Below are 230686 nucleotides of genomic sequence, written 5' to 3' on the forward strand. Positions count from 1 at the left end.
CTTCGTTGGCGCTGGCGATGGAGGTTTCGAAGAACGTTTTCCATTCCGCGTCGGTGAATTGGATACTGTTGAGCGCTTCGAGTTGTGTGCGCAGGTTCGCCACGAGGGCGTCTTCGTCGCGAATATCGGCGTATTCGTAGGCTTGCGCCTGGAGCTGCGTGATGAGGGCCTCTTCGAGCTGCGCTTCTGACTGGTAGGCGGCCGAAGCAGCAGTGTCCGCCTCGTAGGCGGCGACGACGGTTGCTTCATCACTCAGCGCGATGGGCGCGATCTTGCCCCGACTCAGTTCCTCAACTGTGGACCGTTCCATCCCCACCATTCCTCTACCCTGCCGTGAGCGCGAACCGAAAAGGACGCGCTTTATGCCGCTTCAGGTTGCAGTTCTTTGAATGTCAAGAGTTTGTCTCGATAGTACTCGTACTGTTTCCGCCGAGCCTCGATCTCCGCCGGCAAACCCGACGACAAGTCGTTTACGAGCGCATCAAATCTGTCTAGCTGGGACGCAATCCTTTTCTGCTCCGGTTCACTAGGTACCGGAATCTTGAAACGAGCAAAACGCTTCCATTCGATTGAATTGACTGAACCTCCATGCTTTGTGACTTTCAAAAGGATTTGGCGACCGTAAGCGTTCAAAGCATGAAAGACATACCGAGCGTCAACATCCTTTTGGACAACAAGCGCTTTGAGGTCCTGATTGATGGTCACTTCGTTTCCTGCCGTAGCAACGGGAAACCGTTTCGCCAAGATACTAGAACGTGTGACGACTAGGATGGCTCCTGCAGGAATAAGGCGCGCACGTGCCGAGTTCACAGCATCCATAGTTACGAAATCAATGGTTCTGCCGATATGCGAAACACTCATGTCCTTGGGAGAAACCCATGGAATTGTTCCTTGGTTCCAGTATTTTGTCTCACTCTTGCTAGGTGTACTTCCACCATGCCATTCCCCAAGGGCGCCAAGCTCAACCCACGTCGCCCCCCCGTCTTCAGGGAAGGTGAGAAGCTGGTCGCGGTAGTGCTCGTACTGTTTCCGGCGAGCCTCGAGCTCAGCCTCGAGCTCAGCCTCGAGCTCAGTAAACAGATCAAGAATCTTCACGATCTCCCGCTGCACCTCAATCGGCGGAACCGGGACTAGATACTCAAGGATCTTTGCCTTGTCACCGCGCGGCATTTTCCCGCCACGAGCAAAGCGATTGTTGTAGGTAAAGAATGACTCTGTCGTAAGGAACCAATACAGAAATCCCGGTTCCAACCGCTCTACTACTTCTTCGTTCAACGTCAGGACTAGAACGTCCCCACTTGCACCACCGGAACGGTCAGACAGCCAGATCTTCCTCAAATACGGGCGAATATTACCTAGAAGTATGTCGCCATTTTTAAACGCCGTGGAGGTCTTTGTGTTGGGTCCATATTTCGAGTCTTCACGCCCACCAAGGTTTGGCAGTAAGTTGTCGACGCCGACAAAGTTCGATTCGTCGAGCGCAGCCGAGGCAACCTTCTTTTTGGAATATGAGACTAGTTCGCCCAACCGACGAAACGGAACCCCATTGGGGCAGAGTTCTTGAATCAATTTCTCGACGCGGCTCATTTCGTTACTCCGCTTCAAGCTCGGCAACGATTGCATCGATGCTAGTACGCAACGCAGCCTGCCGCTCGACGATTTCAGCGATCTCAGCGTTCAGCTGAACGATGTCGATTTGTTCACGCGTATCTTCCAGTTCCACGTACGAGCTCACGGAGAGGTTGTAGTCGTTCGCCGCGACTTCCTCAGCGCTCGCCCGCTTGGAAACGTACTGTTCCTCACGACGTTCCGCGACCATCTCCACGATCTTGTCGCGATGCGACGGCGTCATCACATTGTATTTACCCTGCCTGACGAAGTACTTTGACGCGTCGATAAACAACACATCGTTATCCTTTTTGGACTTCTTCAACACGAGCACGCACACAGCAATCGTGGTGCCAAAGAACATCTCCGCTGGCAACTGAATCACCGCATCGACATAGTTGTTGTCCACCAAGTATTTACGGATCTTCTGCTCCGTGCCCCCGCGATACAACACCCCGGGGAACTGCACCAACGCGGCCGTGCCATCGACCGCGAGCCACGAGAGCACATGCATCGTAAAGGCGAGATCCGCTTTCGTGACCGGCGCTAGCACCCCAGCCGGGGCGAAGCGAACGTCGTTAATCAGCAACGGGTTATTCTTGCCCTCCCACCGCGTGGAATACGGCGGGTTCGAAACAATCGCGTCGAACGGCTGATCATCCCAATGCTGCGGATCAATCAGCGTATCCCCGTGCGCGATGTTGAACTTGTCGTAGTTCACGTCATGCAAAAACATGTTGATACGCGCCAGGTTATAGGTAGTCAGGTTGATCTCCTGACCGTAATATCCCTGCCGCACGCCATTTGGGCCAAGGACCTTCGCGAACTTCAGAAGCAGCGACCCCGAGCCGACAGCCGGGTCATACACGCGCTGCACCTGCGTTTTACCGATCACCGTCAGACGCGTGAGCAGTTCGCTGACTTCCTGCGGGGTGTAATATTCGCCGCCCGACTTACCGGCCTGCGAGGCATACATCTGCATGAGGAACTCGTACGCGTCACCGAACATGTCGATGCCCTCATCGTGCCGCTCACCCACATCCAGGTCACCGATCGCGTTGAGGAGCTTCCTTAGCTTCTCATTGCGGCGCTCCACTGTATTGCCCAGGCGAGGCGAGTTCACATCAAGCTCATTGAAGAGCCCCTTGAGGTCATCCTCACTCGCATGCCCCACCGAGGAGCCCTCGATGCTCTGGAAAACCCTCTCCAGAGTTTCGTTGAGGTTCTCATCCTGCGTTGCCCGCGCCCTCACGTTCACGAAAAGCTGCGAGGGGAGGATGAAGAATCCCTTCTCATCCACCATCATGTCTCGGATCGGTTCAGCCTGCTCATCCGTAAGACTCGCGTAGCTGAACCCTTCGCCCTCGTTCTTTTCAATAAAGCTTGCGAGGTTCTCCGAAATGAAGCGATAGAACAGCATGCCGAGCACATAGCTCTTGAAATCCCAGCCGTCCACCGCGCCGCGAAGCTCGTTCGCAACCTCCCAAATGGTCCGATGCAAACGATCCCGCTGAACCTCACGCGGCAAAGAACTCACAACAACCCCTCAAAAACAGGCAGGCGGAAACAGCCAGAAAAACACTTCGTCCAGGATACGTCAGTGCCCGTCGACTGAAGTGCTGGCGCGGGCGGCAGCGCGGGGCGCTGGCCTACGCGGAGAGCTCATACGTGTATCAAATCGTGTGCTGGCCCATTTTCGCTGGGTTGAGTTGAGAAGGTCGAACAGATCGCTGCACACAAATCCGCGCGTACCTTTTCCGATGCTCCGCTCGTCAAGCACTCCCGCGGCCTCAAGATATTCCAATGCCTTGTGCGCTGAAGTGCGACTGCTCCCCGTTAAATGTGCAGCAGCGTTGATCGATAGCGCCGGAAGTTTCGGCAAGACCTCCACAACCTTCCACACGGTGGAATCGCTTCGAGGAGGAGCAGCGCCAACGCTCTTCGCGTACTCAACGACTAGCTGACGGCTGTGAACGTCAAAACGATCGAGTTCATGCTTCAGGTCGAGAGCGAGGTCCACGGCAGAATCGGCCGCACCAATGAAGTGGCTGAGCCAAGCGTTGATCCCTTCGTCGAGGCTCAATGATCGTTGTGGTTCAACCTCGCTCGTCAATGATGCCCCCTCTGGGATGCCGCGATACGCCATGAGGCCGGCGACATACTCGTCAGACCGCGTCAGCAGCACCTGGCTCACGGGCAAAACAGCTCCCAGCGCCAAACCCGTTCGGGCAAACACCGTGTGGATCAGCGCACGGCCAATTCTTCCGTTGCCATCAGCAAAGGGGTGCAGTGTTTCAAACTGTGCGTGGGCAATCCCCGCCTGGATAAGCGGACCGTTGGCGGCACCGTTGAGGAACGACATGAGGTCTTCGAGTGCCGGTTTGAGATCATCGGGGCTCGGAGGGATGAACTCCGCCTCCCCCGGGTGGAAGCTGTTTCCACCCACCCAGTTTTGCCGATTTCGCGTACCGAGATTGCTTCGGCCTGGCAGGAGCTCACGTTGGAGCTTTTCGATATCTTGCCATTCGATGCGCTCGGCGCTGCTGAGTTCTCCAACGGCACGCGTCAGGGCATCGATGTTCCCCACGATTTCAGCTTCAGCTGTGGTGTTTGCACTACGGGCCCCGGTTTCGGAGCCGCGTTCTTCGCGCCTGAGTTCCTCTAGGGCGATCTTCCTCGCATTGGACTGCACCCCCTCGATGAAGGAGCTCGACACCGCCTCGCTACGGAGCAGATAGGGCGCAAGCGTCTCCATCTTTCCGCCTGATTCCTGGAGGTTAAGACTTCGGATGCGTCGCTCCACCCGACCGGCCTCCTGCGAGACACGCGGATCGATCCGCCATTCGGGTTGGGCAAGGGAAGCGGGAATATATGACCAATAGGTACCGGCCCACCGGTCCCGAGGCCTGCGACCGTGTTCCGAGGGAAACCAGGTTTGAGCCTTCCACGACATCGCCGCTAACCTTTCATTCGAAGCCCTTCCGTGACACTTTAGATCCTAAAGTGTCACCGATTGAGGGTTTATGAAAGCTTAGGGGCGAAAATTTTGCACCTGAGGGCCTTGCGCGACCAAGGGGTCCGGGGATCACAGCTCAGATCTCGATCTCCCGCCCGAGCACCCAATCGGGAATCATCACCTCGCGGGCGTAGTAATCGAAGATGGGGGCGGCTTCTGCTGCGGTCCAGACGTCTTCGGGATAAACCTGGATGCTCGGGTAGCGGGGGTGGATCGCCGAAGTTTCATCGCCCTCCGGCTCTTCGCGACAGAGAACAAAGTGCACGTAGGTGCCGTCGGATCTGGTGTAACGAAACTCGATGGTGAGGCGATCGGCAGTGCCCGCGCACTGAAGGTACTGGTCAAGATAGTCGGGGCTGGCAAACTCCTCGTCTGCCGGGTAGTGCCATAGCACGAGCGAATGGAGACTCTCGCCGTCCATGCGCTCGAGGGTGCGCTCGAAGCCGATTTTGCACTCATGCTTCGCCTCGTACGAGGTTTCACCGTTGATTGTGAGGGCCGGCGCCCACTCGGTATCCGTCATAGGAAAAACCTAGCACGACGAAACAAGGGGGGATGGCGCCCGCGACAGTGTCCGAGGTCATGACATATTTGACGGGGTGTGCCTGGGGAAGGCGTTGTGATCCTTGACAGGTCAGTCGCGTCACTGTTGACACTTAGGGTTACCTCACTCGTGTCGGTGACGCTTGACTGGTGAGTCGGGACATGGTTGACACCATGAACAGTCCCAACCGCAACCTCGCCATCGTCAGAGCCGTTCAAGACCAAGGCGGCACACCCACCAACGTCGCCAAACGCTTTGGCATCTCACGCCAACGCGTCCACCAGATACTCAACGCCTACGACGCAGGCGGCGCCGAGGCAATCGCACCGAAATCACGTGCCCCTCACACCCACCCACACGCGGTACCGGACGCGTTGCGCAACGAAATCATCGATATCCGCAAACAGCTCACCCGGCACGGACTTGACGCAGGACCCGAAACCATCGCCTACCACCTCGAACAGGCCGGCAAACGTGCCCCGTCAACTTCGACGATCCGTCGCATCCTCACCAACGAAGGCCTGATCACCCCGCAGCCGCAAAAGAAGCCAAGAAGCTCCTACATCCGCTTCGAGGCCGCAATGCCCAACGAATGCTGGCAAGCCGACATCACCCACCTCTTCCTTGCCGACAACACACGCATTGAAGTCCTCGACTTCCTCGATGACCACTCGCGATACCTGTTGTCAATCACCGCGGCCGCCGCATTCACAGGCCCCGCCGTCGCCGCCGAACTCACACGCTTAATCCACACATACGACCCGCCAGCATCCACGCTTACGGACAACGCACTGGTGTTCACCGCACGCCTAGCCGGGCGCAAAGGTGGGAGAAACGCTTTCGAAAAAGTGCTCGTCGCACACAAAATCCAACAGAAAAACGGCCGGCCAGGCCACCCTCAAACCCAAGGAAAAATTGAGCGGTTCCACCAAACCCTCAAAAAATGGATTAAAGCCCGACCCCCAGCACAAAACATTGATGAGCTGCAACAACTCCTCAATGAGTTTCGCCAATACTACAACTGCACCCGGCCCCACCGCGCCCTGGGCAGACGCACCCCACAGCAGGCATACACCACCGGAGTCAAAGCCACACCCAACAACAACCCCAAAGAAGAATGGCGAACCCGAAACGACACAATCGACAAAAACGGCAAAGTCAGCGTGCGCTACGCCGGCAAACTTTTCCACCTCGGCATCGGACGCGCCTACAAACACAAGAAAATTCTCATGGTCATCACCGACAACCACATCATCACATCACTGGTTGAAACCGGAGAAGTACTCACCGAGCACTACATCGACACCGCCCGCGACTACCAAAAGGCCTACTGGAAACACGGCGACCCACCGCTCTACCCCAAATGAACAAAACCGGCACCCCAGAACAAAAACAACTGGGATGCCGGCCCGTCCAGCATGTCGCGACTCATGCGTCAAGCATGACGCGACTCATGACAATGGCGCCCGCGACAGGATTCGAACCTACGACCTTCTGCTCCGGAGGCAGACGCTCTATCCACTGAGCTACGCGGGCAACCGTGCCAGTTTAGCAAGATCAGGCACGGGGCGCGCCTTGGGGGCGCGAAACGTGATGCGCTAGGCGGGAACGGGCAACTGGGCGCCGTGAAGGACCGCCGACGGATCCGCCGCGATACCGAGGCCACTCGGCTCGGCGCCGCTACGCACGAGGAGGTCGCCGACTGCGGCGATCATCGCGCCGTTGTCGGTGCACAGGCTCGGCGGGGGCACGCGCAGCTCGATGCCGAGCTTGTCGCACTGCTCCTGGGCCTTCGCCCTCAGGTGACGGTTTGCCGCAACGCCACCCACGATGACGAGGGTGCTCAGCTTCTTCTCCTGGCACGCCTTCACGGCCTTGGTCACGAGCACGTCTACAACTGCTTCCTCGAACGAGGCTGCAATATCCGCAACGGGAACGGCAGCGCCCGTGCGCTCGATCTGTTCAACGGTGCGGGCCACGGCCGTTTTTACGCCAGAGAACGAGAATGTGTACGGATGATCGCCCGCACGAAGCATCGCGCGCGGGAAACGGAAAGCTTCGCGGTCCCCCTCGAGTGCGGCCTTCGAAATTGCGGGGCCGCCGGGGTACCCGAGGCCAAGCAAGCGGGAAACCTTATCGAAAGCCTCACCGGCGGCGTCGTCCAGCGTGTCACCGAGGTGCACGATCGGGTCACGAACGAGGTCGCGAACTTCGAGGATCGAGGTGTGCCCGCCCGAGACGATCAGGATGATGCTGTGCTCGGGAAGTGGGCCATGCTCGAGCGTGTCCGCGGCAGCGTGCCCTGCGAGGTGGTGCACGCCGTACAGAGGCTTATCGAGGGCCCACGCAATCGACTTCGCCGCCGCAAGCCCCACGTGTACAGCGGTGGCGAGGCCGGGGCCGGACGTTGCGGCCACGTGTGTGATGTCTTTCGGCTCAACGCCGGCGTCCTTGAGCGCGATCTGGAGGGTGGGAACAACCGCATCGAGGTGGGCACGCGCGGCGATTTCGGGAACCACTCCCCCGAATTCCGCGTGTTTCGACGCGGACGACGCAAGCCCCTGACCTAGAAGTTTTCCTTCACTGACAATTCCGAAGCCGGTCTCATCGCACGAGGACTCGACTCCGAGAACGACCGGGCTCAACGCCACAGCGACATCGGATCGACGTGCCCTTCGCCCTTCTTGAGGCCGAAGTGAAGGTGGCAGCCGGTCGAGCGGCCGGTCGAGCCGACGTTGCCGACCTGCTGACCCTTGGTCACGGTATCGCCTACGTTCACGGATTCGGCCGAGAGGTGGAAGTATTCGGTCTCCACACCGTTGCCGTGGTCAAGTACAACGGCGTTGCCGCTCGCGGAGCTCTTGTAGCCCGAAATCTTGACGGTTCCGGACTCGGCGGCGTACACGGGGGTGCCGCAGTTCGCGCCGAAGTCAACGCCGTCGTGCATCTTGCGGTACCCGAGGGTGGGGTGAACGCGGTAACCGAACGGGGAGGTGATGGGGGCACCGGGTGTGGGCTTTTGCCACTCGCCATCGCCGGCGACCTCACCGAGGCCAGCGGCTTCGACTTCGGTCTGCTCGACTTCGGCCTCGAGGTTCCCCTCAATCGCGGTATCCGCGTAGCTGATCTGGTCACTCTGCACGGCCGCGGGAAGCGCGGCGCTCTGCACAGCCGTCGCTTTCTCAGCAACTTCCTGTTGCTGCGGGGCGATGGCTTCCGACGTGGCCTCGACGCTCGACGGGAGAGCCGTGCCCTGATCGGCAGCGGCAGCAGCAAGCGGAACGGCGATTGTCGCCGTGGCGAGGGCGCCTACGACACCAACCTTGACGGCCGAGCTCGCGGCCTCCGAGTTGCGCCTGGTCCCCTGTGCTGGCTGGAGGGGCCTCATCTGAGCCCTTCCGGCTGCGCGATGCTTCGCCACGGTGTTCGTCCTTTTACCACGTTGATGATCAGTGCTCGCGCGGGGCTGCCGCGCAGGCCCTCACGGATGGGGAAGCTCCGCTTTTAGGACCACTACTAACGTAGGCCCACGAACAGCCCCAATCGGCCCACCTGAACGAGTGATTGCCGAATTTTTACTGTCGGCGTCTCGAGCGTCACTTCCCAGGCGCGCGTTCGACCCACACAGCAACGCGCCACACACATTGCTGTGTGTGGCGCGTCACGTCTCTTTACCAAGGGGCCTACGCTCGAGCGCCCGCGGGGCGAGCGCCGGCAAGGCGCTGGCGCTGCATAACGTCGTTGACCTCGCCCACGAGCTCCTCGAGAACGTCTTCGAGGAACACCGCACCCACGCTCCTGTGGTTCGCGGAATCAACGCGGGCCATGTGCGCACCGTTGTACTGCATGGCGCGCAGCACTTCCTCTACGTCATCATCGTCGGCCACCGAGACGACCGCGCGAACCTTACCCGGGCTCACCGGGGTCGTGTACACCGAGGGATCTTCGCCATCAAGCACGATCATGTCCTTGAGGTGCAGGTAGCCCACGAGGTCTCCCGCGTCATTCTTTACGCCGAGACGGCTGAATCCGGTACGCGCCACGATCTCCTCGAACTTCTGCGGAGTGATGCCGTAGCCGACCGTCACCACATCCTCCATGGGCACCATGACGTCGCCCGCGACATGGTCGGAGAACTGGATCGCCCCCTTGAGCAGCCCCTGTTCGTCGTCAAGAAGCCCTTCGCGTTCGGATTCGTCCACGATTGCGGCGATATCTTCTGCCGTGAACTGCGCCGACACCTCGTCCTGCGGTTCTACCCCGAGGAGGCGCAGCGCCGAATTTGCGGTGGCGTTAAGGAGCCAAATCACGGGACGCAAAATCTTTGTGAGCCACACGAGGGGTGGCGCGAGAATACGAGCTGACCCCACCGGAAGCGCAATCGAAAGGTTCTTCGGCACCATCTCGCCAAGGACCACGTGCAAGTAGCTCGCAATGAGAAGCGCGATCGTAAACGAGATCGGGTGCACGAGCGCCTCGGGAACACCGAAGCTTTCGAAGATCGGCTCAATGAGATGGGCAATCGCGGGCTCGGCTACCGCACCGAGCGTCACCGAGCACACGGTCACCCCGAATTGTGCGGTGGCGAGCATGAGCGACACGTGCTGAATCGCCCACAGCGCGGTTTTCGCACCGGGCTTGCCTTCGGCCGCGAGCGGCTCAAGCTGGCTGCGGCGCACGCTCATCACGGCAAACTCAGCACCCACGAAGTACGCGTTGCCCGCGAGCATCGCGAGACCAATCAGAAGTGCGGCAAGGTCACTCATTGCTGCCCTCCTCCTCGTCTTCCGTGCGCGCACGCGCCTCGTCGGAAAGTAGTTTCATGTCTACGGTGTCCACGCGGCGGCCATCGAGGTCCACGACCTCGAAGCGCACGCCCGGCACCTCCACCACGTCACCGACCTCCGGGAGCCGCTCGAGGCGGTCCATGATGAGGCCGCCGAGGGTTTCATAGTCGGGAGATTCGGGGATGATGACCCCCATGTCACGGCGAATCTCATCGGGGCGCATGAGGCCCGAAACCGTCCACTCGTCCACCCCGCCCTGGGCAAAGCGCTCGGGTTCATCGGTGTCGTGTTCATCGGAAACCTCGCCCACGATCTCTTCGATCACGTCTTCGAGCGTGACGATTCCGGCCGTGCCGCCGTACTCGTCGATCACCACGGCGAGCTGTGCGCCTTGGGCACGCAGATCCTCGAGAAGTGAGTCGAGGCCCACGGTTTCAGGCACGCGCACAACTTCGCTCATGATCTCCTTCACACGCGTGCGCGAACGCTCGGCGGGCGGGAGCTTGATCGCCTGGCGGGCCTGCACGATCCCCACAACGTCGTCTTCACTCTCGTCAGTCACGGGAAAACGCGATTTGCCAGAATCGGCGGTGAGGGCGAGCACTTCCGACGCCGGCTCGCTCATATCGATGCTGATCATCGCTCCGCGATGCGTCATGACGTCGGCAGCCGTGCGGTCCGCAAGTTGAAGCGTGCGGGAAAGTAGCACCGCGGTGCCCTCATCAAGGGTGCCTGCCTGAGCCGAGTGGCGCACGAGCGAATCGAGCTCGGCGGGTGAGCGCGCCGCCGAGAGCTCTTCTTGCGGCTCAACTCCGAGGAGGCGCAAGAAGAAGTTCGCGGTCGCGTTAAACATGATGATGAGCGGCTTGAGCGCGATCGTGAAGCCGTGCTGCATCGGTGCCACAATCTTGGCCGTCTCAAATGGCGCCGCGATTGCAAGGTTCTTCGGGATGAGTTCACCGAACACGACCGAAAAGCCGTAGGAAAGCACCATCGCCAGCGCAAGCGCGGTCGTGGACACAATCGAGGCCTCGAGCCCCGTGAACGACAGCAGGCTCGAGAGCACGTTGGTCAGCGGATCTTTGACCGCAAAACCAAAAATGAGCGTGGTGATGGTGATGCCTACCTGCGCACCCGACAGGTTCGTCGAGAGGTGGGTGAGGGCATTCATCACGCCCTTCGCCCCCTTATCGCCACGCGCCACGGCCTTTTCCACCGTGTGTTTATCGAGCGCCACGAGGGAGAATTCTGAGGCCACGAAGATGGCCGTTCCGGCGGTCAGGAGAAGGCCCACGCCGAGGAGGATCCAGGTCATCATGCCCGCTCACCACCCGCGAGCGTCAAAGCCGAGGTACCGCTCGAGCGGCGAAGGTGAGGGGGCATGGAACTTCGAGGTGGTGAATCGTTTTCGTTCATCGTACGCGCCACTATAGTGCACGTTTCCTTCACAGCCGCACGAGATTTTGCGCAATAGGGTTGAGATCATGATGAGCACTTCACCCACACCCGCGAACGCCGCGGAATCGCACGCCAGAATCGTCGTTGTGGAAGATGAGCGCACGATCGCGCGCACGATCAGCGACCGCTTGAGCGCCGAAGGCTGGACCGTCGCGATCGCCCACGATGGCCCTTCGGGGGTCGCGACAATCGAGAACTTTAAACCCGATGCGGTCGTTCTCGATGTCATGCTTCCCGGTTTCGATGGACTCGAGGTGTGCCGCCGCGTGAGGGGCCTCGGCGAGTTCGGGGTACTCATGCTCACTGCTCGCGACGAGGAATCCGACATGCTTGTCGGCCTCGGTGTGGGCGCAGATGACTACATGACCAAGCCCTTCTCAATGCGCGAACTCGTGGCACGCCTCAAGGCCCTCGTGCGGCGCGTGCGCCGAAACGCCGCCACACCGGAGGCGGACGCACCCTCGAAAATTGAGCTCGGTGACCTCGTGATCGACCGCGACTCGAGACGCGTCACACGCGGCGGAAACGAAGCACACCTCACGCCCACCGAATACGACCTTCTCGTATGTCTCGCGCTCGCGCCCGGAACGGTGCTCACGCGCGAACAACTCCTCGAAGACGTGTGGGATTGGGTGGATGCGACCGGCACCCGCACGGTGGATTCCCACGTCAAGGCGCTTCGCCGGAAGCTCGGGAGCGACCTCGTGAGAACCGTCCACGGGGTGGGGTACGCCCTTGAGGTTCCGGAAGGTGAGCTCGCGTGAGGGTTCCGACGCAGGCCCTCGACTTATCGCCCCTTCAGCGCTTTGGCTCGTTCAAGATCAAACTGGGCGTCATCGTTGCCGTATCCGTGCTCGTCGCCGCACTCCTTGGTTGGGCCGGTTCAGCTGCGGGGCTCAATCCCCTGCTCTTCATCCCGCTCACGGTGCTCGCCGCTCTCGTCGTGACACAGATCCTCGCGCGGGGCATGACGCGCCCCCTGAGAGAAATGACCGTCGCCGCGAAGGCCATGGCGCTCGGAGATTACGGCAGGCGCGTCACCACAAAATCTCGCGACGAGGTGGGGCAGCTCGCGTCGGCCTTTAATACGATGTCCGCTGAGCTTGCCCGCACGGATGAGCTCCGCCGCGACCTCGTGGCAAACGTCTCCCACGAGCTGCGTACCCCCGTCGCGGCTCTGCGCGGCCAGCTGGAAAACATGGTTGACGGCGTGACGGCCGCGACGACCGAGAGTCTCGAGATTGCGCTCGGCGAGACTGAACGCCTCACGCGGCTCGTCACCCATCTCCTCGACCTCTCACGGCTTGAGGCCGGAGTCATGGATATTGAGCGCGAGCGCATTGCCCTCACGCCGTTTCTTCACGAAGCCGTGGACAGCGCCCAACTTGCCGCACGTGTGCAAGAGCGTGACGTGCGCTTCGTGATCGACGTTAAGCCGCAAGAGTTAAGCGTGACTGCCGATCCCGCGCGCATTCACCAAGTCATCGCGAACCTGCTCGACAACGCCTCGCGCCATTCGCCGAGCGGCGGCACAATCTATGTGCGCGCGTGGGAGTTCAAGAGCACAGGTTCGATCGCCATCGAGGTGCGTGACCAGGGCCCCGGCATCGCCGAGGCGGATCGCGAAGCCGTTTTCGAACGTTTCGAACGCGGCGGAACTCCCGATCAAAGCGGCGGCACAGGCCTGGGCCTCGCGATCGCGCGCTGGGCCGTGGAGTTACATGGCGGAACGATCGAGGTGATCGACCATCCGGGGCGCGATTCTGCGGACCCGAGCTCGACGATCCGCGTTCTGCTCCCGAACACCCCCCTACGTGACGAGCGCGCGCTCGGTTAGTCTTGGGCGTAAACGTTCTCCCACAGTGAAAGAGGCGATGGTCCGTGCACGAGGCCCACGAACAAGCATCGGGCGATTCCTTCGGGCCGAATCAGTGGCTCGTGGACGAGCTACGCGCGCAGTTCGAGAAGGACCCCGGTAGCGTCGATCCATCGTGGGCCGCCTACTTCTCTTCGCACCCGCGAACGGCGAACGCACCGAGGCGCGAAGATGCGCACGATGCCGAGCACACTGAAGCTCAGGCAGAGCCCGAGCCTCCCGCCCCTGTCGCCGAACCTGCCGAGCGGTGCTCGCGCGAGAAAGATTCGATGGTCACCCATAGCCACAGCGGAATCTCGTCAGCGTCGGACCGCCCCCGCACCCCGACCACCGAACTCCCCGCCCTTGCCCCATTCGAACCCACCGAACCCGAGCCGAGCCGCATGCGCGGCCCCGCCGCCGCGATCGTCAAAAACATGGACGAATCGCTCACAATCCCTACCGCGACAAGCGTGCGCGATATCCCCGTCAAACTCATGTTCGACAATCGCGAGGTCATCAACGGGCACCTCCGCCGCATGCGTGACGGCAAGGTGAGCTTCACCCACCTCATTGGCTACGCCATGGTCGAGGCCATCAGCGAAGTCACCGATATGAACAACGGCTTCGAAACGCGAGAGGGCAAGCCCACACTGCTCACGCGCGAGGACATCAACTTCGGCCTCGCGATCGATATTCGCAGGGCCGACGGTCGCCGAGGTCTCGTCGTTCCCAATATCAAAGGCGCGCAGCGCCTCACCTTCCGGCAGTTCCGCCGCGAATACGACAAGATCGTCAAACGTGCGAGGAGCGGGAAACTGACGATCGCCGACTTCGAGGACACGACGGTGTCGCTCACGAACCCCGGGGGGATCGGCACCGTGCACTCGGTTCCGCGCCTCATGAAGGGCCAGGGAGTGATCGTGGGCGTGGGCGCAATGAACTACCCGGCCGCGTTCCAGGGGGCGAGCCCCGAGACTCTCGCCCAACTCGCCGTTTCGAAGGTCATGACGCTCACCTCGACGTACGACCACCGCGTGATCCAAGGGGCAACCTCGGGCGAATTCCTGCGCGTCATGGCCAACAAACTCATGGGGCTCGACGGCTTCTACGAGCGGATCTTCACGTCGATGCGCGTCCCCTACGAGCCGATCCAGTGGGTTCCCGACAACCCGCTCAAGGATTCCGATCAGGAAAAGTTCGCGCACGTCATGGACCTCATCCACGCGTATCGCACGCGCGGGCACCTCGTCGCGGACATCGACCCCCTCCAATACCGCCAGCGCAAGCACCCGGATCTCGACGTTTCCACCTATGGGCTTACCCTGTGGGACCTCGATCGCACATTCCCCACGCGCGGCTTCGGCGGAGCCGAACGCGCGACCTTGCGCGAGATCATCGAGAAACTTCGCGATGCGTATTCACGCACGACGGGCGTTGAGTACATGCATCTCACCGACCCCGAAGAGCGCCTCTGGTTCCAGGCGCAAATCGAGCGCCCGCGCGATCCATTCACCAAGCAAGAGCTCACCCACATCATGGATCGTTTGAATGCCGCCGAAGCGTTCGAGCAGTTCCTCCAAACGAAATACGTGGGCCAGCGACGCTTCTCGCTCGAGGGCGGCGAGGCCATGATTCCGCTTCTCGACACGGTCATGTCGGGCGCCGCGCGCGCCGGAATGGACGAAGTGTGCATCGGCATGTCCCACCGCGGGCGCCTCAACGTGCTCGCAAACCTCGCGGGCAAAAGCCACGCCCAAATCTTCCAGGAGTTTGAAGGTACCGAGGACGTCGACGAGCTCGGTTCGGGCGACGTGAAGTACCACCTCGGCACCGAAGGTTCGTTCACGTCGTGGGATGGCCACAGCACAAAGGTGTACCTCGCGGCGAACCCGAGCCACCTCGAAGCCGTCAACCCCGTTCTCGAAGGGATCGTGCGCGCGAAGCAAGACCGCTCCACGAACCGCACGCTCGACTTCCCCATCCTTCCGATCCTCGTGCACGGCGATGCGGCGTTTGCCGGCCAGGGTGTCGTGACCGAAACTCTCAACCTTTCCGAGCTTCGCGGGTACCGCACGGGCGGCACGATTCACGTGGTGGTCAACAATCAAATCGGATTCACCACCTCGCCGGATTCCTCACGCAGCTCGTTCTATTCAACTGATATCGCGAAGGGCACGCAGCTGCCGATCTTCCACGTGAACGGCGATGATCCCGAGGCCGTCGTGCGCGCCGCCGAAATCGCCTTTGCGTATCGCCAGCGATTCCACCGCGACATCGTGATCGACATGGTGTGCTACCGCCGCCGCGGGCACAACGAGGGCGATGACCCCTCGATGACGCAGCCGCTCATGTACAAGCTCATCGAGAACAAACCGAGCGTGCGCAATCTGTTCACGCAGACTCTCCTCGAGCGCGGCGACCTCTCCGACGACGAACTCCAAGGGGTCGTCGAAAACTTCCACTCCCACCTCGAGAATGCGTTTGCCGGCTCGCGCGCGGGCGCCGACGTGCACGGGGCGAGCGTGCGTGGCCTCGAGCTTCCCGACTCGCAGCAAGCGACCGAGCCGCCCCACGAAGCAGCCGCGTTCGACACGGGCGTAGAGCGCGAAATCCTGGAAAAGATCGCCGATGCGCACGCCGCCTACCCGGATGACTTCACGCCGCACCCCAAGATCGCGCAGCTCGCCACGCGACGCATCGCGATGAGCCGCACGGGCGGCATCGACTGGGGTTTCGGTGAAATCCTCGCGTTTGGCTCGCTCCTCGTTGAGGGCCGCCCCGTGCGCCTCGCCGGTCAAGACTCCCGGCGCGGAACCTTCACGCAACGCCACGCCGTGTTCATCGACGGCAAAACTCAGGACACGTGGACCCCTCTCCAACATCTCGACCGCCACCAGGCAACCTTCAGCGTGTTCGATTCGTCGCTCAGCGAGTTCGCGGCCCTAGGCTTCGAATACGGCTACTCGGTGGAAGCGCTCGACTCCCTCGTCTTGTGGGAAGCGCAGTTTGGCGATTTCGCGAACGGCGCGCAAACGATCATCGATGAGTTCATCGCCAGCAGCGAACAAAAGTGGGGCCAGCGTTCAGGCGTGACCCTACTCCTCCCCCACGGCTTCGAAGGCCAGGGCCCGGACCACAGCTCCGCACGCCCCGAGCGTCTCCTCCAACTGTGCGCCGAAAGAAATATGCGGATCGCCGCGCCCTCGACGCCAGCGAACTACTTCCACTTGCTACGCCGTCAAGCGAAGCGCCCCCGCAAGCGCCCCCTCATCGTGCTCACGCCCAAATCGATGCTGCGCAATAAAGCCGCCGCGAGCAGCGTAGAGGAGTTCCTCTCCGGCACATTCATGCCGGTCATTCCCGATCAGCACCGCACTCCCGAGCGTGTCACTCGCGTGCTCTTATGCTCCGGGAAGATCTACTGGGAGCTCGAAAAGGAGCGACACAGTCGCGGCGATGAAGAAACGGCGATCGTTCGCCTCGAGCAGCTCGCTCCCCTTCCCAGCGACGCCCTGCGCGACGCGCTTGCACCGTTCGGCGACGCACCGCTCACGTGGGTGCAGGAAGAACCCCTCAACCAGGGCGCGTGGGGCCATCTCGCGATGAACCTCCCGCGTGATCTCTCCTCCCGCCTCCACGTCCTCGCGCGCCCTGCCTCCGCGAGCCCCGCAGCGGGTACCATGAAAAGGCACATCGCAGAGCAACGCGAACTTCTCGAGCGCGCCTTCTCCAAGGACACACTCGAGAGGTAGCGGGAAAACCGCGCGAGCCAAGCGCCGCACACAAGGCGTAGGCAAGCGTCGGAACCCCGCCCTTGAACCGCCACAACCGCCATCGACGCCAACCGAAGGAAACGCACGTGACTTCTTCCCCCGCCCCCACCAAGCCGCGCGTTCGCGTGATTGCCCTCGGCGACGAAATGCTTGCCGGCGCCGGCGACCAGCGCGCGATGGGATGGTTTACTCGCGCCCTCGCGCAACACAATGGCTCGGGTGACCTCGTGGACTCCTACACCGTTGCGATCCCGGGTGAGACCACCGCGGCGCTCGCACGGCGCTGGGAAAATGACGTCACGCGCCTGCTTGACACGCACAACACGGGCGACATTGACGACACGCAGCACCGCGTGGTGCTCGCCCTAGGCCGCGCCGATCTCGATGCCGGGATCAGCATTGCGCGCTCGCGCCTCAACCTCGCGACCGTGCTCGACGGCCTCGGGCACCTCAGGATTCCCGCGTTCGTCGTGGGGCCCGCCCCTTCGAGGGATCGCGCCCGCACCGACGCGATCATCGAACTCTCGCATGCCTTCCACGACGTGTGTGCACGACGCCGCATCCCTTACGTCGACCCGGCGGCGGCGCTCGCCCACCACGATCAGTACCTCGCTGACGTCGCGCGTTCGGAGCGTGACCTGCCCTCGCAGACGGGCTATGGGCTTATCACGTGGCTCGTGCTGCACGGCGAATTCTCGGAGTTCCTCGCCGTCCAGTAGCGGCACCACGCGCGTGATGTTGATCCCCTCACCACAGGGGCCCCGCAACCGCACACGCAAAGTATGAGAGAATGCCGAGGTTGCCTTTGCACCTCGGTGCGGGCATTGACACGCGAACCGAACGAAAAGGAGAGTGCCATGAGCAAGCGCGGACGCAAGCGCAAGTCGCGTAGGAAGAACAGCGCGAACCACGGTAAGCGCCCCAGCGCCTGAGCAACGCGCTCGGCACGCGAATTCCGTAAAAACGCCCGGCTGAATGATTCAGCCGGGCATTTCGCTGTCCATCACGAGCCCTTCTCGTAGGCTCCGGACCGCCTGCGTACTTAGCTGCGCTTAGGGTCTTCGCTCGTGCGGGTGACGGCGATCGATTCACTTCGCACGCTCCCATCGGCGCCGTAGCTCACGCGGACCTCGCGATACGTGAGGGTCCGTGCCGATCCACGAACACGCTCGCGCAACTCTTCGGAAGCCCGCCCCGAGCATGAGGAGCGCAGAAGCTGACGCACGAGGCGCGCCTGCTCGATCTCTCGCGCGCACGCCGCGCATTCACCAAGGTGGCTTTCAAGTTCGACCGCTTCGGCGTCACTCAGCCGCCCCGTGAGGGCGCGATCAACCCGAGCCATGAGTCGCTCAAGCGCTGGATCACACACGAGTGGCACCTTCCTGTGGTCGCGGATCGGTCGGCGCGACGCCGAACTTCACGGCGCCCACCACGAGGTTGAACGCCCTCAAGGAGCGCTTTATTCCCCTCATGCTTTCTGATCCCCGCCATCGGCCTCGCTCGCATCGCGCAAGTAGCCGCGCTCGCGCGCATACTGCTCGAGCGAGGCCCGCAAGAGCCCCCGCCCGCGGTGGATGCGCGACATCACGGTGCCAATCGGCGTGCCCATAATCTCGGCGATTTCCTTGTAGGAAAACCCCTCAACGTCGGCGAGATAAACCGCCTCGCGGTAGTCCTCGCGAAGGTCGTTGAGGGCGTCTTGGATATCGCCCTCGGGAAGGAGAGCGAGAGCTTCCGTTTCGGCGCTTCGAAGCCCCGTGCTGTCGTGAGAGGCTGCGCGAGCCAGTTGCCAATCCTCAACCTGCTCCCCGCCGGATTCCTTGGGCCGGCGCTGCGCCTTGCGGTACGACGAGATGAAGGCGTTGTGCATGATGCGGAAAAGCCAAGCACGCATATTCGTGCCCGCTTTGAAGCTCGTGGAGGCGCGAAAGGCCCTCACGTACGTGTCCTGCACGAGATCCTCGGCATCGTGCTGATGGCGCGTAAGGCGCAGCGCGCCTGAATAAAGCGCATCGATGTGGCTCAGCGCCTCACGTTCAAACTCTTCAGGGCTGAGCGCCGTATCCGGCGTGCTCTCCACATTCGCTGCGGCGCCTTGCTCGGCTCTCTCCACCGCATCCTCCACGTGGTTCCCCCGAGCGGGGAACGCTTCTTTTTCGCTCATTACTTTCGACTCTACGCTGTTCAGGTGGGAGTTTCATGCGGTGCGATAGTCTTTGCGTGTTCCGATTCGCATGGCCTCAAAAAGGAAGCTGAGGAAAGCATGTCCCTCGTTCGCCGCATCGCACGCCCCCTTCTCGCCGCACCGTTCATTTTCGAGGGTGTGCAAACCGCTATCCGCCCGGATCGCGTTCTCGATGCCCTTCCCGTCACGATCGCTGACATCGACGAGCAGGTCTCGAAGAGCCCGCTCCCAACGGATGCCGAAACGATCCTTCGCGCCGCCGGTGGTCTCGCTGCCGTTGCTGGCGCCGCCTTCGCGCTCAACAAGAAACCGCGCCTCGCCTCGGCGACCCTCCTACTCTCGACCACCGTTGGTCTCGCGGGCCGCAAGCGGGTGTGGGAGCTCAAGGGTACCGAGCGCACCGAAGAACTGCGTGCCATTGCCGGTGACCTGGGCCTCCTCGGCGGCGTTCTCCTCGCCGTCGTGGACACCGATGGTAAGCCCTCGCTCGCCTACCGCGTTGATAAAGCCATTGAGCGCGCGCAGAAGTCGGCCGCTGAAAAGCAGCGCGAACTCGAAAAGGCCGCGAAGAAGAACAAGAAGAAGTCCTCGAAGAGCCTTGACGAGCTCGACCGCTCGCTCGCGAAGAAGATCAAGAAGGCTGCCTGAGTTCGAGGTTTTCTGTGTCTGACGTTCAGTGGACGGCGCCCGTTGCCTACGGGCCCATTGATGCCCACGTCAGCGTCCCCGGCTCGAAGTCCCTCACGAACCGGTGGCTCGTGCTCGCTTCTCTCGCGAGCACGTCCACCGCACTCGTGGGGGCTCTTTCTTCGCGGGATTCCCACCTCATGATCGAGGCGCTCGGCGCCCTTGGCGGAAGCGTGAGCACGACGAACGAGGCTCTCACCGTCACGCCGCTTGCATTCCCGCACACTCGGGGCGAGGGCCACGATGCCTTGGAGCCGATCGAGGTGCACTGCGGCCTCGCCGGAACCGTGATGCGCTTCGTTCCGCCGCTCGCTGCCCTCACTGGGCGCCCCGTGACGTTCACGGGCGATAAGGGCGCTCTCGTGCGGCCCATGGCCGCGCTCATCGACGCTCTTCGGCAGCAGGGTGTCGAAGTGACGTGCCACGGCGAAGAAGGTTTCCTGCCCTTTACCGTGCGCGGCGCGTGCCTGCCAGGCGGAACAGTGTCGATCGACGCAAGCGGCTCGAGCCAGTTCGTCTCGGCGCTACTCCTCGCAGCTGTCCGCGCGGATTCTCCCCTCACCATTCGCCACGTCGGTGAACGCCTCCCCTCGCTCCCCCACATCGAGATGTCCCTCGCGCTCCTTCGCGAATGCGGCATCGAGGCGAAGCACAAAATTGAGAGCGGCCACCACGAGTGGACCGTCATGCCGGGCGAGCTTCGGCTCCCCGCTCCGGTCACGGTGGAGCCCGACCTCTCGAACGCCGGCCCCTTCATTGCCGCGGCCCTCGTGGCGGGCGGCACGATCTCGATCGAGAATTGGCCCGAACACACCACACAACCAGGCGATGAATTCCGCCGTATCCTCCCCCTCATGGGCGCGCACGTCGAGCGCGTCGGTTCCGACCTCGAGTTTTCGGGTACCGGGCCCCTTCGTGGGATCGATGTGGATCTGGCAGCCGTCGGAGAACTCACCCCCACGATCGCGGCCCTCGCCGCCCTCGCCGATTCACCTAGCCGACTCAAGGGTATCGGGCACCTACGCGGGCACGAAACCGATCGCGTTCACGCGCTCGCCGTGGAGCTCACGAAGCTCGGCGCAAGCGTGCACGAGGGCGAAGATTTCCTCGAGATCACTCCCGGCCCCCTCACCGGAACGGTATTCGAGACCTACGACGACCACCGTATGGCGACCTCCGGTGCCATCATTGGGCTGCGGGTCCCGGGAGTGCGCGTCGTTAACGTCCAGACGACGAACAAAACCTTGCCCGATTTCGTTGGAATGTGGACCTCGATGCTGCATACGGGACGCCCCGCGGGGAACACATGGTGAGGCGCGCGGGAAATCTCTCCAACTTCGAGGATTTTGACGAATCCTCGGTGCGCACGCGCCCCAACCGTCGCGGCTCACGGCCACGCACGAAAGAGCGCCCGAGCTACACGAACGCGGTCACAGCGCGAGTCGTGGGAGTCGATCGTGGGCGTTGGCGCACGATCGCCGACGAGGGCGCCGAGAACGAGCGCCCCGTGACCGCGATGCGTGCGCGTGCCCTCGCTCGCACACCGATCGTGCCTGGCGACCTTGTGCGCCTCACGGGCGATACTTCGGGGCGCACCGACACGATTGCCCGCATCGTCGAGGTCGAGGATCGCACGAGCTTCCTTCGCCGAAGTGCCGATGACGACGACGCTTCCGAGCGTCCCCTCGTCGCCAACGCCGACACCCTCGTGATGGTCACGGCCCTCGCTCACCCCGAACCGCGCGGCGGCATGATCGACCGCTGCCTCGTGGCCGCATACGTCGCGGGGATCACTCCCCTGCTGTGCCTCACAAAAGCCGATCTCGCCGATCCCCACGGATTCCTCAAGAAGTACGCTCCGCTCGGCGTTGAGCACGTCACCACGCACATGAATTCCGACGGCACCATCGCCGGCATCGAGGCGCTTCGCGAGCGTCTTTCCGGGCACTTGAGCGTGCTCGTGGGCCACTCAGGCGTGGGAAAATCGACGCTCATCAACGCTCTCGTTCCGGGAACCGAACGGGCAACCGGTCACGTCAACGCGGTGACGGGCCGAGGGCGGCACACGTCGAGTTCAGCCCTCGCTCTGCGCCTGCCCGAAGGCAACGGCTGGGTGATCGACACACCCGGCGTGCGCTCCTTTGGCCTTGGGCATGTAAGCCCCGAGGAACTCGAATCGGCATTTGAGGATCTCGCACCGCTCATGGAGGAGTGCCCGCGCGGCTGCACGCACGCTTCGGCTGACGAGGGCTGCGCGCTTGACGCACTCGTTGCCGACGGCCACGCCGGAAGCGCCGGGCCCGCAAGGCTCGCGAGCTTCAGGCGTCTCAACGACACACTTCGCACCAACGACCCGTGGGCCCTCTAACAGCCCACCCCAGCTAAGGAGAATCCCTCATGGCCGCGGCACACCAGGACGACATTCGGCTCGCCCACGTTCTCGCTGACTCCGTCGATCAACTCACGATGTCGCGTTTCAAAGCTGAGGACCTCACACGCGAGCGCAAAGACGACCACACGATCGTGACCGATGCTGACCGTGCCGCCGAAGAGCTCGTGCGCGCGCAGCTCGCGCGCGCCCGCAGCCGCGATCAGGTCATCGGCGAAGAGTTCGGCTCGCACGGCGAAAGCCACCGCAAATGGATCATCGACCCGATCGACGGCACTGCAAACTTTGCGCGTGGCCTTCCGGTCTGGGCCACGCTCATCGCCCTGGAGGAGGATGGCGAGGTTGTCGCGGGCGTCGTCTCCGCACCCGCGTTGAATCGACGGTGGTGGGCCACCGTCGGAACCGGAGCCTTCACGGGCCCGCGCCTCTCCTCCGCCCAGCGCATCCACGTGTCCTCCACCTCGCGACTCGAGCAGGCCATACTCTCCTACGGAAGTCTCGAGGGTTGGGCGCGCGTGGGGCGACTGCGCGAATTTGTGAACCTCCTCCAGCGAGTCGAGCGCACGCGAGGCTTCGGCGACTTTTGGAGCTACATGCTCCTCGCCGAAGGCGGGATCGACGTCGCACTCGAGCCCTCGCTCACACTTCATGACATGGCGGCACTCGTTCCCATCGTGCACGAAGCCGGCGGGCGCTTCACCGATCTCGAGGGTGTCGATGGCCCCTACGGAACGAGCGCTATCGCGAGCAACGGGCCGCTTCACAGCGCCATCCTCGAGGCTTTGCACCCCTCTCACTAGGGGCGCCTTCACGGGTGTCGCAAGGGAGAAACGATAGGATGGGGGGCGCAAACGCGCGGCATTTTCGCTGCGCATCACACGACCTGGGAAGGACCCTCATGAGCGTCAAGCGCGTTGCTCTCCTGACTGCGGGCGGTTACGCCCCGTGCCTCTCGTCGGCTGTTGGCGGCCTGATCGAGCGCTACAACGAGCTGAACCCTGAGATCGAGATCATCGCCTACAAGCACGGCTACTGGGGCCTGCTCTCCGGCGAAAAAATCGTGATCGACGATGAGGCCCGCAAGAACGCGCATCTCCTGCACAACTACGGCGGCTCGCCGATTGGCAACTCGCGCGTCAAGCTCACGAACACGAAGAATCTCGTGGAGCGCGGCCTCATCAAGGAAGGCGAAAATGCCCTCGAGGTTGCCGCAAACAAGCTCAAGGCCGATGGCGTGGATGTTCTCCACACGATCGGTGGCGACGACACGAACACGACCGCCGCTGACCTTGCGAAGTACCTCGCCGATCACAACTACCCGCTCCAGGTCGTGGGCCTCCCGAAGACGATCGACAACGACATCGTTCCGATCCGCCAGTCGCTTGGCGCTCGCACCGCCGCCGAACAGACCTCCCTCTTCGCGCAGAATGTCATTGCGGAAAACGGCTCGAACCCGCGCATGCTCATCATCCACGAAATCATGGGCCGCGCATGCGGTTACCTGACCGCCGAGGCCGCGCGCTACTACCAGGACTGGCACTCGAAGCAGCAGTGGCTTCCGTCGATCGGCCACGACGAGCGCCGTTGGGACGTCCACGCCGTGTTCCTTCCGGAGCTTGCTCTCGACATCGAAGGTGAAGCGGAACGCCTCAAGAAAGTCATGGACGAGGTTGGCTGCGTCAACATCTTCCTCTCCGAAGGCGCCGGCATCCCCGAGATTATCGCCGAGCTCGAAGCGAAGGGCGAAGAGGTCGAGCGCGACCCGTTCGGCCACGTCAAGCTCGACAAGATCAACCCCGGTCAGTGGTTTGCGAAGCAGTTCGCGGAGCGCCTCGGTGCCGAGAAGGTCATGGTGCAAAAGTCCGGTTACTTCGCTCGTTCGGCCAAGGCCAACGCCGACGATCTGCGCCTCATCAAGTCGATGACCGACCTCGCCGTGCAGGTCGCCCTCGAGGGCGGCACCGGCGTGATCGGCCACGACGAGGAGAAGGGCAACCAGCTTCGCGCGATCGAGTTCGAGCGCATCGCGGGCCACAAGGCCTTCGACGTGGACCAGGAATGGTTCGCGGGCGTGCTTGAGCGCACGGGTCAGAAGCTCGAGAAGGCCGAGAAGCACTGATGCACTAGCCGGGTGGCACGAGTCGCCCGAATGGCCCGGGCATGCGCGCTTTGCGTTCCTGCCCGGGCTTTTCTTTTCCGTGAAAGGGGTCCGACGTTTGATTCGCCGCACGCTGAGTACACTTTTTCCGCCGCATGTTCGCGAGAGCGGAGAGCCGCCACTCGGGCCGCGGGCCGACCGCTATGAAGCGTGGAGCGGTGTTCTGAATTTCTCGCGCCGCCCGCGCCAGGGCGCCCTGGGCGATTGCTGGCTCATGGCGCCGATGCTCGCGATCCACTCGGTCGATCCCCAGTTTTTCGCGAATGCCATCAAGGTCCAGCCCGGGTCGCCCAAAGCGCTCGCGCGTGTGTTCGTGGAAGGAGCCCCGGCGTGGAGGAGCGTGAATATGCGCTTTCCGGTCAACGAACGCGGACGCTTCGCCTACGCGACTGAGGAAGGAGGCGGCCCAGGCTGGCCGGGCATCCTCGAGAAAGCATGCGCCGCGGAATTCTCCGGTTCGTATGCATGGATCGCGCGGGGCTTTGCGAAATGGGGATTTCCCGCGCTGACCGGCGTGAGCGCCTCGACCCGCCTCACACTGCCCTCCCCCGGCGAGGTCGAGGATCTTCTCGCGCAGAAGCGGCCCGTCGTCGCCTCCACGCATATGCTTTCGCCCGCGCTCTCGCGCGGGGGACAGTCGGGGGCTATCCCGCCGATGCATGTCATGGCGGTTGCGGGGGCGAAGCCCGATACCGGTGAGATCGTGCTGCGGAACCCGTGGCGCCCGGGTGCCTGGGTCACACTTAACAGACGAGAGTTCCGCCGCGCGTTCCTCTCCGTCGACGTGCTTGACCAGCCACTCGGGCGCTCACGCGAAGGCTCGTAGGGGTTAGCCCTTACAGTTGAAGCCGTTCTGCTTCTTGCCGGTGCCGGAACAGTAGGCGTGTCCGGCCTCGAGGCCACCCGTGTTCAGAGTCAGCTCGCTCACCGTCACGGGAATGTAGCCGGCGTCATTGAGCTGGCTGAGGATCTGCTCAGCCGCATCCACGGTCGAATCGTGAATATCGTGCATCAGGGCAATCGGCTCGGTGTAGGCGTTTGCACCCTCGACGGCTGCCTCGATCGTTTTGGCCGTGTCCCTCGTTTTCCAGTCGAGAGTGTCGACGTCCCACTGCACGATCGCCATGCCGCGAGAGGCAACAATCTCATCCACGGTTTCGTTGTGGCTGCCATATGGCGGGCGGAATAGAAGCGGCTCGAAGCCCGTGACCTCCGCGAGAAGATCAGAGTTCTCGTTGACCTCCTTCTCCACGCGCTCGCGCGACTTGCGCTTGAGATCGGGGTGAGTGACCGAGTGGTTGCCCAGCTCGAAGCCCGCTGCCGCGACCATGAGAGTCGTCTTACGGTGTTCTTTGATGCTGTTGCCCATCTCGAAGAACGTCGTTGCCGCTTTCGCCTTCTTGTAGACGTCAAGGAGCTCGGGAGTGCGGGCGCCGGGGCCGTCATCGTACGTCAGAGCAACGCAGTGCTCGAGGAACACGTCGTAGCCAATCGCCGTGCTCGGGCGCACCGCCCCACCGGGAGTGGGCGTCGGTACCTCAGTCGAGGCGCCTTCGCCCTCGGCGCCGTCGGACTGCCCACCATCCGATGCCGCGGGGCTCGCCGCTTCGGAACCGTCCGACGGTCGATTCGGCGAATCGATCGGCTTTGCCACATGGCGCTTAGGCGTGAAGTGTTCGAGCTCTTCGCTCGGCTCACCCGTGAATTTCGCGGGCTTTGCGCTCGCGTCCTTCGCGAGCTTTCCGAGATCAGAAAGGAACGGTTCCGTGTCGACGACGAGCCGTGCCGGGGCCTCACCGGCCGCTCCCGTACGGAACGCGAGCACGAGTTTGCCCTCGGGATTGAATGCCATCGCCGGGCCATTGCCGTACGGGGCACTCTTGTCAATGAGAGCTTTATCGACGGCCGAGGCATCAACCTTGGCCTTGCCTGCGGCATCGTGGACGGCTTTCGCAAACTCGCCCCACTTCGCAGCCTCGATAAGCGCGGCTGGGGCAAACGACTGCTTCTTTCGTGCGTCGTACCAGATCGAGCAGGGCACATCCGCCTCGTCGCCGAGGCTCCCCACAACCGCGACGCCCACGACGTCCTGAGCGGCGGCGAGAATCGTAGCCTTGATCTCGACCTTCTCGATATCTCCCCAGTGCGCCTCGCGCAGCAGACGGTTTCGCACGACCTCGGTCGCCTGGGTCAGATTGCGTGCCTTCGGAAATCGCGGGGTCGTGACGGTCTTGCCTTCGGCTTCGGGGTTGAGCGTGACGTCAACCGATTCGAGGAGCGAGGCATCTGCGCTCGTCCACTCGGTCGACGGTTCGGGACTCGTGCTCGGTGACTGCGCACCACCCTTACCGGAGGCCTTACCGCCGTTCTTTCCATCCCCTGCATTCGAGCAGGCAGCGAGACCGGCGACGGCACCAGCTGAAAGTCCGGCGAGAGCGGTGCGGCGGCGAATAGGACGGGTTTCAAGAAGCGGCGACACGATTCTTCCTTCGTCGAAAGTATTGGAAAGCGAGCACTCGCACGAACCTGCACAGCTAAAAAACATTGTCCGCACGCGCCTCGCCGCCCACGAGTGTACTCCCCTGCATTTCACGAACCTTCACGCCCACGCGCATCGCGAGCCCGGATAGTTCCCGGAGTCCGCCAGCCCCTCTCAAACGCAAGAGACCTCGAGGTCGAGCCGCCGCTCGGCGCGCGGTGGCGCCGTACCAATCTCCGGGAAGAGATCGGCATAAAAAGAAGCCCTCGCCAGTCAATGCTGGCGAGGGCTTCTACTGGTAGCGGGGGCAGGATTTGAACCTACGACCTCCGGGTTATGAGCCCGGCGAGCTACCGAACTGCTCCACCCCGCGTCGGTGATCTCTAACTTAGTAGGCCTCCCCCGCGGAGTCTAGTTTTCAGCGCCGAAACGTTTCGTAGTTCACGTTCACGCCCCGTTCACACTCCCGTTCCTTCGCTAATTGCTACCTCCGGCAAGCTGCGAATTAGCGGCATCTGCACGCTCGATGGCGTCCTTCAGGCGCTCTTGCGCCTCGCCATACTTCGCCCAGTCACCCTCGGCGCGTGCCTTCTCGGCATCGTTCCACGCCGCATCAAGATCCTTGAGCGCAGCATCGAGATCGGCTCTGGGATCGCCCGAGCCGCCTTCGGGCGCCGGCGGCGCTGGAGATTCACTAGGCTTCTCGCTCGGCTGAGGTTGGGAATCACCAGCGGCGTCGCCACCGGCATGAGGATCCGAGACCGCATCCTCAACGGCTTTGGCTTCACCGGTCGTGGGCACCTCGGCGTCGCCCGCACTCGCACCCGAGTCGCCACCGAAAACAGCGTCGAGAGCCTCATCGAGCGTGTCGGCATACCCCACCTTGTCGCCAAAGCTCACGAGCACCTTGCGCAGGAGTGGATAGGACGTGCCGCCGCCCGAGCTCGAGCTCATCACATAGACAGGCTGCACGTACAGCAAACCGCCGCCAACCGGGAGCGTGAGAAGGTTGCCGTTGATGACCTTCGAATTGCCCTGGCGTAGCAGGTTGAGTTCGTTGGAGACCTGCGGGTTCGAGTTAAAGGTGTTTTGCACCTGCCTAGGCGCGCTCACGGGATTCGAACTCGGGAGCACAAGGAGCGTGAGTTTGCCGTAGTCCTTCGCGGGGTTGCCCTCTTTCGCTCCTGTTTCAGAGTTCACGGCAAGCAGACCTGTGAGAACGTCCTGACCGGATTCCGGGATGTAGCTCGAGGAAAGCGTGAACTGCGGTTCGCTTTCGTCGGGCATCTGCATCGTGAGGTAGTGCGGAGCCTGAAGCGGCGCGGAGCCGCTCTCATCGTCACGCGCCTGAGTGGGGTCCGGAGTGGTTTGCCAGAAGTCCTGGCCCACGTAAAAGTCCTCAGCCTTATCGATGTGGTACTTGCCAAGAATCGACCGCTGCACCTTGAAGTAATCCGCCGGGTAGCGCAGATGGCTCATGAGGTCGCCCGAGATTTCGCTCGAGGGCTTCACGGAATTCGGGAAGGCGCTCTCCCACGCTTGGAGAATCGGGTCCTCCGTGTCCCACGCATACAGCGTCACGCTGCCATCAAAGGCATCGACGGTGGCTTTCACGGAATTGCGCACATAGTTCACGCGGCGCTCGCGCAGACCCGCGGTGTCCGCACCATTGACCTTCGAATCGGTGACGACTTGGTCGAAGTTCGTCGCTTGCGCGTACGGGTAGCGGTCGCTCGTGGTGTAGGCATCGATGACCCACTTCAACTTGCCATCCACGACTGCCGGATACATCTCGGTGTCGAGGGAGAGGAACGGCGCGACGGTTTTCACTCGCTGCTGCGGATCGCGATCGTAAAGAATCTGCGACTCCTCGTTCACGTAGCTCGAGATCAGAATGTTGAACTCGCGGAATTTAATCGCGAACAGCATGCGATTGAAGAAGTTGCCAACGCTCGGGCCACCGTTGCCCGTGTAGGTGTTGGACACCTGGCGGCCCTGATCGTCGCCGTCCGTTCCGGACTGGTAGTCGAACTCTTGCGGGTCGGCACCCTCTGGGGCACCCACGATCGAGTAGCTCGGCGAGTGGCGCCCGAAGTACACGCGCTCCTGGAACTCACCGAGCTTGCCCGAGCCCGGCACGCCGGACTGGAAGAAGGCTGGCTCACCATCAGGACGCCGCTGGTTGCCGTAGGCAGCAGCTACGCCGAAGCCGTGTGTGTACACAACGTGCTGGTTGACCCACGACTGCGAGGAGAGTTCGAGCTTATCGGGCCGAAGCTCGCGCACGCCGATCACGGTGTCTTGCTTTTGCCCATCGATGTCGTAACGGTCCACGCTCAAGGTGTTTTCAAAACCCCAGTAGCGGCGGTTCGCTTCGCGCTGACCGAAGGTCGGCGAGACCACCGCGGGATCGAGTAGGCGGATTTGCGCCGTAGTTGCGGCGTCCTCACGCAACTGCCCCGAGGTTGCTGCGGACTTCGCACGGTACGAGATTTCATTGACTTCTTCGAGGCCGTATGCGGCGCGGGTGGCCGCCATGTTCTCTTCAATGAATGGCTTTTCGAGGTTACGTTCGTTGGGCTCCACCTGGAAGGTCTGAATGAGGTAGGGGTACACCATTCCAACGGCGACCGTGGAGAGCACAATAAGTCCCGCTGCGGCGGCCGGCAGCTTCCAATTACCCTTGAGGATCCACGCAAGCAACACCAGCGCAACGATGATCGCGGAGATCGCGAGGATGGTCTTACCGGGGATGAGCGCGTGCACGTCGGTGTAGGCCGCGCCATCGAATTTTTCGTGCGAGGCGGTGAGGGTCGCGTAGCGTTCAAACCAGTGTTGCGCCGCGAGCACGAGCATGTAGGCCATCGCGATGACACCCACGTGAGTGCGCGCCGCACGAGTGAGGTTGAGCCCTTTCCTCTGATCCCACTCAATACCGCCATAAATGAAGTGGCCGAGTACTGCCGCGAACGCGCTCGCAAGGATCACGAAATTCACGAGCCCGAGCGCCGTTTCAATAACCGGAAGCGTGAACACGTAGAACGCGATGTCGTTGTGGAACACCGGATCGGTTTTGCCGAACGGCTCCTGGTTGAGCATGAGGAGGATCTCTTGCCACTGACGCGAAAGTGTGAGGCCTCCAAAAATGCCAAGAACGACGGGCGCGGCGATCGTGATCACTTTTCGCAACGGTTCAACAGCATCGCGAAAACCCGCGATCGCAATGTCTTCGCGCGTGAGGGGCACGACCTGCGGTCGATATTTGTGACTCGCCCACAGGCATACGAAAATCGGCACGGCTACAGCCACGAGCCCTGCAAGGAACAGGAGCCCCTGCGTGACCCATTTCTTTACGAGAAAGTCATTAAAGCCCAGCTGATCGAACCACATATAGCTCGTTGCCACCTCGGCAAACCACGCAAACACCACGATGAGCGCCACGATCACGACGATCGTGATCGTGAGAGGCGAAACCTTCTTCGCGCCCTTCTCATTCGTGGGCCCCGCGGGCTTGGGACTCGGCTGGGCAGCACCGGGGAAAGGATTCGTGAAACTCAACGGCGACCTCGACTCACATCGTGGGGAACTATCGTGGGATGAGTACTCACCCCATCTTGAGGCAAGTGTCACTATTGTCCCAGTAAGGAGCCAGCGCCGTGCATTCAGAAACGCGAGACCTCAACCTCAGCGAAACCGAAGGGGCGCTCGCCGCCGCGGTCCTCGAACTCGTGCGTCACACGCGTGAGAACGACTCCCCTGCCCCCGAGCACATTGCGCGCTTCGCCCTGTTCACGACCGAGGCCCTTCTCGACGAGCGCCCCGAGCTCTCGAGTCTCCTCCCCAAGGAAACGCTCGACCGCGCGAGCGGCGACCCGCATCATCTCACGAGCATCGAGACCGGCACCCAGCACGCCGACGTCGCCGATGAGCTCCGCAATGCCCTGTGGCCCGAAGGCTGCGCAGGCGGCTACATCCAGGCCCGCATCCGCGGCGCGATCGATGGCTCACCCGGCACGGCACCCGCACCCGTTTTCGTTGCTGCCGGCGCCCTCACCACGGGCGAAACCTTCAGCGCCGTTGCCCGAGAAGGCGAAGAACTTCGCGTAGGTCGCGACCTCATCCCCGAGCTCGTCGCTACCCTCTGTGCAAGTCTCGGCATCGACTCACCTGGTGCGAGCGCCGATACGCAAACCGAGTAAACGTGTGAAGCAGGCAAGCGTCGGACCCCGCACGCCCGCATGGCGCACGTGCGGAAACCGACGCCCCCACCGCGTTCAGGCGTAGCTGGGTTCTGCCACCTCGGTGAGCTCCTCGAGATCGCTCTCGCCCAACTCTCCCTTGACGCCTGCGTGGCTCTCGAGCTGAGCGTGCGCAGCTTCATTCGACCCACTCTCAGCAGCCTCACCCTCGACATCGGGAGACGTGGTGCGCACCTCACCGGTGTTTTCATCCACCCACGATGGCGCACTCTTGGCGTACTGGGCGGTTCCGTAGGTGAGGTCGATGGCGACGTGATCGGCATGCAAAAGCAGCTCCGTGCGAGTGTTGCCGTCGCGGTCCTCCCACGTCTGCGTCACGAGGCGGCCGGTGCACAGGAGTGGCTGGCCGCGCTTCACGGACAGCACAACGTTGTTCGCAAGCGATTCACGGCGCACCTGCACACGCACGTACTCGGGCTTGCGTTCTTTCCATTCCTTCGCCTGCACGTCGTAGTACCGATCATTCACGGCAACGGTCACCGACGTGCGGCAGCCGCCACCATCAAACTTGAAGATCGTGGCATCCGCGGTCGCGTTGCCTTGGATCGTTGTCATGATTGCGTTCATTGAAGTTCCCCCCTTGGGATCGTTCGCCGCCCGCTGCGGCGCTCATCCACGAGCATGCCCTTCGCTCACGCCCTCGAAAAGAGCCCCATCGATCCGTGTGGAGAGGGCGGCACTGTGGAGGGAGAGTCACCGCGCATTCGGCCCCACTGCCCACTCCCGGTACACTGGATCCGCCCACGTGGCATGCCTCCATAGCTCAATGGATAGAGCAACGGCCTTCTAATCCGTAGGTTGCAGGTTCGAGTCCTGCTGGGGGCGCTGACCAGACATGATGCCGGGAATGCTCTGCGACGACGTCGAAACGGCAGGTTTACTCCGCTTGCGTGTGTGCGTTCCCCTCGACTCCATCAAGCGCTCCAGCTGGGTCGAGGCCTCGATACCAGTACGCCTTGTGCGCGATGACGCTCGTGTGCACCATCACACATTCAATCAGGCGAGGATCTGTCCCAGCGCTGATCAGAAGGTTTTCTACGGTTCGCCGGAGTGTACGAACCGTCCCAGCGCGGTCAAGCGATCTTCGTACTGCAGACGCCATGTTGTCCGGATCGGGCAGCATCCCGCGGGGCGAAGTGACGACCAGCCACGATCCCACAGCCTCAGGGTCCTCCGGCCGCTGAGCCTGACGCTGGCCGAGGATCGTTCTGGCGCTCGTCGGTCGCAAGAAACTGTCGCAGAGCGACTTCCTGCTCCGCCGTGAACGCGTTGTCGACATGGTGAGGTACCCCGTTCCCGTAAACCTTCGTTCCACGCGGCGGCGTACGCGGCAGGATGAGCCCGGAGGCCGGATCGACGGAGATCAGGCGTAGCGGGTCCGCCGAGCACCGCGGGGCCGTCGGCGTGGATCAGCCGCCGCCGTCACCCAGACTTGCCCGCCGGTGCAGTCTCAGCTCTGACGCAGGTCCGGGTGCTCCGGCGAGGGTGCTGCCGAGGCTCTTCGTGACGGCGAGCATGAGGCGGGCGCAGATCACGTCGAGGTCGAAGGAGATCGTCGCGAGCTTCGGTTGTGCGAGTCGCCCGGCGGGGATGTCGTCGACGCCGATAACCGCGAGCCGTGCGGGCACCTCGATGCCGGCGGCCCGGGCAGCAGTGAGCACGGCCAGAGCGACGTCGTCGTTGTGGGCGCACACCCCGGTGACACCAGCCTCGACGCACGAGCGGAGCTCCGCCGTCGATACCGCGCCACTCGGGGACCCCAGGATCAGGGGGTCGGGCAGCGCCAGCTCGCGGCAGACGGCCGTCACCCCGGAGAGGCGCCCCTCGGCCAGGCCGGTGAGGCGAGGGTCCGCCGGGAGCGCGTACGCGAGCCGCTGACGTCCGGCGGCCACCATCGCCTCGGCCTGGGCGCGTCCGACCGCCGCAGTCGGAACGGGCACATCGTGGACTCCGTCGGCGTCCCCTGCCGATGAGTGCGAGACCGTCCACCGCGCCACGGGGATCCGTAGCTCACGGATCGGGTCGATGCGCTCGGGGTCGAGGTCGACGAGGACGATGACGGCTGCCGGCAGCAGCTCCCGGCAGAGAGCACCGAGGTCGTCACCTGCGAACGAGAGCTTGGCGAGCAGGTGCAGGCCGGCGCGTGAACAGGCCGTGGTCAGTCGCTCGAGCAGTCCGACGAGGACGGGGCCCACCGGGACGTCGGGGACGACGAGCAGCACGAAGTCGCTGCGTCCCCGGGCGAGCGCGCGGGCGGCACCCGATCGGACGTAGCCGAGCTCGGCGGCGGCGGCACGCACGCGTTCGCGCGTGTGTTCCGGGATGCTCTGACCGGGCTTGTCGTTAAGGACGTAGCTCACGGTTGCCGTGGACACGCCGGTTGCGGAGGCGATGTCCGCCAACGTCGGGCGTCGCACCACTGCCTCACCTCCGTGACGAGGATCACGAACCGGATAAACTGCCGACCCTTGTCGGGTGCGCGACTCCACCCTATATTAGTTAAGCGCTTAAGTTCCAATGGAGGAGATTGACATGCCCACGAACAGCCGTGCCTGGTGGCACGAGGCGGTTGTCTACCAGATCTACGTGCGTTCCTTCGCCGACGCCGACGGCGACGGTCTCGGGGACCTCGCGGGTATCCGCTCGCGCCTCGACCATCTCGAGAGCCTCGGGGTCGACGTCATCTGGCTCACGCCCTTCTACCCCTCGCCTATGGCGGACAACGGGTACGACGTCAGTGACTACGAGGCGGTGGACCCGCGCTTCGGTTCCGAGGAGGACCTCGACGATCTCATCGCCGACATCCACCGCCGTGGTATGAGGGTGATCATCGATGTGGTCCTCAACCACACGTCGATCGACCATCCATGGTTCGTGGAGTCGCGCAGCACGCGCTCGTCGTCTCGACGCGACTGGTACATCTGGCGGCCCCCGAGGGACGGGGTGGAACCGGGCACGCCCGGCGCGGAGCCGACGAACTGGCTCGGCTTCTTCGCCCAGCCGACGTGGACGTACGACGAGGAGAGCGGTGAGTACTACCTTCACCTCTTCACCCCGGAGCAGCCCGACCTCAACTGGGAGAACGAAGAGGTTCGCCAAGCGCTCTACGCGATGCTGCGCCGCTGGCTCGCCCGCGGCGTCGACGGGTTCCGCCTCGATGTTATCAACCTCATCTCCAAGAGGTATCCGCTGCAGGACGTGCCGACGCCGCACTCGAGCCACTACGGTGATGCCTCCTCGCAGTACACCTGCGGGCCACGGATGCTCGAGTTCCTCGACGAGCTGCGGGACCAGGTGTTCGACACCGCCGAGAAGCCCCTGCTCACGGTGGGCGAGATGCCGGGGGCGACCGTCGAGGACGGGCTCGCCGTCACCGGCGGTGAGCGCCCCCGCCTCAGCATGATCTTCACGTTCGAGCACATGGACGTCGATCACGCGCCCGGCTGGGGCGGACGGTACGAGCCGAGGCCCTTCGACCTGCTCGCGCTGAAATCGACCATGGCACGCTGGCAGGAAGGACTGGGCCGTTCCGGGTGGAACAGTCTCTACTTCGGCAACCACGACCAGGCCCGCGTCGCCTCCCGCTTCGGTTCCCGGTCGCCGGCGCACGCGGTCGCCTCGGCGAAGATGCTCGCCACGGTTCTCCACATGCACCGTGGGACGCCATACGTCTACCAGGGCGACGAGATCGGCATGCGCAACTACCCGTTCGCGAGCATCGAGCAGTTCGCCGACATCGATGCGCACAACTCGTGGGCGTACGGCCGGGCACTGGGTGTCCCGCCGGAACGGCTCCTTGCGGGCCTGCGCCAGAACGGCCGCGACAACGCTCGCACGCCCATGCAGTGGGACGCGTCGGAGCACGGGGGATTCACCACCGGTACTCCGTGGCTGCCGCTCAACCCGAACACCTCCGAGGTCAACGTCGAGGCTCAGATCGACGACGCGGACTCGGTCCTCGCCCACTACCGACGCCTCATCGAGCTGCGTCACAGCAGTGACATCGTGGTCTTCGGTGACTACCGCCTCCTCGCCCGCGACCACGAGTACCTGTACGCCTTCGAGCGGACGCTCGGCGACGAGCGATGGATCGTGGTCGCGAACTTCTCCGACGAGGAGCTCGATGTCGCTGCGGCTCTCGGCGGCGCCGTCGGTGCTGCCGAGCTGATACTCGGGACTCACCACGAGCCGCCCGAGGGTGCGGTCCTGCAGCGGCTGCGCCCCTGGGAGGCCCAGATCTGCCGTGTACTCAAGGGGAGTGAGCAGTGATGGCATCGACCCCCTCGGCATCGGCGAGCAAGAGGCTCGTCCTGGTCGCGGTGACCGCAGCGCTGGGCTTCTTCCTCTTCGGCTACGACACGGCCGTCATCAACGGGGCTATCGACGCGCTCGCCGACCACTACGGCCTCGGCAGTGGCCTCAAGGGCTTCGCGGTCTCCTCTGCCCTGCTCGGTTGCGTCATCGGCGCGTGGTTCGCCGGCCCGCTGTCGAACCGCGTCGGCCGGGTGCCAGTCATGCTCACCTCGTCCGTCCTCTTCCTCGTGTCGGCGATAGGTACTGGCCTCGCCTTCGGCGTCACCGATCTCATCGTGTGGCGGGTCGTCGGCGGTCTCGGAGTCGGCGCCGCCTCCGTCATCGCCCCCACCTACATCGCCGAGATCTCTCCAGCACACATGCGCGGGCGCCTCGTCTCGGTGCAGGGCCTCGCGGGTGTCACCGGCATCGCGGTCTCGCTCTTCGTCGATGCCGGCCTGGCGTGGCAGGCCGGCGGTGCCGCGAACCCCCTCTTCTTCGACCTGCCCGCGTGGCGGTGGATGTTCATCGCCGAGGCGGTTCCGGCCATCGCCTACGGCGTCGCCGCACTGTGGGTGCCGGAGTCACCGCGATATCTCGTCGGCCTCGGGCGCGACGCGGACGCCGAGCACGTGCTGAGGACCTGCACGGGCCTGGCCGACCCACGCGCGAAGATCGAGGAGATCCGTGGCTCGTTGCAGACGGACCGCCGCGCATCGCTACGCGATCTCGCGGGTCGAGCGTTCGGGCTCAAGCCGATCGTGTGGGTAGGCATCCTCGTCGCGGCCGCCCAGCAGTTCGTCGGTATCAACGTCATCTTCTACTACTCGACCGCCCTCTGGCGCTCGGTCGGATTCGGTGAGTCGAACGCACTGCTCATCACCGCGATCACCTCCCTCATCAACATTGGCGCGACGGTGCTCTCGCTCCTGCTCATCGACAAGGTTGGCAGGCGCCTGCTCATGCTCTCCGGGTCACTCGGCATGGCGGTGACCCTCGGGGTCATGGCACTCGCGTTCTCGCAGGCGACCACCACCGTCGCTGGTGAGGTCCTGCTACCGGGCGTCTGGGGTGTGGTCGCCCTCGTCAGCGCCAACCTGTTCGTCGCCTTCTTCGGCGTGACCTGGGGCTCGGTCATGTGGGTGCTGCTCGGCGAGATGTTCCCCAACCGAATCCGTGCCGGGGCGATGGCCGTCTCGACCGCCGTGAACTGGCTGTCGAACTTCGCCATCTCGACCACCTTCCCCGTGATGGCGGCGATCTCGTTGACCGGCTCGTACAGTTTCTACGCACTCAGCGCCCTCGCGTCGTTCTTCCTCGTGAAGCACTTCGTCAAGGAGACCGCAGGCATCGAGCTCGAAGACATGGACCGTCAGCTCCGACACACGCCCGCCCCGGATCACGGCAATCGGTAGCCGGGCGAACCCCACCGCACCGATCGGTGTGCTCTGTCGGTCCACGACCGACGGAGCACACCTGTGGCCGTTCGGGTGAGGGCATGCCGTGAGCGAAATCGGTTCGAGGGCGCGGCGGGGCTGATCTAGGCTGTCCGGGCGCCCGACTCTGTCGGGCCATTGCCCCCGACCAGGAAGGACTGGCATACCTCTCGCCGGGTCGTGGGGCGCGTGGCTTCGAGCGCCTCCCGCACCCATGGTGCAGAGCTGCCTGTGGAGGCAGGATTCTGGGTCTGCGGCGCCGCCGGGGGTGGGCTGGCGGTGGGCGGTCGCTGGGTCGTCCACGGGCGTGGCCTGCCGGCGCCTGGAGCGGCGCTGGGGGTCGCGGAGGCACCGGCGGGTGGCTGAGAGGCAGAACTTGGCAGGGCCGGCGGCGCCGTCTGCGCGGAGTCACTGCTTGAAGTGGTGGTGTCGGTGGGACCACAGCCCACCAGGAGCGCGGCAGCCATCACAGCTGTCGCGGCGATGCGTCGTTGCGTGACTGAGCCTCCCGTCGTAACTGACTTCTATGTTTCCTCGGACTGCTTGACGTTGGCCCCTGCGCGCAGCGTTTCCTTGAGTTCCTCGCGCAGGATGAGCCACGTGGACCCGATCTTGTAGGCGGGGATGACGGCCTTCCTTCAGCCACTTGTAGACCCCGGGCTTGGTCATCCCGAGGATGTCGGCCACGTCCTGCACACTGAGCTTCTCCGGGCGGCCTTCGAACAGCGCGTCGAGGTACTTCTTGAGGACTCGTGATCCGTGCGGATCAGTGGGCTCCCGGCTTGCGGGACACCAGGGAGTTCGCCGCCTGGGCCGACGGCTCCCTCACCTGAAGTTGCCTCATATGCTCCGGCGCGGGGTAGTTTTGCCCGAACGGGAAACGGCCAAACTGCTCCTCACCGATCACATACCCCTCGGCACGGGCACGATCAAGGAGGGCGAGTGCTTCTTCGGGGGTCGGGTACTTGCCGCTGAAGGTGGAGCCCGCGGGGAGGTACGAGTCGAAGATACGGTTCTTCGGGCGCAGCCACATTCGCCCGGGCTTAGAGCGGTCCCGCAGGGCGTGGGCGCGCCACGTGATGACCGGGTGAGTCACCGAGAGGTTGACGAGGTGGATCCACAGGCCCTTTTCGGTTGCGGCGCGATCGGCGAGCTCATGCACGTTGACGTGCGCGTTCAGGTACTTGCCGCCCGAGAGAAGGGCCATCGTTCCGGGAGCCCCCGCGGGCACGTGGGCGTAGCCGTAGTTGTCGGCCGTGTACTCCTGGGCACGAGAGAGGGCGTTACCAAGGATCGGCATGCGCATCATGAAATTCGAAAACAGCAGGCGGAAATACGAGGTGTGGCCGGCGGCGTGGTGGCCCACTTCGTGGGCGATGACGAAGCGCAACGCCTCGGGGTCGCGGACTTTGCCACCCACTTCGAAGAGGTCGGAATAGACACACACGAAACGCCTATAACCGTGGCCGGCGGCAAAGGCGTTGATCATGCCGTTGCCGGAGAGGACGTAGGCGTCGGGTACGCGACGCATTCCGAACTGTTCGGCGGCTTCCGCCACCATGCGGTAGCCCTCGGGGAACTGGGTGGGGCTCATGCGCACGCCGGAGGCTCGAAGCTGCGCATACATAAGCGCGCGGGCGATCCATAGCACCCACGGGATCAACATGAAGGCAACGAACAGCTGGATCCCGATGGAGATGGGGCTGTAGGGGTTCGAGAGCCCACCGTCTTCTCCCTCAAGGGCAGGTTGGATGCTCGACCACTTGCCAGTCGCCACCATGTAAATGATGAACACGACGGCACCGACCCACGCGACGAGGAGAAGGCACGTGATGAGAACTCCCACGGCAAAGAGCGGGATGTCCCACGGATGACGAAGGGAAAGGTCACCCAGGAGCCCGTGACGGGTCGAGCCGTTAAAGAGGCCAGGCTTTCCCGCAGGTTTCTTGTGCTCGCTTTTGAGCGTGGGCGGGTCTTGAGGTTCGATTTCGGTCATAAATCCACCGTAACAACAGCGACCTACCATTCTTTAGAGAACTTCAGGCCGCGCGAGATCCTTACGAAAGCACGAGGGTGGGACGCCGCCTTCGCGACGCCCCACCCTTCAGAATTTTGGCGCTCAGGCCACGGGGGTGATGAGGCCCTTCGTCTGAGAAGTCGCGCGCGAGAAGCGCTCGGCGACATCCGCCCAATCAACGATGTTCCAGAAAGCCTTCACGTAGTCGGCCTTGACGTTCTGGTAGTCGAGGTAGAAGGCGTGCTCCCACATGTCGAGCAGGAGCAGCGGCACGGTTGCCGCGGCGAGGTTGCCCTGGTGGTCGTAGAGCTGTTCGATGATGAGCTTCTGGCCAAGCGAATCCCACGCGAGGATCGCCCAGCCGGAGCCCTGGATGCCGAGGGCCGCGGCGGTGAACTGCGCGCGAAGGCCATCGAACGAGCCGAAGAATTCCTCAACGGCCTGGGCGAGCTCACCCTCGGGCTTGTCGCCGCCCTCGGGCGAGAGGTTCTCCCAGAAGATCGTGTGGTTCACGTGACCAGCAAGGTTGAACGCGAGGTTCTTCTGAAGCTGGTTGATCGTGCCGAAATCATCCTTGTCTCGCGCCTCGGCGAGCTTCTCGAGCGCCTGGTTGGCGCCGTTGACGTAGGTCTGATGGTGCTTGTCGTGGTGCAGCTCCATGATGCGGCCCGAGATCGAGGGCTCGAGAGCGGCGTAGTCGTATCCGAGATCGGGAAGAGTGTATTCAGCCATGGTGGCCACCTTTCTTCGACGCTGACGTGCGGGGCATGCGCAAAGCACATACGCACAGGTGAAACCCTATCGAGTCCCATTGGGTGTTCAGTGTGAACTCGGGTTTACGATAGAGGGCGTGAGTTCTACAACGACGAAGCCAGCAAGCGACCGCATCATCTGGGTGGATTGCGAGATGACAGGCCTCGATAAGGCAAACGATGCTCTTATCGAAGTCGCCGTTCTCGTGACCAACGGGGATCTCGAAATCCTCGGCGAAGGGGTGGATGTCGTCATCAAACCCCCGGCAGGCGCGCTCGAGTCCATGGACGATTTCGTGCGAAACATGCACACGGCTTCGGGTCTCCTCGAGGAGCTCGACGGCGGTATCACACTCGCCGAGGCTGAAAAGGCATGCCTCGCTTACGTCAAAGAGCACTGCCCCGAGCCGGGCAAGGCACCGCTTGCGGGCAACTCGGTGGGCACGGACCGCGCCTTCATCGACCGCGACCTCCCGGAGTTCGCCCAGTTCATGAGCTACCGCACGATCGACGTCTCGAGCCTCAAGGAGCTTGCGAAGCGCTGGTTCCCGCGCGTCTTCTTCAACACTCCAGAAAAGCACGGCGGCCACCGCGCGCTCGCCGATATCCGCGAGTCGATCCAGGAGCTCAAGTACTACCGCGAAGTTTTGTTCGTCAAGGAGCCCGGCCCCACGAGTGACGAGGCCAAAGCAGCCTCAAAAAAGTTCGAGATCGCGCCCGAGTAACAGCGCTCAGCGCACCCACCACTAACACAGGAGTTTTGACAATGACGACACCCCTCCTCCTCCTCGATTCGACGCACACGAATCCCGAGCACGACGCGTGGCTTGAGGAGGTGGGTTGCGCGCTCCTCGAGTGGGGCGCGGCCTCGCGCACCGAGCACGGTTTCGGCTGGCTCGATTCGAACGGCGAGCTCGATCCCACTCACGATCTCGAGTTGTGGATCAATTGCCGCATGACGCACTGCTTTGCTCTCGCGAGCATCCGCGGCACCGAGGCGTCGCGCGACGACTATGCGGCGCTCGCCGCGCATGGCTTGAAGGCGCTTATGGGCGCCTTCCGCGATGAAGAGCACGGTGGTTTCTTCTCGATCATCTCGCGCGAGAGCGGCAAGCCTGTCGATGATTCCAAGCAGGCCTACGCCCATGCCTTCGTTGTGCTTGCAGCTTCGAGTCTCGTCGAGGCACAAATCCCCGGCGCCGACGAACTCCTCGAGACCGCGCTCGAGGCGCATGCGCGATTCTTCGAACCCGAGCACGGAATGTTTGCCGACACCTACTCGCGCGATTTCTCGAACTGCGAGGACTACCGCGGGATCAACGCGAATATGCACAGTGTCGAGGGGCTTCTCGCAGCCTCGGCAGCGACCGGCCGCCTCGAGCTTTTCGAACGCGCCGCGGTCATCGTCGAGCGGGCCCTCGCCTTTGCCAAGGGCAACGCCTGGTTCCTACCCGAGCACTTCACGACCGCGTGGGAGCCCCGCCCCGACTACAACCGGGATGAGCCCGCCCACCCGTTCCGCCCCTATGGTGCGACGATCGGCCATTCGTTTGAATGGGCGCGCCTCGCCCTGCACACCGCGGCCGGTTTCGAGGATCAGTTTTCCGACGCCACCCGGGCTCAGGAACGCGCCTCAGCTTTGCGCGATGGCGCGCTCGCCCTCGCCGAGAAGGCGTGTGAGACGTGGGGAATCGATGGTGACGGCGGCTTCCCGTACACGGTGGACTGGGATGGCTCGCCCGTCGTGCACGAGCGCATGCACTGGGTCGTCGCTGAGGCCATCGGCGCGGCCGCTGTGCTGTTCCGCACGAGCGGCGATGCCGTCTGGGAAGAGCGCTATGAGTCCTGGTGGGAGTGGGCGAAGAACACCACGATCGTTCTCGGCAAGCTCGGCAGCTGGATCCACGAACTTTCCGCCACTGGAGAGCTCAGCGAGACGACCTGGAAGGGGCAACCGGACATCTACCACGCCTATCAGGTGACGCTCATTCCGCGCCTCCCCGCGTGGCCGCCCCTCGCACACGCCGTCGCTACGGAAGCTCGCTCTCGATAAACCGCGCGTTCGACCCCGCGAGCCTTCGCTGCATCACGTCGAAGGCTTGCGGGTTCGAGTCGATCGCAAGGAACCGTCGGCCCAGTTTGTGCGCGACCGAAGCGGTCGTACCCGAGCCGGCGAAGAAATCGAGCACCCAGTCACCCTCGCGACTGCTCGCTTGCACGATTCGTCTGAGGATTCCCTCCGGCTTTTGGGTCGCATAGCCCGTTTTCTCGCGACCCGTGGGCGAGACGATCGTGTGCCACCACACGTCGGTAGGAAGCTTTCCCCGTTCAGCTTTCTCCTTCGTGACCAGGCCGGGCGCCATATACGGTTCCCGATCAACGCCCTCGGAGTCGAAGTAGTACTTCTTCGGATCCTTGACATACACGAGGATCGTGTCGTGCTTTGATGGCCAGCGCTTTTTCGTTCGCGCCCCGTAGTCGTAGCTCCAGATGATCTCGTTGAGGAAACTTTCGCGGCCAAAGAGCGCATCGAGCAAGACCTTTGCGTAATGTGCCTCGCGGTAGTCGAGGTGGAGGTACAGCGTTCCCGACTGGGCGAGCACGCGATGTGCCTCGATGAGCCTTGGCTCGAGGAACTCCCAATAGTTCTCAAAAGCGTCATCGTAGCCGTAAAGAGCTCCTTTGATGCTCGTGTAGCTGCGCCCTTTGAAGCCCACGCGTGCACCTTCGGTGCCCTCCTGAGCGCGCACGGTCTGGAGGGACTGACGCTGTTGGCGCCTTCCCGTGTTGAACGGTGGATCGATGTATATGAGCTGGATCGATTCATCGGGGAGTGTACGCAGCACCTCGAGGTTGTCAGCGCAGACAATGCTTGAGGGCACGCCTTCTCCCACCAAGAGCCTCTTGTCGCTCATATGTCCTCATTTCGCGAGTGCCGGGTGTGCGCACGTAAAGAAAAGAGCCCCTCGCTCGAGGGGCTCTTTAGCGGGGTGATCGACGGGATTTGAACCCGCGACCGCCTGGACCACAACCAGGAGCTCTACCTACTGAGCTACGACCACCATTGTGCGGGGTCTCCCGCAACGAATGACTACTCTACCGGGCCGCCACTACTCGGCGCGAATCAAAGAGCCATGAAAGGGATGTGAGTCTCACCGCATGCGAGAAAGTGGGGCGAGGGCGCGGAACATGCGGATCGCCGCCTCGGCCGCGGCATAGCCAGCGTCCTCGCTCGCGCCTTCCACTCCCGACCGAGCGACGGCTTGCTCGCGGGTATTGACCGTGAGCACCCCGTTCCCCACCGGAGTCGACTCGTCGAGCGCCACGCGCGAAAGGCCCTCCGTCGCGGCAGCGGAAATGTACTCAAAGTGCGGGGTCTCGCCGCGAATGACAACGCCGAGGGCCACCACGACGTCGCACGTGCGAGCGAGAGCCTGTGCCGCGACGGGGAGTTCAAACGATCCGGGCACACGCACCTCGGTCACGGCAGCCCCGGCATCGGCAGCCGCGCGGCGCGCACCGTCAAGCAGTGCATCCATGATTTCCGTGTGCCAACTCGCCGCGGCAATACCGATCGTCGCGGGGCCCACATCACTCGTGCCAAGCGCTGCCGAGGGGGTTCCGTATCCAGCCATGCTTACTCCTTGAGTGTCGTGATCGAAGATTCGAGATTGAGGCGGTGCGCCATTTTCTCGCGTTTGGTTTCAAGGTAGCGCCTGTTCGCTTCGCGCGGGGCGATCTCGCTCGGCACGATCTCGGCAACCTCGATGCCGAGGCTCGCAAGCGCGCCGTCCTTCTCGGGGTTATTCGTCATGAGCCGCACGCGCTCGAATCCAAGCGCGCGCAGAATGTCTGCCGCATCGTCGTAGCGGCGCGCATCAACGGGCAAGCCTAGGTGGACATTGGCCTCGACCGTGTCGTCTCCAAGATCCTGCAGGTGGTAGGCGCGAATCTTCTCGAATAGGCCGATGCCTCGCCCTTCGTGACCACGCATGTAGATCACGGCCCCGCCCTCGCGCTGGATCGCTTCGAGCGCTCCTTCCAGTTGCTCACCGCAATCGCACCGGTACGAGCCGAAAATGTCGCCCGTCGCGCACTCGGAGTGCACGCGCACGAGAGGAGGCTGGGAAGCGTCGGACCCCTCCCCCGGCCATGCGGAGCCGCGTGCGAGCAGGCTCATGTGCTCACCATCGTGGCCTCGCCACGCGCGTGCCTCGAACGTGCCGTGGGGTGTAGGCAGGTCGATCGGTGCGGTGCCGGTCACCCCGCCTTCGGGCGTGCGCATTTCGCTCACCGGGCCGCCTCTCGCGCGTCGAGCTCCTCGAGATATGCCGTGAGCTGCTCGATCGTGATAATCCCGAGTCCATGCTCACGCGCGAAATCCGCGAGAGCCTCCGCGTGCATCATCGAGCCGTCGTCATACACAACTTCGCCGATGAGCCCCACGGGAGTGAGGCCCGCAAGGCGCGCGAGTTCAACAGCGGCCTCGGTGTGTCCGGGGCGCTCGCGCACACCGCCGTCTCTCGCGATAAGAGGAAGGACGTGACCTGGGCGAATGAGTTCCGCCGCCCCGCCGGTCGCGAGCGTGCGCGCAGTGATCGCCCGATCCACCGCGGAAATCCCCGTCGCTTCAACCGCGCGTGCATCGCAGCTAATCGTGTAGGCGGTGCGCAGCGGATCCTCGCTGTTCGGAACCATGAGCGGAAGTTCAAGGGCAGCGGCACGCTCGGCAGTCATGGGCGCACACAGGTACCCGGAGCTGTGCCGCACAAAGAAACCGACCTTCTCGGGGCTCGCGAGCTCGGCGGCCATGATGAGGTCACCTTCGTTTTCGCGGTTCTCGTCATCGAGCACCACGAGGATCTCGCCGCGCGCGAGCAGCTCAAGCGCCTCCTCCATCGGGGTCAGGTCAATCGCAAAGCTCATTTCGTGTGCTCCTCTCGTGCGGCGCGCACGGCCACGAGCCGCGCCGTGTATTTGGCGATCACGTCGGTCTCGACGTTCACTCGGGTTCCGACGGTTGCCTCGCCGAGCGTCGTCGCCTCGAGCGTCTCGGGGATGAGGGCCACCTCGACGAACGCGGGGCTCTCCCCCGGCGTATTCACGGCCGTGACGGTGAGCGAAACGCCATCGAGGGTGATCGAGCCCTTTTCGGCGACCTGTTCTTCAAGGGTGTCGGGGATCTCGATGCGCATGCGCCACCACGTTCCCTCATCGTCGATGCGGGCAACAGCTCCCACTCCGTCGACGTGCCCCTGCACGATGTGGCCGTCGAGGCGAGCGCCGACCTCGGTGCAGCGCTCGAGATTCACGTGACTGCCGATTTCGAGGTCGCCGAGGCTCGTGCGCGCGAGGGTCTCCCCCATGGCGATCGCGGTGAAGCGAGCCGTCTCGCCCTGGATTTCGGGCGCCTCGATCGCCGTCAGGCACACCCCGTTCACGGCGAGGGATCCGCCCAGCTCGAGGCCGTCGAGCAGAGGCGCCGGCGCCTCGAGCGTGAGGCGTGCCGTGTCGTCCGCACCTTTCTCGAGCCCCGTGACGGTGCCTTTCGCGCTAATAATTCCGGTAAACATTGGTCACTCGCCTTTCGTGGGAGTTTGCTGCCGCGCACGCGGGATCGCGTGGAAGAGAAGATCTGAACCGCTCACATGGAGTGTTTCGGGAACGATGTCGAAGTCAAGCCGGTTCTCGAGGGTTCCGATGCCGAGCCCCGTGACCGCAGATGTGCCCGCACCGAGCAAAGTCGGAGCCTCGTGGATCCAGAGATCGTCGACGAGATCGAGCGTGAGCGCCGCGGAGATTAAACGCGGGCCACCCTCGAGAAGCAGGTGCTCAACCCCGTGTTCGGCGCGCAGGTTTTCGAACACGGCGCGGAGATCTCGCGTGCGATAAAGAAGGGGGCGTGCGTGTTCAGGGCCGTGTGTGGCTTTCGCGAGCCGCGAGTGTGGCTCGAGCGGGCGCTCGCCAATCACGACTCGCCGCGGTTGGCGTTGAGCGAGCGTGCCGTGCGCATCCCGCGCGGTAAGTGCGGGGTCATCGGCGAGAGCCGTGCCCGTACCCACCGCGATCGCGTCCACGGTGCTGCGGAGCGCGTGCCCCTCTGCACGGGCGCACTCTCCAGTAATCCAGGCGTTCGTGCCATCGGCTGCGGCCACGTAGCCATCGAGGGTGCGGGCGATCTTTGCTGTCACGAACGGACGCGACTCGCACGTGGCTTGGAACCAGCGGCGGTTCAGTTCCGTTGCGCGGGCAGTGAGGTCTGTTCCGACGCCGCCCGGCAACGCGTCGCTCCACATGCGGGCGTCGATGCCGGCATCGCGAAGAAGAGCGCCCCCGTTCGCGGCGATATCGTGCGGGTCCTGAACGGCGTAGAGCACACACGCAACGCCCGCGTCGATCAGAGTGCGCGCGCACGAGGGGGTGCGGCCAGCGTGGGCGCACGGTTCAAGAGTCACGATGCAGGTCGCACCGTGCACGTCGAGGCCATTTTCCCGGGCGATGGCGAGGGCATCTGCTTCGGCATGCGGGGTTCGGGCGCCTCGGTGGAAACCTGTAGCAAGGAGCTCCCCAGAGGGGCTTAGAATCGCTGCGCCAACGCGCGGATTGGCGCCGAGGGGTCCGCGCCGCGCCTGTTCGAGCGCGCGCTCACACGCCTCACGCAGGACGCTTTCACGCGCGGCATCGTGAGGGGGCTGATTCATGCCCATGGTCCTCGCCTCCCGCATCACTCATCTCAATCGATGATCCGGGAGAAGGGAAAACTGCGAGAGCACGGCGCGTAAAAGCGGCATGCTTCGCCCGCATGAACCTCCCATCCAGACTGTACTGTCGGCACCGGAATTCCACCGGTCAGGCCCAAGGCTCGCCCCACGGAGTGAAACGCGCCCGGGTTAGCGGGCTTTCACCGCCAGTTCGGAATTGCACCGAGTTCCCGGAACATGCGCCACCAGTTTAGCGCGCATGCGGGAGGAAACGACAAAACCCCCGCTCTTTCGAGCGAGGGTTTCCGTGTCGTGCGCCATCAGGGATTCGAACCCCGGACCCACTGATTAAGAGTCCCAAACCAGGCGACCTTATCGAGGTTGATTTCACCGGCGGCAGCGGATGACCGCCTGAGTGACGCTACACCTTTGACGATATATATCTTGGGCAATATGGTGATGGCACGACGTGGACACTGCACTGCAGCATGGAAGTGTCCGAGTGGTACGCAAAACTCAGTCCCACAGACAAAGGGAACTTCTGCACGATTAGGTGACAATGGTGGTGTCAGGCTGCGAGGCTCACGGCCTGGTTCATGATGGTCTCGTATTCGATGGGGGCAGTCGGCCCAGTCGCGTTTGTCGGCGGCGCGGGTGGTACGTTCTCTCGATCCAGGTGCCGATTGCGATGCGGAGTTCTTCGCGGGTCCGCCACCGCTTGCGGTCCGGAACGTTTTTCTGCAGGAGTGCGAAGAAGGAGTCCATCGCTGCGTTGTCGCCGGCCGCACCAACTTTGCCCATCCACCCGATGAGGTGGTGGCGGTTCAGGGCGTGCACGAAGCTTCGCGCTCGGAACTGGAATCCTCGGTCCGCGTGCACGATGCACCCAGCAGCATCGGAACGGCGCGATACCGCGTTGTTCAGGGCGTTCACCGCGAGACGGGCCTTCATCCGGCCGCTGATCGAGTAGCCCACGATCCTCCCGAAGAACTCGTCTTTGATCGCGCACAGGTAGAGCTTGCCCTCGTCGGTCCAGTGCTCGGTGATGTCGGTCAGCCAGAGCTCGTTGACGTCACCTGCGGTGAAGTCCCGCTGGACGAGATCGTCGTGCACGCTCGGGCCTGGGCGTTTCCTGTTCTTACCGCGCTTCTTCCCGAACACGGGCCACCACTGGTTATCTCGGCAGATCCGCCACGCGGTTTTCTCGCACATCACTTCGCCCGCGGCGCGGGCCTCCCCTCCCCTACTAGGAATCTGGATCCGAACTCGGGATCGTCCCGGTGGGCGTCGAACAGAGCGTTTGCCCGGTAGGCCTCGGTCAGCTCGGAGGCGGTGACCTGCCGGTTTCGCCAGCGATAGTAGGGCTGGCGGGAGAGGTTCAGGACCCGCAAGGACACCGCGACGGGGATCCCGTCAGCGGCGAGCTCGCTCACGAGCGGTTAGAACCATTTCCCGGCAAATTCGTCTGGGACAGGTAGGCGGCCGCTCGACGGAGGACCTCGTTCTCCTGCTCCAGCACCCGGTTGCGGCGACGGAGATCGCGCAGTTCCGTCGAGTCCTCACGGGTCCTCCCGGGGCGGTTGCCGTCATCGATATCGGCCTGGCGGATCCATTTATGGAGCGCCATCTCGTGGATTCCGAAGTCCTTCGCGATCTGCGCGAGCGTGACGCCGTCCTCACGGGACCGGGCCACCCGTACGACGTCATCGCGGAACTCTCGAGGGTAGGGAGCGGGCATAGGGCACATCGTTCCAGGCCGCCCTGCGGGCAAGCCAGATCAGATGTCACCTTTCCGCGCAGCAGTCCCTCCTGATTGCTTTTCAAATCGCGCTTAAACTCCTGCGCCGAGGAAGAGCCTGGTGCATACGTTGTTGGGAGGTGCTCGTGCGTCGGCTACATCTGCCTGTTGATGGGTGCGCTGCCGAATGTGATCGCATCGGCAGCGCACCCGCCGCGGGGGCGTTTTCAGCCGCCCGAGGCCCTAGGAGTCGACCCGGTTGGGCTCTGCCGCAGTGCGCGTGCTGCGGTTCGGTCCGCGTTCTGCCTCTCGTGGCGGCGACGGCTGTGAGTGTGCACTGCGTGCCTTGAACACGAAGCCCCCGGTCGCGACAAGGACTGCGAGTGCCCCAATGCTGGACCAAATAGCATGCGTCTGTTGAGTGAAGGCATCACTTACTGCGATGGAACTCGATACGCCTAAGCATATGCCGAATAGCGCACCGATTAACCGGTCTTTCATCATGGCGGTTCCTATCTCTCGGGCCGTCGTGTTAGGGAAGGCGCATGCACGGAACGCAGACATTGGGGGCGCCAAACTTTGAACAGCATGCTCGCAACGCGGGACCGCATGAAGCGAAGGCGCACGCTAGGCAGAGGGCGATACCGGCGCCGGTGGGAGATGAGGCGCATGGTGCCGCGCATGTAGCGCATCCTGCTGCTCGCTCCAGACACTGCATGACGTTCTTTGACTGGCAGGATCCACTCACCTGATAGTTCGTCTTCGCGCAACCGCCACAAGGATCTTTCTTTGATGCTCTCGCTGTGTGAGCATCGTACGTGGCAGCTAATTGGGCAGCTGGGATTGGCTTTTCCGCGCGACCATTGACACTTGCGGCTGAAAGGGAGAGAGCGTCGTTTTCCTGGTCATACCTATATATTTCGACGCCGACTCCGGTGGAGCCGTCTTCGGCGGTCTCTTTTGTATAAACGAGGAACCGAGAGTCGGGAAGCTGGAGGGCTGCGACGGACCGGTGGGAGCCGTCGCTGAAGCTTGTCCGGGCGAACTCCGATTGCATTGCTTCGGGCGCATCGGGACGCTGCCCGGCCTCGGTGGCCTCCTTACCACGTAATCCCTTCTGAGCGATGGCTGTGCTCCGCGGGAGACTCGTTGCCAGGTCGAGGTCAAGTGCGGCGAGGGCAGCTCTTGTGTTGCTATCTTCCGAAAGCTCTTGCATCAGCTCGTCGATGCTGGGCTGGTCGAGACCACTAGTCTTGGACTTTAGCGGCTTCGGCTCGAGGGCATGCGCCACCCCTGAGCCAACCCGTGTATGGATGGTTGCAATGGTAGCGACGGCCGCGAGCCCGGCTACGCTTTGAAGCGCGGCGCGCCTACTGAAGAACCGTCGCTCCGCATGAGGAGTAGTAAATGCTAGATGTTCATTATTGCGGTGAACTCCGATAATTCGGGCCAACAGAAGGGACGTAGTCGGGCCAAAGCGGCGGGCCATGAGAGCAACAAGCCGCGGGCCTGAGTATACCTTTGGGGTAGTACGATTGAACGTGATCGCCACGGGGATGTGTGGCGGGTTTGGGCCGAAGTGGTTGATGCGGATCTGTTCGACCTCTGGGTCGGAAAGAGGTCGTGCGAGGAGTTTGCCGTTGGTTTCCTGCTCCAGTGAGTGAGAGATGGCGCTACATTCCCCGCACCCTGAATCAAAGGCGATGTAGGTTTTCGAATAGTCCAGGGAGTCCTGCGTCATTACTGTACTCCTGTGGCTTTTCGGAAGGCACCGGTTGGTCACCCCTGAGTCAAACTAGCAGCCGACTCTAGTGTGGTCAAGATCTCAAGTGAGCTTCCTCTGAACTCCGGGCCAGTTCTAAGGACCAAGCATGGGGAGTTGGTCAAACGTGTTGCTCTCGGAGATCGGTTTGGATTTCGTGAACAAACGAGGTGTGTAGTCGGGCGGCGATAGCCCTTTGTGGAGGCGCATACCGCCGAGGCTATTTCCCGACTAACCTGGCCGCGATGACGTCGTCCGTGTCGCCCTGAACCGTGAGCACGGCACCCACCTGAAGGACATCGCCGAGGACTTCGGCACCAGCTTCTCCTGCCTGACGAACTGGGTCCGCCAGGCCGAGGCCGAGGCCGGCAACAAGTCCGGCACCACGAAAGCCGAAGCCGAAGAACTCCGCGCCGCATCCCCACGCCCCCAGATGCCCATGAGCACCACTGAAACGTGGCAACCGAGCCACCCGCGACACCACGAGCCCACGCATCCTGCATCAGCACATGGTCAAAACCGTCGCCGTCATCAGCACGCGACAGCTCCGAAAACCGTGTCACCGCCTCAACTCCAGGCCCCACCTGACGAGACCCAACCCCCATCACGTCCTCAACCGCAGCCCGATCAAGATTCGTCGCGACACTCGTAATCACGTAACCGAGAGGGTTATCCATCGCCAGCAACCGCGCCGCGAAAACCCCTAAATCACCGCCACCGCAGCCAGCCACAACCAAGACCGCTTCGCTCACGCAGTCCCCACTGCATTCGAGCGTCGAAGACTTAGCTGAAAGCACTTCACCGATGAGCTCCACGAACTCAGGACCTGCTTCGCCGTGCCAGCCGTCTTCGGCTAGCCCGCCCAAGATTCCCCGAAACCTCGCTTGGTCAGTCATCGCGCTACCGCCTACTGCGCCGAGCCCTCGTCGGACTCACGCGCTTGCTCGGCAGCTTCACCCCATCGGCGAAGCATTTGGCCGCGAACGTTAATTTTTTCGTCAGTCGCGGCTCGTAAGGACAATGCGACTTCGTCCCAGGTCGCAGGCCGAACGGAACGCCTTTGGTCCATTGCCCAGTCATAAAGTCCGGGGTAGCCCTTTTGTGTGAGCAGGATGTCTGCAATTCGAGCACTAGTAGTCATAAGGACAGCGGACTACTATTTTTAGTAATCTCGCACCATCTTAAATACAAATTGGTAACGATGCAGTTAGCGCCCACCCTGAGGGTATGTTGACACTGAATCAGGTAGGAATCATAAAGCAAACGGTAGACGAACGAATTTCTGCGGCCACTCGCGCACTGGTAGCACTCCACGGCATGAGGAACGCCGACCTAGCAGATGTGCTTGGCATCGGGCAGAACTCTGTGTTTATGAAGTTGCGCGGCGACTCACCTTGGAAGGCGGCTGAGGTGGCACTGGTGGCGGAATACTTCGGTGTGCCGATCTCTATCATTTTCGATGGGATGGCTGCCGTTAACAATGAAGAAGCCCCCGCTCTTCCGAGCGGGGGCTTCCGTGTCGTGCGCCATCAGGGACTCGAACCCCGGACCCACTGATTAAGGTGTTCTCCCACCCGAGTAGTTTTCCTCCGTGTAATTGGCCGTGTGCATATCCTTCGCGAGCGGGATCGACGCGCACTGGCGGAGCCGAAGCCCCTTCGATGGCGTCAACAAAGCGGTCGCGGGCGGGATGAGTCGAGGAGCCGCTCTCTCCCCTACATCGAGGGGAACCCCCATGTTTTCCGCTCCTTCATCATCACGGATTATGACGAGGTCGAAGGTGACCGAATTGCCGAGCTACAAAGACTCCCTGAGCCCTCCTCCATCGCGCAGAACCCGTACACCACAGCCGGACACGGCGTTGTGGGTGAGCTCTTCAGCCGCGGCCGTAGCTGCGCAGCCGCAATAATCGCGGAGGAGTCTGTTGCGACCTCTCAAGACACCAAGAAAATCATCACTTCCATTCCGCCTGCCCGCAGCGCCTGCTAAATTGCACCAATATGGAACGCATCAGCTTTGGTTGGGACTACACGGATTGGCCGATATTTAGCAGCAAAACCGGCAGCGATCCGTATCCAGACATCCGCTCCCAAATATCTCCCGATCTCGCCAATGCTCTCGCGCAGTGGGCTGAAGAGATGTGCGAAGCGTACGCGGATGAGACTGGTCTCGTCCGACCAACGCCGTCAACTGCCGCCAAACTCGATAGCAAATTCGATGAGCTGACTTCACGACTTCTCGCTGAAGGAATCGACGTTGAGCAAGACGCTCGTTGGTGGCATTCGTAACCACTGAGTGGATGTCAATGCAGCCGGCCTACGATCGACGTGAGCTCTATACAGGTCGCACGTTTACGCACCTTTGCGAGGGCAAGCGCTGCGGGTAGGGGTATGTGCGCCGCGTTCCCAAGGGGCAGTTTTGGCATGTGCGCGGAAATAAACGCGCAGGGAAACAATCATGCTCAAACGCAAGTGCTCACAGCGGCATAGGCGACTGGAGACAAGAACCGGTCGTTTCACAAAGCGTCTGGGACACTTTAAATCCGGTGGCACCAAAACCACACGGCATTACAGCAAAGCTCGAGTCAATCCATAAACGGGAAGGTCGTAAGAACTGCGTAGAGACAGTTCAATTCGTTGGCGGATCTGGGTCAAAGCGCAAGATGTCTCCTGGTTCGCACTCGAGCGCCTGACACAGAGCCGCCAACGTGGAGAACCTAATGGCCCGAGCATGACCATTTTTTAGGACACTTAGATTTGTCGGAGAAATATCTACACGCTCCGACAATTGCTTAACCGTCATTTTCCTCTGGACTAGCAAAATGTCTAAATCGACTCTGATGGCCATCAGACTAAACCTTGCATGTCAGATTGCATAACAAGATAGGACCGTGCAGAGGACCTCAGGGCGAGAGTAAAGCAGACCGACGCTACACCAACAATGACATTCGCTGCCAGAAGTAGAACAATCCCTGGCCCGCCCACCTGCACGACCGCAAGAAGATGAAGCAGCACTAAAGCTGGAATTCCGAATACTCCACAGAAAAGGACACCTATACCCAGCAGAAAATCTGGAGTTGGCAGTGGCAGTAGCTGCTTTGCACGCAGTTCCCGCACGAGGAAAAAAGTAATGACAAGCACGCACTCGAGGCAGAAGAGAGCCGCTATTCCCGCAAGCGCGTAGGGAAGAGTGAGGGACTCGGTCTCCGCGTACGCCCCTCCGAAGGCTTCGGCCAGCTCGGGAAGAAGGATCTGGAGCAGGAGGCAGCCTAGGAGCAGTGCTATGAGTGCGCCTTCACTGGCGCGGCCAACCAATCGTGACATGTAACGATTATCGGTAATGACGTAACGATAGTCAATATGTATCCGAGAGCGAACAGCCTCAAGACTTGAATGAACTGGTCACCGTGGGCGGCGTTGTCGGGTGTGGTCACGGGTGGCCAGGAAGGAACACTCGGCCACCCGCACTCACGGTTTTCGTGTGGTCGAGGTCGGCGGTTGTACGGGCATAGGGGGGCCCTTCGGTGTCCCCATCGCCTCTTCTGCGACGGCCTTGCTTCGCTATATAGCAGTGAAGCCCCCGCTCGAAGAGCGGGGGCTTCTGTTGTGCGCCATCAGGGACTCGAACCCCGGACCCACTGATTAAGAGTCAGTTGCTCTAACCAACTGAGCTAATGGCGCCTAACGAAGAAATACTTTACGCCGCACCTTGCCGCTTGCGCCAATCGAGCCCGGATTTTTATGCCGAAGCACACATTCAGTGCCGCCACTTAGACTGTGGCAGTGAGTCGTAGCCGAACCATAAGGAGCTGAGCGGTGAGGATCGCAGTCACGGGTGCCACGGGAGTCCTTGGGCAGCAGGCTGTCGAGGCCCTCGTTGCGGCCGGGCACGAAGTCACGGGTGTCACGCGTCGCGAGCGCGGCCTTCCCATTGTCGAGGGGCGCGGCGCCCACGGAGTCATCGCCGATGTCTTCTCCGCAAGCGACCTCGAGCGCACCTTTCGCGGCCACGACGTCGTGATCAACACCCTCGCGAAGATCCCCACGGGAATGGGCGCACTTCGCCCCTTCGCCTGGCGCGAGGACGACCGTCTCCACCTCGAGGCTTCCGCAGCAATCGCGAAAGCAGCCGCACGCGCGGGCGTTCGCAAACTCATCCAAGAATCCTCGATGTTCATGTACCCCGATAACGGGAGCAAATGGATCAGCGAGGATCACCCTCTCGCCGTGAAAAACCAGGCCTTCCAACCCCGCGTGCGCGAAATGCGCGCGGCGGTCGACTTCGCGGAAAGCGGACGCAGCGCCGTCATCCTCCGCCTCGGGCAGCTGTACGGCCGCGACCCGGGCACAACCTACGCCCTTCGTAAGACTCGCGAGGGCGAGGCGGTTTTGCTCGGCAAGCCGAGTGACTACATCACTCTCGTGCACCACATCGATGCCGGCCGCGCGTTTCTCGCGGCCCTCGATGCCCGCTCGGGCTTCTACAACGTGGGAGGCGAGCCCATCACACGCGCGAGGTGGGCAAAAGACCTGGGACGTGAGGCGCGCGCGCAGGGCGACGCAAAGTTCTTCCCGGCCGCAACCCAGGCCGTTCTTCCCGCGAAGATGGACGTCCAACGCCGTTCGCTGCGCGTTTCCTCGATTCGATTCATGCGCGAAACAGGCTGGCGCCCCACGATCGGACCGTCGAGCCTCGGCTGGTCGCGCATGTAAAACGTCGCCCGCACGCGACACATGACACCTGTCACCTTCTTCTCGTGACAGCCCCCGATAGCGGGATTTTCGTGCCTGAAAAAGACTTGAGGCATGAACAACATCGCAGTGGAGCTCACAAATCTCCGTAAAGAATTTCCCTCGGTGCTCGCCGTCAACGACATCGACCTCACGGTCGAGCGCGGCGAGATCCTTGCATTTCTCGGGCCGAACGGCGCGGGAAAAACCACGACGCTCGACATGGTGCTCGGCCTCTCGCACCCCACGTCGGGGAGCATCCGGGTGTGCGGCACCACGCCGCGCGAGGCGATCAAGGCCGGCAAAGTCTCTGCACTTTTACAAACGGGCGGTCTCCTCAGCGACATCACGGTGGGAGAAACCGTCGATTACATCGCCTCGACCTTTCCGAAGCCCACGATGGGCCGACGCGCCCTCGAGCTTGCGGGAATTTCCGCGCTCGCCAATCGCAAAGTCAAAGCGTGCTCGGGCGGCGAGCAGCAGCGTCTCAAGTTCGCGCTCGCCCTCCTTCCGGATCCGGAGATTCTCATTCTCGATGAACCCACGGCCGGCATGGACGTGACGGCGCGCCGCGCATTTTGGGAACAGATGAAAGCTGAGGCAACCGTCGGGCGCACGGTCATTTTCGCCACCCACTACCTCGAAGAAGCTGAACAATTCGCCAAGCGAGTGGTGTTCATTTCCGAAGGTGAGATCGTCGCCGACGGCCCCACCGAGAAAGTCCGCGACTTCACGGGCGCGCGCGAAGTGCGTGTGCGCGCGAACGATCCCGAAGCTGTCATGGCCGCCCTTCGCGAACGCTTCCCGCACCTGAGCGTCGAGGTCACGGGGGCACACTTGACAACCGTCGCGAGTGAAAGCGACGACGTGGCCCGTTTCCTCCTCTCGCTCGCGGGCGTGAGCAATCTCGAAATTTCACACCCGTCGCTTGAGGACTCGTTTGTTCGCCTCACGAAAGATCGGAAGGATGCCTAATGTTTGCGATCGAACTCAAACGCCTATTCAGGGATCTCGTCACCCTTTTCTTCATCGTTGTCTTACCGGTCATCATCTACATTGCCCTCGGCGAGACAAGCAGCTTTGCCGAGGCGAGGATCGGCGATGGTAACGTTGCGATGTCGATCATGGTGGCTATGGCAGCCTACGGTGCCGCGAGTGCAACGACGGGCATCGCGTCACAAGCCGGCGTCGAAAAGATCCGAGGCTGGGGCCGCCAACTCGGCCTTACACCGCTCAGCGACATGCGCTACATCGCAGTGAAGTCGGCGGTGGGCTCCATCATCGCTGCCCTTCCCATCATCATCATGTTCATCATCGGCGCCTTCACGACAGCCGACGCACCACTCGAAGATTGGATCGTGTCGTTCCTCATCCTGTTCGCGGGATCACTGATGTTCGGCTTTTACGGGCTGATCTTTGCCTTCGCCATGCGTAGTGAAGGCGCAGCGAGCGCTTCGACCGGGTTGATCGTGCTCTTTGGTTTCCTGGGGAATCTCTTCATTCCGCTTAGCGGAACTCTCCTTGAGATCGGGCGCTTCACACCCCTTTATGGCTACGCCATGCTCGCCAAGTATCCCTTCATGCATGGGAAGATGTACTCCATGAATGGAGGTTTCTACACCGATCCTCTGTGGTACGGGCTCGTCAATATGGCTGTGTGGTGCGTGATCTTCACTGCGGCCGCAGTCTTGCTCGCCCGTAAAACTCGCGAAAGGCAGTAATGCTCGAGAATTCTGGAAAGGGAGTCACCGAGAATCGAAGGCGCACGCTTGCCTATGCGATGTCGCTCGTGTGGCTTCTTTTCCTTTCATTTCCACTGCTCACCGCGGTCTACGATGATATTCCGACGGCTTCTCGGATCCTGTCGATCCTCGTGACGGTCGCCTTTGCTGGCCTCTATGCAGGATCGATGATCCGGCATTTTCGTGACCCCGATCGAATTACCGATTCGGTCACGTGGAAGACTGTCGCGTTCATCGCGCTCCTCGTGGCGATGTGCGTCACACAGCTGCTCCTTATTGGCGTCGATGCACTTTCACTCGTCGTGTTCCTCGTCCCCACGACAGTCTTCCTCTTGACGCCACGCACCGGCTATATCGCCGGAGCGTGCGTCGTGGTCGCGATTCTCGCGGCAAGCCTCCTCACCCGAAACCTCGCAATCCTCTCCTTCGGGATCATCTCTATCGGCGTCTTTTTCGGCTGTGCTGGTTCGGTCTTCCTCACGAAATCAGCAATCGATGATTCCCGCGTCGCGACTCAAGAGGCCGTTCTTGACGAGCGCGAAAGGGTTGCGCGCGACATTCACGACGTTCTCGGGCACACGCTCACGGCGATCGTGCTCAAGTCGGAGCTCGCCGAGCGCCTCGTTGAGAAAGATCCGATCGCTGCTAAGCACGAGATAGCCCTCATCACCCAACTCTCACGCGAGGGCATTGCCGATGTGCGCTCCACGGTGCTCGGCCTTCGCGTGCGTCAGCTTGGAGTCGAGCTCGAGCAAGCCCGCTCCGTCGTGCGCGAAGCTGGGATCGATTTGACGGTCATTGGCGAGGCAGACGACGTTGACCCCCGTTACCGGATCCTTTTCGCGTGGGCGCTGCGCGAAGCCATGACGAATATCGTGCGCCACGCGCACGCCACCCACGCGAGCATCACCCTGCACAATCACCGCATCGAAGTTAGCGACGACGGCGTAGGGTTCTCGGGCACGAGCGGGAACGGTCTGCGCGGCCTTCGCGAACGCGTCGAAGATGCAGGCGGATCACTCATCCTCACCGGCGGCAATGACGGAACGAAGGTGCAGGTATCAATGTGATTCGAGTGCTCATTGCCGACGATCAAGCCATGGTGCGCGGTGCCCTTGCTGCTCTCCTTAATCTCGAGGACGATATTGACGTCGTTGCTGAAGCGGCCAACGGTGAGGAGGCCCTCACCGCGGCGGCCTCCACGGCGATCGACGTTGCACTTCTCGACATCGAGATGCCAAAACTCGATGGCATTGGGACGACCGCGGCTCTTCGCACCCGCCACCCCGACATTCGTTGCCTGATCGTCACCACCTTCGGCCGCCCCGGCTACCTCCGTCGAGCACTCGAGGCGGGGGCGAGTGGTTTCGTTGTCAAAGAAACCCCCGCCGAGCAGCTCGCCGAAGCCGTGCGGAAAATCCACGCGGGCCAGCGCGTCGTCGATCCGGCTCTCGCAACCGAATCCCTGTTCGAAGGAGCCAATCCCCTCACCGAGCGCGAACAGGAGATCCTGCGCATCGCGCGCGATGGCGAAAAAATCACGAGCATCGCGAGAAAAGTGCACCTGAGCGAAGGGACCGTGCGCAACTACCTTTCCTCGGCGATCCACAAAACCGGCGCCGCGACCAGGGCCGCTGCCGCGAAGCGCGCCGAAGAACGCGGCTGGCTCTAGGGACCTGCAGCCGTCGGACTCCCCCAGCCCACGCTCACCCGCGCGAGCGGGCGTTGACCTCGAGACGATCGAGCATGTCCTCCGCCGAGCGCAACGCATGGTGAGAATACGCGCCCACCGAACGCTCCTCCTCGAGCGCAAGCCGGAGCGCATCGAGGTACCGCGTGAAGAGAGCCCAGTAAATATCGCGCGTATCGCGCTCGAGGCGCAGCGCCTCCGTATTCGTGCGATTGTTCAGCACCGCCATGCGGCGCTCGAGCTTCGTGATGACATGAGGGGGAACGGGCTCGCCGTCGATCGTTTGCTCGGCAAGGGGCCCGAGTTCTCGGTTCACGGTCTCGAGCATGCTCCGCACGAGCATCTTCTCCTCGTTCCTGCGCTCATCAACGCCGGGGGCCGCGAGGCCAGTGGAACGGATCACGAACGGGAGCGTGCCGCCGAAAAGCAAAAGTGACGCCACCGCAACGAGGAAGGCCACGAGGATCACGGTTTCGCGATGCTCAACAAGCTGGCCTCCGGCGACATACGGGAGGGTCTGGATCGCGGCGAGAGTCACCACTCCCCTCATACCGGCCCACGCGAGCACGACCCCGCCCTTCGGGGAGATCTGTTCAGTGAGCGCGTAGTCAATATCGGCGCGCGTGCGGTTGAGCCAACGAGAACTCTCCAACTCCCAGTTCTCTCCGAAGCGTGCACGAGCACGCTCCTCGCCCTTTTCAGGGAGCCCATCCTTGAGGTAACGGCCGAGGGTTCGCGCGCGTGCCTCACGATGGTTCGACATCCACACCACGACCGCCACGCCAATGGCACGCAGAACAATAAGCACAACGAGGACCACGAGGGCCATGAGCCACACGCGCCCCATGCCGCCACTCGAGCGAGAATCGCTCACGAGCAGCGTGATTTGCATGCCCATGAGGAGGAACACCGCGTGCTCGAGCACGTAGCTCACGGTCGCCCACGTCGACCTCACCATGGTCCGTTCCTCGGCATTAAGCGAACGCGGCGCAAGGTGCGTCATGACAACCGAACTGACGACGACCGCAATCACGCCCGAGGCATGCACTTGCTCCGCGGGGATGTACGACGCCCACGGGCTTGCGATCGTCGCGACCGTCACGAGGATGGGATCGTCAAGGCGGCCACGCGCCCAGTTGATGATCCTGCCAACCACGTACCCGATCGCGAGACCACCGACAACGGCCCACAGGAAGCCGAGACTCGCCTCGACGAACGAGAAGCCGGCGGCGAGCGCCGCGACGGCCATGCGCATCGTCACGAGTGCGGCGGCGTCGTTAAAGAGACTCTCGCCTTCGAGCAGGGTCATGATGCGATCGGGCAAGCCGAGCCTTCGGCCGATGCTCGTCGCGGCGACTGCATCGATCGGGGAAACCGCGGCGCCGAGCGCGATCGCGAGCGGAAGCGAGATCTCGCTGAAGAGCGCGTTCACGAGGAGGCCCACAACGACCGCGGGCACAATCACCATGACGATGCTGAGCCACGCGATCGGCTTGAGATTCCTCCGAAGCTCGATCACGGGAACATTGCGCCCCGAGGCGAAGAGGATCGGCGGAAGTATGCCGAGAAGAACGACCTCGTTGGAAAGCTCGACATCCGGAACCCACGGGATGAAGCTCGCGGCGATACCGAGCACGAGCAAAAGCAGCGGTGCCGCGATCCCCGTTCGACGAGAAAAAAGCGCCGAAGCGACGAGGACGGTGAGACCTACCAGGGCCAGAACGATGAGTTCCATAACTTCCTTTTAGTCCCGGGCCCCGCCCCCTCACATCCTCAGTTCGACTGCACCTGCGCGAGGAAGTCCTTCGCGCCTCCCACGAGCTCGACGTGCCCCGTGGGAAGATCCGCAATGGCGAGTTTCGCGATTTCCTCGGCGAACTCGCGAACAGAGTAGAGCTTGCCGGCGGCCTCGCGGCGCGCCTCGAGTGCGCCAGGCTCCACGCGGTTGAGGAGGGTCGCCGTCACGGTGCCCTCAATCATGTCGCCGGAGACGACAACGAAGCTCACACCCTTTTCGCTCATCTCGGGGATGCGCGAAGTGAGCTCGTCTTCACCCGCGCGCTTCGACTTTGCGACGGCATCATACGCGTCCATGGTCTCAACGTCATTGATGAAGTGCGCCTGGTGGCTCGTCACGAAGATGACGCGCCCTCCCGGGGTCATGCGCTTGAGAGCGGCGGTGAGGGCGTTCGTCTGTGCATCGCGGTTGAGGCGAAGCGCGTAGTTCTCGCCGAGGTCCTTCTCCATGCCACCCGAGGCGTTAAGCACGAGCAGATCGAGCGAGCCGAACTCGTCGATCGCCGTCTGCATGAGGCGCTCGAGATCCTCCTCGTTCGTGAGGTCGGCACCCACGGCGACGGCGCGGCCGCCGGCCTCCTCGATTTCCTTCACGACCTTGTTCGCTCGCGGCGCCTTCTGTCGGTAATTCACCACGACGTTGTAGCCGCCCGCGGCGAGAATCTTCGCAGTGTCGGCGCCCACGCCTCGCGACGAGCCCGTGATGACGGCGGTCTTGGTGGTGGTCATGAATGAATCCTTCCGTGAGGAGGCGAGATGGTGTCAGAGATAAAGGCCGGCGACGTCGCCTTCGTGCGCGTCTTCGTACACGGCGTGCACGTCGCGTTCGCGAAGAAGCACGTATACCTTCGCATCGAGTTCAACCTCGGCGCGGTCGGCGGGATCGAAAAGCACGCGATCACCCACGCGCACCTGGCGCACGTTACTTCCGGCGGCCACGACGTTCGCCCACGAGAGGCGGGTCGAGACGTTCACGGTCGCCGGAATGAGAATGCCGGACTTGCTGCGGCGCTCCCCTTCGGGGTCTGGCTCCACGAGCAGACGGTCGTGGAGCATCCGCAAGGGAAGCGCGGGAGTGGCGCTCACTTCTGGCGGTAGTCGCGGTCGAAGTAGTCGCCGTCCTTCGGCGTGCGGGTCACAAGCACGATGGCTCCGGCCGTGAGCGCGAGAAGGCCGAGAGCGCCACCGACGAGGCCCGCAACCGGAGCGGGCTTCACGGCGCCGCTATCGGCGACGAAAAAAGACTTCGCGGTATCCGTTGCTTCGTTCTTCCAGCGCTGGATGGCGTTGACGGGGTTGACGCGGTCGAGTAGTTCGTCGATGTCAGCGGCGAGGTTGTCCTGGCGGCGCAGGGCCTCCCCCTTCATGTCCTCGAGGCTTTCCTTCTTCTTTCCCACGAGTTCCTCCCGGGATGTGTCGTCGCATGGTCGTACCGCTTGAGTCTACCGGGCGCCGGCTGGACTTTCACCGCGACGTTTCGAGCAGGTAGGCTTAAGAAGTATGCGCACGTGGCGGAATTGGTAGACGCGCTGGATTTAGGTTCCAGTGCCTTCGGGCGTGGGGGTTCAAGTCCCCCCGTGCGTACTCGCTCTTATCTCGACAGCGCGCTGAGCGTTGAGGAGGAATCGATGACCCTGATCGGCCTCGTGCGGCACGGCCAAACCGACTGGAACCTCCACAACATCTTCCAGGGGGCGAGCGATGTGCCCCTCAACGCGACCGGCATTGAGCAGGCCCACCACGCCCTCGATTCCACGCCAGCGTTTCCGTGGGATTTTGTGATGAGCTCCCCGCTCATCCGCGCGCGCCAGACCGCCGAGATCATCGCCGTCGATCACGGCCTTCGATTCACAGGCGTTCACGAAGGCTTCCGCGAGGTGGATTTCGGCTGGGCCGAGGGCCAACCGACCGCCGATGCCTACGCGGCGTACCCGAAGCGTGACTTCCCGGACCGCGAAAGCATCGACGCGGTTCTCGAGCGCGCATGCGGCGCACTTCGCGATCTTTCGGATCAGCACCCCGATGGGCGCATCCTCGTCGTCGCCCACGGCACGCTCATCCGGTACCTCGTGAGCGCCGTCGCGCAGCGTGACTTCACCTCGCTCCCGAACACCTCGCTTACGCTGCTCGAGGTTTCCCCAACCCTGTGGCGCGTGCCCATGATCGCCGGGTCCTCACTCCGCGAGCCCTTCGAATGGCGCCACAGCGAGGAAGCAATCCCCACGATCGACCCAGCGTGGGACGCGCCTTTTGGCATCAACCCGTCCGCCCTTCCGCTCGCGGAACACTCCGCGCTCGAGGCCTACCGACCCGCCACCGACACCGCATCGGCGAACGATCCCGAGGAGTCACAATGACGCGCACCGCAGTGGGAACCGAATCCAATTGGTTTGACGACGATGAGATTCGCGATCTCCGCCGCAAACTTCCGATCCTGTACATCGATGTCGTTCCCGTACGGCTCGACTCCTACGGGGCCATCAAAGAGATCGGCTTGCTCCTGAGGGCCGACGGTTCCGGGCGCATTATCCGCTCCCTCGTTTCGGGCCGGGTTCTCGTGCACGAGAGCTTGCGCGAGGCGATTATTCGCCACGTGGAAAAGGATCTCGGCACGGTGGCACTCCCGAAAGTTCCCACCTCGATGGTGCCGTTTACCGTTGCGGAATACTTCCCCACACTGGGCCAATCACCGTTCGTGGATCCGCGCCAGCATGCCGTCTCGCTCGCGTACATCGTTCCGGTGGAGGGCGATTGTGCACCCCAGGAGGACGCGCTCGATCTCGGATGGTTCGAGGCTGCCACAATCCTCGATTCGGCTGTCATGGACGAACTCGAGGAATCGCACGCGATCCTCGTGCGTCGCGCCCTCGCCGCGGGCGGCGTCAGCTAGCCGCACACAGCTCGCGCGACTAGATCAAGCTCGAAAGGTGCGCAGCGAGGGCGCGAAACGCCTTGCCGCGGTGGCTAATCGCGTTCTTTTCCTCGGGCGTGAGTTCCGCCGATGTCTGCATAAAGCCCTCGGGCACAAACAGCGGGTCGTAGCCGAAACCACCCTCGCCCCGTGGCTCCGTGAGGAGCGCTCCGCGCATGCCGCCAAGTTCAACAACTTCGTGGGCTGCACAACCGTCGGCCGCCGGCACGACCGCCGCGGCCGCGCACACGAACCGGGCGCCGCGGTTGGCGGGCGCGATATCGGCAAGCTGGGCGAGAAGGAGCGCGTTATTCGCCGCGTCGTCGCCGTGGCGGCCCGACCAGCGCGCGCTAAAAATGCCGGGGCTTCCGCCGAGAATATCAACGGCAAGACCGGAGTCATCGGCGATCGCGATAAGGCCGCTCTCTCGCGCCGCCGAACGTGCCTTGATCAGAGCGTTCTCCTCGAAGCTCACACCATCCTCAACCGGGTCGGTGAGCCCCAATTCGGCACTGGAGACGACAAGAGCCGGGTCGAAGCCGTCGATCGCCCCCGCGAGTACCTCGCACAGTTCTTTGAGCTTCTTGGCGTTGTGGCTCGCGAGAACGATCTTCGCGTCGGTACTCACTGGCGTTCCTCAAAGGCCGCGAGCTGCATCTGGATCAACTGTTCACAGCCCTGGGAGGCCAGGCCAAGGAGTTGGTTCAGCTCGTCGTAGCTAAAGGGCGCTCCCTCGGCTGTTCCCTGTACCTCAACGAACTCGCCCGAACCGGTCATGACGACGTTCATGTCGGTTTCGGCCTTGACATCCTCGCGGTACTCGAGGTCAAGCATCGGGGTGCCGTCGATGATGCCGACGCTCACCGCCGACACGGAGTCGCGCAAGACGTCGGCGAGCACCGGGATCGAGGCATGGCGTTTGCCCCACGTGATCGCGTCGACGAGGGCGACATACGCGCCCGTGATTGCTGCGGTCCGCGTTCCACCGTCAGCTTGCAGAACGTCACAATCGAGCTGAATCGTGTTCTCGCCAAGCACCTTCATATCGACGACGCTTCGAAGCGAGCGACCGATCAGTCGCGAGATTTCGTGGGTGCGCCCACCGATCTTGCCCTTGACGCTCTCGCGATCCGAGCGGCTCCCGGTCGCGCGCGGAAGCATGGCGTATTCCGCCGTAACCCAGCCCGTGCCGCTGCCCTTCTTCCAGCGCGGCACACCCTCCGTGAAGCTCGCCGCGCACAGCACGCGCGTGCGCCCAAATTCGATCAGGCAGCTGCCTTCGGCGTGGTCAAGCCAACCGCGCGTGATCCTCACGTCGCGGAGCTGATCGACGGTGCGCCCGTCGACTCGGGTGATCTGCTCAGTCATGGCTTTCTCCTCGTTGGTTGCGAGCTGGGCATTAAAGCGTGTAGGTGCGAAGTGACTCGGCGAGTTCGAGAGGACCGTCGAACTCGGCCCTCGCCTCCTCGAGCGGGACTTTGCGATCGGTCCACGGCGGGATGTGGGTCAACACAAGCTTCTTCACCCCGGCTTCGCGCGCCAGAATTCCCGCACGCTTGCCCGTCAAGTGGATGCCCTGGAAGTGGTCGTCGCGCCCCTCAACGTACCCGGCCTCGCACAAGAGAAGGTCAACGCCACTTGCGAGAGCAGAGGCGCCCTCGCACACGTCGGTATCTCCCGTGTAGGCGAGTACGGTGTCGCCCACGGCGATACGGAAGCCGAATGCGGGAACTGGGTGCTCCACGGGAACCGCCGTGATGACCGCGCGCCCCGCTTCGATGCTGTCCCCCTCCGATAGCGCAATGAACTCGTAGGGGGCGCGGCTTGCGCCAGGCGGGATGGGGTCGGGATTGCCGGTCGCGGCGCTCAAACGTTCATCGATGCCTTCGGGCGCGAAAACGCGGACCGTCGGGCAGTTGACGAGCGGGTGGTAGGCGAGGTACACCTCGAGTCCCGCGAGGTCGAGGAAGTGATCCGCATGCAGGTGCGAGATGAGAATGATGTCGATGTGAGACGGGTCGATGACCTTGTGAAGGTTAGAGAGGGCACCATTGCCGCAATCGATGAGGATGCGAAACGGCTTACCGCGTTTACCGGGCACGGTCACGAGGTAGCACGAGGCCGGCTCGCCCGGACCCTCATAGCTGCCGGAGCAGCCCACCACTGTCAATTCGATGCTCATGCATTCTCCTCACGGGCGGGGATGGAGGTCGTGTGGGTCATCGCGGGGCCGAGGAAGCGCTGCGAGAGGCGCGCGAAGTTGCTCGTGCGGCCCACGCGCGGCGCCGTCTCAGCGAAGATGTGGCTCGGCGCGGTGGCCGCCGTGCGCATGAGGTTTTCACCCTGAAGTGTGCGGTACACGTCGATTGCGGTTTCTTCCGAGGATGACACGAGCGTGACGTCCGGCCCCATCACGTAGCTGATAACGCCGGCGAGCAGCGGATAGTGCGTGCAGCCAAGCACGAGCGTGTCCACGCCCGCTGCTTTGAGGGGCGCGAGGTACTCCTCCGCGGCAGCGAGGACCTCCTCGCCCGAATCGGTCCCGCTCTCAAGGAACTCGACGAAGCGGGGGCAGGCTGCGGCCTCCACATGGACGTCAAGCGCCGCTGAAAAGGCATCCTGGTAGGCCCCCGACTTCACGGTCGCGCGCGTACCGATCACGCCGATCCGCTTGTTATGGGTTACGGACACGGCGCGGCGCACGGCAGGCTTAATGACTTCGAGCACGGGAACGCTATAGCGCTCGCGTGCGTCAGCGAGAACCGCCGCGGTTGCCGTGTTGCACGCAATCACGAGCATCTTGACGTCGTGCTCGACGAGTTCGTCCATGACCCCGAGAGCGTATTCCCGCACCTTCGCGAGCGGTTTGTCGCCGTAGGGCGTGTGGGCCGTGTCGCCGATGTAGAAAAGCTCTTCGTTCGGCAACTGATCGATGATCGCGCGTGCGACAGTGAGCCCGCCGATCCCGCTATCAAAAATCCCGATGGGTGAATCGTTCACGCTTTCAATCTATCCATCTGCGCGCTGACCGAGAGTGCTTCGGCCCACCCGTGCAAGGGATCTCACAGGCATCTAGGAGCGAGCGTTCAGAGCCCCAATCAACGTCGCCTGAAGCCACGAGGCGAACTCATACAGTGTCGCGAGGAACTCCAAACCGGCAACTCCCGGCTCGGCCTCAACCTGTTCGAGGTCGTTCGAACACAAAAGCTGGAGCGCTTCGAAGTCACCGTCGTTCTCGATCCCCATGCGGTCCGCGAGAACGAGGCGAATAATGTTGAGCGCCTTGAGCCATGAGAGCGCATCGGAGCGCTCGATCACGATCTCATCGTGCGGCCCCTCTCCCCCGATGTCGCCGGCAACTTCCAGGCTCGCGCGAAGCACACTCAAGTTCGCGATATGGGCATCGGCGAGGTTGCCCTGCGTGAGCCGCCGATACTCGCCCGCCTCGTCATCGTTCTCGCTCGCGGGCGGGAAAAGCCGCTGGGTTGCGCTGTCGCGCGGGGCCTCCGTCCGCGCGCGCGAGGTTTCAGCCTCGAGCCTCGAGAGTGGATCCTCTGACATCACCTCGCTCGGGCGTTGACCGGTCTCATCACTCTCGCCGATTTCAAGATCGGCGCGGATGAGGTCGGTAATTTCGCCCGCTACTTGCGCGAGAACGGCGCGCTCTTCCGCCTCGAGCCTGCACATCAGTCGACCGTCGGCCCGCGCGATGAACGAATGCGCCACTACGCCTCCTCGAGGATCGCGAGGAGGCCGAATTCGTGCATCGCACCCACGTGAGATTCAGCGGTCTCTCGCCCGTCGCACGACACGATCGCACGCCCCTGCGTATGGACCTGCATCATGAGCGCGTGGGCCTTGGAGCGGGCGTACCCGAAGTGAGTGCGAAACACGTAGGTCACGTACGTTTGCTCATTCACCGAGTCGTTAAGCACGACGGTGTTCCACTTTCGGTCGGTTTCGGTTCCGACGCTTGCCAGGGACTCGCTCTGGCGGTCTTCGCGCACGGCGTTTCCTCCCTCGCCTCTCAACTTCGGGCTCCACTACGGGTATGAACACTAAGACTACCCGGCTTCCTCATTTAGGCTTGCTCTGTGCCAACGACCTCACTAAAGACCGATTTGTACGAACTCACCATGATCCAGGCCGCGCGTGATGCCGGTGTCGCGGATCGCCAATGCGTGTTCGAGGTGTTCACCCGCTCGCTTCCCGAGGGGCGACGCTACGGAGTGTTCGCAGGAATTGGCCGCATTCTCGATGCGCTCGAATCGTTTCGCTTCGAGGCTGAGGATCTCGATTTTCTGCGGTCGACGGGGCAGTTCACCGAAGACGTGCTCGCCTATCTCGCGGACTACCGGTTCGAGGGCAACATCGATGCGTATGCGGAAGGCGAGCTCTTTTTCCCGGGCTCCCCCGTCGTGCGCGTCGAAGGCACCTTCGAGCAGTGCGTGCTTCTCGAAACACTCGTGCTCTCCATCCTCAATCACGACTCGGCGATTGCGTCCGTGGGCTCGCGCATGATCCAGGCTGCGGCGGGGCGTCCGTGCATCGAGATGGGTTCGCGGCGCGTGCATGAGGATGCCGCCGTTGCCGCCTCGCGTGCCGCGGCCATCGTGGGATTTTCGTCAACCTCGAACCTCGAGGCCGGCCGAACCTACGGGATTCCCGTCGTTGGCACCTCCGCCCATGCCTTCACTCTCGTGTTCGACACCGAAGCGGAAGCCTTCCAGGCTCAAGTGAACTCGCTGGGCGCACACACGAGCCTGCTCGTGGACACGTTCGATATCTCCGCGGCCGTCGAATCCGCGGTAGCCATCGCGGGCCCCGACCTCGGCGCGGTGCGTATCGACTCCGGCGCCCTCGGCGAAACGGCCCGCGAGGTGCGTGCCCAGCTCGATGCGCTCGGCGCGACGCGCACCTCGATCACCGCGACAAGCGACCTCGACGAGTACCGCGTGTTTGCACTTCGCGACAGCCCCGTCGATAGCTATGGGATCGGCACTCGCCTCGTGACCGGCGGCGATCACCCCGCACAGGGCTTCGTGTTCAAGCTCGTCGAACGCGAAAACTCTTCCGGCACGATGGAAGCCGTCGCGAAGAAATCCGCGCAAAAAGCCACGATCGCGGGGAGCAAGCGTGCCTATCGCGTGTGCGATGCGAACGGTGCGGCCCGCGCCGAGCTCGTTCTCGCCGACGATTCGGGCGAACAGCCGTCGGCCTCCCTCAACGCGCGCCCGCTCCTCACACGCCTCGTGGAAAACGGTGAGGTTCTCGACTCCCGCAGCCAGTGGGAGCGTATCGAGAAAGCGCGCCGCGTACACGAACGCGCGCTCGAGGAACTCTCGCTCGCCGATTCGCACATTCGCACGGGCCAGGACGGCGCGGTACTGCTCCCCGTTGTGCATTCTCTTCAGGAACTTCAGGAGCTTTCGCACTGACACTTCGGGCTCACCCACCGCGAGCCACGCGGCGCAAAGTGTGGAAGATTCGCCTGGCCAGGCAAGCGTCGGATTATTTCTTCCCCACGAACCAGCCGCGGAGGATGTCGATCCTTTTTTGAATCTGCTCGGCGCTCGCCTGCGGAACGGCCGGGCCACCCGAGCGGCGACGCAGCTCGTTATGCACCTGGCCGTGCGGGGTTCCCGTGCGTCTCGCCCAGCCCGACACGAGCGAGCTAAGCTCCTTGCGAAGCGCCGTCACGTCACGGTGCGTGGGCCCCGCGGGGGCACTCGAGTGACGCGCACTTCGCTGCTGCTGATTCCTCTGACGCTCACGCAAAAGCGAGGTCACTTGTTCCGGCTCGAGAAGGCCGGGAATCCCCAGAAACTCTTGCTCCTCTTCGCTACCCGCCATCGCAAGCGTGCCGTATTCACCGCCGTCGAAAAGCACGCGGTCGAAGTGGGCATCGGACTCGAGAGCCTCGTAGCTTCCCTCGAGCTCACCGCTCGCCTTTTCCTCGCGATTTGCTTCACGCAGAGCATCCTCGTCAAGGCCCGTTTCGGGATCGAGCTGTTCTTTCTCGCGCATGTCGAGAACGTGATCGCGTTCAGCTTCCATTTCATTCGCGAGGCCGAGGAGAACGGGGACCGAGGGCAGGAACACGCTCGCCGTTTCACCGCGCGTGCGTGATCGCACGAAACGCCCCACCGCCTGGGCAAAGAACATCGGGGTCGAGGTCGAGGTCGCGTACACGCCTACGGAAAGGCGCGGAACGTCAACGCCTTCGGAGACCATGCGCACCGCCACCATCCAGCGATCAGTCGAGTCATTGAACGCCTCGATTTTGCGACCAGCGCTCGAGTCATCAGAAAGCACGAGAGTGGGCTTCTCGCCCGTGATGCGCTCGAGAATCTTCGCGTAGGCGCGCGCGGTTGATTGGTCCGTTGCAATCACGAGGCCGCCCGCGTCCTTCACACCGCGCCGCACTTCCGTGAGGCGCTGGTCGGCGGCCTGGACAACCGTGGGGATCCACTCGCCCTTCGGGTCGAGCGCCGTACGCCACGCCTGCTGCATGATGTCTTTCGTTTCGAGGCCGCCGAGCTGCGCTGAGACCTCATCCCCGCTCTTCGTGCGCCAGTGCATGCGACCCGAATACGTCATGAAGAGCACCGGGCGCACGACGTGGTCCTGGAGCGCCTCGCGGTAACCGTAGGTGTAATCGGCCTTGGAGCGGAGGAAGCCCTCGCCATCAGCTTCGTAGCGCACGAAGGGAATGTGGGCATCATCCGAACGGAAGGGCGTGCCCGTAAGCGCGAGGCGCCGTTTCGCCGGGTCGAAGGCCTCGCGCACACCGTCACCCCACGTGAGTGCATCACCCGCGTGATGAATCTCGTCGAGGATCACGAGGGTCGGCGCAGCCTCCGTTCGCGCCCGATGCAGCCGAGGGTTCGCGCCCACCTGGGCGTATGTCAGTGCCACACCCTGGTAGTGATCGCCGTGGCGCCCCTGGGCGTTGGAAAAGTTCGGATCAATCTGGATTCCCACGCGCAACGCGGAATCCGCCCACTGAGTTTTAAGGTGCTCCGTGGGAGCAACGACCGTCACGCGGCGCACGATCCCCTCGCGAAGAAGGCCCGCAGCAACCTGGAGCGCAAAGGTCGTTTTACCGGCACCGGGCGTCGCGACCGTCATGAAGTCGCGCGGTTGCGAATCCTGGTAGAGCCTCAGCGCCTCAGCCTGCCACGCACGAAGCTTCGGAGCCGTGCCCCACGCCGCCCGCTCGGGAAATGCCGGCGGCATTTGCTGCGCCGCAAACGAGGACGGCTTGCGCGGCGTTGCCTGGGTATGCACGGCCGGCGCCTGCTGCTCGTTCGTGCGAGTGAACTCCAGGTAGTTCGAGAACAGGTCGGGCGAAGCGGAAGAATCGTGGGCATTCATAGGCGCCCTCCACGATAAACCCGTGAGCGCTTAGAGAGCCTTAGCGACCCGAGCCGAAAAGCCCACGGAAGCCGCCAAACCCGCCTTTACCTCGTCCTTTATCGTCGCCTTCGCCCGAGTTGCCTCCGTCACCTATGCCTTCGTAGATCTCCTTGCACTGCGGGCACACGGGGTATTTCTTCGGGTCTCGGCCCGGAACCCACACCTTGCCGCACAGGGCGATCACCGGTGAATTATTGAGTGCGGCCTTCGCGATCTTTTCTTTCTGCACATAGTGGGCGAAGCGGTCGTGATCACCGGGGTCGGCGTCCTCGGTTTGCTCCTCGCGCTCGAGCACCGCGGTCGAGCTCGGGGCGGCGCCAGGGGCCGCGGGGGCCTGAGGCGCGCCGTGGTCCGGAGAGTTCGGATCCGAAATCGAGGCCGTGAAACGAATGCGTGAAATGCTCATGGATCGATCCTAACCGCGCTCGCCCGAGCCTTCGACAGCGTGCGCTACGGCCGGGGTCACGCGCTCGTCAAACACGCTCGGCACAATGCGGCGGGCTGAAAGCTCATCGTCGCTCACCACGGCGGCGATCGCGTGGGCTGCCGCGAGGAGCGCCTCGTCGGTCACCTCGCGTGCGTGAGCATCAATGAGACCACGGAACACGCCTGGGAAGGCAAGCACGTTATTAATCTGGTTCGCGAAATCGCTACGACCGGTGGCCACAACGGCAGCGTGCTGCCACGCGATATCCGGGTCGACCTCGGGAACGGGGTTCGAAAGTGCGAACACAATTGCGCGCGCGTTCATGCTCCTCAGCATTTCCTCATCGAGGATGTTCGGCACGCTCACGCCAATGAAAACGTCGGCACCGTTCACGGCCTCGCGCAGCCCGCCCTCGACTCCGCGAGGGTTCGTGTGATCCGCGATCCACTCGAGACGGTCGCCCTTCTCGCGGCCCGCCTTCACGATGCCCTTCGAATTGGTCACGATCACGTCGCGCGCACCGGCCGCGAGAAGAAGCCGCAGGATCGCCGTGCCGGCCGCGCCCGCACCCGACATCGCGATGCGGACTTCATCGATGCTCTTTCCCACCACTTTGAGCGCGTTGGTGAGGGCCGCGAGCACGCACACGGCCGTGCCGTGCTGATCGTCGTGAAACACGGGAATGTCCAGCTCGGCACGCAAACGGTCCTCGATCTCGAAGCAGCGCGGCGCGGAAATATCCTCAAGATTGATGCCGGCGAAAGCGGGGGCGATAGCTTTCACGTGGGCGACGATCTCGTCTACGTCGTGTGCGTCGAGGCAGATCGGAAAGGCGTCCACACCCGCGAAACGCGAGAACAGCGCTGCCTTTCCCTCCATGACGGGAAGCGCGGCAAGCGGGCCACGGTCGCCGAGGCCAAGGATTGCGGAGCCGTCGGTCACGACCGCGACCGTGTTCTTCTTGATCGTGAATTCGCGTGCCTTCTCGGGGTGCTCAGCGATCTCCTCCACAACGCGGGCAACGCCCGGGGTATACACAATCGCGAGGTCGTCGGCATTGTCGATCGGGGCGGTGGGCTCGACCGTGAGCTTCCCGCCCTCGTGGGCCTCGAAAATGCGGCGTTCGACGGCCGCGGTGCCGGTCGCGAGGCGTGTAGGTTCGGTGTTGTCGGGTGTGTGCGTAGCCATGCCCCTCATCTTTGCACGCGCGAGGCCCTCCTACCGGGACTTAACCGAGATCCGCGATCGCGCGGCGCACTCTCTTATCCGAAACCGTGTACCTGGTTCCGAGCTGTTGGGCAAAGAAAGATACGCGCAGCTCCTCGAGCATCCACGGGATCTCGCGCGCCTCCTCACTCTCGAGCACTTCGGCCGAGAGCTTGTGTTTCGCCTTGTCGAACATGCCCTTGAGGTCCTCGAGCTGCCACGCGAGTTGCGCATCGCGCGCGGGGTTGTCCTGCATTTTCTCGACTCTGTGGAGGTCAGCTTTGAGGTACCGGGGAATCTCGGTGACGATGTGCGCGGGCGTACGCGAGATAAAGCGCCCGGAGGTGAGCGAGTCGGCATGTTCACGGATCTGCGTGAGCTGCTGAAGCACGGCGAGACTCGAGACCTTCGAGACGGCACGCTGGAGTTTCGCGTGCACCGCGAGGGCATCGATCGCGGCGAGCACGAGCGTGCGCGAAAGCTCCGCATGCGCGGAGCTCGTGGCCTCCACGAGACCATCAAACTCCGCCTTCGTGAAAACGAGGCCCTTGCTTTCGGTGTGTGAAATGAGCTCCGCGGTTGCCGCAAGCGAGGCGTCCGCAAGAAGCGCCTTCGCGCTCCCGTAGCTCGATTGCGAGATCGCAAGCTTCGTGGGGTTCGGGAGCGAGGAAAGCACCTGCGCCGAATCGGAGCCGAGCGCCTCCGTCACGAGGTGCGTCACGGCACGCACGTGCTCCCGTCGCTGATCAAGTGCGGTGGGCATCGCCGTGAGATCAACGCTCACCTTGCCGCCCTCCTCGCGCAGCTTGAGCGCGGGATACACGACGACGTTGAGGCCGCCCTGCCGATTGCGCTTCGTGGGCGGAATCTCGAAGTCGGGAAAGCCCTCGAGATCGCGGTCGCCGAAGGACTCCGCCTGGCGCGCTGCGCTCGATTCAACGCGCGCGCGGTGCTTTTTCTTGAGCGCGTCAAGATCGTCACCCGAGCCGATCTCTCGACCCCGGTCATCGCGTACAGAAAAATGCATGCGCAAGTGCGCGGGAAGCTTCGTCACCTCGAATTCGTCGCCATAGAGCGGGAGATCATCTGGCACTCCGGGGAGCGCTACGAGCTCGTCAGCAACGGCTTCGACGAACCTTTCGCCGGTGTTCGGGTCGTCCTCGCGAAGAACCTGGGCGACAGCGCGCGCTTTATCGGGGGCGGGGATGAGGTGGCGTCGGATAGGCTTCGGAAGTGTGCGAATGAGCTCCGCGATCTTTTCCTCGCGCATGCCTGGCACGAGCCAGTCGAAACCTTTTGCCTCAAGCCTGCCGAGCACGGCGAGGGGAACGAGCGCCGTCACGCCATCCTTCACAGTTCCCTTCGTGGACGGCCGGGAAGCGTCGGAACTCTCTCGAGCCGAAGGCTCGAACGCGTACCGAAGCGCGAGCGTAATATCCCCCTGCACCCACGTGTCCGGGAACCCCGCGGCGTGCTCCTCCGCATCGTCTTCGAGCAGAATGTCGCGCGTGAGATGCAAGAGTTCGGGGGTCTCGTGGCGCTGCTTTTTCCACCACGCATCGAAGTGCCGCCCACTCGTCACCTTCGCAGGGATGCGCGCGTCATAAAACTCGAACAGTGCGGCGTCGCCCGCGATGAGGTCTCTGCGCCTCGCCTTGTTCTCGAGTTCCTCGAGCTCCTCGATGAGTCGCACGTTGTCCCTAAAGAAGTGGTGGCGCGTGCTCCACTGCCCCTCGATCAGGGCATGCTGAATGAAAATCTCGCGCGAAAGCTCAGGATCGATGCGACCATAGGCCACGGCGCGGCGTGCGATGATCGGCACGCCGTACAGGGTCGCTTTCTCATATGCCATCGCACTTGCCTTCTTCGAACTCCAGTGCGGCTCGGAGTAGGAGCGTTTCAGCACGTGGGCGCCTACGTCCTCGATCCACGAGGGATCGATCTTCGCGGCGGTGCGCGCGAACAGGCGTGAAGTCTCCACGAGCTCGGCAGCCATGACGTAGTCGTGACGTTTCTTGGCGATCGCGCTCCCGGGCCACACAACGAAGCGGGAGTTGCGCGCACCCTGATAGTCACGCGTGCGCTCATCGTAGAGCCCCACGTGACTGAGGAGCCCCGCCAGCAAACTCTGGTGGATGCTCGCCTCGCTCGCCGGGTTGTCCGACGGCCGCAGCCCCACATCGCGGCACATGTCTTTGAGCTGCGCGTGCAGATCCCACCATTCGCGAATGCGCACGTAGTGCAGGTATTCACTCTTGACTTCGCGCTTGAACGCCGAGTTGGAGAGCGCCTTGCGGCGCTCGCGCAAGTGGCGCCACAGTTGGAGATAGGTGAGGAAGTCGCTCGTTTCATGGGTGAAGCGCGCATGGAGCTGATCCGCGTGCGCTTTCTTTTCGAGGGGGCGCTCGCGCGGATCCTGAATCGAGAGGGCAGCAACAATGACGAGAACCTCGCGGAGTGCACCGCGCTTATCGGCTTCGAGGAGCATGCGCGCCATGCGCGGGTCGAGCGGGAAACGCGAAATTTGCTCACCAATGTGGGTGAGCGTGCGGCCTCCGGGCGCGTTTTTCTCGGGTCGAATCGCACCGAGTTCTTCGAGAAGGCGCACGCCATCACGCACCGCGCGTTTATCGGGGGCTTCGACGAACTCGAAGCTCTCGATGTCGCCGAGCCCGAGAGCGGTCATTTGGAGGACGACGCTCGCGAGGGCCGTACGGAGAATCTCGGGTTCGGTGAACTCGGGCCGCGTGTCGAAATCCTGCTCGGAGTAGAGGCGAATCGCTATGCCCGGGCTCGTGCGGCCCGAGCGGCCGGAGCGCTGCTTGGCGCTCGCCTGGCTGATCGGCTCGATCGGAAGGCGCTGGACCTTCGTGCGCTGCGAGTAGCGGGAGATGCGCGCGAGTCCCGAATCGACGACGAATTTAATGCCCGGAACGGTAAGAGAGGTTTCCGCGACGTTTGTCGCGAGAACAATCCGACGGCGACCGTTTTTCGGCGGGCTGAAAATCTTCTGCTGATCCTGCTCGGAGAGGCGGCCGAATAGGGGAAGAACGTCGATGCGGCTCGCGGCCCCTCCGCGTTTTCTGAGGTGTGCCTCGAGTTCCTCCCCGACCTCGCGAATTTCGCGCTCACCGGGGAGGAACACGAGGATGTCGCCCGGCCCCTCAGCGATGAGTTCGTCGCATGCGTCGGTGATGGCCTCGGTGAGGTCGCGCTCCTCGCTGCGAATATCGGCGAGGTCGTCCGCTTCTTCAACCTCGGGCTCGAGCACGAGCGGTCGATAGCGGATCTCAACCGGATAGGTGCGGCCCGACACCTCGATAATGGGGGCGGGGTGCAGGTCACCCGCGCGATCCTTCTTCCCGAAGAACTCGGCGAAACGTTCGGGGTCGATTGTCGCCGAGGTGATGATGATTTTGAGGTCCGGGCGGCGGCGAGCGATGCGTTTGAGGTAGCCGAGGAGCATATCGATCGTGAGGCTGCGTTCGTGGGCCTCGTCGATGATGATCGCGTCGTACTTCTTCAGCTGCCGGTCGCCGTGAATCTCTGAGAGCAGGATGCCGTCGGTCATGACCTTGAGGCGCGTGGATTCGGCGGTGTTTTTCGTGAACCGCACCTGGTATCCGACGGCTCCCTCGCCGAGTTTTTCGCCGAGTTCGTGCGCGATGCGGCTTGCGACACTTCGGGCGGCGATTCTTCGGGGTTGGGTGTGCCCGATCATGCGGCCACGGGCGCCGTAACCGAGCTCGAGCAGCATTTTCGGCAGCTGTGTTGTTTTGCCCGAGCCCGTCTCCCCCGCGACAATCACGATTTGGTTGTCGCGGATCGCACGCTGGATCTCCTCGCGCTGCTGCGAGACGGGAAGGTCAGCGGGATAAGTGATCGCGAGGCGCGGCTCTCCTTCGCGCGGGAGGGCGCCAGAGTTCTCGTTCCTGGGGCTCATATCCCCTCTATCGTAGTCACCCCGCGCCCGCTGCCGTCCGTGCGAGTGGACACAAGCGTTCCATAGGCAACATTCGAGACCGCGCATCCGAGTCTCGTTCAGCAGCACGCCCCTACGATTGAGTCGCATCCTTACCGAACAGAGAGGTTCTTATGAAAGCCCTTCGCAAGGCTGCCCCCAAAAAGGGGCTCGAAATCGTTGACATCCCGGAGCCACAGGTCGGCCCCAACGATGTCAAGGTGCGTGTCATGCGCGCCGGTATCTGCGGCACCGACCTCCATATCCTCGAGTGGGACGCTTCGGCACAGGACATGTGCGATTCCGTTCCGTTTACGCCCGGCCACGAGTTCTACGGCGAAGTCACCGAGATTGGCGAGGACGTCGTGGACGTGCGTGTGGGCGATCGCATTTCTGGCGAGGGCCACGTGGTATGCGGTATTTGCCGTAACTGTCGCGCGGGTCGCCGCCACATGTGCATTCGCACGCGCTCGATTGGTGTTCAGCGTGACGGTGCCTTCGCCGAATACGTCGTGATCCCTCAGCAGAACGTGTGGGTGCACCACAACGATGGGGGCGAAGAGATCATCACTCCTGAGCTAGGAGCGATCTTTGATCCGCTCGGCAATGCCGTTCACACAACCCTCAAGTTCCCGCTTGTGGGCGAAGATGTTCTCATCACGGGTGCTGGCCCCATCGGTCTCATGTGTGCCGCAGTGGCCCGCCACGCCGGTGCACGCTACATCGCGATCACTGACGTCAAGGATCATCGCCTTGCGATGGCGAAGGAGATGGGCACCGACGCCCAGATCGACGTCTCGACAACGAGCGTCCGCGATATTCAGGCCTCCCTCGGCATGCGCGAGGGTTTCGACGTGGGCCTCGAGATTTCGGGCCAGGCAAGCGCACTTCAGGACATGATCGACAACATGAATCACGGCGGAAAGATCTCCATGCTGGGTTTGCCGTCGAAGCAGTTTGAGATCAACTGGACAACCGTTGTCACGCGAATGCTGACCCTCCAGGGCATCTACGGACGCGAGATGTTCGAAACGTGGAACGCCATGAACGCCATGGTGCGCACATCGAAAGTTCTTCGCGAGCGCGTGCTGTCGACCGTGACCGACGTGCTGCCCGCGGAGAAATGGGCGGATGCGTACGCGCTCGCGCGCTCAGGCGAAGCTGGCAAGATCGTTCTCGACTGGGAAAACATTTAAGGAGTATCGATGTACACGAGCATGAAAGACGAGCTGACCGCGGAACTCAACGCCATCCGTGAGGCCGGAACCTTCAAGAACGAGCGCCCGATTCTCACCCCACAGTCGAACGAGGTACAGGCCGCCTCGACGCGTGGCGAAGAGGGCCGCGAGGTTCTGAACTTCTGCGCGAACAACTACCTCGGCCTCGCCGATCACCCCGAGCTTATTGCCGCCGCGAAGCGCGCGCTTGACGAGCGCGGCTTTGGCATGGCGAGCGTGCGCTTTATTTGCGGCACGCAGGATCGCCACCTCGTGCTCGAGGAGAAGCTCAGCGAGTTCCTCGGAACCGACGACACGATCCTGTTCTCGTCTTGCTTCGATGCGAACGGGGGCGTTTTCGAGTCGCTTTTCACGAAGGACGACGCCATCATTTCCGATGAGCTCAACCACGCGAGCCTCATCGATGGCATCCGCCTGTCGAAGGCCGCCAGGTACCGCTACAAGAACGCTGACATGGACGATCTTCGCGCCCAGCTCGGGGCCGCGAAGGGCGCGCGCCGCACCGTCATCGTGACCGACGGCGTGTTCTCCATGGACGGCTACCTCGCTCCGCTCGATAAGATCTGCGATCTCGCCGATGAGTTCGGCGCACTCGTGCTCGTGGACGATTCGCACGCCGTGGGCTTCATGGGCGAGACGGGTGCGGGCACGCCCGAGCACTTCGGCGTCTCCGATCGCGTGGATATTTACACGGGCACGTTCGGCAAGGCCCTTGGCGGCGCGAGCGGCGGCTATGTGTCGGCGCATCAGGAGATCATTGATGTTCTGCGCCAACGCGCGAGGCCGTACCTCTTCTCGAACTCGCTCGCCCCCGCGATCGTCGAGGCGACGATTACCGCGCTCGACCTCGTGAAGAACTCGGGTGGGCTTCGCGCGAAGCTGTTCGAGAATGCGGAACATTTCCGCAGCGCAATGGGCGAGGCTGGCTTTGAGCTTCTCGACGGCGAGCACGCGATTGTTCCCGTGATGTTCGGTGACGCCGCCCTCGCGGGCCGTATCGCGGACCGCATGCTCGAGCACGGCGTGTATGTCACGGCGTTCAGCTACCCGGTTGTGCCGAAGGAGAAGGCGCGCATCCGCGTGCAGCTCTCGGCCGCGCACACAAGCGAGGACATCGACCGTGCTGTCGCGGCGTTCGTCGCGGCCCGCGACGCCGAAAACTGAGCATCTCCCTCCCCTCCCCTGGATTGCATAGGGGTTGTGGGGGTTTGACCTCTGGCCACTCCCCAATAGCGAAAGGCCCGGCATCAATGCCGGGCCTTTCTCATGTCAGTGGCAGCGATTCAGGCAGTGTCCTTCCTCCGCTGCATGAACGTCATATCAGTGCTCGTCGTAGTGACCGTCGTGCTCCGCGTGGCGGTGACCGTCGTGGACGTAGTCCACATGGTCCTCGTGCTGCACGGCTTCGTGGCCGCAATCTTCGCCGTGCTGGTGATCCGCAACGGTGTGCTCAGCCTGCGGCTGGTGCTCATCGTAGTGGTCGCCGTGCTCGGCGTGCAGGTGGCCATCGTGCTTGTAGTCCACGTGGTCGCCGTGCTGGACAGCCTCGTGGCCGCAGCCCGCGCCGTGGGTGTGTTCGGTAGGGGTGTGTTCAGCTTTGTGGTCAGTCATGGCGTTCTCCTTCTTGTGTGTGCGCCAGGGTGTCGTGGATGACGTGAGCGACGTGGGCGTCGACGATGGAGTATCGCGTCGCTTTGCCTTCACGCTCCCCCTTCACCACGTGCACCTCGCGAAGTTTCGCGAGGTGCTGGGACACGAGCGGTTGCGAAAAACCCGTGCACTCCACGAGCTCCGTTACCGTGCACGCATGATCGGAAAGGTGCAGCACAATTTCGAGGCGCGCCGGGTTGCCGAGCGCCTTGAAAACTCGTGCTGCGTGGTCGATCTGCGAGCTGTCTCCCATGGCACAAGTCAACCACAATCATTCAGGTATTGCAATACCTTTATTTTTGGGAACTATTCCCACCCTCACTCGCACACTCACGCTGCAATGAGCGCACACACGCCGACGGCAATTCCCGCCCACGCCGCGGCCCAGAGCACCGAGGCAAAGGTGCCAATAATGAAAAGCTCCCCCACGCGGGCCGCCTCGCGCCCCTCTTTTTCGGCGCGAAGCTCCGGGTAGCGCCCGAGCCCCTTGACCGCGAGGACGACGGCAATACCGGCAGGGAACCCCGCGACGATCGAGACATACACGGCAAGCCTCTCGAGAATCCCGATCCAACGCCCACCAGGCAGTTCCTTTTGCGCACTCATAAGAGAACCCTGCACAGCAGCCCCACGCACCCCGCCACGATCAATACGGCGCAAGAGCGCGCGAATGGCTCGATTTCCAGCCACGGCACCACAGCCACATATTGCCAGCACGACCGCACACCAGAGAAGGTTCACTACGCCCACAGCACCCCCATTTAGCTTTTCGCTAAATTCTTCGCTAATTAAGCTATAATCTACACATGGCAGTTCTGAAGTCCCGCGCTTACGCCGTCGCGGTCATCGGCGACATCGTCAACTCTCGCGAGTACGACCGCACCGCACTCCACCGCACCCTCAAAGCTGCCCTCGCCACGCTCACCGAGCACGGAATCGAACCCCTCCACCCTACCGTTGGCGACGAAATCCAAGGCATCTTCGCCACGCACGGCGAGGCACTTCGCGCCACCCATCTTCTTCGCCTCTACCTTCGCGAAAGCGGCTACGACATACGCTTCGGCATCGGCGCAGGCGAGATCCGCATCGTCGATCGCGACAGCGACATCCAAGATGGCCCCGCCTGGTGGTCGGCACGAGAGGCCCTCAACCACACCGAACAGCTCGCCACCACCCCCGGATGGGCTGGCATTCGCACAGGGCTTGGCCCGGGCTCCCCCAACACAAAAGAGTCCGACGGCAGCCAAGTATCCGTCGGAACCGCACCTTCACAGAAGGACGACACGCCCCCGGCACCGGCACTCTGCCACCTCATCGACGCCCACATCAGCACCCTGAACCCCAGCACGTGCGGAACCCTCCGAAGCCTCCTCGAAGGCGAACCCAACACCGAGACCGCCGCACGCCTCGGCATCTCCCCAAGCGCCAACACTCAACGCATCACCCGCCACAACCTCCGCCCCCTCAAAGAAGCGATCCGCGCGACGTGGACATAGGCCCGCCGACCCCTGCTACACCACCCGGACCATGATGAGGCACGGCGTATCGGCGCCCCAAAGCTCGGTTTCCTCGAGCGGAATAAAGTCGAGCGCTTCGTAAAACTTTCGTGTCGCCGCATAGCCCTCATCCGGGTGAGACGCACCGAGAGTTTTGACCTGAAGGAGCCTCACCGAGCGTTCACGGCAATGCTCCACGATCGATTCCACAAGTGCAGTCCCGACCCCGGTTCCCCTGAACTCACGTTCTACGGCGATGAAGAAGAGATCGGCGGCGCGGTCGAAGTGGTAATCCACGAGGGCGGCGCCTCGCACACATCCGGCTTCGTCGCGAACCGTCCATGTTTCCTTCTCCCGCGCAGCATCGATGTACTCGGCGTTTGCTTCAGGGATCCCAAACCACTCCGGCAGGCTGGCAAGGATGCGCTCAACGTCATTCGGCACCGGCACATCGCGCCCGGCCTCCCACCTATCGGCATGAGCGAGATCCACGGAATTGCTCATTCACACACCTTTTCACCCGAGAGAAAAGCACAAGGTCCTTTGGTCATACACACCGCTACTGCAATCGTATCGACGCAGGTCGAGCGCGGCCCGCTGAAGCCGCAAAAGGCAACGAAAAAAGGCGCCCACTATGCATATAGTGGGCGCCCTAGTCGTGGAGCCGGCGGGAATCGAACCCGCGTCCGATAGTGCGAAGCCAGGGCTTCTCCGGGCGCAGTCCGCGAAATCGTTTTCTCAGCCCCAGCGCTCACACGGACACGTCGCTGACAGGCTCAGTCACTCTAAGGTGTTCACCCAACCCCGGTGACCAGGGTTGGTAGCAGTGGCCCTCTAGATGATGGACAGGTCAGGTCGAAGGCAATCCCTGACGGTCCAGACTGCTATCGCTGATCAGGCAGCGAGAGCGAAGTCAGTGCGCTTAGGTTCGGCACTTATTGTTTTCCAGGGAGCGTTAGCGAGATAACCCTGGATCCTCGGCCCGCTTCCCCTCGCTGGACAACTACCGTCGAAACCGATCGACCCCGTATCGGGTGGCAACGCCCCAAAGGCGGGACGTGCCAGATAATCTGCACCCGCTTTTGCGGGTGGGATGCGTGCCTGATTCGCACACCCTATTCGATTATCAAAAACCTCGTGCACCATTTAGTGCAGTAGTTCAGTATACAGCCCTCAACGCTCAACACCAAGGCCTTATTCCCGGCGAGCAACCGTCGGACCCGTTTTCCTGCCGCCCGTGCGGGACGGGCGGGAATTTCCGACGCTAGCTGAGCATCTCCCGCCGCCTCATCGCGCGTTGAGCCTCGCGAGCATCCTGCTTCTCGCGCAAGGTCTGGCGCTTATCCCATTCCTTCTTACCGCGTGCGAGGGCGATCTCCACCTTGGCATGCGAGCCGAGGAAGTAGATCGAGAGCGGAATGATCGTGTAGCCCTTTTCGCGAGTTTTATTCATGAGTTTCAGGATCTCGCGCTTATGCAGCAAAAGCTTGCGCTTGCGTCGCGCAGCGTGGTTTGTCCACGTTCCCCGCACGTACGGGGCGATGTGCACGGCGTCCATCCACACTTCGCCGTTGTCGATGTAGCAGTAGCCATCGACGAGCGAAGCACCGCGCTCGCGCAAAGATTTCACTTCGGTTCCCTGGAGAACAACGCCGGCTTCCCACGTCGCATCGATGTGGTAATCATGGCGCGCCTTCTTATTTGAAGCAATGAGCTGCTTCGTGCGCTCAGGAGCCGCCGGCGCTTTCTTCTTTTCGGCCTTCTTGGCCACGTCAATCCCTCCGAACGTCTCGATACAGCAACCGTCTAGTATCCCACAAACTTACGGGGATCGAGAGCGGTTCCATCGAGATGCGTTTCGAAGTGCAAGTGGCAGCCGGTCGAGGCGCCGGTCGAGCCCACGTATCCCACGGTCTGACCAGCGTCGATGCGCTGACCAACGGAGACCGCGAAACCTTGCAAGTGGTGGTACGAGGTCGTGAGAAGCTGACCATTATGCAGACCGTGGCTCACGATCACCTTATTGCCTGCCGCACGATTGTGGGTCGTGGCAAGCACCTTGCCGGAGGTCATCGCTCCCACGGGCGTGCCGCACGCCGCCGCATAATCCATACCCTTGTGGAGTTTGCGCGTGTGGTACACGGGGTGGAACCTATAGCCAAACATCGAGCTGCGACGTGCCGAAACCGGATTACGGAATTTTCCTGAAGACGCCCCGCCGGAAGAAGAGCCCGAAGACTTCGGCGGTGAAACCTTGCGCGGTTTTCGACGCTCGCGCCTCGCTCGGCGTTCCTCCGCTTCACGCGCCTCACGGGCCTTCCGCTCCGCTTCACGCTGGCGAGCGAGCTCTTCCTGACGCTCCTTTTCGATAAGACGCTGGATGTCCGCCTCAAGCGCGCTTGATTGCGATTCGAGCTCCGACTCGCTCACACGGTACTTCTCTTTAAGCGTTTCGAGAGTGGCCGCCTGCGTTTTCTGCGACGCATAGAGATCGTCAAGACTCTTCTTCGCTTGCGTCGCCTCACTTTCGGCCTCGCGACGTTCCGCAACCGCTGCCGCCGACTTCTTTTTGAGATCCTCGATCTCGGCCCGGATGGCTTCGAGACGGTCCGCCGAGTTCACGTTCATCGCCTGCTGGCCACGCAAATCCGTGAGCTTCGCCCCCTGTGCCTGAAGCGTGAGGCGATAGTTCATTGTGCGGTCAACGGCATCCTGCGGGTTTTCCGCATTCAAGAAGATCGACGCGGGGTTCGGGGCCCCCGTGCCCTTATAGGCCTCGATCGAGGCACGCGAGACATCCTCGTTCGATTGCGAGATCTTCTGCTCGCCACTTTCGACCGCTTGGCGGATCTCGCGTTCTTCCGACTCGGCGTCCTTGAGGCGCGCCGCCTGGCGTGCGTCCTCGGCTTTTGCAGCCTCGAGAGCTGAACGTGCCGAGTCGAGGCGCGCTTGCGCATCGGGAATTCGTGCCTCGGTTTCTGCGAGTGAAAGGTAGGCGTCAGCGAGCTCCGTATCGACTTCGTTGAGATCTTCGCGAAGTGACGCAAGCTTTTCGTCGACGCTCTTCTTTTCTTTCTTTTTATCGTCGATACCATCGGCGAGAACGCTCTCCCCCGAGAGTGCACCCGATGTGGTGAGGCCCAGGACAGCCGCGAACGACGCGCCTTTCACGAGTGTGCGCCGAGAAAGAAACGGCTTCTTTCTCTCATCATGTGGCATATCGAGAACCTGCCTAAACCTTCAAATAACGATTGAGCGAAACGACGGACGAGCCTACGGCGAGAATAGCACCGAGAGCGAGGAGAATCGGCCCCACCCATAGAAGATCTGCCATCGACATCCGAATAAGATCAGAGCCAAGAGCCGGCTCGAGCCACCCCTCGACAAGGTATTTGATCGCGAAAGAAAGCACGCCGGTGGCGAGGGCGCCACCGATCAGCGCGGCAACCGCCCCCTCGAGAAGGAAAGGCAAACGAATGAAAATGTTGCTTGCGCCAACAAGACGCATGATCGCGATCTCTCGCCTCCGGTTCGCGACCGACATGCGGATCGTTGTGGCAACAAGCAACACGGCGGCGACGAGCATGACGGCTGCAAGGGAAATCGCAAAGACGGTGGATTGATTGAGAATCTTGATGAAGGGCGCGTACACCGCGAGCAGATCCGAGACATCGTCGACGCCGTCGCGCCCTCGGAAAAAGTCGACGACCGCACTTGAGCGCTTTGCATCGGCGAGCGTGATGTGGAAACTCACCGGCATGTCCTCGGCCGTGAAATCCTGAGCGAAACTCTCCCCACCGAACTGGGAGCGATATACCTCGAGAGCTTCCTCTTGCGAGCGCTCATCCACGGTCGCAATGTACGGCCCCAAAATATCGCCTTCGAGGGCCTCGCGGACCTCAGCGATCTGGGCGTCCGTCGCCGCTCCCCCGGCACACGACGTCGCGGTGGAATGCGGAGAACACATATAGACGCTAATTTGCGAGTTCTTCACGAGGATGTCTTGAAGCGCGACAATCTGCTTCTGCATGAGAAGCCCCGCGCCCACGAACGTGAGCGAAACCGCGGTCACAATCACGACGGAAATCACCATCGCAATGTTGCGACGAAGCCCTCCGAAGCTTTCTTTAAGGATGTAGCGAAGCCTCATGCGAGTTCATCCTCCTCGCCCGTATCCGAATCCTCGAAGGCGCGATCAAGGTCTCCCATGCGCTCGCTTTCGCTCGCGCTTTCATCAAAACGCTCATACGCCACGTCAGAAGCGCGTGCACTTCCTCCGGGGAAGGGGGCCGACGCTTGCCGCTCCCCCGCCGCGTCGCCATCGGGTACCGCTCCCGAGATCACACTTTCATCTGCGGCCCCGCGATAGTGGCCGCGCATTTCATCGCGAACAACATGGCCATCCACAAGTTCGACAACGCGCTTACTCAAGCGATTCACCGCTTTTTCATCATGGGTGGCCATGAGCACGGTCGTGCCACGCTCATTGATATCGGCGAGAATATCCATGATGCCCTTTGCCGTCTCCGGGTCAAGGTTGCCCGTGGGCTCATCGGCAAGAAGTATCGTGGGCCGATTCACGTAGGCGCGCGCGATCGCGACGCGCTGCTGCTCACCACCGGAAAGCTCGTGGGGCAGGCGTTGCCCCTTGCCTTCAAGGCCGACCATGTCGAGAACCTCAGGCACGAGCTTCTTCACCGCACTGCGCGGGGTGCCGATGACTTGCAGCGCGAACTCCACGTTCTCGAAAGCAGTTTTTGTGGGCAGCAAACGAAAATCCTGGAACACCATACCGATCTCGCGGCGAAGGCGCGGAACCTTCCAGCTCGATAGCCGCGAAAGGTCCTTGCCCGCCACAAAGATCGAGCCCGACGTAGGGTTCGTTTCCTTAAGGATGAGGCGCAGCATTGTGGACTTCCCTGAGCCCGACGCCCCCACGAGAAACGCGAACTCGCCACGCTCAAATTCGAGTGACAGATCAGCAAGCGCGGGAACGCTCTTACGCTGATACGTCTTCGTCACGTGCTCGAAACGAATCACAAGTTCATCCCATCTGGGCGGGTCGACAGCACCCCTCGAAACGTCCGCGGGCGTGGCGAGGGCCAGTACGCGACTACACTAACGAGACCGCGCCTCAAATCGGCGGATTCACCCCGGTCACTCGGGTCACGTTTTGCTCAAGAATTCGTCAAGGACGTGAGAGGCGGCGTGCGAATGCGTGAAGCAGTGTGAGCTCGGCAAGCGTCGGACCCCGGCGTTACGGCGATGCGCCCACCCCGCGGGGCGGATTAATCCTCCAGGCGGGACTGCTCCACGCGCCAGCGGATGCCCGCCTCGATAAACCCATCAATGTTGCCGTCGAATACCGAACTCGGGTTGCCTTCGGAGTAATCGGTTCGCAGATCCTTGACCATTTGGTATGGATTCAGCACGTACGAGCGCATTTGGTCGCCCCAGCTCGCCTTGATATCTCCCGCAAGCTCCTTGCGCTTGGCGTCTTCTTCTTGCTTCTTGAGGAGCAAAAGGCGCGACTGGAGAACACGCAACGCGGCAGCACGGTTTTGAATCTGGGACTTCTCGTCCTGCATCGACACCACAATGCCAGTGGGAATGTGAGTCATACGCACGGCCGAGTCCGTCGTGTTCACGCTCTGGCCGCCGGGACCAGAGGAACGGAAGACGTCGATCTTGAGTTCGTTCTCGGGGATCTCAATGCTGTCGGTCGTCTCGATCAACGGGATCACCTCGACCGCCGCGAATGAGGTTTGGCGGCGCCCCTGATTATCGAACGGGGAAATGCGCACGAGGCGGTGCGTACCGCCCTCGACGCTGAGCGTTCCATAGGCGTAGGGCGCACTCACCTCGAACGTGACGGACTTAAGGCCAGCTTCTTCCGCATAGGAAGTATCCATCACCTTCGTGGGATAACCCTTGTGTTCGGCCCACCGCAGATACATGCGCAAAAGCATTTCGGCAAAGTCGGCGGCATCCACGCCGCCGGCACCCGCGCGGATCGTCACGACGGCGTTTCGTTGGTCGTATTCACCGCTCAGCATCGTGCGAACCTCGAGTTCGTCGAGGGCCTTACGGATCGAGGCGAGCTCAGTTTCGGCATCCTCGGCCAGCTGCGCATCGCCTTCCTCTTCGCCAAGCTCGACCATGACCTCGAGATCATCAATACGGCTCGAAAGCTCGCTCACGCGGCGCTTTTCTGCCTGCGCGTGCGAGAGATCGGACGTCACCTTTTGCGCTGCCTCCGGGTCATCCCACAGATCGGGGGCGGCAGCTTGCTCCTCAAGATCGGCGATCCTGGCCGTGAGGGCCTCAAGATCGGTCACCTTCTCGATCGATTCGAGGGTCGAGCGAAGGTGGGGAATTTCAGCAGAAAAATCAGAACTCACAAAAATCCACTCTACGCTACGAGGGCCACGCGGGGCAGGGACGCGGTGGCGAAGGCATGCGCCAATGCGGCATGCTCCACAACCTCGCCGCCCCTCCAGTCAGTGTGCGTGGGCCGACGATTGCACGCGCACGACAAGCGGAGAATCAAGTGCTCGAGAGATCCAGCCCACGAGGGGTGGATGAAGACGCGCTTCGAGTGTAATCGTGACCTCACCACTCGGCGCGAGGGAGAGCGAGGCGATATGCATATCGCTCACACGCTCGAACTGATGAGGATACGACGCAAGGAAAGCCTGAGCGCGTTCGCGCGCCTCCTCCTCGGTGGGCGTGCGCGGATCACCCGATGCGTCATAGAGCGTGTTTTCGCTCGTAGCTCCCGCAGCATGGAGCGCCGCACCATCGGCCACGAACTGGGCACGATTACGGTCAATCTCCACTCCGGTCACCGCAATACCAAAGGCGATCACCATGAGCACCACAACACTCACGCCGATCGTCAGGACGCTAGCGTTCCCGCGTTCTGCGCCGAGGAGCGCTGCACCATGTTTGCATCTCACCGAGCATTCCCTTCCGAGATCAGCGCGTGACGCCCCGTCACGCCGACGATCGATGAGTCGATCCCGACCACGCCGAGACCCGGAATCGGCACTGCGAGACTTACCTCAACCGACACGGCTTCTCCCGCTACCGGGCATGTGGCTGCGGGGCATGCCACGGATATGTCTGCCGGATCGACGTCCACCCCGTAATCGCGCTCAACCTCAGCAATGATGTGCCCAATCCGTTCCTCGCGGCCTTCCGCAAGTTCCTGCACCGAATACACGCGCGCGATCTGGCGCGCGAGGGTATCGGCCGCAAAAGTCGCCGACTGCATCGAGGCGCACGTGAGCAAGAGGTACACGAGCGGGATGAGGAGGACCACCGACAGGCCAGTGAACTCCACGATCGAGTTTCCGGAGGCGTCCTTGAGGCGGCACGCGACTTTCCTCGCTACCGCCTTCACCCTAGAGCGCATCTTCATTAACTGCGTGTCCCACAACGCGTAGTGCGTTGCTCGGCCCGAAGAAACCGATGAGCGGCAAGTCCGCATGGATCTCCACTTCGATGACCCCAACTCCTTCACGGGCTTCGACGTAGACGTCCCCCAGTTGAGGGAAGCGGGCCGAGGCCAACTCTGCGGCTCGAGCGCTGCCATCATTCGCATCGTTCCCCAGCAGCGCGCCGTGGTACGCCGACTGCACAGCGATATCCGTGAGCCCATTGCGTACGTGAAGGAACAGCGCAAGCTGGAGAAGGCTCAAACCAAGCACCACGATGAGCGCCGAGATGAGAGGAAACTCCACGACAGCATTGCCGCGCTCCTCGCGCACGCGCGCCCAAAGGCGCCGTACACGTCTCTTCACGCTACTCGGTGAACTGGCTCATGGCCTGGTTGAACAGGCCTACGAGAGCGTCGGACGCCACGGCCCACAGCGCCACGACAATTCCCGCGGTCATGAGGGTAATGAGGACCCACCCGGGAACATCGCCGCGCTCTGAGGCAAAGCGCTCACGCGCTGCGACGAGTGCGCGAACCCCCGCACGAACTACGCGTTCGCGCAGCCCCGAGTGAGTGGTCGCGTTGTCAACGAGGGTCGAACGGTTGATGGACATGAAGTTCTCCTTAGGTGAAGAGAGGGTGGGTGAGCAATATCGGGTCATGGAGGTCAAAGCCCCACTTGTAGTGCGGTGATTCCGGGGAACACCGCAAACACGATGACAAGCGGCATGAGGAGAAAGACGACGGGCATCAGCATGTACACCTCCCGCCGCCCGGCACTTTCCATGAGGGTCCGCTTCGAAAGCTCGCGAGCATCCTGCGCCTGTGCGCGCATGACGTCCGCGAGCGGGGTGCCTCTTTCGAGGGCGACGGCGATGGTCTCCGCAAAACGTGAGACGGAATCTAGTGGCGAGCGGGTGCCGAGGTTCATGAGGGCGTCCTCAAGCGTGGAACCTGCGCGAATTTCAAAGACGGCGATAGCGAGTTCACGCGAGAGTTCCCCGCGAGAGGTGCGCGCGACTCGCTCCATTGCGGCGATGGGCCCCTCCCCCGCGGAGATAGCGAGCGCGAGAAGATCAGCGACGGTGGGGAACTCGCGGGCCATCGCTTGCTTGCGCGACGTAATCGCGCTCGTGAGGAGGTAATCACGCATGAGGGGCGCGGTGACGGTCGCGATCACGACAAGTGCGAGAAGGGCGATAAGCGGTGCCCGGCCGAGGGCGAAGAGTCCCATGCCGAGCGCAGCGCTCGCGACGAACGCGATAATCGCCCACGTCAGTTGCTGCACGCGAAAATCGCGATAGTTGAGTCGCCCGCCCGCGAGCGCAAGCCGCTTCTCGATTTCTCTCTGGCTTCCAAAGGTGCGTGCTGCGAAGGCACGCGCCTTCACGAGAAACGGGCCGAGGTTTGTGTCGATCACGGGATGCACACGCCTCCCATGATCGAGGAAACCGAGCGCTCCGCGAGCCTTCCCTTGCTTCACGTACGGGGCGATGCGCGCCTCGACCGAACGGGGCCTTCTCCACGGGTTTTCAAGGATCACAAGGGCGATCCCGAGCCCAAATAGTGCTCCGAGCGCACATCCGAGCAGGATGATCGTGAAAGTGTTGTCGCGGATGCTCATTCGCGTAGCACCCTCTCGTCTTGGGGCAAACGCGCAAACGCGAGCATGAGCCGATAGGCAAAGAAGGACACGGCCGCACCGACAATAATAAGCATTCCGCCTGCGGCCGTGTCGTAGGCCTCGGCTGCTTCGGGCCGGAGGATCATGAGACCGAGAACGACCCATGGCGCGATGAGCGCAAGCTTTGCTCCGTTGACCGTCCAACTTTGACGTGCTTCAAGTTCGGAGCGCACGCGCGCATCCTCACGAAGGAACGAGGAAAGTGTACGAAGCAGCGTGCCAAGATCGGTGCCGCCAACGTCGCGCGTGATGCGAAGCGCTTCGATAATGCGGTCGGCAACGGGGTCACTCAAGCGCTCCTTGAGCCGGTCGAGGCTATAGGAAAAATCTCCAGTCGCGTGGTATTCACGGGCGAACTCGCCAAAGGGCGAGCGCAGCTGCTCGGGCCCGCGCTCGGCAAGTTGAGCAAGCGATTCCGGTAGCGAGAGACCAGCTCGGACGGCCGATCCCACGAGGTCAATCACTTCCGGCCATACCTCACGGAGGTTTTCTTGCCGGCGCCGTGCGAGTGTGCGAAGCGCCCATGCCGGCAGAAAAAATGCGCCCGCGCCCGCCGCAGCGCTTGGAATCATGGCTGTGCTGATACCGAGCGTCAGGATGAAAACTAGGCCCGCGAGCACTACGGAAGCGAGAAGGAGGTGAAGCGGGCGCGCGCTCGCAAGCCCGATTCTCGCGAAATCATCGCGAACCCTCTGTTCGAAACGGGTTCGTGAACCGCTCCGCCCGGCCCTTCGTGCCTCGCGCGGCCAATAGGCCGACCAGATCGTCACGACGCCAAGACCGAAAAGGGCCCCGGTGGCGAACCCCGGAATCATCGCTCGCCCCCGAGGAGTGTGGAGAGCGAAAAGCCGGCGCGTTCAAATCGCTCGGGGTGGGGCGGGTACGCCTCTCCCCGGCATAAACGCCCGCGCCGCCACTCAAATACGTGCCCGAGTTCCACCACAGAATCTTCAACGCGACCCGGGACAGCGACGATCTCACGCACGCGACGCGTGCCGTCATGAAGGTGATCGAGGTGGACGACGAGGTCGATCGCATTGGCAACCGTGGGAGTGACGAACGAGCTGCTAACGTTCTCCCCCGCGAGCAACGGAAGCGTGCACAGCTTCGCAATTGTGTCGCGCGCAGAGTTCGAGTGGATCGTGGCCATGCCCGGTAAGCCACTGTTGAGGGCAATGAGCATATCGAGAGACTCGGCTTCACGAACCTCGCCCACGATGATGCGGCTAGGCCTCATGCGCAGCGCTTCCTTCACGAGCCGCCGCATGCTGATCTCGCCGACGCCCTCAAGATTTGGTTGCCGGCACTGCATTCCCACGACATCCCGAGCCCGGATATCGAGTTCGAAAACCTCTTCAATCGTCACGACCCGCTCGCGCGGGTAAACGGCCGAGCCTAAGCAGTTCACCATCGTGGTTTTTCCTGAGCCTACGCTCCCGGACACGATGATATTGAGGCCCGCTTTCACACTCGCATCGAGCACATCGGCGGCCTGCTGGGTCAGGGACCCGAGTGCAACGAGATCCGAGAGAGAGTGTGCCTTCGAGATGAACTTTCGAATGTTGACCGACCAGTGCGTGCGCGTGACATTGGGAATCACGGCGTGCAGGCGGGCCCCGCTCGGTAAAAGCGCGTCAACGAAAGGAGTGCTGAGGTCGAGGCGCCTACCTGTTTGAGCGAGCATTCGCTCGACGAGTCCGCGAACTTCAGCAGCCGAGAGCACGAGAGGCGTGAGCTCGCTGACCCCGTTCCGGTGAACGAAAATTTCGCTCGGCGAGTTGATCCAGATTTCTTCGATTTCCGGATCGTCGAGGAAGGCTTGGAGAGCGCCGAAGCCGCCGATGCGCGTGGCTACCTCGCCGACTGCGGCGTCGCGGTCACGCAAGGGTGGAACTTCGCCTCGCGTAGCTTTTGCATCGTACTGCGCAACCACGTGTGCGATGAGGTCATCGAGAGATGACGAGGATGCATCGAGCCCTTGCGCACGGATCGCTTGCCGGGCCTCAGCCTCGATGATCCCGAGTGCGTCCCGCATAGGCGCTTCCCCCTTAGTGATCGTGGCGCCCGCCTTGGCCGCCACCTCGACTCCCATCCCCCAGGGAGCGTTCTGTCATCTTTCTACCAGAGTATGAAAGTGGGCGAAACGCTGTTCCCGAATTGTGGATAACTAGCCTTTCGTTTTCCAGAATGCTGGGTCTTCTCGTGGTGTGGCATCCGTGCAGATCAGCCGTATAGACTCACGTCGTCCCGTTCCCCTGCCCAAGAGGATGACCGCATGGCAACGCGCCTTAATGACCGCGACACCGTGACCGAAGCAAAGATGTCGAAGACCGAGTGGGTCTACGCCGCAAAACGCACTCTCACCGAGTTCACACGCGCGGGGGGAACGGATCTCGCCGCCCAGCTCACCTACTTCATCGTGCTCGCCGTCGCCCCCACCTTCCTTGCGCTCTTTTCTCTCGCGGCGCTCATCCTGAGCGGTTTCCAGGACGAAATCGTGAAGGTCATTACCGATGCGGTCAAGAACTCGAACATCGCGAATGGCTCAACGGATCTCACCGGCGCTATCGAATCAACGCTTAAGTCGCTCCTCGGCTCGACCTCTTCGGGGACGATCGCCCTCATCATCGGTATTTTGACGGCGCTGTGGTCCGCCTCGGCGTTTGTGAAGGCCTTCTCTCGCGCCTCGAACAAGATTTATCGTGTGGAAGAAACCCGAGGTCCGGTCAAGCTTAATCTTTCGATGCTCGCCGTCACCGCTGCTCTCATCGTGGGAATCCTTCTCCTTTTCGTGTCCATGATGCTGAGCCAGAGCATGATGGATTCGATCCTCGGCCCGATTTTCTCAGCTATCAACATGTCGGGCCTCCTCGACTTCCTCACGAACACGTTCATCCCGATCTGGGCGTGGGTGAAGTGGCCGTTCATGCTCGCGCTCCTGTTCGCCGTCGTGTCCCTCCTGTACTGGGCAACACCGAACCTCAAGCACAAGTACCGCTTCATCTCGCCTGGTGGCGTTTTCGCCATCATCGGCATCGCCCTCGCACTCCTCGCCCTGAGCGTCTACATGTCGACGTTGGCGAGCTACTCGAGCTACGGCGCCATCGGTGGTGTAATGGCAGTTCTGTTCGTTCTGTGGGTCGTGAGCATCGTGCTGATTCTCGGTGCGGCCTTTGACGCGGAGGTTCTGCGCGGCCGCCAGCTCGCTGCGGGCATGCCCGCCGAGGATGGTTTCGAGCTGCCGAGCCGCGGTGCCGAGCCGCCTACGAAAGCCGACCTGAAGTACGCAAAGATTGTGGACGAGGGCCGCGAGATCCGCGTCGGCAATCTCTACAAGAACCAGGACAATTACACGGCGACGTTCGCGGGCGCGGATGCGCTACGCAAAGGCGACGAGGAGGTCTTCGCCGTCCGCGAGGAGGACCTCAACTCGAGCACTCCCTCCACGGTGAGCACCGAGAAAAGCGCTGAGGACGCACGAGACTAGGAGCAATCTGAGCCGTGTGTGGGCGCTTTGCGTTTTTCCAAGAGATCGAGCCTGTGCTCAACGATGTCGGCGCGCTTGATCTCGCGGATCCGCACCTTCACGCGCGCTACAACATTCCTCCCACGGCACCGATTTACGTCGTTACCGAAGGGCTCGAACGCGCCACGGGCGAACTTAGGCGAGGCGTGCGCACCGCGCGCTGGGGCCTTCTTCCACGGTTCGCGAAAGACCTCTCGTTTTCCGCGAAGACCTTCAATGCCCGCCGCGAGTCTCTCGTGGAGAAGCCGAGTTTCCGCGGTTCGCTCGAGCGTTACCGCGCGCTCGTCCCCATGAACGGCTATTTCGAGTGGCAAGCAGGTGCACACGGCAAAGTCCCTCATTTCATTCACGGCCGCGATACGCCGCTTCTTTACGCGGCCGGTCTTGTGTCGTGGTGGAAGAATCCCGCAGATCCCGAGGCCACATGGCTTTTGAGCGCCACCATCATCACGAAAGCCGCCGAAGGGCACCTCAAGCACATCCATTCCCGCATGCCCGTTTTCCTCGACCCGGGTGGCCGTGAAACGTGGCTCAGCCTCGACTCGTTCTCTTCGGGCGCCGAAGCCCACGCGTGGGTGGGCGGCACGGAGGGCCAGCTTGCGTCGGCGGCGCTCGAGGCCTACCCGGTGGGACGCGAGGTGGGAAGCGTCGCAAACGAGGGGCCACACCTTCTCGAGCGACAGAGTCCTACGCCAACCTAACCCCTCGCGCGCCTCACGTATCGTCGTCGACGAAGAGCTCGCGGTTAGGTCGATTCTCCGGCCGCAAGAGAAGAACAAAAAGTGCCGCTGCGAGTGCCAGTGCACCGAAGCCCGCCCAGAGAAGCCCTCCGCGGATGAGGCTGCCTCCCACAAGAGCCTGGAACAGCTGCCACGTCACACCGAAGCTCACCCCGTAGCGGCCTCGTTTCATAAGCGAGCGCGCGGCGAAACCCACCATGAGGGCGAAAATCCCAAGGAAAACCGCGAGTCCCACCGCAACCGTTTTCAGGTCGGCAGCCTGCGCCGGGAGCGTCACGAGCGCGTAGAGCGCGGCACCGCTAAGAAGGAGCGCTTCGAGAACGAGGAGAAGGGCACTCACGCGGCGCAGCGGGTGTGTGACGCGCTTGAACGTCGCCTCGGCTTCAGAGGCGCCATGGTGGGAGGTCATGCCCCCACCCTAGTGCCCGGTACGCTGCGGGGCGGCCGGTGGCAAGATGCAAACGGTGTGGAAAAGATTACGAGGGATCTTTCTTCTAGATCCTTGTCCGTTAGCGCCGTTGCCAGGAACAATGGAGTACTACATCGCTACAACACAAAGGTGTCTGTGGCGATCCGCATTGATGTCGAGGCCCTGTGGGCCGCACGCCATCGTGGCCCCACTACGGTCACGATGCACTGGAAAGAGAGAGTGACCCGATGGATTGGCGCCACCGCGCTGCATGTCTCACCGAAGATCCCGAGCTTTTCTTCCCCATCGGGAACACGGGACCGGCGATCACCCAGATCCAGGAAGCCAAGGCAGTGTGCCAGCGCTGCGAGGTCATGAACATCTGTTTGAAGTTTGCGCTTGAATCCGGTCAGGATTCGGGCGTGTGGGGCGGCCTTTCCGAAGATGAGCGCCGCTCGCTTAAGCGCCGCACCGCGCGTGCGCGCCGCGTCGCCTGACGCCGCCTCAGAGCCCGCCTTTCGGCGCGGCCACGTCAGCTCCCATATGCAACTGGGTCGCTCTGGGCGAGCCCCATTGAGCGCGCAAAGTATGGCCCCGCACGCCCTTCGGACTCAGGCCAACGGCCACCCCTCTATTAGCGTGAGAGCGGGTCGAGATACACGTCAATCATGGCGCGCGTGCCACCGTCGGGCCTGTTCTCCCACGTGAGCACCCCACCGAGTTCCCCCTGCACGAGAGTTTGCGCAATGTTCGTGCCGAGCCCTTCGGGCTTGCGGGGCATGCCGCTGCCGTCATCATCGACGTAAATCACGAGGTGCGTTCCACTGCGCTCACTTGTGACCGTGAGATTTCCCCCCGTTTCCGAGAGCCCGTGCTCGACCGCATTCGTCGCGAGCTCGGTGAGCACGAGTGCAAGCGGCGTGGCTTCCTCGGCTCGAACCAGCCCAGCCTTACCAACCTTGTGCGTCGCAACCGTGACTTGCCCAAAGCCGCTCGCGTGGTCGGCAGAACGTACCGTTGCCGCAGCCGCATCAACCGCGAGACGGAGGCAACGATCGATCACATCGTCGAGCAAAACGGTCTCCTCGCTCCCCTGCAAAAGGGATTCGTGCACAAGCGCGATCGTCGAAACGCGACGCATAGCTTCAAGTAGGGCTTCCTTAGCTTCGTCGCTTTTCATACGTCGCGATTGAAGGCGCAAAAGCGCCGCGACCGTTTGAAGATTGTTCTTGACACGGTGATGGACCTCGCGGATCGTCGCGTCTTTGGTCATGAGTTCTTTCTCGCGGCGCCGCACTTCGGTGACATCACGTACGAGGATGATCGCCTCCGTGCGTTTGCCCTTGCGCGTAATCGGAATCGCGCGTAGCGAGAGAATCCCACCTCGCGCCTGCATGTCCACGCGCCACGCGGCGCGCCCCGTCAGCACGAGCGGGAGCGACTCGTCAACAGGGATGCGCGACTGAAGATCGGCCGTTGCGAGCTCCGCGAGAAGACATCCGACCATGTCTCCCTGCATTCCGCAGCGGTGGAAGGCCGAAAGTGCGTTGGGCGAGGCCGCCTTCACGACGCCCTCGCTGTCGACAGACACCCAACCATCACCCACACGCGGCGCCCCGCGGCGAGGCGGAACCGGCGCCCCCTTGATGGGGAACGCCCCCTCCCCCATCATGAGGAGAAGCTCTCGGCCGAGACGGTACTGCTCCACTTCCGAAGCCGTGAGCCGCGCATCAGCCGGTGAAGTAAATGACTCGATCGAAAGAACCGCGAGCACCGCCCCCTTACGGCGCACGGGCGCGAAACGCACGAACGCCGGGCGTGACTCGCGCTCGACCGTCACGAAAGTGTCAATGTCGTCATTGCCCGCCTCGGCATTGTCGAATGCATCGAGCAGTTCAGGCCAGTCCTCACGCGTGTACACGCTCGAGATTGGGTCCTCAAAATACACGGTATTGCCGTTGGCCGGGCGCGAATGCGCGGTCGCACACATGCCCTCTTCGCGAGGCACCCACAGCACGAGATCCGAACCGAGCAGATCTGAAATGACCTGCCAATCCCCAAGCAAAAGCTGAAGCCATTCGACTTCGGGCTTCGGCGTTTCATCGTCGTAGGTGAGAACGTTGTTCACAGTGGGAGCCATGCCTCAAGCCTACTGCCTCGCGGTACTCCACCCCCTCTCGGGCGCAGGCTCGCGTCACTAAGGCTCGATAGGCTTGAGCCCACACGAGAGTTGAGGAGACCGCAGTGAAAACACTCCACGAAACCATCGAGTACAACGCGAGCACCGAGGAGGTCGCACATTTTTACGCGAGCCGTGAGAGTGCGCTAGAGCGTGCCTCGAGACTCGGTGTGCGAAACACGCGTGTGGAGGTTCAGGGGGATTCCGACGGCGCCTTCACTACCACGATCCTGGCGAATGTGCCTCGTGAGCAGGTGAATCACGAGAAGTTCCGCCGTTTTCTCCCGGAGCACCTCGAGGCCACCATCGTGCACGAATGGGATGCGCCTTCGGGCGGTGCGCGTACGGGTCGGCTCCGCGCGAGCGTCGCCTCGCTACCGGTCAACCTCTCTGCGGATTTCACGCTTGAGGGCAACGGCGAACATTCGCGCATGAAAATTGAGGCGCAGCTCAGCGTAAAGATCCCCCTCGTGGGAGGGGCGGTGGAGAAGGCGGGAGCCGAAGCCGCTGGGGAGATCTTCCGCACCGAGGAGTCGTTCGCGAACGAGGTCCTTCGGCGGGAGCGCTAGCCTTCGAGAAATTCTCTCACGGAGTTCGCCTCACTCGGGTCGAACCACAGTGCATCGGGCGCGTAGGGGTCATCAGCGACCTCTGAAGCCGAGTTTTGGGTGATGAGGTAGGCCTTGAGCGGAATCGTGTAAGCCTCGCTGCGAAGCACGTGCGACCATTCCCCGGTTTCGGGCGAGGAGTCGCGTTCGAGTGCGCGGTCGGGGAGGTCGAACGCCGCAATGGCGATACGAGAAGCGCCCCTGTTCGCATGGGCAAATGACAAAATGCATTCGCACAGTGCTTCGAACTCTCGCTCTTCCACCTCGTCGCCGCTGAGAGCGGTCGTCGATGCGGTGGGCACTCCCCACACGCGGGCCTTTGCAGGCAGATCGAACGTGGGGTTCGACATGTCGGTGACGCTCGTGTCTCCCGCGAGCGCATTCACGGGGCAGTACACGCGCATGTGCACCCTCCTTGGCCTCGTAGCTGCTAGAACCTCAAGATTAGCGAAAAAGGTTGTGGTGGAGGTGAGCGGCCAGTCGCGTGAGGGACTGGCGAAGCTTCGATTTTGGCGCGGATTCGGCGAGAAGCACGCCGTCCCACCTTGCTCGAGAGACCGTTGCCGCATCGAGCGGCAGTGCAAGACACGCATCAAAGTCGAGGCGTGAGCGGAGAGTTCTTTCGATGCTTGCGAGTGTCACGCTCGAGTCAAGTTTGTTCACCACGACAGTGATGGGGCTCTGCGTGAGCTCCGCGACCTGAGGTGCCTCGCGCACGAACCGAGTCACGCTGATGGGGTCTGCCGCCACCACGGCAAGAACGTGCGAAGCGGCCGCAAGTGCGGTTCGCGTTGCGCCGTTGCGTTCCTGAGTTCCGTAGTCGCTGCTCCCACTATCGCTCTCGAGGGGTCCCGCAACATCGGCGACGACGACGTTCGACGCCTCCCGGGCCTTCGCGAAAACCCCTTCGAGGGCGTTGTCGTACACCTCGATGTACCGAGAAGGAACGCCAATACCGCTCAGGAGGTGGAGGTCATCGCTGACAAGCGGAGAATGGTGAAGCAAAACCTCTAGCGTGAGTGCGCCCTTATCGCTCGCGCGGCATGCGGCAACGAGGCCCGGAACTTCATCGAGTACGCCAAAGAGCTGTGTGAGGCACGGGCCGTAGGTATCGGCGTCGATGAGGATGCTTTCTCCCCTGAGAAGCGACAGTTCGTGCGCAAGGTGCGCGGCGACGAACGAGCGGCCTGGAGCACCTCCGGGCCCCCACACCGTCATCATCGGCGCTGACGGTGCCTCTCCATCGGGATCTTGCGTCCACGTCGCCTGATCCGGATCCTCAGCCTCGAGCCCGGCTTGCATGAGGAGTTCGTAGAGCGCTTCCGGTTCGATCCCACCGTGTGCTTCGAGGGTGATTCCCAGGGTCGCGGGATCGGTGCGGCTCGCGGGAGACGTGATGGCGATAACTCCCGTTCCGCCGCGCCTGATCTCGTGGACGACTTCGCGTGAAAGCCCTTCCACATCGACATCTAGGAGGAGCACATCGCCGAGTTCGGTTCGCGTGAGCGCAAGAAGTTCCGTGAGGTCAACGCAACGACGAAGTACTCGCGCGTGTGAAGCAAGCCGCTGTGCGATCGTCGAAACGAGCTGAACCTCATCGGCACCTGATGCGCATACGAGAACGTCGATCATTCGGCATCCTCGAACAAACCCGGTGCTTCAACGACGTAAAGATTCCTCTTCGCTCCCAGGGCATCGAGGACACTTGCGACACTAGAAGCGGGGACCAGCACCTCAACGCGGGCGCCACGGCCGCTGAGGCCACCGCCTTCGTCAATGCCACGCACGATGGCACCTTCGACGAGGATTGTCGAGGGCTCTCCTTCCTCACCGCCCGAAGCCCACACATCCACGAGCGCACCTTTTCTGAGCGAAGACGTGACGGGTTGTGCGACCTGGATTGTCACTGGACGCATCGCGGAATCTGAGGCTTGCCCCACGGCAGCGCGCGGAAGAAGTTCGCCTCGGGCGATGCTCTCGCGCGCGACGGCACCTTCCCCGATCGCCTCGGGCCGTTGCACATAGTGTTCGCGGCTCTCGCCCATGCGGACCTCGGCGACGGCAAAGTGCTCGGGCGTGAGGACGTCCCCCTCGGCGATGTCAGTCGTGGCGACGAGGACATCCTCACTCGAGGAAACCATCGCAAAAGCAAGACCGCCCACGAGAGTACTACCGAGTACGAGCGCCGCTCCCGTGAGAAGTCGAGTATCGCGGTACGGATTTTTCCTGATGCGTCGAAAGCGCGTGCGCTCCCCCATTGACCCCCCAATGTTCGTGAACCACATAGTTCCCCTTGAGCATAACGACAGTCACGATAGTGCGCGAGCGATTTATTCGAATGTGGACAACCCTTGATCGACTCGCCCCGCGACACTTATCCACACCGTCGCACCACGAGCGCGTGTCCATGCGAAAATAGTGGAAGCCAGGCTGACCGAGGAGCACCATGCCAATGCACTTCTACACGCTCGACGAGGTGTGCGAGATTCTCGCGATTGAGAAACCGCAAGCCTATTCGCTCGTGCGCAGCGGGAGTTTGCGCGCGATCAAGCTTGGGGGCCGTGGTCAATGGCGCGTAGAGGAGGCCGAGCTACGCGCGTTCGTCGATCGCGCCTATGCCGAAACAGAGGCCGAGATCCTCGCTCACAACACCACGCGCGCACCTAAGCGCACGCGCGAAACTCCCTAGACGACCCACAGGGCTTCGAGCGAAGAAAAAGGGACGGAAGTGAGCCCTCGCGAGAGCGTGGAGGCGTCGGATCCCTTCACCACCCTCAGCTCAAGGTGGTCCGCAAAAACTCGTGCAACCACACCTGAAAAATCCCCCGCAACCGTGACGAGAACCGCTCGGCGTCCAGTTTCGGCAAGCCCTTGAACGGCGCTGCGTATACGTAGCCGCGGGTGCCTCTCGTCAGCGGGGCGGACCCGGCTAAGCCGCCCACTCAGCCAGGCGATTCTCTGAGCATTCACGATAATCCTCCGCGGTGGGTGGAGGGCGTCGAGTTCGATCCAATCGCGCCCTACCCGACGAACACGACCTTCGTAGGCGCGGCCAGAGACGAGCCCCACCGTTACGGCGGCCCCTACCGCCCCTGCGACCCGGTCGAGAAGTTCTACTTCAGAGCGTTCCGCATCAGCTAGCTCGTGCGCGTCCTCGCGAACGCGTTCAAGACGCTCGCGCTCGAACCAGCGATCCAGGTCATCGAGGCGGTCTTCGGCACTCATGCGAACAAAGTACCGCACGAATGATCGTGACCCCTTGCACATCCACCAAAGAGCACATATCATCATCAACGAACACCAAAGTTCATCAAATCGCATCAAATGGCGCGTGGGCTACCAGTGGAACAGGGAACCCACTCGAACGCCCGGGAGTCCAATACTCCCCGGATCACCACAGCGCCATTAGCCAAGGGGGAAAAACCATGACTACCACAGCACTGCGGCATGGCCACCGCGCCGAAAGCACAACAGCACACGATGCTCCAGGGCGCATCCCCCTGGAGATCAGGAAGTCCCGCGCACTCGCGAAGGCCCTCGCTTGGCTCGCAGTGAGTGCCATGGCCGCAACCGCCCTTACCTATGCCGTCCAGGGGACCCACGCGAGTGGCGGAGCGCGGCAATTTACACTCGCGATCTTCGCCCTCGGTGCGGGCGGCTTCACCGCACTTACCGCCCACCTGAGTGTGACGTGGATCCTCATCTGGTGCGCTGTTGCTGCACCTCAGCGATCTGCTCGCCGAACCTGCGCACTCAAGGTGCTTCGACTCTGGTCGCCTCGAGCTGCGCGCCTCGCCGTCGTTGCGTTAGGGGTATCGGCCACAGCACTCTCACTGGGAAATCCGTCACGCGCCTTCGCCGAGGCGGCAACCCCAATAGCCACCGTCACGCACGCGAACAGCGCCTCCGATTCTGGCGGAGATGATCAGGCCAAGGAAGAAGCACGCGGCAACGAAGCAACCGATGCCTCGGGTGTCACAACCCTCGGTTGGGCTCCAACGGAAGAGGCAGCCAACGCCACCTCGATCCCTCCACTGCACGCCACTCCCGAGCCAGAACCGTCCTACGCCATCGCCTTCTCAGGTTCTTCGGAATCGTTGCCCGCACCGGAGCCCCTTCCCCAGGCGCCTTCACCAAAGCCTCCCGGTCACGGGGAGATCGCCGCCCCGACGCGCGAACATCGCGCCACGCACTCGGATCACACCTACACGGTGAAGCCCGGTGACACCCTGTGGTCCATCGCGAGGCAGCATCTCACGCATGAAAAAGGCGAGCGCCCCACAAACGGTGCGATCGTTCGTGAAATCGACCGGATCGCCTCGCTAAATCCCACGATCGACAACGTCGACCTCATCTTCCCCGGCCAAACCTTCCGCCTCTAATCTCTAACCCCATCACGAAGAAAGACTCACGCCATGCTCAACAACACTCAGCCTTCCTCGCCCGGCACCCACACGCCCTTCGACAACGACGAGAAAGCACGCACAGTCGTCGAAGCCGTCGCGCGTCAAGCACTCGAGATTCTCAATGGCTATCGGCCGCCAACATCCCTCAGCAAGATCCTTATCCCGCAAGAACAGGAGAGCTTCGCGAAACGGGTCTCATGCGTGAAAACGTACCGGAAAAACGCGGGCATCCGGGTCTCGCCACGTATAAGCGTTGGCGGCGTGCACATCTGCCGAGTCAACGACGACGTGATCGAAGCAAACTCGGTCGTGCGAGATTCGCTTCGAGCCCGCTTCGTGTGCATGCGATGGGAGAAGAAACGCTCGGGCTGGAAGATCACAGCTCTCGAACTCGGCTAGCCCCACTTTCACGAGGAGCGCCGGAGCGTCAATTCTTCTTCGCGCGCTTGCGCTCCTCACGTTCCTTGCGTCGGCGTTCCGCACGCGAAAGCGGACGTTCAGGAACGGCTTCCCCTTCTGAAGAGCTGTAGGAGAGCTCCTCAACCTTGGGACCGTCTCCGAGGCCCTTCGCGGAAATGTCGACGCCCTCGCTCATCTCCTCAGATGCAGGCTCCGTGGCGCCAGACACGACCTTTGCCTTCGCAGCCGCGTCGCGCACGAGCTTCGCGACTTTCTCGGGGACCTGCCCCTTGCTCGGTGCCTCCTGAACCTTGACTTCAAGGTTGAAGAGGTAGCCCACAACGTCTTCCTTGATGCCCGCGACCATGTCGTTGTACATGAGGAAGCCTTCGCGCGCGTACTCGATAACCGGATCACGCTGCGCCATCGCGCGCAGGCCGATGCCCTCCTTGAGGTAATCCATCTCGTAGAGATGCTCGCGCCAGCGTCGATCGATCACCGAGAGCAGTACTCGGCGCTCAAGCTGGCGCATAGCCGCCTCACCGAGCTCGTCCTCGCGCTTCTCATAGGCAAGGGCAATATCCGAGCGGATCTCTCGTTCGAGACGTTTCGCCGTGAGGTTTTCTTTGCCGCCAACTTCCTCGACGACGTCCTCGGCGGTAATGGACGCGGGATAGAGCGCCTTGAGGCTGCCCCACAGCTCGTCGAGCTCAAAATCCTCGGCGCTCTTGCCAGCAGTGGCGTTGCGCACGAGTGCCCCAACAACATCGTCAATATAGCTCGAGATCGACTCACCGAGGTCCTCTCCCTCGAGAATGCGATTGCGATCCTCATACACGCGGGCGCGCTGCTTTGTCAGCACGTCGTCGTACTTCACGACGTTCTTACGGATTTCGAAGTTCTGTGACTCGATACGCTTTTGAGCACCCTGGATGGAACCCGTCACGATGCGTCCCGTGAGCGGAGTGTCCTCGTCTACGCCGCCGCGCTCCAGGATCTGCTCGGCGCGTCCCTGCGAGAAGCGGCGCACGAGGTCGTCTTGAAGTGAAAGGTAGAAGCGGGATTCGCCCGGATCACCCTGGCGGCCCGAACGGCCGCGAAGCTGGTTATCGATGCGGCGCGACTCGTGACGCTCGGTGCCGAGCACATAGAGCCCGCCGAGTTCAACGACCTCGTCGTGCTCCTTGGCGACCTGTTCGCGTGCGGCTTCGAGCGCTCCGTCCCACGCAGCCTCGTACTCTTCAGGCTGCTCTTCCGGGTCGAGACCTCGTTGTTCGAGGTCTTTCGTTGCCATGAACTCGACATTGCCGCCGAGCATGATGTCGGTACCGCGGCCCGCCATGTTGGTGGCAACCGTCACGGCGCCCTTGCGACCGGCCATGGCCACGACGGCGGCCTCCCCCTCGTTGTTCTTCGCATTGAGAACGTTGTGAGGGATGCCCTTCTTCTTGAGGAGCGAGGAGAGGTACTCCGATTTCTCAACGCTCACCGTGCCCACGAGCACGGGTTGTCCCTTCTCGTGGCGCTCCTCGATGTCGGCAACGACAGCGCGGTACTTGGCCTTCTCCGTGCGGTAGATCTGATCCATTTGATCGATGCGCTGCAGCGGCAGGTTCGTGGGAATGGGCACGACGCCGAGCTTGTACGTTCCCATGAACTCGGCAGCCTCGGTTTCGGCGGTACCGGTCATGCCCGCGAGCTTCTCGTAAAGCTTGAAGTAGTTTTGGAGGGTGATCGTGGCGAGCGTCTGGTTCTCAGCCTTGATGGCGACGCCTTCCTTCGCTTCGATCGCCTGATGCACGCCTTCGTTGTAGCGGCGGCCCGAAAGGATACGGCCCGTGTGCTCGTCGACGATCATGACTTCGCCGTTCATGACGACGTAGTCCTTATCGCGTTTGAACAGTTCCTTCGCTTTGATGGCGTTGTTGAGGAACCCGATCAGCGGAGTATTGAGCGACTCGTAGAGATTATCGATGCCGAGCTGGTCTTCGACGAGGTCGATACCTGGCTCGAGAATGCCGACAGTGCGCTTCTTTTCATCGACTTCGTAGTCGCGATCGCGCTTAAGCTTCGTGGCGACGCGCGCAAATTCGGCGAACCACTTATTGACATCTCCCGATGCCGGGCCCGAAATAATGAGCGGGGTACGAGCCTCATCGATGAGGATCGAGTCAACCTCGTCGACAATCGCGAAGAAGTGGCCGCGCTGCACCTTGTCGCTCACGGAGTGCGCCATGTTGTCGCGCAAGTAGTCGAAGCCGAATTCGTTGTTCGTGCCGTAAGTGATGTCGGCGGCGTACTGTTGGCGACGCTCCGCGGGGTCTTGTCCGGAGACGATCACGCCGGTCGTGAGACCGAGCATACGGAACACACGCCCCATGATCTCGCCCTGGTATTTCGCGAGGTAGTCATTAACCGTCACGATGTGCACGCCCTTACCGGCGAGCGCATTGAGGTAGGCGGGAAGTGTGGCGACGAGGGTCTTGCCCTCACCGGTTTTCATCTCGGCAATTTCGCCACGGTGAAGCGCGGCACCGCCCATGAGCTGCACGGGGTAGGCGCGCTGGCCGAGCGTGCGTCGTGCAGCTTCGCGCACGGTCGCGAAAGCCTCGACCTGGATGTCATCGAGAGTTTCGCCGTCGGCGAGGCGCTTCTTGAACTTCTCGGTTTCATCGCGAAGTTCTTCATCGGAGAGTTCGAGGAAGCCCTCCTCGATATCATCAACGCGTTGCGCGATGTCGGCGAGGCGCTTGCGCTCACGGCCCTCACCGGCACGAAGAATGACGTCGAAAAGCTTGGCCACTGGAAAACTCCCTTAGAGGATCTCGTCATGCACGCTCACGTGCGGAACACTCACGGCGCGGTTTCCTTACAGATAACAGCGCGAACCGTCCCAGTCTACGTGGCGAAGGGGGTCCGCGCGCTACTCGAGCGCCCGAACCCCCCGAGGAAGTCGTCACACGCCGGAAAAGCCCCCTGCTAACTGGGCTTTTACCGTGCGAATAGTTTTATTCCAATTCGATAACGCCATAGTTCCAACCCTTACGGCGGTACACCACTTTCGGGTTGGAGGTCTCTTCGTCGATGAAGAGGTAGAAGTCGTGGCCAACGAGCTCCATTTGGTAAAGGGCGTCATCGATGCTCATCGGTTGCGCCTTGTGCTTCTTTTCGCGAATCACGATGGGGGAAGTAGGCGCCGATTCCTCGACCGATTCTTCGCCCTCGTTCTCGAGGTCTTTGCGCCCCTCGTTTTCGGCCTGCGCAAAAAGCTCTTCAATGCGTTCGGTATCCGCCTGCATCTTGCGAAGCGTTTCCGCATCGGCACCGTGCCCCCTTGAGCGTCCGCGGTGACGATCCTTACGCCGATCGGCAAGGCGACGCAAGCGTTCAAGAAGCTTCGCGAGCGCGAGGTCAAGAGCCGAGTAGAGGTCCCCGGAGCGCGCTTCGGAACGGATAACCTGACCCTCGTCATGGACGGTGAGCTCGACACGCTCGCTTTCTTCGGCGCGGCGTGGGTTCTTTTCGGACGAAACCTCGACGTCAATTCGCATGGCGCTTGGCGCGAGCTGGGAGACCTTTTCGAGCTTGCCCTCGAGGTGGCGCTGGAAGCGTTCGGAAACGTCCATTTGACGGCCAACAACATTGATATCCATGAGAAATCCTCCAGAGTTGAGAAGTGCGTGGGCGGCCACGTTCCGCCCGGTTCTACGGGTGGGTGGTTCACCTCCTCCTCATGAGGTTCGCGGCGTCCCTGCCGCTTTGAGTCCTTCAATTATGGGACTTCTGACTGAAAACGTACCGCAGGTCACACGGGTAGACTTGGAGTGTTTGCGCGCGGAAGCCTCGCTGAGGCGATCGTGAGTGCCGCGCACGTGCGCACGCCGAGGGCCTCGAGAGCATCGCTCGTCTTCTTGAGAGTGCTGCCGGTTGTCACAACATCGTCGAGAATGACAGCCCGTGCGCCCCTCATCCCCTCCCATTCGGCTACCCTTTTCGGGCCGATCACCCGCTCCGTGCCTCGTGCCCTCTCGCGCTTGGTCCGTGAATGTTGACTCATTCCGCTGAGCACTAGCGCCGGTGCCACGCCCACCCTTGCGTGTGCACCCACACTTTCGGCAAGGAGTCGCATATGGTCCTCTCCCCGATGCCTCACCGCTTCGGCCCGCGAGGGCACGGGGACGATCACGTGTCTGTGGATGCACCCTTCACTGAGCTCAGTGAGGGCATCGGCAAGGAGAGGCCCCAAGTAGTTGGCGAGAGCAAAGTGGCCCCCGTTTTTGTAGTCGAGGATGGCGCTTTTCACGCGCCCTTCATACTCGGCAAGCGTCGCCACACGAAATGCCGGCGCAATCTCGAGCTCACGACCATCGGCACTCGGGCGCGCTTCGCACACGCCCTCGCACACGCCCTCCACCCACACGGTTCCGTGCGAGAATTCGCCCGCACATTCGTCACACAAGTGAAGGCCGCTCTCACCGCACGGGCATGAGAACGGCACGAGGGACTGCAGCGCGATACTCGCAAACCGCGCGAAGACCCGAGGGCAGTCAATGCTCATACCCTTATTCGAGCGCGTGGGAGGGGGCATGCCAAGTCCCCTTCGCGAACGTGGGGAAAACCGGCAGCCGTGGAGCACGTTCCGACGGCTGCGCCGCCACCACCTCGGCTCTAGTACAGAGCGATATCTCGCCCGCGCACGTCGATGTGCGCCCACGAATCCACTTTCCTTTGGACGACTTGGCCGTCTCCGCTCCCCACGAACATGAGACGTGCCTCGAGCGAGCCGGCCACCGACGTCGTGTTCTCGCGCAACTCGCTCACTTGCTCGAAACCCGTGTGCATATTCCACGAGATTGCCATGGGCAGGGTGCTTTCTCCCGAAGTTCCCCACAGCAGGATCGATTCCTCGGAATACCACGCGATACCGTCAACGGTCTCGAGTGCGACGCTTACGCTGAGAGGCTCCGCAAGGCCCAATGGGGCGCCATGCTTCTCTCGCACGATCCCGATGATGCTCAGGGTGATGGCTCCGCGCGAGCCATGCACGACAGCGAGGCGCACCCCATCCGAGGAGAGGGAAGTGAAGGCAATGTCGGCTGTGGGCTGCCATGGAACGGGAAGCCGTCGCACCTCAACCGATAAATCGGCGCTCACCGCGATAAGTTCGGGCGCGCCGACGCTCGGCATCGTCCAGGCATACCCAAATTGATCGATGCTCGGGGCACACAACTCTTCGGCCAGGCTTTCGCGGCGCACATGAGCGTCAGCAGAACGGTCGGTCACGAGAAGCGTTCGGCGATCAAGGCTCACCGCGCTTGCGTAGCGACCGTTGGCGCTTATTCTGCCCAGCCGAACAGTCTCGGATGCGAGGGCCGGCACGAGCGATGCTCCTCCGGTGTCGCTTGCGAGTGACACGATGCCGCTGTCCCCCGAGCCATAGAGCCTGTGGCCCACCGAGGCTTTTACAGGGTGGGAATCAGGGGGAAGGGCGATTTCCTCCCGACCGTCCATGAACACCACTCTTGGGACTCGCTTGAGGCTCAGAAGGGTTGCGGAGATCTGGGCGAGGGCAAGGGCGCGTTCATCGTGAGGGAGTTCAAGAACCGACGCCGGGGGCTGCACAACGAGGTCACCCGCCTCATTCCTTGAGAGCGCACTCGGGGCAATGACGCTGCCCTCGTTGAGCGCGGAACGCACAGCATCCTTCAGGTATTGAGGCGGCCCGAGCGCGAGCCGGTTGAAGGCCGAGGCAAACGTCGATTGACGCAAGAACCATCGAGGATCGGCGACGAGAGCATCTCCCGCATTCGCCACGAAGTACACGCGCACGGGTTCGAATAGTCGCGCGAAATCTTCCGACCCGAGCACGAGCGCATCGGGGGTTTCGGAGATTCGCCACTGCCCGTTGACCTGCACGAGGCGAAACTCTGCCTTTTCCCGCTCGGCATGAAGATTGACCGCGCGAACCCCGGTGGGTGACACCTTGGAGACTACCGGTACTGTCACGGAAACTTTGTCGCCATCTATTTCCTGGAATACCAGCCCCTCGGTCTCAGAAAATTCAATCCCGGTCATGGGTTTCCACGACTTGCGAATACTCTCCGCAAGGTATTCGCGAGCAGTGCGGTTGCCATCCTCGACTCCGAGATGCGCGGCAAGGAACCCTCGCACAATATCGATCTTGGTGGCTCCCGGATCGGGCGGTGCCACGGCTGTGTCTCCCTGTGCACCGAGACCGATCCCCTTCACTGGAGTTGTGTGCACCTCCGAGGAATTGGGGATGCGTGCACATCCCGCGAGCGCCGCGACGCTCGCCCCTGCGAGAACGGCGCGTCGCCGAAGCATTCGCGCACCGAACCCTTGCCTCATCACTCCGTGTCCCCCTTCTCGACCGGCCGCACGAGCGCGAGCGGAGCCGCAGCGAGTTTCTCCCCTGGGGTTCGCGGCAAAAGTAGCCGGAACACCGCAGTTTCCCCTTTGACGCCCCAAGCTTCGAGGAGGCCTCCGTGTGCTTCGGCATCCTCTTGCGCAATCGCGAGCCCAAGCCCCGTTCCGCCTAGCGTATGTGTACGCGAGGGTGCGGCGCGCCAAAACCGATCAAACACCCGCTGCGCCTCTTGCGGGCTTAGGCCTGCGCCGAAGTCCTGTACCGTGAGTGCGAGCGTCGATCCGCGCGCCGCCGTTCGCACATCAATCACGCCGCCTGAGCCGTGCTCGATCGCATTCGTCAAGAGGTTCCGCACGATCCGCTCGATGCGCCTCGAATCCATCTCCCCGACGGTATCGTCACTCAAGTGGTGCACGCGGATATCGGCGTCATATTCCCGCGCAATGGGCACCAACTGCTCGACCTGCTCGTCAACCAAGCCCGCGAGTGACGTCGGCTTCGCCTCAAGCTCAACCGTGCCGGCCTCGTGCCGTGAAATCTCGAGGAGATCCGCGATAAGTGCCTCGAATCGCGCGACTTGCTCCCGCAAAAGTTCGAGACTGCGCTTGCCCGAAGGAGTAAAGGACTCTTTTTCCATCTCGAGCATCGCGGCCGCCATCTTAATTGTGGTGAACGGCGTGCGTAGCTCGTGGGAGACGTCGGAAACGAAGCGTTTTTCAAGCTCGGAAAGCTCAACGAGCTCGGTAATGGTCGATTGCAGCGAGGCCGCCATATTGTTGAAGCTCGTTCCCATGCGCGCGAGGTCATCACCACCTTGGATAACGAGGCGATAATCGAGGTCGTTTTCCGAAATATGGTCGACTGCTCGCGCCGCGCGCTTGAGGGGCGTCGTGACGATGCGCGAGATGACAAGGGAGACGAGGAAGAACAACAGTACGAGAACCGCCCCGCCGATGACGAGGATCGCGTTGACGCGGTCGAGAGTCTCCTGCTCCTGCGAAACCGAATACAGCATGAGGAGTCTGTAGCGGCCCGCACCCGCAACATCAATGGTTGTGCCCACGAGGATTGCTGGCCCCGAAACTCCATGCTCAACGTATTCGATGCTCCGATACACGAACTGGTCATTGGCCGCATCGAGTTCCCGCTCGAATTCAGCGTTCACGAAGGCTGTCAGTGCCCCATTGTTGGTCACAGCGTCGCCCGGGGTTGGCCCCACGGGGATCACTGCGAGTCCTTTAAAGACTTTTGGATCTCCCGCGGTCACCCCTTCCATGAACGAGATAATCACGTCTTGCCGCTCGTTCACGGACATGCCGACGAGGGGCTCGAGGTCGCTCACGAGTGTTCCTCGCATGGTCTCGGACTGCTCGAGCGAGCGGTCACGCCTCAATTCGTAGAGCGCGTCGGAAATCGCGGTCGAAAGGAAAGTTTCCACGACAAGGATCGCAAGAACCGCCAGGAGCATCGTTGCAAAAACTGCACGTGCCGCGATCGGCCACGTCGAGAATTCGCGAAGGCGAACGCGCCCCGCACTTCGCGAACTGATCTGAGAGTCGTCCGCAGCAGCCGGGGGAAAAAGGCGTTCGCGAAGGCTACTCACCCGCGCGGTAGCCCACCCCGCGCACCGTCACGATCAGGCGCGGATTGTCGGGATCAATTTCGATTTTCGAACGCAAGCGTTGCACGTGCACATTCACAAGACGCGTATCTTTCGAGTGCTGATAGCCCCACACTTCCCGCAAAAGGTCCTCGCGGCTAAACACCTGGGAGGGGTTGCGGGTCATCTGAATGAGAAGACCGAATTCTATCGGAGTAAGGCGGATCGTTTCACCGTTCCTCAGCACCTGGCGGCGATCAACATTGATCTCGAGATCCCCGAGTGTAAGGATCTCCGCCTCACCGTGCGGTGCTCGGCGCACTCGCGCACGAATGCGCGCAACAAGTTCCTCGGGTTCGAACGGCTTCGTGAGATAGTCGTCGGCGCCGACCTCAAGCCCCTCGACCACCTTTTCGGTTTCGGTGCGGGCTGTCAGCATGATGATGGGAACATTCGAGCTTTCGCGAATGTTCCTGCAAATCTCGATGCCGTCCATTCCGGGCAACATGAGGTCGAGAAGGACGAGGTCAATGTTCTCGCGCTCAAGAATGGCGAGTCCTTTACGCGCGTCGGGAGCCGTCACGACGCTATATCCGCGGCCTTCAAGAAGAATTGAGACCATCTCTGCAATTGCGGCATCATCGTCAATCGCGAGAATCCTAGGGGGTGTGCTCATGCCGTTATCCTGCCAGAAACCTGTAATGGTCGAAACTCTTCTTGCTCATCAAGCTCTGAGAGTCTCACACTATGAGCATAGGAACGTCACCTTCACGCGTGTATGTGCGGCCGCACGCAGTGCATGAAATCGGCTCTACTCGCAGGTCAAGTTTCCCATGGCACGCAGGGCAACGCATGAGGTTTGCGACCCAGCTTTCCTCGCTCTGGCTTTTCTTTTCCGACGCCACCTGGGCCTCCTCTTTCCCGGAATCACGCGTGGTGCTCCCGTCTGGTAGTCCCCGTTCATTCCGAACCGCGGCGAGGGCTAGATCGCGCATGCGTTCCATGGTCGCCTCGTTGGCAGCCTCCACATTGAGCCGCACGAGCGGCTCAGTTCCCGACGCGCGCACCGATAGCCACCAGCGTTCGCTCGGGTCATGGGAATCGTCCCAGTGGGTAAGCGTCACGCCGTCAAGATCATCGCGACGCGCACCCTGCTCGACACACAGCGTCGCGACGCGTTCAAGCACGTCGGTCACTGGCTCTGCGACCCGTGAGTTGATCTCACCGCTTACCGCGTACGGAGCGCAGCGCTCGAGAAGGGCACTCAAGGGCACCTCTCCCGCCCGTTCAAGTGCGCGCAAAACGTGCAGCGCCGCGAGCATTCCCGAATCAGCAAAGAAAAAGTCGCGGAAGTAATAGTGCGCAGAGTGCTCGCCGCCGAAAATCGCCTCGCGCTCCGCCATCACCTGCTTGATGATCGAATGCCCCACCTTCGTGCGCACATACTCGCCGCCAGCCGCCTCAACAATCTCACGGACCGCACGGCTCGAGACGGCGTTGCCAATCACCACGGGGCGTGAGTGAGCATCGGACCGTGCCCGGGCGATTTCGCCTTCGGCAATCATCGCGGTGAGCGCGGATGGAGGCACGATCTCGCCTCGCTCGTTCACAACGATGCAGCGATCTGCATCGCCGTCGAACGCGAGACCGAGATCCGCGCCGCTCTCACGCACCGCCGCTTGCAAGTCCCGAAGGTTCTTCGGCTCCAGGGGGTTCGCCTCGTGGTTCGGGAACGTACCGTCGAGATCAAAAAAGAGCGGGATGATCTCAAGCGAAGGAAGATGAGAGGCGAGTGCCGGGACCGTGTGTCCGGCCATCGCGTTTGCCGCGTCCACCACAACTCTGAGCGTTCGCGTGCCCTCGAGCGGGACGAGCCGGAGCATCGTCGCGATATAGTCCTCAAGCGTATCTAGTGATTCGAGTCTCCCACCCTCGCGCACGGGAATGTTTCCTTTGGCAAGGTAAGCGCGCGCACCGTCACGCACGTCAAGAAGCCCATTGGCGCGCCCCACGGGTTTCGCGTGAGCAAAGCACATTTTAATGCCGTTGTCGCGCGCCGGGTTGTGGGAGGCAGTGATCTGCGCACCCGCTGCGGCAAAGAGCCCACTCGCACAGTAGAGCTGATCGGTCGAACTGAGCCCCGCATACGCGACGGTAGAGCCTCGCCTTACCGCACCGCGGGCGAATGCGTCCGCGAGATCAGGGCTCGAGATCCGCATATCGTGCGCAACGATAATGTCGCCCGCATCGAGGTAGTCAGCGAAGGCCGCGCCGAGGGCTCCCGCAACCTCCGGGGTAAGAGTCTCGTAAGCGACACCACGAATGTCGTAGCTACCGACGATCTTGTCGAGAATCGCGGCAGCGGATCGCTCCCTCTCAGCGTTCATCGCTCTCGTCCCTCACGAGCGTGAGGCGCCGGCGCCCTGGGGGATGAGGGGCCGACGCTTGCTCGCCTTTATCGGTTCCCACATTCTGGTAACTCGCTTTGGCGTCAGGTTCATCGGCGAGTGCACGCGCAAGCGCGAGCACGTCGTCTTCCGGTTCGAGCGGGGCAGGGGCCATCACGACCGTCCACCCTCTCGGCGCCGTAAACGCTGCGGCGTGCTGTGCGCACAGGTCGTAGGTGTGAGGCTCGCTCTCGCGTGAAAGCGGGCCGATGACCGCGGTCGAATCCGCGTACACAAACGTGAGGGTTGCGACGGCTGGCTGAGAACATGAGGACTTTGAGCATGAACGGGCAGACACGGCCACCATCTTACGGCGCAATCACCCACGAACCACACGACGCGGCCGCCCGCGTAGGCTAATGGCATGCCTTTCACACGAAAAGCCGGGCCGCGCAGGCGAGATCGGCACGGACGCGGACTGCGCAGCGACCTCATCCCTTCGCATCTTCCGGGGTTCATGACGCCGAGCGACCACTTCGATGCGCTCGTCGCTGAAGCGATGGGGCCCCTGTATGCACGTTTCTCGAAGCTCGAATTCCTCCAGGTCCTCATCGAGGAGGTGCCTCTCGACACGGGCGCACTCGATGCGCCGCCACTAGGGCGATATTTTCCCGGCGCCCGTCGGGCACGCCCACGGATCGTCCTTTACCGGCGCGCGATCGAATCGCGCGCGAGAAATCGCGATGAGCTCGCGGAACTCGTGTATGTCGTCGTCCTCGAGAACGTTGCGGTGGCCCTCGGAAAAAGGGTTGAGGAAATCGATCCCTGGGCTGAGTAAGGCGCGAGTGCGCCTAGTGCTCCACGCGCACGGTCATTCCCGTCGCGCGCGCAGCGTTGGCGATAAGCGGGAGAGTCGTCACGAGGGTGCCTCCATCATCTGCCGCGATCGCCTGTGACCATGACCCGCGGAAGAGACCACCGTCCTGAGAAACGACGATCACGCCGGCAATGGATGAGGGATCCTCGGCCAGGTCGCTTGCCGCTAAGGTCAGGGAATGCCCCGCCTCAAGCTCGTGTGCTGCACCCGTTCCTATTGAGCCATCACGCTTGATGACGGCGACGCTCAGTTGCGCGCCGCTCTCACTTTCGAGGGTAAGGGTGCCACCCGCAGCACCGCGTCCAAGGGCAAGAATCGACGCCGAGTCGATGCCTTCCCCGGGGGTGTACGTCGCAAAATCCTCCGGAAGTCCCACCGTATCGCCCTGGCGGGCGCCGCTCGCCACCCGGGAGTTCACGGTTCCCACAACGGACGATCGTGCGCTCACAACGATCGTGTAGGTGCCACTGTCGAGGCCCTCAAGCGCGGTATCGATGCTCGCTCCCTGGCCCGGGTCCTTCACATCCCACTCTTTCATCACGGCGCCTTTCGAATCGAAGGCGCGGGCCGTGGCAATCGAGTCCTCGGCACGCACTGATGCGGGGTCGCCCGGCGCTCCTCCTCGCGCAGTACGCGCGAGCGCAAGGTGAGCGGAACCACCATCGCGCACCGCGACTCCCGGGAACACGAGCGTACTTTCCGGAGTGCTCGGTTGAACGTGCTCGGTGCCCATGGGCACGAGACCGTCGCGTCTCACGAGCTCGGCACTCATCGCGAGTGCGGTTCCGTGAACTTCAACATCGAGTGCCACGGTTTCGCGCTCGTCAACGAGCGTCGCCAGCGGAACTCGAGTGGTCTCACCTGGGCCCACGACAATGTCGGACCCCTGTGTAGCCGGTTCAACCCCATTTTCTGAAAATGCCGTCACGCGAGCGCGCGATGCGCGGCTGCCAGGGTTGATCAGGACGAGAGCGTCTGAGGTGCCTGCGCGCGTCGTGAGTCCCGCGAACGATGCCGCCGTTGTCGCCCTCGCACAGCGCGAGAGTGCAAAGCCACGGTAGTCTCCACTCCCCGTCACGTGCGCCTGAGTTGCCTCCACAACGGGCTCGGCTCCGTCTGCGGTGCTCGCGGTCACGACACTCGAGTTTTCGAGAGTCTCGAGGCTATACACGGCATTGAGCAGCGCACTCGTTGCCGGATCGACCTCGGTCGCGTTTCCCTCGGCATCAAGGCGAGCAATTCGAGGGGCAGCATCCTTGCCGCCGGCGTCAGACGGACCGGGCTCGAAGCTGGTCTGTGAACTCTGTTCAACCCCGTAGAGGGCATTGGAGGTGGGATCGAGGGCGATCGCACTCATTGACACCGTTGACGCGGGCGCGCCGCCGGCGAAGTCGGCGTCTCCAGCGCTCTCACCCGCTTGGCGCGCGTCGATCGGCCCCTGGCAGGCCCGAACGGCCCGTGTAGAGGTCGACGTCGCGGTCGCGAGGCTCGCTTTGGTCAAGGTTTTTTCGGGAACAACAATCACGACGCTTGCGACCAGGACGAGGATGGCGCAGACCACGAGCGCAGCGAGGGGTGCCCGTGAGTTTTCGCGATTACCAGTCATCGTTTCTCCTCGCTTCGGTTGCGTCTTGGAACCGCAGCGAGCGCACAGATGATGAGACCTATGACGGTCACAATTCCCGCACCGAACTGCAAATCGTCTCGGTACGACACCTCGAGGTGGCCGTGTTCTCCCGCGGGAACGATAAAGCCCTGCTTCCAGGTGTCGAGAATCGTGGGCCTGAGCTCTTCGCCGTCGAGTGTTGCCCTCCAGTGTGGATCGCTGCGCACGGCGAGTGCGAGCTCACGCTCCGTGTTAGAGGCGTCAACCGTGCCGGTAACGCGGGTTCGTTCGGCGTTAAGGGGGGTGACCTCCCCGTTTGCACCCGAAGCGGCCGTGAGGTGCGCGCGAGAGCTCGTGCCCGATACTCGCCACAGCCCACCCGCATCACTCGACGTCACGAAGTCAAGCTGCGGCGCAGCGGCAAGCGCATCGTAGAGGCGAGCTTGCGCACCCGGCTCCCCCGTGACAACAACGTACCCGATGGCGAAATCGGCGAGATCCACCTTGGCCTCGGCTCCAATTTCCGAACCGAGCGCGCTCGCGACGGCCCGGGCGAGGGCCTCCTCAGCTGCATCGGATGGTTGGCCACGTTCTGCCGCTCGAGCCCGCGCAGTTTCATACGCCGCGGAGGAGTCGTCGACACTCATATGCGCGCCATTCACAAGATGCGCCCGCACCTCACCGCGTGAATCCTCATGCAGCACCAACGTGCGTGTGCGCTCAGTTCCCGCGGACGAATCTACGGCGACCGCAGGAATTTCGCTACTAACACGGCGATCAACCTCGAGTGCACCGCTCCCTTTCGCGGTCCAGAGCCCAGCAGACGCCACGAGCGCCACAAGACACAGCCCTTGCACCGCAAATGCCGCGATTTTCTGTGCACCGTTAGCGGGCGCGTGGGAGCTTCTGGCCATTGCGTCCCCCACGCAAATGAGCCCAACGATTGCCGCACCGCTTGCCACCATGAGCGCCGCACCAGGGTAGGCGGTGTGGGGGGTGGAGCCCTCAAAGCCCACTACCGTGCGCTGTGAAATCCACGCGAGAGCCACGGCACCGGCAAGCGCAAGCCCGCTTATCCGACCGGTGAGGCCCGCCGTGTGGCGTAGGAATCCGGATACGACGGTCGCGACCACGGAAATTATCGCAGGCATGAACAACAGGCCCAGTGTCCACCAGCTCGATCCCGCGCCGAGTATCTGCGCGACGGGGTCAGCGGGCGTCGGTGTGAGGGCGAAAAGGCGCATGACCCCCGGGGCCTCAAACGCGAGCGGCATACCCGCGTTCGCGAGAAGTGTCTCAGGCCGGGCGAGGTAGTCCGGCAGCGTGCCGAGGTGAAGGAAAAGTGTCGGGAGCGCCACCCACCACAAGCGTTTGCGGCGCCCGGGGACAAACGGCGCCACGGCTGCCGTGCCAAGGAAAAAGAGAACGGCAAGGGCCGGCTGCACGAGCGAGACGATGGCGACCATGAACCCCGCCATTGCGGCAGCGGGGATGCTCGCTTGCGAAACCTTATGCGGGAGCCCCACGGCTCGCGCGAAGAAAAGCGCGGCCAGGGGAACGGTAACGCCGAGAAGCATAAGGGGCCATCGCCCCTCGAGCACGGCGCACACAAAAGCGGGAGAAAGCACCCACGCGAGAGTCGCGATGATGCGCACCACGATGCTTCGCGTCACGGTACCGCTTGCGCACCACGCCGCTATCGCACTCAAGGCAATGCCCGTGAGAAGAATCCAGGCACTCACGCTCGCGCCGCTCACGGGGATAAGCGCCATCACTCGCGCGAGAAGATCCGCCGGCCCCTCAGCGCCAAGGCCGCCGGGAAGCCACGCCGATGTCACGATGTCCCAGTTATCATGCGCGTTCGACGCGAGAGGAAGGTAGTGGGCGCCCCCTAAAGTGCCCTCTCCAATGAGAGGGCGTACCGCGAAGAGCCCACCGACGAGGGACGCGAGAGCGACGATGACCGTCCAGGCCGTGTGCCGACCATAATCAGCATCGTCGAGACCATGGCGCGTTCCTGCGATGCCCCAGCTCGTCCGGCGAATCATCCGCGTACGCTCATCGTCAGCGAACATGGAGGTCCACCATGCGTCGAGTCGCTCACGCATCGCCACCTTGCGTGGCATGTAAAGAGCGCTCATGCGCTTACGCGACATGCGGGCCCTGCCCGCCGCCTTCCGGGAGCGCACCAGGACCCCGGGGGCCTTCGCAAAAACCCTGAGGAACGCGAGAAACTCGTGCTTCACCGCATGCGCATCGTGGCGCGTGACCGCACGCGCCATGCGCGCGAGGGTGACCAGGGGCAGGGCGATAAGAGTCAAAAGCGCCAGCGGAAGGGAGCGGAACTTCACGAGCGAAAGGACCTGCGAAGACCGGTACCGGAAATCCTGTGGACGCGTACGGATATCGTGCGGGATACGGGTGGAGGCGGATGGCACGACCTTGACGCGCTCACCCGCGCGCCACACCCGCTGGGAGAGGTCGATGTCGTCCCACGGTGCCGTAAGGGCAGGATCCAAGCCACGAAGCTTATCGAACGTGCGAGCCCTCACAAGCAGGCCCGGAGCCGTGACCGCGAGGACCTCGCTGCGCCAGTCAGTTTGTCCCTGGTCGATCTCACCCGGATCCACACTCGTGAGGAGCCTATGGGAGTGCGTGAGAGAAAGGCCCAGATCCACGAGGCGCGAGGCGGGACGATCGAGATCGTCGAACGCAAGATGCTTGGTGCCAACTAGGCCCACCGTTGGGTCCTGTTCGAGAGCGTCTTCGAGCTCCTCGAGACACGTTGCGCTAGGGACCGCTGCGCCGTCAAGGATCCACAGCCATGGCTCGCCATCACCGCTGCGCTTGCGCCGGCGACCAGCTCCACTCGAGCCGTGGCGCTCGCGAGTGTCCTCCCTCAGTCGTTCAGGGACGAGCGCTGTGTGGGTCGCAGTTCGTTCTTCGCGCCGTTCCTCGCGGTCGAGATTGATGTCTCTCGCTCGTCGCCCAAGCGTCCCACTCGTGAGGTACGCTCGCTTTTCCCAGTCGAGATCACGGGCCGAATGCACCGTTGGCTCGGCCTCACCGGAAACAGAGAGGGGTTCCGACGCTTGCTCGGCTACCGTCGGACTTTCCTCCTCGTGCTGTGCCCGCCCACCAAACGCGGGGTTCAGAAGAGTGAAATTGCGCGGCGCATTCTCATTTTCGCCCGCGGCCTGCGGTGGCGCTGAGGTCTTCTGCCCACGCGCAGCTTGAGTGTCGCTGGCGTGCCGGCGCTCCGGCAACTCGGTTCGGGGGCGATCCCGCCGGGCCGTCTTTGCTTCTTCAACGGCGCTTGCGAGATCCTCGACAATCGTGTCGCGACGCGCGTGAGCCGGGTAAACGCGTAGCAGGTCGAGGAGTCCCTCGTCGCGCGCCGCCTCGAGACCGTCTCGCAGTTCTTTGGTGGCCGATTCCACAACGGCGGTGAGCACGCACGCGGGACGGACTGACTGGGTGCGCACCGACTCGAGGGTGCGTTTGACATCCTCGATTCCGTGGGTAGCGGAAACGAGGATGAGAGCGGCAACGTCCCGTTCGGTCCCCGGGCACAACCGCCGATCAGCAAAGAAAAGCTAGAGCGCACGCTTCTTGAGCTTGCGGCGCTCGCGCTCCGAAAGGCCGCCCCAAATACCAAATCGTTCATCATTAGCGAGAGCGTACTCGAGGCACTCGGCACGCACCTCACACGAGATGCAGACCTTCTTTGCCTCGCGAGTCGAGCCGCCCTTCTCCGGGAAGAACGCTTCCGGGTCGGTTTGGGCGCACAGAGCGCGCTCTTGCCACGAGCCCTCGCCCTCGCCCTCGGGGAGCAGCGAGGAGAACTCGACCAGAGTGAGCTCGCGGCGAGCATCATCCTCGAATGCCTGGAGGGTCATGAGGGTCCTTTCGAGAGTACGGGCGATGTTGTTGACGGTTACTGCCGATGCTCCGCGAACACCCCGCAAGCGGAGCTAGAGTTGTCCTGGAGCCGTTCGGCGTTAGCACTAAAATACACCGATGTAACTTAGGCGCGTCAAGCCGCTTAAGAGAATCTTGAGAGTTATGATCTTCCACTTTAAGGCGCTGCGAGCGAAGAAACCCAGCGACGCTATCACCGCCTGACACCCTGACCTGCAAAGGAACCTCACATGCCCGCACGCCATCTCCCCGGGGACGAACCGTTCTTCCGCGAATGGAACGAGCATCACGGGCCGTATACTCGCTCACGCTCACGCGCAAAAATTTTCGCTCGAGCGATCGGTCTCGACACTTCGCCGAGCGTTCCCGTCATCGGGGTTGTCGGGTCAAAGGGCAAGGGATCGGCGGTCGCCGCCACTACCCAGTACCTCATGACGCTCGGGTACACCGTGGGCACGATCTCCTCTCCCCCGTTCCTCACCAACCGCGAACGCATACGACTCAACGCCAAGCCGCTTCCTGAAAGCGACTACAACGCGCTTGCCTCGCGCGTATCACACGCGCTCACCCTCATGCCTCCCGTGGAGGACACAGGAGGCTACCTCGCCCCTACAGGGCTCTTCACACTCGCGGGAGCCGACTACCTCCTTCGCCACGGCGTCGACGCTCTCGTCATCGAAGAAGGGCTCGGAGGGGCAACCGACGAAATCTCGCAGTTTCGTCTCGACACTCTCGTCGTCACTCCCGTGTTTCTCGAACACGAAGGTGTCATCGGTGACACCGTCGACGCGATCGCTCGGAACCTTTGTGGCGCGGGCGATGAGCGCACCCGAGAGGTGGTGTTCCCCGAGACTCTCTGCCGCGAGGCCCGCGAAGCCATCGACCAGCTTCTCCCAGACGCCACTCGCCACGAAGTGTCCGCGCCGAAGGACCTCGGTTTCGGTCCTCTCACCTCCATGAACGTCGCAACGGGATACACTGCGGCCTCCGTCACCCACGCGGCGCTGCAGAACCTGCTCCCCTCCCCCATTCAGCACAAAGAGGCCTTCCGCCTCGCCAGCACACTGCACCTTCCCGGCCGCTCCTCCCTCGTACACGCTCACGGGACCCGGTGGCTTCTCGATGCGGCTATCTCCCGCGAAGGCGTCGCCTCCGCTCTCGAGAATGCGCGCAGCACGGGCCAATTCGACGACGCCCACACCCTCGTGTGCATGCCGGATATCAAAGACATTGCAAGCATTCTCGACCTCCTCGAGAAAGACCGCACGATCCTTGCGACAACGCACGAGGACCACCTGTTCTTCGAAAACTACCCCTCAGACTGGGAAACCTTGCCGCTCGACCAATCACTCGCCACCATGAAAAGCCGAGCCACGAGCGTCATCGCCCTAGGGACCATGAGCTTTGCGGCCGAAATGGCGGCCTATCTCGAACTCGACACAGAACACTGGATCTCCCCGGGTAGCGAACCCTGCCCAGACAAGGCGACGAAATGAGTGCTCTCCTTCAATCCCTCGATCGCATGGGCACCACCCCCGCCCTCGTGAGCTATGCCGAGGACGGCCGCACCGAACTCTCCGGCCGCGTCCTTGCCAACTGGATCATCAAATCGATCAACTTCTTCGCGAACGAACTGCTCGTGGACGAAGGCTTCACGCTCGTCCTCGACCTTCCCCCGCACTTTAAGCGCAGCGTTCTCCAGATTGCCGCGTGGCACCTCGGTGCGACCGTCTCCATCGCGGGCGTAGACGACCTCCCCGAGCACATCGATGTTCTCGCCACGTCACACCCCGACACGGCGCTCGCAGAGCGCGCCGAGGACGTCCTCGTCCTCGAAGCTCGCGCGCTGTCCCTCGCGTTCCCGGGCGAGATTCCCCCTCTCGCCCTTGACTGGGTCCAAGCCGTGCGAGCGGCAGGAGACGATCTCGAGGTTCCCCTCGGGGCCTTCACGGGGCCCTCACCTACGCCACGGCCCGAGTGGGGTTCCGCGCGAAGGGTGGGACTCGACGATATCGATCTCCAGGAGGCTGCCGAGGCACTCGCGGCATGGGAGGAAGGGCGTACGATCGTCGCGCCCTATACGAAGCTCGATGCCGCCACACGCACAGCCGAGGGCCTCGAAAGCACCTCCGAGGCTTAGGCGCTTGCGCGCAGAGTTTCCACGCCCTCGGTGGGATCGCCGTCGAAGATCACGCGCCCCTTTTCGAGGACCACGATGCGCGTACACAACTCGGTGAGCATGTCGAGCTCGTGCGAAACAATCACCATCGTCTTGCCGCTCTCCTGCATCTCACGAATCCTCGCGAGACACTTCCTCTGGAAGGGCTCGTCGCCCACCGCCAGAATCTCGTCAACAAGGAAAATATCAGGATCCGTGTGCACCGCGACTGCGAAGGCCAAGCGCAGAAACATTCCTGAGCTGTAGTACTTCACATCCGTGTCGATGAACTGCTCGATCTCACTGAACGCGACGATGTCATCGAAACACGCGTCAATCTCGCTTTTCGACATCCCGAGAATCGCACCATTGAGATACACATTCTCGCGACCCGACAGATCCGGGTGGAAGCCCGCCCCCACCTCGATCAGACCGGCAACCTTGCCACGCACACTCACGCGACCGCTATCGGGGAAAAGCACACCCGAAATCGTCTTCAGGAGCGTGGACTTGCCCGAACCGTTAAACCCGATCAGCCCGACGGTCTCCCCCGCACGCACCGTCACGTCGACACCGTCGAGTGCCATGAACGTGTCACGGAGCTTCTTCCCCTTGAGGGCCGAAAACACGAGCTCTTTCAATGCCCTCGTGTGTCGCAGGGAGAACTCCTTGTACACGTTCTCGATACGCACCATTTCGCGTGGGGATTCAGAAACAGGCATCACAGCTCCTGCGCAAATTTCCGCTTTGAGCGCTCAAACACGAACGTTCCCATCGCAAAGACCGCAACCGCGATCAGGAGCCCCGCCCACCAGAGCTCCGCGGCTTCAGCGCCAGCAGCAACCGTTGGCGCCGATGCGCCCGATTCGTCGAGCGCATGCGCCATCGGGCGCCAAAACGCTCCGTGGAAACACTCCACGACGATCGTGATCGGATTGAGCCTATAAAGCGTCCACCAGATGCTTCCTCCAATGGCCTCCTTCACCATTGCGAGTGCGTACAGCACGGGCGAGGTCCACGTCGCCACCATGATGATGAGATCGACGAAGTTCTCAACATCGCGGAACGCCGCATTGAGGGCCGCCGCGAGCATGCCGAGCCCCACCGTAAAGACGAGCAGAATCACCATGCCGATGAGGAACCACCAGCCTTCGGCAATGCTCGGCCGCCACCCGAAAAGGCCGGCCCCCACCATGAGGACGAGCACTTGCGGCACGAAGTGCACGAGCGCCACGAGCGCACTCGCCCATGGGAAAAGCTCAGAGGGGAGGTAAATTTTCGACACGAGCGGTGCATTCGACGCGATCGAGCGCGTGCAGTTCCCGAACACCTCGCTGAAGAGGTTGATCACGATGATGCCGGAAAACAAATACGCCGCGTACGCGGGTAGTGAACGATTGAGCTGGAGGAACACACCGAGCGCGAGATAAAAGACCGCAAACTGCACCGCGGGCTTCGCGTAGCTCCACGCCATCCCAAGCACGCTACCGCGATAGCGCACCCGCAGTTCCTTCCTCACGAGAAGCTTGAGAAGAAACCGCTCGTAGAAGGGGTTGAGCCAGCCCTTATCGCTTCCCGGGATACGCCAACCTTCAGTCTTCTCCGCACGCGTCAAAGACGGAATACTCACGCGTTTTTGCCCTCGCGTTCCGATGCGGGATTTGCCGCGAAAGTACGCTCCCACGACTCAAACGACGTGAGTTCATGCGCCGCTGCACGGTACTGCTCGCGCAGCGTATTCCACTTCGCAAAGAGCTCAGCGTGCGTGCGCACAGCTTCCGCGAGAAGTTCGCGTACCTGCTTCGGGTCTCGCTTGTACCAGGCGAGCTGAGTACCCTCGGCGTTCGACACGAGCGCACTGTCGTAATGCGAAAGACGCCACCAGCGCGCATCCTGGTGCGCAATCGCTTCCTGCGGGTGCTCGCGCGAAAGTTCGCTCGGCTTCGACAAGGTCTGCTTCGCGAGCTGCTTGATCGTCCACGCCGGCATGAGGAGTCGTCGAGGCTGGCTAAAGCCCCGACCTTTGCGTGGCGGCTTGTTCGTGCGCACAGCGGGGTAATCGTCGACGTCTTTCTTCTGCACGGCATCGTCGAACTGAGCGGCCAGGGCTCGGATCTCGGGAAGCGTCGTCCCGATCGTCTCGTGAAGATGCTCAGGACCTGCAAGAACATCACGCTGAGCCATCAGGCGGCCCGTCTGGGTGTAGTACTGCATGGAAATCACATGCTTGATGTCCATGAAGTGCGATTCCTTCACGAGCCTGCCGCCGCGCTCATAGGGCGAATGCAAAAGCGCCGTGATGAGCCTGTTGCGCTCGTGGAAGAACGCCTGCCACCCCACAAGATCGTCCTTATCCCCCCACGCCACGTGCCATACTCCAGCGCCGGGAAGGGACACGGTCGAGTATCCGGCGTTCTTCGCCCGCAGGCCGTATTCGGCGTCATCCCATTTGATGAATACCGGAAGAGACAGGCCGATCTCGCGCACGACCTCGGTGGGGATGAGGCACATCCACCAACCGTTGTAGTCGACATCGACCCGACGGTGCAGCCAGGGCGTCGCCCTCAGCGGATGCGACGCAAGGTCGTAGCTGAGGGACATCTCCTGATGCGGAAGCGCCGGCTGGATGCGCCACCGATCAACGATCTCTCCGAACGTGTGGAGGGACGTGCGATTGTTGAGATCAAACATGTGCGCACCCACGATCGTGGGCTTTGTTGCGAAATCGGCGAAGGTCACGAGACGCTCGAGCGAGACGGGTTCGATCACAATGTCGTCATCGCAGTTCACGACATACGTGGATTCTCCCGCCATGCTTGCCTCGTACATGCCGCGCGAGAAGCCACCTGAACCGCCGATGTTCCCTTGCTCAATGATTCGAAGCTTGCCGCCCATTGCCGCCTCGAGCTCGGCGAGTTCCTCGGCGTGATCGCGAAGGCGATCGCTTCCCTGATCGACGATGAACATCGTGTCGAGAGTCTCGAGCAGGCGGGGTGAATCGGCAATCGTGCGGATGTTCTCGAAGCAATAGCTGACCTTGTTCATGGTCGTCATCGCGATCGAGAACGATCCGCGCACGCGCGCGAGAGACTCGGGAGCCGAGTACGCAGCGCCGCGTACCTCAAGATCTTCCGCACCCGCATAGGCGTCGAACCAGTACCAGCCGCCGTCGCCGAACGCCGTGAGCGGAAGGACGAAGGTCGATGTTTCCTCACCCGAAACGGCCCTCGAGGCTACGCGCTGCGAGCGGCCTTTTGCATTCGAGCGGTGCACAACAATCGTCCCTTCGCCGCTGGTCACGACCGTAAGTGTCACCTCACGCACAGGGGTCCAGCGGCGCCAGTACGAAGCCGGGAACGCGTTGAAATAGGTACCAAACGAGCGCATGCGCCCCGCCGGGATCGTCAGCCCCGTCCGGGAATAGGCATCAGCACTCGCCTCAGCGTTCGCTGGCGACGACACGCTCGCGAGAGTTTCCGCAAATCCGCCCGGCGATCCCCCTGCCACTTCGACCGGGGTGACGTGAGCCTGCGACTCAACGTACAGCGGCATCGTTTCGGGGCTCGCGCCGAGCGGCATGACGAGCCGGTGGAGTTCGCGGTGCCCTTCGGGCAGGTTCAACGTGTCGTTCATGGTGCTCTTTTCACTCATCGGGGTCACGGAGGATGCGCACAACTAGCGGCGCAAAAGGTCCTCAAGTTTGTTGTCGGCCATCGAGAGCGCGGCACCGATCGCCATGTGCATGTCGAGGTACTGGTAGGTGCCGAGACGACCGCCGAAGAGGGTCGAGGGCTCAGCCTCGGCCCGCGCGCGGTATTCGAGGAGGGTCGAGCGGTCATCCGCGGAATTCACCGGGTAGTACGGTTCATCCTCGCGGCTCGCGAAGCGCGAGTACTCGCGCATGATAATCGTCTTGTCTTTCGCGTAGTCGCGCTCGGGGTGGAAGTGGCGCGGCTCGATGATGCGCGTAAAGGGAACGGACTCATCCGCGTAGTTCATCACCGACGTTCCCTGGAAATCGCCGGTCTCGAGGGTTTCGGACTCGAGATCGATCGTGCGCCACTTGAGGTCACCGAGTTCGTAGTCGAAGTAGCGATCGACGGGGCCCGTGTACACAACGGGAAGCTGACCGCGCACGTCCTTTTTATTGAACGGCTGCGACTCGTCGAAGTAGTCCACGCCGAGCTTGACCTCGATGTTCGGGTGGTCCGCCATATTTTCGAGCCAGGCCGTGTACCCGTTGGTGGGCAAGCCCTCGTACGTGTCGTTGAAGTAGCGATTGTCGTAGGTATAGCGCACGGGAAGGCGTTTGATGATCGAAGCGGGCAAGTTCTTCGGATCCGTTTGCCACTGCTTGCCCGTGTAATGCTTGATGAAAGCTTCATACAGCGGGCGCCCGATGAGCGAGATGCCCTTGTCGTTCAGGTTCTCCGGGTCCTGACCCGCGAACTCACCGGCTTGTTCGGCAATCAACGCACGGGCTTCGTCCGGTGTCATGGCCGCGTTGAAGAACTGGTTGATCGTGCCGAGGTTGATCGGCATGGGGTACACGATGCCTTTGTGGGTCGTGTACACACGGTGCACATAGTTGGTGAACGACGTGAACTCGTTCACGTACTCCCACACGCGCGTGTTGGATGTATGGAAGAGGTGGGCGCCGTACTTGTGTACCTCAATGCCCGTCTCGGGGTCGATCTCGCTGTAGGCATTACCGCCGATGTGCGGGCGGTTGTCGATCACGGTCACCTTTGCACCGTGTTCGCGTGCGGCGCGATCTGCGAGCGTCAGGCCGAAAAGGCCGGAGCCGACGATGAGGAGGTCGGGCGTACTCATGGGGTGTCTTTCCCTTCGAGGCTTGATGGGTCGCTCCCACAATAGCGGTCGCGCCCGCATAATCACGTCTACGCACCGCCCCCACGGCACTGGTTCGTCACATCACGTGGTACGGCGAGGGCAAAGGCTTCGCGCTATCGCATGAGGCCGCGTTCAATCACGCGCCAGTAGACTCGATCGCGCACCGCTGCCGGGATCGTGCGGTACACAGCGCGCCCGAAGAGATTCCGCACAGCCCTCGACACGCTCGTGGTCCCGCTCTTGAGCATCGCGAATTGCATACGTACGTCACTCACAAAGAGGGTGAGACCTCCGCGGCGCCGGTAGAGATTCGCGCTCACGCGATATTCCACGAGCACGTCGGGAACGTTCCCCATCCGTGCGCCCGAGCGGAGCATGCGGTGCCAAAGGTCGTAGTCCTCCATGAGGGGAACATCTCGATACCCGCCCGCTTTTTGCACAGCACTCACGCGCATGAGCACCGTGGGGTGATGGAACGGTGAGTGATCGCGCATGTAGCGTGCAATTTCTTCATGCGCGAGGGGACGGCGGCGAATGAGATCCTCGCCGTCCTCGCTCCGGCGGGGCCGCGATCGCTCATCGATCTCCCGCATGTAGGCCCCAACAATGTCAAGGTCTCCGTCGCGTAATGCCGAAAGCTGCACCGCAAACCGCTCGGGGCGGCTCACGTCATCGGCGTCGGCTCTCGCAACAAGGGCGCTCTCACAGTGCGCGAGTGCACTGTCGAGGGTCCGCGCAAGTCCGCAGTGCCGCTTATTTCGCACGACGCGAGCGCGCCCGTAATCACCATCGAGCACCTCGGAAACGACCTCTTCAAGCCCCTGTGGAAGTGGGCCGTCAATCGCGAGAAGCAAAAGCCCTGGTGCGATAGTTTGGTGAAGCGTAGCGGAGGCGAGCGCTTCGCGCGCATGGTCGGGATCGTCCCCCTTCCACAGCGGCATGAGGACCGTGAGATCAGTATCAACCTCACGCTCACGATGCGGGCTCACGTGAGAGCCCTTCGCGAACGCTCGGCGCTATCAATCGACGCCTCAAGAGCACGGATCTCGGTCGCACTCATGGGGTCGGCAGCAAGAACTACGCTCGAGCGCCTAGGCGACGTAAAGAGACCTTCCCTCATGCCTTTCATCGCGACAGGGAGCACGTCTGCGTGAGTACGCACGAGGGTCTGCACCCAGCCGAGTGCGCTCTTACCGCCATAGAGCACCTTTTCGATCGGGGTGAATGACTCGGTCTTCGTGAGCGCCCACAGTCGATTGCGCACGTCAAAGTAGAAACGCGAACCGGGGTTTGTTTGGGCGTTAGAAAACTTCCGGGTACGGTGCTCGACCGTGCTTGAGGCGACAGCGAAACCGTGGGAGTCGCGCAAAAGACGGCCCGTGTATTCGAAGTCGTCGGACCAAATGAAGTAGTCGGCAATGGGGAGTCCGTGTTCCCACGCATCCTCGGCGGCAATGAGCGCCGAGACAAAGCTCGCCGTGCGGATGGGGCGCGCCCCAAGCTGTGCGTAACGATCGAGCTCGGCGTCACTCGTGCCGAGGCGCGTGCGCGAGGAGTTCATGGGGTGCGGCCTACCGTCGGTCCAGACCGCAAGCGAGCTGAGAACGCTTGCGTGAACGTCGAGCTTGCGCTCAACCTCGAGGACCTTCTCGAGCGCATCGGGCGCTGGAACCGTGTCGTCGTCCATGATCCACAGGAAATCCGGGCTGTGCTCAAGGAGAGCGTGTGCCATGCCCGTGCAGAAACCACCGGCACCGCCCACGTTGCGATTGAGGTGAACCACGTCGGCGTCAATCGGGTGGGCGTCGGCGACGGCACCGGAACGGTCCGTGCTTGCGTTGTCGACGATCACCACACCGTCGAGGGGTCTCGTTTGGGAATGGAGAGCATCGAGGCACTCCCCAAGTAGCTCCGCGCGGTTGTAGGTCACCACTACCGCCACGACTCGACGCGTATCCTCTTCTACCTCACTCTCATTGGGCACGAAACGCTCGGCAATCGGAATTGCATGATCGGGGCCGCTCGGCATTCCATGCGCACGCACCCAACTCACGGTCTCGCGCAGAGACTCTTCGAGTGAGGGGCGCTCAGGAAGAAGCGCCTCCAATTTTTCCCGTGAAAGCTCCGCGCTCGGGCGTGCGTCAAGCGCGAATCTTTCGAGCCGGCGCGGAAGCTCGAGTCCGCTCGCACGCACTGCTTCACCTGCGCGTCCCGCGCGCGCCATCAGGCGTCTGCCCGGCAGGGAAAGCGCAAGCGGCGCAGTTTTCGCGATGGAACGCACGAGGGCGCGCAGCTCATGGTCATCGAGGCGCGGAGAGTCGGCGACGTTGAGGACGTACGGCTCTCCGGTAGGCGGGTTCAGTTCGAGGGCGGCACGGGCGGCTCGTGCAAGTGTTCCGACGCTTGCCAGGGGGCGCGCGATCACCGTAGGCGTAAGCGAGACCATCCCCGAATTCACGAGCGAGGCAATCACCCGCGAAACCCGCGCGTGAGATCCAGGGCCAAAAAGCTCGGCAGCGCGTAAAACTACCAGGCGTCGGCCTTCGCCCGCACTCGCCCACTGTCCGTACAACCGTTCCGCTTCCGCAAACGCGCGCCCCTCCGCTGTGGTGGGGGCGGGCGAGAGCGTTTCGTCCGCGCTCTCCTCCCCCGTGTCACCGTAGACGACACCGCTAGAGACGAACACGAGCGTGCGCACCCCTTCGCTTTCCGCTGCGGCGATGAGTGAGCGCGCCCCGCCCACGAGAATCGAATTGAGCGTGCGCACACTGACGCTGGAAGGGTCGGGCACACCGGCAGCATTGACGACCGTGTCGCAGCCGCGAAGCGCGCCACGCAGGGCCCTTTCGTCACGGATGTCGAGAGTGGTGTGGCAACCGTGTTCATGCGAAGGCCGAATATCCGCGGTCGAAACATTCCACCCGTGCGTGCGGAGCTCGCGGGCGATATGAGAACCCGCGAAACCTGCACCGCCGAGAACGAGGGTGTCCACCGGTCCATTCGGTTGGCTTTTTCCTGACACGTTGTCTCCTCGCTTCACCACCGCGCTTGCCGCGAAAGTCTAGGCCCGATTTTACGGGGGAGCAGGCTCAAGCCTCGCGCGTACACGCCATTTTCTCGTCGCAAATATGCCTCACCTCGAGCCCGCCTCTGGGGTTTCTGCACTAAGCGGTGTGTACTGTGGGAGCGCGCCAAGGCGCGACTAACCGCACTCTCCGGATGAGAAAAGGTAAACACGATGACGGGTGACTTCCCACGTGACGGCGGCCACGACCGCCCGCGCCCCGGCCATTCGCGCGCCCGAGCAGGCGGATCGGCCCGCCCCCTCGCGCGGCCACACGCCCCAAGGAAGCGCGACTCGTACGCCGAGCAGGCGTCGGCTCCGGAGACACCCACCCGCCAGATGCCGCCGGTCCGCACCCAAGGGCGCCCGGGGGCTGTGAAGATGGATTCGCGCCCTCGCGCGAATGACGGACGGAATGGGCAAGGACCGCCCGCGCCTGCCTCAACCGGACAGGCCTTCCCCCCGCCCCGGCGCAAAAAAGGCTTTTCCCGAAAACGCACTTTCCGCCTCGCCCGCACAATCGTGCTCTTCGTCGTCGTGATTGCGCTCGCGTGGCCCGTGGGACTCGGGCTGTGGACCAACTCGAAGATCTCGCATGTGGAGGCGCTCTCTGGAGCGGCCGATACGCCAGGCGAAACCTACCTTCTTGCAGGAGCCGACATCGAACAGGGCGGCGCCCAACGCACCGACACGCTCATGCTGCTTCACAAGGCGGAAAATGGACAACAGTATCTCGTCTCGATTCCGCGCGACACGCTTGCCGAGATTCCCGAGCACGGAACGCACAAAATCAACGCCGCCTACTCGATGGGTGGCGCCCCCCTTCTCGTCAGAACCGTTGAGAAGCTCACGGGGCTCACGATCGATCATTTTGTCGTGATCGGATTCTCCGGAGTTGAGGATGTCGTCAACGCGATCGGCACCGTCAATCTGTGCATCGACCGCGATGTCGATGATGAGCGTTCGGGCCTCAAGATGGCCAAAGGCTGCCACGACGTGGGCGGTGAGCAAGCCCTCGCGTTCGTACGCGCCCGCTATTTCGATCCCACGGCCGACATAGGCAGGCAGCAGCGCCAGCAGCAGTTCGTCAGCGCTCTGATGAAAAGAGCATCCTCACCTGGCGTCCTGCTCAATCCTCTCACCCAGGTGAATCTCGCAAGCGCGGGAACGAAAGCCCTCGTGACCGATCACGACACCGGCCTCATTGACCTCGCAAGTGCCGCCCTGGTCATGCGTGCAGCCCCCAACTCCGGAGGTGTTCTCGCCATGCCGATCGAGGACCCGAATTTCAAGACGAAGCACTCCGGGGTCGCGATCAAAGTTGACGACGAGGACGTGCGCGCGTTCTTCTCATCGATCGCCGACGGCTCGGCCGAATCGAAGCCCGAAGGCTAGAGACCGCCGCACGAAGCGACGCTCACGCGCTCTACTTAAAGAGAAGGTCCGTGACGATGTTGATCGCGTTCAGCAGCGGCTGCCCCTTTGCCTTCGAGTAGTCCGTGTAAAGGATATGCACGGGGTATTCGGCGTACGTCAGCTCGTGGCGCCCAATCTCCGAGACGATTTCCGAGGCGTGTGCCATGCGGTTTTGCTCGATTGAGATGGATTCGCACGCGTGGCGGCTGAGCACGCGAAGGCCGTTGTGAGTATCGGTGAGACGCACCCCGCTCGTGAAGTTCGTGAACACGATCGCCATGCGCAGCACGATGCCTTTAAGAAAACCCGGCTTGGTACGGCTATCCAGGAAGCGTGAACCGAGCACGCAGTCGACGCTTTCTGACTGCATTTTCTCGATCATGGCCGCGGCATCGGCGACCTGGTGCTGTCCGTCGGCATCAAACGTCACGACCTGCTTCATCGAAGGATCTCGGCGTGCGTAATCAATACCGGTTTTGATCGCGGCCCCCTGCCCCATGTTGTAGGGGTGGCGCACGACGACTGCACCAGCGGCTTCGGCTTCGGCAGCGGAGTCGTCGTGGGACCCATCGTCGACACAGACGACAAGAGGGTAGGTTTCGCGCAGTGCGCGAATAACGCCGCCAATCACCGGCCCCTCGTTATACAGGGGGATCACGAACCAAGTGCTGTCGGCTCCGGGGCCAAGGGTCATCGGTAGTCCTCGTAAGAATTGACGATTGCGGCGCGTTTCTTGGCGCAGGCGACGCATAATCGCCCCTGCAAAGGCTACCCTAGTCGGTAGTGACACCTGCGCATTGCGCTTCGAAAAACTCGACTGCCCTAAGGAACCGCGCCTCATGAAGGACGCCGTCGCGACACTTGGAACGATCGGATTGCCGCTCGCCGTACAGTTCGCCGCGAGTGGGCACGAGGTCGTTGCGCCGACGCCGTGGCCCTTATCGCTCCCGTTTCCGTAGACGAAGAGACACTTGGGAGCCGAACTTCCGCTACACGGGTGCGGCCACACGTTCGCTCGCCGAACACCTCACGCCTGGCACCGTTGCTGCGCGCGAAGCGACACTTCCGGTAGGGACGACTCGCACACCTTCCTTCCCGCCTTCGAACGCACCATCGCCGTGTGGGACCTCGACTCGCTGGAAGCCGCCGAGCTCGCCAAACTCGCCGAAACAACTTCCCGAGACCTCAATATCGGCTTTGCGAACGAGCTCGCGCTTTTCTGCCAGGACCAGGACCTCGACGTCTACAAGATCATTGCCGCATCCAGTTCTCAGCTGAACTCACAAATTCACCAACTGAGAATTGCAGTAGGTGGCCACTGCGTTCCCGTCTACCCGCAGCTCTGCCTTTGGATTGACCCTCATGCCGAAGCTTTTCGTACGGTTCGTAAACTCAACGCCTCGGTTCCGGGCGAGTTCGTGGGCTGAGCGAAGGAGCTTCACGGTTCGCTTGAAGGGCTCACAGCTGTGGTGCACGGCGCGGCGTACCGAGTTGGGGTCAAGGAGATAGCGGTCTCAGGCGTCTTCCCCACCGTTGCCGGGCTCGAGGCGCGAGGAGAAGCCCGGGTGCGCGTTCACGACCCGTTCTACAGCGACGGAGAACTCGCTCAAGAGGGTTGGGTCGCTTGGCACGAGTGCGACAGCGCCGATCTCGCCTCAGGATCGTAAAAACGAATAACCCTGAGTACCGCGGGTACACTGCTGTAACGAACCCAGGTGTGCGACTGCTCATCGGTGGCCGAAACATCACCTCGTTCGAGAACCGGGTAGGCACACCGCGCTTCGCACTAAGCAACGGCGAGAACTCAACTTTAGGAAAGGCCTCATGATCGACATCATCAGCTCTCCAACCGAACTTGTTCTCGACAGTCGCTCGCTGATTATCCAGATCATCCTCATTCTCGGGATTCTAGGGATCACCGCGTGGCTGTTCATTAAGCGCGGGGCAAAGCAGCTCGCCATTCGGCGACTCATTATCCTTGCGTTTGCTGTTTTCGCCGTCCTTGCCGTCATCTTCCCCGGCGCCGTGACTACCGTTGCCCAGTTTGTGGGCGTTGGGCGTGGCACTGACCTTTTGCTTTATGCCACAGTCGTTGTTCTTCTCGGTTTCCTCGCCCTCCAGGAAGCGCGCACAAAAAACGCGGAAAAGCGAACGACCAAGCTGGCCCGAAAGGTTGCCGTCTTCGAGGCGGAGCAACCTGAGGCATTCCGTAATCACGCGTTGAACGCGGCAAAGGAGTCATGAGCGCCTGGTTCATATTTGCGTGGGCAGCTGGGTTTTCAGCGCTTCTCGCGTTCCTTCCCGGTTTCGTTTTCGCACGCCTCTTGCGGGTTCCGCGACTTCTTGCCTTTGCAGCTGGTCCGGCTCTCACCGCCGAAATATTTGCCTTGGGCGCGCTCGAGCGCCTTTGCCCGTTGGTAGGTGCGAAAAGCCGCGGGAATCGGCTCAGGCACGTAAGCGCGGGTTGCAAAAACGATATACCCAGTGCCCTCGCGTTTACGCTTCCTCAGGCAGCACCACGGTGACGGTGCGGACGGCACCGTCACCGTAGTGAGGGGGCGCTCAGCACGGGCCTGGGACCGCTGGAGGGCTGCGTTAAAGTCCGACGGTTCCTTTGCCAAGACGCTCCATTGATTTTCGAGCGTCTCCACCCACTCAATTTCAGTGCGAGCATCGTCGTGGGCGTACCGAGAAGTCCGCGAGCGGTCTCGGTATCCTCTCACCAAGCCATGCCGCCCTCGCCAGCTGTCATGTTCTTGGTCGGGCACAGCGAGAACATGCCCCAGCGTCCGAACCTACCGACCTGCTTGCCCTTGAGAGTCCCGCCTTGGGCCTGCGCGGCATCTTCGCCAACCCAGAGGTTGCGCTTCTTTACGATTTCACAGATTTGCTCCATCGCGGCCGGCTGACCGTACAGGTACACGGACTGTACCGCTGCCATTCGCTCGATAATCGCCGCTTCGATTTGCGCGGGTTCCATGCAGAACGTACCAAGATCGGTATCGGTGAAAACTGGCGTCGCTCCTCCTCGCCGATGATGCAATTCTCACCGAGTGGCGCCCTCGCGGACCTGCGCATAGTGCCACACGGCGCTTCCTGCACCGACAGTCGCCTCGGGTGAAACGTCCGCTCCCTCTGCGAGTCGGTAATTGCGCTCGATGTTCATGCCTTCACCTTGCCATCCATAACGTCGTGACGCCGTGACTCCCGCAACCTCGCGCCTTTTTCATACGCAAGATCGCGCAGTTCTGTTTGATACGTCACCATTTTTTCGCGGATCTCGCGCGCCATATCCGAGTCTCCGGAGCCCAGAATCCGAGCGGCGAGCAAGCCGGCATTGGCAGCGCCACCGATCGACACGGTTGCGACGGGCACCCCCTTGGGCATTTGCACGATCGACAGGAGGGAATCCATGCCGTCGAGATGGCGCAGAGGCACCGGGACGCCGATGACGGGTAGAGGTGTGAGCGCGGCGAGCATCCCGGGGAGGTGGGCGGCCCCACCTGCGCCGGCAATGATCACGCGGAGACCGCGCTCGTGCGCCGAACGTCCGTACTGGACCATGTCTTCGGGCATGCGGTGGGCGCTCACGACCTCGACCTCGCATGCGATGCCGAAATGGGCGAGCTGTTCTTCAGCGTCTTTCATCACGGGGTAGTCCGAATCGGACCCCATGACGATACCGACCAGGGGCTTCTTACTCATGTGTCATTCCTTCGATTCGTCGCCGGTCACGATGGTGTGCGCCGCGGCGCGAGCACGACGCTCGGTCTGTTCGAGGTCCGTGCCGAGGGCCGTGACGTGACCGAGTTTGCGGCCCTGACGCACGCTTTTGCCGTACAGGTGAACCTTGATTGCGGCGTCGTGCGCGAACGCCTCGCGCGCTCCCTCGGCGAGGTTCTCGCGCGTGTCACCGAGGGTATTGACCATGACGGTCCACGGGGAGGTTGGCGTGGTGTCACCGAGCGGGAGATCCGCGACAGCGCGAAGGTGCTGCTCGAACTGGCTAGTGACGCATCCGTCCATACTCCAGTGGCCCGTGTTGTGGGGGCGCATCGCGAGCTCATTCACGGCGATGCGCCCATCGGGGTATTCGAAGAGCTCAACGGCGAGCATTCCCACCACGCCGAGGTCGTTCGCGATATTCGCGGCAAGGTCACGGGCGCGCGTGGAGGCTTCGACAGAGAGTCCAGGTGCGGGCGCGCTCACGCGGAAGCACACGCCGTCTTTTTGCTCGGATTCGGTTACGGGATACGAGGCAATCTCTCCGCCGGGGCGCCTCGCGACCTGTGCTGAAAGTTCACGCACGAAGGGAACCCGTTCCTCGGCAAGCAGCGGCTCGCCTCGCTCGAGCCAGTCCCGCGCATCCTCAATGGCGCGAACCCGCCTCACCCCGTGGCCGTCGTAGCCGCCGCGCGCGGTCTTCAGGATGAGGTCTCCCCCGCTCTTGCGGAGGGCGGTTTCGAGGTCAACTTCAGTTTCGACCCGCCACCATGCGGGGCACGGATGTCCAAGTTCAGTGAGCCGCGCGCGCATCGCAAGCTTGTCCTGGGCGTACACGAGGGCCTCCGGGCCGGGCCTCACCGCAACCCCCTCGTGCTCGAGGGCGTGGAGGAGACCGGTGGGGACGTGCTCGTGGTCGAAGGTGACGACGTCGACGCTCCGCGCGAATGCCGTGACCGCTTCGGGGTCATCGTGATGCCCGAGCATCACGTGTGGGCTCACGCGCGCCGCCGATTCATCCGGGGAGGTCGCGAGGACGTGGAGTTCAAGGTCAAGCTCGATCGCGACGGGAATCATCATGCGTGCGAGCTGGCCACCGCCGATCACGCCTATGCGCGGTGGCCGCACAGTTTTCTTCTCGGTCGTGCTGGGCTGAGTGGGGGCGTGTTGGGTACTCACGCGGCTAGTGTAGTGCGCCGCTCTCGCCTGTGTCTTCGACGCGCGGAACACTCACGGCGCCGGTGGCCAATGCCTCAGGCGTAGTTGCCGCTGAGGCTGCGGCTTCTCGCTGGTGCCGCTCCGCGCGCCGCTTTTCGCGTCGCGCAACAAGCCCGTGGGGTTTGGCTGGGGCCGACGGTTGCTGGCCCTCCGCGTTTCCGAGCTCGGGATCCTCGGGAGCGGGCGCCGTCGACAGGAAGATGCCAAAGCGCGCGGGGCGTTCGTCGATGAGCTCGAGTCGACCGCCGTCGTCTTCCACGAGGGTGCGAGCGAGGGCAAGCCCCACGCCGGTCCCGCTCGAGCCCTTACCGGAAACGGAACGTTCGAAAATTCGCTGACCGAGCGAGGGATCAATCCCCTCGCCTTCGTCGGAAACCTCGATCACGGTGGATTGCTCATTGCGGCGAACCTTGACGCGCGTAGTACCCCCGCCGTGGGCGAGGGAGTTCTCGATGAGCGTGGCAATGACCTGCGTAAGCGGCCCATGCGATGCCCACACGGCAGCAGCGTGCGGGACCTGGATCCGCAGTTCTCGTTCCGCGCCGCGGAAGGCATGTTTCCATTCCTCGGCTTGCTGCACGAGCACCTGCCGAAGGTCGACCACGCCGGGGGTGCGGCGCTGTGAGGCGCGAGGCGCGTTGATGAGGTCATGGACGACCTGAGTGAGGCGGTCCACCTGCTCGAGTGACACGCGCGCTTCCTCACGCACCCACTCCTCCGAACTCGTCGCGAGGATCTCGTCGAGTCGCATGGAAAGCGCGGTGAGGGGTGTGCGCAATTGGTGGGAGGCGTCAGAGGCGAGCGCAGATTCCGCTTCGAGCCTCTCTGTGAGCATGGCACCCGAACGCGTGAGTTCAACCGCGACAGTGTCGATTTCTGCGATCCCGCTCGGCTTCCACTCTGATCGGCTCCTGCCGCTCCCGAGCTCCTCGGCTCGTCGTGTCAAGCGGACGAGGGGGGCCGAGAGTCTTTGCGCTTGCCACAGCGCGACCGATACGCCGATCGCGATCGCGCTGATCGCGGCCACGAGGATGAGCACCCATGCACTTGCGGTGTGGGCGCGCACGTCGGATTGGGGGATTCGCACGGTGACGATCTGACCGTTAACCCCTTGCGCTGACTGCTGCAGGGCATCGGGCCCGGCATCTTCGCCCGCTTCGAGCTCAGCGTTTTGGTAGTTCACCGCGATCTGGACGTCGAGGTTGACGACTTGGTCCACGGTTTCTTGGAGCATCGTCTCATCGATCGGAAGTCCTTCGTTGAGCCGGTGGTCGGTCTCCGAAATGACGTCTTGGAGCAACGTGCCGGCTTGCGCCGAGAGATTGTCACGCACGGCTGTAAGCCACGCCGCGCCAAGGGGAATGCCGAGCAGGAGGACCGCGAGGAGCACGGTCATGAGGGTCGCCTGCAGAACTCGAAGCTGCATCGTTCGCGCCTACTGCGCCCTAGTGGGCGTCGGTGTCTTCGAAGCGAAAGCCCACGCCACGTACGGTCGTGATGCGCCTTGGGCTCGTCGCGTCATCACCGAGCTTGCGGCGCAGCCACGAGATGTGCATGTCGAGCGTTTTCGTGGAACCCCACCATTCGGCACCCCAGACCTCACGCATGAGATCGTCACGCGTGACAACGCTGCCTGCCTCACGCATGAGTACGGCGAGGAGATCAAATTCCTTCGCGCTGAGCGAGAGCTCCTCGTCGTCGACGTACACGCGGCGCGCCGAAGGGTCGAGGCTTACGCCGTTGATGTCGTACGTGCTTGCGCTCGTGTCTTCAACAACCTGAGTGCGACGCAAAAGAGCCCTAATGCGGGCTTGAAGTTCTCCAAGGCGGAACGGCTTGGTCACGTAATCGTCGGCGCCTGCATCGAGGCCCACGACTGCGTCGACCTCGTCGGCACGCGCCGTGAGGATCAGTACGGGAGCCTCGAGGCCTCCCTTGCGCAGCCTCCTGCACACTTCGAGGCCGTCGATATCGGGGAGACCAAGATCGAGGATTACGAAATCGATGTGGCCTTCGGTGGCGGCAATCGTCAGCGCGTCGATCCCTCGCGACGCTCTCACAACGGAATAGCCTTCGCGATCGAGGGCGCGCGAGAGAGGCTCTGCAATCGCCGAATCGTCTTCAACGAGAAGTAGTCGTGTCACGAAGTCATCCTTACCAAAATGCGTGTGCTCCCGCTGTGAAAAGCGCGAGCCGTCAAGCGACTCTCTACTCTCTCACGAGTGACGCTCGATGAGCGAGGCCGCGGCTCGCTCGACCCTCACAATTGTCGTCTCCCCTATGCCGTGCAGTTCTTCTGTCCACTCTGCGACACGCCTGAACCCGCCGGGGAAGGCGCGGTCGACGAGATCCGCTGTTTCACCGTCGATCACAACTGCACCTGGTTCGGCGATTCCTTCGAGACGGGCGGCGAGGTTGACCTTGGGGCCAAACACATCCCCGTAACGCGAAAACATATTCCCCCAGGCGAGGCCAACGCGCACGTTCGGGAGCGAAGGCTGGCGCTTAATGTTCTCGGCAATCGAGAGTGCGATCCGCACGCCGTCTTCGGGCGTGTCGGCGAGGAACATGACCTCGTCACCCACGGTTTTCACAACGCGCCCGCCACCGTCGGAAATGACATCCCGCGTGAGGTTTTCGAAGTCCCTAATCACACCCGCGAGCTCGATTCCATCGATCGACTGGGCAAGGCGCGTGAACTGCACGAGGTCGGCAAAGCCTACGGCGCGCGGGAGGGGAAGCGACTCGTCGTCCCAGTCACTCGTCGAGGTACGCAGGATCTCGGCGCCCGCACGCGCGGTATAGGCCGACATCTGTCGTCGAAACACGTGGATGGCCTGGTGCTCGAAGATCTCGATGAACTGCGGGACCGTTTCAAGCATGTGCATGCGTGCTTCGGTGTCACTCATGTCGTGGCGCTGCTTCGCATCGTCCACGAGCGCTTCGGTGAGCCACATGGCAAGGCGCCCCATGTGAAACCCCAGCCCGCGCACGATCGTGACAAACGTATCGTCGCTGAGCGTTCCATCGTTCACGAGCGCGGCGAGGTCGGCGATCGCTTCGGCGTCGTCTTCGGTAAAGGCGGTCGTGTCGAGGGCAACGTTCGAAAATCCGAGCCCGCGCCAGTAATCGGTACTGAGCTGCCGGTCGACATTGAAATCTTCTTCGAGGTCGCGCCTGGAGTACTCCCGTTCACCGTCGAGAAGGGAGCGCTCAAGGGCACCGATAGCGCCTCGCACGCGCGCGAAGCGTTCGTTGAGGGCATTCGGCATGGCTCCCTCGGCGCTATGCTCGCTCGGCTCCTCGCGATCGTGAACGATGCTCATCTGGTCCTTTCGTCTTCTTCTCGCCTTGCCCGCCGGGTGATTCTCCCCCTCCGGGGCGCGCAAGGTGCACGTCGGCGGCGTCGAGGGCGTGGCGGCCTCGCTCCGCATTCTCCACGAGGAGCCTGCCCGTCGGATCAACGTCGAGCGCGTGCGCGTCGTACCGCGCACCTGCCGGTGTGACTACGACAACCCGCGACCCGAGAGTGAGGCAGTTCACAGCATACCGCGTTCGCAGGTCCCGAAAGTCCCTTCCTCCAGAATCCACGAGCGCGAAAATGCGCGCGATGTTTCGCGCGAGCACCTCGCCGAACTCGCGGCGTTCCTCAAGGTCACTGAGCGCGGCGCCGTATCGCGAATCAAGACTCGCGAGCGTCGCCGCTTTCTCAAGCCCTTCGTGTTCTCGTTCGATCGTCCCCGCGAGATTGACTCCGACCCCCGCGAGGAGACGCCCCGCGTCCACGCGCACGAGGATCCCCGCGATCTTCTCCCCCGCCGGCGAGAGGATGTCATTTGGCCATTTAAGCCCGGGCAGAGGCGCCCCAGGCGCGACCTCGGCACAGGTGTCGAGCACGGCAAGCGCGCTCGCGAGCGGATACCAGCCGCGAAGCTGCGGGGCCGGCAGTGGCCAGGCAACCGTCAACGCGAGCGATTCGCCCGGCCTGTTCTGCCACCGCCTACCTTGACGGCCGTGTCCCGCGCGCTGATCGAGAGTCATGAGCGCAAATGGCGCTTCGAGCGCGTCGTACGGCGGTTCGGCAAGAATGTCGAGGGTTGAGGTGCACGAGTGCACGTATTCAATGCGCAGCGGCTCGCTCACGTACTTTTGCTCCCTCATTTTTCGTGCATGGCGTACACTCACGAGAGCAATTGTGCCAGGCCACGACGGAGCAGGAGTGGGAGTGAACGAGACGCCGAGGCGGTCCACCACCGCCGAGAGACTTGAAGAACTTCGGTCTCGCGAGAATGCGGCCGTCACGGAGGCGGGCGCAAGCGCGATCAAAAAACAGCACGCGCGGGGGAAGAAAACTGCCCGCGAGCGCATCGAGGAACTTCTCGATTCGGGCTCGTTCGTGGAGACCGATCGCTTCGTGCGCCACCAAAGCCATAACTTCGGGCTCGAAAAGAAGCGCATCGACGGTGACGGCATCGTCACGGGTTACGGCACGATCGACGGCCGCCAGGTCTGCGTGTACTCGCAGGATTTCACTGTCCTCGGTGGCTCTCTCGGCGAGGCCCACGGGAAGAAGATTCAAAAAATCCAGGATCTCGCTCTCTCGACCGGGGTGCCGATCATCGGCATTCTTGACGGCGGGGGCGCACGCATCCAGGAAGGTGTCGCTTCACTCGCGACCTTCGCGGGAATCTTCCGCCGCAACACTCGCGCATCGGGCGTCATCCCCCAAATCTCGCTCATCATGGGGCCGGCAGCGGGGGGTGCGGTGTACTCCCCCGCCCTGACCGACATCATCGTGATGGTCGAGAAGTCCTCCCATATGTTCATCACCGGCCCGGACGTCATCAAGACCGTCACGGGCGAGAACGTGGGCTTCGAGGAGCTCGGCGGCGCCCGCACCCATTCGAGCACATCTGGCGTCGCGCACTACATGGCTAGCGATGAGTCGGATGCGCTCGATTACGTGCGCGATCTGCTCTCTTATCTCCCCGCGAACACCCTCACAGAAGCTCCCGTCTACCCTGACGAAGCCGACCTTGAGCCGACCCCCGAGGATCGCGCACTTGATCGCCTTATCCCGGATTCCCCGAATCAGCCCTACGACATGCAGAGCGTCATCGAGGCCATCCTCGACGACGAGTTCCTTGAACTCCACGGAAACTTCGCAAAGAACGTCGTGGTGGGTTTCGGACGCGTCGAAGGCCATAGCGTGGGCATCGTCGCGAATCAGCCCTCGCAGCTCGCGGGCACACTCGATATCGATGCGAGCGAGAAAGCCGCGCGCTTCGTGCGCCTGTGCGACTCCTATAACGTCCCCGTGCTCACGCTCGTCGACGTCCCGGGCTTCCTCCCGGGCACTGATCAGGAGTACGGCGGAATTATTAGGCGTGGCGCAAAGCTTCTGTACGCATACGCGGAGGCAACGGTCCCGCTCGTGACTGTCATCACTCGCAAAGCGTACGGCGGCGCCTACATTGTCATGGGGTCAAAGGAGCTTGGCGCTGACGTCAATCTCGCGTGGCCCACGGCCCAGATCGCCGTGATGGGTGCGCAGGGCGCGGTCAATATTCTTCACCGCAAGGAACTTAAGGCCGCTACCGAAGCGGGCAAGGATGCCGAGGCTCTCCGCGCACAATTCCAAGCGGAGTACGAGGAGACGTTCGCGAATCCCTACGTTGCGGCCGAACGCGGCCTCCTCGACGGCGTGATTCAGCCGCACGAAACGCGTGAGGCGATCACGCGCGCGCTTCGTGCCCTGCGGACGAAGCGCGACGCACTGCCCACGAAAAAGCACGGGAATATCCCACTGTGAGCACCGAAGAATCGGTCACGGTCCCAACGGCGAGCCCCGCGCACGACGAGCCGAGTAGCCCGAGCGTCGAGCTTGTTTCGGGCCACCTTGCTGATCACGAGATCGCGGCGATCGCGGTCGCCGTCGCGGCGATGAGTGCCATCTCGCGCGAAGAGGCGCATCAGCGCGAAATAGCAGAGCGCGCGGGTCACTCCACATCGGCATGGAACTCTCCCGTGGCCACGCACAGGTCGGCGTATCCCCTGCGGGCAAGCGCGGGACCGAAGTCGTGGATGTTCTCCCAGCGCTAGCGCCCACGGTTAGAGTGGTGCCATGACAACGATGCGTACCCCTAGCCCCACCGACAATCTTGCGAACGGCTTTGTTGAGCGTTCGATCGCCTTGAGTCCCATGACGGCCACGAGTCTCGGCACCCCCGGCCAGGATCACCTCATGGATGACCTCTCCCCCGAAGGCCTCGAGCAAGTGGCGGCCCTGGCCCGCGACACTCTCGCAGGACTCGATTCCGTTGAGCGCGAGCACCCCGGCGACGCCGTCGATCGCGTCACGCGTGCGGCCATGCGCGAGCGCCTCGGTCTCGAACTCGAACACCACGACGCGCTCCTCACGCATGCCTCGGTCAACAACATCGCGTCGCCTGTCCAGGGCATCCGCAGCATTTTCGACATGATGCCGCAGGAAACCGCTGAGGACTGGGCCACCATCAGCGAACGCCTCTCCCGCGTGCCTGAGGCCGTGCACGGTTATGCCGAGTCGCTTCGGTACGCCGCCTCGAAGGGAATTCTCGCGGCGAAGCGCCAGCAGCGCATTGGCGCGGAGCAGTCGCGTTCCTTTACGAAGGCCGACGGTTTCTTCCCCTCTCTCGTGGCAAAGTCTGGCCTCGAGGGCTCGGCCCGCGAGGATTTTGAGCGCCGCGTGGCACTCGCATGCGAGGCATACAACGAACTTGCGGCCGTGTTCGATGACCTTGAGAAGAAAGCCCCCGAGAAAGATGCGGTGGGCCGCGAGGCCTACCAGCTTGGGGCGCGCACGTTCCTCGGCGAAGAGATCGACGTCGAGGAGGCATACGAGTTCGGTGTTGAGGAACTCACCCGATTGATCGACGAGCAAAAGCGCGTCGCCTCGCGCCTCAATGCGCACTATGGCAACGGCGGCGGCGATTCGATCGACGCGGCGATGGCTTCGCTCAATGCCGATGAAGCACTCGTGCTGCACGGTACCGACAGCCTCAAAGCGTGGATGCAAGAGCTTTCCGATGCCGCAATCCGTGACCTTGCGGGCACCCACTTCGACATCCCGGAAGAGCTCACACGCCTCGAATGCATGATCGCCGAGACAGGCGCGGGCGGCATCTACTACACGGGCCCAAGCGAGGACTTCTCACGCCCGGGCCGCATGTGGTGGGACACCCCCGCCGGGGTTGACACGTTCCGCACCTGGAGCGAAACCACGACCGTCTATCACGAGGGTGTTCCCGGCCATCACCTCCAGGTGGGCACGCAGCAGCTTCAGTCGGAGCGTCTCAATCGTTGGCGGGCCTCCTTCATGTGGGTGTCGGGCCACGGCGAGGGCTGGGCTCTCTACGCCGAGCGGCTCATGGAAGAACTCGGCTACCTCAAGACAGACGGGGAAAAGCTCGGCATGCTCATGGAGCAGCGTATGCGCGCGGGCCGTGTCGTTCTCGACATTGGACTCCACAACGAGCTTCCCGTCCCCGAGCGATTCGGTGGCGGAAAGTGGACCTACGAGCGCGGCTGGGACTTCGTGCGCGAACACTGGCGCATGGAGGAGCCCATCCAGCGCTTCGAGTATCATCGCTACCTCGGCTGGGCAGGCCAGGCGCCGAGCTACAAGCTCGGCCAGCGGGTGTGGGAGCAGCTGCGCGATGAGGCTCTCGCACGAGGCACATCGCTGCGAGACTTCCACCGCGAAGCGCTTGAGCTTGGCGGCCTGCCTCTTTCCGTGCTGCGATCCGCTATTTCTGCTCACGGGACCGGCGGGGTCGGGGCATGAGCGGCGGGCTTACCGGGAAAGGTAAAAGGGCCGACGCTTGCCCGGCAACCGTCGGAACCCCGCCGCACGAGCCTCTCCTGCTCCTCGCTTCGCAATCCGCCGGCCGCAAGGCCGTACTTTCACGCGCGGGGATCGAGTTCACGGCGCTGCCCGCGGACGTCGATGAAGATGCCGTTCTTGCCTCCGCACTCGATGCCTCGGGTCAGTTGGCTTTTGAGGACCGCGTGCTGACTCTTGCCCGAGCGAAAGCGGAAGCCTCGTGCGCGGCGAGCGAGGGTGGCTATGTCGTGCTCGGGGGCGATTCCATGCTTGAGTTCGAGGGAGAGCTCGTGGGTAAGCCCCGCACGGCAGAAGCTGCACGCGCACGCTGGCATGCGATGCGCGGGAAGAAAGCACGCCTCCACTCGGGGCATTGGCTCATCGACGATCGCGATCCACTCGACGGTGGGACGGGGGCGACGTTCGGGGAAACCGCGTCGACCGATGTGTACTTTGCCGACGTTTCGGATGCCGAAATCGATGCCTATGTCGAGACTGGCGAGCCGCTCTGGGTTGCCGGTGCCTTCACGATCGACGGCTATGGCGGCCCGTTCATTGAGCGCATCGAGGGCGATCACCACGCGGTCATCGGCCTCTCGCTTCCGCTTCTTCGCCGAATGCTCCGAGAGATCTCCCTCGCGGTCAGCGACCTCTGGCGCCCTGCTCCCATGTCCTAGAACTCCTCCGTCCGCGGGCGGGTATATGCTCGGAAGGTTGCTGAGCACTTCGCCCGACACCTGAGAAGGATCCCGAATGCCAAAGCCTGCACTCCATCGACCGTTCCGCACGGTCCTCATCGCCAACCGCGGTGAGATTGCCGTGCGCATTGCCCGCGCCTGCCGTGACGCCGGGCTCCGATCGATCGCCGTGTACTCCGACTCGGATCGCGATGCCCTCCACACGCGCATCGCGGATGAGGCCTACGCCCTCGGTGGCACGAGCGCCGCGCAAAGCTACCTCGTGATCGACAAGCTTCTCGACATCGCTCAGCGAAGCGGAGCCGAAGCGATCCATCCCGGCTACGGTTTCCTCTCGGAACGCGCTGATTTCGCGCAGGCCGTCATCGATGCGGGCCTCGTGTGGATCGGGCCGAGCCCCGACGCAATCGAAAAGCTCGGCGACAAGGTCTCTGCGCGCCACATCGCGCAAGCCGCGGGTGCACCACTCGTGGCCGGCACGAAGGACCCGGTCAAGGATTCCGGTGAAGTTGTGGCATTTGCGAAGGAGCACGGCCTCCCGATTGCGATCAAGGCCGCTTTCGGTGGCGGTGGTCGCGGCCTCAAAGTCGCGCGCGAGCTCGACGAGGTGCGCGAGCTTTTTGATTCCGCGACCCGCGAAGCGATCGCGTCGTTCGGTCGCGGCGAATGCTTCGTCGAGCGCTATCTCGATTCTCCTCGCCACGTGGAGACTCAATGCCTCGCCGATAGCCACGGCAACGTCCAAGTCGTCTCCACACGCGACTGCTCGCTTCAGCGCCGCCATCAGAAACTCGTCGAGGAGGCGCCCGCACCGTTCTTAAGCGACGAACAGCACGCCCGCCTCGTGGAGTCGTCAAAAGCCATCCTCAAGGAGGCCAGTTACGTCGGCGCGGGCACGTGTGAGTTCCTCGTAGGCCAGGACGGCACCATTTCGTTCCTCGAAGTCAACACGCGCCTCCAGGTGGAGCATCCCGTGACGGAAGAGGTCACGGGCGTGGACCTCGTGCGCGAACAATTCCGCATCGCCGCGGGCGAGGAGATCTCCCCCGTCGATCCCGAGCCCCGCGGGCACTCCTTCGAGTTCCGCATTAACGGCGAAGACCCGGGCCGTGGGTTCCTCCCCTCTCCCGGGCCGGTCAAGGTTTTCGAGCCGCCGCTCGGCCCCGGCGTTCGCGTTGATTCGGGGGTGCGCACGGGCGATGCGATCTCGGGGCACTTCGACTCAATGCTCGCAAAGCTCATCGTGACGGGGGCGACCCGCGAGGAAGCACTCGAACGCTCGCGTCGTGCACTCGCGGAGTTCCGCATCGAGGGAATCCCCACGGTGATGCCGTTCCACAGGCTCGTGGTGGAGGATCCAGCCTTCGCCCCGCGCCACTCGGATGAGCCCTTCACGGTGCATACGCGCTGGATCGAGACGGAGTTTTCGGGCGACATCGCCCCCGCGCCAGTTCCAAACGCCACGGACGACGTTGAGGATCGTGAGGCGGTCGTCGTCGAGATCGATGGTCGCAAGGTCGAGATCTCGCTTCCCGCCTCGCTCCGCGCGCCTCGCGCACATACTCCGCAGCGCCGTAAACGCCGTACGAGCGCCACGCGGGGAACGGCTTCCGGTGGTCACGCCGTGAGCGCCCCTATGCAGGGCACAATCGTCAAGATCGCCGTCGAGGAGGGGCAGACTGTCGCCGACGGTGACCTGATTCTCGTGCTCGAGGCCATGAAGATGGAGCAGCCGATCCTCGCGCACCGCAGCGGCATCGTCACGAATCTTGACGCGGAAATCGGCGCGACCGTCTCCGCGGGTGCGGAACTCTGCACGATCGAAGACTAAAGGCAGCGCGCGCGAGTAGGCTTGGTGCATGACTGACCACCAACACCACTCATCAGATCCGTACCAGCTCGCCAAGGATGCCGCTCACGCGCTCCGTGAAGCATCCGGCATCGACCACATCGACATTGCGGTCACCCTCGGCTCAGGCTGGTCCGGCGCAGCGGACCTGCTCGGAACCGAGCTCTTTCGCACTTCCGCCGATTCAATCCCGGGATTCCAAAAGCCTTCGGTCAAGGGCCACGTGGGCACCCTGCGTATCATCGAAACGCCCAGTGGCGCTCGTGTGCTCGTGCTGGGCGCCCGCACCCACTACTACGAGGGGCGCGGCGTCAGCGCCACGGTGCACGGCGTGCGCACGGCCGCCGAGTTCGGTGCACGAACCCTTGTGCTCACCAACGGGTGTGGCGGCCTCAACGAACAGTGGAAGCCGGGAAGCCCCGTGCTCATCACCGACCACATCAACTTCACGGGCGACAGCCCGATCACGGGTGCGACATTCGTGGACCAGACCGACATCTACACCCCGCGCTTGCGCGAGATCGCCAAGAAGGTGGATCCAAGTCTCGACGAGGGCGTGTACATGCAGTTCCGCGGCCCGTTCTACGAAACACCCGCCGAGGTTCATATGGCGCGCGTTCTCGGTGCGAGCCTCGTGGGCATGTCGACGGTGCTCGAGGCGATGGCGGCACGCGAAGCGGGCCTCGACGTGCTCGGCTTCTCACTCGTCACAAACCTCGCCGCAGGGATCTCCCCCACCCCGTTGAACCACGAGGAAGTAATCGAGGCCGGTCGAGCCGCAGCTCCTCGCCTCGCGAAACTCCTCTCCGACACTATTCACACCATCGCCAAGGAGAGTGACCGATGAGCACACTCAACCCGGAGCTTTCACAGCGCGCTCGTGCGTGGATGAGCGACGATCCCGATCAGTCGACCCGCGACGACCTTGAGCGCCGCCTGACCGCCGCAGAGGCAGGCGACGAGGCTGAACTCACCGAACTCAAAGGCGCTTTTGACGGCACGCTCCAGTTCGGCACCGCGGGCCTCCGCGGCGCGATGGGGCCTGGCCCAAACCGGATGAACGTTGCAGTCGTCTCGCGGGCCGCCGCAGGCATCGGCGCGTATCTTCGCGAGGTCGTCGGCGAGGCACGAGTGGTAATCGGCTACGACGCGCGCTACAACTCCCGCACGTTTGCCGAAACGAGCGCCGCAATTCTCACGGCCGCGGGGCACCATGTGATCCTCATGCCTCACCACTGGCCCACTCCGGTGCTCGCTCACGCGGTACGTGCCAAGAGCGCCGATTGCGGCATCATGGTCACGGCTTCTCACAACCCCGCACGCGACAACGGCTACAAGGTCTACCTCGGTGGCCGCGCCGCGAGCGAAGACGGCAACGGTGTACAGATCGTGCCGCCCGCGGATGCGCAGATCGCCGCGAAGATTGCCGCCGTAGGCGCGGTGCGAGAGATCCCCCTCGCCGAGAGCGGGTGGGAGGTGATGCCCGAGACTTTCGTCGACGACTACATCGACGCGATCCTCCCCATCATCGACCGAGCTAGCACCGCCGATCAGAACACCGTGCGCACTGCCCGCACCGATCTGCGCATCGTGCACACCGCCATGCACGGCGTGGGCAGCGCAACGATGCTTGCGGCGTTTGAGCGCGCGGGATTCACCGACATCCACAGCGTGAAGGAGCAGCAGGAGCCCGATCCTGACTTCCCCACTGTCCCGTTCCCGAATCCTGAGGAAAAGGGCGCGATTGACCTGGCAGCGAAGCTCGCCGAACAGGTCGAGGCAGATCTGGTCATCGCGAACGATCCCGACGCGGATCGCTGCGCCGCCGCGATCTACGACCCGCGCCGCGAGGCATGGCGCATGCTCCACGGCGATGAGCTTGGGCTTCTTCTCGCCACCTACGTTGCGACTCACCGCCAGGTTGACGGGACCTTCGCGAATTCGATCGTGAGTTCACGCTCCCTCGGAGCGCTCGCCGCGGCTCGCGGTTACGCGAGCACGCAAACCCTCACGGGGTTCAAATGGATCGCACGCGCGAAGAACATCGCGTTCGGCTATGAGGAAGCGATTGGCTACTGCGTGCTTCCCAACGTCGTAAAAGACAAGGACGGCATCTCGGCGGCCCTCGCGATTGCCGAGCTCGCTGCCCTCACGAAGGCGAATGGTTCGAGTCTCGTGGAGCTCCTCGATGAACTCGCGCGTGAACTCGGACTCTACCTCACCTCACAGCTCTCGATTCGCGTCAGCAACCTCGACCTCATCAGCCAGATGATGCACACGCTGCGTACGGCTCCGCCGAGCACGCTCGCGGGCTCGGCTGTCGTCGAAGTGCGCGATCTTGCCGAGGGCTCCCTCGAGACGACCGGCCTTCCGCCCACAAACGGCATGCTCCTGCTCGCCGAGGATGACTCGCGCGTGATCGTGCGCCCCTCCGGAACCGAGCCGAAGCTCAAGGCCTACCTCGAGGTCGTCAGCGAAGTCGAGCAGAACGCGAGTTTTCACGACCTCTCGGCAGCACGCGCTGGCGCGGCCGAGAAGCTCGAGAACATGAAGAAGGAACTCGGCGAGCTCCTTGGCGCGAGAAGCTAGGCGCGCGCCTCTAGCTCAGCCAGGATCGCCGCGGAGCCGGACAGGCCAAGCCTGTTCGCGCCCGCGGCGATCATCTCTTCTGCGGCGTCAAGCGTGCGGATGCCGCCAGAGGCCTTTACGCCGAAGTCTTCGCCAACCGTTTCACGCATGAGCTTCACGGCGTGAGCGGAGGCGCCACCTGCCGGGTGGAAACCGGTGGAGGTCTTCACGAAGTCGGCGCCGGCGCGCTTCGCGGCTTCGCACGAGGCGACGATCTGCTCGTCACTCAACGCGGCAGATTCGATGATGACTTTGAGGACAACGGGCTTCGGCGCGGCCTCACGCACGGCACGAATCTCCTGCTCGGTGAAGTCACTGTCGCCCGCGATCGCACGGCCCACGTTGATCACCATGTCGACTTCTTCGGCACCCTTCTTGACCGAATCGGCGGCTTCAAAGGCCTTCACCTCGGGGGCGACTTGCCCAGAGGGGAAGCCACACACGGTCGCGACGTGGACACTCGTCTCGATCGGGAGCATCGAAGGTGATACACAGATGGAGTAGGTACCGAGCTTTTCGGCCTCGCGCGCGAGGGCGGCGGCGTCGGCGGGAGTCGATTCGGGCTTGAGGAGCGTGTGGTCGATCATGGCGGCCAGCTCGTCATAAGAAACAGGGGTCTTTTCACTGTGAGTTGTCATGCGTTCATTCTCCCACGCTCACACCTCATGTCTCTCAAAACCTCGAGGGCATAGGATGAGGTTCCGTGAGTGATCGCCCCAGCACCCCTTTTCCACGCATAGCAGCCGACCGCGACGGTACCCGGCCCCCGCGCCGCATCGTCCTCCTTTCGGGTCCCTCGGGAAGCGGGAAAGGGCGCCTCGCCGAGCACTCTGGTCTGCCCGTGCTCAATCTCGATGACTTTTACCGCGACCACGATGAAGAAGGTCTGCCTCGCGCGTTCGGGATCGTGGACTGGGACGATCCCGCCTCGTGGCGCGCCGACGACGCTCTCAGGGCCCTCGAAACCCTGTGCCATGAGGGAACCGTCGAGGTACCCACATATTCCATTTCACAGTCACGGCGCACCGGTACGCGCATCTTTAGCGCAGAAGAGTCTCCGCTCGTGATTGCCGAGGGGATTTTCGCTTCTGCACTCGTCGGGGCCCTCGCCGAACGAGGCCTTCTCGCCGATGCCATCGTTCTCGACCGGCCCGCAGCTCTCGTGTTTGGCCTGCGTTTCATCCGTGACGTGCGTCAGGCACGCAAGCCCATCCCGACCCTCGTACGACGTGGTCTCGCACTCGCCCGCTCCCAGGGCCGGGATGTCGATGAGTGGGCACGCGCCGGTATGCGCAGGCTCGCGCTTCGGCCCGCACTCGCCCGCGTAGGCGGGCTCGAGTGCTTATGGGAGGCCGACGCTCGCTCGGCAACCGTCGGGCGCGCACGCTCACACGAAGCCCCGCCAACGATCACGGTGTCGGCCGTATGCTTCTACGCCAAGACCAAAGGAGAATGGCGCGCTCTCGGCGTCCGCAAGCGCGGCACCGAGAAGTTTATGCAGCCGGGCGGCAAACCCGAGGCGGGCGAAACTCCGCTCGAGTGTGCGACCAGGGAGATTCGCGAGGAACTCCACCTGCGCCTCGACCCGGAAAAACTCGAACATCTCGGCCATTTCCGTACGGCCGCGGCGAACGAGGCCGGTACCCTCCTCATCTCCGACGTCTTTCTCGCACCCGAGGTCGCAAACCCCGAGGAATTCACCCCGCACGCGGAAATCGAAGAAGTACGCTGGTTCCCCCTCGACACCAATCAGATCGTCGATGCTCACGTGCTCGCACCGCTTTTCCGTGACGAGGTGCTCCCCCGCTTGCGCGCGAGGCTCGGCACCGCGGACTGAGCAGCGAAAAGGCCGGGCGAACCGCACCTCACTCGTGCGGCTCAGCCCAGCCGATGCGGTCCTTAGGCGAGGCGGTCGAGCACGAGTGAGCCCCGCTCAAACTCGTCGACGTTCTCGAGCTTCCACGCCCCATCAATAGCCTCGAGGGAACGCGCAAAGCGATCTTCGGTGTCGGTGAGGAGCGTCGCGAGAACCTCCCCCTTTGTCACCCGATCGCCAACCGTCTTGTGGATGCGCACGCCGGCACCGAACTGCACAGCTTCACCCGGACGCGAGCGCCCCGCGCCGAGGCGCCAACCGGCAACACCGACCTTCATGGCGTCAAGGCCCGTGACGCAACCGTCGGAATCCGCAATAATCTCGTGGCTGTGCTTCGCAACCGGAAGTGCGGCCTCCGGATCACCGCCCTGCGCGCGGATCATCGCTTTCCACGTGTCCATCGCACGGCCATCCTTGAGCGCCGCATCGACATCAACGTCCTTGAGACCCGCTGCCGCGAGCATCTCGGTTGCGAGGGCAACGGTGAGTTCGACGACGTCGGCGGGACCGCCGCCGGCGAGCACCTCGACGCTCTCCTCCACTTCGATCGCGTTGCCAACGGCGCGCCCGAGCGGCACCGACATATCGGTGAGAAGCGCGACCGTGTTGACACCCGCATCGGTGCCGAGGTCGACCATCGTGCGCGCAAGCTCGCGTGCCATCTGCTCATCTTCCATGAACGCGCCCGCACCGGTCTTGACATCGAGCACGAGTGAGGCTGTGCCCTCGGCAATTTTCTTGCTCATGATCGAGCTCGCAATGAGCGGAATGCAGTTGACGGTTCCGGTGACATCGCGCAGCGCGTAGAGCTTCTTATCGGCAGGAGCGAGTCCACTACCCGCCGCGCACACAACCGCGCCGACGCTCTCGAGTTGACGCATCATCTCGTCGTTCGTGAGGTTCGCACGCCAGCCGGGAATCGACTCGAGCTTATCGAGCGTGCCCCCCGTGTGGCCGAGACCTCGCCCGCTGAGCTGCGGGACCGCCACGCCAAAGGACGCGACGAGTGGAGCGAGCGGGAGGGTAATCTTATCGCCCACGCCGCCAGTCGAGTGCTTATCGGTCGTCGTCTTCGAGAGCGCATCAAAGCTCATGCGCTCGCCCGAAGCGATCATGGCCTTCGTCCACAGGGCGATCTCCTCGCGGTTCATGCCATTGAGGTAGATTGCCATCGCGAGCGCGCTCATCTGTTCTTCGGCGATCACGCCACGCGTGTAGGCGTCGATCGTCCAGGCGATTTGCTCGGGAGTGAGCTCGCGTTTATCCCGCTTTGCCTGAATCACGTCAACGGCATCGAATGCTTCGGCCATGGTTAGTCCTTTCAACAGTTGCGGTGGTGAACGCGCCGCTACGCGCTCGGAGCAGCAGCGTCGAGGTCGGCAGGCCCAAAGGACTGCGGGAGCATCTCCTCGAGGCTTGCTTCGCCCTTCGGCGTGAGGATCGTGAAGTCGCTGGCGGCGTGCTCGGCGAGGAGCTGCCGGCAGCGCCCACACGGCATGATGACCTCACCTAGGCGATTCACACACACGAATGCGCGGATCTTGCCACCGCCGGTCGCCACAAGCTCGGAGATCATGCCGCACTCGGCGCACAGCGTCACGCCGTAGCCGGCGTTCTCAACGTTGCATCCGCGCACGAGGCGACCATCATCCACGAGGCCCGCGGCTCCCACGGGGTAACGGGAATACGGCACATAGGCGCGCGCTGCAACCTCGCGCGCCGCCTGGAGTAGAGGCTCAAAATCCACCATCGTCAACGCACCTTTTACTGCTTGATGTAAGGCTCGCCGTCGGCGGCGGGAACGCGCACGCGTCCCACGAAGCCCGCAACGGCGAATAGGGTCACGACGTACGGCAGCATCGCGAGGAACTCCGAGGGCACGGTGGCCTTGTGAAGGTCCGGCGGAAGCGAACTCGAGAGGATGCCGAGGTTCTGCTGGAGCGCGGTCGCGAACGCGAAGAAGAGCGCCGCACACATCGCCCCCACGGGGTGGTAGCGGCCAAGGATCATCGCGGCAAGCGCAATATAGCCCTTGCCAGCGCTCATCTCTTTCGCGAAGGCCACGTTCGTGCCAATCGTGAGAGTCGCACCGCCGAGGCCGGCGACCGCGGATCCCAAGAGGACGTTGCTCCAGCGGGTCTTCGCAACGTTGATGCCCACGGTGTCGGCGGCGAGCGGATGCTCACCTACGGCGCGCACACGAAGGCCCCAGCGGGTCCAAAAGAGCGCGGTCGTGAGAACGGCAACGATCACCCACATGAGATACACGAGGATGTTCTGGTCGAAGAGCGCCGGACCGATCACCGGGATGTCGGAGAGCACCGGCACGCGAAGATTAGGAAGCCGCATGGGGGTGTTGAAGTGTTCCGGATCCTGCTTCATGAGAGTGCCAAAGAGGAAGCCCGTCAGCCCAATCGCGAGCACATTCAGCACCACACCCACAATGATCTGCTGAACGTGGTAGCCCACGGCAAAGAGCGCGAGTAGGGCGCCGATGAGAAGAGCCACCACCGGGGCGGCGATCATGCCGATCCAGGGGCTACCCGTCATCGAGCCCACGAGTGCCGCACCGAAGGCGCCAAGGAGCAGCTGCCCCTCGATCGCGATGTTCACGACGCCCGCGCGCTCCGAAAGCACGCCCGAGAGTGCACCGAACACGAGCGGGACCGCAAGTGCGAGGGTGGCCTGAAGCAGGTAACCGAGGTCGAGCGCCTGGCCCGCGACTGCCCACACGAGGAAGTCAAAGGCCCACAGCACGCCAAAAACGACCTGCACGAGACCCTTGGTGCCGCGTGGCCACGCGAGGTTTTTCGCCTGCACGATCCACGTAAGGACCGCGAGGGCGACGAGAATGAGGCCCAGCACAAGCGAGGTTGCTTGCGCGGGCATCGAAATTTTCTGGGGCACCCCCATGTCGGTAAACATCGATTCGCGGGCGATCGTGAAGGTCGAATCGTGCCCTGGAACCGCACCAAGCCAAAAGCCCGCAAGGGCGATGAGAGCAAAGATGCTCAGGGCTAAGGGCATGTGCCACCAATTCGGGAGGCGCCCCTTGACCGTATCGAGAACGACAACGTCATCGGTGGGAAGCGCGCGAGGATCGTGAGCGCTCATCTCATGCCTCCTTCGAAGCGTCAGTGGTGCCGTCGGCGGGTGCGTCCGCTCGGTGACTGCCGGCTACGGCGGGGGTTTCTGAAGTTCCGACGGTTGCCGTGGAGGCGTCGGATTCCTCCGTCGCGGGGGCGGCACTAACCGACGGTGTGTCGTCGTCCTTTTTGTCTCGCGCGAGGAACGAGAGACCGGTGAGGGTTCTCACGAGCGGCGGCGCGGCAATGAAAAGCACCACGAGTGCCTGGACGATGCTCACGAGATCGATCGGGACGCCCTGGCTCGACTCCATAAAGCGGCCACCAACGCCAAGGGCGGCGAAGAGGAGGCCCGCGAGGAGGATGCCAACGGGGCCGGAGCGGCCAAGAAGCGCCACCGTGATCGCATCAAAACCGATGCTGCCCGCGATGCCGCTCGTGAGGCGGTGTTCGGTCCCGAGCAGATGCACGGAGCCGGCGAGACCCACGAGAGCGCCTGCAACCACCATGACGAGGAAGCTCGTCGTGCCGACCTTGATGCCCGCGACCTGCGCGGCGCGGGGGTTTTCACCGACGGTCCGGAACTTGAAGCCGAGCGAGCTGCGCGTGAGCAGCCACCACATGAACACGCCCGCGAGGAGCATGATGACGATGCCCGCGTGCAAGCGATAACCGGTCAGAAGCGTGGGCAGCTGAGCATTGACGGCAACGTTGGGCGAAACGGGCTGCGAACTGTTAGCGGCAGTGAAGGCCTCGGTCGTCAGCAAAAAACCGAGAAGAGAAACCGCGATCCAGTTCAGCATGATGGTCGAGATGACCTCGTTCGCCTCGAAGCGCGCCTTGAGGAAGCCCGCGATTCCGCCCCAGGCTGCGCCCGCGAGCGCGCCCACGATGAGCGCGACGATGAGGTGGACGACAGGCGGAAGGAACGTCCACGTGAAGCCGACGTATCCGGCCATTGCAGCACCGATGAGGAGCTGACCGGTGCCGCCGATGTTGAACATGCCCGCTCTGAAACCCACGGCCATGCCGTAGGCGGCGATGATCAGCGGGGTCGCGACTGTCAGTGTCTCGAACAGAGGGCGCCACATGAGGGCGGTCGTTCGCGCGTTGTAGTCGAAGATAGCGCCGCGGAACATCGCCTCGTACGCCCCGGCGATCGCTGCCCATGCCGCGCTAAAGAAGTCGCTCGGGCGCGCGAAGACATAGCCGAAGGACTCACGTACATCTTCATTGGCGATCAAGATGAGAACGCTACCGATGATCGCGGCAATGATGAACGCACCGATGACGACCGAGACTTCGCTGCGGCCAATCCGCTGGGCGAGGGTGCGACTCGACGCGGTGTTTTTCTCGCTCACGAGAGCTCTCCTTCCTCGGTCAGGGCGCTCTCACTCAGCGTTCCCGTTCCGTTAGCGACGGCCTCGCGAGCCGCCTCGGCGGTGTACCCGGCCATCATGAGGCCCAGCACTTCGCGACTTTCGTCTCCAGGCACAATCCCGAGGATCTCACCGCGGTACATCACTGCGATGCGGTCGGCAAGCTGGCACACCTCGTCGAGTTCGGTCGAGACGATGATGACTGGGGTTCCCTTGTCTCGTTCGAGAACGATGCGTTTGTGAAGGAACTCGATCGAGCCGACGTCGACACCGCGTGTGGGCTGAGAGGCGATAAAGAGCGAAAGGTCTCGCGAAAGCGCGCGGCTCATGACGACCTTCTGCTGGTTGCCACCCGAGAGGGAGCCAACGGGAAGGTCAATTCCGGCCGTACGAATGTCGAACTCCTTGACCTGGCTTTCAGCGTGCGTGCGGATCGTGCCCGGGTGAAGGGAGATTACCGAGCCGAAAGGCCTGCGGTCGTGTTGGTCGAGAACGAGGTTTTCGGCGACCGAGAACGACTTCATGAGGGCGTCCTCGGTGCGGTCCTCGGGGACAAATCCGACGCCTTCGTCCAGGATCCGTTTCGTGCTGAGGCCCACGAGATCAGTGCCGTTCAGGACGGCGTGACCGCCCACGTTCTCCTGAAGGCCGAGGAGGGCTTCGGTGAGTTCCGTCTGGCCATTGCCCTGAACACCGGCGACGCCAAGGATCTCTCCCTCGTGGACGTCAAAACTCACGGAGTTCAAAAGCTTGAGTCCCTGCGAGTCCGTGACCGTGAGGTCCTCAACTCTGAGGGCCGACTTGCCGCCCTTCGGTTCAGACTTCGCAAAGTCGAGGGCCACCGGACGGCCCACCATCAAGTTTGCAAGTTCGGTTTGCGGCGCGCTTGGATCGGCTGCGCCCACGACCTTGCCGCGTCGAATCACCGTGATGCGGTCCGCGACTGCCTTAACCTCGCGCAGTTTGTGGGTGATGAACACGATCGAGGTGCCCTCATCCTTGAGCTGCCTCATGATCTGCATGAGCTCATCGGTTTCCTGCGGCGTGAGCACCGCCGTGGGCTCGTCGAGAACAAGAACCTCGGCGCGGCGCGAAAGCGCCTTGATGATCTCGACTCGCTGCTGCGCACCGACGGGGAGATCTTCGACCCTTGCGTCCGGGTCGATGTCGAAGCCGAAACGCTTGGAGATTTCGCGCACCTTCGCGCGTGCTTGGTCGAGGTCGAGGAAGGCGCCCTTCGTAGGCTCGTGGCCGAGCGCCACGTTTTCCGCAACGGTGAAAACGGGGATAAGCATGAAGTGCTGGTGCACCATGCCGATACCGGCAGCCATGGCCTCGCCGGGGCCCGCGAAATGCACGGGCTGATCATCGATAAGAATCTGGCCGCCGTCGGGCTGATAGAGCCCGTACAGAACGTTCATGAGGGTGGACTTACCCGCGCCGTTTTCGCCGAGGAGCGAATGAATTTCGCCCTCGTTGATGACCAGGTCAATGTGGTCATTGGCTACGAGCGAGCCGAACACCTTCGTGATGCCTCGCAGTTCGAGTTTCACGAGCGCTGCCTTCCGTGAGTCACACGGACCCCGTGGGCCCGAGGGGGTGTGGATTCGAGTATAGGGGGATGGGCGCGATGGCGGCCCCCTCCCGCGGGAGGGGGCCGCCAGTCTACTTATTGATGATCGTCACAAGTGGCTGAGTTCCGAGACTCAGTGCTTGGGCGAAGCGGGCGAGGTCACTTCGATCTCGCCACTGACGATCTGCTTCTGGAGGTCTTCGACTTCCTTCTTCAGTTCTGCGGGGATCTTGCTATCGAACTCGTGGTAGGGAGCAAGACCAACGCCACCGTTTTCGAGGGTGCCCACGTACGGCTCGTTCGTGAACTTGCCTTCGGCAGCCTCCGTGCCGGTCGTCTCGACTGCGGCTGCAATCTCCTTCATCACCGAGGTGAGGATGACGTCCTTCGCGTCGGGGTTGGTCTCCACGCCATCGGAGTCAACCCAGACAACCATGACGCCGTCCTTTTCCTTCGCGGCCGCGAGGGTGCCTGCACCGACGGGGCCCGCGACGGGCATGACGATGTCTGCGCCTTGGGAAATGAAGCCTTCGGTGAGGGCCTTGCCCTTGGTCTGGTCCTCAAAGTCGCCGGTGAAGGAGCCGTCCTGGCTGTCCTTGTTCCAGCCGAGGAGCTTGACGTTTGTGCCGTGCACTTCGTTGTACTTTGCGACGCCATCGGCAAAGCCGTCCATGAAGATGGTCACCGAGGGGATCTTCGCGCCACCGTAGGTGGCAACCGTACCGGTCTTGGTGGTACCCGCTGCCACGTAACCCGCAAGGTAAGCGGCCTGGGCGGTATCGAACGTGATCGGCTTGACGTTCTCGACCTCGGTGGGGTTGCCATCGGCATCCTGAGCGGTCGAGTCGATGATGGCGTAGTGGGTATCGGGGTTTGCTTCGGCTTCAGTCTTGATGGTCTGCGAGAAGAGGAAGCCAACGGCATAGATGAGGTTGCAATCGCCCTGCACCATGTTTTGCAGATTCGGCGAGAAGTCAGCTTCGCTCGACGACTCGGCGGTCTGAACCTTGTAGCCCTTGTCTTCTTTGAGAGTCGTGAGGCCGTTGAAACCTGACTCATTGAACGACTTGTCGTCGAAGCCGCCCGAATCGGACACCATGCATGCCTTGAAGTCGCTGCCCTTGCCGGAACCGGAATCGGCCCCGGATTCTTCGGGAGGAGTGCCACAGGCGGAGAGAACGAGGGCGCCGGCACCGAGCAGTGCGGCCGCGCGGGAAAGGGACTTCACAATTGCCTCCAACGTGAGGGGACCAGTTGACGGTGCGCCCGGCCGATCCGAGCACCCTTCTCATAATGTAACGCTCCGTTAACCTGAATGCACTCCCAGACTCGGAATCTAGGGAGCACCCGTCTGAAGCCTATAAAAGCCCCTCCAGACCTTCCGCTTCTAGCCGCTTCACGAGTGCCCCGACGTCTTGCGCTTTCGCCTCGTCCACGACTAGCAAAACGTCCCCTGCTTCGACGACGCTAATGCCATTGAGACCCACCAGGGCGATCGGGCGCTCGGAGTTCGAATACACGCGCGCCCGAGAATCGACACTCACGACTTTGGCAGTCCCCGCGACCCCCACTTCGCCGTCCGTTTCCTTTTCGCCGCGCGCAACTCGCGCGAGCGCCCGAAAGTCTCCGATGTCGTCCCATGCGAAGCTCGCGGGCACGACGGCGACCGCCCCGCGCGAGGCGAGCGGCTCCGCGAGCGCATGATCAATCGCGATCGGCTCAAGGCTCGCCCAGATCGCTTCGCCCTCCCCCGAAAGCTCTCCCCCGGTCCCCTCGAGCGCGAGAGCTCGTGCGGCGGAGCTAATCTCGGGATGGAGATCGTCGAGGGCTTCGAGCAGCACCCGCGCCTTCACGACAAACATCCCCGCATTCCACATGAAACGTCCGCTTCGCACGAACTCGGTAGCGGTCGCGGCATCCGGTTTTTCGACGAAACGGGCAACGTTTAAAGCTCCCGCGGAGCGCAGGGCAATCGCGTCCTCATCGGCCGCATCTGACGGGCAGGTCTCGATGTACCCGAAAGCGGTCGATGCCGATGTGGGTTCAATCCCGATCGTCGCGAGATAGCCGAGCTCCGCAGCGGCGATCGCGCTGTAGACGCCCTTCCAGAAGTCTTCCTTCGGTGCGATCACGTGGTCGGCTGCGAAGGAGCCAATGATGGCACCGGGGTGCTCGCGTTCGGCAAGCGCGGCAGCCCACGCGATCGCCGGCATCGAGTTTTTTCCACTCGGCTCGGAAAGGATCTGGGCACCGTCGCCAACCTGGGCGGCAACTGCCTCACGGTGCGCACGCCCCGTCACGATAATGGGTCGCGCCGAGGACAGGGGCGCGAGACGCTCGAGAGTATTGACAAGGAGACTCGCACCGCTGCCCTCAAGGTCGAGGAGAAACTTCGGGTGGCTCTGACGCGAAAGCGGCCAGAGCCTCGTGCCTGAGCCTCCAGCCGGAATGACGGGAATAAACGGGGAGGAGGTGGTCATAGGCCAAGGCTAACGGAGCCGGTGCGTCAACGCTGAAAGAGACTCTGCCCCACGAAACCGCCCTCGAGGCATCCCGGAAGGACCACAAACACAGCCGAGCCAATCGGTGTCGTCCATGTATTGAGTAAGTCGCCGTCGGAAAGCCGCTGTTGCATGGGGACGAACTGCTCGTCGACGTCGCGCTGATAGCTGACGAAAATAAGCCCGGTGTTCGAGATCTCGCTTCCTGTGGGGGCATCGTCGTAGTTGAAGGGCCGTCGGAGAATCTGCTCATGCTCGTGGCGCGTACCGTCGTCCGCCAACCTCGCGCGCCTCATATGGGAGTATTCGCCGATCACGTGAAAACCGTGCTCATCTTTTGCGGCAAAATCGGTCTCGCCACTCTCGCCTGGCCCACCGGCGAGCGGGGCGCCGTCGGACATCCGTCGCCCCACGGAAAACTCGCGAGCCACGCGGTCCACACGGTCCCACTCGTCAACGTCCATCGCGATCCTGCGCACCACCATCGAACAGCCACCGGCGAACGGACCATCGGTGATCCATACGTGCGTGTCGAGACCGCTGCCCTCCGGGTTCACTGTCCCGTCAATCTGCCCAAACAGATTCCTTTGAGACCCCGTGGGGGCAGCAAAACGCGCATTCCTGAAACCCTTTTGCACCCAGGTGAGCGTGCAGAATGCGCGCGAATCCTTGAGCAGCATCCGTTGGGCGTGGGCGAGTGCGATCGGGTCGTCCGATTGCAAGGCGATCAGCACGTCTCCGCCCGACCAACGCTCCTCGAGCCTGTCGATCTCAAATGCTGGCAGCGGCCTCAGCCACGAGGGCGGCTCAACACCAGCGAGCGCAACAGCCTTCTCACCGAGGGCAAACATCACCCGGAGCCGTGCGGGCGCATCGGCGAGTTCGGGCTCCGTGTCGGCGAGCGGGGCACGCCCCTGCGTCAGCCTCGCAGCATCGTCGCTGAGGAGCCTCAGCATTCGTTCGAGGCCGCCTCTATCGGTTTCCGGCCGAAGGCCAAGGGCGATGAAGACCCCGTGCGCGAGTGGTGGCTCAGCGATGCCCGCCTGGTGCGGGCCATAAAAGCTCTCGCGCGCCTCGCCCACGATGCGGCGTTTTTCGAGCTCCTCCTCGGTAGGGACTGGTGCCGTACGCTCGAGATTCTCGTCCGCTGAGGCGTGGTATGCGCTCGCGCCCGCCGCTCCAAGACCGAGTCCCGCAGCTCCTACGAGGCCTGCGGCGAGAAAAGCTCGCCTGTCACCATCGGGTCTCACTGGCCGTCGTCACTGCCCATGTCGCCATAGTTTTCCTCGGCGCCTGCGAAGTCCTTGACGATTGCGGTGAAGTCCACGTCATCCATACCCTCGATTTCGAGGGTGAGCGCGATGCTCTCACCGGCGGCAAGGGGCTTCGTCAGCCCCATGAGCATGATGTGGGGGCCACCGGGTTCGAGCATGAAGCTCTCGCCGGCCTTGAGCGTGAATCCGCCCTCGGCTTCGCGCATGGTGCTCTTACCGTTTTCTGTCACAACCTCGTGGAGCATGCACATGTCCGCCGCATCGCAACGCGCACCCGTGATCCGCACGCTCTCCTGTGCACCGCCCGCGTAGGTGAGGGACGCGAACACTGCCGTCATGTCGGTGTCAGCGGGGTCGGCTGCCTTCACCCATGCGTCGCTCACCTTCACGCTGCCATTGTGAGCATCCGCGGCCTCCGACGGTTGCTGGGCCTTCGATGAGGCGTCCTTCTCGGGCTGTGCCGAGCATCCGGCGAGGGCAACCATGCCGAGACTCGCGAGCCCTACAAAACCACGGCGATTGATACTCCACCGAGTGCTCACCACTGTCACATCGCTTTCTGTTCGTGCACCCGAACCTTCGCCGGGGGCACACCTATCTTTTTCTGCTCGAAATTTACTCGTAAGTCACGACGAGCGGGGCGTGATCACTCCAGCGCGTGTCGTAACTCGCAGCCCTGTCGACGCGTGCGGCGACGGCGTGCTCCGCGAGGTCTTTGGAGGCCAGGTGGTAGTCGATCCTCCACCCCGCGTCGTTATCGAAGGCTTTCCCGCGCTGCGACCACCACGTGTACGGCCCGGGCACATCGCCAGCGAGCGCGCGGTGCACATCAACCCATTCTCCCGCCTCGAGCAGGCGATCGATGTAGGCGCGCTCTTCGGGAAGGAAACCGGCGCTCTTGAGGTTGCCCTTCCAGTTCTTAATGTCGAGGTTCGTGTGCGCGATATTGAGGTCCCCCGTGAGAAGCACGTGGCGCCCGCTCGCACGCAGTCCCTCGAGGCGCGACCAGGCGCCCTCGAGCATCTCGTACTTATCGGTCATCGTTTGAGGCTTGTCGACATTTCCCGAGTGCATGTACATCGAGATCACGGTGAGGTCCGTGCCATCGCCAAGAGGATCCGCAACGTCGAGCTCGAGCCAGCGTCCGGTGTGCGCATCCGCATCGAGACCCGGCAGCAAGCGTCGGACCTCCCCCACATTCGCGCCCTCGAGTTCTTCGCGAACCGCGACCGCGACCCCTGCACGGCCCTTGAGCGCCGAGGCATGCGCCGCTGTGCGCCACCCACTACCCACGAGGTCCGGTACGAGATCCTCGGGCGCACGAACCTCCTGGAACGTCACCACATCCGCGCTGCACTCCGCGAGCCACTCGCCCATGCCCTTGCGCGCCGCCGCGCGAATGCCGTTGACGTTAACGGTCGCTACCGTGAAACTCACTGTTACTCCTCTAGACATCCGGTTAAACGGGGAGGAACCCGCCCCACGAAGGACGGGTTCCTGCCGTCATTCACCCTACGATCGTTCTACACAGTGAACGTGCACGGCAACTCGGGTATCAGCGCTTAGCCTTTTCGGCTTCCCATGCGCGCTCGGCCGACTCGACAACGTTCTGCATGAGCAGGGCGCGGGTCATGGGGCCGACGCCACCCGGGTTCGGGCTGATCCAGGCGACCTTCTCCTTCGCGGCTGGCTCCACGTCGCCCTTGATCTTCTGCTTCCCCGTCTCCGGATCCGGCTCGCGCGTCACACCAACGTCGAGAACAACGGCATCCTCGCGAAGGTCGGCGGCCTTCACGAGATGCGGCACCCCAGCAGCGGCGATCACGATGTCGGCCTGCTTGAGGAGCTCCGGGAGGTTCTTAGTGCCGGTGTGCGTGAGGGTCACGGTCGCGTTGTGCTCACGGCGCGTGAGAAGCGAAGCGATCGGGCGACCAACGGTCACGCCGCGGCCCACGACAACAACGTGCTTGCCGTTGAAATCGATACCGTGACGCTTCGCGAGTTCAATCGCCGCGCGAGGCGTGCACGGCAGCGGTGTCGTGATCGGCTTGTTCACGTTGAGAACGAGTCGGCCGAGGTTCACGGGATGCAGGCCATCGGCGTCCTTTTGCGGATCGATGTACTCGAGAACCGCGTCGGTATCGATGTGCTTCGGCAGGGGAAGCTGCACGATGTAGCCCGTGCAGGCAGGGTCGGCATTGAGTTCATCGAGGACCGCGAAAAGCTCCTCCTGGGTTGTTTCTTCCGGGAGGTCCTTGCGAATCGAGTTGATGCCGATTGCCTCGGAATCGCGGTGCTTGCCCGCGACGTAAATCTCCGAGGCCGGATCTGCACCCACGAGCACGGTCGCGAGGCCTGGGCGCACCGCGCCCTCCTCAACGATCTTCTCCACGCGTGCGCGAAGTTCTTCCTTAATGGTCTTGGCCGTAGCTTTGCCGTCGAGAATCTGGGCAGTCATAGCGTCATTACTCCTTACGTCGTGAATTCTCAGTACTGGGTGAGGTCGGCGTACAGGGGCGTATTTTCGGCGAGTGTGCGCACGCGACCACGCAGCTGCTCAATGTCGCCCTTGCCGGTGAGCGCGGTCGCGATGATGTCGGCCACTTCCGTGAACTCGCTTGCGCCGAAGCCGCGCGTCGCAAGCGCGGGAGTGCCGATGCGCAAACCTGACGTCACACGCGGCGGGCGCGGATCGTTCGGGACCGCATTGCGGTTGACGGTGATGCCGATCTCGTGGAGGAGATCCTCCGCCTGCTGGCCGTCAATCGAGGACTTGCGCAGATCAACGAGGACGAGGTGCACGTCGGTACCACCCGTGAGCAGCTCAACGCCGGCCTCCTTCGCATCGGCTTCCCCGAGACGCTCCGCGAGAATCTGTGCGCCCTCGAGAGTGCGCTGCTGGCGCTCCTTGAACTCCTCCGTTGCGGCGAGCTTGAGCGCGACGGCCTTCGCGGCAATCACGTGCATGAGCGGGCCGCCCTGCTGCCCCGGGAACACCGCGGAATCAACCTTCTTTGCGAAGTCCTGCTTCGCGAGAAGAAGGCCCGAGCGCGGGCCGGCAAGAGTCTTGTGCACGGTCGTCGAGACGACATCAGCAAACGGCACCGGGCTCGGGTGAAGACCCGCCGCCACGAGCCCCGAGAAGTGCGCCATATCGACCCAGAGCTTCGCGCCGACCTCATCGGCGATCGAGCGGAAAGCCTCAAACTCGAGCTGGCGCGGATACGCCGACCAGCCGGCGACAATCACATTCGGACGCGCCTCAAGTGCCTGCTCACGCACGCGGTCCATATCGATGCGGCCGGTCTCCGGATCAACCTCGTAGGCGGCGATGTTGTAGAGCTTGCCCGAGAAGTTGATCTTCATGCCGTGCGTGAGGTGGCCGCCGTGTGCGAGGGAGAGCCCCATGAGGGTGTCACCCGCGTTCGCGAGAGCATGCATGACCGCCGCATTCGCCGACGCGCCCGAGTGGGGCTGGACGTTCGCGTGATCCGCAGCAAAGAGAGACTTCGCACGCTCGATCGCGAGGTTCTCAGCGACATCAACGTATTCGCAACCACCGTAGTAGCGCTTACCCGGGTAGCCCTCGGCGTACTTGTTGGTGAGAACCGAACCCTGGGCTTGGAGAACCGCGCGTGGAACGAAGTTCTCACTCGCAATCATCTCGAGGGTGGTTTGCTGGCGGTGAAGTTCCTGGTCCAGAACCTTGGCGATCTCCGGGTCGACCGTAGCGATCGATTCACCATGCGTGTTCATGTGCGCTCCTTCGCGAATCAAGACTTATGTCCTGCTCGAGTGTAAACATTACGTGAGCGAGGCAACAGTGGTACGCAGGCAAGCGTCGGCCCGTGATCTATGCGCCTATCCGAACATTCAGACGGACGGGCTCCGGTTCAAGCCACACACCGAAGCTCTCGTGCACCCGCGAACGCACATGCTCGGCAAGCTCCGCGATGTCCTCGCTCGTGGCCTCCCCCCGATTCGTGAGGGCAAGCGAATGCTTGGTGGAAAGAGCGGCGCCGCTTCGCTCCGGTGTGAGGGTGAAGCCTCGCTCAAGGCCCGAATGACTAATGAGCCACGCCGCGCTCGTCTTAATCCCGCCCTCGGCCTCGTATCGGGGAGCCTCCTCTGGGAGGATTGCCGCTGCTTCCCGCGTAAGGATCGGGTTCGTAAAGAAGCTTCCCGCGCTCCAGGTGTCGTGGTCACTGGCATTGAGGACCATCCCCTTACGTGCCCGGACCTCAAGCACAGCCTCGCGCACTTCACGCATCGGGGCACGCTCGCCCACGCGAATGCCGAGTCGCTCGGCGAGCTGAGCGTATTTCACGGGTGCCGAAAGGGAACCAAGCTGATGTTGGAAAGTCACCGACAGCACGACGTAACGCCCGGTCGCACCACCTTGCGGCATGCGCGTGCGCTTGAAGAGCGAGTCGCGGTAGGCGAATTGGCAATCAGCAGCAAAGAACGTGCGCACCTGGTTCTCAAGCCGATCCCACGTGCGCACACGCGTGATCACGGAGGAGACCTCTTGCCCATACGCGCCGACATTTTGAATCGGGGTGGCACCAACAGTGCCGGGGATTCCCGAGAGCGCTTCGATGCCGACCATCTCGCGTTCAACCGCGTAGGCGACAGCGGCATCCCACGACGTACCGGCGAAATATTCGACGGTCGCGCCGCCACATGCCGCCGCGAGCGGCGTACGATCGCTAGGGCGTGCGTTGCCGGTCGCTGAGACTTCGCACGAGGCTTCAATCCACGTGGGGTGGTCCTCGCCGATTGCCCGAACCACGGTCCCCTTGAAGGGGGCGCTCGACGCGACAAGATTCGAGCCACCACCGAGAACGAGAAGTTCGTCGCCCGCGGCATCAGCAGCGCGCACGGCGGCGATGAGTTCATCCTCGGTTCGGGCCTCGACGTACGTAGAGACTTCCCCGCCGATACGCAGGGTCGTGAGATCAGAAAGCTTCACGCGAGCTTCACCACCGCGCGGCACTTCGTGAGGACCTTCTGACCATTCACGCTTGCCGTGATGTCAATCCGCGCCGTGCCGTCTTCGGGCTTGAGGAGTCCGACGACTGCCTCGATCTCAACGTCCACTGCTTCGAGTGCGGGGATCTCGATCGGCCGGGTAAAACGCGTCTCGTACGAGACGAGGCGACCCGGATCGCCAAGCCACTCGAGCACCGGGGCAATAACGGTACCCATCGTGAGCATTCCATGCGCAATGACGGAGGGCAGCCCCACCTCGTGCGCGAAAGCATCGTTGTAGTGGATCGGATTGAAGTCGCCCGAAGCACCCGCGTACCGCACGAGGGTGTCACGGGTAAAGGAACGGGTCTCGCTGACAATGACGTCACCTTTGGCGAGCGCCTCGAGTGTGGGAACGGTAGGAGTAGTCATTTTTCTTAGCCTTCCTCGCCTCGAACAACGAGCGACGAGCGGACGCTCGCAACGTGTGCCTTCGCGTGGTCCATGAAGTCCACACGCGTCGTCACCATCGCGTGCGGGCCAACCTGCTTGACGGCCTCGACGGTCAGAGTGGGGATGAGCTCGTCGCCCGCGACAATCGCGCGCTCGAGCTCGAATGATTCTTCAGAGTGCACAACGCGCGAGAAGTCGATTCCGGCCTCGGGATCGTTGATATACCGCGCTTCTTCAGCCTGAGCGAGGGTGACGAGGAACGTGGGAGGGGCAACGATCGCGCTATAGCCTGCTTCGCGTGCGGCTTCCTCGCTCGTCGTGAAAGCATGCGTGTTTCCAGTGGCCGCGGCAAACTCTCGGATTTTCGTTTCCGAAACTCGTACGCTGGGTCCGCTTTCGTAAACGCGGCCCGCGAAGTCGGGATGAGGCGATGCCATTGGTTCCTACCCTTCGATTGATCGCGCTGCCAGGTCGTGGCGCGCGGGGATTTTCATCGTATCCGGTTGCATCTCGCTGCTTGCAGCGCCGCGCTACTCGTCGTGCCACGCTGCTGCCAAAGGCACCAAGCAAAAAGCCACCCTCGTGGGCGGCTCAGCGGAGAATCTCCGAAGAACGCACCCGGGGTGGCTTCTTGATGAGTATGTGCGTGTGGATCAGCGGGTTTCGCGGTGAACCGTGCTGCTGGCGCACGTCGAGCAGTACTTCTTAAGCTCGAGGCGGTCAGGGGTGTTGCGGCGGTTCTTCTTGGTGATGTAGTTGCGGTTCTTGCAATCTACGCACGCCAAGGTGATCTTAGGACGCACGTCAGAGCTTTTCGCTGCCATGACTCGCCTCTTTCCGTTTCGCGCGCATCTTGCATACGCGGGTCCTGTCGCCTGCGGCATGCAGGCACATCAACACGCCAGGGAAACCTGGAGTGGTACCGAGGGCGGGGATCGAACCCGCGACCTCACGATTATGAGTCGTGCGCTCTGACCGTCTGAGCTACCCCGGCTCGATCGGAATTGCGGCCCGACACCGATTCTTTGGTGCCGGGCCGCCATCCGATCAGAGCCCTGAAAGGGAATCGAACCCTTGACCTTCTCCTTACCATGGAGATGCTCTGCCGACTGAGCTATCAGGGCAACGCGTGAAAACTTACCGTGTTTTGCGAACCTAGGCAATTCCGGGAAGTCCTCGGTGCGGCGGATCACAGCCACTCACGTGGAGGCAATCTGCGTGGCAGGTGAGGGATTCGAACCCCCGAAGGCTGAGCCGTCTGATTTACAGTCAGATCCCTTTGGCCGCTAGGGTAACCTGCCCTGCTCGCCGGATCCGCGCCCGATATGGCGCGATATCGCGAAGCGAACCTGATCAATACTAGCGAGCCTTTGCGCTTTCGTCCACGCAGAATGGCTACTGGCGCCCGTGTTCCCTCTCACAGAGCCCCGAACTTCGGCTTTGCCACGAGCAGGGGCGCCGCGGCTGCTGAGGCCGCGGTGCCCCTGTTTTCCTCCCCCGTGTCCCCTTCGCCCCGTCTTTCCCAAAAGCCGTTCGAACGGTTTTCTTCGAGAGCTCCGTCACCCCGTTCGCGAAAACCACGCGGGTGCTTCGTTGCTCGAGCGGCTTGTTCTACGACGCCGCCGAGGCTTGCATCTGCTCAGCAGCCTCTTGCTTGACCTGCTCGCCGTGAGTGCGGAGATTCGTCAAAAGCGTTTCGATTGCGGTCGCGAGAGTTTCAAAGTTCGCGACGAACGAGTCTCGGTCCTCTCCGACCCATTGCGCCGACTGAACGCTTTCGCGTGCCGAATTCAGCGCGCTCGTCGTTGCTGTCGCGAGTGACACAAGGCTCTCTCCTGCAGAGACGCCCTGTTCGGGCGACATTCCGATAAAAGTCGTGTTCATGTTTCCCCCTTGATCCTTAGTGGTGTTGGTGTGCTGCCGCTAGCCGGCGCTCGAGGCTGCTTGCTGTTCGGCAACCTGACCGCGTGCATTTTCAGCCAAAAGCCCGAGCCGCGCAGCGTTGTCGTCGCTGGCGTGGGCGAGAGTGCCGAGCTGCGCGAGGAAGTTCTCGCGATCCTCGCCCACCCATTCGAGCGACTGAACGGTGCTCACAGCGCTGTTCCCCATGTCGCGAAGCGAGGTGGCGAGCGCCTCCAGCGCACCAGCCATGCTTTCGACGCTCCCGGGGTTCATTCCCTTCATCATGCGTATTCTCCTTTCATGAGGGCCCGTGCCCTCGTCGATCATGCCGACACCTTCACGCTACGGCTTCGCAAAGAGCAAAAGTCCTGTGGAGCACGACCCGCCGGTTCCCATGTGGAGAACTTTTGGCGCTGTGATGCTGCTCCCGCCTAACGCACAAAGCCCGACGCTCGTCGTTGCTCCGAGGATTGTTCCTCAAGTAGGCGTGCCAACTGCCTGAGCATGTCGGCTACGGCGATGAATCGGGCGTGCGCTTCCTCAGCTGTATTCGCGAAGGCTTCGGCATCTGGGCCCTTCCACGCAAGTGCCTTGACGAGTGCGCGTAGTTCCTCGCCCGCGTGCCTCCAGCTTTCCGCGCTGAGAGACATGAGCGTGCTCAGCCGCTCAACCGCCGCGGGGTCCATTCCTTCAAACATGTGTGCTCCTCAATAGTGATGTGCTGTAGCGCTGTTCTGAATCAGCGGTCTTCCGGTGGGGTGGAAAAGTGGTGAATGCGCTCTTTGAGCGCCAAAGGTGACAGCATCGGTACCGCGTCACGGCGGCACGGCCACGCCTCATCCTTTTCGCGCGAGGCAGGGCGCTTTGACAGTTATCCATGGCAGTACTCGCGTACATATGCGGGAACGATGAGTCGACAGTCAGCGCCCTCAACGAGCCACGCGACATCGGGGGCATTCGCCCATCTCGTTCGCGGCGGAGTGCGGCCAAAAACCGTGAACACCTCCGCCTCTCGAGAACCGAGAACGATACCGCACCCCGCGTGCGCGAGGATCGGCCCGAGCGCACCAAGCCTCGAGAACGAACCGCACTCGAGCCCACCAAAGACACATGCCCCTGCTGCAAGTGCAGCCCGTGCGGCGACACCGATCTCTGCCGCATCGGAGTCCGACTCGAGGTCCGCGACGTTGTCAAGGACGACAAAGGCCTTCGGCCCCAACGCACTCGCTCGCTCGAGAATGCGGGACGCCTCTACCCCATTACCGGAGGTGCTTTGGGGCACACGAAGAATCTCACGATCCCGAGCAAGAGCGGCCAGAGATTCGAGAAGTGCAAGGCGATCGCTCCCCTCACCTCCCACGATGAGCCCCCCGCCCTTGAGTGGCAGCGAGACGGGCTCGCCATCGGCGTGAGAGAAGCCCACGAGACCGCGTGTCGAATCCCGCACGAGCGCGGCTGCCTCGCGGGTGCCAAGTGTGCGCCTTGCGAGCACGAAAGCCTCGAGGCATGCGCGACGGCGATTATCCCCGCGCACGGAAGGCTCCTCGAAGAGCGCTATCTGTGCTTCACGGCCTCCGATACTCACCCGCCCCACGGGCGCTGACTCGGAAAGCCTCACAGTCGTGCCGCACATCGCGTAGTCTTCCGCACGCGAAAGACGATGCACGATTCGTTCGGTGCACGCGGTCTCGAGGCTCCGCGGCAATTCGCTCGGTCCTGAAGCGCCAATGATGAGCGTGAGCCTGCGGGCACGGGCCGTTCGCGCAAGGGCACCGAGAAGCGAGAGGATGTCTTCTCGATCGCTCGGGTGGGCTTCGTGGCAGAGGTCAGCACACGAGTCAATGGCGAGAATCGACGGTCCCACCTCGCCCTTCGTATTCGTCAGGTGCCGGAGCATTCTCAACACGGAGGCGGTGTCGTCTCCCGACACATACGCGACTGCCTGGGTTTCGTCGACCAGTCCCCGAAGTCCTTTGCTCACTGAGTCGAGAATGAAGAGGCGCGGCCTCTCCTGTGCAGTACGGGTCGCTCGCACGATGTTCACGATGCTCGTGCTGCGCCCAGTGCCGGAGGCGCCGTAAACTCCGTAAACCGATCCCGGTGGACCTAGTCTCGCGACGGTGCGTCGTTGGCGCGATGGATCGTCCACGAGCGCAAAAGGCGCCGGCAATCCCCAGTCCTGAACGAGCTTCTCCCCCTCGTAGCTTTCCGCGAGCGGTGGGAGCCATGGCGCGCGAACGGTTTCTCCACTTCGAGCCCAGGCGTCAATCGCTTCTTTCACCACAAGGCTTGCATCGGTGGGGCCCCGATCCTTTCCGCGGGAAGCCTCACCGCTCGTGAGCCGCAGTTGCGTATTGAACACCTTAGTCGCTTCCTCATCGTTCATGGCATGCGCGAGGGATACACCTAACCTCATAGAACGATCGTCCTCTCCACGAGCACCCGCGTATGCCATTTGCGCCTCGTGCTGGAGGCCTGCTCCCACGGCACTCACAACGGCTCGACCGGGGGTTTCGAGTGAAATTTGAGCTGCTGCCTTGGATCCGATGACATCAAGCGAATCGGCGGTATCGCTCAAGCGAAGCGCGATGCGAAGGCTGACATTCGCGCGAAGGCGCTCGCTCACGATCCCCGCGGGTCTCTGTGTCGCAAGAATCAGGTGGATGCCAAGCGAGCGCCCTCGCTGTGCCACATCAATGAGTCCTTCGAGAAACTCGGGGCAGTGATCTCGAAGGGCCGCGAACTCGTCAACGACTATGACGAAAGCGGGCAGATCATCACCACCACGCTCCGCATAGTCGTCGCTGTCTTTCGCGCCGCATCGCGCCAAGAGTTCCTCTCGATAGCGTAGTTCCGCTTTGAGGGAGACGAGGGCACGCGTCACGAGATCGGGCCCAAGGTCAGTCACGAGCCCAGTGCAATGGGGCAAAAGCGCGCACTCGCCGAGCCCTGCGCCGCCTTTATAGTCCACGAAAAGGAATGTGAGACGACGCGGTGAATACCGAAGTGCAAGGCTGAGAATCCACGATTGGAGAAACTCCGACTTTCCCGATCCCGTTGTTCCCGCAACGAGAGCGTGCGGCCCCCATGCGCGAAGCGGGATCGTGAGTGGCCCGGTCTCGCCGTACCCTACAAGAGCATCAAGCGTGCGGGCCTCGGCGCGGTCATTCGTGCGCCAGGCGCGAGAGAGACTCGTTCGAAGTTCATGCCGCTCCACGCCGTTCACATCGAGAAGCGATACGGTCGCGGGAATGGTCTCGTTCGCGTGTTCTCGGCTTCGCGCATCCATCAAGGAGGCGAGTCTTCGTGCCCATACGTGTGCGGCTTCGTTACTGATGCCTTCGCATGCGTTGAGCGCGATGGGCGCCACCTCGCCTCGTTGCCAGAAGACTCCGTCGTTCCCCTCAACCTCGAGGAGTGCGCTGCATACACCGGGAAGGTGCGCGCTATCCGCTGCTGTCACGATAAGGCGTGGCCCTCGTTCTGCACGTGCCTCCCACGCTTCCACGAGGACCGTGAGTGGGGTGAGCTGAGCGGGGGTCGGGTCAAGCGCGAGGATCACGACATGCGAACTGCCTCCTTCGGTATCGCTGCTGAGATCAGGCATGTGACGAGCAGCCCAAGCGGTGACGGCCTCGTCGCTCTCGAGAATCTGCACCTTCCCTCCATCGGAACTTCGTGCATGGGGAAGCCACGCGAGACCCCGCGCGTTTTCACACGCGGCCGAAGAGCACACGAGGGCGAGGCGAACGTCGGAAGGTGAATGCCGCCCACCAAGCTGTACTCCAAGACCGACCGCGCATCCCATGCGTCCCGCACCGGTGATGCCCAGGCCGCGTGCCTGTCGAAGAGAGACAGTCACGGGCCCTTCGAACGTGCGGGCTGACTCGCGGAGCATCTCGAGCTCCCCTCGCTGTTCGCGTGGGCCTTCGGCCAGGGTCTCTCCTTTGAGCTGCACCGCGCTCTCGACTCGGCCCGTACCGAGTCGGAGCGTCAAGAAATCGCTGTGTTCTTCTCGTAGCGCCCACAGATCGCCACGTTTGGGCGAATCCCATTCGGCAATAACGCAAGCGGCAGGGAGCATCGCGCCTAGGCGCGCCTTCTCGCCCTCGTGTGCCCCGTGCACCTCGGCTTTCGCCTCGTCAACCGCTTCCTCAAACTCCCGCAGTGCCCGCGAACTTTCCTTGCGCACCCGTGCGCATTGCGACCAATAGTGTGCGAGTGCCATTGCCGGCATGACGACTGCGAGCATGATGACGAAACTGCTCCGTGTGAGCGTGTACATCACTCCGGCGATCATGAGCGGCACGAGAAGGCTCACCGTTGGAAAAGGTGGTGCCGTCGCTGGCCGCGGCACTCGCGGCAGAGCGATCTCCCGTGCGGGCTCCGCCAGCTCAATGCGCGCGGGAGGAAGGTAGGCGCGCGCGGGCGAATCGTTGACAACGACGTCGGCGCCGGCGCGATGCCGAACCCCTACTTTCCATTGCCCCACGTACACGCACGAATCGGGCTTGAGGTGAGCGCCTCTCACCTGCCCGCCTTCGGCGTTTTTCAGGATCGCACCTTGAGCAGCGTGAATCTTCACCTCGGCGCACGTTTCGAGGTAGGCGTGGGTGCTCGCAACATCGCCGTGCTCGAGCGTGACTCTGCACGTTGTTGACGACCCGATCGACGCGAGCCCCTTCTCGAGCGGAACGACACGCTGAACTCCATTGCGCTCCAATACGAGCTCCCACGAGGAGAGAATTCGTTCGCCTGGGCGCTCAACCTCCACGGATGCCTGCACGAGCTCAAGGCTCATGCCTGACATCAACCCAGAAACGTGCAGAAGTTGCTCATTGGCGAGCAGTGCGCCGGGAAATCCCTGTTGGCTCCGCTGCCCCACTCTCAGCGCGTACCCTTCACCGTCGAGGCCGAAATGGTGCCGCAATCTCTCGACGAACTCCCCCGTGCGCACAGTCGAATCCGCGGAAACCTCGAGTACTACGGGGTTTTGGCAAGGAGGGATTACCTCCACGAGAAGCGTCACGACGCCACCTTCCCCTCGATCGCCGCTGCAGCCTCAAGGATGGCGTGGCGCCGGGAAACGAGAAACCCCGCTCTCCACGTTTGTGGAAAGCGGGGTCGTGTGGAGCGAGAAGCGGGGCGCTTCAGCGGCCTTCAGGCTCCTCCCTTTCGCTCTCGGAGGTTCCGACGGCGGCTTCGCCTTCACGAAGCGCATCCTGACCTTCGACGGCCTGCCCGTGTTCAGGTGCGCCCTCTTCGCTTTCGTCGAGCGCGTGCTCATCGGCGATGACGGGCAACTCGAGACGATCGACGGTCGTAAAAATATGCTCGCCATAGGCGCCCGATGCACTCGGTTCAACGGCGCTCACCACAACGGCCGTCGCGTTATCGCGCCCACCATGGGCGACTGCCGTATCTACGATGCGTTGCGCAACAAGGTCCGCCGCCGAGGACTCTTCGAGCATGGAATGCAGCTCGCCATCGCTGACTTCCCCCGTCACGCCGTCGCTACAGACAAGGAAGCGATCGCCAAGACGCACCGGTATAAGCCAGAAATCGGGGCGCGTGTCCGGACCGGCACCAAGTGCACGCGTAATCATGTTGCGGTAGGGGTGGACCCGTGCCTGGTCGAGCGTGATCTCACCGCGATCCACAAGTTCTTGGACTACCGAGTGATCCACACTGACCTGGGAAAATTCGCCGTCTCGAAGCATGTAGACGCGAGAATCGCCAAGGTTCATGACGAGCCAATGGGGCTCGGATTCATGAAGCGTCAGAGCCACCATCGCCACTGTCGTGCCGGCGCTGCGTCCGGAATCGTCATCGAGGCTCGCAATTCGCTCATATGAGCGAACCATCGCATCTGCGACGTCCTCAAGTTCGATGTAATCGCCGCCCGCAAGAGCTGCAAACTCATCGGCAACGATGCCGCTCGCAACCTCCCCAGCATTGTGGCCACCCATGCCATCAGCCACGAGGAAGATCGGGTCAAACGCGATAAAAGAATCTTCGTTGACCGACCGTACAAGACCGACGTCAGTCGCCCCGGTCGAGGCGATACCGAAGTCTTCAGCGTGCCGTTCGGCCCGCAATGAGAGGTCTGCATTCACGAGTTCGTTCACTTCACCTTAGTCGAGCACGCATTCGGGCCGGAGGGCCTATGCACATTGAGCTGCGATCCGCTATAAAAAGGGCACCGCGCGGCATGCGCACGCCGTGTACGGCGCACGCTTAAGCATAGCGAGAAGCGCTGAACGTCGCAGGAGCGCACGCTCCTTAGGCGCGACGTCGCACGAGCGATACCGTAAAGGCCGTAAGTGCATCGCGCGCGGGGCCCGCGGGCAGCGAGTCCACGAGGGCAAGGGCACGATCGCCGTAGCTTGCTGCGAGCTTTTCAGTTTCGTCGACAACGGGATGGGCCGAAAGCGCTTCAACAACTTCGGCAAGCTTTTCATCACTCGAGAGGTCAGCGTCGAGTGCGGCGAGCAAATTCGCTGAAGCCGCGTCATCGGGATGCTCCGCCACGTGCGCACGAAGCAGCAAACTCGGCATGGTGGGAACCCCTTCGCGCAGGTCAGTCCCGGGGGTTTTTCCCGATTCTTCCGCAGTTGCACGAATGTCGATCACGTCGTCGGCGAGTTGGAATGCCACGCCCACGGCTTCGCCGTACTCCCGCATAACGGAGACGACGCTCTCGGGCGCTTTCGCGATCTTGGCACCGAGCACACCTGCGGTTGCAATCAGTGAGCCGGTTTTATTGGAAAGCACGTCAATGTAATGGGCGAAGGGATCATCGCTTTCGCCGGGGCCGACGGTTTCATTGAGCTGGCCTAGGCATAGTCGCTCAAACGTGTGGGCGTGGATCCCCACGATCTCAGAGCCGAGATTCGCGCTCATAGCGCTCGCGCGGGCAAGAAGAAAATCCCCCGTCAGGATCGCAATGTGGTTGCCCCACACACGATGCGCAGCGGTGGTACCCCGACGGGTCTCTGCCGCATCCATGACATCATCGTGATAGAGAGTCGCGAGATGAGTGAGTTCTACGAGAGCTCCCGCGTCAACGAGTTGTGGCTCGGAGATGTCCCCAAAAGCGGCGGCGAGCATCACGAGTACGGGACGCACGCGCTTACCACCAGCGTCAAGGAGGTACGGCGCCGTTGATCGCATCATCGGGTCAGACGACGCAACAGCGGAGTGAAGTCTTTCCTCAACAGCCTCGAGGCCGCTCTGGATAGATTCCGCGAGGGAAGGGTCGATGTCCTCCATCGTGAAGCTCGCCATCACTGTCCTTTACCTGACGGGCCCGTTCCCTGCGAACGAACTACAGACGTTAACTCTATCGGCATTTACGGCTGGGCGCAGCGCAGCACGTGCTTGAAATGGTCTTCCATGGGGAGGGTCACGGGACCTCCGACGGTTTCCGGGCAAAAAGAAAACCCCGGTCGGGTGACCGGGGTTTTCGAGGAATAATTTCGGCGGCGTCCTACTCTCCCACACCCTCCCGAGTGCAGTACCATCGGCGCAGTTAGGCTTAGCTTCCGGGTTCGGAATGGAACCGGGCGTTTCCCCAACGCTATGACCGCCGAAAAACTTTCGGCGAGGCTGCGAAAAGCAGCACCACTATGAAATTTTGCGATCAGCTCAGCGCATCTTTGCGCGAGCGATCGAGAAGAATAGTTCGGCGGTGTCCTACTCTCCCACACCCTCCCGAGTGCAGTACCATCGGCGCAGTTGAGCTTAGCTTCCGGGTTCGGAATGGAACCGGGCGTTTCCCCAACGCAATGACCACCGAAACAACCAACCAACCCCCCCCAAACCCGAAACAAACAGGGGCCAGGAAACAACGGGGGTGTGGAATGTCAACCACACAGTGAACGCGAACACACAAACAAAGCAACCATGAAGAGTGCTAGATAAGTCATCGGCCAATTAGTACCAGTCAGCTGAACGCATTACTACGCTTCCACATCTGGCCTATCAACCCCGTCATCTACAGGGGACCTCCCACACAAAAATGTACGGATATCTCATCTCGAAGCAGGCTTCCCGCTTAGATGCTTTCAGCGGTTATCCCTTCCCAACGTAGCCAACCAGCCATGCCCTTGGCAGAACAACTGGCACACCAGAGGTTAGTCCATCCCGGTCCTCTCGTACTAGGGACAGGCCTTCTCAAATATCCAACGCGCGCAGCGGATAGGGACCGAACTGTCTCACGACGTTCTAAACCCAGCTCGCGTACCGCTTTAATAGGCGAACAGCCTAACCCTTGGGACCAACTCCAGCCCCAGGATGCGACGAGCCGACATCGAGGTGCCAAACCATGCCGTCGATATGAGCTCTTGGGCAAGATCAGCCTGTTATCCCCGGGGTACCTTTTATCCGTTGAGCGACACCCATTCCACAATGAGGTGCCGGGTCACTAGTTCCAGCTTTCGCTCCTGCCCGACATGTCTGTCTCGCAGTCAAGCTCCCTTGTGCACTTACACTCAACACCTGATTGCCAACCAGGCTGAGGGAACCTTTGAGCGCCTCCGTTACTCTTTAGGAGGCAACCGCCCCAGTTAAACTACCCATCAGGCACTGTCCCTGAACCAGATCATGGCTCGAAGTGAGGAATCCAAAACGACCAGAGTGGTATTTCAACAACGACTCCACCAACACTAGCGTGCCAGCTTCTCAGTCTCCCACCTATCCTACACAAGCCGTTCCGAACACCAATACCAAACTATAGTAAAGGTCCCGGGGTCTTTCCGTCCTGCTGCGCGTAACGAGCATCTTTACTCGTAATGCAATTTCGCCGAGTTCGCGGTTGAGACAGTGGAGAAGTCGTTACGCCATTCGTGCAGGTCGGAACTTACCCGACAAGGAATTTCGCTACCTTAGGATGGTTATAGTTACCACCGCCGTTTACTGGGGCTTAAATTCTCAGCTTCGCCCACAAGGGGCTAACCAGTCCTCTTAACCTTCCAGCACCGGGCAGGCGTCAGTCCGTATACAGCGACTTACGTCTTCGCACGGACCTGTGTTTTTAGTAAACAGTCGCTTCTCCCTGGTCTCTGCGGCCATCAGTGCTCTCACACCTCAGGCCCCCCTTCTCCCGAAGTTACGGGGGCATTTTGCCGAGTTCCTTAACCACGATTCTCTCGAACTCCTTAGTATTCTCTACCTGATCACCTGAGTCGGTTTAGGGTACGGGCAATAGTGCTCGTCACGCCGGAACTTTTCTCGGCAGTCCAGGATCACCCACCTACCCCACAAAGGGTCCTCATCACGACTCACCCTAAAGAGCGCAACATTACTCGCACTCGGGCTGCTCGCTTGAACGGGGACAACCATTACCCCGCGGAAGCTACCTCACTGCGTCATCCCACACGCTGACCTAATACGCGCTCGGTTCCCAGCCTCACCACCACCAACCAACCCAAAGGGAAGGAAGGGGAAGCTCGGGTGGTTAGCATCACACGCCTCGGTATGGGTCCTCACACTATCGGTACGGGAATATCAACCCGTTATCCATCGACTACGCCTGTCGGCCTCGCCTTAGGTCCCGACTAACCCGGGGCGGATTAACCTAGCCCCGGAACCCTTGATCATTCGGAGGACGGGTTTCTCACCCGTCTTTCGCTACTCATGCCTGCATTCTCACTCGCATAGCCTCCACCACTGGGTTCCCCCGCAGCTTCACCGGCCACACGACGCTCCCCTACCCACCCCACAAAAATGGAGTGACACAGCTTCGGCGGTGTACTTGAGCCCCGCTACATTATCGGCGCAGAATCACTTGACCAGTGAGCTATTACGCACTCTTTCAAGGGTGGCTGCTTCTAAGCCAACCTCCTGGTTGTCTCAGCAACTCCACATCCTTTCCCACTTAGCACACGCTTAGGGGCCTTAGCTGATGTTCTGGGCTGTTTCCCTCTCGACCATGAAGCTTATCCCCCACAGTCTCACTGCTACGCTCTCACGTACCGGCATTCGGAGTTTGGCTAAGGTCAGTAACCCGGTGGGGCCCATCGCCTATCCAGTGCTCTACCTCCAGCACGAAACACGCAACGCTGCACCTAAATGCATTTCGGGGAGAACCAGCTATCACGAAGTTTGATTGGCCTTTCACCCCTATCCACAGGTCATCCCCTCCATTTTCAACTGAAGTGGGTTCGCGCCTCCACACGGTCTTACCCGCGCTTCACACTGCCCATGGATAGATCACTTCGCTTCGGGTCTAGAGCCGGCGACTCAACGCCCCATTCAGACTCGCTTTCGCTACGGCTACCCCACACAGGTTAACCTCGCCACCGACCACTAACTCGCAGGCTCATTTTTCAATAGGCACGCCGTCACCCCTCAAGGCTCCGACGGATTGTAAGCACACGGTTTCAGGTACTCTTTCACTCCCCTCCCGGGGTACTTTTCACCTTTCCCTCACGGTACTAGTCCGCTATCGGTCACAAGGAAGTATTTAGGCTTACCAGGTGGTCCTGGCAGATTCACACCGGATTCCACGAGCCCGGCCCTACTCGGGGCAACACCACGCCTGGCCATGCAGTTTCAGCTACGGGACTCACACCCACTATGGCGCCTCACTCACAAGGCTTCACCTACCACACACCACAACGCCACAACACCGGTAGATGTTATGTAAATGCACCCCACAACCCCACACCAGCAACCCCTACCGAGTCTCACACCAGCATGGTTTAGCCTCCTACGCTTTCGCTCGCCACTACTCACGCAATCACTATTGTTTTCTCTTCCTGAGGGTACTGAGATGTTTCACTTCCCCTCGTTCCCCCCACACCACCTATACATTCAGTGGCGGGTACCACGACTCACGCCGCGGCGGGTTTCCCCATTCGGACACCCCCGGATCACAGGTCGGTTGTCACCTCCCCGAGGCTTATCGCAGACTCCCACGTCCTTCATCGGCTCCTTGTGCCCAGGCATCCACCGTATGCTCTAAGTAACTTAGAAACACTCGAAAATGAACACATAGACCAAAAAATCATTGAACTATCTGTAACAAAAAATTGCTTACAAGATGCTCGCGTCCACTATGCAGTTGACAAACAACACCCCCACACCCGAAAACCACCAACCACAAAGCCAGCAGCCCCAGGGGGGGAAAAGACCGCACATGCAGTCTCACACCCCAATAGTGTGCCCACAACACGCCACCTCGAAACCAGCACCTTTCCAACCCCACACGAAAGCAGGGCGTACTCGCCACCAGCACGAAAGCAACACGCCTTTTATTGATGTTCCACCCAGCCCATACGCGCTGCACACACTCGGCACAGAACACGCACACCACCACAAACATGGCGGTGCAGGGCAAAAGTAAACTCCTTAGAAAGGAGGTGATCCAGCCGCACCTTCCGGTACGGCTACCTTGTTACGACTTAGTCCCAATCACCGATCCCACCTTCGACGACTCCCCGCAAAAAGCTTGGGCCATCGGCTTCGGGTGTTACCGACTTTCGTGACTTGACGGGCGGTGTGTACAAGGCCCGGGAACGTATTCACCGCAGCATTGCTGATCTGCGATTACTAGCGACTCCGACTTCATAGGGTCGAGTTGCAGACCCCAATCCGAACTGAGACCGGCTTTTTGGGATTAGCTCCACCTCACAGTATCGCAACCCATTGTACCGACCATTGTAGCACGCGTGAAGCCCAAGACATAAGGGGCATGATGATTTGACGTCGTCCCCACCTTCCTCCGAGTTGACCCCGGCAGTCTCCCATGAGTCCCCACCCGAAGTGCTGGCAACATGGAACGAGGGTTGCGCTCGTTGCGGGACTTAACCCAACATCTCACGACACGAGCTGACGACAACCATGCACCACCTGTGCACCAGTCCAAAGAAAACCACATCTCTGCAGCGATCCAGTGCATGTCAAGCCTTGGTAAGGTTCTTCGCGTTGCATCGAATTAATCCGCATGCTCCGCCGCTTGTGCGGGCCCCCGTCAATTCCTTTGAGTTTTAGCCTTGCGGCCGTACTCCCCAGGCGGGGCACTTAATGCGTTAGCTACGGCGCGGAAAACGTGGAATGCTCCCCACACCTAGTGCCCAACGTTTACGGCATGGACTACCAGGGTATCTAATCCTGTTCGCTCCCCATGCTTTCGCTTCTCAGTGTCAGTAACGGCCCAGAGACCTGCCTTCGCCATCGGTGTTCCTCCTGATATCTGCGCATTTCACCGCTACACCAGGAATTCCAGTCTCCCCTACCGCACTCTAGCCTGCCCGTACCCACCGCACGCCCAAGGTTAAGCCTCGGGTTTTCACGGCAGACGCGACAAGCCACCTACAAGCTCTTTACGCCCAATAATTCCGGACAACGCTTGCGCCCTACGTATTACCGCGGCTGCTGGCACGTAGTTAGCCGGCGCTTCTTCTGCAAGTACCGTCACTTTCGCTTCTTCCTTGCTGAAAGAGGTTTACAACCCGAAGGCCGTCATCCCCCACGCGGCGTCGCTGCATCAGGCTTTCGCCCATTGTGCAATATTCCCCACTGCTGCCTCCCGTAGGAGTCTGGGCCGTGTCTCAGTCCCAGTGTGGCCGGTCGCCCTCTCAGGCCGGCTACCCGTCATCGCCTTGGTGAGCCACTACCTCACCAACAAACTGATAGGCCGCGAGCCCATCCCTCACCGAAAAACTTTCCACCACCAACCATGCGGCCAGCAGTCATATCCGGTATTAGCCCCGATTTCTCGGAGTTATCCCAAAGTGAAGGGCAGGTTACTCACGTGTTACTCACCCGTTCGCCACTAATCCACTGTGCAAGCACAGCTTCATCGTTCGACTTGCATGTGTTAAGCACGCCGCCAGCGTTCGTCCTGAGCCAGGATCAAACTCTCCATTAAAAAACAGAAAAATCTAAACCCAGCAGAAACAAAACAATCAACATTACGCTGACCATCCAGAAATTGAACAAGAAATTCAATGTTCCTGCCAAAAAAAATTGGCATCAATAAACAGACACACTATTGAGATATCAAACAACATGCGCACACCTCACGAACCCCTACTTCAGGGGCTCACGAGGAGCTAATGTTCACCGGAAGTTCTTCTTGACCTCTCGGCGCGAGTCACTAGTTTAGCAACCCTTCCCGATCCGGTCAAGCCAACCTGCCGTGTTCCACGCCACTCTTCACCGGATGCTCACCCGGGGTTCGCGCACGATCTCCACGACGGCCACTTGCGGTCGCGATTCAAGAGCGAATTTCTTCGTTTCCTCGAACCAACGAACAAAAACATTACGCGAGGTCTCACCCCCGGTCAAGCCCCGAAGCCTCACGCGTGCCCACCGCCACAAAGTGAAGCGCCCGCCACCCCTATACGAGGGGCAACGGGCGCCTTTTGCTTGTGTTCAGCTGCTGTTTACCGAGCGCTCAACTCACGATCCTCACCATTGCGGCGTTCTTCTTGCCGCGGCGAAGAAGCAGATAGCCGCCGGCAAGCGAGTCGTAGCCGCCGAGCTCTGTTTCGAGGACCTCAACGTCGCCGACAATCTTCTCGCCGTTGACCGAAAGGCCGCCCTCTTTAAGAGCCCTGCGCACAGCACCGTTTGAGGTCAAGAGCTCCGTGGCTGTGTAGGCCTCGACCAGTTTTGCCGTGCCAGGAAGCTCTACACACGGGAGTTCTCCCGCAATCACGGCAACCGTCGGGCCGTCGAGCTCACGCACGTCTCCCCGCCCAAACAGAACCGATGCCGCCGCCTTCGCTTGCGCAGTGGCCTGCTCGCCATGCACGAGCGTGGTCATATCGTCGGCGAGAAGTTTCTGCGCCGCACGCTCGTGCGGACGCTCAGCCGCGGCCGATTCAACCGCCGCGAGTTCCTCCTCGGGGCGGAACGTAAAGAACCGCAGGTATTTGAGTACGTCGCGATCGTCAGCACCGAGCCAGAACTGGTGGAAGGCGTACGGGCTCGTAAGCTCGGGATCGAGCCACACGGCCCCGCCCTCACTCTTGCCAAATTTCGTACCATCCGCCTTCGTCACGAGCGGGGTCGTGAGGGCATGGGTCTGCACACCCTCGACCTTGCGGATCAGATCCGCGCCACCAACGATATTGCCCCACTGGTCATTACCGCCGTACTGAAGCGTCACGCCGTAGCGCCGGTAAAGTTCGAGGAAGTCCATCGCCTGGAGAATCTGGTAGGAAAACTCGAGGTAGCTGAGCCCTTCTTCCGAATTGAGACGCTTGGCGACAATGTCTTTCGAGAGCATCGTGCCCATGCGGAACTGCGAGCCGTAGTCGCGAAGGAAGCTCAGGACATTGAGATCCTTCGTCCAGTCGTAGTTATTCACCATCGTCACGCCGAATTCACCCTCGGGGTCGAGGAAGCGTTCGATCTGGCCGCGAAGCGATTCAACCCACGTTGCAACGATGTCGGCCGAGTTCATCTTGCGCTCACCGGACATGCGAGGATCACCCACGAGACCAGTGGCGCCACCCACGAGAGCAAACGGCTTGTTGCCCGCGAGCTGGAATCGGCGCATCGTGAGGATCTGGGTCAGGTGCCCGACGTGAAGCGACGAGGCGGTGGGATCGAAGCCGCAATAGAGCTTGAGCGGGCCTTCATGCGCTGCGGTACGGATTTCCTCGATACCGGTCGAGTTCACCAGCAGGCCACGCCATTCAAGCTCGTCAACGATGTTAACCATCGTGCGTCTCCATTCCTTTCGTCGGGGCGGCCACAATGCGCCGCGCATCCATTCCACAGTAGCGCACACGCGCTAAAGCGCCTTGGCGAACTCCCTTAGGCTGGCCGACGTCACTTTTGCGTTCTCGAGTTGCGCCGCAACGCTCGTGCGGCCCGTTCCCCCCTTCGAGGAACGGGAATCGATCGAGCCGAGGGTGGTGAGTACCCCGCGCACTTCAGGAGTGAGGTGCGGCGACACCGATGCGAGGTCGTCGTCGCTCAATTCCCACAGTTCCTCGCCGCGTGACTCTGCACGTTGCACGCATGCGCCCGAAATCTCGTGCGCCTCCCGGAAAGGGACGCCTTGGCGCACGAGCCATTCGGCGATGTCGGTCGCAAGGGCGAACCCGCGCGGGGCGAGGTATGCCATACGCTCGGTGTGAAAAGTCAACGTACGCACCATGCCCGCAAAGGCGGGCAGGAGAAGCTCGAGTTGATCGGTTTGATCGAACATCGGCTCTTTGTCCTCTTGGAGGTCGCGGTTGTACGCGAGCGGCATGGCTTTGAGGGTCGCGAGAAGGCCCGCGAGATCGCCGATGAAGCGCCCCGCCTTGCCTCGCGTCAGTTCCGCTACGTCGGGATTCTTCTTCTGCGGCATGATCGAAGATCCGGTGGAGAAGGCGTCATCAAGCGTCACGAAGTCGAACTCCTTCGTGTTCCACACGATGATCTCTTCGGAGAGCCGTGAGAGATCCACACCGAGCATCGTGAGGCACCAGGAGTATTCGGCGTAGACATCGCGCGAAGCCGTACCGTCGATCGAGTTCTCACTCGCTCCCGCAAATCCGAGCTCCTCGGCAACGGCTTCCGGGTCGAGCCCGAGCGAGGAACCGGCGAGTGCGCCGGAGCCGTAGGGCGAGATCGCCGCACGCGCATCCAGGTCACGCAGCCGCTCCACGTCGCGCATAAGCGGCCACGCGTGGGCGAGCAAATGGTGGGCGAGCAACACGGGTTGGGCGTGCTGGAGATGGGTACGGCCCGGCATGGGGGCTTCGGGATGGTCCGACGCTTGCTCGATGAGCGCGTCGACAACATCGAGCGCGAGGGCGGCAATCACGCGGGCGTGGTCGCGGATATACATGCGTCCGAGGGTGGCAACCTGATCGTTGCGGGAACGCCCCGCACGGAGTTTTCCGCCGAGGGCCGGTCCGGCGATCTCGAGAAGGCCGCGCTCGAGCGCAGAATGCACGTCTTCGTCGCTCACGTGCGGTGTAAACTCCCCGCTCTCCACCTGCCGACCGAGTTCCTCGAGCGCGGCGAGCATGTCGCACAGCTCCTGTTCGCTCAAGAGTCCCGCGCGGGCAAGGACGCGCGCGTGCGCCTTTGAACCGCGTAGGTCGTAAGGCGCGAGACGCCAGTCAAAGTCAGTGGATTTTGAGAGTGCGGCCATGACGTCGGCTGGCCCCGAAGCAAAGCGTCCGCCCCACAGGGCGACGCGCTCAACCGCGACGTCCTCGTGCTCGCTCTTCTCGCTCTTCTGAGGCTCCTCGCCCGCGCGCATCACTCGTTCCCACCCTTGTTCGAAGCATCGGGATCGAGCGAGGGGCCGTGACCGAACTTCTCGTCACGTGCAGTCGCTTGCTTCGACCCGAGACCGTAGATCTCGATGAAGCCCTTCGCATGCGACTGATCGAAGGTGTCACCCTCGTCGTAAGTGGCGAGGTTGAAGTCATAGAGGCTCGCGTCGCTGCGTCGCCCCGTCACCGTGGCGCGACCGCCGTGGAGGCGCAGGCGCACATCGCCGCTCACGTAGCGCTGCGTTTCCTCAATAAAAGCCTCGAGGGAGCGCTTGAGGGGGCTGAACCACTGGCCGTCGTACACAAGATCGGTCCAGCGGTCCTGCACCTCGCGTTTGAAACGGCCCTGTTCACGCTCGAGCGTGACGCGTTCGAGCTCGCGATGCGCTTCAATGAGGGCCATCGCGCCCGGCGCCTCGTAGATTTCGCGGGACTTGATGCCCACGAGTCGGTCCTCGACGATGTCGATACGACCGATTCCCTGCGCTCCTGCGCGTCGATTCATCTCTTGGATCGCCTCGAGCGGGCTCACGGCTCGGCCATCGATCGCGACGGGAATACCGTGATCAAAAGTGAGCACGAGTTCGTCAGCAACGGGTGGGAACGCTGGATCGTCGGTGTAGTTGTAGACGTCCTTCGTGGGCTCATTCCAGATGTCCTCGAGGAAACCCGTCTCAATGGCGCGGCCCCACACGTTCTGATCGATCGAGAACGGGTTGTGCTTCGTGGTGGTAATCGGAAGGTTGTGCTTCTCCGCGTAGTCGATCGCCTTGTCACGTGTGAGTGCAAGATCGCGGACGGGGGCGATGCACTGGAGGCCGGGGGCGAGCGATGTAATCGACACCTCGAAGCGCACCTGATCGTTACCTTTCCCCGTGCAGCCGTGAGCGACCGCGCTCGCGCCGTACTTCTTCGCCGCTTTCACGAGGTGCTTGGCAATAACGGGGCGCGACAGGGCAGAAACAACCGGATAGGCATCCATGTACAGGGCATTCGCCTTGAGCGCTGGCATGCAGTACTCGCTCGCAAACTCGTCGCGCGCATCGGCAACGTAGGCTTCCACCGCGCCGCAGTCGAGGGCGCGCTGACGAATCACCTCGAGGTCTTCCCCTCCCTGGCCAACGTCCACCGCGCACGCGATCACGTCGGCGCCCGTGGCGTCGTGGATCCATCCAATAGCGACGGAGGTATCGAGGCCGCCCGAGTAGGCGAGAACGATACGTTCGGTCATTTTCTTCTCCTAGGGTTGAGTGGCGTGAGGGGCCACGCGGGGATTTAGGACTGGTCGTCGGCTCCGGCCCGGCGGCCGTCGGCCAGCTCGAGCAGAGTTGCGGCAAGCTCGTGGCCTTCGGCTCCGCCGCGTGCGACGATCAGGATCGTGTCATCTCCGGCGATCGTGCCGAGGATCGACGGCAGCACCGAATGGTCGAGTGCGCTTGCGAGGTATTGAGCGGCCCCGGGCGGTGTGCGCACGACAACGAGGTTGCCGCTCACTTCTGCGCTCACGAGAAGCTCTTCGGCGAGGCGCTGAAGTCTCGCGGCATAGTGCTCTTGTGAGGGTGGGCGACGCAAGCTGTGGACGCGTTCTCCGCCCTCGGGCGGAAGCATGTACACGAGGGCGCCGGAATCCGAGCGCACTTTTTCGGCGCGAAGTTCCACGAGGTCGCGCGAGAGTGTGGCCTGGGTGACGCTCACGCCCTCTTTTTCGAGGAGCGCGAGCAGGGCACTTTGCGAGGTCACTTCGGTGCGGCCCAGAATTTCGACGATCTTGCGCTGGCGCGAGATCTTGGTTTGGGGCTGCTGCGGTTGTTCACTCATCGGCATCTCCTTACGCCCCGGCTACCGTCGGGCATTCGACCATGGCACGAAACGCACCCTCCCACCGGGTACCCTTCCGCAGGCGAGCGCGACACGCATAAACGAATTGATTTGCAATCACATGCATGACTATACACCTCGGGCCTGGCCTCTCCCTGTACACAGCAGAGAAGGGCCAGGCCCGAACGTGAGAAGCGAGAAACGCGCAGACTATGCGCGCAGCTCACCACCAACGGCAGAGGCAACCGCCTTGATCGCGCGCGCACGAATCTCGTCGATCTCAGCACCCTTGAGGGTCTTGTCGTGGGGTCGCAGTCGCACCGCAAAGGCGAGCGACTTCTTTCCTTCCGCAACCTGATCGCCGCGGTACTCGTCGAAGAGGCGCACCTCCTCCGCGACATCGCCAATGCCCACGATGAGCGCCGCACGCACGGCCTCGGCGGGGGTGCCCTCATCTACAACAAACGCGAAATCTTCCTTCGCAATCGGGAAGGTCGAGATCGGCTCGGACGGCACCACGTCCGGAGCAGAGTCGATCACCGCTTCGAGATTGAGCTCGAATGCCGCCGCGTGCTTCGGAAGGCCGAAAGCCTTGATGACCGCGGGGTGAAGCTCGCCAGCAACGCCCACACGCTCACCTTCGGCGGTCGAAAGAATCGCCGTGCGGCCCGGGTGGAACGCGCTCGATTCACCTTGCTCGAGCACGAGCTCGGTGCCTGCGGCCGCGGCAACGCGACGCGCGAAGGAAATCGCATCGGCCCAATCCCACGCGCGTGCCTCGGTGAGAGGCCCGGTCGGGGTGATCGGCCCGCCCGCCACGAGTGCGACGTGGCGATCCTGCTTCGCGAGCGACGTGGCAATCTCTTCAAGCTCGGCATCGCTCGGGCGCGAAGCCGCGCTTGGAACCGGAACGCGCTCGCCGCGCTTTTCGAACACGAGCCCCAACTCGAACACCGCAACCGCGTCCTCGCCACGGGCGAGGTTCCGCTGGGCGACCGGGAGCAGGGTCTCAAGAACCGCCGTGCGCATGAGCGGCTCGTCATCCGCGAGCGGGTTGAGAAGTCGCACCGCCTCGCGAAGCGGGGAATCCTCCGGAAGGCGAAGCTTCGAGAAGGTCTTCTCGTTCGTGAACGGGAAGCTCACAACCTCGGTTGCGCCCGCCTCGGCAAGGGCATTGGCTACGGCGCGCCGTGAGCGCTGGGCACGGGTCAGGCCACGCCCACCGGGGGCCGACGGGAGCCTCGACGGGATCGCGTCATAACCCTCAAGTCGCGCGATCTCCTCGACGAGATCTTCGGGGATACGCAGATCAGGGCGCCAGGTCGGAGGATTGACCGCGAGCGTTTCGGCGCCATTTTCGCCGCTGCCCGAGGGAGACACGGTGCAGCCAATCTTCTCGAGCGAGCCCACAACCTGCTCTCGCGTGTAGGCAATACCCACGACGCGCTCGGCGTAGTCGAGCGGAAGGGTGATCTCTACTGGCGCGCTTTCGCCCGCGCGCGCATGGGTGCGCGCCGAATCCAGCGTTCCACCGCCATATTCAACGAGTAACTGGGCCGCCCGGTACGCCGCCACCTCAACGAGCTCGGGATCAACCCCGCGTTCGCCGCGCTTGCCGGCTTCTGACACGAGCTTGTGTCGGCGTGCAGTGCGGGCCTGGGTCGTCGGATCGAAATGCGCGGCTTCGATCACGACGTCGGCGGTGTTTTCGTCAACCTCGGTTTCGCTTCCGCCCATGACGCCCGCGAGCGCGACGGCGCGTGCACCGTGACCGCCAGTAGAATCCGCGACCACGAGGTCTTCGACGTGAAGCTTTCGAGTCTTGTCGTCGAGGGTCGTGAGTTTCTCGCCTTCCTTCGCGCGGCGCACGACGATCGGTGCGGTGAGCTTCGCGGCATCGAACATGTGCAGCGGCTGGCCAAGGTCGAGCATGACGTAATTGCCAACATCGACGATGAGCGAAATCGGGCGCATGCCCGCAAGCGTGAGTCGCTGTTGCATCCACCGAGGGCTCGGAGCTGAGGTATCAACGCCCCTCACACATTGCGCAACGTAAGACGTCGCTCCCACGTTGCCACGGATGGGCGCATCATCCTCGAGCAGAACCTCGAAGCCCTCGCCGGCTGCCTCGGGCACCTCGATCGCGAGTGCCGGATCCGTAAAGGCCCGGCCGGTGGCGTGCGAATACTCGCGCGCAACGCCTCGCATGGAGAAGCAGTAGCCGCGATCGGGGGTCACATTGATCTCCACGACCTCCTCGTCGAGGCCGAACAAGGCGATCGCATCGTCGCCGGGCTTCGCCTCGATCCCCTCGGCAATGCCCTTGCCGAGAACGATGATGCCGTCCTCGGTATCCTCTCCGAGCCCCAGTTCCTCGGTGGAGCAGATCATGCCGTCGGAAAGGTGACCGTAGGTTTTGCGCGCGGCAATCTCGAAGTTTCCAGGCAGAACGGTCCCGGGAAGAGAAACCACAACCAGGTCGCCCTCCACGAAATTGTGCGCGCCGCAAATGATGCCGCGGCTTGGAACCTCGTCACCCGGCTGCGGGTCCTTCGGGTTGTCCTTGTTGTCATTGTGTTCGGGACCAACATCCACGCGGCACCAATTGACGGTCTTGCCGTTCTTGTGGGTCTCCTTGACGAGATTCAGAACGCGACCCACCACGAGGGGGCCCGTCACCTGAGCGCCGAAGATACCTTCTTCTTCGAGACCGACGGAGACGAGCGAGGCTGCGACGGCCTCGGCGTTAGCGCCATCGGCGAGCTCAACGTGTTCGCCGAGCCATGAAAGGGGAATGCGGGGCATTGCTCAGATCTCCGTTCCGTAGTGCTGGGAGAAGCGCACGTCGCCCTCCACGATGTCGTGCATGTCGGTCACCGAATTGCGGAGCATGAGAATGCGCTCGATTCCGAGACCGAACGCAAAGCCGCGGTACTCATGCGGGTCAACCCCGCATGCGCGCAACACGGCGGGATTCACCATGCCGCAGCCGCCCATCTCGATCCAGCCGGTACCGCTACACACGCGGCACGATGGATCAGCATCGGCCTCAAGCCCATTCTTGGCTTCGCACTTGAAACAGCGGAAGTCCATCTCAGCGCTCGGCTCGGTGAAGGGGAAGTACGAGGGGCGAAGGCGCGTGATCGGCTTACCGCCGAAGAGCGCCTCGGCAACCTTGTCGAGCGTTCCCACGAGATCCGCCATCGTGAGGTCGCGATCGATCGCGAGACCTTCGACCTGATTGAACACGGGTGCGTGAGTCGCATCGAGCTCATCGGTACGGAACACCTTGCCGGGGCATGCGATGTAGAGCGGGACACCGCGTTCGAGAAGGGTGCGCGCCTGGACGGGAGAGGTGTGCGTGCGCAGCACCTGTCCGCTGCCTTCGGGAGCGACGTAAAACGTGTCCTGCATCTGACGCGCGGGGTGATCTTCATCGAAGTTCAGCGCGTCGAAGTTAAACCATTCAGCTTCGATCTCGGGGCCTTCGGCGATCTCCCACCCGAGCCCCACGAACACGTCGGCGATACGGTCTTGGAGGATCCCGAGCGGGTGGCGTGCACCGCGCGGAAGCCGATCAACGGCGGTCGTGACGTCCACGCGATCCTTCGCGAGAGCCTCGGCCTCTTCCTTTTCGGCGATCTCCTTCGAGCGCGCTGCGAGCGCCTGCTGCACGCGCCCCTTCGAACCGCCGATGAGCTTACCGGCTGCAGCCTTCTGCTCCTTCGGCAGATCCTTAATACCGCGATTCGCGCGCGAAAGCGGGGAATCGTCCCCCACGTGGGCAATGCGCACCTGCTTGATTTCCGCCGACGTTGTGGCCTCCGCAATCGCGGCGAGCGCGGAATCGACCGCGCGCGCGATCGCCTCCTCGCTCATGTCCACACTGTTCGTCACATCTGACACGAATTCACCACATCCTCACGTTGACACGGCACGCGCACGCCCGCGCTCGATCGCACGATCACATCGGTCCTCGAGGGGCCTCGCGTGGGTGCATGCTTTTTGCACTTGCAATGATACGTGCAGGATACGGTGGGGGTCGTACGCGCTCGATGCGCGGCACATGTGCCTGCAGGCCTTATGGCCTCAGCGCCGCTGCACCCACATAGGTCCAGCGTTCGAAAAGAAAGGCTCCTCACATGACCACGACAGTTCAGGGCCTCGTGTCCTTCGCCGCGAACGATCCGGCAAAGCTCGTTGACATCACGATCCCCGAGCCCGGCCCGCACGACGTCATCGTCGACATCAAAACATGCGGCGTGTGCCACACCGACCTCGCCTACCGCAACGGCGACATCAACGATGACTACCCCTTCCTCCTCGGTCACGAAGCCACCGCTGTTGTGAGCGAAGTCGGAAAAGACGTCACGCACGTCGAGGTGGGTGACACCGTGATCCTCAACTGGCGCGCCGTGTGCGGTCAGTGCCGCGCGTGTAAAAAAGGCGAGCCGAAGTACTGCTTTGACACGTTCAACGCCTCGAAGCCCATGACCCTCGAGGACGGCACCGAGCTCACCGCCGCCCTCGGCATCGGTGCTTTCGCCGAAAAGACCCTCGTCCACGAGCTTCAGTGCACGAAGGTGGACCCCGACGCGGATGCAGCAGCCGTCGGCCTCCTTGGCTGCGGCGTCATGGCCGGAATCGGTGCGACGCTCAATACGGGCGAAGTCCAGCGCGGAGAGTCCGTCGCGGTGATCGGCGCGGGTGGCGTCGGCCTTGCCGCCGTTGCCGGTGCGAAGCTCGGTGGGGCGACCACCATCATCGTCCTCGACCTCAACGATAAGAAGTTTGACAAGGCCCGTGCTCTCGGTGCGACGCACACGGTTGCCACGGAGGGCCTCGAGCCCGAACAGGTCGCCGAAAAGATCCGGGAGCTCACGGGCGGTTTTGGGGCCGATGTTGTCGTGGACGCCGTTGGTATCCCCGCCACCTACACCGCCGCGTTCTACGGCCGCGACCTCGCCGGCCGCGTCGTTCTCGTAGGCGTTCCCAACCCGAAGGCCGAAATCACGCTTCCGCTCATCGACGTTTTCAGCCGCGGCGGCGCCCTCAAGAGCTCGTGGTACGGCGACTGCCTGCCCGAGCGTGACTTCCCCTACCTCGCGGACCTCTTCGCGCAGGGCCGCCTCCCGCTCGACGAGTTTGTCACCGAACGCATCGCTCTCGACGACGTCGAGGGCGCATTCGAGCGCATGAAGGGCGGAGACATCCTCCGGAGCGTCGTCGAAATCCCGCAGGCCTAAGCCCACCCATTCTGCACACACGAGAGAAAAGGACTTCACCATGAACCTCCGGATTGACCATGCCGTTGCAGAAGGCACGTTCACCCTCGACGGGGAAACTCACGACGTTGAAAACAACGTGTGGGTGATCGGCAATGCGGAAGACTGTGTCGTGATCGACGCACCCCACAGCATCGAGACGATCAACAAACTCGTGGGCGGCCGCACGCTCCTCGCGATCCTTCTTACGCACGCCCACGACGACCACTCGCGCTTCGCCCCCGAACTGGCCGAGCGTTTCCAAGCGCCCATGCTCCTGCACCCCGACGACAAGAAACTCTGGTCGCTCACGCACGGCGACCTCGAGTGGGACGCAGATCTTTCGGATGGCGACGCCTTCAGCATCGCGGACCGCGAGCTCGAGGTGATCCACACGCCGGGTCACTCCCCCGGCTCGGTGTGCTATCTCCTGCGCAGCACCACCGAAGGCGGTCCCGATCATCTCTTCTCTGGCGACACGCTCTTTGAGGGGGGCCCTGGCGCCACCGGCCGCTCGTACAGCGACCGCGGGCAAATCGAGGACAGCATCCGCGAGAAACTCTTCACGCTCGAGGACTCGACGATCGTGCACACGGGCCATGGCCCGGATACGACGATCGGTGCGGAGCGCGAGCGCGCGAAGGGCGACTGGCTATAAAAGAGCGCCGCGCCTATCGCGATGAGAGCTGGTCGAGGGTCTCCTCGACCAGCTCTTGTTCTTTCTCCCCGTATTGGCTTGCGAAGGCGCTGAGCGCCTCGCGCCCTGGCGGCATCCCCTGCGCAGCCGCACCGGCTACTCGCGCCGCTGCCACAAGCTGCGCAAAGTCAAGAGCATCCCCGAGCGCGCGCCCCGCAGCAATCGCGGTCACGAGCGCTGCCACAAGCGTGTCCCCCGCTCCCGTGGCATTCGCGCGCTCCACAGTGAAACCGGGCCTCTCAAGAACCTCGCCACGCCCCGAGTCGATCGCCACGAGCCCCTCGCGTCCGCGCGAGACCACCACGAGCTCGACGCGCTCGGCAAGCACGCGCGCCGCATCGAGCGCACCATTCGTACGGGTGTAGCGCGTGGCCTCCTCATCATTCGGGCAAAAGGCGTAGCAGTGCTCCAGGTGGCGAAGAATCGCCGGGTCCCACGCGCCCGAGTCGTCGTGGCCAACGTCGGCCCAAATCCGCGTGCCACGCTCCCGCTCCCCCGCGAGCAGAGGCATGTCCTCGCGCTCGAGCGAGACCGTGAGGTGGCGCGCTTGCTCGGAGAGAACGCGCTTTGTCGTGGCAAGCGGCGCGCTCGGGAGGCCACCCGTGTAAAACATGCGATCGCCCTCGTGCGGGATCGCCGCGGTGCACGGGACATCCCAGCCTTCGAGCGTCACGCTCGCCCCGAGCCCCACCCCATCGACTTCGAGCATGGGCTTCACGAGCTGAGTGATGGGCCCATCGCCTAGCTCCGTTGCAAGCGTGACGTCCATCCCCAGTGCCGCGGCAGCACGTGCGACGTTCGCCGCGCCTCCCACCGCGAGGGCAACCGACTCCGTATGGCATTCCTCACCAAGTCGAGGCAGCTGGGCAAAGGGAGTGAAGAGCACATCGAGGAACACGGGTCCCACACACGCGAGGTCTCGAGGGGATATGGTCGAAGTGGCCGCATCAGTGCAGATTGGGCCTTGGTTCAGGTTCATCACGTAAAAAGGCTAGGGCGCGCACGGGCGCCCGTCAAAGGAATGCGAAATACTCTCGCACCGTTCACAGACTCTACGAGGAGGCCCTCTCATGAAACTCACGCTGCTCGGTGGAGGGGGCTTCCGCGTCCCGCTCATGGTGCGCACGCTTCTCAAGGACAGCTCCGAACAGCGGGTGCGAGCCCTCACTCTATGGGATGAGAACCAGGAGCGTCTTCACACCATGGAGCGCATCGTGCGCGCGATGACCGAGTCCGTCCCCCACGCTCCGAGCGTGCGTGTGGCCACCGACCTTCGCGATGCTGTGCGCGATTCCGACTTTGTTTTCAGCGCGATCCGCGTGGGGGGAACCGACGGCCGCGCGGAGGATGAACGCATCGCTCACGCCTGCGGTGTGCTCGGCCAGGAGACGACCGGCTTCGGTGGACTCAGTTATGCGTTGCGCGGCATTCCCGTGGCGCGGGCGATTGCGGAGGCCATCCGTGAGGAAGCCCCGAACGCCTATCTCATTAACTTCACGAACCCCGCGGGAATCATCACGGAGGTCTCGAGCGAGATCCTCGGCGACCGCGTGATCGGCATTTGCGACTCGCCCGTGGGTCTTGCCCGCCACGCCCTCACGGCACTCGAAGAAGCCGGCGAGGTCGACCGGGGCACAAGCACCCGCATCTTCGAGACCGGCGGGCCCGTGCACATCGACTACCTGGGCCTCAACCACCTCGGCTGGGTACACCGCATCCTCGTGAACGGCCGCGACGTGCTCCCCACCGTTCTTGAGCGCCCCGACCTCATCGAATCCTTCGAAGAAGGCAAGCTTTTCGGGGCTAAGTGGGTTCAGCACATCGGTGCCCTGCCGAACGAATACCTGCACTACTACTATTACGCGCGCGAGGCGAGGCTCGCCGACGACCGTGCGGAAGCCACCCGCGGCATTTTCCTTGCGAGTCAGCAGGCGGAGTTTTACCGCGAGGCCGCTTCCCTCGATGGGCACGCGGCTTTCGAGGCGTGGAACCGCACACGGGAGGAGCGCGAGGAAACCTACATGGCGACCAATCGCGAAGCTGCGGGCGGGATTGAGCGCGAGGCGGCTGACATCGAATCGGGCGGTTACGATCGCGTTGCCCTCGCCGTCATGAAGGCCCTCGCCTTCGACGAGGCAACCGAGCTCATCGTGAATACGCCCAACAGGGGTCGCATCCCCTCGCTGCCGGACGATGCCGTTGTGGAAGCACCGTGCCGCATTGACGCGAACGGCGCTACCCCCCTCGAGGTCACACCGCTTTCGGGCCACCAGCTCGCACTCGTGACCGAGGTCAAGAACGCCGAGCGCACCGTAATTGCGGCCTCGCGTGAAGGAAGCTCCGCCCTCGCGGTTGAAGCCTTCTTCTCGCACCCCCTTGTGGACGGCGTGGGAGTCGCACGAGAACTTTTCGCGAAAGCCAAAGAGAGTTTCGCCGAGGACCTCTCCTACCTCCGCTGAACGGGACCTTCCTGAACGCCTGCCTGTGCTTCCTCACCGTGGTGAAGGGAGCGTAGGTAGGCGTTGTAGTTTTCGAGCTCGGCGCCGCCATCGCGCTCGGCCTTTCGGTCGTAATTGCGGGCGGCGCGCTCTTCGCTCCGTGACCATTGAATCCCCGCGATAAGAGCGTAAAACGCCGTGGGGACCTCGCTGATGCCCCACATGATTGAGCCGCCTGCAAATTGCTGACGCTCGAGTTCGGCGCACGGGAAAAGATCGAGGAGTGTGTACCACTCCCCGCCGATAAGCCACGTGGCGCTCACGACAGCGATCCCGAAAAAGGCGTGGAATGTGAGGGTCACGAGGAGGGTGACGAGCTTAAGCACGGGGCTGATTGGTTTTTGTGCCGGGTCGATACCGATGATGACCCACGCGAACAGGTAGCCCGCGAGCAGGAAGTGCACGGTCATGAGCAGGTGCCCCACGTGCTCAAACATCGCCCACGTGAACAGGGGCGTGAAGTAGAACAGCACGAGAGATCCCGCGAAGAGGAAACCAGCGATGGGCGGGCTCGACACGATGGCGGAGTAGCGCGTGTGGAGGATCGCGAGCACCCACTCACGCATGCCTCGTGAGCCGTCCGTGCGGGGTGTGGCCGCGCGGCTGAGCATCGTGACGGGAGCGCCGAGCACGAGGAGCGGCGGGACGATCACCATGAGTGCCATGTGCTGGGTCATGTGCGCATCGAAGCGAACACGCCCAAACGCCGCGGCTCCTCCGCTCATGACCCAAAAAAGGGCGAGGCAGCCGGCGAGCCAGAAGAGCGTACGGGAAAGAGGCCATCGGTCACCGCGGGCGCGCAGACGATGGAGCCCCATGAGGTAGAGCACCGCGAAGAGGGCGGCGACGCCCGTGAACATCCAGTCCATTTGCCACACGGTGATGAGGCTCAAGAGGGTGTATTCGCCGCGCGGTGGTTCGTAGCCTACGAGTGAGAGCACACGGTAGGACTCGAGCGGAACGTACTGGGGCACGGGCGGCTGAGAACGTCCAAGCGCGCTCGAGGCGCCGATGATAACGGCGGCGGTGAGCACTTCCACTCGAGCGATTCGCGCGAACGCTCGGCGGGGGGTAGAACCGCGGTGATCAATCTGGTGAGTGCGTCCGGCACGGCCACTGTGAGTTCCGACGGTTGCCTGCGCCTCGGTGCCGCGCGTGCGATCAGCGTGAGCATCCGCGAGGGGTTCGAGAACGCGCCGTCTTTGCGCGTAGCCGAACGCGGCGATCACGACCGTGAGGATGGCCTTGAGGAGAACCAGCCACCCGTAGCGAGTCGTCACGAACTGCGCGGGGCTCTCGAGGCGAATGGCGGCGTTGATGATGCCCGAGTAGGCGAGCGCAAAAATCGCAAAGAGCGCCCACGGCGAGTAGCGCTCAAGCCAAATCTTCAGGGTGGCCGTATCGGTACGGTGCGCTTCTATGAGGAACACGAGAAGCGGGCCGAGCCACGTGAGGACCCCGAGGAGGTGGGCGATCATCGCATTCACGGCGTTGAGATGGTCAGTAGAGTTTCCCGCGTGCCCAAGGAAGCCGAGGGCAACCACGCTGAGCGCGAGCATCGCGGTGAGCCACCCCGCCCCGCGAAGCCGCCTCGAGAAGGCACCGATCACGGCGGCAAGGATCGCGAACACAAGCGCCCACACAGTTGCGCGGCCAAGGTCGGTTTTCCACACAAAGTAGCCAAGCTGCGCGGGCGAAAACGAGGCTCGAGCATTCGCGTACGTGAGGTAGGTGCCGAGTGTGAGGAGAACGACGTAGCCGAGAGTGAAACGCGCAGCGAGTCGCCTTTGACGGTTCTGCTCATCGGTCAGAGGTGGGCTGGCGTGCCCACGTGTGCGACCACGTCCGGGTTGGAAAAGACTCAGCGTGAGTGCATAGCCGAAAGCGAGGGAAAGGGCGAGATACTCGCCCACCTTCACGATCACAATGAGATTGTTCGTGAGCGTCCCGAAATGACTTGCGAGGAGGCCGTTACTCTCGCCCGTCACTGCAAGGCCAAGGATTCCAGCGAGTCCTCCGGCGATCACTACGAGGGCACTGAGCGGGAGGAGCACGCGCGAAAGACTTTTCACCTGGCACCCGCCCGTGTGCGCGCCGATTCAAAGAGGCACAGTGTCGCTGCGGTCGCGAGGTTCAGAGATTCGGCGCTTCCGAAGATGGGGATGGCGACCCGTGAATCGGCGGCCTCGAGAGTCGCTTCCTCGAGCCCGTGCGCTTCGTTGCCCATGAGCCAAGCAAGGCGCTCAGGCGGTTCCCATTCAAAGAGGTTTTCGGCGCCGCGGGGACTGGTTGCTGCCGTCGCGATGCCTCGTGCGCGAAGTTCGCCGAGGAACTCCTCCATGGGCACTCTGCGGGCGAACGGCACTTGGAACAGGCTTCCCGCACTCGCGCGCACGACCTTGGGGGCGAGCGGATCGGCAGAGCCTTCGGAGAAGAAAACGGCGTGGGCTCCGGAAGCGTCGGACGTGCGCATGACGAGCCCCGCGTTACCCGGGTCCTGAAGACGCTCGCACACGACGATTGTGCAGGGGCCTTCTCCCAGGTCGTCGAGCAGGTCGCGCCAGTCGAGCTCGAGACTTCGCGCGACGGCGATCGCGCCCTGAGGGTGCGCGACGCTCTGGTGCCCCTGCTCGCGAACCATCGCCTCGATCACCTCGGGCGTAGCGGGGCGTGGGCGAATACTCACGCGCTCGGCGAGGTGCTCGAGCTCGGGGTGTGCGATCCGCACCTTGTCGGTGAGATAGAGCTCCTCGAGGATGCCGGAGCGGCCCTCGGACTTCTCCTGAACTTCCCGTTCGAGAAGGGCGCGCACCGCTTGCGGGCCTTCCACGCGAAAGCGGCCCTCACGTTGACGCACTGAGCGCCCGGAAAGGGCGGCGATCTTCGCGACTCGCGCACTGCGCGGCGTCAGCATCGCACCCTCCGGGCGCTCAGAGTATGTCATGGGGCAGGTCAGGCTGCCGGGGCGTTGACGTCCTTCGGGAGGGCGTTCTTCGCGATTTCCACGAGCTGGGCGAAAGCGGCCGAGTCGCTCACGGCGAGCTCGGCGAGCATGCGGCGATCAACCTCAACACCGGCAAGGCCGAGGCCCTGGATGAAGCGGTTGTAGGTCATGCCGTTGGCGCGAGCCGCAGCGTTGATGCGCTGGATCCAGAGGCGACGGAAGTCGCTCTTGCGGACCTTGCGGTCGCGGTAGCTGTAGGTACCCGAGTGGAGCACCTGCTCCTTCGCCTTACGGTAAAGGCGCGAGCGCTGGCCGCCGTAACCGGAGGCCTGATCGAGGATCTCCCTGCGCTTCTTCTTGGCGTTGACCGCCCTCTTCACGCGTGCCACGTGATTCTCCTTTGGTCGAAATGAAAAGTCTTATGTGGTTGCTGAAAAATCAGCGGCCAAGCATGCGCTTGAGGTTCTTGACGTCGCTCTTGGCAACGTCGGCGACGCCGGCGAGGCGGCGCTGGTGGCGCGAGGTCTTGGCCTCGGCCTTGTGGTAGGCGTTTGCGCGCTGGCGCTGCAGCTTGCCGGAGCCGGTGATGCGGATGCGCTTCTTCGCACCGGAGTGCGTCTTGTTCTTCGGCATAGTGCCTGTTCTCCTTCTGGTTGACGCGCCTTACTTGGCGCTGGCTTCCTTCGCTGCGGCCTTTTCCGCGTCGCTCTTACGCTTGCGGGCTTCGGCGCGAGCCTGGGACTTCTTCTTGTGCGGGCCGAGCACCATGACCATCGTGCGGCCGTCGACGCGCGGATGCGATTCAACGAAGCCTGATTCGGCGACATCTTCAGCCATGCGCTGCATAAGCTTCATGCCCATCTCGGGGCGCGACTGCTCGCGGCCACGGAATCGAATCATGACCTTGACCTTGTCGCCACCGTTGAGGAACTTCTCGACGTTGCGCTTCTTGGTCTCGTAATCGTGCGTGTCAATCTTGAGGCCCATGCGGATTTCCTTCTGCTGGGCATTGACCTGGTTCTTGCGCGCCTCGCGAGCCTTGAGCTTCGCTTCGTACTTGAACTTTCCGTAGTCCATGAGGCGTGCGACCGGCGGCTTCGCACCCGGAGCAACCTCGACGAGGTCGAGATCGGCTTCGTTTGCGAGACGCAACGCGTCTTCGATACGGACTTCCCCGACCTGTTCGCCGTTGGGTCCCACGAGAAGGACCTTGGGCGAGCGGATCTGCCCGTTGATTCGCTGTTCGCTGATGACTGCTCCTCACACAATAGAAATGCCTGGAACAACAAAAAGGCCCCCGTGCATGCGGAGGCCCAACTCACGCGAGGGTGCGTGAGTCTCGTACTGACCCGGCAGCCTCGGCCGCTCGGGTGGGAGTGGGCTCCACTTGTAAGGGAACGCGAATGTTCCAAGCGACAACTCTAGCAGGGTGATGAGCTCGCGGGAAGGGGGCGTCATCACCATGTGGCAGGCCTTACAGGTCCGACGGCAGCAGCGCCTTCGCAGCCCCACTCACACGCGCACCGTTGCCACGCAATACCATTTAAGAAACTCCCCCTTTGCATAATCGAGTCGATGTCTGTAAGGATAGGTCAGCCTTACCTCAGTCGATGAGCGACCGAGGACGACACAGAAAAGAGACTCTATGACGTCCATGACGCGCCGACAGCTCGGCCTCTTCACCCTTGCCGCGTGCTCCACGGGCGCCCTCGCCTCGTGCAGTGGCGACTCGACAAAGCAGGACGCCCGGTCGTCAAGCGACGCGAGCGGCACCCGCACCGTCACCGACGCTCGCGGCAAAGTGGACGTTCCCGTATCACCGAAACGCATTGGTGCAACCGACAACCGGATCTTCCGCAGCCTCGAGGCATGGGGAGTCGACCTGGTCGTCGCGCCGCGCCAGCTCATGCCGAAGGGCATTTCCTACAAGGATGACGAGAACATTCTCGATTCGGGATCACACCGCGAACCCGACCTCGAACAGTTCGTCGCTGCCGACCCCGATCTCGTTCTCAATGGCCAGCGCTACGCGCAGTACTACGAGGACATCAAGGCTCTCGTGCCGAACGCCGCTATCGTCGACACCGACATCGACACTGAGAAGAAACCGCTCGACGACGAGCTCAAGCGCCAGATCACACTCCTCGGCGCCACCCTCGGACACGAAACCGAAGCGCAGAAGCTCATCGAGGCTTTCGAGGCCGCCATCGAGCGCGTCAAGGCTGCATACTCCACCGACAACACGGTCATGGGCGTGATCACCTCGGGTGGCACGATCAACTATGCGGCGCCGAAGACCGGCAGAGCCGTGGGGCCGCTGTTCCCCGTGCTGGGCCTCACACCCGCGCTCGAAGTCGAGGGCACGAGTGATCACAAGGGCGATGACGTCTCCCTTGAAGCCATCGCCTCCGCGAACCCCGACTGGATCATCGTCATGGACCGCGACGCGGCCGTCGCCGCCGACGAGGAAGGTTACAAGCCCGCCGCCGAACTCATCGAGAACGCTGAAGCCCTCGCGCACGTCACGGCCATCACCGAAGGTCACGTCGTGTACATGCCCTCGAACTTCTACATCACCGAGGACATCCAGGCCTACACGGAATTCCTCGAGACCTTCGCGGACGCTCTCGAGTCGAAAAAGAGCTGACGCACAAAGGACTGCATGAGTGTGACAGAAGCCGCCCCACCGGCGGAGCGGAGAAGGCCCGCGAGCGGAACCTCGCTCGCGGGCCCTCGACGCAACCGCATCGCCCTGATCGTCGCTCTCTTCGCGACCCTCGCCCTTCTCGTGCTCTCACTTTTCGTGGGCGTCTACGACATCACGGGCGGTGAGCGTGGCTGGGACATCTTCCTCATCACGCGCGTTCCGCGCACGCTTGCACTCGTCCTATCCGGCAGTGCGATGGCCATGTGCGGCCTCATCATGCAGCTGCTCACGCAAAACAAGTTCGTTGAGCCGTCCACGACCGGGACAACCGAATGGGCGAGTCTCGGCCTGATCGCCGTCATGATCCTCTTCCCCACGGCCGGCCTCGTCCCCCGTATGGTCGGCGCGATCATCTTCGCGCTTATCGGCACCCTCGTATTTTTTGGGTTCCTCGAGCGTGTGAGCCTCAAGAGTTCCCTGATCGTGCCGATCGTCGGCATCATGCTCGGCGCCGTCGTGGGCTCATTTACGACCTTCATCGCTCTCGAAACCGACACGCTCCAAAGCCTCGGCATCTGGTTCACCGGAAGCTTCACGGGCCTCGTGCGCGGCCGCTACGAGCTCCTCTTCCTCGTTCTCCTCGTGCTCATCGCGGCGTTCGTCGTCGCGGATCGCTTCACGGTCGCAGGCCTCGGCAAGGACGTCGCCACTAACGTGGGCCTCAACTACCGTGCCGTCGTGTTCCTCGGGGTTTTCCTCGTCGCGATCGCGACCGGTATCGTCACCGTGATCGTGGGGCGCCTGCCCTTCCTCGGCCTCATCGTCCCGAATATCGTCTCGATGGTTCGCGGCGACGACCTTCGCTCGAACCTCCCCTGGGTCATGCTGCTCGGGGTATGGGTCGTGACGGTCTGCGACCTCATCGCACGCACGATCATCGCCCCGTTCGAGATGCCCGTGAGCATCGTGCTCGGCATCATCGGCGCAGCAGTCTTTCTCGTCCTTATCGTGAGGAGGAACCGTCGTGGACGATAGCACTCGCGAGCCCAACCTCCACCCGAGCGCGGCAACGCTCAAGGATCCCTCACTCGCGACCGTCACCGACATTCGCGACGTCGAGAAAGCACAGGAACAGCGCGCGCACAAGGGCATTCCCAATCTGCTGGCAACCGTCGGACCGGCGCGCGTGAGCGCGTGTGCACCCGAACGCCACTCCGGGGCCTTCATCACCCGTTCCTCGCGCACTCGATACGCACTCCTGCTCGCGAGTCTCGCCACGATCGCGGCGCTCACGACCACCGGCATCGTGGCGTGGAACAACCCGCTGCCCTTCGGCAGCGAGGGTTTCTGGCGGATCGCGACGATGCGCGCGAGTGCGATCATCGTCATGGCGGTGGTCGCCACCTGCCAGGCATTTGCGACCATCGCCTTCCAAACGGCGACGGCAAACCGCATCATCACGCCCTCGATCATGGGCTTCGAGTCACTGTACGTCCTTTTGCACACATCAGCGGTGTTTTTCCTTGGCGCGGCGGGGATCACACAGCTCACGGGTACCGGGCAGTTCTTCCTTATGGCGGCCCTCATGGTGGGTTTCTCCGGGCTTTTATACGGCTGGCTACTCAACTCCAAGACGGGCAGCATTCACGTCATGCTCCTCGTGGGAATCATCCTCGGCGGCGGTCTGGGCTCGCTCTCCACGTTTATGCAGCGGCTGCTTGATCCGAGCGACTTCGACATCCTCACCACCCGCATGTTCGGCAATATCTCAAACGCCGATCTCGACCACCTCCCGTTCGTGATCCCGATCGTCGCGCTCACCGCAGCGCTGCTGTACGCCTGTTCGGCACGCCTCAACGTCCTCGCCCTCGGCCGCGAAACAGCGACCAACCTCGGCGTTCACCACAAGCGCGCAACGATCCTCGTGCTTCTGCTCGTCTCGATTCTCATGGCGATGACGACCTCGCTCGTCGGCCCTATGACCTTCCTCGGCTTCCTCATCGCCGCCCTCACCTACCAGCTCACCGACACCTATGACCACCGGCTCCTGTTTCCCGCGGCGATCCTCATCGGCTACGACGTCATGACGCTCGCCTACTTCATCCTCCGGCACATCTTTAACGCGCAGGGCGCGGTCACCGTCATCATCGAGCTCATCGGCGGGCTCGCCTTCTTGCTGTTCATCCTCCGAAAGGGGCGCCTGTGATTCGCATCGAGAACCTCACGAAACGCTACGGCCAGGGCGTCCAAATCGGCCCCGTCAGCGCCGAGATTCCGAGCGGCCTCACCGCGCTCGTGGGCCCCAACGGCGCGGGCAAGTCGACCCTCCTCACGATGATGGGGAGGCTCCTCGAAGCGGATTCGGGCACGATCACGATCGACGGTCACGACATGGCGGCGATGCCCTCGCGTGAGGTCTCCACAATGCTGGCGATCCTTCGCCAAGAAAACCATTTCGTTACGCGACTGACCGTTCGTCAACTCGTGGCGTTCGGCCGTTTCCCTTATTCGCGCGGGCGCCTCACCGAGAAGGATGAGCGCATCGTCTCGGAAGCCATCGACTTCGTGAACCTCACTCCGCTCGAAAATCGCTTCCTCGACGAACTTTCGGGAGGGCAGCGCCAACGCGCCTACGTGGCGATGGTGCTCGCGCAGGACACCGAGTACCTTTTGCTCGATGAACCGCTCAACAATCTCGACATGCAGCACAGCGTGCAGATGATGAAACAGCTCCGCAGGGCCGCCGATGAGCTTGGGCGCACGATCGTGATCGTCGTGCACGACATCAACTTCGCGGCGCATTACGCCGATCACATCATCGCCATGAACGACGGCAAGGTCACGGTTCAGGGCTCCCCCACCGAAATTGTGTGCGGGGAAACGCTCTCACGCGTGTTCAAGACCGACGTCGATGTCGTCGATGGCCCTCGCGGGCCGCTTGCGGTCTACTTCTAATCGGGAACCTCCACCCGGAACGGGTGCGGTCCGACGCTTGCTCAGGCTGCCTCGATCCCAAGTTCTTTCGCTGCGCGCGCCCTCACACGCGAGCGATGCACGCGCATCGCCACGAGCCCACCGACCGCGACGACAAGACCAATGAGGCCGGCGGAAAAGAACGCCGTACCTGCGCCGCCCACGTCGATAATGATGCCCACGAGGGGGCTCCCAAGACTCGAGCCAATCGTCATGGCACTGCCGTGCCAACCCATGGCCTCGCCACGCGCGATCTCGGGCACGCGGCGCGAGATCGCTTCGCCCGTCGAAGCAATGCTCGGCGCGATTCCGAGCCCCGAAATAAAGCACAGGATGAATGCCGTCGGGAGGTTCGAGACGAGGGCGATCGGCATGGTCACGATCGAAAGACCGAACAGCACCCACAGCGGGTGGATGTCGCGGCTCATCGCGCCATAGGCGAGGCCACCGATCGCACTTCCGAGGCACCAGATCGCGATCACGGGGCCAATGAAGTCCTTGTGACCGAGGCCCTCCATGAGGGCGACGATGCCGAGGTCGCCCGCGACGAGGATAATGCTGCCCACCACGGTCGCGACAAGAATGGCGATGCCCCCGAGTGAGAGGAGCTGCTTCCTTGCAAGAGAGCGGGCTTCGTCGAGGGCCCGCGCGGATTCACTGTCGCTTACGCCGAGGTCGGCCTCGGTGAGCGCCATCATCTGGCCCGTCTGGGTATTTTCGTAGGCAATGCGCTCGGCAACAGCGGCAGGCGAGCGTTCAAGGCCGGTTTCGGCGACCTCGAGGGGTTCGGGAATGCGGGCGGGAAGCACGATGTCGTCGCTCGAGAGTGGCGGATCGACAATCATCAGACCGATACCCGCGATCACGACGGCGGCGCCGATCACCCACATCGCGACATGCGACCCCCACGTGAACACAAGAAGCGTGCCGGCCGCGGGACCAAGCATGAACACGAACTCGGTGATGACGGAGTCGAGCGCGAAAGCGGATTTGCGCATCGTCGCGGGGGTGACGACCGAAAGTGACGTGCGTACGATCGAAAACACGGGGATCGAGAAGAGGCCCGCGACAAAAACTGCGGGGAGCAGAATGGCGAAGGGCAAAAACGGTGCGATCGCCCAGAACACGAGGTTCACGATAATCGGTGGAATAAGTGTTCTCTTGAGGCCCTTCGTATCCATGAGTCGCCCACGCCACGGGGCGGAGATCGCTGCACCGAGAGTCGAGGAGGTGACGACGAAGCCGGCCATCATGTAGTTCTGGCCGAGGCTCATCACCGTATGGAGGGTCAGTACGAGCCCCGTTGCCGAGAACGGGAAGCGCGCAAGGAATCCGAGAAGGTAAATGGACGGCGCCTTGGGGAGCTGGAGCACGTCGCGGTATACGGAAAGAGCCACCTAAAAATCCTACCTCTGAGTGGGGGTCACGGTGATCTTCAGCGAGCTCACGCGCTCCGCGATGACCCGGGAGTGCGCGAGAAAAGTCTGCACTCGACTCATGAGGGCATCGAGCGCTTGTCGATCGAGCCCGGGGGTCAGGGCGAGCCTCAATTCGAGCTCACGCTCCTCGCCCGGAAGCGGTTCGGCGCCCTCGAGGCCGTCGACCGCGTGGACGAGCGCCGCAATTTCCTCGCGTACGAGAGCATCGTGGTGCGGCGCGTGCCAGGGCCGCCCTTGCGCGATCGCCCAGAGTGCCGAGCGGCGGAGCACGATTGGAGTGCCTTCACGGCCAAGATCAACCGCGAGGCACGTACAGCCTTCGGCGACAGCCGATTGAGCTGCCTGCTCAAGCACCATGGGAACCGGACGCGCCTCGGGGTTCCATGCGGAAAGGGCCGCGACGTTCGTAAAAACGGGAAGCGCCACCTGTCCGTCGCGTAGCTGAAGTTTCACCATCGCCATGTCGGAAGCGTTATCGGCTGTTAACCCGCGTTCAGTCTCGGCAGTCTCCGTCGCGATCGCTTGAATGGGAATGAGCACGCGGGTGCCGGCGAGGGCCGCCACGAGTCTTTCTCGCGTAGGATCTGCCCCCGCGTCGAAAGCCTCGAGCGCTCCAGCGACGTTTTCACCTCGCTCACCCACATCGTCCGGGAAGTGTGAGGGCGTAAGATCGCGCCCGTGCCAGGGCGTGCCCGCGGTATCGGTGAGCTGGTCTTTTGCCGTGAAGTGCGCGGGCAGGGTGCGGGCGACCTTTGGGTCCTGTTTGCGAAGGCTCATGGTGTCCTTTCCGACGGTTGCGCAGCTCCATCGTTCTCCACTTTTCGCACTCGCTCGAGTGCCTCCGGGAGCGTGAAACGACCTTCGAGAAGGGCCCGCCCCACGATCGCGCCCCTCACGCGCGTGAAGGTGGAGAGACGAACGAGGGCCTCGATGTCGCCGAGACTTGCCGCCCCTCCCGACGCGATGATGTCGCCGCAGCTCCCGTGTGACACGCGCTCGAGGAGTGCGAGGGGCGGCCCCGCGAGCGCGCCGTCGCGCTCGACATCCGTGAGGATAAGGCGGGCACAACCCGCGTTGCTCAAAAAAGCGAGGATGTCTTCGAGTTCTCCGACCGGGTGCTTCGCCCCCCGCGGATGAACGGTTCCTCCGCGTACGTCGACACACACGGCGATGCGCTCGCCGTGCGTGCGAATCGCGTCGCTCACCAAGTCGCGATTCGCGAGAGCGGCTGAGGAGAGATTTACGCGGGCGCAGCCGCTTGCGAGGGCGGTATCGAGAGCGTCCGCAGTGTCGATGCCGCCCGAGTACTGCGTGCGCACCCCGAGGGTGCTCGCTTCGCGCACGATGTCAGCGAGAAGCGAGGCGTTCGCCCCTCGGCCAAAAGCCCTGTCGAGGTCCGCGAGGTGCAGCCATTCGGCGCCGTCGAGGGCGAAGGAGCGTGCGACGTCGAGCGGATTCAATTCCCCAGTCGCGCGCGGAGCACGCGCGAGGGTGCCACCAGCGATGTCAACCGCGGGAAGGAGTTCGAAACGCGGCATTTCTTTGGCCTAGCCCATCTGGATACGCCAATAGGCCACGAGCACGCATGCCAGCCCCGTGACCGCGAGCGCAATGATCGCGAGGATCGGTTTCTTTTGCTTCGCGAACGAATAAGCGCCGCCAAGAAGGATGCCGCCGGCAGCGAGCATGATGAAGGCAAGGATCACTTGTGTCGACCGCCCGCGATCCACTTCATGGCTTCAAGTCGGCTGATGCTCGAGGGGTCGTAGGTTTCATCGATGTCCTCAAGGGTATTGAGGCCAAGAAGGAGATCCTCGACCTCGCCCGCGAGCGCGCCGAGCACGAGTGCCGGGGACGTCTCGCCCTCGTTTCGCCCATAGCGGTATCGGCACGCGATCATCCGGTCCCCGCGGCGCCAGAACATGACGACTCCCTGGCGCTGAAGCCCGAGGGACGCGAGCCTCGCGAGCGTGTGTGCCTCTTCTTCGCTCACATTCCCCGTGAGAATCGCGCCGGATTCCGCATGTGCGGTCACGGCACCCTCGGGAAATGGCGTGCGGTCATCCTCGGCGGCGAGGGCGAGGCGCACAACGCCCGCGAGGGCCTTCGCGGAGGCGAGCGGCGTCGCGACGATCGCGATCGGTGTGGGTGACGTAGGGTCGTCAGCGGGTGCGGTGTCGTTCAGTCCGGAAAGATCGTCGGGAACGTCGAACGTCTCGTCGGCATGGCCGGGGTGTCCGGGAGTCGGTCCCGTAAGCGAGCCCGCACTTCCCGGCGTGTTGGGGCCCGTAGGCGTACGCAAGCTGCCGGGCACGGTGTAGCCCGTGGGTGGCTCCTCCCCCGAATCCAGAACCGAATCGTCGAGGTTGATCCCCTTCATCATCGCCTCGAACTCGGCATCGATCTTTGCCTTATCCGGGTCGTTTTCGCCGTTGTCGCCACGGTTGGGGGTCGCGGTCATCGTGCGGGCCTTTCGTCGACGTCGGTGCACGGGTCCGTCACTCTCACGGACCCTCACGTAATTTTACGCCCCGCAAAGGGGCTAGGGTGGCGGGGTGAGAAACTACTACAGGGCCCTCGGGGCCGACGCTTCCCTCGTAATCCTCTTTTCCGTACTCGGAACGCTGAGCCACAACGGCGCGCTGACGTTCGCGAACCTCGCGCGTGTCGCGTGGCCGTTCCTCGTGGGCCTCATTCTCGCCCACCTCGTGCTGCGCGCGTGGCGAGTCGAACCGTGGCGGCTTTGGCCCCACGGCGTGTTCATCGTCGCGATCACGGTCGTCGCCGCGATGCTCATTCGCACCCTCATCGGCGACGGCACGGCGCTCCCCTTTGTCCTCGTGTCCTTCGGCGTCAACGCCCTCTTCCTCCTGGGCTGGCGGGCCATCACGGGACTCGTGGTGCGGCGAAAGTCAGCAGGCGTCGGAACTGAAACGCCCCGTTAGCGAAACGCACTTCCTTCCCGCGCCTCTAGTGAAGGCACTGCGCCCCGAGCAGAGTCTTGAGGGAAGCGAAAAGCGCCGGTGAGGGCGTCACTGAAAGGCGCCGATCCACCCGCATGAGGGTCGCGCGACCCGGCTCCGTGAGGCGCACACGCACCTCGCTCCCGCCAGGATGATCTTCGAGGATGCCCCGGAGCTGCTGTGCGACTTCCCCCGTCATGCGCGAGTCGGGCACCGTGATCATGAGGGGGCCGTCGGCCATTGCGCCCGAGGTATCGAGCACGCGCATCTCTTGCACGCGCATCTCGGGCGAGCCCTTCGAGTTGTCCACGCGGCCCCGCATCGAGACCACAAGGTCACCCGCAAGTTCGGTCGCAACCTGCTGATACGACTGCGGGAACATGAGGCAATCGATCGCGCCCTCGAGATCCTCAACCGTGACGATCGCCCACGTGTCGCCCTTCTTCGTAATTTTGCGTTGAATACTCGTGATGAGCCCCGCAATGGTCACCATGCCAAGTGCATCGGTGTCCTCGGTTTCAGAAAGCGCCGTGATCGAATGCGAGCTTGCCTGTGCAATCACGTGTTCGAGTCCCTGAAGCGGGTGGTCGCTCACGTAAAGTCCGAGCATCTCGCGCTCAAAGGCGAGCTTTTGCTTGCGGTCCCACTCGGGAAGCTCGGGCACCTGAATCGTGGCGGCGCTACCGGAGGCGTAATCGTCTCCGAACATGCCGCCACCGAACAGGTCATCCTGTCCCTGCGCCTCCTTGCGTTTGACGTCCACGATTCCATCGACCGCGTCCTCGTGCACGAGCACGAGCGAGCGTCGGTTGTGGCCGAGCGAGTCGAACGCGCCGCCCTTGATGAGCGAATCGATCGTGCGCTTATTGCACACCGAAAGGGGGACCTTGTCGAGGAAGTCCGTGAAGGAGGTGAACTCGCCCTTCTCCTCGCGGGTCTTGATGATCTCCTCGACGACATGCGCACCAACGTTCTGGATCGCCGAAAGGCCAAAACGGATGTCTTCTCCCACGGCCGCAAAGTTCATGAGGGAGGAGTTCACGTCGGGGGGAAGAACCGTGATGTGGCGGTGACGGCAGTCGCCGAGGTACAGGCCCAGGCGATCGCGATTGTTCTGCGTCGAGGTGAGCAGCGCAGCCATGTACTCAGTCGGGTAGTTCGCCTTGAGGTAGGCGGTCCAATACGACACGACGCCATACGCCGCCGAGTGCGACTTGTTGAACGCATAGTCGGCGAACGGAAGGAGCACGTCCCACAGCGCCTGCACGGCCGCATCGCTATAGCCGTGGTCGAGCATGCCCTGGCGGAAGCCCACGTATTGCTTATCGAGCTCGGCCTTCTTTTTCTTACCCATCGCACGGCGCAAAATATCCGCCTGGCCAAGCGTGAAGCCCGCGACCTTCTGCGCGGTCTGCATGACCTGCTCCTGATACACGATCACGCCGTAGGTCTCGGAAAGAATGTCGTGAAGCGGTTCCTCGAGTTCAGGATGGATCGGGGTGATCTCCTGGAGCCCGTTCTTTCTCAGCGCGTAGTTCGTATGCGAGTTCATGCCCATCGGGCCCGGGCGATACAGCGCTGAAACGGCGCTAATGTCGCCGAACTTATCGGGCTTCATCTGGCGAAGGAGCGAACGCATACCCGCGCCATCAAGCTGGAACACGCCGAGCGTATCGCCGCGCTGAAGCAGATCGAATGTTGCCGGATCATCGAAACCGAGGTGCTCGAGGTCGGGAACGTCCTTGCCGTTCGTTTCAATGTTCTCGATCGCATCGGAAATCACCGTGAGGTTACGAAGCCCCAGGAAGTCCATTTTGAGCAGACCGAGCGTCTCGCACGTCGGGTAGTCGAACTGGGTGATGATCTGCCCGTCGGAAGGGCGGCGCATCATCGGGATGATGTCCGTGAGGGTCTCGCTCGACATGATGACGGCGCATGCGTGCACGCCCCAGCCACGCGTAAGGCCTTCAACGCCCTGCGCAATATCCATCACTCGCTGCCACGAGGGATTCTCCCGATACTGGCGGCGGAAATCCTCCGCCTCCGCATAGCGCTTGTCGTTCTCGTCGAAGATGCCCTTGAGCGTGATGTCCTTACCCATCACTGCAGGCGGGAGTGCCTTCGTCATCTGGTCGCCAAGCGCATACGGCTCGCCAAGCACGCGCGCCGAGTCTTTAATCGAGTTCTTGGTCTTCATCACGCCGTACGTGATGACCTGCGCGACCTTGTCGTCGCCATAACGCTCGGTCACGTACTCGAGCACTTCGCCACGCCGGCGATCGTCGAAGTCCACGTCGAAGTCGGGCATGGACACGCGGTCCGGGTTGAGGAATCGCTCGAACAGAAGGCCGTGCGGAAGAGGATCGAGATCGGTAATGCGCATCGCGTACGCGACCATCGAACCTGCACCCGAGCCACGCCCCGGCCCCACGCGGATCCCGTGCTCTTTCGCCCAGCGAATGAAGTCAGAAACGACCAGGAAGTAGCCGGGGAAGCCCATGCGCGTGATGATCCCGACCTCGTAATCAGCCCGCTCCTGGACCTCGTTCGGAATCCCGCTCGGGTAGCGCTCGTGAAGGCCCCTCTGGACCTCCTTGATAAACCACGAATGCTCGTCCTCACCCGCGGGCACCGGGAAGCGCGGCATGTAGTTCGCGCCCTCCGCGGTCGTCGTGAATTCGACGTCGCACATTTCCGCGACTCTCAGGGTGTTATCGCACGCCTCCGGAAGTTCACGGAACAGCTCGCGCATCTCACGTGCGCTCTTGAGGTAGTAGCCCGAGCCATCAAACTTGAACCGCCCCGGGGTATCGAACGTCGAACCCGAATTAATGCACAGCAGCGCATCCTGGATCTTCGCGTCATCCTCGTACACGTAATGAAGATCGTTCGTGGCAAGAAGCGGCGCACCGATGGTCTTGGACAGCTCGATGAGATCCTTGGTGACGCGGCGCTCGAGCTCGAGGCCGTGGTCCATGAGTTCAACGAAGTAGTTGTCCTTGCCGAACATGTCCTGGTATTCGCCAGCGGCCTTGACGGCTTCGTCCCATTGGCCGAGGCGAATGCGCGTTTGGATCTCGCCCGAAGGGCAGCCCGTCGAGGCAATAAGGCCATCGGAGTATTTCGAGAGGATCTCGCGGTCCATGCGGGGCCATTTGCCCATCTGGCCATCGAGCGAGGCAAAGCTCGCAAGGCGGAAGAGGTTGTGCATGCCCGCCGTGGAGCGGCTCAAAAGCGTGAGGTGCGTGTACGCGCCACGCGCCGAGACGTCATCGCCAGCATCCTGCTGCGCCTTCGTGCCCCACTGCACGCGCGAACGGTCATGGCGGCTCGTCCCCGGCGTCACGTACGCTTCAACACCAATGATCGGCTTCACGCCCGCGGCAACGGCGTTCTTGTAGAACTCATAGGCACCAAAAACGTAGCCGTGATCGGTAATCGCCACGGCCTTCTGCCCGGCCTCAGCAGCGGCATTCACGAGCTTGCTGATCTTCGAGGCCCCATCGAGCATCGAATAATCGGTGTGGACGTGAAGGTGAACGAAATCCTCGGAAGCCATGCCCACGATTTTAGTGGGCAATGCCCGAACGGAGGGCTTCAGAAAAGAGTCGAGAGAGACGAGCGGCGAAGACGCGACTAACCGGCGCGAAGCACCTCGAGCGCGTTTTCGAGGTCCTCGGGATACGGCGCCTCAAACTCCACTCGCGTATGCTGCGTGGGATGCTCAAACGCGAGGGCGCGTGCGTGCAGCCACTGCCTCACGAGGCCGAGCCTCTGCGCGAGTGTGGGGTCGGAGCCATACTGAGGGTCTCCCACGAGCGGATGCCCGGCGGCGCTCATATGCACGCGAATTTGGTGGGTACGGCCAGTCTCGAGCTTGATGTCGAGCAACGAAGCACCAGGAAACATCTCGATCACGTCGTAGTGCGTGATCGAGGGTTTACCGCTTGCCATCACCGCAAACTTATAGTCGTGTTTTTGGCTGCGGCCGATCGGGGCATCAATCGTGCCCTTCATGTTTTGAAAATGTCCCTGGGCAAGAGCGTGATAGCGCTTGTCCACGAGGCGATTGCGAAAGGCGCTCTTCAGAACCGAGTAGGCAACTTCGCTCTTCGCCACGACCATAAGGCCGCTCGTGCCCACATCGAGCCGCGACACAATGCCACGGCGTTCTTGAGCACCGCTCGTCGTGATCGCGACCCCGGCACCAAGGAGGCCACCCAGTACCGTGGGGCCATCCCAACCAACGCTCGGATGCGCGGCAACCCCCACGGGCTTGTTGACGACGACGATATCGGCATCCTCGAAGACGACGTCCATACCGTCCACTTTTTCGGGGGCAACATCCGCGATGTCACGCACCTCAGGAAGCGTCACCGCGAGCTCCTGGCCCTCGCTCACGCGTTCCGAGCGAGCGGGAACCTTGCCGTCTACGAGGGCGCTTCCCGCTTGCACGAGCTCCGCGGCCTTCGTTCGTGAAAGCCCCAGAAGGCGCGAGAGAGCAACATCGACCCTCTCACCCTCAAGCCCTTCGGGCACGAAGAAGAGCCGCTCATTACTCACGCTCGCACCTCGCTCTTTTCACGCGGATCAAGCGGAACGTTGAAGAGTGTGAGCACAACAAGCAACACGGCGCCGGTCGTCACCGCGATGTCGGCGACGTTAAAGATTGGCCAGTGCGGAAGTTCAAGGAAATCCACAACGTGGCCCGTCAGAGGCCCCGGGGCCCGAAAAAGACGATCGACGATGTTGCCGAGTGCCCCACCAAGAAGTAGTGCGAGCGAAACCATCCACGCGCGCGATCGCACGGAACGGACGAGAACGACGACAACGGCGAGCGCGATCCCGATCTGAACGCCGGTGATGATCGGAGTGATCGAACCGCCAAACCCAAAAGCAGCGCCCGAGTTATAGATCAGGCGGAGCTTGAGGATGTCCCCGACGAGGGGCTGCGCGACGTTGTGTTCGAGGGTGTTTTCGGCCCACAGCTTCGAAAGCTGGTCAAGCACGAACACGACCGCGGCGATGGCGACGGCGCCAAGGAGCGCGGGACGGGCAGAAGCGCCGGCCGCACGTGCGGATCCGGCGCTTCCGTTCATGGTGTGGCGATCGCTCACAGGCCGTAGTTAGCGGCCTTCTCCTGGCTTTCGCCAGTGTCAAGATCGCGAAGCTGGTTCTCGAGGTAGTTGCGCAGGCGAGTGCGGTAGTCACGCTCGAAGGTGCGCAGCGACTCAATTTCCTTCTCGAGTTCACTCTTCGTGCTTTCAAGACGCTCGAGCGTGGTGCGCGACGTCTCGTTTGCTTCGTTGACGATGCGCTCGTGCTCGGCGTTGCCCTCGCTGATGAGGCGGTCGCGCTCGGCCTGGCCGTTCGCCACGTGCTCATCGTGGAGACGCTGGGCGAGCGAGATGAGCTCGGAGGCAGAATTGGTTTCGCCAACGCGCGAGGCACCGGCGGCTGCAGGCGCAGCCGGTGCGACGGCAGCAACAGCAGTCTCGGTCTCCGGCTCAACCTCGGGAGTCTCGGCCTGCGCAGCGCGAGCTTCGGTTTCGACGACTGCCGGAGCAGCATCGCCCTCGCCACCTTGACCAACGCGAGCCTCGAGCTCGGCAACGCGGCTCTGAGCTTCCTCGAGCTCGCGCTTCAGGCGGTCGTTTTCCTCAATGAGTTCGCGAAGGCGGGGAATGACGTCGTCGTCAAGGTACTTGTCGACCTCGTCCATGTCGTAACCCTCGGTGAAGCGCACGGGAGTGAAGCGCTTATCTTCGAGATCCTTTGGCATAAGAGCCATGGGTTCCACCTCTTGTTGTTTGAACAGATGATGACTATTTAACTTTACCTGAGACCACGGGCGCAGCCTGAATGCACCCACCGCCCCGAAAACCCTTCAAGGGTGCGATCTTCCGGCCGCGCCTTTGACGATCACTCACAACATGTAGGGCGAGGCGAGCATCGAGATGAGCGAGCAGGCAAAGAAGATGATGAGAACGCTCACATCAAGGGCGACCGTACCGAGCTTGAGCGGCGGAATCACGGATCGCAGTGCCTTCACCGGCGGGTCGGTCAGTGTGTAGATCGCTTCACAGGCGATCAACACAAGGCCGCGCGGCGAAAAGGAACGCGCATAGGACTGGATCATCTCGATACCAATCCGCACGAGCAGCAGGATCGAGAAAACGTACGCCGCGAGGTAAACGAGCGAGGCGAGAATCGCCATGCTCAGCTCTGGTTGTAGAAGGTGCCCTCGTCAGTGCGGGACTCGCCCTCAACCTCGATGAACTCAGGCGACAGGAGGAACACCTTGGTGGTCACGCGCTCGATGGTGCCGCGAAGACCAAACACGAGGCCAGCCGAGAAATCCACCATGCGCTTGGCATCGGCTTCGCTCATGTCAGAAAGATTAAGGATGACGGGAACGCCATCGCGGAACGACTCGCCAATGCTCTTGGCGTCGTTGTACGAGCGCGGGTGGATAGTCGTGATGCGCTGCATGCTCTCCGGAGCGGCCGGCGCGAGCGATACGCCATTCTGATGCGGGCGAAGCGGGGTCACGGTGGCCTCCTGAGCCTTGGGCTCCACGGTGCGCTCCGGGACACGCGCAACCTGCGCATCCTCGGCCGCGAAGCTCTGAGGGTCTTCGTAATGAGTATCGTATTGTTCTTCGGCGAATCCAGCCTTCGCCATCCAGTTGCGCAAAGCGCCCATCGAAATTCTCCCTATAAAGAAGCCGGTTGTTTGCCCCTGGGGAAGCACGGGAGTGCGGGGTCTTTTACGAAACTACCGCAGCGACCCTGGGCGCGACGGAATTTCCGCGCGTGTCGCGGGGTGCGCTACGCACCATTCTTCTGCCTCAGGGCTATGCCGCCAGATCACTCCGGCAAATCGCCCCGTGTGAGGATCGCGACGATACGAGAAAAGCTCCTCGGTTTCGAGGGTGCAGCGCTCGATCACCTCGATAGATTCATGTGCGAGGCCTGCGGCTCGAAGCTCGGCTACGGCACCGGCGGGAAGATCAAGTGCGGGGGTGCCCCACGACGTCCGCGAGGCCAGCGCCTCGTGTTCCGCGACCGATTCGGCAAACATCTGCTCGGGCACTTCATAGCACCGACCGCACACCGAAGGCCCGATGATCGCGTGAATATTTTTCGGCGAGGCACCGAGGCTCGCCATCGCCTCAACGGTGGCACCGAGAACACCGCCAAGAAGCCCGCGCCGGCCCGCATGAGCCGCCCCCATGACCCCGCTCGATTCCTCGGCGAGCACCACCGGGACGCAGTCGGCCACCATGATCGCAAGGGCGACGTCGGCCATCGGCGTCACGAGCGCATCCGCCACGCGCGCCCGTTCCCGCATCTCCCTCACATCGGCCTCAGTACGCACGACGGCGACATCCGCAGAATGTACCTGCTCGACAAAGACGAGAGGCGCGCCGAGCTTCCGCTCGAGAGCTTCACGACGCTTCTTGACCTCGCGAGGGTCATCTCCCACGTGAAGCGCAAGGTTCCCCTCGGCGACCCCCGTAAAAAGGGCGCGGGCCCCCGAAAAGTCGAGGGCCCGCGCCGAAAGTTCGCTGCTCATGGTTCAGCGAAGGAACTGCGGGATATCGAGGTCGTCGTCCGGATTCGCCTCTTGCTTGATGGTGGGCACGTCAGGCACCTGAGGACGCTCGACCTGGACGGCACCCTCCGCCTCCGCCGGGTCTGGCTGCGAGACCGAGGGCTGCTCGGGCTGTGCCTGAGGCGAGCGCGCCGGGATGTATCCCTGGCCCTGCGCGGGTGCCGAAACCCATTCGCGACTCGAGTGCTGCTGCTCACGCTGCGCGGGCTGCGCGCTCGAGGGCTGCGCCTGGGCCTGCTGCTTCTGCTGCGCGCCTTCCTCGCCACGCTCTGGCTTGGGATCGAAGCCCGCGGCAATGACGGTCACGCGCACCTCGTCACCAAGGGCGTCGTCAATCGCGGTACCAAAGATGATGTTCGCGCTCGGGTGCGCGGCTTCCTGGATCAGGCGTGCGGCATCCGAAACTTCGACGAGGCCGAGGTCGCTACCGCCCTGCACCGAAAGGAGAACACCGTAGGCACCATCGATTGACGCCTCGAGAAGCGGGCTCGAGACCGCGAGCTCAGCAGCCTGGAGGGCGCGGTCGTCGCCGCTCGCGGTACCGATGCCCATGAGGGCCGTACCGGCATCCTTCATGACGCTCTTGACGTCCGCGAAGTCGAGGTTGATGAGACCCGGGGTCGTGATGAGGTCGGTGATGCCCTGAACGCCCTGGAGGAGCACCTGATCGGCAAGCTTGAACGCATCGATCATGGAGACCTTGACGTCGGCAAGCTGGAGCAGCTTGTCGTTCGGAATCGTGATGAGCGTATCGACCTCGGCCTGGAGAGCATCGATGCCGGAATCAGCCTGGGTCGAGCGACGGCGCCCCTCGAACGTGAACGGACGGGTCACGACGCCGATGGTCAGCGCCCCGAGCGAGCGAGCAATCTTTGCCACAACAGGTGCGCCGCCCGTGCCGGTGCCGCCACCTTCGCCCGCGGTCACGAACACCATGTCCGCGCCTTCGAGGGCTTCGGAAATCTCGTCGGTGTGATCCTCAGCGGCCTTGCGGCCAACTTCCGGGTCGGCGCCCGCGCCGAGACCGCGAGTCAGCTCCTTGCCGACATCGAGTTTCACATCGGCATCAGACATGAGCAGTGCCTGGGCATCGGTGTTAATGGCAATGAACTCGACGCCCTTGAGCCCGGATTCGATCATCCGGTTCACGGCGTTGACGCCGCCGCCGCCGACACCGACGACCTTAATGACTGCGAGGTAGTTCTGCGATCCGTCCACGTGGATGTCCTTGCTTTCGTTGCTCCAGCTCCACCCCATCACACTGCCTAGTGCGCCTCCCGCGACCGGCGCGGATAGGACAGAAGAGACATGGGGAGTAAGCGCATTTATCTCGTACTCGACGCTATTGCCTCACAGGCGTCTAGGGCAACATTGTCGAGCGCGTGTCTTACACGAATGTCATTTTCTCGTCACAGCCTCCACGGAACGTGGGAACGACGCGCGTCACGACGCGCTTTCGGTGGCTCTAGCGAATCGTCGGTGCCTCGGGCGAGGACACGTCGATCACCGCGCCGGGCTGGTTGAGGAGTGCTTCGAGGACTCGGGCTTTCAGTTCGGAATCCTCGGGGCCGCCCCACACGACCGTGCGAGGACCGGCCTGCGTTGCGACCTCGAGCGTGACGCTAGATGGAGAATTCGCGGTCGCCTTCGTGAGTGCCGCGCGTAGATTCGGCGGGAGTACGCGCGTGATGTCGAGCAGCGCCGATTCCGTCGCTTCAGCATTCGGCGCCGCGGGGGCAACGACCAGCCGGGGAAGACTCGCGGGGTTCGCGGCATTCGCGGGGAGTTTCGCTCCACTGCCATCGACAAGCGAGGTGCTACCACCCGATTCGAGCTGGGCGATCGCGGTGCGCTCAGTGATGACCACGCGGACGGTATTCGGCCAGTGACGAGTAGCCTTCGCGGCTTTCACCCCCTGCACGGCGGACAGGTCCTCCTCGAGAGCATTGAGGTCGGTGAAGGCGAGCGGCTGCCCTTCGCGCGCACTCGCCACCTGCTCGAGTGCGCTCACATCAACGTATGTTGCCCCCGCGACACGCACGTCAGAGACCTTGAGTTGCGGAAGGAAAGCGAGGGCGAGCACCGCAAGCGACAACAGCAACACGAAGGAACCGAGGATGAGGGGCAGCAAGCGTCGGTTTTTCTGCCAGGGCTTTTTCCGCACCCTGCTCGCGAACCTTTTTCCCGCGTGGACAACGGGGCTCTTTCCCGGCGATGCCGTTCGCTCTGTCGCGACGGAAGTCGCGGACGTTCGTGACCGGGCTACCTTCGCCTTCGTCGGGGCCTTTGCGGGCTTCGCCGCCTTTCCTTGCTTCGTGCGCTTCGTGTCCGGTGCACGCTTGGTGGGCTCCGGTGAGGTTTCCGTCTCCTGGGGCTTGGCGGGGGAAGCGCCGCCGGGTGGGAGAGGCTTCGTGTTCCGACGGTTGCCGAATACACGTTGCGGCTTCTTCCTTTCACCGCGCTTCGGCTGATCCGCTTGTGTGGTGCCGCTCTTACGGCTCTCGTCGACGTTCACCGCCGCCCTGGCTTCGGGGCGCCTTGGGCGCACAGGCCGTTGCGGGCGCTTCGGGGTGCTCATGCGCCGCTCGCTTCAAGGGCCTCGAGCACGCGCGGGCTCACATCCACGATGTCGCCTGCCCCCATCATGAGAATCACGCGGGCATCGCGCGCATGGGAAGCAAGGTAGTCCGGGACGTCAGCCGCATCGAGAACTCGAGAGCCATCGATGAGGGTGGCGACGTCCTCGCTACGAATGCTCGGGTCGAAATCCTCGCGCGCAGGGTAGATCGGAAGGAGGATCGTCTCGTCGGCGGAGCTGAGCGCCTCGGCGAACTCTCGCGTGAACGCCTTCGTACGGGAGAAGAGATGCGGTTGGAAGACGGCGACGAGTTTCCCCTCCTCCGCGCGTTCACGTCCAGCCGCCAGGGCCGCCGCGACCTCGCGGGGATGATGGGCGTAATCGTCGATCACGGCCGTCCCGCGAACTTCGCCCGCCACCTGGAAGCGGCGATCAGCGCCCGCAAACTCCGCGAGCCCCGTCAGTACTCCCTCACGCGAGATGCCGAGGATATCGAGGGCGGCGAGCACACCGAGCGCGTTCAGCACGTTGTGGCGGCCTGGAACGCGCAGCGAGAGGTTGAGTCGTTCCCCGTCCGGGGCATCGATGTCCACGTGTGCACCGGCGGCGCTCGAGCGATCAGCGGCGATCCGCCACGTCGCTTCGGGATGTTCGCCGTACAGCACCACGCGGTGGCCCGCTGCCCGGGCGTCGCGCGCGAACGCGAGTGAACCGGGGTCGTCGGCGCACGCAACAAGGGTGCCGTTCGTCTCCGCAAGCCGCGCCACGAATGCCGAAAGCACCGCGCGAAGATTCTCTTCGGTGCTGTGGAAGTCGAGATGGTCGGCCTCGAAGTTGGTGAGCACGAGAACCGAAGGTGCGAAGGCCACAAAGGAACCGTCGGACTCATCCGCTTCTACGACCGCAAACTCTCCCGAGCCCTGGCCCGCGTTCGCCCCCAGCTGGGCGACGGCAGCGCCAACGGCCCAAGCCGGCTCGGCGCCGGCCGCTCGCAAGGCGAGTGTGGCCATCGCACTCGTCGTGGTCTTTCCGTGCGTTCCGGCAACGGCAACGAGGGCCCGGTTTTTCAGGAGGCCGGCGAGACCCGCCGCTCGGTGAATCACCGGAATGTCCAGCTCATGTGCACGGCGTACCTCGGGATTATCGGCGCGCACGGCCGTCGAGACGATCACGAGGTCGGTGCCATCCTCGATATTGGCGGCGTCGAAGCCAACGGTGATACGCGCACCGAGGTCACGAAGGGGCGGGAGGAAGCGCCCCTCTTGCGACTCTGATCCCGTGACGTCAAATCCCGCCTCGAGCGCGAGGCTCGCAACAGCGCTCATACCCGCGCCGCCAATGCGGATGACGTGGATTTTGCGCACGTGAGTCTTCGGCCAGGCAGCGTCGGTGACGACCGCACCCGGCCTCAGCATCGTGCGTATCTCCCCCGGGGAAAATGGCCGAAGATCGTCGAGAAGATCAGTGGTGGGCATCACCGGGCACCTCCCTTGGGGCGCTGCGTTGCAAGGGCCGGAATCGACGCCGCAATGCGGTCGGCGACCCTCTCGGCGGCATCGCGCTTACCGAGTGCGAGCGCCGCATGTTCCATGCGAGTGCGCACCTCGGTGTCGAGCATGCACTCGGCAACGGTTTCGATGAGAAGTTCGGGAGTGAGAAGGGCGTCCTTAATCATGCGCGCACCGCCTGCCTCGACCATATCGGCGCCGTTGAGCGCCTGCTCACCATTGCCGATGGGGAGGGGAACAAAAAGCGCGGGCAGCCCCACGGCTGCGACCTCGCACACCGTTCCGGCTCCCGAGCGCGTCACCGCGAAGTCCGCCGCGGCGTAGGCATCCTCCATCCCGTTCACGTACTCGACCTGCACGTAGTGCTTCCCGCTCACGGGAATCTTCTTGCCCTTACCCGTCACGTGGAGGATCTGCACCCCAAGCCCCTCGAGCGGCACAATCGCGGAGGTGAGTATTTCGTTGAGGCGTTGCGCTCCGAGCGAGCCTCCCGTCACGAGGAGGGTCGGCATATCGGGGTCAAGACCGAATGACTCGCGTGCCGCCGCACGGCGCGCTTCGCGATCGAGGTGGGCGATTTCGGGCCTCATGGGCATTCCCACCCATTCGGACTTCGAGAGCGGTCCCGAACTATCGCTCATATCGAACGCGGTCATGACGCGCGCGCCAAGCCTTGCGCCGAGTCTATTGGCCATACCGGGCCGCTTGTTCGCCTCGTGAATGAACAGGGGAATTCTTGCGTGCTTGCCCGCAATGTAGGCGGGCGGGCACACGTAGCCCCCGAATCCAGCGACAGCATCAACGTCTTCGTGGCGAATAAACCTACGAACATCGCCAAGACCGCGCCCGAACTCGCGAGGGAAGCGCAGCGCGGCAGCGTTAGGCCGGCGAGGAAAAGGCACCTTGTCGATCGTAAGCAACTCGAAGCCCGCGGCGGGCACGAGATCTGCCTCGAGACCCACTTCCGTGCCAAGAGCGACGACCCGCACGCCTTCGTAACGCTCGGTGAGGGCACGCGCCACCGCGAGCATGGGAGATACGTGGCCAGCGCTTCCGGCTCCCGCCACGAGAACGGTCGCGTTGGTGCGCGCGTGGGTGCTGGCAGTAGAGGTCATGAGCGCGGTCCCTTCCTGGTCAGTTGTGCCGACGCCGGCTTCGCGACAACCGTTGCCGATTTCTTCGAGTAGCGAGCGTGGGCCCGAAGGGCCTCCTTCGCGCCGGGTTCCGACTTTGCGAAGGCGAGCAGCACGCCTAGAGCAAGCATCGAGGCAATGAGGGCTGAGCCTCCTGCCGACACGAAAGGCAAAGGCACGCCCAGAACAGGCAGGAGCCCCGTCACAACAGCCATGTTCACGAATGCCTGGGCGAGAATCCACGACGTGATGCCCGCGATCGTGATCTGCACGAACGGGTCGCGAATACGGAACATCATGCGATAGAGAAAGATGGCGAGCAGTGTAAAGAGGAAAACGACCAGGAGGGTGCCAAAGAGCCCGAGTTCCTCGCCAATGATCGAGAAAATAAAGTCGTTGTCGGCCTCGGGGACGCGGCCCCACTTTTGGCGAGATTGCCCGATGCCCACGCCCCACCAGCCACCGGTCGCAAGAGCCATGAGGCCATTGTCGGCCTGGTAGCACGAGTCACCGGCACACTCACCGTGCAGCCAGTTGAGGGCGCGCGCCATGCGATTCGGGCTCGCGAGCACAAGAGCAAGCACGCCAAGGGCGGCGCCGCCGCCCGCCACGAGAAACCACCGCTTAGGCACGCCGGCAACCCAAAACGCCCCCGCCGCGAGAATGCCTACCATCATCATCGTGCCGAGGTCACGCCCCAAGATGATCAGACCGAGCGCCGCTCCCGTACCAACAAAGGCGGTGCAGAGAACTGGAAACTCACGCAGACGGTGACGATTTTTCGACAGAAAAGCACCCAGCCACACCGCGAGCGCGAGTTTGAGAAATTCTGATGGCTGGCCGCGGATGGGACCGACCTGAATCCAGTTCCGGTTACCACCCTTACCGAGCCCGAGAGGGGTAAACACGAGACTCTGAAGGAGAAGCCCGAGAAGTAAGAGCGCTGAGGCTACGGCAATGTTCTTGTACCACCTCACCGGGGTGAGGGCTGCAGCGATGAGTAGAACGAGGCCGATGACCGCGAAAACACCCTGGGTCATGAACGATGCATAGGGCGAATGCCCCTTCGCGATATTGGTCACCGATGAGCTCGAGAGCACCATGACGAGACCGATCGTGATGAGGATCCCGCCGATGACGGCGATCGCATAAAAATCAAGTGCAGGTGAGTGAAGCCAGCGGCCGAGTGTTGACTTCACTTCCCCGCCGACGTCACCGAGCGGGCGCTGCTCGCTCGGGCGCTGCCTCGCGCGCTCGTTCACGCGCCGCTCCCAAGGCTCCGCGCCGCTTCGGCGAAAAGGTTGCCGCGTTCGGCGTAATTGGCGAATTGGTCGATGCTCGCGGCGGCCGGGGCGAGCAGTACGATGTCGCTGTCGCTCGCGTACGAAGCCGCCGTTTCCACAGCCTTGTGCATGAGGCTACGTGTGTCTTCGCACTCTGCGGGGTCGATCCACACACGGGGTACGTTCGGCGCGTGATCGTCGAGCGCTGTAGTGAACGGTGTGGGGTCGAGCCCGATGAGCACGACGGCCTTGAGGCGAGCTGCCTGCGCGGCGACGAGGCCGTGAAGATCCGCGCCCTTCGCGTCTCCCCCGGCGATCCACACCACCGACTGTGCAGCGCCGAGCGCGGCCGCGGCCGAATCGGGGTTCGTGGCCTTCGAGTCATCAACAAAAGCCACGCCGTCTTTGACATGAACGATTTCGCTGCGGTGCTCCCCCGCGCGGTAGGCGGCGAGCCCTTCGCGCACGTGAATCGGCTGCACCCCGAACGAGCGCGCGAGCGCAGCGGCAAAAAGCGCATTGAGAACAACGTGGGGCGGGGCGCCGTGCGGTCCAAGGTGAGCCAGCGTGTCGAGGTTCGCGATCTCTGCCGCCTGCGAGTGCCGATTCTCGCAAAAAGCGCGGTCGACGAGGAGATCCTCCACGACGCCGAACTCACTCGGGCCGGGAGCGGAGAGGCCCACACCGATCGCGCGGCAGCCCTCCACCACATCGGCTTCTTCGAGGGCGTGACGCGTGCGCTCATCGGCCTTGTTGTACAGGCACGCGTGCTGCGTTCCCGCATACACCTTGGCCTTTGCCTCGGCGTAGGCGTCCATTCCACCGTGCCAGTCGAGGTGATCGGCGCCGATATTGATGATCGCGCTCGAGTGCGCGCCGAGGTTCTCCGTCCAGTGCAACTGGAAACTCGAGAGCTCGAGAGCAATGGCCTCGAAGCCCTCCGGATCGAGCGCCGCTTCGATCAGGGGAAGCCCCACGTTGCCCGCAGCCACCGCACGCACACCGGCGTTCAGCAAAATCGACTCGAGCATCGTCACGACGGTCGTTTTCCCGTTCGTGCCCGTGACCGCGAGCCACTCAGGGCCATCAGCCTTTTGCATGCGGCGCGCGAGCTCGATCTCCGACCAGATTTCGATCCCCGCGTCCTTCGCAGCGACGAGGAGGGGGTGGTCCGGCCGCCACCCGGGAGACGTGACAACGACGTCGAACGGGGAGCCGTCGGAATTTTCAGGCAGCGCGCGCGTGTGCTCTTCGCCGAGGAGGATCCGCGCACCGAGAGTCTCGAGAACCTTGGCGCGTTCAAGGTTTGATTCTGAACGCGAAGCGTCCACCGCGGTCACATGTGCGCCGCGCTGAAGTGTTTGGTCCACAATCGCGTATCCCGAAACCCCGAATCCCGTCACGAGGATGCGGGCGCCCGAAACGTCAAGGCCCGGGAAGGGACGCTCGGGAAGTCGCACAGAAGTTTCAGAAGAAGTCACGCGATGCCACCTGGCAATAGGTCGAAAACGGATGGATTAGATGAAGCGCAAAGCATCGAGGTAGAACAGGCCGAGGCCGCACGCCGCGAACATGCCCGCGATGATCCAGAAGCGCACGACGATCGTCACCTCGTTCCACCCCTTGAGTTCGAAGTGGTGCTGGAGGGGAGCCATGCGGAACACGCGCTTGCGCGTGAGCTTGAAGCTCGTGACCTGGATGATGACCGAGAGCGAGATGATCACGAACAGGCCACCGATGATGCCGCCCACCAGTTGGGTGCGGGAAAGGATCGTGAGGGCCGCAAGCACGCCGCCGAGGGCGAGCGAGCCCGTGTCTCCCATGAAGATGCGCGCGGGCGAGGTGTTCCACCACAGGAAGCCCACGCACGCGCCGAGAACCGCGGCAGCGACGATCGCAAGATCAAGCGGGTCCCTCGCGGCGTAGCACGAGCGGAGCTCTTCAACACCGCACTGCTGGCGCCACTGCCAGAAGGAAATGAGCACGTAAGCGCCCGCGAAGATAATGGTCGCGCCGGAGGCAAGGCCGTCGAGGCCGTCCGTGAGGTTCACGCCGTTGGACCACGCGGCCACAAGGAAGTTCGCCCAAATCGCGAACAAAACGATGCCGAGGGCCGTGCCGGCAAAAGCGAGGTTGAGCCAGGGAATATCTCGCACAAACGAGATATGCATCGACGCGGGCGTGTGCCCCCAGCGGTCCGGGAACTGAAGTGCGAGCACGGCGAAAGCCGTACCGATGAGTCCCTGGCCCACGAGCTTCGCGCGGGGAGAAAGGCCGAGCGACTGTTTCTTCGCGATTTTCGCGTAGTCGTCCATGAAACCGAGAATGCCGAGCCCCACCATGAGTAAAAGCGCGAGCATGCCCGAAGCCGAGGGCGCTCGAAGAATACTCAGATGCCCAACCGCGTACCCGACGAGGGTTGCCAGGATAATCATGACGCCGCCCATCGTGGGGGTTCCACGCTTCGTGGCGTGCGTTGTGGGGCCGTCGTCTCGCACGAACTGGCCATACTGCTTCTTCACGAGGAAGCGAATGTACAGCGGGGTAAGAGAGAACGAGAGCACCGCGGCCAAGGCCCCGGCGACCAAAATTCCGATCATTCCTTCTCTCCTCGGTTATCCGCCTTCGTGGACTCGGCTCCCCACGCACGCACGAGAGATTCGCCGAGCTTCGCGAGGCCCGCACCGTTGGACGACTTGAGCAAAAACGTGCTCTCGGGCCTCCTCAATGTTTCTAGCACAGCGGGAGCATCCTCGAGGCTTTCGACATACACGGCCCCCTCGTGTTCACCGCGGGTTTCGGTCACACCTTCGTAGATGTCCCGTGCTCCCTCACCGACCGCGACAACCACATCGATCCCGCTGCGGGCAGCATAGGAGCCTATATCGCGATGCGCCTTCGCGCTTTCGTTCCCGAGTTCGAGCATCTCGCCGAGCACGGCAATCGTGTGGCGTTCACGACCGAGAACCGCAAGCGCATTAAGCCCCGCGCGCATCGAATCGGGATTCGCGTTGTACGCATCGTTGATGAGCGTCACTCCGTTTGGCAGCTCACTCACCTGCATGCGTCCCGGGGAACGCTGCTCGGCGGCGTTGAGGCCCGCGGCAATCTCCTCGAACCTCACGCCCACCGCGGAAGCAGCAGCGGCTGCCGCAAGCGCGTTTTTCACGTGGTGTTCTCCCGTGAGAGTAAGCGCGATAGGCAGCTCGCTGCCGCCCATGTGGAGCGTGAAGCTCGCACGCGCCAAGGCATCGAGCCGCACGTGATCGGCATAGGCCTCGGCAGAGCAATCGTTTAGGGAGAAATGCGCGAGATGCGCTCGCGTGCGAGTTCCCATCGCCTTCACTCGAGCGTCGTCGGCGTTGAGAACTGCCGTTCCGCTTTCCTCAAGCGCTTCCACGAGCTCCCCCTTGGCCCGCGCGATGTTCTCCACACCGCCGAACTCGCCAACGTGGGCGGAGCCAACATTGAGAACGACAGACACATCCGGGCGCGCGATATCCGTGAGGTGGCTGATATGCCCGATACCTCTCGCCCCCATTTCAAGGACGAGAAAGCGCGTCGTCTCTGTCAGCTCAAGGACCGTGAGCGGAAGGCCGAGCTCATTATTGCGGCTGCCCACGGGGGCAATCGTTTCTCCTACGGGTGCAAGGATCGCGTGCAGCAGATCCTTCGTACTCGTTTTCCCGTTGGAGCCGGTCAACGCAATAACGATGGGCGGCTCCGCACTTGCGCGCGCGCTCTCAAGTTCGTGACGGGCGAGGATGTCGAGAGCAGCGAGAGGATCCTCGACCTGAATCGCGGGGAGGGCGAGGGCCTGATCCGTTTTCGTCACGAGCGCCGCGGCAGCACCGCCCTTTTCGGCGGCGCTCACGAAGTCGTGGCCGTCGACGTGCTCGCCTTCGAATGCCACGAAAAGATCACCTGAATCGATGACGCGCGAATCGACGCTCGCCTTTCCGTGCACACACTCCTCCCCCGTCGCGCCCCCAACGAGGCGGCCACCCACGAGGCGCGCGATTGCCCCTGTCGTCGTCTTACGCATCGTGGTCCTCCTTCATCATCCTGGTGGCGTTCCTCTTCGCCCATGTACGAAGCGCATCGCGTGCGTGCACGCGATCATCAAAGTCGATCGTGTGATCTGCGAGCACCTGCCCGCTTTCCGCTCCCTTTCCCGCGATGAGCACAACGTCATTGATCTTGGCCTCACCGATGGCTCGTGCGATCGCCTCGGCTCGATCACCAACGTTCTCGACTCTCGCGCGAGAGCCCTCCGGGATTCCCGCAAGCACGTCCTGCCTAATCAACGCGGGCTCCTCATCGCGCGGATTGTCGTCCGTCACGAACACGCGATCCGAAAGTCGCGCCGCGACTTCCCCCATAAGTGGCCGTTTCAGCGCATCGCGGTGCCCCCCAGCACCAAAAACTGTGACGATTTCCCCCACGTTCTCAAGGGTGTGGAGAGTCTCGAGGGCGTGCTCGAGCGCATCGGGCGTGTGCGAATAGTCCACGACGACACGCGGGCAAGCGTCGGACTGACCGACCCTTTCCATGCGACCGGGCACCGTGCCCGCGGCCGCGAGCGCCGTGCGAACTTTCTCGCCCTCACAACCGAGCGCACGAAGCACAAGGGCAACCGCGAGAGTGTTGGCGACATAGTGGGTGCCGGGGAGTGCACTTTCGAGCGTGAACGGCGCACCTTCCGACGGCTGCACCGTAAACACCGTGCCATATTCACCGCGATTGATTTCCCCCACCGTGAAATCAGCTTCGTGCCCGTACGCCGAGTACGTGGTGACCGGGATCGTGGCCCGTTTGGCGAGCCGGCGCCCCCATTCATCGTCAACGCACACGATGCCGCGCCTCGCATGCACGGGGGTGAAAAGCGAGGCCTTCGCCTCGAAGTAGTCCTCCATGTCTTTGTGGAAGTCGAGGTGATCCTGGCTGAGATTAGTGAAAACCGCGACGTCAAACGAGACTCCCGCGACCCTGTGGAGAACCATGGCGTGACTCGAAACCTCGAGCGCAGCGGACGTCATTCCCTCGTTCACCATGTGGCGCAAGAGCGCGTGCACGTCGGTGGCTTCGGGAGTTGTGCGCTCCGTGGGAATCTTTTCCTCGCGCCCGCCCGCCCACGCGAGGAAGGTGCCGTTCGTGCCAACAATGCCGGCATTCTCGCCAAGTTCCTGAAGCGTGCGCGCACACATCGTCGTCACGGAAGTCTTCCCGTTCGTGCCAGTCACGCCGACAAGCGGAATCTCGTGCGAAGGCTCCCCGTACACAAGATTCGCGGCAAAACCCGCGAGCGCTCGAGGATCCTCGCAAAGCAGAAGCGCACACTGAGTTTCTGGGTGATGGGCACTCACGATCGAAGCTCCCGCTTCGTCCGTGAGAATCGCGCGGCAGCCCTGCGCGAGAGCCGCCCCAGCGTAACTCGCGCCGTGGGCGTTCTCGCCCTGGACCGCAACGAAAAGGGCCTTCTCCCCCGCCTTGCGGGAATCGATCGTGACACTCGAAATCGGCACGCTCTCACCGCGCAACTCGAGCGCTCCCGACCCCGGGGCGCCCTCGAGTTGGCGAGCGAGGTCTCCCAGCATGAGATTGGTGCGAGCACTCACGACTTTCACTTCCATTCGTTTTCAAGTTCGGTACCGGGGTGCCCCGAAGGTGCGATCCCGCGGCGTTGCAGCGCGTAACCGAGAAGCTCCGAAACGGCAGGACCCGCAACCGTTGAGCCGGACTGGAACCCGTTGATCCCGTACACGAACACGCCCACTACGAGCTGCGGATCGTCCATGGGCGCCATCGAAATGAACGAAGACGTGTAGGTTCCGCCAGGGACCTGCGCCGTTCCCGATTTTCCGCCAACGGCGTATCCCTCAACGCTGCCCGCGGCCTTGCCGTTATCGTCGATATCGTTATCCATGAGATCGCGCATTGTCGCAGCCGTGTCGCTTGAGACGACGCGCGTGTGCTCACCTTCCGGCTCGGGGGTGAAGGAATCGTCCGTTCCCACCCGCCCTTTGACGATGCGAGGCTCGATGCGCACGCCATCGTTGCCGAAGGCGCCCACCGCCGAGACTATCTGCAGCGCCGTAACGGCATAGCCCTGCCCGAAAGCGGTCGCGTATTGCGTGCGACCACGCCAGTCCTTCGCGGGGTGCAGGATTCCCGCGGATTCTCCGGGAAGGTTGACATTCGTTTTCGCGCCAAACCCGAAATTCCGCAAGTACTCCTCGCGCTTCTCGTTCGGGATCCTTCGTGAAACCTCAACCGTGCCAACGTTCGAGCTGTACTTGAGCACTCCGGCAAGCGTGTAATAGCGCTCGGGGTGCTCGTGCGAGTCCTTGATGCTCTCCCCGCCGAAATCCTTTCGGTACGGGATCGAGAAATGATCGTCGACCTTTGCCTTCCCCTCGTTGATCACCGACGCCATGGTGAAAAGCTTGCCCGTCGAACCAGGCTCGAAAACATTCGAGATGGATTGATTACCACGATACTTCGCGTCAGTCGCGCCGGGATTGTTCGGGTCGTACGTGGGGTAGTCGGCAAGGGCGAGCACGTGGCCGGTTTTCGGGTCAATCACGACGGCAGTGCCGCCGCTACCCCCAAAATCCTTGACCCGCTGCGCAAGAATCTCCTGCGCACGGTACTGAAGGTCTCTATCGATCGTCAGTTCAATACTCTCGCCATCGATCGCAGCCTTCTCGCTGACCTGCGCCGAGGGGATCAATTGTCCACCTGCACCGCGCTCATACTGACGCTCGCCATCGGTTCCGCGCAGGGCCTCGTCGAAGGAGAGTTCGGCGCCCGCGAGGGCCGTACCGTCCGAACCCGTGAAGCCCACGATATTGCCCGCAACTTGGCCCGCCGGATACAAACGCTCGGCAACCCGCTCGGATGTCACGCCACCGATGCGAAGCTGCTTGACGGCAGCTTCGACCTCGGGGCTCACGTCCTTGGCAAGGATCGTGTACCCCGACTTGCCCGTGAGCTTCTGTTCGAGCTCATCAACGCTCATCGACAGCAGCGGTGAAAGTTCCATCGCGACCGCTTTCACGCCCTTGACCTGCGCAGTTTGGGACTTTTCGCGGTACCTGGGCATCTGCCGCTGATCCACGATGATGGTATAGCGTTCGGTGCTCGTGGCGAGCACCTCGCCGTTCGCGTCAAGAATGTCGCCGCGAAGCGCGGGCACTCGCTCGGTGTGGAGGCGATTCGCGCGTGCCTCAGCCGCTAACTGAGCAGAATTAATCCCCTGGATCCACACGAGGCGCATGCTGACCGCAAGGGCGGCGATGAGCATGAGCACCACGATCACGCTGTGGCGGCGATGCGGCTCGTAGCCATTGCGGCGCGGGTGCGCTCCCGCTCTCGACTTTCGAGGAGCGTGAGAACGCCCGTCACGCACTTTGCGCGCCGGGCGGCTGCGAGAGTCTCGCGGCACACGAGAATCCGGCACGTTTAGCGCGCCCTCTCATTACCCATGCCGTAATCGTAAAGATTCTTAGGCGCTTTCGCGACGTGTGGAATGAGCGCTGTCGCCCCCTGAGCCGCGGCTGCCGGCTCGCCGATAATGCTTCCGTTTGCGAGGTCAATGTAGGCAACTTTTCCCGCGGGCACCATTCCCAGTTCGCGCGCCTGACGTTCAAGCTCTTGAGGTGTTCCGAGTAGATCCGTCTTTTCCTCGAGCACCTGGGTCTGCTCGCTCAGCTCACGAGATTCCCGCTGGAGCTTCGTCACCTCGTAGCTCATGTTCGTCATCGAAATATTGAGCATAAGGGTCGCGATCACGGCAGTGAGCAGCACGAGCGTGCACAGCACCGTGAAGGGGAGAGAGCTGCGCTGGATATTCGGGCGCGCGACAAGCGCGAGGTTCGCCGATCGCGCGTGCGCGGGAGCGATGCCGGCACGCCTGCGGGAGGCGGGGGTAGCTGCGAGCTGTGCCATGGCTATGAAATCTCCGGTGGTGTCGTGCGTTCGATGGCGCGCAAGCGCACGCTCGCCGAACGCGGGTTGGTTTCTTGCTCGTGTGCGGGCGCCTTCATGGCTCCGCGCTTGACGAGCGAAAAGTTCGGGGCAAACTCTGCGAGGTCAACGGGAAGGCCCGCGGGAGTTTTCGAGGTGCTCGCCGCCACGAACGCTTCCTTGACCATGCGGTCTTCGAGCGAGTGGTAAGACTCGATGACGAGCCGACCGCCGAGCGCTAGTGCCCCGAGGGCACTGTCGAGGGCGTCGCGAAGGATATCGAGCTCCTCATTCACGGCAATCCGCAGCGCTTGAAACGTACGCTTGGCCGGATGGCCACCTGAGTGGAGGGACTTCGCGGGCAGGGACCGCTCGATCGCGCTCACAAGCTGGGGCGAACGCTCAAAGAGCTCCGACGCCCGCTCTTGCACAATTGTGCGCGCGATCCGCCTCGAGAATTTCTCTTCTCCATAGCGGTACAGGATGTTCGCGATGTCCTGCTCGCTCCACGTATTAAGAATGTCCGCGGCGGTAAGCGAGTCGCCGTCGGGATTCATGCGCATATCGAGAGGAGCGTCAACGCTGTAGGCGAAACCGCGCTCGCGTGTATCAATCTGAAAACTCGAGAGACCGAGGTCCATGAGGATACCGTCAGCCTTCTCACGCCCCGCTTCCGCTAGCGCATCCACGATTCCGTCGTAAGTGGTGTGCACGAGTGTGAAGCGCCCGTCGAAGCCTTCCTGGATCAGGCGCTCGCGAGCGAGGCCGAGCGCTGCTGCGTCACGGTCGATCCCCACGAGGTGGGTGTTCGGAAACGCCTCGAGAACAGCGCACGCGTGTCCCGCCATGCCGAGGGTGCAGTCCACGTAGGTGGAGTTCGCGCGCTCGAGTGCGGGGCGTAGGAGCTCGAGGCACTCCTCGCGCATCACGGGTGCGTGAAGCTGGGACGCGTCCATCGTGCCTCCCCTCGCTCGCTATCGCCATTCGGCGTCGGTTTCCTGATCGTTTCGCGGGTGACGTCATACCGTCAGACATCTCCTCGCTTGCGTCCCGCCACCGGGGAAGATGCGTCGGGGCGCAAGCGAAGAGATGCCTCGCGGCACGTCGTCTAGAACAAACCTGGAACGATCTCGGTTGCCGTTTGAGCGAAGGCCTCCTCGGTCTCTCCCAGATATGTCTCCCACGCTTCGCTCGACCAGATTTCGATGCGGTTGCCGGCACCAATAACCGTGCATTCGCGATCGAGCCCCGCGTATGAGCGAAGGTGCGAAGGAATGGTCACGCGGCCCTGCTTATCCGGCACGACGTCTTCCGCTCCCGAGAGGAGCACGCGAAGGTAATCGCGCGCATCCTTGCTCGTGACCGGCGCCTGGCGCAACTGCTCGTGAAGGTTCTCGAACTCCCGCATCGGGTACACCGTCACGCAGTGTTCCTGACCTCGGGTCATCACGAGCCCCGCCGCGAGCTGATCGCGAAACTTTGCCGGAAAGATGAGCCGCCCCTTGTCGTCGAGCTTGGGCGTGAAGGTGCCAAGAAACATGGGCACCTCCATTCCCCGTCTCGATCCGGGTGGACCTCTCCTTACGCCCCCACTTTACCCCACTTCCCACCACAAACAACACCCCATTCACCACATCGTCACCAAATCAGCATAAAAACGCAGGCCAGAAAGGTGGAGGTAAGTGGAGGAGATTCGCCGCACAACCCCTTCAAGGGCCACAATTGGAGGGATTTCCCAGGGAAAACCCGTCGAACGCATCGTCGAGCTCGAGCGCCCCGCAGACTCAACCTATCTCCTAAACATGCAGGTCAATACGCAGTTTTTGGGTTGCATAAGACCCCGCGCGCCAGTTGGAGGAACCGCGGCGGGGTGAGGTGGTGGAGGAAAGTGGAGGCAGTGGAGAGAAGTGGAGGTGGTGGAGGGAAATGGAGGCAGTGGTGGAAAGTGGAAGCCGCGGATGGGCATCGCTCGCAGAGGGGCATCGAGGTTGAGAAAGTTGCAGGGGCACGCCCGAAATCACGGCCTCGAGGTGAGTGTTCAACACCCTCAAAAAGAGCAAGCGCTGATGGATGCTGATTCAGCACCCGCGCTTAGCGCTCGTGTCTCACGCTTATGGCTAGCGCTCGCGCCCGCGTTCGTCCCATCGCTGCTCGAGCTTCTTCATGAAGCTCGACTGTGCCTTCGAACCTTTTGCGCCTCGCTTCGAGGCCCCAGAAGTAAAGGACGGATGCATACGGCGCGGATCATCCAAGGGGATCTGTTTTGGCGATTCCGATGAGAGGCACACAAACGCGCCCA

207 protein-coding genes, 9 tRNA genes, 4 rRNA genes, 1 other RNA gene, 1 pseudogene and 1 riboswitch (2 of these 223 only partly in view) are annotated in these 230686 nt (G+C 62.6%); of the genes and pseudogenes, 61 read left to right on the forward strand and 161 right to left on the reverse strand.

All coding sequences use genetic code 11. From position 1 onward, the window contains the following. From NBW56_RS02345 to NBW56_RS02365, 5 genes are all read right to left on the reverse strand, one after another. A protein-coding gene (locus NBW56_RS02345) for a type I restriction endonuclease subunit R (RefSeq protein WP_349815702.1) crosses the window boundary here: on the reverse strand, positions 1-319 show its start. The gene continues 2843 nt to the left of window position 1, outside the view; the window shows 319 of its 3162 coding nt (coding positions 1-319); its start codon is at positions 317-319; its stop codon lies off the left edge, out of view. 41 nt (positions 320-360) lie between these two features. Beyond that, complete coding sequence (locus NBW56_RS02350; RefSeq protein WP_250257838.1) at positions 361-1587, reverse strand: restriction endonuclease subunit S; 1227 nt, start codon at positions 1585-1587, stop codon at positions 361-363. A 4-nt stretch (positions 1588-1591) separates the two neighbouring features. After that, positions 1592-3136 carry a type I restriction-modification system subunit M gene (locus NBW56_RS02355; protein WP_502799328.1) on the reverse strand — a complete coding sequence of 515 codons (1545 nt, stop codon included), beginning with the start codon at positions 3134-3136 and terminating at the stop codon, positions 1592-1594. Between the two features lie 69 nt (positions 3137-3205). Next, complete coding sequence (locus NBW56_RS02360) at positions 3206-4363, reverse strand: Fic family protein (protein WP_250257842.1); 1158 nt, start codon at positions 4361-4363, stop codon at positions 3206-3208. Between the two features lie 337 nt (positions 4364-4700). Next, positions 4701-5147 carry a hypothetical protein gene (locus NBW56_RS02365; RefSeq protein WP_250257844.1) on the reverse strand — a complete coding sequence of 149 codons (447 nt, stop codon included), beginning with the start codon at positions 5145-5147 and terminating at the stop codon, positions 4701-4703. Positions 5148-5341: 194 nt separating this feature from the next. Here NBW56_RS02365 and NBW56_RS02370 point away from each other — a divergent pair, with 194 nt between their 5' ends. Next, positions 5342-6535, forward strand: a complete 1194-nt coding sequence (locus NBW56_RS02370; RefSeq protein WP_250257520.1) for an IS481 family transposase — start codon at positions 5342-5344, stop codon at positions 6533-6535. A gap of 93 nt (positions 6536-6628) precedes the next feature. Here the strand turns inward: NBW56_RS02370 and NBW56_RS02375 are convergent. The 5 genes from NBW56_RS02375 to NBW56_RS02395 all read right to left on the reverse strand — a co-directional run bounded on the left by NBW56_RS02375 (position 6629) and on the right by NBW56_RS02395 (position 11273). Beyond that, positions 6629-6704, reverse strand: a tRNA-Arg gene (locus tag NBW56_RS02375). A gap of 62 nt (positions 6705-6766) precedes the next feature. Next, positions 6767-7819, reverse strand: coding sequence for a tRNA (adenosine(37)-N6)-threonylcarbamoyltransferase complex transferase subunit TsaD (gene tsaD / locus NBW56_RS02380; RefSeq protein WP_150333066.1), 1053 nt, complete (start codon positions 7817-7819; stop codon positions 6767-6769). Continuing rightward, entirely contained in the window at positions 7810-8589 is a 780-nt protein-coding gene (locus NBW56_RS02385) for a M23 family metallopeptidase (RefSeq protein ID WP_250257846.1), read from the reverse strand. Before NBW56_RS02385 ends, tsaD begins: the two co-directional genes overlap by 10 nt. A gap of 262 nt (positions 8590-8851) precedes the next feature. Then, on the reverse strand, positions 8852-9934 hold the full coding sequence (locus NBW56_RS02390; protein WP_250257848.1) for a hemolysin family protein: 1083 nt from the start codon (positions 9932-9934) through the stop codon (positions 8852-8854). Then, positions 9927-11273, reverse strand: coding sequence for a hemolysin family protein (locus tag NBW56_RS02395; protein WP_250257849.1), 1347 nt, complete (start codon positions 11271-11273; stop codon positions 9927-9929). Before NBW56_RS02395 ends, NBW56_RS02390 begins: the two co-directional genes overlap by 8 nt. Positions 11274-11439: 166 nt before the next feature. Between NBW56_RS02395 and NBW56_RS02400 the strand changes: the two genes are divergently transcribed. The 5 genes from NBW56_RS02400 to NBW56_RS10180 all read left to right on the forward strand — a co-directional run bounded on the left by NBW56_RS02400 (position 11440) and on the right by NBW56_RS10180 (position 17976). Further along, the gene (locus tag NBW56_RS02400; protein ID WP_250257851.1) at positions 11440-12177 is read left to right on the forward strand and encodes a response regulator transcription factor; all 738 of its coding nucleotides are present in this window, start codon (positions 11440-11442) and stop codon (positions 12175-12177) included. Continuing rightward, positions 12174-13250 carry a HAMP domain-containing sensor histidine kinase gene (locus NBW56_RS02405; protein ID WP_250257853.1) on the forward strand — a complete coding sequence of 359 codons (1077 nt, stop codon included), beginning with the start codon at positions 12174-12176 and terminating at the stop codon, positions 13248-13250. The genes NBW56_RS02400 and NBW56_RS02405 overlap by 4 nt, the downstream gene beginning before the upstream one ends. A gap of 44 nt (positions 13251-13294) precedes the next feature. Continuing rightward, entirely contained in the window at positions 13295-17023 is a 3729-nt protein-coding gene (locus NBW56_RS02410; RefSeq protein WP_250257855.1) for a multifunctional oxoglutarate decarboxylase/oxoglutarate dehydrogenase thiamine pyrophosphate-binding subunit/dihydrolipoyllysine-residue succinyltransferase subunit, read from the forward strand. Between the two features lie 107 nt (positions 17024-17130). After that, positions 17131-17763: a GDSL-type esterase/lipase family protein gene (locus NBW56_RS02415; protein ID WP_239378657.1), complete on the forward strand. Its 633-nt coding sequence runs from the start codon at positions 17131-17133 to the stop codon at positions 17761-17763. 138 nt (positions 17764-17901) lie between these two features. Further along, positions 17902-17976, forward strand: a complete 75-nt coding sequence (locus NBW56_RS10180; protein ID WP_371327113.1) for a 50S ribosomal protein bL37 — start codon at positions 17902-17904, stop codon at positions 17974-17976. Positions 17977-18086: 110 nt separating this feature from the next. On the opposite strand, the gene NBW56_RS02420 is transcribed toward NBW56_RS10180, so the two are convergent. Further along, entirely contained in the window at positions 18087-18413 is a 327-nt protein-coding gene (locus tag NBW56_RS02420; RefSeq protein WP_250257856.1) for an anti-sigma factor family protein, read from the reverse strand. 99 nt (positions 18414-18512) lie between these two features. Beyond that, entirely contained in the window at positions 18513-19208 is a 696-nt protein-coding gene (locus NBW56_RS02425; protein ID WP_250257857.1) for a sigma-70 family RNA polymerase sigma factor, read from the reverse strand. A 99-nt stretch (positions 19209-19307) separates the two neighbouring features. On the opposite strand from NBW56_RS02425, the gene NBW56_RS02430 reads away from it, so the two are divergent. The 6 genes from NBW56_RS02430 to NBW56_RS02455 all read left to right on the forward strand — a co-directional run bounded on the left by NBW56_RS02430 (position 19308) and on the right by NBW56_RS02455 (position 25289). After that, positions 19308-19877 (forward strand): hypothetical protein, encoded by a 570-nt coding sequence (locus NBW56_RS02430; protein WP_074299847.1) that lies wholly within the window; start codon positions 19308-19310, stop codon positions 19875-19877. Positions 19878-19891: 14 nt separating this feature from the next. After that, positions 19892-21229, forward strand: a complete 1338-nt coding sequence (gene aroA / locus NBW56_RS02435) for a 3-phosphoshikimate 1-carboxyvinyltransferase (RefSeq protein ID WP_250257858.1) — start codon at positions 19892-19894, stop codon at positions 21227-21229. After that, positions 21223-22284 (forward strand): ribosome small subunit-dependent GTPase A, encoded by a 1062-nt coding sequence (rsgA, locus tag NBW56_RS02440; protein WP_126846403.1) that lies wholly within the window; start codon positions 21223-21225, stop codon positions 22282-22284. Before aroA ends, rsgA begins: the two co-directional genes overlap by 7 nt. 29 nt (positions 22285-22313) lie before the next feature. Next, on the forward strand, positions 22314-23105 hold the full coding sequence (locus tag NBW56_RS02445) for an inositol monophosphatase family protein (protein WP_250257859.1): 792 nt from the start codon (positions 22314-22316) through the stop codon (positions 23103-23105). A 98-nt stretch (positions 23106-23203) separates the two neighbouring features. Next, on the forward strand, positions 23204-24424 hold the full coding sequence (locus tag NBW56_RS02450; protein ID WP_250257860.1) for a pyrophosphate--fructose-6-phosphate 1-phosphotransferase: 1221 nt from the start codon (positions 23204-23206) through the stop codon (positions 24422-24424). A gap of 97 nt (positions 24425-24521) precedes the next feature. Next, a complete protein-coding gene (locus tag NBW56_RS02455) occupies positions 24522-25289 on the forward strand; it encodes a C2 family cysteine protease (protein ID WP_250257861.1) in 768 nt (255 codons plus the stop codon). A gap of 3 nt (positions 25290-25292) precedes the next feature. Here NBW56_RS02455 and NBW56_RS02460 read toward each other — a convergent pair whose 3' ends face one another. From NBW56_RS02460 to NBW56_RS02470, 3 genes are all read right to left on the reverse strand, one after another. Next, entirely contained in the window at positions 25293-26942 is a 1650-nt protein-coding gene (locus tag NBW56_RS02460) for a polysaccharide deacetylase family protein (RefSeq protein WP_250257862.1), read from the reverse strand. Positions 26943-27238: 296 nt separating this feature from the next. Further along, a tRNA-Met gene (locus NBW56_RS02465) sits at positions 27239-27315 on the reverse strand. 104 nt (positions 27316-27419) lie between these two features. Next, positions 27420-30500, reverse strand: a complete 3081-nt coding sequence (locus NBW56_RS02470) for a UPF0182 family membrane protein (protein ID WP_250257863.1) — start codon at positions 30498-30500, stop codon at positions 27420-27422. A 98-nt stretch (positions 30501-30598) separates the two neighbouring features. On the opposite strand from NBW56_RS02470, the gene NBW56_RS02475 reads away from it, so the two are divergent. Further along, positions 30599-31141: a hypothetical protein gene (locus NBW56_RS02475; protein ID WP_150333051.1), complete on the forward strand. Its 543-nt coding sequence runs from the start codon at positions 30599-30601 to the stop codon at positions 31139-31141. A 75-nt stretch (positions 31142-31216) separates the two neighbouring features. Here the strand turns inward: NBW56_RS02475 and NBW56_RS02480 are convergent, their stop codons facing one another. Next, positions 31217-31768, reverse strand: coding sequence for a single-stranded DNA-binding protein (locus NBW56_RS02480; protein WP_250257864.1), 552 nt, complete (start codon positions 31766-31768; stop codon positions 31217-31219). A gap of 185 nt (positions 31769-31953) precedes the next feature. Here NBW56_RS02480 and NBW56_RS02485 point away from each other — a divergent pair. Continuing rightward, positions 31954-32026 (forward strand) — tRNA-Arg (locus tag NBW56_RS02485). 584 nt (positions 32027-32610) lie between these two features. Here the strand turns inward: NBW56_RS02485 and NBW56_RS02490 are convergent. After that, positions 32611-33621, reverse strand: a complete 1011-nt coding sequence (locus tag NBW56_RS02490) for a LacI family DNA-binding transcriptional regulator (protein ID WP_250257865.1) — start codon at positions 33619-33621, stop codon at positions 32611-32613. Between the two features lie 112 nt (positions 33622-33733). On the opposite strand from NBW56_RS02490, the gene NBW56_RS02495 reads away from it, so the two are divergent. Continuing rightward, complete coding sequence (locus tag NBW56_RS02495) at positions 33734-35470, forward strand: glycoside hydrolase family 13 protein (RefSeq protein ID WP_250257866.1); 1737 nt, start codon at positions 33734-33736, stop codon at positions 35468-35470. Further along, positions 35470-36909: a sugar porter family MFS transporter gene (locus tag NBW56_RS02500; protein ID WP_250257867.1), complete on the forward strand. Its 1440-nt coding sequence runs from the start codon at positions 35470-35472 to the stop codon at positions 36907-36909. Before NBW56_RS02495 ends, NBW56_RS02500 begins: the two co-directional genes overlap by 1 nt. A 787-nt stretch (positions 36910-37696) precedes the next feature. On the opposite strand, the gene NBW56_RS02505 is transcribed toward NBW56_RS02500, so the two are convergent. Further along, complete coding sequence (locus NBW56_RS02505) at positions 37697-38926, reverse strand: M48 family metallopeptidase (protein ID WP_150332991.1); 1230 nt, start codon at positions 38924-38926, stop codon at positions 37697-37699. 123 nt (positions 38927-39049) lie between these two features. Further along, positions 39050-39679 carry a superoxide dismutase gene (locus tag NBW56_RS02510; RefSeq protein WP_055088467.1) on the reverse strand — a complete coding sequence of 210 codons (630 nt, stop codon included), beginning with the start codon at positions 39677-39679 and terminating at the stop codon, positions 39050-39052. A 175-nt stretch (positions 39680-39854) separates the two neighbouring features. Here NBW56_RS02510 and orn point away from each other — a divergent pair, with 175 nt between their 5' ends. Both orn and NBW56_RS02520 read left to right on the forward strand, forming a co-directional pair. Beyond that, the gene (gene orn / locus NBW56_RS02515) at positions 39855-40424 is read left to right on the forward strand and encodes an oligoribonuclease (RefSeq protein ID WP_250258523.1); all 570 of its coding nucleotides are present in this window, start codon (positions 39855-39857) and stop codon (positions 40422-40424) included. Between the two features lie 41 nt (positions 40425-40465). Further along, positions 40466-41752, forward strand: coding sequence for an AGE family epimerase/isomerase (locus NBW56_RS02520; RefSeq protein ID WP_250257868.1), 1287 nt, complete (start codon positions 40466-40468; stop codon positions 41750-41752). Here NBW56_RS02520 and NBW56_RS02525 read toward each other — a convergent pair. The 8 genes and pseudogenes from NBW56_RS02525 to NBW56_RS02560 form a co-directional block, all read right to left on the reverse strand. Beyond that, a complete protein-coding gene (locus tag NBW56_RS02525) occupies positions 41730-42614 on the reverse strand; it encodes a DNA-methyltransferase (protein WP_250257869.1) in 885 nt (294 codons plus the stop codon). The genes NBW56_RS02520 and NBW56_RS02525 overlap by 23 nt on opposite strands. A gap of 74 nt (positions 42615-42688) precedes the next feature. After that, a tRNA-His gene (locus NBW56_RS02530) sits at positions 42689-42761 on the reverse strand. 90 nt (positions 42762-42851) lie between these two features. Beyond that, on the reverse strand, positions 42852-43334 hold the full coding sequence (gene ribH, locus NBW56_RS02535; protein ID WP_250257870.1) for a 6,7-dimethyl-8-ribityllumazine synthase: 483 nt from the start codon (positions 43332-43334) through the stop codon (positions 42852-42854). Positions 43335-43336: 2 nt separating this feature from the next. Further along, on the reverse strand, positions 43337-43984 hold the full coding sequence (locus NBW56_RS02540; protein ID WP_250258524.1) for a GTP cyclohydrolase II: 648 nt from the start codon (positions 43982-43984) through the stop codon (positions 43337-43339). 5 nt (positions 43985-43989) lie between these two features. Next, the gene (ribB, locus tag NBW56_RS02545; protein ID WP_250257871.1) at positions 43990-44625 is read right to left on the reverse strand and encodes a 3,4-dihydroxy-2-butanone-4-phosphate synthase; all 636 of its coding nucleotides are present in this window, start codon (positions 44623-44625) and stop codon (positions 43990-43992) included. Beyond that, complete coding sequence (locus NBW56_RS02550; RefSeq protein WP_250257872.1) at positions 44622-45272, reverse strand: riboflavin synthase; 651 nt, start codon at positions 45270-45272, stop codon at positions 44622-44624. The genes ribB and NBW56_RS02550 overlap by 4 nt, the downstream gene beginning before the upstream one ends. A 3-nt stretch (positions 45273-45275) precedes the next feature. Then, a complete protein-coding gene (gene ribD, locus NBW56_RS02555; protein ID WP_250257873.1) occupies positions 45276-46400 on the reverse strand; it encodes a bifunctional diaminohydroxyphosphoribosylaminopyrimidine deaminase/5-amino-6-(5-phosphoribosylamino)uracil reductase RibD in 1125 nt (374 codons plus the stop codon). Positions 46401-46498: 98 nt separating this feature from the next. Beyond that, a riboswitch (FMN riboswitch) is annotated at positions 46499-46642 on the reverse strand. Positions 46643-46968: 326 nt separating this feature from the next. After that, positions 46969-48138 (reverse strand): annotated as a pseudogene (locus NBW56_RS02560) (IS3 family transposase). Between the two features lie 3079 nt (positions 48139-51217). On the opposite strand from NBW56_RS02560, the gene NBW56_RS10165 reads away from it, so the two are divergent. Both NBW56_RS10165 and NBW56_RS02565 read left to right on the forward strand, forming a co-directional pair. Next, positions 51218-51457, forward strand: a complete 240-nt coding sequence (locus tag NBW56_RS10165; protein WP_167346644.1) for a helix-turn-helix domain-containing protein — start codon at positions 51218-51220, stop codon at positions 51455-51457. Between the two features lie 443 nt (positions 51458-51900). Continuing rightward, a complete protein-coding gene (locus NBW56_RS02565) occupies positions 51901-52188 on the forward strand; it encodes a hypothetical protein (RefSeq protein ID WP_250257874.1) in 288 nt (95 codons plus the stop codon). Positions 52189-52528: 340 nt separating this feature from the next. Here NBW56_RS02565 and NBW56_RS02570 read toward each other — a convergent pair whose 3' ends face one another. The 3 genes from NBW56_RS02570 to NBW56_RS02580 form a co-directional block, all read right to left on the reverse strand. After that, positions 52529-52747, reverse strand: a complete 219-nt coding sequence (locus NBW56_RS02570) for a helix-turn-helix domain-containing protein (protein ID WP_074299012.1) — start codon at positions 52745-52747, stop codon at positions 52529-52531. Continuing rightward, positions 52747-53223 carry a hypothetical protein gene (locus tag NBW56_RS02575; protein ID WP_250257875.1) on the reverse strand — a complete coding sequence of 159 codons (477 nt, stop codon included), beginning with the start codon at positions 53221-53223 and terminating at the stop codon, positions 52747-52749. The genes NBW56_RS02570 and NBW56_RS02575 overlap by 1 nt, the downstream gene beginning before the upstream one ends. 283 nt (positions 53224-53506) lie before the next feature. After that, positions 53507-53580 (reverse strand) — tRNA-Lys (locus NBW56_RS02580). A 135-nt stretch (positions 53581-53715) separates the two neighbouring features. Between NBW56_RS02580 and NBW56_RS02585 the strand changes: the two genes are divergently transcribed. The 5 genes from NBW56_RS02585 (at position 53716) to NBW56_RS02605 (ending at position 58044) form a co-directional block, all read left to right on the forward strand. Beyond that, positions 53716-54612 carry an NAD-dependent epimerase/dehydratase family protein gene (locus NBW56_RS02585; protein WP_250257876.1) on the forward strand — a complete coding sequence of 299 codons (897 nt, stop codon included), beginning with the start codon at positions 53716-53718 and terminating at the stop codon, positions 54610-54612. Positions 54613-54705: 93 nt separating this feature from the next. Then, positions 54706-55605: an ABC transporter ATP-binding protein gene (locus NBW56_RS02590; protein WP_250257877.1), complete on the forward strand. Its 900-nt coding sequence runs from the start codon at positions 54706-54708 to the stop codon at positions 55603-55605. Beyond that, positions 55605-56351: an ABC transporter permease gene (locus tag NBW56_RS02595; RefSeq protein ID WP_250257878.1), complete on the forward strand. Its 747-nt coding sequence runs from the start codon at positions 55605-55607 to the stop codon at positions 56349-56351. The genes NBW56_RS02590 and NBW56_RS02595 overlap by 1 nt, the downstream gene beginning before the upstream one ends. After that, the gene (locus NBW56_RS02600) at positions 56351-57442 is read left to right on the forward strand and encodes a sensor histidine kinase (protein ID WP_250257879.1); all 1092 of its coding nucleotides are present in this window, start codon (positions 56351-56353) and stop codon (positions 57440-57442) included. Before NBW56_RS02595 ends, NBW56_RS02600 begins: the two co-directional genes overlap by 1 nt. Next, on the forward strand, positions 57439-58044 hold the full coding sequence (locus NBW56_RS02605; RefSeq protein WP_250257880.1) for a response regulator transcription factor: 606 nt from the start codon (positions 57439-57441) through the stop codon (positions 58042-58044). Before NBW56_RS02600 ends, NBW56_RS02605 begins: the two co-directional genes overlap by 4 nt. A gap of 34 nt (positions 58045-58078) precedes the next feature. Here the strand turns inward: NBW56_RS02605 and NBW56_RS02610 are convergent, their stop codons facing one another. The 4 genes from NBW56_RS02610 to NBW56_RS02625 are packed head-to-tail and all read right to left on the reverse strand — an operon-like array spanning position 58079 to position 61256. Beyond that, positions 58079-59797, reverse strand: coding sequence for a cation:proton antiporter (locus NBW56_RS02610; RefSeq protein WP_250257881.1), 1719 nt, complete (start codon positions 59795-59797; stop codon positions 58079-58081). 38 nt (positions 59798-59835) lie between these two features. Then, complete coding sequence (locus NBW56_RS02615; RefSeq protein WP_250257882.1) at positions 59836-60588, reverse strand: SDR family oxidoreductase; 753 nt, start codon at positions 60586-60588, stop codon at positions 59836-59838. Between the two features lie 33 nt (positions 60589-60621). Continuing rightward, on the reverse strand, positions 60622-60945 hold the full coding sequence (locus NBW56_RS02620) for a GroES family chaperonin (RefSeq protein WP_502799322.1): 324 nt from the start codon (positions 60943-60945) through the stop codon (positions 60622-60624). After that, a complete protein-coding gene (locus tag NBW56_RS02625; protein WP_250257883.1) occupies positions 60942-61256 on the reverse strand; it encodes a hypothetical protein in 315 nt (104 codons plus the stop codon). Before NBW56_RS02625 ends, NBW56_RS02620 begins: the two co-directional genes overlap by 4 nt. 105 nt (positions 61257-61361) lie before the next feature. Here NBW56_RS02625 and NBW56_RS02630 point away from each other — a divergent pair. From NBW56_RS02630 to NBW56_RS02640, 3 genes are all read left to right on the forward strand, one after another. Next, positions 61362-61443: transfer RNA gene (locus NBW56_RS02630), tRNA-Leu, on the forward strand. Next, on the forward strand, positions 61437-62216 hold the full coding sequence (locus tag NBW56_RS02635; RefSeq protein WP_250257884.1) for a histidine phosphatase family protein: 780 nt from the start codon (positions 61437-61439) through the stop codon (positions 62214-62216). The genes NBW56_RS02630 and NBW56_RS02635 overlap by 7 nt, the downstream gene beginning before the upstream one ends. Then, positions 62213-62749 carry a DUF4916 domain-containing protein gene (locus NBW56_RS02640; RefSeq protein WP_250257885.1) on the forward strand — a complete coding sequence of 179 codons (537 nt, stop codon included), beginning with the start codon at positions 62213-62215 and terminating at the stop codon, positions 62747-62749. Before NBW56_RS02635 ends, NBW56_RS02640 begins: the two co-directional genes overlap by 4 nt. A gap of 19 nt (positions 62750-62768) precedes the next feature. On the opposite strand, the gene rdgB is transcribed toward NBW56_RS02640, so the two are convergent. The 6 genes from rdgB to clpS all read right to left on the reverse strand — a co-directional run bounded on the left by rdgB (position 62769) and on the right by clpS (position 66777). After that, on the reverse strand, positions 62769-63398 hold the full coding sequence (rdgB, locus tag NBW56_RS02645) for an RdgB/HAM1 family non-canonical purine NTP pyrophosphatase (protein WP_250257886.1): 630 nt from the start codon (positions 63396-63398) through the stop codon (positions 62769-62771). After that, positions 63395-64138: a ribonuclease PH gene (rph, locus tag NBW56_RS02650; protein WP_250257887.1), complete on the reverse strand. Its 744-nt coding sequence runs from the start codon at positions 64136-64138 to the stop codon at positions 63395-63397. The genes rdgB and rph overlap by 4 nt, the downstream gene beginning before the upstream one ends. 31 nt (positions 64139-64169) lie before the next feature. After that, complete coding sequence (locus NBW56_RS02655; RefSeq protein ID WP_250257888.1) at positions 64170-64952, reverse strand: MBL fold metallo-hydrolase; 783 nt, start codon at positions 64950-64952, stop codon at positions 64170-64172. After that, entirely contained in the window at positions 64949-65770 is an 822-nt protein-coding gene (gene murI / locus NBW56_RS02660; protein ID WP_250257889.1) for a glutamate racemase, read from the reverse strand. The genes NBW56_RS02655 and murI overlap by 4 nt, the downstream gene beginning before the upstream one ends. Positions 65771-65842: 72 nt before the next feature. Beyond that, the gene (locus NBW56_RS02665) at positions 65843-66496 is read right to left on the reverse strand and encodes a DUF2017 family protein (protein ID WP_250257890.1); all 654 of its coding nucleotides are present in this window, start codon (positions 66494-66496) and stop codon (positions 65843-65845) included. After that, a complete protein-coding gene (clpS, locus tag NBW56_RS02670) occupies positions 66496-66777 on the reverse strand; it encodes an ATP-dependent Clp protease adapter ClpS (protein ID WP_061211652.1) in 282 nt (93 codons plus the stop codon). Before clpS ends, NBW56_RS02665 begins: the two co-directional genes overlap by 1 nt. A gap of 87 nt (positions 66778-66864) precedes the next feature. Here clpS and NBW56_RS02675 point away from each other — a divergent pair, with 87 nt between their 5' ends. Next, positions 66865-68208, forward strand: a complete 1344-nt coding sequence (locus NBW56_RS02675) for a nicotinate phosphoribosyltransferase (protein WP_250257891.1) — start codon at positions 66865-66867, stop codon at positions 68206-68208. A gap of 73 nt (positions 68209-68281) precedes the next feature. Here NBW56_RS02675 and NBW56_RS02680 read toward each other — a convergent pair whose 3' ends face one another. Genes NBW56_RS02680 through hrpA form a run of 4 tightly spaced genes read right to left on the reverse strand, consistent with a single transcriptional unit; the run spans position 68282 to position 75765 of the window. Beyond that, the gene (locus NBW56_RS02680; RefSeq protein ID WP_502799323.1) at positions 68282-70147 is read right to left on the reverse strand and encodes a DEAD/DEAH box helicase; all 1866 of its coding nucleotides are present in this window, start codon (positions 70145-70147) and stop codon (positions 68282-68284) included. Between the two features lie 40 nt (positions 70148-70187). Further along, the gene (locus NBW56_RS02685) at positions 70188-70595 is read right to left on the reverse strand and encodes a DUF3039 domain-containing protein (protein WP_065248088.1); all 408 of its coding nucleotides are present in this window, start codon (positions 70593-70595) and stop codon (positions 70188-70190) included. Between the two features lie 9 nt (positions 70596-70604). Further along, the gene (locus tag NBW56_RS02690) at positions 70605-71804 is read right to left on the reverse strand and encodes an NAD(P)-dependent malic enzyme (protein ID WP_250257892.1); all 1200 of its coding nucleotides are present in this window, start codon (positions 71802-71804) and stop codon (positions 70605-70607) included. A gap of 40 nt (positions 71805-71844) precedes the next feature. Further along, positions 71845-75765, reverse strand: a complete 3921-nt coding sequence (gene hrpA, locus NBW56_RS02695; protein WP_250257893.1) for an ATP-dependent RNA helicase HrpA — start codon at positions 75763-75765, stop codon at positions 71845-71847. A 152-nt stretch (positions 75766-75917) separates the two neighbouring features. Here hrpA and tdh point away from each other — a divergent pair, with 152 nt between their 5' ends. Both tdh and NBW56_RS02705 read left to right on the forward strand, forming a co-directional pair. Then, complete coding sequence (gene tdh, locus NBW56_RS02700) at positions 75918-76979, forward strand: L-threonine 3-dehydrogenase (RefSeq protein WP_250257894.1); 1062 nt, start codon at positions 75918-75920, stop codon at positions 76977-76979. Positions 76980-76988: 9 nt separating this feature from the next. After that, positions 76989-78185, forward strand: coding sequence for a glycine C-acetyltransferase (locus tag NBW56_RS02705; RefSeq protein WP_250257895.1), 1197 nt, complete (start codon positions 76989-76991; stop codon positions 78183-78185). Positions 78186-78341: 156 nt separating this feature from the next. On the opposite strand, the gene NBW56_RS02710 is transcribed toward NBW56_RS02705, so the two are convergent. From NBW56_RS02710 to NBW56_RS02720, 3 genes are all read right to left on the reverse strand, one after another. Further along, complete coding sequence (locus NBW56_RS02710) at positions 78342-78632, reverse strand: hypothetical protein (RefSeq protein ID WP_065248093.1); 291 nt, start codon at positions 78630-78632, stop codon at positions 78342-78344. After that, on the reverse strand, positions 78625-78924 hold the full coding sequence (locus NBW56_RS02715; RefSeq protein WP_250257896.1) for an ArsR/SmtB family transcription factor: 300 nt from the start codon (positions 78922-78924) through the stop codon (positions 78625-78627). Before NBW56_RS02715 ends, NBW56_RS02710 begins: the two co-directional genes overlap by 8 nt. Positions 78925-79001: 77 nt before the next feature. After that, positions 79002-79361 (reverse strand): hypothetical protein, encoded by a 360-nt coding sequence (locus tag NBW56_RS02720; protein ID WP_250257897.1) that lies wholly within the window; start codon positions 79359-79361, stop codon positions 79002-79004. Positions 79362-79477: 116 nt separating this feature from the next. On the opposite strand from NBW56_RS02720, the gene NBW56_RS02725 reads away from it, so the two are divergent. Beyond that, on the forward strand, positions 79478-80167 hold the full coding sequence (locus NBW56_RS02725; RefSeq protein ID WP_250257898.1) for a SatD family protein: 690 nt from the start codon (positions 79478-79480) through the stop codon (positions 80165-80167). Positions 80168-80182: 15 nt separating this feature from the next. Here the strand turns inward: NBW56_RS02725 and NBW56_RS02730 are convergent, their stop codons facing one another. The 14 genes from NBW56_RS02730 to NBW56_RS02795 all read right to left on the reverse strand — a co-directional run bounded on the left by NBW56_RS02730 (position 80183) and on the right by NBW56_RS02795 (position 91327). Next, positions 80183-80671 carry a GNAT family N-acetyltransferase gene (locus NBW56_RS02730; protein WP_250257899.1) on the reverse strand — a complete coding sequence of 163 codons (489 nt, stop codon included), beginning with the start codon at positions 80669-80671 and terminating at the stop codon, positions 80183-80185. A 152-nt stretch (positions 80672-80823) separates the two neighbouring features. Continuing rightward, positions 80824-81194: a transfer-messenger RNA gene (gene ssrA / locus NBW56_RS02735) on the reverse strand. Positions 81195-81431: 237 nt separating this feature from the next. Next, positions 81432-81938 carry an SsrA-binding protein SmpB gene (smpB, locus tag NBW56_RS02740; protein WP_250257900.1) on the reverse strand — a complete coding sequence of 169 codons (507 nt, stop codon included), beginning with the start codon at positions 81936-81938 and terminating at the stop codon, positions 81432-81434. 35 nt (positions 81939-81973) lie between these two features. Continuing rightward, entirely contained in the window at positions 81974-83386 is a 1413-nt protein-coding gene (locus NBW56_RS02745) for a M23 family metallopeptidase (protein WP_250257901.1), read from the reverse strand. Positions 83387-83399: 13 nt separating this feature from the next. Next, the gene (gene ftsX / locus NBW56_RS02750; protein WP_250257902.1) at positions 83400-84317 is read right to left on the reverse strand and encodes a permease-like cell division protein FtsX; all 918 of its coding nucleotides are present in this window, start codon (positions 84315-84317) and stop codon (positions 83400-83402) included. Continuing rightward, entirely contained in the window at positions 84314-85207 is an 894-nt protein-coding gene (gene ftsE / locus NBW56_RS02755; protein WP_250257903.1) for a cell division ATP-binding protein FtsE, read from the reverse strand. Before ftsE ends, ftsX begins: the two co-directional genes overlap by 4 nt. Positions 85208-85455: 248 nt before the next feature. Then, a complete protein-coding gene (gene prfB / locus NBW56_RS02760) occupies positions 85456-86568 on the reverse strand; it encodes a peptide chain release factor 2 (RefSeq protein WP_250257904.1) in 1113 nt (370 codons plus the stop codon). Positions 86569-86667: 99 nt separating this feature from the next. Then, positions 86668-87126: an Rv3654c family TadE-like protein gene (locus tag NBW56_RS02765; protein WP_250257905.1), complete on the reverse strand. Its 459-nt coding sequence runs from the start codon at positions 87124-87126 to the stop codon at positions 86668-86670. Next, complete coding sequence (locus NBW56_RS02770; protein WP_250257906.1) at positions 87123-87590, reverse strand: hypothetical protein; 468 nt, start codon at positions 87588-87590, stop codon at positions 87123-87125. Before NBW56_RS02770 ends, NBW56_RS02765 begins: the two co-directional genes overlap by 4 nt. Beyond that, a complete protein-coding gene (locus NBW56_RS02775) occupies positions 87574-87972 on the reverse strand; it encodes a hypothetical protein (protein ID WP_065248104.1) in 399 nt (132 codons plus the stop codon). The genes NBW56_RS02770 and NBW56_RS02775 overlap by 17 nt, the downstream gene beginning before the upstream one ends. 1 nt (position 87973) lies before the next feature. Then, positions 87974-88222, reverse strand: coding sequence for a hypothetical protein (locus NBW56_RS02780; RefSeq protein ID WP_236886227.1), 249 nt, complete (start codon positions 88220-88222; stop codon positions 87974-87976). Positions 88223-88275: 53 nt separating this feature from the next. Next, a complete protein-coding gene (locus NBW56_RS02785) occupies positions 88276-89232 on the reverse strand; it encodes a type II secretion system F family protein (RefSeq protein WP_126846509.1) in 957 nt (318 codons plus the stop codon). Next, positions 89229-90107 carry a type II secretion system F family protein gene (locus NBW56_RS02790; protein ID WP_250257907.1) on the reverse strand — a complete coding sequence of 293 codons (879 nt, stop codon included), beginning with the start codon at positions 90105-90107 and terminating at the stop codon, positions 89229-89231. Before NBW56_RS02790 ends, NBW56_RS02785 begins: the two co-directional genes overlap by 4 nt. Further along, entirely contained in the window at positions 90104-91327 is a 1224-nt protein-coding gene (locus NBW56_RS02795) for a TadA family conjugal transfer-associated ATPase (RefSeq protein WP_065248786.1), read from the reverse strand. Before NBW56_RS02795 ends, NBW56_RS02790 begins: the two co-directional genes overlap by 4 nt. A 240-nt stretch (positions 91328-91567) precedes the next feature. Here NBW56_RS02795 and NBW56_RS02800 point away from each other — a divergent pair, with 240 nt between their 5' ends. Both NBW56_RS02800 and NBW56_RS02805 read left to right on the forward strand, forming a co-directional pair. Beyond that, a complete protein-coding gene (locus tag NBW56_RS02800) occupies positions 91568-92779 on the forward strand; it encodes a YihY/virulence factor BrkB family protein (RefSeq protein ID WP_250257908.1) in 1212 nt (403 codons plus the stop codon). A 14-nt stretch (positions 92780-92793) separates the two neighbouring features. Further along, positions 92794-93519, forward strand: a complete 726-nt coding sequence (locus tag NBW56_RS02805; RefSeq protein ID WP_250257909.1) for an SOS response-associated peptidase — start codon at positions 92794-92796, stop codon at positions 93517-93519. A gap of 13 nt (positions 93520-93532) precedes the next feature. Here the strand turns inward: NBW56_RS02805 and NBW56_RS02810 are convergent, their stop codons facing one another. Further along, entirely contained in the window at positions 93533-93967 is a 435-nt protein-coding gene (locus tag NBW56_RS02810) for a hypothetical protein (protein WP_250257910.1), read from the reverse strand. 248 nt (positions 93968-94215) lie between these two features. Here NBW56_RS02810 and NBW56_RS02815 point away from each other — a divergent pair, with 248 nt between their 5' ends. Then, positions 94216-94464 (forward strand): WhiB family transcriptional regulator, encoded by a 249-nt coding sequence (locus tag NBW56_RS02815; protein ID WP_016664986.1) that lies wholly within the window; start codon positions 94216-94218, stop codon positions 94462-94464. A 137-nt stretch (positions 94465-94601) separates the two neighbouring features. Here the strand turns inward: NBW56_RS02815 and NBW56_RS02820 are convergent, their stop codons facing one another. Continuing rightward, positions 94602-96107 (reverse strand): sensor histidine kinase, encoded by a 1506-nt coding sequence (locus NBW56_RS02820; RefSeq protein ID WP_250257911.1) that lies wholly within the window; start codon positions 96105-96107, stop codon positions 94602-94604. A gap of 104 nt (positions 96108-96211) precedes the next feature. Here NBW56_RS02820 and NBW56_RS02825 point away from each other — a divergent pair, with 104 nt between their 5' ends. Further along, entirely contained in the window at positions 96212-96715 is a 504-nt protein-coding gene (locus NBW56_RS02825; RefSeq protein WP_250257912.1) for a DUF2505 domain-containing protein, read from the forward strand. Here NBW56_RS02825 and NBW56_RS02830 read toward each other — a convergent pair. Genes NBW56_RS02830 through NBW56_RS02840 form a run of 3 tightly spaced genes read right to left on the reverse strand, consistent with a single transcriptional unit; the run spans position 96712 to position 99039 of the window. Next, entirely contained in the window at positions 96712-97158 is a 447-nt protein-coding gene (locus NBW56_RS02830) for a hypothetical protein (protein ID WP_250257913.1), read from the reverse strand. The genes NBW56_RS02825 and NBW56_RS02830 overlap by 4 nt on opposite strands. A gap of 40 nt (positions 97159-97198) precedes the next feature. Beyond that, positions 97199-98386, reverse strand: a complete 1188-nt coding sequence (locus tag NBW56_RS02835) for a CpaE/TadZ family protein (RefSeq protein WP_250257914.1) — start codon at positions 98384-98386, stop codon at positions 97199-97201. Further along, complete coding sequence (locus NBW56_RS02840; RefSeq protein WP_250257915.1) at positions 98383-99039, reverse strand: SAF domain-containing protein; 657 nt, start codon at positions 99037-99039, stop codon at positions 98383-98385. Before NBW56_RS02840 ends, NBW56_RS02835 begins: the two co-directional genes overlap by 4 nt. A gap of 161 nt (positions 99040-99200) precedes the next feature. On the opposite strand from NBW56_RS02840, the gene NBW56_RS02845 reads away from it, so the two are divergent. Then, complete coding sequence (locus NBW56_RS02845; protein WP_074299026.1) at positions 99201-99443, forward strand: helix-turn-helix domain-containing protein; 243 nt, start codon at positions 99201-99203, stop codon at positions 99441-99443. On the opposite strand, the gene NBW56_RS02850 is transcribed toward NBW56_RS02845, so the two are convergent. After that, the gene (locus NBW56_RS02850; protein ID WP_250257916.1) at positions 99440-99979 is read right to left on the reverse strand and encodes a hypothetical protein; all 540 of its coding nucleotides are present in this window, start codon (positions 99977-99979) and stop codon (positions 99440-99442) included. The two genes, NBW56_RS02845 and NBW56_RS02850, sit on opposite strands and share 4 nt — an antisense overlap. Positions 99980-100179: 200 nt before the next feature. On the opposite strand from NBW56_RS02850, the gene NBW56_RS02855 reads away from it, so the two are divergent. Next, on the forward strand, positions 100180-101136 hold the full coding sequence (locus tag NBW56_RS02855) for a LysM peptidoglycan-binding domain-containing protein (RefSeq protein WP_250257917.1): 957 nt from the start codon (positions 100180-100182) through the stop codon (positions 101134-101136). 33 nt (positions 101137-101169) lie between these two features. Then, complete coding sequence (locus NBW56_RS02860) at positions 101170-101559, forward strand: Rv3235 family protein (protein WP_065248117.1); 390 nt, start codon at positions 101170-101172, stop codon at positions 101557-101559. A gap of 28 nt (positions 101560-101587) precedes the next feature. Here the strand turns inward: NBW56_RS02860 and secA are convergent, their stop codons facing one another. From secA to NBW56_RS02900, 8 genes are all read right to left on the reverse strand, one after another. Then, entirely contained in the window at positions 101588-104362 is a 2775-nt protein-coding gene (secA, locus tag NBW56_RS02865) for a preprotein translocase subunit SecA (protein ID WP_250257918.1), read from the reverse strand. A 205-nt stretch (positions 104363-104567) separates the two neighbouring features. After that, positions 104568-105212: a ribosome hibernation-promoting factor, HPF/YfiA family gene (gene hpf, locus NBW56_RS02870; protein WP_250257919.1), complete on the reverse strand. Its 645-nt coding sequence runs from the start codon at positions 105210-105212 to the stop codon at positions 104568-104570. A gap of 152 nt (positions 105213-105364) precedes the next feature. Then, on the reverse strand, positions 105365-106117 hold the full coding sequence (locus NBW56_RS02875; RefSeq protein WP_250257920.1) for a ComF family protein: 753 nt from the start codon (positions 106115-106117) through the stop codon (positions 105365-105367). A gap of 110 nt (positions 106118-106227) precedes the next feature. Continuing rightward, the gene (locus NBW56_RS02880) at positions 106228-107904 is read right to left on the reverse strand and encodes an LpqB family beta-propeller domain-containing protein (protein ID WP_250257921.1); all 1677 of its coding nucleotides are present in this window, start codon (positions 107902-107904) and stop codon (positions 106228-106230) included. Between the two features lie 23 nt (positions 107905-107927). Further along, the gene (gene mtrB / locus NBW56_RS02885; protein WP_126846529.1) at positions 107928-109550 is read right to left on the reverse strand and encodes an MtrAB system histidine kinase MtrB; all 1623 of its coding nucleotides are present in this window, start codon (positions 109548-109550) and stop codon (positions 107928-107930) included. Next, positions 109543-110223: an MtrAB system response regulator MtrA gene (gene mtrA, locus NBW56_RS02890; protein ID WP_065248123.1), complete on the reverse strand. Its 681-nt coding sequence runs from the start codon at positions 110221-110223 to the stop codon at positions 109543-109545. Before mtrA ends, mtrB begins: the two co-directional genes overlap by 8 nt. A gap of 64 nt (positions 110224-110287) precedes the next feature. Then, positions 110288-111934 carry a phosphomannomutase/phosphoglucomutase gene (locus NBW56_RS02895; protein ID WP_250257922.1) on the reverse strand — a complete coding sequence of 549 codons (1647 nt, stop codon included), beginning with the start codon at positions 111932-111934 and terminating at the stop codon, positions 110288-110290. After that, entirely contained in the window at positions 111924-112292 is a 369-nt protein-coding gene (locus tag NBW56_RS02900; RefSeq protein WP_502799324.1) for a DUF3499 domain-containing protein, read from the reverse strand. The genes NBW56_RS02895 and NBW56_RS02900 overlap by 11 nt, the downstream gene beginning before the upstream one ends. Positions 112293-112358: 66 nt before the next feature. Here NBW56_RS02900 and NBW56_RS02905 point away from each other — a divergent pair, with 66 nt between their 5' ends. Next, positions 112359-112772 carry a metallopeptidase family protein gene (locus NBW56_RS02905; protein WP_250257924.1) on the forward strand — a complete coding sequence of 138 codons (414 nt, stop codon included), beginning with the start codon at positions 112359-112361 and terminating at the stop codon, positions 112770-112772. A gap of 13 nt (positions 112773-112785) precedes the next feature. On the opposite strand, the gene NBW56_RS02910 is transcribed toward NBW56_RS02905, so the two are convergent. The 3 genes from NBW56_RS02910 to NBW56_RS02920 are packed head-to-tail and all read right to left on the reverse strand — an operon-like array spanning position 112786 to position 118316. Further along, complete coding sequence (locus NBW56_RS02910) at positions 112786-114417, reverse strand: DUF5719 family protein (protein WP_250257925.1); 1632 nt, start codon at positions 114415-114417, stop codon at positions 112786-112788. Then, positions 114414-117992, reverse strand: coding sequence for a glycosyltransferase (locus NBW56_RS02915; protein ID WP_250257926.1), 3579 nt, complete (start codon positions 117990-117992; stop codon positions 114414-114416). The genes NBW56_RS02910 and NBW56_RS02915 overlap by 4 nt, the downstream gene beginning before the upstream one ends. A gap of 21 nt (positions 117993-118013) precedes the next feature. Next, positions 118014-118316 carry a WhiB family transcriptional regulator gene (locus tag NBW56_RS02920; protein WP_065248129.1) on the reverse strand — a complete coding sequence of 101 codons (303 nt, stop codon included), beginning with the start codon at positions 118314-118316 and terminating at the stop codon, positions 118014-118016. Between the two features lie 252 nt (positions 118317-118568). Here NBW56_RS02920 and NBW56_RS02925 point away from each other — a divergent pair, with 252 nt between their 5' ends. Both NBW56_RS02925 and NBW56_RS02930 read left to right on the forward strand, forming a co-directional pair. Continuing rightward, positions 118569-119834 carry a folylpolyglutamate synthase family protein gene (locus tag NBW56_RS02925; RefSeq protein ID WP_074299048.1) on the forward strand — a complete coding sequence of 422 codons (1266 nt, stop codon included), beginning with the start codon at positions 118569-118571 and terminating at the stop codon, positions 119832-119834. Continuing rightward, positions 119831-120478, forward strand: a complete 648-nt coding sequence (locus NBW56_RS02930; protein WP_065248131.1) for a TIGR03089 family protein — start codon at positions 119831-119833, stop codon at positions 120476-120478. The genes NBW56_RS02925 and NBW56_RS02930 overlap by 4 nt, the downstream gene beginning before the upstream one ends. Here NBW56_RS02930 and NBW56_RS02935 read toward each other — a convergent pair. The 6 genes from NBW56_RS02935 to NBW56_RS02960 all read right to left on the reverse strand — a co-directional run bounded on the left by NBW56_RS02935 (position 120475) and on the right by NBW56_RS02960 (position 128372). Continuing rightward, positions 120475-121218, reverse strand: coding sequence for an ABC transporter ATP-binding protein (locus NBW56_RS02935; protein ID WP_065248132.1), 744 nt, complete (start codon positions 121216-121218; stop codon positions 120475-120477). The genes NBW56_RS02930 and NBW56_RS02935 overlap by 4 nt on opposite strands. Beyond that, complete coding sequence (locus NBW56_RS02940; RefSeq protein ID WP_065248133.1) at positions 121218-122126, reverse strand: ABC transporter permease; 909 nt, start codon at positions 122124-122126, stop codon at positions 121218-121220. Before NBW56_RS02940 ends, NBW56_RS02935 begins: the two co-directional genes overlap by 1 nt. Next, entirely contained in the window at positions 122123-124129 is a 2007-nt protein-coding gene (locus tag NBW56_RS02945) for a glycosyltransferase (protein ID WP_250257927.1), read from the reverse strand. The genes NBW56_RS02940 and NBW56_RS02945 overlap by 4 nt, the downstream gene beginning before the upstream one ends. Before the next feature lie 42 nt (positions 124130-124171). Then, positions 124172-125329: a UDP-galactopyranose mutase gene (glf, locus tag NBW56_RS02950; protein WP_239378714.1), complete on the reverse strand. Its 1158-nt coding sequence runs from the start codon at positions 125327-125329 to the stop codon at positions 124172-124174. 134 nt (positions 125330-125463) lie between these two features. Next, on the reverse strand, positions 125464-126339 hold the full coding sequence (locus tag NBW56_RS02955; protein WP_250257928.1) for a glycosyltransferase: 876 nt from the start codon (positions 126337-126339) through the stop codon (positions 125464-125466). After that, positions 126336-128372, reverse strand: coding sequence for an NAD-dependent epimerase/dehydratase family protein (locus tag NBW56_RS02960; RefSeq protein ID WP_250257929.1), 2037 nt, complete (start codon positions 128370-128372; stop codon positions 126336-126338). Before NBW56_RS02960 ends, NBW56_RS02955 begins: the two co-directional genes overlap by 4 nt. 564 nt (positions 128373-128936) lie before the next feature. Here NBW56_RS02960 and NBW56_RS02965 point away from each other — a divergent pair. Then, positions 128937-129809 carry an LCP family protein gene (locus NBW56_RS02965; RefSeq protein ID WP_250257930.1) on the forward strand — a complete coding sequence of 291 codons (873 nt, stop codon included), beginning with the start codon at positions 128937-128939 and terminating at the stop codon, positions 129807-129809. A 31-nt stretch (positions 129810-129840) separates the two neighbouring features. On the opposite strand, the gene NBW56_RS02970 is transcribed toward NBW56_RS02965, so the two are convergent. Next, positions 129841-130524 carry a glycosyltransferase family 2 protein gene (locus tag NBW56_RS02970; protein ID WP_250257931.1) on the reverse strand — a complete coding sequence of 228 codons (684 nt, stop codon included), beginning with the start codon at positions 130522-130524 and terminating at the stop codon, positions 129841-129843. A gap of 277 nt (positions 130525-130801) precedes the next feature. Between NBW56_RS02970 and NBW56_RS02975 the strand changes: the two genes are divergently transcribed. Continuing rightward, positions 130802-131257, forward strand: a complete 456-nt coding sequence (locus NBW56_RS02975; protein WP_250257932.1) for a nucleotide sugar dehydrogenase — start codon at positions 130802-130804, stop codon at positions 131255-131257. A 397-nt stretch (positions 131258-131654) separates the two neighbouring features. Then, positions 131655-132074 carry a DUF2304 domain-containing protein gene (locus tag NBW56_RS02980; RefSeq protein ID WP_250257933.1) on the forward strand — a complete coding sequence of 140 codons (420 nt, stop codon included), beginning with the start codon at positions 131655-131657 and terminating at the stop codon, positions 132072-132074. 35 nt (positions 132075-132109) lie between these two features. Here the strand turns inward: NBW56_RS02980 and NBW56_RS02985 are convergent, their stop codons facing one another. The 8 genes from NBW56_RS02985 to NBW56_RS03025 all read right to left on the reverse strand — a co-directional run bounded on the left by NBW56_RS02985 (position 132110) and on the right by NBW56_RS03025 (position 138956). Continuing rightward, entirely contained in the window at positions 132110-132481 is a 372-nt protein-coding gene (locus NBW56_RS02985) for a hypothetical protein (protein ID WP_250257934.1), read from the reverse strand. A 68-nt stretch (positions 132482-132549) separates the two neighbouring features. After that, entirely contained in the window at positions 132550-132873 is a 324-nt protein-coding gene (locus NBW56_RS02990; protein WP_150332950.1) for a DegT/DnrJ/EryC1/StrS family aminotransferase, read from the reverse strand. Between the two features lie 119 nt (positions 132874-132992). Next, complete coding sequence (purE, locus tag NBW56_RS03000) at positions 132993-133535, reverse strand: 5-(carboxyamino)imidazole ribonucleotide mutase (protein ID WP_250257936.1); 543 nt, start codon at positions 133533-133535, stop codon at positions 132993-132995. 3 nt (positions 133536-133538) lie between these two features. Further along, entirely contained in the window at positions 133539-134732 is a 1194-nt protein-coding gene (locus NBW56_RS03005) for a 5-(carboxyamino)imidazole ribonucleotide synthase (protein ID WP_250257937.1), read from the reverse strand. A gap of 4 nt (positions 134733-134736) precedes the next feature. Next, positions 134737-136197, reverse strand: a complete 1461-nt coding sequence (locus tag NBW56_RS03010; protein ID WP_065248140.1) for a sensor histidine kinase — start codon at positions 136195-136197, stop codon at positions 134737-134739. Between the two features lie 19 nt (positions 136198-136216). Further along, complete coding sequence (locus NBW56_RS03015; RefSeq protein ID WP_065248141.1) at positions 136217-136915, reverse strand: response regulator transcription factor; 699 nt, start codon at positions 136913-136915, stop codon at positions 136217-136219. A 72-nt stretch (positions 136916-136987) separates the two neighbouring features. Continuing rightward, the gene (locus NBW56_RS03020) at positions 136988-138097 is read right to left on the reverse strand and encodes an adenylate/guanylate cyclase domain-containing protein (RefSeq protein WP_126846554.1); all 1110 of its coding nucleotides are present in this window, start codon (positions 138095-138097) and stop codon (positions 136988-136990) included. Then, positions 138057-138956: a biotin--[acetyl-CoA-carboxylase] ligase gene (locus NBW56_RS03025; protein WP_250257938.1), complete on the reverse strand. Its 900-nt coding sequence runs from the start codon at positions 138954-138956 to the stop codon at positions 138057-138059. The genes NBW56_RS03020 and NBW56_RS03025 overlap by 41 nt, the downstream gene beginning before the upstream one ends. Positions 138957-138996: 40 nt before the next feature. On the opposite strand from NBW56_RS03025, the gene NBW56_RS03030 reads away from it, so the two are divergent. The 7 genes from NBW56_RS03030 to NBW56_RS03060 all read left to right on the forward strand — a co-directional run bounded on the left by NBW56_RS03030 (position 138997) and on the right by NBW56_RS03060 (position 147771). Further along, positions 138997-140583 (forward strand): acyl-CoA carboxylase subunit beta, encoded by a 1587-nt coding sequence (locus NBW56_RS03030; protein ID WP_065248144.1) that lies wholly within the window; start codon positions 138997-138999, stop codon positions 140581-140583. Further along, positions 140580-140873 carry an acyl-CoA carboxylase epsilon subunit gene (locus NBW56_RS03035; RefSeq protein ID WP_126846559.1) on the forward strand — a complete coding sequence of 98 codons (294 nt, stop codon included), beginning with the start codon at positions 140580-140582 and terminating at the stop codon, positions 140871-140873. Before NBW56_RS03030 ends, NBW56_RS03035 begins: the two co-directional genes overlap by 4 nt. A gap of 22 nt (positions 140874-140895) precedes the next feature. Further along, positions 140896-142596 (forward strand): DUF885 domain-containing protein, encoded by a 1701-nt coding sequence (locus tag NBW56_RS03040; RefSeq protein WP_126846561.1) that lies wholly within the window; start codon positions 140896-140898, stop codon positions 142594-142596. After that, the gene (locus tag NBW56_RS03045; RefSeq protein ID WP_126846563.1) at positions 142593-143312 is read left to right on the forward strand and encodes a Maf family protein; all 720 of its coding nucleotides are present in this window, start codon (positions 142593-142595) and stop codon (positions 143310-143312) included. The genes NBW56_RS03040 and NBW56_RS03045 overlap by 4 nt, the downstream gene beginning before the upstream one ends. A gap of 76 nt (positions 143313-143388) precedes the next feature. Beyond that, positions 143389-145164 (forward strand): acetyl/propionyl/methylcrotonyl-CoA carboxylase subunit alpha, encoded by a 1776-nt coding sequence (locus NBW56_RS03050; RefSeq protein WP_250257939.1) that lies wholly within the window; start codon positions 143389-143391, stop codon positions 145162-145164. A gap of 28 nt (positions 145165-145192) precedes the next feature. Next, positions 145193-146029, forward strand: coding sequence for a purine-nucleoside phosphorylase (locus NBW56_RS03055; RefSeq protein WP_239378725.1), 837 nt, complete (start codon positions 145193-145195; stop codon positions 146027-146029). Further along, positions 146026-147771 carry a phospho-sugar mutase gene (locus NBW56_RS03060; RefSeq protein ID WP_250257940.1) on the forward strand — a complete coding sequence of 582 codons (1746 nt, stop codon included), beginning with the start codon at positions 146026-146028 and terminating at the stop codon, positions 147769-147771. The genes NBW56_RS03055 and NBW56_RS03060 overlap by 4 nt, the downstream gene beginning before the upstream one ends. Here the strand turns inward: NBW56_RS03060 and deoC are convergent. Next, on the reverse strand, positions 147768-148448 hold the full coding sequence (gene deoC, locus NBW56_RS03065; RefSeq protein WP_065248150.1) for a deoxyribose-phosphate aldolase: 681 nt from the start codon (positions 148446-148448) through the stop codon (positions 147768-147770). The genes NBW56_RS03060 and deoC overlap by 4 nt on opposite strands. 65 nt (positions 148449-148513) lie before the next feature. Here deoC and NBW56_RS03070 point away from each other — a divergent pair, with 65 nt between their 5' ends. Further along, the gene (locus NBW56_RS03070) at positions 148514-149647 is read left to right on the forward strand and encodes an NUDIX domain-containing protein (protein ID WP_250257941.1); all 1134 of its coding nucleotides are present in this window, start codon (positions 148514-148516) and stop codon (positions 149645-149647) included. Between the two features lie 62 nt (positions 149648-149709). On the opposite strand, the gene NBW56_RS03075 is transcribed toward NBW56_RS03070, so the two are convergent. The 35 genes from NBW56_RS03075 to pheS all read right to left on the reverse strand — a co-directional run bounded on the left by NBW56_RS03075 (position 149710) and on the right by pheS (position 188754). Next, positions 149710-150996, reverse strand: coding sequence for a thymidine phosphorylase (locus NBW56_RS03075; protein WP_250257942.1), 1287 nt, complete (start codon positions 150994-150996; stop codon positions 149710-149712). A 38-nt stretch (positions 150997-151034) separates the two neighbouring features. Next, positions 151035-151436 carry a cytidine deaminase gene (locus NBW56_RS03080; RefSeq protein WP_074299097.1) on the reverse strand — a complete coding sequence of 134 codons (402 nt, stop codon included), beginning with the start codon at positions 151434-151436 and terminating at the stop codon, positions 151035-151037. 14 nt (positions 151437-151450) lie between these two features. Further along, entirely contained in the window at positions 151451-152800 is a 1350-nt protein-coding gene (locus tag NBW56_RS03085; protein ID WP_074299099.1) for an ABC transporter permease, read from the reverse strand. A 1-nt stretch (position 152801) separates the two neighbouring features. Next, a complete protein-coding gene (locus tag NBW56_RS03090; protein WP_250257943.1) occupies positions 152802-154133 on the reverse strand; it encodes an ABC transporter permease in 1332 nt (443 codons plus the stop codon). Continuing rightward, positions 154130-155704: an ABC transporter ATP-binding protein gene (locus tag NBW56_RS03095; protein WP_250257944.1), complete on the reverse strand. Its 1575-nt coding sequence runs from the start codon at positions 155702-155704 to the stop codon at positions 154130-154132. Before NBW56_RS03095 ends, NBW56_RS03090 begins: the two co-directional genes overlap by 4 nt. A 153-nt stretch (positions 155705-155857) precedes the next feature. Continuing rightward, a complete protein-coding gene (locus tag NBW56_RS03100; protein ID WP_250257945.1) occupies positions 155858-156952 on the reverse strand; it encodes a BMP family lipoprotein in 1095 nt (364 codons plus the stop codon). A 130-nt stretch (positions 156953-157082) separates the two neighbouring features. Then, positions 157083-158204: a mannose-1-phosphate guanylyltransferase gene (locus tag NBW56_RS03105; protein WP_250257946.1), complete on the reverse strand. Its 1122-nt coding sequence runs from the start codon at positions 158202-158204 to the stop codon at positions 157083-157085. 26 nt (positions 158205-158230) lie between these two features. Further along, a complete protein-coding gene (locus tag NBW56_RS03110; RefSeq protein ID WP_250257947.1) occupies positions 158231-159475 on the reverse strand; it encodes a Dyp-type peroxidase in 1245 nt (414 codons plus the stop codon). Then, on the reverse strand, positions 159472-160050 hold the full coding sequence (locus NBW56_RS03115) for a copper chaperone PCu(A)C (protein ID WP_250257948.1): 579 nt from the start codon (positions 160048-160050) through the stop codon (positions 159472-159474). Before NBW56_RS03115 ends, NBW56_RS03110 begins: the two co-directional genes overlap by 4 nt. Positions 160051-160114: 64 nt before the next feature. Next, positions 160115-160936 (reverse strand): exodeoxyribonuclease III, encoded by an 822-nt coding sequence (locus tag NBW56_RS03120; protein ID WP_250257949.1) that lies wholly within the window; start codon positions 160934-160936, stop codon positions 160115-160117. Between the two features lie 118 nt (positions 160937-161054). Next, a complete protein-coding gene (locus tag NBW56_RS03125; RefSeq protein ID WP_250257950.1) occupies positions 161055-161957 on the reverse strand; it encodes a bifunctional methylenetetrahydrofolate dehydrogenase/methenyltetrahydrofolate cyclohydrolase in 903 nt (300 codons plus the stop codon). A 29-nt stretch (positions 161958-161986) separates the two neighbouring features. Next, positions 161987-163255, reverse strand: a complete 1269-nt coding sequence (gene glyA, locus NBW56_RS03130) for a serine hydroxymethyltransferase (RefSeq protein ID WP_250257951.1) — start codon at positions 163253-163255, stop codon at positions 161987-161989. A gap of 97 nt (positions 163256-163352) precedes the next feature. Next, positions 163353-164471, reverse strand: coding sequence for a UDP-N-acetylmuramate dehydrogenase (locus NBW56_RS03135; protein ID WP_250257952.1), 1119 nt, complete (start codon positions 164469-164471; stop codon positions 163353-163355). Next, entirely contained in the window at positions 164468-164902 is a 435-nt protein-coding gene (locus tag NBW56_RS03140; protein WP_250257953.1) for a MaoC/PaaZ C-terminal domain-containing protein, read from the reverse strand. The genes NBW56_RS03135 and NBW56_RS03140 overlap by 4 nt, the downstream gene beginning before the upstream one ends. Positions 164903-164907: 5 nt before the next feature. Beyond that, positions 164908-165360, reverse strand: coding sequence for an FAS1-like dehydratase domain-containing protein (locus tag NBW56_RS03145; protein ID WP_065248162.1), 453 nt, complete (start codon positions 165358-165360; stop codon positions 164908-164910). Between the two features lie 216 nt (positions 165361-165576). Next, positions 165577-165747 carry a 50S ribosomal protein L33 gene (gene rpmG / locus NBW56_RS03150; RefSeq protein WP_016665062.1) on the reverse strand — a complete coding sequence of 57 codons (171 nt, stop codon included), beginning with the start codon at positions 165745-165747 and terminating at the stop codon, positions 165577-165579. A gap of 93 nt (positions 165748-165840) precedes the next feature. After that, positions 165841-165917 (reverse strand) — tRNA-Met (locus NBW56_RS03155). A gap of 57 nt (positions 165918-165974) precedes the next feature. Beyond that, positions 165975-166047 (reverse strand) — tRNA-Thr (locus NBW56_RS03160). Positions 166048-166142: 95 nt separating this feature from the next. Beyond that, positions 166143-166224: transfer RNA gene (locus NBW56_RS03165), tRNA-Tyr, on the reverse strand. 310 nt (positions 166225-166534) lie between these two features. Then, positions 166535-166807, reverse strand: a complete 273-nt coding sequence (locus NBW56_RS03170) for a hypothetical protein (RefSeq protein WP_065248163.1) — start codon at positions 166805-166807, stop codon at positions 166535-166537. Positions 166808-166846: 39 nt separating this feature from the next. Then, entirely contained in the window at positions 166847-167110 is a 264-nt protein-coding gene (locus NBW56_RS03175) for a hypothetical protein (protein ID WP_250257954.1), read from the reverse strand. A 146-nt stretch (positions 167111-167256) separates the two neighbouring features. Beyond that, positions 167257-167523, reverse strand: coding sequence for a WXG100 family type VII secretion target (locus NBW56_RS03180; RefSeq protein ID WP_250257955.1), 267 nt, complete (start codon positions 167521-167523; stop codon positions 167257-167259). A 173-nt stretch (positions 167524-167696) separates the two neighbouring features. Further along, positions 167697-171854, reverse strand: coding sequence for an FtsK/SpoIIIE domain-containing protein (locus NBW56_RS03185; protein ID WP_250257956.1), 4158 nt, complete (start codon positions 171852-171854; stop codon positions 167697-167699). A 121-nt stretch (positions 171855-171975) separates the two neighbouring features. Beyond that, on the reverse strand, positions 171976-172953 hold the full coding sequence (locus tag NBW56_RS03190) for a PP2C family protein-serine/threonine phosphatase (protein ID WP_250257957.1): 978 nt from the start codon (positions 172951-172953) through the stop codon (positions 171976-171978). A 154-nt stretch (positions 172954-173107) separates the two neighbouring features. Next, entirely contained in the window at positions 173108-174112 is a 1005-nt protein-coding gene (locus NBW56_RS03195; RefSeq protein WP_250257958.1) for a polyprenyl synthetase family protein, read from the reverse strand. A 189-nt stretch (positions 174113-174301) separates the two neighbouring features. Beyond that, a 5S ribosomal RNA gene (gene rrf, locus NBW56_RS03200) occupies positions 174302-174418 on the reverse strand. An 89-nt stretch (positions 174419-174507) separates the two neighbouring features. Then, positions 174508-174624: ribosomal RNA gene (rrf, locus tag NBW56_RS03205) — 5S ribosomal RNA — on the reverse strand. 116 nt (positions 174625-174740) lie between these two features. Further along, positions 174741-177802 (reverse strand): 23S ribosomal RNA (locus NBW56_RS03210). Between the two features lie 379 nt (positions 177803-178181). Further along, a 16S ribosomal RNA gene (locus NBW56_RS03215) occupies positions 178182-179699 on the reverse strand. The 16S, 23S and 5S rRNA genes sit together here, the layout of an rRNA operon. 528 nt (positions 179700-180227) lie before the next feature. Beyond that, positions 180228-181502, reverse strand: a complete 1275-nt coding sequence (gene tyrS / locus NBW56_RS03220) for a tyrosine--tRNA ligase (protein ID WP_250257959.1) — start codon at positions 181500-181502, stop codon at positions 180228-180230. A 72-nt stretch (positions 181503-181574) separates the two neighbouring features. After that, positions 181575-183041: an argininosuccinate lyase gene (gene argH / locus NBW56_RS03225; protein WP_284346100.1), complete on the reverse strand. Its 1467-nt coding sequence runs from the start codon at positions 183039-183041 to the stop codon at positions 181575-181577. Next, on the reverse strand, positions 183041-184288 hold the full coding sequence (locus NBW56_RS03230) for an argininosuccinate synthase (RefSeq protein WP_126848360.1): 1248 nt from the start codon (positions 184286-184288) through the stop codon (positions 183041-183043). The genes argH and NBW56_RS03230 overlap by 1 nt, the downstream gene beginning before the upstream one ends. A gap of 44 nt (positions 184289-184332) precedes the next feature. Next, positions 184333-184875: an arginine repressor gene (locus NBW56_RS03235; protein WP_250257960.1), complete on the reverse strand. Its 543-nt coding sequence runs from the start codon at positions 184873-184875 to the stop codon at positions 184333-184335. 210 nt (positions 184876-185085) lie between these two features. Further along, a complete protein-coding gene (pheT, locus tag NBW56_RS03240; protein WP_250257961.1) occupies positions 185086-187680 on the reverse strand; it encodes a phenylalanine--tRNA ligase subunit beta in 2595 nt (864 codons plus the stop codon). 3 nt (positions 187681-187683) lie between these two features. Beyond that, positions 187684-188754 carry a phenylalanine--tRNA ligase subunit alpha gene (gene pheS, locus NBW56_RS03245; RefSeq protein ID WP_065248798.1) on the reverse strand — a complete coding sequence of 357 codons (1071 nt, stop codon included), beginning with the start codon at positions 188752-188754 and terminating at the stop codon, positions 187684-187686. Between the two features lie 263 nt (positions 188755-189017). Between pheS and NBW56_RS03250 the strand changes: the two genes are divergently transcribed. Together NBW56_RS03250 and NBW56_RS03255 are read left to right on the forward strand one after the other, a co-directional pair. Continuing rightward, positions 189018-190121, forward strand: a complete 1104-nt coding sequence (locus NBW56_RS03250; RefSeq protein ID WP_250257962.1) for an S-(hydroxymethyl)mycothiol dehydrogenase — start codon at positions 189018-189020, stop codon at positions 190119-190121. A 40-nt stretch (positions 190122-190161) separates the two neighbouring features. Then, entirely contained in the window at positions 190162-190797 is a 636-nt protein-coding gene (locus tag NBW56_RS03255; RefSeq protein WP_250257963.1) for an MBL fold metallo-hydrolase, read from the forward strand. 13 nt (positions 190798-190810) lie between these two features. Here the strand turns inward: NBW56_RS03255 and NBW56_RS03260 are convergent, their stop codons facing one another. Then, a complete protein-coding gene (locus NBW56_RS03260; RefSeq protein ID WP_250258527.1) occupies positions 190811-191815 on the reverse strand; it encodes a carbohydrate kinase family protein in 1005 nt (334 codons plus the stop codon). 91 nt (positions 191816-191906) lie between these two features. On the opposite strand from NBW56_RS03260, the gene NBW56_RS03265 reads away from it, so the two are divergent. Beyond that, the gene (locus tag NBW56_RS03265) at positions 191907-193295 is read left to right on the forward strand and encodes a family 4 glycosyl hydrolase (protein ID WP_250257964.1); all 1389 of its coding nucleotides are present in this window, start codon (positions 191907-191909) and stop codon (positions 193293-193295) included. On the opposite strand, the gene NBW56_RS03270 is transcribed toward NBW56_RS03265, so the two are convergent. The 5 genes from NBW56_RS03270 to infC are packed head-to-tail and all read right to left on the reverse strand — an operon-like array spanning position 193283 to position 197478. Beyond that, positions 193283-195388: a bifunctional copper resistance protein CopD/cytochrome c oxidase assembly protein gene (locus NBW56_RS03270; protein WP_250257965.1), complete on the reverse strand. Its 2106-nt coding sequence runs from the start codon at positions 195386-195388 to the stop codon at positions 193283-193285. The genes NBW56_RS03265 and NBW56_RS03270 overlap by 13 nt on opposite strands. A 14-nt stretch (positions 195389-195402) precedes the next feature. Then, entirely contained in the window at positions 195403-196278 is an 876-nt protein-coding gene (locus tag NBW56_RS03275; protein WP_065248179.1) for a TrmH family RNA methyltransferase, read from the reverse strand. Between the two features lie 8 nt (positions 196279-196286). Beyond that, positions 196287-196667 carry a 50S ribosomal protein L20 gene (rplT, locus tag NBW56_RS03280; protein WP_074297975.1) on the reverse strand — a complete coding sequence of 127 codons (381 nt, stop codon included), beginning with the start codon at positions 196665-196667 and terminating at the stop codon, positions 196287-196289. 49 nt (positions 196668-196716) lie between these two features. Then, positions 196717-196911: a 50S ribosomal protein L35 gene (rpmI, locus tag NBW56_RS03285; RefSeq protein WP_055089771.1), complete on the reverse strand. Its 195-nt coding sequence runs from the start codon at positions 196909-196911 to the stop codon at positions 196717-196719. A gap of 30 nt (positions 196912-196941) precedes the next feature. Continuing rightward, positions 196942-197478 carry a translation initiation factor IF-3 gene (gene infC / locus NBW56_RS03290; protein ID WP_317889369.1) on the reverse strand — a complete coding sequence of 179 codons (537 nt, stop codon included), beginning with the start codon at positions 197476-197478 and terminating at the stop codon, positions 196942-196944. 445 nt (positions 197479-197923) lie between these two features. Between infC and NBW56_RS03295 the strand changes: the two genes are divergently transcribed. The 4 genes from NBW56_RS03295 to NBW56_RS03310 are packed head-to-tail and all read left to right on the forward strand — an operon-like array spanning position 197924 to position 201880. Beyond that, positions 197924-198925, forward strand: a complete 1002-nt coding sequence (locus NBW56_RS03295) for a siderophore ABC transporter substrate-binding protein (protein ID WP_126848370.1) — start codon at positions 197924-197926, stop codon at positions 198923-198925. Positions 198926-198940: 15 nt separating this feature from the next. Then, a complete protein-coding gene (locus tag NBW56_RS03300; protein ID WP_250257966.1) occupies positions 198941-199960 on the forward strand; it encodes an ABC transporter permease in 1020 nt (339 codons plus the stop codon). Then, positions 199950-201131 (forward strand): iron chelate uptake ABC transporter family permease subunit, encoded by a 1182-nt coding sequence (locus NBW56_RS03305; RefSeq protein WP_250257967.1) that lies wholly within the window; start codon positions 199950-199952, stop codon positions 201129-201131. Before NBW56_RS03300 ends, NBW56_RS03305 begins: the two co-directional genes overlap by 11 nt. Next, a complete protein-coding gene (locus tag NBW56_RS03310) occupies positions 201128-201880 on the forward strand; it encodes an iron ABC transporter ATP-binding protein (RefSeq protein ID WP_150332925.1) in 753 nt (250 codons plus the stop codon). Before NBW56_RS03305 ends, NBW56_RS03310 begins: the two co-directional genes overlap by 4 nt. A gap of 41 nt (positions 201881-201921) precedes the next feature. Here the strand turns inward: NBW56_RS03310 and NBW56_RS03315 are convergent, their stop codons facing one another. The 5 genes from NBW56_RS03315 to NBW56_RS03335 are packed head-to-tail and all read right to left on the reverse strand — an operon-like array spanning position 201922 to position 205798. Continuing rightward, the gene (locus NBW56_RS03315; RefSeq protein WP_065248185.1) at positions 201922-203295 is read right to left on the reverse strand and encodes an MFS transporter; all 1374 of its coding nucleotides are present in this window, start codon (positions 203293-203295) and stop codon (positions 201922-201924) included. 9 nt (positions 203296-203304) lie between these two features. Further along, positions 203305-204114, reverse strand: coding sequence for an SseB family protein (locus NBW56_RS03320; protein ID WP_239379519.1), 810 nt, complete (start codon positions 204112-204114; stop codon positions 203305-203307). Continuing rightward, positions 204111-204875 carry a HisA/HisF-related TIM barrel protein gene (locus NBW56_RS03325; RefSeq protein ID WP_250257968.1) on the reverse strand — a complete coding sequence of 255 codons (765 nt, stop codon included), beginning with the start codon at positions 204873-204875 and terminating at the stop codon, positions 204111-204113. The genes NBW56_RS03320 and NBW56_RS03325 overlap by 4 nt, the downstream gene beginning before the upstream one ends. Before the next feature lie 9 nt (positions 204876-204884). After that, complete coding sequence (locus tag NBW56_RS03330) at positions 204885-205043, reverse strand: CG2302 family histidine operon protein (protein ID WP_239379518.1); 159 nt, start codon at positions 205041-205043, stop codon at positions 204885-204887. Continuing rightward, positions 205040-205798, reverse strand: a complete 759-nt coding sequence (locus tag NBW56_RS03335; RefSeq protein WP_250257969.1) for a hypothetical protein — start codon at positions 205796-205798, stop codon at positions 205040-205042. The genes NBW56_RS03330 and NBW56_RS03335 overlap by 4 nt, the downstream gene beginning before the upstream one ends. A gap of 94 nt (positions 205799-205892) precedes the next feature. On the opposite strand from NBW56_RS03335, the gene NBW56_RS03340 reads away from it, so the two are divergent. Then, the gene (locus NBW56_RS03340; RefSeq protein ID WP_250257970.1) at positions 205893-206282 is read left to right on the forward strand and encodes a DUF3054 domain-containing protein; all 390 of its coding nucleotides are present in this window, start codon (positions 205893-205895) and stop codon (positions 206280-206282) included. 25 nt (positions 206283-206307) lie between these two features. Here the strand turns inward: NBW56_RS03340 and dnaE are convergent, their stop codons facing one another. The 21 genes from dnaE to NBW56_RS03445 form a co-directional block, all read right to left on the reverse strand. After that, entirely contained in the window at positions 206308-209859 is a 3552-nt protein-coding gene (dnaE, locus tag NBW56_RS03345) for a DNA polymerase III subunit alpha (RefSeq protein ID WP_250257971.1), read from the reverse strand. Between the two features lie 77 nt (positions 209860-209936). Continuing rightward, positions 209937-210863 carry an RluA family pseudouridine synthase gene (locus tag NBW56_RS03350; RefSeq protein ID WP_250257972.1) on the reverse strand — a complete coding sequence of 309 codons (927 nt, stop codon included), beginning with the start codon at positions 210861-210863 and terminating at the stop codon, positions 209937-209939. Then, positions 210860-211417 carry a signal peptidase II gene (gene lspA / locus NBW56_RS03355; protein WP_250257973.1) on the reverse strand — a complete coding sequence of 186 codons (558 nt, stop codon included), beginning with the start codon at positions 211415-211417 and terminating at the stop codon, positions 210860-210862. Before lspA ends, NBW56_RS03350 begins: the two co-directional genes overlap by 4 nt. After that, positions 211414-212091 (reverse strand): DivIVA domain-containing protein, encoded by a 678-nt coding sequence (locus NBW56_RS03360; protein WP_250257974.1) that lies wholly within the window; start codon positions 212089-212091, stop codon positions 211414-211416. The genes lspA and NBW56_RS03360 overlap by 4 nt, the downstream gene beginning before the upstream one ends. 135 nt (positions 212092-212226) lie before the next feature. Further along, positions 212227-212517, reverse strand: a complete 291-nt coding sequence (locus NBW56_RS03365; RefSeq protein ID WP_074297998.1) for a YggT family protein — start codon at positions 212515-212517, stop codon at positions 212227-212229. Positions 212518-212519: 2 nt separating this feature from the next. Further along, positions 212520-213005: a cell division protein SepF gene (locus NBW56_RS03370; RefSeq protein ID WP_065248194.1), complete on the reverse strand. Its 486-nt coding sequence runs from the start codon at positions 213003-213005 to the stop codon at positions 212520-212522. 72 nt (positions 213006-213077) lie between these two features. Further along, positions 213078-213878 carry a peptidoglycan editing factor PgeF gene (gene pgeF / locus NBW56_RS03375; protein ID WP_250257975.1) on the reverse strand — a complete coding sequence of 267 codons (801 nt, stop codon included), beginning with the start codon at positions 213876-213878 and terminating at the stop codon, positions 213078-213080. A gap of 3 nt (positions 213879-213881) precedes the next feature. Continuing rightward, a complete protein-coding gene (gene ftsZ, locus NBW56_RS03380; protein ID WP_126848381.1) occupies positions 213882-215135 on the reverse strand; it encodes a cell division protein FtsZ in 1254 nt (417 codons plus the stop codon). A 247-nt stretch (positions 215136-215382) separates the two neighbouring features. Further along, positions 215383-216495 carry a cell division protein FtsQ/DivIB gene (locus NBW56_RS03385; RefSeq protein ID WP_250257976.1) on the reverse strand — a complete coding sequence of 371 codons (1113 nt, stop codon included), beginning with the start codon at positions 216493-216495 and terminating at the stop codon, positions 215383-215385. Continuing rightward, the gene (gene murC / locus NBW56_RS03390; protein WP_250257977.1) at positions 216492-217970 is read right to left on the reverse strand and encodes a UDP-N-acetylmuramate--L-alanine ligase; all 1479 of its coding nucleotides are present in this window, start codon (positions 217968-217970) and stop codon (positions 216492-216494) included. The genes NBW56_RS03385 and murC overlap by 4 nt, the downstream gene beginning before the upstream one ends. Beyond that, positions 217970-219118: an undecaprenyldiphospho-muramoylpentapeptide beta-N-acetylglucosaminyltransferase gene (gene murG / locus NBW56_RS03395; RefSeq protein WP_250257978.1), complete on the reverse strand. Its 1149-nt coding sequence runs from the start codon at positions 219116-219118 to the stop codon at positions 217970-217972. Before murG ends, murC begins: the two co-directional genes overlap by 1 nt. Then, the gene (locus NBW56_RS03400) at positions 219115-220398 is read right to left on the reverse strand and encodes an FtsW/RodA/SpoVE family cell cycle protein (RefSeq protein WP_250257979.1); all 1284 of its coding nucleotides are present in this window, start codon (positions 220396-220398) and stop codon (positions 219115-219117) included. Before NBW56_RS03400 ends, murG begins: the two co-directional genes overlap by 4 nt. Beyond that, entirely contained in the window at positions 220395-221900 is a 1506-nt protein-coding gene (murD, locus tag NBW56_RS03405) for a UDP-N-acetylmuramoyl-L-alanine--D-glutamate ligase (RefSeq protein ID WP_250257980.1), read from the reverse strand. The genes NBW56_RS03400 and murD overlap by 4 nt, the downstream gene beginning before the upstream one ends. Positions 221901-221936: 36 nt before the next feature. After that, positions 221937-223019, reverse strand: a complete 1083-nt coding sequence (mraY, locus tag NBW56_RS03410) for a phospho-N-acetylmuramoyl-pentapeptide-transferase (RefSeq protein ID WP_250257981.1) — start codon at positions 223017-223019, stop codon at positions 221937-221939. Then, the gene (locus NBW56_RS03415; RefSeq protein ID WP_250257982.1) at positions 223016-224464 is read right to left on the reverse strand and encodes a UDP-N-acetylmuramoyl-tripeptide--D-alanyl-D-alanine ligase; all 1449 of its coding nucleotides are present in this window, start codon (positions 224462-224464) and stop codon (positions 223016-223018) included. The genes mraY and NBW56_RS03415 overlap by 4 nt, the downstream gene beginning before the upstream one ends. Then, a complete protein-coding gene (locus NBW56_RS03420; protein WP_167550775.1) occupies positions 224457-226037 on the reverse strand; it encodes a UDP-N-acetylmuramoyl-L-alanyl-D-glutamate--2,6-diaminopimelate ligase in 1581 nt (526 codons plus the stop codon). The genes NBW56_RS03415 and NBW56_RS03420 overlap by 8 nt, the downstream gene beginning before the upstream one ends. 5 nt (positions 226038-226042) lie before the next feature. Then, positions 226043-227881 (reverse strand): peptidoglycan D,D-transpeptidase FtsI family protein, encoded by a 1839-nt coding sequence (locus tag NBW56_RS03425; RefSeq protein ID WP_236886233.1) that lies wholly within the window; start codon positions 227879-227881, stop codon positions 226043-226045. 2 nt (positions 227882-227883) lie between these two features. Next, on the reverse strand, positions 227884-228369 hold the full coding sequence (gene ftsL, locus NBW56_RS03430) for a cell division protein FtsL (RefSeq protein ID WP_065248203.1): 486 nt from the start codon (positions 228367-228369) through the stop codon (positions 227884-227886). Between the two features lie 2 nt (positions 228370-228371). Then, on the reverse strand, positions 228372-229343 hold the full coding sequence (gene rsmH, locus NBW56_RS03435) for a 16S rRNA (cytosine(1402)-N(4))-methyltransferase RsmH (RefSeq protein ID WP_065248204.1): 972 nt from the start codon (positions 229341-229343) through the stop codon (positions 228372-228374). Between the two features lie 152 nt (positions 229344-229495). Then, entirely contained in the window at positions 229496-229927 is a 432-nt protein-coding gene (gene mraZ, locus NBW56_RS03440) for a division/cell wall cluster transcriptional repressor MraZ (RefSeq protein WP_065248803.1), read from the reverse strand. 577 nt (positions 229928-230504) lie between these two features. Further along, positions 230505-230686, reverse strand: partial view of an SCO2097 family morphological protein gene (locus NBW56_RS03445; protein ID WP_065248205.1) — the 3' portion only. The gene runs 232 nt beyond the window's last position; the window shows 182 of its 414 coding nt (coding positions 233-414); the start codon falls outside the window, past its right edge — the gene reads right to left on this strand; its stop codon occupies positions 230505-230507.

It is taken from the genome of Dermabacter sp. Marseille-Q3180, assembly GCF_940792985.1.
Classification (GTDB): Bacteria; Actinomycetota; Actinomycetes; order Actinomycetales; family Dermabacteraceae; genus Dermabacter; species Dermabacter vaginalis.

Excerpts from the sequence above, each read along its gene's own strand:
- NBW56_RS02550 (WP_250257872.1), bottom strand. The coding sequence starts at position 45,272 with ATGTTTACCGGAATTATTAGCGCGAAAGGCACCGTCACGGGGCTCGAG.
- NBW56_RS02810 (WP_250257910.1), bottom strand. The coding sequence starts at position 93,967 with ATGACCTCCCACCATGGCGCCTCTGAAGCCGAGGCGACGTTCAAGCGC.
- rpmG (WP_016665062.1), bottom strand. The coding sequence starts at position 165,747 with ATGGCAGCGAAAAGCTCTGACGTGCGTCCTAAGATCACCTTGGCGTGC.
- NBW56_RS03055 (WP_239378725.1), top strand. The coding sequence starts at position 145,193 with ATGACTGACCACCAACACCACTCATCAGATCCGTACCAGCTCGCCAAG.
- pgeF (WP_250257975.1), bottom strand. The coding sequence starts at position 213,878 with ATGAGCAGCGAACTTTCGGCGCGGGCCCTCGACTTTTCGGGGGCCCGC.
- NBW56_RS02520 (WP_250257868.1), top strand. The coding sequence starts at position 40,466 with ATGACGACACCCCTCCTCCTCCTCGATTCGACGCACACGAATCCCGAG.
- NBW56_RS02855 (WP_250257917.1), top strand. The coding sequence starts at position 100,180 with ATGACTACCACAGCACTGCGGCATGGCCACCGCGCCGAAAGCACAACA.
- NBW56_RS02835 (WP_250257914.1), bottom strand. The coding sequence starts at position 98,386 with ATGATCGACGTTCTCGTATGCGCATCAGGTGCCGATGAGGTTCAGCTC.
- NBW56_RS02860 (WP_065248117.1), top strand. The coding sequence starts at position 101,170 with ATGCTCAACAACACTCAGCCTTCCTCGCCCGGCACCCACACGCCCTTC.
- murG (WP_250257978.1), bottom strand. The coding sequence starts at position 219,118 with ATGACCTCTACTGCCAGCACCCACGCGCGCACCAACGCGACCGTTCTC.
- NBW56_RS02795 (WP_065248786.1), bottom strand. The coding sequence starts at position 91,327 with ATGCGGGACGCACTCGGGATCATCGAGGCTGAGGCCCGGCAAGCGATC.
- NBW56_RS02715 (WP_250257896.1), bottom strand. The coding sequence starts at position 78,924 with ATGGGAGACAGCTCGCAGATCGACCACGCAGCACGAGTTTTCAAGGCG.
- tdh (WP_250257894.1), top strand. The coding sequence starts at position 75,918 with ATGAAAGCCCTTCGCAAGGCTGCCCCCAAAAAGGGGCTCGAAATCGTT.
- NBW56_RS03275 (WP_065248179.1), bottom strand. The coding sequence starts at position 196,278 with ATGACATACTCTGAGCGCCCGGAGGGTGCGATGCTGACGCCGCGCAGT.
- NBW56_RS03230 (WP_126848360.1), bottom strand. The coding sequence starts at position 184,288 with ATGACCGAACGTATCGTTCTCGCCTACTCGGGCGGCCTCGATACCTCC.
- NBW56_RS02850 (WP_250257916.1), bottom strand. The coding sequence starts at position 99,979 with ATGAGTGCCGAAGACCGCCTCGATGACCTGGATCGCTGGTTCGAGCGC.
- rpmI (WP_055089771.1), bottom strand. The coding sequence starts at position 196,911 with ATGCCGAAGAACAAGACGCACTCCGGTGCGAAGAAGCGCATCCGCATC.
- NBW56_RS02820 (WP_250257911.1), bottom strand. The coding sequence starts at position 96,107 with ATGGCTCCCACTGTGAACAACGTTCTCACCTACGACGATGAAACGCCG.
- NBW56_RS03075 (WP_250257942.1), bottom strand. The coding sequence starts at position 150,996 with ATGGCCGAAGCATTCGATGCCGTTGACGTGATTCAGGCAAAGCGGGAT.
- purE (WP_250257936.1), bottom strand. The coding sequence starts at position 133,535 with ATGAGTAAGAAGCCCCTGGTCGGTATCGTCATGGGGTCCGATTCGGAC.
- NBW56_RS03370 (WP_065248194.1), bottom strand. The coding sequence starts at position 213,005 with ATGGGCGCTTTGCGCAACTGGATGGCGAAGGCTGGATTCGCCGAAGAA.
- NBW56_RS03085 (WP_074299099.1), bottom strand. The coding sequence starts at position 152,800 with ATGAGCGCTCACGATCCTCGCGCGCTTCCCACCGATGACGTTGTCGTT.
- NBW56_RS02815 (WP_016664986.1), top strand. The coding sequence starts at position 94,216 with ATGGATTGGCGCCACCGCGCTGCATGTCTCACCGAAGATCCCGAGCTT.
- NBW56_RS03415 (WP_250257982.1), bottom strand. The coding sequence starts at position 224,464 with ATGCGTAAGACGACGACAGGGGCAATCGCGCGCCTCGTGGGTGGCCGC.
- NBW56_RS03295 (WP_126848370.1), top strand. The coding sequence starts at position 197,924 with ATGACGTCCATGACGCGCCGACAGCTCGGCCTCTTCACCCTTGCCGCG.
- NBW56_RS02595 (WP_250257878.1), top strand. The coding sequence starts at position 55,605 with ATGTTTGCGATCGAACTCAAACGCCTATTCAGGGATCTCGTCACCCTT.
- NBW56_RS02450 (WP_250257860.1), top strand. The coding sequence starts at position 23,204 with ATGAGCGTCAAGCGCGTTGCTCTCCTGACTGCGGGCGGTTACGCCCCG.
- NBW56_RS02770 (WP_250257906.1), bottom strand. The coding sequence starts at position 87,590 with ATGAAGATGCGCTCTAGGGTGAAGGCGGTAGCGAGGAAAGTCGCGTGC.
- NBW56_RS02930 (WP_065248131.1), top strand. The coding sequence starts at position 119,831 with ATGAGTGCTCTCCTTCAATCCCTCGATCGCATGGGCACCACCCCCGCC.
- NBW56_RS02610 (WP_250257881.1), bottom strand. The coding sequence starts at position 59,797 with ATGGAACTCATCGTTCTGGCCCTGGTAGGTCTCACCGTCCTCGTCGCT.
- NBW56_RS02840 (WP_250257915.1), bottom strand. The coding sequence starts at position 99,039 with ATGTGGTTCACGAACATTGGGGGGTCAATGGGGGAGCGCACGCGCTTT.
- NBW56_RS02790 (WP_250257907.1), bottom strand. The coding sequence starts at position 90,107 with ATGATTCCGGGGTTCGCCACCGGGGCCCTTTTCGGTCTTGGCGTCGTG.
- NBW56_RS03250 (WP_250257962.1), top strand. The coding sequence starts at position 189,018 with ATGACCACGACAGTTCAGGGCCTCGTGTCCTTCGCCGCGAACGATCCG.
- NBW56_RS02445 (WP_250257859.1), top strand. The coding sequence starts at position 22,314 with ATGGCCGCGGCACACCAGGACGACATTCGGCTCGCCCACGTTCTCGCT.
- NBW56_RS02725 (WP_250257898.1), top strand. The coding sequence starts at position 79,478 with ATGGCAGTTCTGAAGTCCCGCGCTTACGCCGTCGCGGTCATCGGCGAC.
- NBW56_RS02510 (WP_055088467.1), bottom strand. The coding sequence starts at position 39,679 with ATGGCTGAATACACTCTTCCCGATCTCGGATACGACTACGCCGCTCTC.
- NBW56_RS03145 (WP_065248162.1), bottom strand. The coding sequence starts at position 165,360 with ATGGCATCGCCTCATCCCGACTTCGCGGGCCGCGTTTACGAAAGCGGA.
- NBW56_RS03195 (WP_250257958.1), bottom strand. The coding sequence starts at position 174,112 with ATGGCGAGCTTCACGATGGAGGACATCGACCCTTCCCTCGCGGAATCT.
- NBW56_RS02430 (WP_074299847.1), top strand. The coding sequence starts at position 19,308 with ATGTCCCTCGTTCGCCGCATCGCACGCCCCCTTCTCGCCGCACCGTTC.
- NBW56_RS02690 (WP_250257892.1), bottom strand. The coding sequence starts at position 71,804 with ATGGCTACGCACACACCCGACAACACCGAACCTACACGCCTCGCGACC.
- ftsL (WP_065248203.1), bottom strand. The coding sequence starts at position 228,369 with ATGGCACAGCTCGCAGCTACCCCCGCCTCCCGCAGGCGTGCCGGCATC.
- ribH (WP_250257870.1), bottom strand. The coding sequence starts at position 43,334 with ATGGCTGGATACGGAACCCCCTCGGCAGCGCTTGGCACGAGTGATGTG.
- NBW56_RS02655 (WP_250257888.1), bottom strand. The coding sequence starts at position 64,952 with ATGAGCATCGAATTGACAGTGGTGGGCTGCTCCGGCAGCTATGAGGGT.
- NBW56_RS02730 (WP_250257899.1), bottom strand. The coding sequence starts at position 80,671 with ATGAGCAATTCCGTGGATCTCGCTCATGCCGATAGGTGGGAGGCCGGG.
- NBW56_RS02370 (WP_250257520.1), top strand. The coding sequence starts at position 5,342 with ATGAACAGTCCCAACCGCAACCTCGCCATCGTCAGAGCCGTTCAAGAC.
- NBW56_RS02540 (WP_250258524.1), bottom strand. The coding sequence starts at position 43,984 with ATGCGCACGCCCGAAGGCGGGGTGACCGGCACCGCACCGATCGACCTG.
- rph (WP_250257887.1), bottom strand. The coding sequence starts at position 64,138 with ATGACTGAGCAGATCACCCGAGTCGACGGGCGCACCGTCGATCAGCTC.
- NBW56_RS02910 (WP_250257925.1), bottom strand. The coding sequence starts at position 114,417 with ATGACTGGTAATCGCGAAAACTCACGGGCACCCCTCGCTGCGCTCGTG.
- pheS (WP_065248798.1), bottom strand. The coding sequence starts at position 188,754 with ATGAGCGAGGAGGCGATCGCGCGCGCGGTCGATTCCGCGCTCGCCGCG.
- NBW56_RS02830 (WP_250257913.1), bottom strand. The coding sequence starts at position 97,158 with ATGCGCGTGTACTGCCCCGTGAATGCGCTCGCGGGAGACACGAGCGTC.
- NBW56_RS03125 (WP_250257950.1), bottom strand. The coding sequence starts at position 161,957 with ATGACTGCCCAGATTCTCGACGGCAAAGCTACGGCCAAGACCATTAAG.
- dnaE (WP_250257971.1), bottom strand. The coding sequence starts at position 209,859 with ATGGCTTCCGAGGATTTCGTTCACCTTCACGTCCACACCGATTATTCG.
- NBW56_RS03365 (WP_074297998.1), bottom strand. The coding sequence starts at position 212,517 with ATGGCGATTCTCGCCTCGCTCGTTTACCTCGCGGCGTACGTTTTCTCG.
- NBW56_RS02365 (WP_250257844.1), bottom strand. The coding sequence starts at position 5,147 with ATGACGGATACCGAGTGGGCGCCGGCCCTCACAATCAACGGTGAAACC.
- NBW56_RS02565 (WP_250257874.1), top strand. The coding sequence starts at position 51,901 with ATGGAACGCATCAGCTTTGGTTGGGACTACACGGATTGGCCGATATTT.
- hrpA (WP_250257893.1), bottom strand. The coding sequence starts at position 75,765 with ATGAGCCCCAGGAACGAGAACTCTGGCGCCCTCCCGCGCGAAGGAGAG.
- NBW56_RS03010 (WP_065248140.1), bottom strand. The coding sequence starts at position 136,197 with ATGCAGCTTCGAGTTCTGCAGGCGACCCTCATGACCGTGCTCCTCGCG.
- NBW56_RS02785 (WP_126846509.1), bottom strand. The coding sequence starts at position 89,232 with ATGAGCATCCGCGACAACACTTTCACGATCATCCTGCTCGGATGTGCG.
- NBW56_RS02925 (WP_074299048.1), top strand. The coding sequence starts at position 118,569 with ATGCCCGCACGCCATCTCCCCGGGGACGAACCGTTCTTCCGCGAATGG.
- NBW56_RS03175 (WP_250257954.1), bottom strand. The coding sequence starts at position 167,110 with ATGATGAAGGGAATGAACCCCGGGAGCGTCGAAAGCATGGCTGGTGCG.
- ribD (WP_250257873.1), bottom strand. The coding sequence starts at position 46,400 with ATGAATCAGCCCCCTCACGATGCCGCGCGTGAAAGCGTCCTGCGTGAG.
- NBW56_RS03260 (WP_250258527.1), bottom strand. The coding sequence starts at position 191,815 with ATGAACCTGAACCAAGGCCCAATCTGCACTGATGCGGCCACTTCGACC.
- NBW56_RS02590 (WP_250257877.1), top strand. The coding sequence starts at position 54,706 with ATGAACAACATCGCAGTGGAGCTCACAAATCTCCGTAAAGAATTTCCC.
- argH (WP_284346100.1), bottom strand. The coding sequence starts at position 183,041 with ATGCGCGCGGGCGAGGAGCCTCAGAAGAGCGAGAAGAGCGAGCACGAG.
- NBW56_RS02495 (WP_250257866.1), top strand. The coding sequence starts at position 33,734 with ATGCCCACGAACAGCCGTGCCTGGTGGCACGAGGCGGTTGTCTACCAG.
- deoC (WP_065248150.1), bottom strand. The coding sequence starts at position 148,448 with ATGACAACTCACAGTGAAAAGACCCCTGTTTCTTATGACGAGCTGGCC.
- NBW56_RS02745 (WP_250257901.1), bottom strand. The coding sequence starts at position 83,386 with ATGCCACATGATGAGAGAAAGAAGCCGTTTCTTTCTCGGCGCACACTC.
- orn (WP_250258523.1), top strand. The coding sequence starts at position 39,855 with ATGACAGGCCTCGATAAGGCAAACGATGCTCTTATCGAAGTCGCCGTT.
- NBW56_RS02880 (WP_250257921.1), bottom strand. The coding sequence starts at position 107,904 with ATGCTTCGGCGACGCGCCGTTCTCGCAGGGGCGAGCGTCGCGGCGCTC.
- NBW56_RS03360 (WP_250257974.1), bottom strand. The coding sequence starts at position 212,091 with ATGGCTCTTATGCCAAAGGATCTCGAAGATAAGCGCTTCACTCCCGTG.
- NBW56_RS02845 (WP_074299026.1), top strand. The coding sequence starts at position 99,201 with ATGCCAATGCACTTCTACACGCTCGACGAGGTGTGCGAGATTCTCGCG.
- NBW56_RS03300 (WP_250257966.1), top strand. The coding sequence starts at position 198,941 with ATGAGTGTGACAGAAGCCGCCCCACCGGCGGAGCGGAGAAGGCCCGCG.
- NBW56_RS10165 (WP_167346644.1), top strand. The coding sequence starts at position 51,218 with ATGAGGAACGCCGACCTAGCAGATGTGCTTGGCATCGGGCAGAACTCT.
- NBW56_RS02970 (WP_250257931.1), bottom strand. The coding sequence starts at position 130,524 with ATGACCCTTGGCCCCGGAGCCGACAGCACTTGGTTCGTGATCCCCCTG.
- mraY (WP_250257981.1), bottom strand. The coding sequence starts at position 223,019 with ATGATCGGAATTTTGGTCGCCGGGGCCTTGGCCGCGGTGCTCTCGTTC.
- NBW56_RS03180 (WP_250257955.1), bottom strand. The coding sequence starts at position 167,523 with ATGTTTGAAGGAATGGACCCCGCGGCGGTTGAGCGGCTGAGCACGCTC.
- tyrS (WP_250257959.1), bottom strand. The coding sequence starts at position 181,502 with ATGGTTAACATCGTTGACGAGCTTGAATGGCGTGGCCTGCTGGTGAAC.
- mraZ (WP_065248803.1), bottom strand. The coding sequence starts at position 229,927 with ATGTTTCTTGGCACCTTCACGCCCAAGCTCGACGACAAGGGGCGGCTC.
- NBW56_RS02945 (WP_250257927.1), bottom strand. The coding sequence starts at position 124,129 with ATGAACGACACGTTGAACCTGCCCGAAGGGCACCGCGAACTCCACCGG.
- NBW56_RS02570 (WP_074299012.1), bottom strand. The coding sequence starts at position 52,747 with ATGGCCATCAGAGTCGATTTAGACATTTTGCTAGTCCAGAGGAAAATG.
- NBW56_RS02640 (WP_250257885.1), top strand. The coding sequence starts at position 62,213 with ATGACGCGCACCGCAGTGGGAACCGAATCCAATTGGTTTGACGACGAT.
- mtrA (WP_065248123.1), bottom strand. The coding sequence starts at position 110,223 with ATGAGCACACCCCCTAGGATTCTCGCGATTGACGATGATGCCGCAATT.
- NBW56_RS03045 (WP_126846563.1), top strand. The coding sequence starts at position 142,593 with ATGAGCGGCGGGCTTACCGGGAAAGGTAAAAGGGCCGACGCTTGCCCG.
- ftsX (WP_250257902.1), bottom strand. The coding sequence starts at position 84,317 with ATGAGGCTTCGCTACATCCTTAAAGAAAGCTTCGGAGGGCTTCGTCGC.
- rsmH (WP_065248204.1), bottom strand. The coding sequence starts at position 229,343 with ATGGACGCGTCCCAGCTTCACGCACCCGTGATGCGCGAGGAGTGCCTC.
- NBW56_RS03040 (WP_126846561.1), top strand. The coding sequence starts at position 140,896 with ATGACAACGATGCGTACCCCTAGCCCCACCGACAATCTTGCGAACGGC.
- NBW56_RS03265 (WP_250257964.1), top strand. The coding sequence starts at position 191,907 with ATGAAACTCACGCTGCTCGGTGGAGGGGGCTTCCGCGTCCCGCTCATG.
- NBW56_RS03020 (WP_126846554.1), bottom strand. The coding sequence starts at position 138,097 with ATGAGCATCGTTCACGATCGCGAGGAGCCGAGCGAGCATAGCGCCGAG.
- NBW56_RS03050 (WP_250257939.1), top strand. The coding sequence starts at position 143,389 with ATGCCAAAGCCTGCACTCCATCGACCGTTCCGCACGGTCCTCATCGCC.
- NBW56_RS03140 (WP_250257953.1), bottom strand. The coding sequence starts at position 164,902 with ATGACTACTCCTACCGTTCCCACACTCGAGGCGCTCGCCAAAGGTGAC.
- NBW56_RS03320 (WP_239379519.1), bottom strand. The coding sequence starts at position 204,114 with ATGAGCCTTCGCAAACAGGACCCAAAGGTCGCCCGCACCCTGCCCGCG.
- NBW56_RS03170 (WP_065248163.1), bottom strand. The coding sequence starts at position 166,807 with ATGAACACGACTTTTATCGGAATGTCGCCCGAACAGGGCGTCTCTGCA.
- NBW56_RS02800 (WP_250257908.1), top strand. The coding sequence starts at position 91,568 with ATGGCAACGCGCCTTAATGACCGCGACACCGTGACCGAAGCAAAGATG.
- NBW56_RS03105 (WP_250257946.1), bottom strand. The coding sequence starts at position 158,204 with ATGACCACCTCCTCCCCGTTTATTCCCGTCATTCCGGCTGGAGGCTCA.
- NBW56_RS02895 (WP_250257922.1), bottom strand. The coding sequence starts at position 111,934 with ATGAACGCTGAGAGGGAGCGATCCGCTGCCGCGATTCTCGACAAGATC.
- hpf (WP_250257919.1), bottom strand. The coding sequence starts at position 105,212 with ATGGATATCAATGTTGTTGGCCGTCAAATGGACGTTTCCGAACGCTTC.
- NBW56_RS02685 (WP_065248088.1), bottom strand. The coding sequence starts at position 70,595 with ATGAGCATTTCACGCATTCGTTTCACGGCCTCGATTTCGGATCCGAAC.
- NBW56_RS03235 (WP_250257960.1), bottom strand. The coding sequence starts at position 184,875 with ATGAGTGAACAACCGCAGCAGCCCCAAACCAAGATCTCGCGCCAGCGC.
- NBW56_RS02710 (WP_065248093.1), bottom strand. The coding sequence starts at position 78,632 with ATGACTGACCACAAAGCTGAACACACCCCTACCGAACACACCCACGGC.
- NBW56_RS02480 (WP_250257864.1), bottom strand. The coding sequence starts at position 31,768 with ATGAACGCAATCATGACAACGATCCAAGGCAACGCGACCGCGGATGCC.
- NBW56_RS02575 (WP_250257875.1), bottom strand. The coding sequence starts at position 53,223 with ATGTCACGATTGGTTGGCCGCGCCAGTGAAGGCGCACTCATAGCACTG.
- NBW56_RS03255 (WP_250257963.1), top strand. The coding sequence starts at position 190,162 with ATGAACCTCCGGATTGACCATGCCGTTGCAGAAGGCACGTTCACCCTC.
- NBW56_RS02615 (WP_250257882.1), bottom strand. The coding sequence starts at position 60,588 with ATGACCACCACCAAGACCGCCGTCATCACGGGCTCGTCGCGAGGCGTG.
- NBW56_RS02505 (WP_150332991.1), bottom strand. The coding sequence starts at position 38,926 with ATGACCGAAATCGAACCTCAAGACCCGCCCACGCTCAAAAGCGAGCAC.
- murC (WP_250257977.1), bottom strand. The coding sequence starts at position 217,970 with ATGCCCACCACTGATCTTCTCGACGATCTTCGGCCATTTTCCCCGGGG.
- pheT (WP_250257961.1), bottom strand. The coding sequence starts at position 187,680 with ATGCCCCGCATTCCCCTTTCATGGCTCGGCGAACACGTTGAGCTCGCC.
- NBW56_RS02390 (WP_250257848.1), bottom strand. The coding sequence starts at position 9,934 with ATGAGTGACCTTGCCGCACTTCTGATTGGTCTCGCGATGCTCGCGGGC.
- NBW56_RS02875 (WP_250257920.1), bottom strand. The coding sequence starts at position 106,117 with ATGAGCATTGACTGCCCTCGGGTCTTCGCGCGGTTTGCGAGTATCGCG.
- NBW56_RS02935 (WP_065248132.1), bottom strand. The coding sequence starts at position 121,218 with ATGCCTGTTTCTGAATCCCCACGCGAAATGGTGCGTATCGAGAACGTG.
- NBW56_RS03335 (WP_250257969.1), bottom strand. The coding sequence starts at position 205,798 with ATGACCGCGACCCCCAACCGTGGCGACAACGGCGAAAACGACCCGGAT.
- NBW56_RS02905 (WP_250257924.1), top strand. The coding sequence starts at position 112,359 with ATGCCTTTCACACGAAAAGCCGGGCCGCGCAGGCGAGATCGGCACGGA.
- NBW56_RS02500 (WP_250257867.1), top strand. The coding sequence starts at position 35,470 with ATGGCATCGACCCCCTCGGCATCGGCGAGCAAGAGGCTCGTCCTGGTC.
- NBW56_RS03080 (WP_074299097.1), bottom strand. The coding sequence starts at position 151,436 with ATGGTGGATTTTGAGCCTCTACTCCAGGCGGCGCGCGAGGTTGCAGCG.
- NBW56_RS03385 (WP_250257976.1), bottom strand. The coding sequence starts at position 216,495 with ATGAGCACCCCGAAGCGCCCGCAACGGCCTGTGCGCCCAAGGCGCCCC.
- NBW56_RS03060 (WP_250257940.1), top strand. The coding sequence starts at position 146,026 with ATGAGCACACTCAACCCGGAGCTTTCACAGCGCGCTCGTGCGTGGATG.
- NBW56_RS02425 (WP_250257857.1), bottom strand. The coding sequence starts at position 19,208 with ATGAGCGAAAAAGAAGCGTTCCCCGCTCGGGGGAACCACGTGGAGGAT.
- NBW56_RS02980 (WP_250257933.1), top strand. The coding sequence starts at position 131,655 with ATGATCGACATCATCAGCTCTCCAACCGAACTTGTTCTCGACAGTCGC.
- NBW56_RS02680 (WP_502799323.1), bottom strand. The coding sequence starts at position 70,147 with ATGAATGCCCACGATTCTTCCGCTTCGCCCGACCTGTTCTCGAACTAC.
- NBW56_RS02400 (WP_250257851.1), top strand. The coding sequence starts at position 11,440 with ATGATGAGCACTTCACCCACACCCGCGAACGCCGCGGAATCGCACGCC.
- NBW56_RS02395 (WP_250257849.1), bottom strand. The coding sequence starts at position 11,273 with ATGATGACCTGGATCCTCCTCGGCGTGGGCCTTCTCCTGACCGCCGGA.
- ribB (WP_250257871.1), bottom strand. The coding sequence starts at position 44,625 with ATGAGCTTTGCGATTGACCTGACCCCGATGGAGGAGGCGCTTGAGCTG.
- glf (WP_239378714.1), bottom strand. The coding sequence starts at position 125,329 with ATGAGTACGCCCGACCTCCTCATCGTCGGCTCCGGCCTTTTCGGCCTG.
- NBW56_RS02705 (WP_250257895.1), top strand. The coding sequence starts at position 76,989 with ATGTACACGAGCATGAAAGACGAGCTGACCGCGGAACTCAACGCCATC.
- glyA (WP_250257951.1), bottom strand. The coding sequence starts at position 163,255 with ATGAACACGCATGGTGAATCGATCGCTACGGTCGACCCGGAGATCGCC.
- NBW56_RS02920 (WP_065248129.1), bottom strand. The coding sequence starts at position 118,316 with ATGACCCTCCAGGCATTCGAGGATGATGCTCGCCGCGAGCTCACTCTG.
- NBW56_RS02350 (WP_250257838.1), bottom strand. The coding sequence starts at position 1,587 with ATGAGCCGCGTCGAGAAATTGATTCAAGAACTCTGCCCCAATGGGGTT.
- NBW56_RS02600 (WP_250257879.1), top strand. The coding sequence starts at position 56,351 with ATGCTCGAGAATTCTGGAAAGGGAGTCACCGAGAATCGAAGGCGCACG.
- NBW56_RS02780 (WP_236886227.1), bottom strand. The coding sequence starts at position 88,222 with ATGTCCATCAACCGTTCGACCCTCGTTGACAACGCGACCACTCACTCG.
- NBW56_RS02525 (WP_250257869.1), bottom strand. The coding sequence starts at position 42,614 with ATGAGCGACAAGAGGCTCTTGGTGGGAGAAGGCGTGCCCTCAAGCATT.
- NBW56_RS02360 (WP_250257842.1), bottom strand. The coding sequence starts at position 4,363 with ATGGAGACGCTTGCGCCCTATCTGCTCCGTAGCGAGGCGGTGTCGAGC.
- NBW56_RS03325 (WP_250257968.1), bottom strand. The coding sequence starts at position 204,875 with ATGCCGCGTTTCGAACTCCTTCCCGCGGTTGACATCGCTGGTGGCACC.
- rsgA (WP_126846403.1), top strand. The coding sequence starts at position 21,223 with ATGGTGAGGCGCGCGGGAAATCTCTCCAACTTCGAGGATTTTGACGAA.